Source organism: Streptococcus oralis, from assembly GCF_016127915.1.
GTDB classification, from domain to species: Bacteria; Bacillota; Bacilli; order Lactobacillales; family Streptococcaceae; genus Streptococcus; species Streptococcus oralis_BO.
Window position 1 is genome coordinate 1,065,343 of record NZ_CP066059.1, and the last position, 230,686, is coordinate 1,296,028.

At 41.0% G+C, this 230,686-nt stretch carries 223 protein-coding genes, 6 tRNA genes, 3 rRNA genes, 1 other RNA gene, 5 pseudogenes and 1 riboswitch (2 of these 239 running past the window's edge); of the genes and pseudogenes, 159 read left to right on the forward strand and 79 right to left on the reverse strand.

Going from position 1 to position 230,686, the window contains the following annotated elements; all coding sequences use genetic code 11:
* From I6H78_RS05165 to I6H78_RS05220, 13 genes and pseudogenes are all read right to left on the reverse strand, one after another.
* A protein-coding gene (locus tag I6H78_RS05165; RefSeq protein WP_198459007.1) for a phosphoribosylformylglycinamidine synthase crosses the window boundary here: on the reverse strand, positions 1-1,405 show its 5' end (the start). Its footprint begins 2,321 nt before the window's first position; the window shows 1,405 of its 3,726 coding nt (coding positions 1-1,405); it begins with the start codon at positions 1,403-1,405; its stop codon lies beyond the left edge, outside the window.
* A gap of 56 nt (positions 1,406-1,461) precedes the next feature.
* Positions 1,462-1,530 (reverse strand): annotated as a pseudogene (locus I6H78_RS09455) (phosphoribosylaminoimidazolesuccinocarboxamide synthase); the annotation flags it as partial.
* Between the two features lie 76 nt (positions 1,531-1,606).
* Positions 1,607-2,314, reverse strand: a complete 708-nt coding sequence (gene purC, locus I6H78_RS05170; RefSeq protein ID WP_198459008.1) for a phosphoribosylaminoimidazolesuccinocarboxamide synthase — start codon at positions 2,312-2,314, stop codon at positions 1,607-1,609.
* A 168-nt stretch (positions 2,315-2,482) separates the two neighbouring features.
* On the reverse strand, positions 2,483-3,832 hold the full coding sequence (comB, locus tag I6H78_RS05175) for a competence pheromone export protein ComB (protein WP_198459009.1): 1,350 nt from the start codon (positions 3,830-3,832) through the stop codon (positions 2,483-2,485).
* A 12-nt stretch (positions 3,833-3,844) separates the two neighbouring features.
* Positions 3,845-5,998 (reverse strand): peptide cleavage/export ABC transporter ComA, encoded by a 2,154-nt coding sequence (gene comA / locus I6H78_RS05180; RefSeq protein WP_198459010.1) that lies wholly within the window; start codon positions 5,996-5,998, stop codon positions 3,845-3,847.
* A 209-nt stretch (positions 5,999-6,207) separates the two neighbouring features.
* Complete coding sequence (locus tag I6H78_RS05185) at positions 6,208-6,417, reverse strand: hypothetical protein (RefSeq protein WP_000869801.1); 210 nt, start codon at positions 6,415-6,417, stop codon at positions 6,208-6,210.
* 24 nt (positions 6,418-6,441) lie between these two features.
* Entirely contained in the window at positions 6,442-6,630 is a 189-nt protein-coding gene (locus tag I6H78_RS05190; protein WP_198459011.1) for a hypothetical protein, read from the reverse strand.
* 9 nt (positions 6,631-6,639) lie between these two features.
* A complete protein-coding gene (locus I6H78_RS05195; RefSeq protein WP_000415691.1) occupies positions 6,640-6,807 on the reverse strand; it encodes a bacteriocin in 168 nt (55 codons plus the stop codon).
* A gap of 17 nt (positions 6,808-6,824) precedes the next feature.
* Positions 6,825-7,013 (reverse strand): class IIb bacteriocin, lactobin A/cerein 7B family, encoded by a 189-nt coding sequence (locus I6H78_RS05200; protein ID WP_084921541.1) that lies wholly within the window; start codon positions 7,011-7,013, stop codon positions 6,825-6,827.
* Positions 7,014-7,456: 443 nt separating this feature from the next.
* Entirely contained in the window at positions 7,457-7,693 is a 237-nt protein-coding gene (locus I6H78_RS05205; RefSeq protein WP_000136435.1) for an acyl carrier protein, read from the reverse strand.
* Positions 7,694-7,699: 6 nt separating this feature from the next.
* Complete coding sequence (plsX, locus tag I6H78_RS05210; protein WP_198459012.1) at positions 7,700-8,692, reverse strand: phosphate acyltransferase PlsX; 993 nt, start codon at positions 8,690-8,692, stop codon at positions 7,700-7,702.
* Positions 8,689-9,459, reverse strand: a complete 771-nt coding sequence (gene recO, locus I6H78_RS05215; protein ID WP_198459013.1) for a DNA repair protein RecO — start codon at positions 9,457-9,459, stop codon at positions 8,689-8,691. Before recO ends, plsX begins: the two co-directional genes overlap by 4 nt.
* A complete protein-coding gene (locus I6H78_RS05220; RefSeq protein WP_198459014.1) occupies positions 9,456-10,625 on the reverse strand; it encodes a pyridoxal phosphate-dependent aminotransferase in 1,170 nt (389 codons plus the stop codon). The genes recO and I6H78_RS05220 overlap by 4 nt, the downstream gene beginning before the upstream one ends.
* 151 nt (positions 10,626-10,776) lie before the next feature.
* Here I6H78_RS05220 and I6H78_RS05225 point away from each other — a divergent pair, with 151 nt between their 5' ends.
* A complete protein-coding gene (locus tag I6H78_RS05225; protein ID WP_198459015.1) occupies positions 10,777-11,787 on the forward strand; it encodes a YeiH family protein in 1,011 nt (336 codons plus the stop codon).
* Positions 11,788-11,815: 28 nt separating this feature from the next.
* Here I6H78_RS05225 and I6H78_RS05230 read toward each other — a convergent pair whose 3' ends face one another.
* From I6H78_RS05230 to I6H78_RS05375, 32 genes and pseudogenes are all read right to left on the reverse strand, one after another.
* On the reverse strand, positions 11,816-12,253 hold the full coding sequence (locus tag I6H78_RS05230; protein WP_198459016.1) for a CoA-binding protein: 438 nt from the start codon (positions 12,251-12,253) through the stop codon (positions 11,816-11,818).
* A gap of 119 nt (positions 12,254-12,372) precedes the next feature.
* Positions 12,373-13,341 (reverse strand): ribose-phosphate diphosphokinase, encoded by a 969-nt coding sequence (locus I6H78_RS05235; protein WP_198459017.1) that lies wholly within the window; start codon positions 13,339-13,341, stop codon positions 12,373-12,375.
* A 213-nt stretch (positions 13,342-13,554) separates the two neighbouring features.
* A complete protein-coding gene (locus I6H78_RS05240; protein ID WP_007522536.1) occupies positions 13,555-14,049 on the reverse strand; it encodes a beta-class carbonic anhydrase in 495 nt (164 codons plus the stop codon).
* A 72-nt stretch (positions 14,050-14,121) separates the two neighbouring features.
* Positions 14,122-15,486: a DNA repair protein RadA gene (gene radA, locus I6H78_RS05245; protein ID WP_198460229.1), complete on the reverse strand. Its 1,365-nt coding sequence runs from the start codon at positions 15,484-15,486 to the stop codon at positions 14,122-14,124.
* Between the two features lie 39 nt (positions 15,487-15,525).
* Entirely contained in the window at positions 15,526-16,014 is a 489-nt protein-coding gene (locus I6H78_RS05250; protein WP_198459018.1) for a hypothetical protein, read from the reverse strand.
* Between the two features lie 63 nt (positions 16,015-16,077).
* Positions 16,078-16,521 carry a dUTP diphosphatase gene (locus tag I6H78_RS05255; RefSeq protein WP_198459019.1) on the reverse strand — a complete coding sequence of 148 codons (444 nt, stop codon included), beginning with the start codon at positions 16,519-16,521 and terminating at the stop codon, positions 16,078-16,080.
* Between the two features lie 55 nt (positions 16,522-16,576).
* An RNA gene (gene ffs, locus I6H78_RS05260) (signal recognition particle sRNA small type) lies at positions 16,577-16,674 on the reverse strand.
* Between the two features lie 32 nt (positions 16,675-16,706).
* A complete protein-coding gene (tadA, locus tag I6H78_RS05265; protein WP_033629129.1) occupies positions 16,707-17,174 on the reverse strand; it encodes a tRNA adenosine(34) deaminase TadA in 468 nt (155 codons plus the stop codon).
* A 200-nt stretch (positions 17,175-17,374) separates the two neighbouring features.
* On the reverse strand, positions 17,375-18,661 hold the full coding sequence (locus I6H78_RS05270; RefSeq protein WP_198459020.1) for an adenylosuccinate synthase: 1,287 nt from the start codon (positions 18,659-18,661) through the stop codon (positions 17,375-17,377).
* A gap of 241 nt (positions 18,662-18,902) precedes the next feature.
* Positions 18,903-19,139, reverse strand: a complete 237-nt coding sequence (gene comW / locus I6H78_RS09395; protein ID WP_232619926.1) for a sigma(X)-activator ComW — start codon at positions 19,137-19,139, stop codon at positions 18,903-18,905.
* 208 nt (positions 19,140-19,347) lie between these two features.
* Positions 19,348-19,421, reverse strand: a tRNA-Asn gene (locus tag I6H78_RS05275).
* A gap of 5 nt (positions 19,422-19,426) precedes the next feature.
* A 5S ribosomal RNA gene (gene rrf, locus I6H78_RS05280) occupies positions 19,427-19,542 on the reverse strand.
* Between the two features lie 76 nt (positions 19,543-19,618).
* Positions 19,619-22,517, reverse strand: a 23S ribosomal RNA gene (locus I6H78_RS05285).
* 123 nt (positions 22,518-22,640) lie between these two features.
* Positions 22,641-22,713 (reverse strand) — tRNA-Ala (locus tag I6H78_RS05290).
* 51 nt (positions 22,714-22,764) lie between these two features.
* Positions 22,765-24,313: ribosomal RNA gene (locus I6H78_RS05295) — 16S ribosomal RNA — on the reverse strand.
* The 16S, 23S and 5S rRNA genes sit together here with 3 tRNA genes alongside, the layout of an rRNA operon.
* Positions 24,314-24,543: 230 nt before the next feature.
* A tRNA-Glu gene (locus tag I6H78_RS05300) sits at positions 24,544-24,615 on the reverse strand.
* A 66-nt stretch (positions 24,616-24,681) separates the two neighbouring features.
* Positions 24,682-24,933, reverse strand: a pseudogene (locus tag I6H78_RS05305) (23S rRNA (uracil(1939)-C(5))-methyltransferase RlmD); the annotation flags it as partial.
* Between the two features lie 39 nt (positions 24,934-24,972).
* Positions 24,973-26,931, reverse strand: a complete 1,959-nt coding sequence (ftsH, locus tag I6H78_RS05310; RefSeq protein ID WP_198459021.1) for an ATP-dependent zinc metalloprotease FtsH — start codon at positions 26,929-26,931, stop codon at positions 24,973-24,975.
* 15 nt (positions 26,932-26,946) lie between these two features.
* Positions 26,947-27,489: a hypoxanthine phosphoribosyltransferase gene (hpt, locus tag I6H78_RS05315; RefSeq protein ID WP_049518880.1), complete on the reverse strand. Its 543-nt coding sequence runs from the start codon at positions 27,487-27,489 to the stop codon at positions 26,947-26,949.
* Positions 27,490-27,493: 4 nt separating this feature from the next.
* Positions 27,494-28,771: a tRNA lysidine(34) synthetase TilS gene (gene tilS, locus I6H78_RS05320; RefSeq protein ID WP_198459022.1), complete on the reverse strand. Its 1,278-nt coding sequence runs from the start codon at positions 28,769-28,771 to the stop codon at positions 27,494-27,496.
* Positions 28,768-30,036: a serine hydrolase gene (locus I6H78_RS05325; protein WP_198459023.1), complete on the reverse strand. Its 1,269-nt coding sequence runs from the start codon at positions 30,034-30,036 to the stop codon at positions 28,768-28,770. Before I6H78_RS05325 ends, tilS begins: the two co-directional genes overlap by 4 nt.
* Positions 30,029-30,151: an SP_0009 family protein gene (locus I6H78_RS09440; RefSeq protein ID WP_000429343.1), complete on the reverse strand. Its 123-nt coding sequence runs from the start codon at positions 30,149-30,151 to the stop codon at positions 30,029-30,031. Before I6H78_RS09440 ends, I6H78_RS05325 begins: the two co-directional genes overlap by 8 nt.
* A gap of 4 nt (positions 30,152-30,155) precedes the next feature.
* Entirely contained in the window at positions 30,156-30,524 is a 369-nt protein-coding gene (locus I6H78_RS05330) for a septum formation initiator family protein (RefSeq protein WP_000041922.1), read from the reverse strand.
* On the reverse strand, positions 30,517-30,783 hold the full coding sequence (locus I6H78_RS05335; RefSeq protein ID WP_001234975.1) for an RNA-binding S4 domain-containing protein: 267 nt from the start codon (positions 30,781-30,783) through the stop codon (positions 30,517-30,519). Before I6H78_RS05335 ends, I6H78_RS05330 begins: the two co-directional genes overlap by 8 nt.
* A 57-nt stretch (positions 30,784-30,840) precedes the next feature.
* The gene (mfd, locus tag I6H78_RS05340; RefSeq protein ID WP_198459024.1) at positions 30,841-34,344 is read right to left on the reverse strand and encodes a transcription-repair coupling factor; all 3,504 of its coding nucleotides are present in this window, start codon (positions 34,342-34,344) and stop codon (positions 30,841-30,843) included.
* Positions 34,345-34,914 (reverse strand): aminoacyl-tRNA hydrolase, encoded by a 570-nt coding sequence (gene pth / locus I6H78_RS05345; protein ID WP_000163921.1) that lies wholly within the window; start codon positions 34,912-34,914, stop codon positions 34,345-34,347.
* A gap of 73 nt (positions 34,915-34,987) precedes the next feature.
* Entirely contained in the window at positions 34,988-36,103 is a 1,116-nt protein-coding gene (gene ychF, locus I6H78_RS05350; protein WP_198459025.1) for a redox-regulated ATPase YchF, read from the reverse strand.
* Positions 36,104-36,187: 84 nt separating this feature from the next.
* Entirely contained in the window at positions 36,188-36,382 is a 195-nt protein-coding gene (locus I6H78_RS05355) for a DUF951 domain-containing protein (RefSeq protein ID WP_198459026.1), read from the reverse strand.
* A 64-nt stretch (positions 36,383-36,446) separates the two neighbouring features.
* Positions 36,447-37,583, reverse strand: a complete 1,137-nt coding sequence (gene dnaN / locus I6H78_RS05360; RefSeq protein ID WP_198459027.1) for a DNA polymerase III subunit beta — start codon at positions 37,581-37,583, stop codon at positions 36,447-36,449.
* 158 nt (positions 37,584-37,741) lie between these two features.
* Positions 37,742-39,103, reverse strand: a complete 1,362-nt coding sequence (gene dnaA, locus I6H78_RS05365) for a chromosomal replication initiator protein DnaA (RefSeq protein ID WP_000660625.1) — start codon at positions 39,101-39,103, stop codon at positions 37,742-37,744.
* Positions 39,104-39,319: 216 nt separating this feature from the next.
* Positions 39,320-40,078, reverse strand: a complete 759-nt coding sequence (locus I6H78_RS05370; RefSeq protein WP_198459028.1) for a ParB/RepB/Spo0J family partition protein — start codon at positions 40,076-40,078, stop codon at positions 39,320-39,322.
* Between the two features lie 57 nt (positions 40,079-40,135).
* Positions 40,136-41,332 carry a S1C family serine protease gene (locus I6H78_RS05375; RefSeq protein ID WP_198459029.1) on the reverse strand — a complete coding sequence of 399 codons (1,197 nt, stop codon included), beginning with the start codon at positions 41,330-41,332 and terminating at the stop codon, positions 40,136-40,138.
* 185 nt (positions 41,333-41,517) lie between these two features.
* Here I6H78_RS05375 and rlmH point away from each other — a divergent pair, with 185 nt between their 5' ends.
* From rlmH to I6H78_RS05410, 7 genes are all read left to right on the forward strand, one after another.
* On the forward strand, positions 41,518-41,997 hold the full coding sequence (gene rlmH / locus I6H78_RS05380) for a 23S rRNA (pseudouridine(1915)-N(3))-methyltransferase RlmH (protein WP_198459030.1): 480 nt from the start codon (positions 41,518-41,520) through the stop codon (positions 41,995-41,997).
* A gap of 43 nt (positions 41,998-42,040) precedes the next feature.
* Positions 42,041-42,114 (forward strand) — tRNA-Arg (locus I6H78_RS05385).
* Between the two features lie 164 nt (positions 42,115-42,278).
* Positions 42,279-42,404: a competence-stimulating peptide ComC gene (comC, locus tag I6H78_RS05390; RefSeq protein WP_008282505.1), complete on the forward strand. Its 126-nt coding sequence runs from the start codon at positions 42,279-42,281 to the stop codon at positions 42,402-42,404.
* Between the two features lie 20 nt (positions 42,405-42,424).
* Complete coding sequence (gene comD / locus I6H78_RS05395; RefSeq protein ID WP_000054555.1) at positions 42,425-43,744, forward strand: competence system sensor histidine kinase ComD; 1,320 nt, start codon at positions 42,425-42,427, stop codon at positions 43,742-43,744.
* Complete coding sequence (gene comE, locus I6H78_RS05400; RefSeq protein ID WP_000866079.1) at positions 43,741-44,493, forward strand: competence system response regulator transcription factor ComE; 753 nt, start codon at positions 43,741-43,743, stop codon at positions 44,491-44,493. The genes comD and comE overlap by 4 nt, the downstream gene beginning before the upstream one ends.
* 51 nt (positions 44,494-44,544) lie before the next feature.
* Positions 44,545-44,616 (forward strand) — tRNA-Glu (locus I6H78_RS05405).
* Between the two features lie 5 nt (positions 44,617-44,621).
* Positions 44,622-44,695: transfer RNA gene (locus I6H78_RS05410), tRNA-Asn, on the forward strand.
* Between the two features lie 34 nt (positions 44,696-44,729).
* Here the strand turns inward: I6H78_RS05410 and I6H78_RS05415 are convergent.
* A complete protein-coding gene (locus I6H78_RS05415; RefSeq protein WP_033630549.1) occupies positions 44,730-45,272 on the reverse strand; it encodes a TetR/AcrR family transcriptional regulator in 543 nt (180 codons plus the stop codon).
* A 129-nt stretch (positions 45,273-45,401) separates the two neighbouring features.
* Here I6H78_RS05415 and I6H78_RS05420 point away from each other — a divergent pair, with 129 nt between their 5' ends.
* Positions 45,402-48,056 carry a YhgE/Pip domain-containing protein gene (locus tag I6H78_RS05420; RefSeq protein WP_198459031.1) on the forward strand — a complete coding sequence of 885 codons (2,655 nt, stop codon included), beginning with the start codon at positions 45,402-45,404 and terminating at the stop codon, positions 48,054-48,056.
* Positions 48,057-48,077: 21 nt separating this feature from the next.
* Here I6H78_RS05420 and I6H78_RS05425 read toward each other — a convergent pair whose 3' ends face one another.
* The gene (locus I6H78_RS05425; protein WP_198459032.1) at positions 48,078-50,630 is read right to left on the reverse strand and encodes a YfhO family protein; all 2,553 of its coding nucleotides are present in this window, start codon (positions 50,628-50,630) and stop codon (positions 48,078-48,080) included.
* Between the two features lie 60 nt (positions 50,631-50,690).
* A complete protein-coding gene (locus I6H78_RS05430; protein WP_000958793.1) occupies positions 50,691-52,313 on the reverse strand; it encodes an ATP-binding cassette domain-containing protein in 1,623 nt (540 codons plus the stop codon).
* 195 nt (positions 52,314-52,508) lie between these two features.
* On the opposite strand from I6H78_RS05430, the gene trpS reads away from it, so the two are divergent.
* Together trpS and guaB are read left to right on the forward strand one after the other, a co-directional pair.
* Positions 52,509-53,534, forward strand: coding sequence for a tryptophan--tRNA ligase (trpS, locus tag I6H78_RS05435; protein WP_198459033.1), 1,026 nt, complete (start codon positions 52,509-52,511; stop codon positions 53,532-53,534).
* Between the two features lie 162 nt (positions 53,535-53,696).
* Positions 53,697-55,175 (forward strand): IMP dehydrogenase, encoded by a 1,479-nt coding sequence (gene guaB / locus I6H78_RS05440; protein WP_198459034.1) that lies wholly within the window; start codon positions 53,697-53,699, stop codon positions 55,173-55,175.
* 57 nt (positions 55,176-55,232) lie between these two features.
* Here guaB and recF read toward each other — a convergent pair whose 3' ends face one another.
* The gene (gene recF, locus I6H78_RS05445) at positions 55,233-56,324 is read right to left on the reverse strand and encodes a DNA replication/repair protein RecF (protein ID WP_198459035.1); all 1,092 of its coding nucleotides are present in this window, start codon (positions 56,322-56,324) and stop codon (positions 55,233-55,235) included.
* Between the two features lie 2 nt (positions 56,325-56,326).
* Positions 56,327-56,695, reverse strand: coding sequence for a S4 domain-containing protein YaaA (gene yaaA, locus I6H78_RS05450; protein WP_198459036.1), 369 nt, complete (start codon positions 56,693-56,695; stop codon positions 56,327-56,329).
* A 160-nt stretch (positions 56,696-56,855) separates the two neighbouring features.
* On the opposite strand from yaaA, the gene yfmF reads away from it, so the two are divergent.
* The 12 genes from yfmF (at position 56,856) to tsf (ending at position 68,032) form a co-directional block, all read left to right on the forward strand.
* The gene (yfmF, locus tag I6H78_RS05455; protein WP_198459037.1) at positions 56,856-58,106 is read left to right on the forward strand and encodes an EF-P 5-aminopentanol modification-associated protein YfmF; all 1,251 of its coding nucleotides are present in this window, start codon (positions 56,856-56,858) and stop codon (positions 58,104-58,106) included.
* Entirely contained in the window at positions 58,103-59,386 is a 1,284-nt protein-coding gene (yfmH, locus tag I6H78_RS05460; protein ID WP_198459038.1) for an EF-P 5-aminopentanol modification-associated protein YfmH, read from the forward strand. The genes yfmF and yfmH overlap by 4 nt, the downstream gene beginning before the upstream one ends.
* A 35-nt stretch (positions 59,387-59,421) precedes the next feature.
* A complete protein-coding gene (gene rodZ, locus I6H78_RS05465) occupies positions 59,422-60,243 on the forward strand; it encodes a cytoskeleton protein RodZ (RefSeq protein ID WP_198459039.1) in 822 nt (273 codons plus the stop codon).
* Positions 60,244-60,253: 10 nt separating this feature from the next.
* The gene (pgsA, locus tag I6H78_RS05470) at positions 60,254-60,799 is read left to right on the forward strand and encodes a CDP-diacylglycerol--glycerol-3-phosphate 3-phosphatidyltransferase (RefSeq protein WP_198459040.1); all 546 of its coding nucleotides are present in this window, start codon (positions 60,254-60,256) and stop codon (positions 60,797-60,799) included.
* Positions 60,796-61,623 (forward strand): energy-coupling factor ABC transporter ATP-binding protein, encoded by an 828-nt coding sequence (locus I6H78_RS05475; RefSeq protein WP_198459041.1) that lies wholly within the window; start codon positions 60,796-60,798, stop codon positions 61,621-61,623. Before pgsA ends, I6H78_RS05475 begins: the two co-directional genes overlap by 4 nt.
* Complete coding sequence (locus tag I6H78_RS05480) at positions 61,608-62,447, forward strand: energy-coupling factor transporter ATPase (protein ID WP_198459042.1); 840 nt, start codon at positions 61,608-61,610, stop codon at positions 62,445-62,447. The genes I6H78_RS05475 and I6H78_RS05480 overlap by 16 nt, the downstream gene beginning before the upstream one ends.
* Positions 62,440-63,234, forward strand: coding sequence for an energy-coupling factor transporter transmembrane component T family protein (locus I6H78_RS05485; RefSeq protein WP_198459043.1), 795 nt, complete (start codon positions 62,440-62,442; stop codon positions 63,232-63,234). The genes I6H78_RS05480 and I6H78_RS05485 overlap by 8 nt, the downstream gene beginning before the upstream one ends.
* A 60-nt stretch (positions 63,235-63,294) precedes the next feature.
* Complete coding sequence (mreC, locus tag I6H78_RS05490) at positions 63,295-64,110, forward strand: rod shape-determining protein MreC (RefSeq protein WP_001078961.1); 816 nt, start codon at positions 63,295-63,297, stop codon at positions 64,108-64,110.
* A 2-nt stretch (positions 64,111-64,112) separates the two neighbouring features.
* Positions 64,113-64,607: a rod shape-determining protein MreD gene (mreD, locus tag I6H78_RS05495; RefSeq protein ID WP_198459044.1), complete on the forward strand. Its 495-nt coding sequence runs from the start codon at positions 64,113-64,115 to the stop codon at positions 64,605-64,607.
* A gap of 93 nt (positions 64,608-64,700) precedes the next feature.
* Positions 64,701-65,909, forward strand: coding sequence for a peptidoglycan hydrolase PcsB (gene pcsB, locus I6H78_RS05500; RefSeq protein WP_000726991.1), 1,209 nt, complete (start codon positions 64,701-64,703; stop codon positions 65,907-65,909).
* A gap of 224 nt (positions 65,910-66,133) precedes the next feature.
* Positions 66,134-66,913: a 30S ribosomal protein S2 gene (rpsB, locus tag I6H78_RS05505; protein ID WP_000268477.1), complete on the forward strand. Its 780-nt coding sequence runs from the start codon at positions 66,134-66,136 to the stop codon at positions 66,911-66,913.
* A gap of 78 nt (positions 66,914-66,991) precedes the next feature.
* Positions 66,992-68,032 carry a translation elongation factor Ts gene (gene tsf / locus I6H78_RS05510; RefSeq protein WP_000808056.1) on the forward strand — a complete coding sequence of 347 codons (1,041 nt, stop codon included), beginning with the start codon at positions 66,992-66,994 and terminating at the stop codon, positions 68,030-68,032.
* Positions 68,033-68,135: 103 nt separating this feature from the next.
* Here tsf and cysK read toward each other — a convergent pair whose 3' ends face one another.
* From cysK to I6H78_RS05525, 3 genes are all read right to left on the reverse strand, one after another.
* Positions 68,136-69,062, reverse strand: coding sequence for a cysteine synthase A (gene cysK, locus I6H78_RS05515; protein WP_061853334.1), 927 nt, complete (start codon positions 69,060-69,062; stop codon positions 68,136-68,138).
* A 96-nt stretch (positions 69,063-69,158) separates the two neighbouring features.
* Positions 69,159-69,602 carry a PH domain-containing protein gene (locus I6H78_RS05520; RefSeq protein WP_084922193.1) on the reverse strand — a complete coding sequence of 148 codons (444 nt, stop codon included), beginning with the start codon at positions 69,600-69,602 and terminating at the stop codon, positions 69,159-69,161.
* Between the two features lie 14 nt (positions 69,603-69,616).
* The gene (locus I6H78_RS05525; protein ID WP_198459045.1) at positions 69,617-70,252 is read right to left on the reverse strand and encodes a YigZ family protein; all 636 of its coding nucleotides are present in this window, start codon (positions 70,250-70,252) and stop codon (positions 69,617-69,619) included.
* Between the two features lie 56 nt (positions 70,253-70,308).
* On the opposite strand from I6H78_RS05525, the gene I6H78_RS05530 reads away from it, so the two are divergent.
* The 23 genes from I6H78_RS05530 to I6H78_RS05640 all read left to right on the forward strand — a co-directional run bounded on the left by I6H78_RS05530 (position 70,309) and on the right by I6H78_RS05640 (position 99,756).
* Positions 70,309-71,607, forward strand: a complete 1,299-nt coding sequence (locus tag I6H78_RS05530; RefSeq protein WP_198459046.1) for an ATP-dependent helicase ComFA — start codon at positions 70,309-70,311, stop codon at positions 71,605-71,607.
* Positions 71,604-72,266, forward strand: a complete 663-nt coding sequence (locus I6H78_RS05535) for a ComF family protein (RefSeq protein WP_198459047.1) — start codon at positions 71,604-71,606, stop codon at positions 72,264-72,266. Before I6H78_RS05530 ends, I6H78_RS05535 begins: the two co-directional genes overlap by 4 nt.
* A 79-nt stretch (positions 72,267-72,345) precedes the next feature.
* Positions 72,346-72,894 carry a ribosome hibernation-promoting factor, HPF/YfiA family gene (hpf, locus tag I6H78_RS05540; RefSeq protein WP_198459048.1) on the forward strand — a complete coding sequence of 183 codons (549 nt, stop codon included), beginning with the start codon at positions 72,346-72,348 and terminating at the stop codon, positions 72,892-72,894.
* Positions 72,895-73,090: 196 nt separating this feature from the next.
* The gene (tnpA, locus tag I6H78_RS05545; protein WP_198459049.1) at positions 73,091-73,555 is read left to right on the forward strand and encodes an IS200/IS605 family transposase; all 465 of its coding nucleotides are present in this window, start codon (positions 73,091-73,093) and stop codon (positions 73,553-73,555) included.
* A gap of 176 nt (positions 73,556-73,731) precedes the next feature.
* Positions 73,732-74,910, forward strand: a complete 1,179-nt coding sequence (locus tag I6H78_RS05550) for an acetyl-CoA C-acetyltransferase (RefSeq protein ID WP_198460230.1) — start codon at positions 73,732-73,734, stop codon at positions 74,908-74,910.
* Between the two features lie 146 nt (positions 74,911-75,056).
* A complete protein-coding gene (locus I6H78_RS05555) occupies positions 75,057-77,030 on the forward strand; it encodes a DHH family phosphoesterase (protein ID WP_198459050.1) in 1,974 nt (657 codons plus the stop codon).
* The gene (gene rplI, locus I6H78_RS05560; protein WP_000864211.1) at positions 77,027-77,479 is read left to right on the forward strand and encodes a 50S ribosomal protein L9; all 453 of its coding nucleotides are present in this window, start codon (positions 77,027-77,029) and stop codon (positions 77,477-77,479) included. Before I6H78_RS05555 ends, rplI begins: the two co-directional genes overlap by 4 nt.
* Before the next feature lie 43 nt (positions 77,480-77,522).
* On the forward strand, positions 77,523-78,875 hold the full coding sequence (gene dnaB, locus I6H78_RS05565) for a replicative DNA helicase (protein WP_045617921.1): 1,353 nt from the start codon (positions 77,523-77,525) through the stop codon (positions 78,873-78,875).
* A gap of 1 nt (position 78,876) precedes the next feature.
* Positions 78,877-79,143 carry a Veg family protein gene (locus I6H78_RS05570; RefSeq protein ID WP_001278165.1) on the forward strand — a complete coding sequence of 89 codons (267 nt, stop codon included), beginning with the start codon at positions 78,877-78,879 and terminating at the stop codon, positions 79,141-79,143.
* A 99-nt stretch (positions 79,144-79,242) separates the two neighbouring features.
* Positions 79,243-80,364: a CHAP domain-containing protein gene (locus tag I6H78_RS05575; RefSeq protein ID WP_000143408.1), complete on the forward strand. Its 1,122-nt coding sequence runs from the start codon at positions 79,243-79,245 to the stop codon at positions 80,362-80,364.
* A gap of 116 nt (positions 80,365-80,480) precedes the next feature.
* On the forward strand, positions 80,481-83,468 hold the full coding sequence (locus tag I6H78_RS05580) for an SIALI-17 repeat-containing surface protein (RefSeq protein ID WP_198459051.1): 2,988 nt from the start codon (positions 80,481-80,483) through the stop codon (positions 83,466-83,468).
* Positions 83,469-83,597: 129 nt separating this feature from the next.
* On the forward strand, positions 83,598-86,231 hold the full coding sequence (gene polA / locus I6H78_RS05585; protein WP_198459052.1) for a DNA polymerase I: 2,634 nt from the start codon (positions 83,598-83,600) through the stop codon (positions 86,229-86,231).
* 275 nt (positions 86,232-86,506) lie between these two features.
* A complete protein-coding gene (locus I6H78_RS05590) occupies positions 86,507-86,797 on the forward strand; it encodes a thiamine-binding protein (protein WP_198459053.1) in 291 nt (96 codons plus the stop codon).
* Positions 86,760-87,518 (forward strand): ABC transporter permease, encoded by a 759-nt coding sequence (locus I6H78_RS05595; protein ID WP_198459054.1) that lies wholly within the window; start codon positions 86,760-86,762, stop codon positions 87,516-87,518. The genes I6H78_RS05590 and I6H78_RS05595 overlap by 38 nt, the downstream gene beginning before the upstream one ends.
* Positions 87,519-87,554: 36 nt before the next feature.
* On the forward strand, positions 87,555-88,562 hold the full coding sequence (locus I6H78_RS05600) for an ABC transporter substrate-binding protein (protein WP_198459055.1): 1,008 nt from the start codon (positions 87,555-87,557) through the stop codon (positions 88,560-88,562).
* A complete protein-coding gene (locus I6H78_RS05605; protein ID WP_198459056.1) occupies positions 88,562-89,290 on the forward strand; it encodes an ABC transporter ATP-binding protein in 729 nt (242 codons plus the stop codon). The genes I6H78_RS05600 and I6H78_RS05605 overlap by 1 nt, the downstream gene beginning before the upstream one ends.
* A 203-nt stretch (positions 89,291-89,493) precedes the next feature.
* Positions 89,494-92,961 carry a Spy0128 family protein gene (locus I6H78_RS05610; RefSeq protein ID WP_416069067.1) on the forward strand — a complete coding sequence of 1,156 codons (3,468 nt, stop codon included), beginning with the start codon at positions 89,494-89,496 and terminating at the stop codon, positions 92,959-92,961.
* Positions 92,962-93,132: 171 nt separating this feature from the next.
* Positions 93,133-93,591 carry a CtsR family transcriptional regulator gene (locus tag I6H78_RS05615; RefSeq protein WP_198459058.1) on the forward strand — a complete coding sequence of 153 codons (459 nt, stop codon included), beginning with the start codon at positions 93,133-93,135 and terminating at the stop codon, positions 93,589-93,591.
* 1 nt (position 93,592) lies between these two features.
* Entirely contained in the window at positions 93,593-96,025 is a 2,433-nt protein-coding gene (locus tag I6H78_RS05620; RefSeq protein ID WP_198459059.1) for an ATP-dependent Clp protease ATP-binding subunit, read from the forward strand.
* A 152-nt stretch (positions 96,026-96,177) separates the two neighbouring features.
* The gene (locus I6H78_RS05625; RefSeq protein ID WP_198459060.1) at positions 96,178-97,236 is read left to right on the forward strand and encodes an AAA family ATPase; all 1,059 of its coding nucleotides are present in this window, start codon (positions 96,178-96,180) and stop codon (positions 97,234-97,236) included.
* 9 nt (positions 97,237-97,245) lie between these two features.
* Positions 97,246-98,025, forward strand: a complete 780-nt coding sequence (gene pnuC / locus I6H78_RS05630) for a nicotinamide riboside transporter PnuC (RefSeq protein WP_198459061.1) — start codon at positions 97,246-97,248, stop codon at positions 98,023-98,025.
* A 1-nt stretch (position 98,026) separates the two neighbouring features.
* A complete protein-coding gene (locus I6H78_RS05635) occupies positions 98,027-98,800 on the forward strand; it encodes an NUDIX domain-containing protein (protein ID WP_198459062.1) in 774 nt (257 codons plus the stop codon).
* A 272-nt stretch (positions 98,801-99,072) separates the two neighbouring features.
* Complete coding sequence (locus tag I6H78_RS05640; RefSeq protein ID WP_198459063.1) at positions 99,073-99,756, forward strand: hypothetical protein; 684 nt, start codon at positions 99,073-99,075, stop codon at positions 99,754-99,756.
* 66 nt (positions 99,757-99,822) lie between these two features.
* Here I6H78_RS05640 and dusB read toward each other — a convergent pair whose 3' ends face one another.
* Together dusB and hslO are read right to left on the reverse strand one after the other, a co-directional pair.
* A complete protein-coding gene (dusB, locus tag I6H78_RS05645; protein ID WP_198459064.1) occupies positions 99,823-100,803 on the reverse strand; it encodes a tRNA dihydrouridine synthase DusB in 981 nt (326 codons plus the stop codon).
* Positions 100,790-101,662, reverse strand: coding sequence for an Hsp33 family molecular chaperone HslO (gene hslO, locus I6H78_RS05650; protein WP_198459065.1), 873 nt, complete (start codon positions 101,660-101,662; stop codon positions 100,790-100,792). Before hslO ends, dusB begins: the two co-directional genes overlap by 14 nt.
* Before the next feature lie 287 nt (positions 101,663-101,949).
* Here hslO and I6H78_RS05655 point away from each other — a divergent pair, with 287 nt between their 5' ends.
* The 11 genes from I6H78_RS05655 to I6H78_RS05705 all read left to right on the forward strand — a co-directional run bounded on the left by I6H78_RS05655 (position 101,950) and on the right by I6H78_RS05705 (position 114,418).
* A complete protein-coding gene (locus tag I6H78_RS05655; protein WP_000730286.1) occupies positions 101,950-102,081 on the forward strand; it encodes a teichoic acid D-Ala incorporation-associated protein DltX in 132 nt (43 codons plus the stop codon).
* A gap of 20 nt (positions 102,082-102,101) precedes the next feature.
* Positions 102,102-103,652 (forward strand): D-alanine--poly(phosphoribitol) ligase subunit DltA, encoded by a 1,551-nt coding sequence (dltA, locus tag I6H78_RS05660; protein ID WP_198459066.1) that lies wholly within the window; start codon positions 102,102-102,104, stop codon positions 103,650-103,652.
* Entirely contained in the window at positions 103,649-104,893 is a 1,245-nt protein-coding gene (dltB, locus tag I6H78_RS05665; RefSeq protein WP_198459067.1) for a D-alanyl-lipoteichoic acid biosynthesis protein DltB, read from the forward strand. The genes dltA and dltB overlap by 4 nt, the downstream gene beginning before the upstream one ends.
* Before the next feature lie 13 nt (positions 104,894-104,906).
* Positions 104,907-105,146, forward strand: coding sequence for a D-alanine--poly(phosphoribitol) ligase subunit DltC (gene dltC, locus I6H78_RS05670; protein ID WP_000351968.1), 240 nt, complete (start codon positions 104,907-104,909; stop codon positions 105,144-105,146).
* Positions 105,139-106,407, forward strand: coding sequence for a D-alanyl-lipoteichoic acid biosynthesis protein DltD (gene dltD, locus I6H78_RS05675; RefSeq protein WP_198459068.1), 1,269 nt, complete (start codon positions 105,139-105,141; stop codon positions 106,405-106,407). The genes dltC and dltD overlap by 8 nt, the downstream gene beginning before the upstream one ends.
* Before the next feature lie 142 nt (positions 106,408-106,549).
* A complete protein-coding gene (gene nt5e, locus I6H78_RS05680) occupies positions 106,550-108,601 on the forward strand; it encodes a cell surface ecto-5'-nucleotidase Nt5e (protein WP_198459069.1) in 2,052 nt (683 codons plus the stop codon).
* A 147-nt stretch (positions 108,602-108,748) separates the two neighbouring features.
* Positions 108,749-109,189, forward strand: coding sequence for a zinc-dependent transcriptional regulator AdcR (adcR, locus tag I6H78_RS05685; protein ID WP_001249321.1), 441 nt, complete (start codon positions 108,749-108,751; stop codon positions 109,187-109,189).
* Positions 109,189-109,893, forward strand: a complete 705-nt coding sequence (locus I6H78_RS05690) for a metal ABC transporter ATP-binding protein (RefSeq protein ID WP_198459070.1) — start codon at positions 109,189-109,191, stop codon at positions 109,891-109,893. Before adcR ends, I6H78_RS05690 begins: the two co-directional genes overlap by 1 nt.
* Positions 109,886-110,692, forward strand: a complete 807-nt coding sequence (locus tag I6H78_RS05695) for a metal ABC transporter permease (protein ID WP_000950023.1) — start codon at positions 109,886-109,888, stop codon at positions 110,690-110,692. Before I6H78_RS05690 ends, I6H78_RS05695 begins: the two co-directional genes overlap by 8 nt.
* 9 nt (positions 110,693-110,701) lie before the next feature.
* Positions 110,702-112,207, forward strand: coding sequence for a zinc ABC transporter substrate-binding lipoprotein AdcA (adcA, locus tag I6H78_RS05700; RefSeq protein ID WP_198459071.1), 1,506 nt, complete (start codon positions 110,702-110,704; stop codon positions 112,205-112,207).
* 531 nt (positions 112,208-112,738) lie between these two features.
* Entirely contained in the window at positions 112,739-114,418 is a 1,680-nt protein-coding gene (locus I6H78_RS05705; protein WP_198460231.1) for an alpha-L-fucosidase, read from the forward strand.
* 36 nt (positions 114,419-114,454) lie between these two features.
* Here I6H78_RS05705 and I6H78_RS05710 read toward each other — a convergent pair whose 3' ends face one another.
* Entirely contained in the window at positions 114,455-116,542 is a 2,088-nt protein-coding gene (locus I6H78_RS05710; RefSeq protein WP_198459072.1) for a GH92 family glycosyl hydrolase, read from the reverse strand.
* Between the two features lie 157 nt (positions 116,543-116,699).
* Between I6H78_RS05710 and I6H78_RS05715 the strand changes: the two genes are divergently transcribed.
* The 14 genes and pseudogenes from I6H78_RS05715 to I6H78_RS05775 all read left to right on the forward strand — a co-directional run bounded on the left by I6H78_RS05715 (position 116,700) and on the right by I6H78_RS05775 (position 134,845).
* Positions 116,700-118,058, forward strand: a complete 1,359-nt coding sequence (locus I6H78_RS05715) for an ATP synthase subunit B family protein (RefSeq protein WP_198459073.1) — start codon at positions 116,700-116,702, stop codon at positions 118,056-118,058.
* A gap of 129 nt (positions 118,059-118,187) precedes the next feature.
* Positions 118,188-119,468: a glycoside hydrolase family 125 protein gene (locus I6H78_RS05720; protein WP_198459074.1), complete on the forward strand. Its 1,281-nt coding sequence runs from the start codon at positions 118,188-118,190 to the stop codon at positions 119,466-119,468.
* A 56-nt stretch (positions 119,469-119,524) separates the two neighbouring features.
* The gene (locus I6H78_RS05725) at positions 119,525-122,170 is read left to right on the forward strand and encodes an alpha-mannosidase (RefSeq protein WP_198459075.1); all 2,646 of its coding nucleotides are present in this window, start codon (positions 119,525-119,527) and stop codon (positions 122,168-122,170) included.
* 99 nt (positions 122,171-122,269) lie between these two features.
* On the forward strand, positions 122,270-123,139 hold the full coding sequence (locus tag I6H78_RS05730) for an ROK family protein (protein WP_198459076.1): 870 nt from the start codon (positions 122,270-122,272) through the stop codon (positions 123,137-123,139).
* Positions 123,133-125,013: a beta-N-acetylhexosaminidase gene (locus I6H78_RS05735; RefSeq protein ID WP_198459077.1), complete on the forward strand. Its 1,881-nt coding sequence runs from the start codon at positions 123,133-123,135 to the stop codon at positions 125,011-125,013. The genes I6H78_RS05730 and I6H78_RS05735 overlap by 7 nt, the downstream gene beginning before the upstream one ends.
* Positions 125,014-125,475: 462 nt before the next feature.
* Positions 125,476-125,541, forward strand: a pseudogene (locus I6H78_RS09475) (XRE family transcriptional regulator); the annotation flags it as partial.
* A 96-nt stretch (positions 125,542-125,637) separates the two neighbouring features.
* Positions 125,638-127,782: an AAA family ATPase gene (locus tag I6H78_RS05740; RefSeq protein WP_198459078.1), complete on the forward strand. Its 2,145-nt coding sequence runs from the start codon at positions 125,638-125,640 to the stop codon at positions 127,780-127,782.
* 289 nt (positions 127,783-128,071) lie between these two features.
* Entirely contained in the window at positions 128,072-129,001 is a 930-nt protein-coding gene (locus tag I6H78_RS05745) for an ABC transporter permease (RefSeq protein WP_000714584.1), read from the forward strand.
* Positions 129,002-129,014: 13 nt separating this feature from the next.
* Entirely contained in the window at positions 129,015-129,938 is a 924-nt protein-coding gene (locus I6H78_RS05750) for a carbohydrate ABC transporter permease (protein ID WP_000818344.1), read from the forward strand.
* A gap of 108 nt (positions 129,939-130,046) precedes the next feature.
* The gene (locus I6H78_RS05755) at positions 130,047-131,531 is read left to right on the forward strand and encodes an ABC transporter substrate-binding protein (RefSeq protein WP_198459079.1); all 1,485 of its coding nucleotides are present in this window, start codon (positions 130,047-130,049) and stop codon (positions 131,529-131,531) included.
* Positions 131,532-131,691: 160 nt separating this feature from the next.
* Positions 131,692-132,381, forward strand: coding sequence for a CPBP family intramembrane glutamic endopeptidase (locus tag I6H78_RS05760; RefSeq protein ID WP_198459080.1), 690 nt, complete (start codon positions 131,692-131,694; stop codon positions 132,379-132,381).
* Between the two features lie 68 nt (positions 132,382-132,449).
* The gene (locus tag I6H78_RS05765; protein WP_198459081.1) at positions 132,450-132,746 is read left to right on the forward strand and encodes a bacteriocin immunity protein; all 297 of its coding nucleotides are present in this window, start codon (positions 132,450-132,452) and stop codon (positions 132,744-132,746) included.
* A gap of 131 nt (positions 132,747-132,877) precedes the next feature.
* Complete coding sequence (trhO, locus tag I6H78_RS05770; RefSeq protein WP_125441416.1) at positions 132,878-133,864, forward strand: oxygen-dependent tRNA uridine(34) hydroxylase TrhO; 987 nt, start codon at positions 132,878-132,880, stop codon at positions 133,862-133,864.
* 120 nt (positions 133,865-133,984) lie between these two features.
* Positions 133,985-134,845: a DUF4299 family protein gene (locus tag I6H78_RS05775; protein WP_125441415.1), complete on the forward strand. Its 861-nt coding sequence runs from the start codon at positions 133,985-133,987 to the stop codon at positions 134,843-134,845.
* Between the two features lie 62 nt (positions 134,846-134,907).
* Here I6H78_RS05775 and I6H78_RS05780 read toward each other — a convergent pair whose 3' ends face one another.
* The 6 genes from I6H78_RS05780 to I6H78_RS05805 form a co-directional block, all read right to left on the reverse strand.
* Entirely contained in the window at positions 134,908-135,870 is a 963-nt protein-coding gene (locus I6H78_RS05780) for a DUF6574 domain-containing protein (protein WP_198459082.1), read from the reverse strand.
* A 62-nt stretch (positions 135,871-135,932) separates the two neighbouring features.
* A complete protein-coding gene (locus I6H78_RS05785; RefSeq protein WP_198459083.1) occupies positions 135,933-136,862 on the reverse strand; it encodes a DUF4097 family beta strand repeat-containing protein in 930 nt (309 codons plus the stop codon).
* Complete coding sequence (locus tag I6H78_RS05790; RefSeq protein ID WP_198459084.1) at positions 136,855-137,448, reverse strand: DUF1700 domain-containing protein; 594 nt, start codon at positions 137,446-137,448, stop codon at positions 136,855-136,857. The genes I6H78_RS05785 and I6H78_RS05790 overlap by 8 nt, the downstream gene beginning before the upstream one ends.
* Positions 137,435-137,761, reverse strand: coding sequence for a PadR family transcriptional regulator (locus tag I6H78_RS05795; RefSeq protein ID WP_000273860.1), 327 nt, complete (start codon positions 137,759-137,761; stop codon positions 137,435-137,437). Before I6H78_RS05795 ends, I6H78_RS05790 begins: the two co-directional genes overlap by 14 nt.
* 199 nt (positions 137,762-137,960) lie before the next feature.
* Positions 137,961-139,940, reverse strand: a complete 1,980-nt coding sequence (locus I6H78_RS05800) for a retron Ec67 family RNA-directed DNA polymerase/endonuclease (RefSeq protein WP_198459085.1) — start codon at positions 139,938-139,940, stop codon at positions 137,961-137,963.
* 339 nt (positions 139,941-140,279) lie between these two features.
* Positions 140,280-141,446, reverse strand: coding sequence for a CynX/NimT family MFS transporter (locus tag I6H78_RS05805; RefSeq protein ID WP_198459086.1), 1,167 nt, complete (start codon positions 141,444-141,446; stop codon positions 140,280-140,282).
* A gap of 221 nt (positions 141,447-141,667) precedes the next feature.
* Between I6H78_RS05805 and I6H78_RS05810 the strand changes: the two genes are divergently transcribed.
* Positions 141,668-142,498 (forward strand): glycosyltransferase, encoded by an 831-nt coding sequence (locus I6H78_RS05810; protein ID WP_198459087.1) that lies wholly within the window; start codon positions 141,668-141,670, stop codon positions 142,496-142,498.
* 75 nt (positions 142,499-142,573) lie between these two features.
* Positions 142,574-144,424 carry a nucleoside-diphosphate sugar epimerase/dehydratase gene (locus tag I6H78_RS05815; RefSeq protein WP_198459088.1) on the forward strand — a complete coding sequence of 617 codons (1,851 nt, stop codon included), beginning with the start codon at positions 142,574-142,576 and terminating at the stop codon, positions 144,422-144,424.
* Between the two features lie 95 nt (positions 144,425-144,519).
* Here the strand turns inward: I6H78_RS05815 and I6H78_RS05820 are convergent, their stop codons facing one another.
* From I6H78_RS05820 to sdaAB, 3 genes are read right to left on the reverse strand one after another with little or no spacing between them, the layout of a single operon-like run.
* Complete coding sequence (locus I6H78_RS05820) at positions 144,520-145,149, reverse strand: HAD-IA family hydrolase (protein ID WP_198459089.1); 630 nt, start codon at positions 145,147-145,149, stop codon at positions 144,520-144,522.
* 27 nt (positions 145,150-145,176) lie between these two features.
* Complete coding sequence (gene sdaAA / locus I6H78_RS05825; protein ID WP_000500031.1) at positions 145,177-146,049, reverse strand: L-serine ammonia-lyase, iron-sulfur-dependent, subunit alpha; 873 nt, start codon at positions 146,047-146,049, stop codon at positions 145,177-145,179.
* An 8-nt stretch (positions 146,050-146,057) separates the two neighbouring features.
* Positions 146,058-146,729 (reverse strand): L-serine ammonia-lyase, iron-sulfur-dependent subunit beta, encoded by a 672-nt coding sequence (gene sdaAB, locus I6H78_RS05830; RefSeq protein ID WP_198459090.1) that lies wholly within the window; start codon positions 146,727-146,729, stop codon positions 146,058-146,060.
* Between the two features lie 241 nt (positions 146,730-146,970).
* Here sdaAB and apf point away from each other — a divergent pair, with 241 nt between their 5' ends.
* The 7 genes from apf (at position 146,971) to mnmG (ending at position 155,324) form a co-directional block, all read left to right on the forward strand.
* Entirely contained in the window at positions 146,971-147,594 is a 624-nt protein-coding gene (gene apf / locus I6H78_RS05835) for an aggregation-promoting factor (protein ID WP_198459091.1), read from the forward strand.
* A 277-nt stretch (positions 147,595-147,871) separates the two neighbouring features.
* On the forward strand, positions 147,872-148,678 hold the full coding sequence (locus I6H78_RS05840) for an ABC transporter substrate-binding protein (RefSeq protein WP_198459092.1): 807 nt from the start codon (positions 147,872-147,874) through the stop codon (positions 148,676-148,678).
* Between the two features lie 15 nt (positions 148,679-148,693).
* The gene (locus tag I6H78_RS05845; protein ID WP_198459093.1) at positions 148,694-149,890 is read left to right on the forward strand and encodes an argininosuccinate synthase; all 1,197 of its coding nucleotides are present in this window, start codon (positions 148,694-148,696) and stop codon (positions 149,888-149,890) included.
* 27 nt (positions 149,891-149,917) lie between these two features.
* The gene (gene argH, locus I6H78_RS05850; RefSeq protein WP_198459094.1) at positions 149,918-151,309 is read left to right on the forward strand and encodes an argininosuccinate lyase; all 1,392 of its coding nucleotides are present in this window, start codon (positions 149,918-149,920) and stop codon (positions 151,307-151,309) included.
* 375 nt (positions 151,310-151,684) lie between these two features.
* Positions 151,685-152,806 (forward strand): tRNA 2-thiouridine(34) synthase MnmA, encoded by a 1,122-nt coding sequence (mnmA, locus tag I6H78_RS05855; RefSeq protein WP_198459095.1) that lies wholly within the window; start codon positions 151,685-151,687, stop codon positions 152,804-152,806.
* Positions 152,807-152,946: 140 nt separating this feature from the next.
* Positions 152,947-153,402, forward strand: coding sequence for an NUDIX hydrolase (locus I6H78_RS05860; protein ID WP_198459096.1), 456 nt, complete (start codon positions 152,947-152,949; stop codon positions 153,400-153,402).
* 8 nt (positions 153,403-153,410) lie between these two features.
* Positions 153,411-155,324, forward strand: coding sequence for a tRNA uridine-5-carboxymethylaminomethyl(34) synthesis enzyme MnmG (gene mnmG / locus I6H78_RS05865; RefSeq protein WP_000221903.1), 1,914 nt, complete (start codon positions 153,411-153,413; stop codon positions 155,322-155,324).
* Between the two features lie 142 nt (positions 155,325-155,466).
* Here mnmG and rnjA read toward each other — a convergent pair whose 3' ends face one another.
* Entirely contained in the window at positions 155,467-157,146 is a 1,680-nt protein-coding gene (gene rnjA / locus I6H78_RS05870) for a ribonuclease J1 (protein ID WP_198459097.1), read from the reverse strand.
* A gap of 1 nt (position 157,147) precedes the next feature.
* Positions 157,148-157,381, reverse strand: a complete 234-nt coding sequence (locus I6H78_RS05875) for a DNA-dependent RNA polymerase subunit epsilon (RefSeq protein WP_000639581.1) — start codon at positions 157,379-157,381, stop codon at positions 157,148-157,150.
* 805 nt (positions 157,382-158,186) lie between these two features.
* Here I6H78_RS05875 and I6H78_RS05880 point away from each other — a divergent pair.
* The 20 genes and pseudogenes from I6H78_RS05880 to I6H78_RS05975 all read left to right on the forward strand — a co-directional run bounded on the left by I6H78_RS05880 (position 158,187) and on the right by I6H78_RS05975 (position 173,136).
* Positions 158,187-158,384, forward strand: coding sequence for a hypothetical protein (locus I6H78_RS05880; RefSeq protein ID WP_232619928.1), 198 nt, complete (start codon positions 158,187-158,189; stop codon positions 158,382-158,384).
* Between the two features lie 23 nt (positions 158,385-158,407).
* Positions 158,408-158,818 carry a hypothetical protein gene (locus I6H78_RS05885; RefSeq protein WP_198459098.1) on the forward strand — a complete coding sequence of 137 codons (411 nt, stop codon included), beginning with the start codon at positions 158,408-158,410 and terminating at the stop codon, positions 158,816-158,818.
* A gap of 70 nt (positions 158,819-158,888) precedes the next feature.
* Positions 158,889-159,209, forward strand: a complete 321-nt coding sequence (locus I6H78_RS05890) for a PrgI family protein (RefSeq protein ID WP_198459099.1) — start codon at positions 158,889-158,891, stop codon at positions 159,207-159,209.
* A pseudogene (locus I6H78_RS09480) lies at positions 159,142-159,486 on the forward strand (VirB4-like conjugal transfer ATPase, CD1110 family); the annotation flags it as partial. The gene I6H78_RS05890 and the pseudogene I6H78_RS09480, both read left to right, overlap by 68 nt.
* A gap of 285 nt (positions 159,487-159,771) precedes the next feature.
* Complete coding sequence (locus tag I6H78_RS05900) at positions 159,772-160,038, forward strand: transcriptional regulator (protein WP_198459100.1); 267 nt, start codon at positions 159,772-159,774, stop codon at positions 160,036-160,038.
* Positions 160,039-161,108: 1,070 nt separating this feature from the next.
* Positions 161,109-161,324: a hypothetical protein gene (locus I6H78_RS05905; protein ID WP_061419097.1), complete on the forward strand. Its 216-nt coding sequence runs from the start codon at positions 161,109-161,111 to the stop codon at positions 161,322-161,324.
* Between the two features lie 334 nt (positions 161,325-161,658).
* Complete coding sequence (gene tsaB, locus I6H78_RS05910) at positions 161,659-162,342, forward strand: tRNA (adenosine(37)-N6)-threonylcarbamoyltransferase complex dimerization subunit type 1 TsaB (protein ID WP_198459101.1); 684 nt, start codon at positions 161,659-161,661, stop codon at positions 162,340-162,342.
* On the forward strand, positions 162,339-162,776 hold the full coding sequence (gene rimI / locus I6H78_RS05915; protein ID WP_198459102.1) for a ribosomal protein S18-alanine N-acetyltransferase: 438 nt from the start codon (positions 162,339-162,341) through the stop codon (positions 162,774-162,776). The genes tsaB and rimI overlap by 4 nt, the downstream gene beginning before the upstream one ends.
* Entirely contained in the window at positions 162,766-163,776 is a 1,011-nt protein-coding gene (gene tsaD, locus I6H78_RS05920; protein ID WP_198459103.1) for a tRNA (adenosine(37)-N6)-threonylcarbamoyltransferase complex transferase subunit TsaD, read from the forward strand. Before rimI ends, tsaD begins: the two co-directional genes overlap by 11 nt.
* Positions 163,777-163,890: 114 nt before the next feature.
* Entirely contained in the window at positions 163,891-164,754 is an 864-nt protein-coding gene (locus I6H78_RS05925; RefSeq protein WP_198459104.1) for an XRE/MutR family transcriptional regulator, read from the forward strand.
* A 283-nt stretch (positions 164,755-165,037) separates the two neighbouring features.
* Positions 165,038-165,250, forward strand: a complete 213-nt coding sequence (locus I6H78_RS05930; protein ID WP_198460232.1) for a peptide pheromone VP1 — start codon at positions 165,038-165,040, stop codon at positions 165,248-165,250.
* 66 nt (positions 165,251-165,316) lie between these two features.
* Entirely contained in the window at positions 165,317-165,985 is a 669-nt protein-coding gene (locus I6H78_RS05935; RefSeq protein WP_198459105.1) for a CPBP family intramembrane glutamic endopeptidase, read from the forward strand.
* A gap of 202 nt (positions 165,986-166,187) precedes the next feature.
* On the forward strand, positions 166,188-166,796 hold the full coding sequence (locus I6H78_RS05940) for a hypothetical protein (protein ID WP_198459106.1): 609 nt from the start codon (positions 166,188-166,190) through the stop codon (positions 166,794-166,796).
* A gap of 137 nt (positions 166,797-166,933) precedes the next feature.
* Positions 166,934-167,629, forward strand: coding sequence for an AzlC family ABC transporter permease (locus tag I6H78_RS05945; RefSeq protein ID WP_198459107.1), 696 nt, complete (start codon positions 166,934-166,936; stop codon positions 167,627-167,629).
* Positions 167,619-167,942 carry an AzlD domain-containing protein gene (locus I6H78_RS05950; protein ID WP_198459108.1) on the forward strand — a complete coding sequence of 108 codons (324 nt, stop codon included), beginning with the start codon at positions 167,619-167,621 and terminating at the stop codon, positions 167,940-167,942. The genes I6H78_RS05945 and I6H78_RS05950 overlap by 11 nt, the downstream gene beginning before the upstream one ends.
* A gap of 102 nt (positions 167,943-168,044) precedes the next feature.
* Entirely contained in the window at positions 168,045-168,887 is an 843-nt protein-coding gene (locus I6H78_RS05955; RefSeq protein WP_000724968.1) for an amino acid ABC transporter substrate-binding protein, read from the forward strand.
* 154 nt (positions 168,888-169,041) lie between these two features.
* A complete protein-coding gene (locus I6H78_RS05960; RefSeq protein WP_198459109.1) occupies positions 169,042-169,896 on the forward strand; it encodes a MetQ/NlpA family ABC transporter substrate-binding protein in 855 nt (284 codons plus the stop codon).
* Between the two features lie 118 nt (positions 169,897-170,014).
* A complete protein-coding gene (locus I6H78_RS05965; protein WP_198459110.1) occupies positions 170,015-171,388 on the forward strand; it encodes a M20 family metallopeptidase in 1,374 nt (457 codons plus the stop codon).
* Positions 171,381-172,442 carry a methionine ABC transporter ATP-binding protein gene (locus tag I6H78_RS05970; protein WP_198459111.1) on the forward strand — a complete coding sequence of 354 codons (1,062 nt, stop codon included), beginning with the start codon at positions 171,381-171,383 and terminating at the stop codon, positions 172,440-172,442. The genes I6H78_RS05965 and I6H78_RS05970 overlap by 8 nt, the downstream gene beginning before the upstream one ends.
* 1 nt (position 172,443) lies before the next feature.
* Complete coding sequence (locus I6H78_RS05975; protein ID WP_061428222.1) at positions 172,444-173,136, forward strand: methionine ABC transporter permease; 693 nt, start codon at positions 172,444-172,446, stop codon at positions 173,134-173,136.
* 28 nt (positions 173,137-173,164) lie between these two features.
* On the opposite strand, the gene I6H78_RS05980 is transcribed toward I6H78_RS05975, so the two are convergent.
* The gene (locus I6H78_RS05980; protein ID WP_198459112.1) at positions 173,165-173,734 is read right to left on the reverse strand and encodes an MptD family putative ECF transporter S component; all 570 of its coding nucleotides are present in this window, start codon (positions 173,732-173,734) and stop codon (positions 173,165-173,167) included.
* Positions 173,735-173,867: 133 nt separating this feature from the next.
* On the opposite strand from I6H78_RS05980, the gene I6H78_RS05985 reads away from it, so the two are divergent.
* The 5 genes from I6H78_RS05985 (at position 173,868) to nrdI (ending at position 178,567) form a co-directional block, all read left to right on the forward strand.
* Positions 173,868-174,482, forward strand: a complete 615-nt coding sequence (locus I6H78_RS05985) for a YesL family protein (protein WP_000514466.1) — start codon at positions 173,868-173,870, stop codon at positions 174,480-174,482.
* Positions 174,460-176,130, forward strand: a complete 1,671-nt coding sequence (locus I6H78_RS05990; RefSeq protein ID WP_198459113.1) for a sensor histidine kinase — start codon at positions 174,460-174,462, stop codon at positions 176,128-176,130. Before I6H78_RS05985 ends, I6H78_RS05990 begins: the two co-directional genes overlap by 23 nt.
* Positions 176,131-176,141: 11 nt before the next feature.
* Complete coding sequence (locus I6H78_RS05995) at positions 176,142-177,428, forward strand: response regulator transcription factor (RefSeq protein WP_198459114.1); 1,287 nt, start codon at positions 176,142-176,144, stop codon at positions 177,426-177,428.
* A gap of 58 nt (positions 177,429-177,486) precedes the next feature.
* On the forward strand, positions 177,487-178,020 hold the full coding sequence (locus tag I6H78_RS06000; RefSeq protein ID WP_198459115.1) for an ABC transporter permease: 534 nt from the start codon (positions 177,487-177,489) through the stop codon (positions 178,018-178,020).
* A 76-nt stretch (positions 178,021-178,096) separates the two neighbouring features.
* Entirely contained in the window at positions 178,097-178,567 is a 471-nt protein-coding gene (gene nrdI, locus I6H78_RS06005; protein ID WP_198459116.1) for a class Ib ribonucleoside-diphosphate reductase assembly flavoprotein NrdI, read from the forward strand.
* 79 nt (positions 178,568-178,646) lie between these two features.
* Here the strand turns inward: nrdI and I6H78_RS06010 are convergent, their stop codons facing one another.
* The 3 genes from I6H78_RS06010 to argS form a co-directional block, all read right to left on the reverse strand.
* Positions 178,647-179,909, reverse strand: a complete 1,263-nt coding sequence (locus I6H78_RS06010; protein ID WP_198459117.1) for an NRAMP family divalent metal transporter — start codon at positions 179,907-179,909, stop codon at positions 178,647-178,649.
* A 198-nt stretch (positions 179,910-180,107) separates the two neighbouring features.
* Positions 180,108-180,353: a hypothetical protein gene (locus I6H78_RS06015; RefSeq protein WP_000084865.1), complete on the reverse strand. Its 246-nt coding sequence runs from the start codon at positions 180,351-180,353 to the stop codon at positions 180,108-180,110.
* A 326-nt stretch (positions 180,354-180,679) separates the two neighbouring features.
* A complete protein-coding gene (argS, locus tag I6H78_RS06020; RefSeq protein ID WP_198459118.1) occupies positions 180,680-182,371 on the reverse strand; it encodes an arginine--tRNA ligase in 1,692 nt (563 codons plus the stop codon).
* Between the two features lie 154 nt (positions 182,372-182,525).
* Here argS and argR point away from each other — a divergent pair, with 154 nt between their 5' ends.
* Both argR and mutS read left to right on the forward strand, forming a co-directional pair.
* Positions 182,526-182,972 (forward strand): arginine repressor, encoded by a 447-nt coding sequence (argR, locus tag I6H78_RS06025; RefSeq protein ID WP_001231483.1) that lies wholly within the window; start codon positions 182,526-182,528, stop codon positions 182,970-182,972.
* 50 nt (positions 182,973-183,022) lie between these two features.
* A complete protein-coding gene (gene mutS, locus I6H78_RS06030) occupies positions 183,023-185,557 on the forward strand; it encodes a DNA mismatch repair protein MutS (RefSeq protein ID WP_198459119.1) in 2,535 nt (844 codons plus the stop codon).
* Between the two features lie 42 nt (positions 185,558-185,599).
* Here mutS and I6H78_RS06035 read toward each other — a convergent pair whose 3' ends face one another.
* Positions 185,600-186,058 carry a DUF3021 domain-containing protein gene (locus tag I6H78_RS06035; RefSeq protein WP_198459120.1) on the reverse strand — a complete coding sequence of 153 codons (459 nt, stop codon included), beginning with the start codon at positions 186,056-186,058 and terminating at the stop codon, positions 185,600-185,602.
* Positions 186,055-186,495, reverse strand: coding sequence for a LytTR family DNA-binding domain-containing protein (locus tag I6H78_RS06040; RefSeq protein WP_198459121.1), 441 nt, complete (start codon positions 186,493-186,495; stop codon positions 186,055-186,057). The genes I6H78_RS06035 and I6H78_RS06040 overlap by 4 nt, the downstream gene beginning before the upstream one ends.
* A 313-nt stretch (positions 186,496-186,808) precedes the next feature.
* On the opposite strand from I6H78_RS06040, the gene mutL reads away from it, so the two are divergent.
* Entirely contained in the window at positions 186,809-188,758 is a 1,950-nt protein-coding gene (gene mutL / locus I6H78_RS06045; RefSeq protein WP_198459122.1) for a DNA mismatch repair endonuclease MutL, read from the forward strand.
* 150 nt (positions 188,759-188,908) lie between these two features.
* On the opposite strand, the gene I6H78_RS06050 is transcribed toward mutL, so the two are convergent.
* On the reverse strand, positions 188,909-189,406 hold the full coding sequence (locus tag I6H78_RS06050; RefSeq protein ID WP_198460233.1) for a helix-turn-helix domain-containing protein: 498 nt from the start codon (positions 189,404-189,406) through the stop codon (positions 188,909-188,911).
* Positions 189,407-189,564: 158 nt separating this feature from the next.
* On the opposite strand from I6H78_RS06050, the gene ruvA reads away from it, so the two are divergent.
* Positions 189,565-190,158 (forward strand): Holliday junction branch migration protein RuvA, encoded by a 594-nt coding sequence (gene ruvA / locus I6H78_RS06055; RefSeq protein ID WP_000273410.1) that lies wholly within the window; start codon positions 189,565-189,567, stop codon positions 190,156-190,158.
* Positions 190,159-190,167: 9 nt separating this feature from the next.
* Entirely contained in the window at positions 190,168-190,734 is a 567-nt protein-coding gene (locus tag I6H78_RS06060; protein ID WP_198459123.1) for a DNA-3-methyladenine glycosylase I, read from the forward strand.
* 79 nt (positions 190,735-190,813) lie between these two features.
* Here I6H78_RS06060 and I6H78_RS06065 read toward each other — a convergent pair whose 3' ends face one another.
* The 5 genes and pseudogenes from I6H78_RS06065 to I6H78_RS06085 form a co-directional block, all read right to left on the reverse strand.
* Positions 190,814-191,077 (reverse strand): SemiSWEET family transporter, encoded by a 264-nt coding sequence (locus I6H78_RS06065; RefSeq protein WP_000166112.1) that lies wholly within the window; start codon positions 191,075-191,077, stop codon positions 190,814-190,816.
* Positions 191,078-191,182: 105 nt separating this feature from the next.
* Complete coding sequence (locus I6H78_RS06070) at positions 191,183-192,217, reverse strand: S66 family peptidase (RefSeq protein ID WP_198460234.1); 1,035 nt, start codon at positions 192,215-192,217, stop codon at positions 191,183-191,185.
* Positions 192,218-192,491: 274 nt separating this feature from the next.
* Positions 192,492-192,839, reverse strand: coding sequence for a hypothetical protein (locus tag I6H78_RS06075; RefSeq protein WP_198459124.1), 348 nt, complete (start codon positions 192,837-192,839; stop codon positions 192,492-192,494).
* 15 nt (positions 192,840-192,854) lie between these two features.
* Positions 192,855-193,532 (reverse strand): DUF1129 domain-containing protein, encoded by a 678-nt coding sequence (locus tag I6H78_RS06080; RefSeq protein WP_198459125.1) that lies wholly within the window; start codon positions 193,530-193,532, stop codon positions 192,855-192,857.
* An 11-nt stretch (positions 193,533-193,543) separates the two neighbouring features.
* Positions 193,544-194,488 (reverse strand): annotated as a pseudogene (locus I6H78_RS06085) (magnesium transporter CorA family protein).
* 137 nt (positions 194,489-194,625) lie between these two features.
* Here I6H78_RS06085 and uvrA point away from each other — a divergent pair.
* The 49 genes from uvrA to I6H78_RS06330 all read left to right on the forward strand — a co-directional run.
* Positions 194,626-197,457: an excinuclease ABC subunit UvrA gene (gene uvrA, locus I6H78_RS06090; RefSeq protein WP_198459126.1), complete on the forward strand. Its 2,832-nt coding sequence runs from the start codon at positions 194,626-194,628 to the stop codon at positions 197,455-197,457.
* Entirely contained in the window at positions 197,450-198,511 is a 1,062-nt protein-coding gene (locus I6H78_RS06095; protein ID WP_198459127.1) for a M24 family metallopeptidase, read from the forward strand. Before uvrA ends, I6H78_RS06095 begins: the two co-directional genes overlap by 8 nt.
* A 53-nt stretch (positions 198,512-198,564) precedes the next feature.
* Positions 198,565-198,716: riboswitch (M-box (ykoK) riboswitch) on the forward strand.
* Positions 198,717-198,912: 196 nt separating this feature from the next.
* A complete protein-coding gene (mgtA, locus tag I6H78_RS06100; RefSeq protein WP_198459128.1) occupies positions 198,913-201,573 on the forward strand; it encodes a magnesium-translocating P-type ATPase in 2,661 nt (886 codons plus the stop codon).
* Between the two features lie 134 nt (positions 201,574-201,707).
* Positions 201,708-202,106 carry a transcriptional regulator Spx gene (gene spx, locus I6H78_RS06105; protein WP_000591165.1) on the forward strand — a complete coding sequence of 133 codons (399 nt, stop codon included), beginning with the start codon at positions 201,708-201,710 and terminating at the stop codon, positions 202,104-202,106.
* A gap of 66 nt (positions 202,107-202,172) precedes the next feature.
* Positions 202,173-202,742, forward strand: coding sequence for an SP0191 family lipoprotein (locus I6H78_RS06110; protein WP_125840463.1), 570 nt, complete (start codon positions 202,173-202,175; stop codon positions 202,740-202,742).
* A gap of 86 nt (positions 202,743-202,828) precedes the next feature.
* The gene (locus tag I6H78_RS06115) at positions 202,829-203,095 is read left to right on the forward strand and encodes an IreB family regulatory phosphoprotein (protein WP_000507059.1); all 267 of its coding nucleotides are present in this window, start codon (positions 202,829-202,831) and stop codon (positions 203,093-203,095) included.
* Between the two features lie 3 nt (positions 203,096-203,098).
* Positions 203,099-203,518, forward strand: coding sequence for a Holliday junction resolvase RuvX (ruvX, locus tag I6H78_RS06120; protein WP_002876031.1), 420 nt, complete (start codon positions 203,099-203,101; stop codon positions 203,516-203,518).
* Between the two features lie 15 nt (positions 203,519-203,533).
* A complete protein-coding gene (locus I6H78_RS06125; RefSeq protein ID WP_000017624.1) occupies positions 203,534-203,839 on the forward strand; it encodes a DUF1292 domain-containing protein in 306 nt (101 codons plus the stop codon).
* A 206-nt stretch (positions 203,840-204,045) separates the two neighbouring features.
* Positions 204,046-205,296, forward strand: a complete 1,251-nt coding sequence (locus I6H78_RS06130) for a bifunctional folylpolyglutamate synthase/dihydrofolate synthase (RefSeq protein WP_198459129.1) — start codon at positions 204,046-204,048, stop codon at positions 205,294-205,296.
* A gap of 90 nt (positions 205,297-205,386) precedes the next feature.
* Positions 205,387-205,842: an SP_0198 family lipoprotein gene (locus I6H78_RS06135; RefSeq protein WP_070799905.1), complete on the forward strand. Its 456-nt coding sequence runs from the start codon at positions 205,387-205,389 to the stop codon at positions 205,840-205,842.
* 185 nt (positions 205,843-206,027) lie between these two features.
* On the forward strand, positions 206,028-207,179 hold the full coding sequence (locus tag I6H78_RS06140; protein WP_198459130.1) for an iron-containing alcohol dehydrogenase: 1,152 nt from the start codon (positions 206,028-206,030) through the stop codon (positions 207,177-207,179).
* 283 nt (positions 207,180-207,462) lie between these two features.
* Positions 207,463-208,995 (forward strand): cardiolipin synthase, encoded by a 1,533-nt coding sequence (gene cls, locus I6H78_RS06145; RefSeq protein ID WP_198459131.1) that lies wholly within the window; start codon positions 207,463-207,465, stop codon positions 208,993-208,995.
* Between the two features lie 75 nt (positions 208,996-209,070).
* A complete protein-coding gene (locus I6H78_RS06150; RefSeq protein WP_000933184.1) occupies positions 209,071-209,214 on the forward strand; it encodes a hypothetical protein in 144 nt (47 codons plus the stop codon).
* A 35-nt stretch (positions 209,215-209,249) separates the two neighbouring features.
* Positions 209,250-210,767: a damage-inducible protein CinA gene (locus tag I6H78_RS06155; protein WP_198459132.1), complete on the forward strand. Its 1,518-nt coding sequence runs from the start codon at positions 209,250-209,252 to the stop codon at positions 210,765-210,767.
* A gap of 120 nt (positions 210,768-210,887) precedes the next feature.
* Positions 210,888-213,095: an anaerobic ribonucleoside-triphosphate reductase gene (gene nrdD, locus I6H78_RS06160; protein WP_198459133.1), complete on the forward strand. Its 2,208-nt coding sequence runs from the start codon at positions 210,888-210,890 to the stop codon at positions 213,093-213,095.
* Between the two features lie 11 nt (positions 213,096-213,106).
* The gene (locus tag I6H78_RS06165; protein WP_000521629.1) at positions 213,107-213,247 is read left to right on the forward strand and encodes a hypothetical protein; all 141 of its coding nucleotides are present in this window, start codon (positions 213,107-213,109) and stop codon (positions 213,245-213,247) included.
* A 43-nt stretch (positions 213,248-213,290) separates the two neighbouring features.
* Entirely contained in the window at positions 213,291-213,791 is a 501-nt protein-coding gene (locus I6H78_RS06170; RefSeq protein ID WP_198459134.1) for a GNAT family N-acetyltransferase, read from the forward strand.
* A 9-nt stretch (positions 213,792-213,800) separates the two neighbouring features.
* Positions 213,801-214,307: a GNAT family N-acetyltransferase gene (locus I6H78_RS06175; RefSeq protein ID WP_198459135.1), complete on the forward strand. Its 507-nt coding sequence runs from the start codon at positions 213,801-213,803 to the stop codon at positions 214,305-214,307.
* Between the two features lie 4 nt (positions 214,308-214,311).
* The gene (nrdG, locus tag I6H78_RS06180; protein ID WP_198459136.1) at positions 214,312-214,908 is read left to right on the forward strand and encodes an anaerobic ribonucleoside-triphosphate reductase activating protein; all 597 of its coding nucleotides are present in this window, start codon (positions 214,312-214,314) and stop codon (positions 214,906-214,908) included.
* Positions 214,905-215,531 (forward strand): uridine kinase family protein, encoded by a 627-nt coding sequence (locus I6H78_RS06185; protein WP_198459137.1) that lies wholly within the window; start codon positions 214,905-214,907, stop codon positions 215,529-215,531. The genes nrdG and I6H78_RS06185 overlap by 4 nt, the downstream gene beginning before the upstream one ends.
* Positions 215,532-216,097: 566 nt before the next feature.
* The gene (locus I6H78_RS06190) at positions 216,098-216,511 is read left to right on the forward strand and encodes an effector binding domain-containing protein (protein ID WP_000478846.1); all 414 of its coding nucleotides are present in this window, start codon (positions 216,098-216,100) and stop codon (positions 216,509-216,511) included.
* Positions 216,512-216,768: 257 nt separating this feature from the next.
* Positions 216,769-217,077: a 30S ribosomal protein S10 gene (gene rpsJ, locus I6H78_RS06195; protein ID WP_001284513.1), complete on the forward strand. Its 309-nt coding sequence runs from the start codon at positions 216,769-216,771 to the stop codon at positions 217,075-217,077.
* A gap of 216 nt (positions 217,078-217,293) precedes the next feature.
* Positions 217,294-217,920: a 50S ribosomal protein L3 gene (gene rplC, locus I6H78_RS06200; RefSeq protein WP_000160197.1), complete on the forward strand. Its 627-nt coding sequence runs from the start codon at positions 217,294-217,296 to the stop codon at positions 217,918-217,920.
* Between the two features lie 24 nt (positions 217,921-217,944).
* Positions 217,945-218,568, forward strand: a complete 624-nt coding sequence (gene rplD / locus I6H78_RS06205) for a 50S ribosomal protein L4 (RefSeq protein WP_000024539.1) — start codon at positions 217,945-217,947, stop codon at positions 218,566-218,568.
* On the forward strand, positions 218,568-218,864 hold the full coding sequence (locus I6H78_RS06210; protein WP_001055347.1) for a 50S ribosomal protein L23: 297 nt from the start codon (positions 218,568-218,570) through the stop codon (positions 218,862-218,864). The genes rplD and I6H78_RS06210 overlap by 1 nt, the downstream gene beginning before the upstream one ends.
* A 17-nt stretch (positions 218,865-218,881) precedes the next feature.
* Positions 218,882-219,715, forward strand: a complete 834-nt coding sequence (gene rplB / locus I6H78_RS06215) for a 50S ribosomal protein L2 (protein ID WP_125425016.1) — start codon at positions 218,882-218,884, stop codon at positions 219,713-219,715.
* Between the two features lie 103 nt (positions 219,716-219,818).
* Positions 219,819-220,100, forward strand: coding sequence for a 30S ribosomal protein S19 (gene rpsS / locus I6H78_RS06220; protein WP_000533766.1), 282 nt, complete (start codon positions 219,819-219,821; stop codon positions 220,098-220,100).
* Between the two features lie 11 nt (positions 220,101-220,111).
* Positions 220,112-220,456, forward strand: a complete 345-nt coding sequence (gene rplV, locus I6H78_RS06225; RefSeq protein WP_000818137.1) for a 50S ribosomal protein L22 — start codon at positions 220,112-220,114, stop codon at positions 220,454-220,456.
* 12 nt (positions 220,457-220,468) lie between these two features.
* A complete protein-coding gene (gene rpsC / locus I6H78_RS06230; RefSeq protein WP_000529936.1) occupies positions 220,469-221,122 on the forward strand; it encodes a 30S ribosomal protein S3 in 654 nt (217 codons plus the stop codon).
* Between the two features lie 3 nt (positions 221,123-221,125).
* The gene (gene rplP / locus I6H78_RS06235) at positions 221,126-221,539 is read left to right on the forward strand and encodes a 50S ribosomal protein L16 (protein ID WP_000960946.1); all 414 of its coding nucleotides are present in this window, start codon (positions 221,126-221,128) and stop codon (positions 221,537-221,539) included.
* Between the two features lie 9 nt (positions 221,540-221,548).
* A complete protein-coding gene (rpmC, locus tag I6H78_RS06240; protein ID WP_000772918.1) occupies positions 221,549-221,755 on the forward strand; it encodes a 50S ribosomal protein L29 in 207 nt (68 codons plus the stop codon).
* 24 nt (positions 221,756-221,779) lie between these two features.
* On the forward strand, positions 221,780-222,040 hold the full coding sequence (rpsQ, locus tag I6H78_RS06245) for a 30S ribosomal protein S17 (RefSeq protein WP_000440801.1): 261 nt from the start codon (positions 221,780-221,782) through the stop codon (positions 222,038-222,040).
* 25 nt (positions 222,041-222,065) lie between these two features.
* Complete coding sequence (gene rplN / locus I6H78_RS06250; RefSeq protein ID WP_002928796.1) at positions 222,066-222,434, forward strand: 50S ribosomal protein L14; 369 nt, start codon at positions 222,066-222,068, stop codon at positions 222,432-222,434.
* Between the two features lie 77 nt (positions 222,435-222,511).
* Positions 222,512-222,817 carry a 50S ribosomal protein L24 gene (gene rplX, locus I6H78_RS06255; RefSeq protein WP_000497691.1) on the forward strand — a complete coding sequence of 102 codons (306 nt, stop codon included), beginning with the start codon at positions 222,512-222,514 and terminating at the stop codon, positions 222,815-222,817.
* Positions 222,818-222,840: 23 nt separating this feature from the next.
* Positions 222,841-223,383 carry a 50S ribosomal protein L5 gene (gene rplE / locus I6H78_RS06260; RefSeq protein WP_000013542.1) on the forward strand — a complete coding sequence of 181 codons (543 nt, stop codon included), beginning with the start codon at positions 222,841-222,843 and terminating at the stop codon, positions 223,381-223,383.
* Between the two features lie 17 nt (positions 223,384-223,400).
* Positions 223,401-223,586 carry a type Z 30S ribosomal protein S14 gene (locus I6H78_RS06265; RefSeq protein ID WP_001085697.1) on the forward strand — a complete coding sequence of 62 codons (186 nt, stop codon included), beginning with the start codon at positions 223,401-223,403 and terminating at the stop codon, positions 223,584-223,586.
* Between the two features lie 213 nt (positions 223,587-223,799).
* Positions 223,800-224,198 (forward strand): 30S ribosomal protein S8, encoded by a 399-nt coding sequence (gene rpsH / locus I6H78_RS06270; RefSeq protein ID WP_049543957.1) that lies wholly within the window; start codon positions 223,800-223,802, stop codon positions 224,196-224,198.
* A gap of 188 nt (positions 224,199-224,386) precedes the next feature.
* Positions 224,387-224,923 (forward strand): 50S ribosomal protein L6, encoded by a 537-nt coding sequence (gene rplF, locus I6H78_RS06275; protein WP_000086624.1) that lies wholly within the window; start codon positions 224,387-224,389, stop codon positions 224,921-224,923.
* An 83-nt stretch (positions 224,924-225,006) separates the two neighbouring features.
* Positions 225,007-225,363: a 50S ribosomal protein L18 gene (gene rplR / locus I6H78_RS06280; RefSeq protein ID WP_004244055.1), complete on the forward strand. Its 357-nt coding sequence runs from the start codon at positions 225,007-225,009 to the stop codon at positions 225,361-225,363.
* Positions 225,364-225,380: 17 nt separating this feature from the next.
* Entirely contained in the window at positions 225,381-225,875 is a 495-nt protein-coding gene (gene rpsE, locus I6H78_RS06285) for a 30S ribosomal protein S5 (RefSeq protein WP_000874204.1), read from the forward strand.
* Positions 225,876-225,888: 13 nt separating this feature from the next.
* Positions 225,889-226,071, forward strand: a complete 183-nt coding sequence (gene rpmD, locus I6H78_RS06290; RefSeq protein WP_000057241.1) for a 50S ribosomal protein L30 — start codon at positions 225,889-225,891, stop codon at positions 226,069-226,071.
* A gap of 144 nt (positions 226,072-226,215) precedes the next feature.
* Positions 226,216-226,656, forward strand: a complete 441-nt coding sequence (rplO, locus tag I6H78_RS06295; RefSeq protein ID WP_000766091.1) for a 50S ribosomal protein L15 — start codon at positions 226,216-226,218, stop codon at positions 226,654-226,656.
* A 12-nt stretch (positions 226,657-226,668) separates the two neighbouring features.
* The gene (gene secY / locus I6H78_RS06300; RefSeq protein WP_000465385.1) at positions 226,669-227,979 is read left to right on the forward strand and encodes a preprotein translocase subunit SecY; all 1,311 of its coding nucleotides are present in this window, start codon (positions 226,669-226,671) and stop codon (positions 227,977-227,979) included.
* Between the two features lie 145 nt (positions 227,980-228,124).
* Complete coding sequence (locus tag I6H78_RS06305) at positions 228,125-228,763, forward strand: adenylate kinase (protein ID WP_001050433.1); 639 nt, start codon at positions 228,125-228,127, stop codon at positions 228,761-228,763.
* A gap of 116 nt (positions 228,764-228,879) precedes the next feature.
* Entirely contained in the window at positions 228,880-229,098 is a 219-nt protein-coding gene (gene infA, locus I6H78_RS06310; protein ID WP_001029883.1) for a translation initiation factor IF-1, read from the forward strand.
* Between the two features lie 24 nt (positions 229,099-229,122).
* On the forward strand, positions 229,123-229,239 hold the full coding sequence (gene rpmJ / locus I6H78_RS06315) for a 50S ribosomal protein L36 (protein WP_001808836.1): 117 nt from the start codon (positions 229,123-229,125) through the stop codon (positions 229,237-229,239).
* A 17-nt stretch (positions 229,240-229,256) separates the two neighbouring features.
* On the forward strand, positions 229,257-229,622 hold the full coding sequence (rpsM, locus tag I6H78_RS06320) for a 30S ribosomal protein S13 (RefSeq protein ID WP_000090781.1): 366 nt from the start codon (positions 229,257-229,259) through the stop codon (positions 229,620-229,622).
* Positions 229,623-229,639: 17 nt separating this feature from the next.
* On the forward strand, positions 229,640-230,023 hold the full coding sequence (gene rpsK, locus I6H78_RS06325) for a 30S ribosomal protein S11 (RefSeq protein ID WP_001118385.1): 384 nt from the start codon (positions 229,640-229,642) through the stop codon (positions 230,021-230,023).
* A 42-nt stretch (positions 230,024-230,065) separates the two neighbouring features.
* A protein-coding gene (locus I6H78_RS06330; protein WP_000568993.1) for a DNA-directed RNA polymerase subunit alpha crosses the window boundary here: on the forward strand, positions 230,066-230,686 show its 5' portion. 315 nt of this gene lie beyond the right edge of the window; the window shows 621 of its 936 coding nt (coding positions 1-621); the start codon lies at positions 230,066-230,068; its stop codon lies beyond the right edge, outside the window.

The window sequence follows — 230,686 nt, forward strand, 5'->3', positions numbered from 1 at the left end:
CAACTGTTTGAACCTTAGAAGAACCTGTCGCACCACCGACACCATCACGGCCAGTCTTACCACCGAGGAGGATAATGACATCTCCCGCTTCCGGTTTTTCACGAACCACATTTTCCTTTGGAGCTGCACCAACAACGGCACCCAACTCCATGCGTTTAGCTACAAAGCCCGGGTGGAAGTACTCACGAACGTAAGTCGTCGCAAGACCAATTTGGTTCCCATATGAAGAATAACCATGAGCCGCTGTTTTCGAAATGACTTGTTGTGGCAATTTCCCAGCACGAGTTTCTGAAATCGGAGCTGTAATATCACCTGCACCTGAGATACGCATAGCTTGGTAGACATAAGAACGCCCTGACAATGGGTCACGAATAGCTCCACCGATACAAGTAGCAGCCCCACCAAATGGCTCAATCTCCGTTGGGTGGTTGTGGGTTTCGTTTTTGAACATGAGGAGCCAAGATTCCTTGACACCATCAACGTCCACTTCGATTTCAACCGAGCAGGCATTGATTTCGTCAGACACTTCCATATCGTCCAAACGACCATTAGCACGCTCATAACGACCGAAAATAGTCGCCATATCCATCAAGGTTTGTGGTTTCTCCGAACGTCCCAACTCATCACGCATGGCTAGATACTTGTCATAAGTCGCCTGCAATTGCTTTTGAAATTTAGAAGCTGAGAAATCAATCTGTTTCAACTCTGTCTCAAAAGTCGTGTGACGGCAGTGGTCAGACCAATAAGTGTCCAAAACCTTGAGCTCCGTCTCAGTCGGCACGCGCCCGATTGACTTGAAGTAGTCTTGGATAAAGAGCAAATCATCCACTTCCATGGCCATCCCTTGCTCGGCCTTGTAGCGGGCAAAGTCTTCTGCTGTATAGCTTTCAAAGAAATTCAATTTCGGAATGGTCTTGTCTGACTCTGAAAATTCCTGCTTGGCAATCCCTGTCGTGATGTCCTTGAAACGAGAATCTACTGGATTAAGCAGATAGTTCTTGACAGCGTCCAACTCCGTTGTATCAATATCTTTATTAACCAAGTAAAGTTGAGCTATGTTGACCGTCACATCACTCGAACTTCCCAGTAAAAGCAAGGCTTCTTGTGACGAAGCTGCACGCTGGTCAAACTGCCCTGGCAGGCTTTCAATGGCAAAGAAAGCATAGTTAGCAAGATCAGCCTGCACAGCCGATTCGTCCAATACATGGTCTGTCACCTGCTCAGAGAAGATATGTTTTTCTGCAGGCGCAAACAAGTTCTCTGCCAAGTCAAAGACATCATAAACTTGCACGATGCGAATACTTTTCAAGCTTGAAAGTCCCAAGTTGTGCTGGAGCTCTCTCACCAAACTCTCTGACTTGACCTGAAAATCAGCCTTTTTTTCAACAAAAATACGTTTATTCATCAATTCTTATTCCTTTATTTCAGCTCTTGCAATGTTCACAAATGACCTTGAAGGTGTTATTTTAAACCTTGCAACTTTTCCCAGACAATCTCGTAGACGTCTGTTAATTCTCCTAAGCCACGACGGAGTGAAAAGGTCTGGGGGACCTTTTCAGCCTGAGTCCTTACATCTGAAAGACGAAGGTTTTCCGTTTATAACAGTTTATTTCAAAGCCTGCAATTTCTCCCAAACAATCTCGTAGACGTCAGTCAATTCACCTAGTCCTCTACGGAAAACATCCTTATCCATATGGTTACCATCAGCATCCCACAAACGGCAGTTATCTGGCGAAAATTCGTCTGCCAAGATAATCTTGCCATCCTTATCAAAACCGAACTCTAGCTTAAAGTCAATCAACTTGAGACCAATCTCAGCAAACCAAGCTTTCAATAGTTCATTGATACGACGCGTTTCTTCCTTCAAGTAAGCAATCTGCTGGTCATCCGCAATTTTAAGGAATCTCACATGCTCGTCATTGATAAAGGGATCATCCAAATCATCATTTTTATAGTAAAATTCGACAATTGGAGTCTCAAATGCGATACCTTCTTCTACGCCAAAACGTTTTGAAAAGGAACCAGCCGTGTAGTTGCGGAGCACAACTTCCAAAGGAATAATCTCAACCTTTTTATTGAGCTGTTCCGTGTCCGAAATTTTCTCCACAAAGTGAGTCGCTACACCAGCCGCATTTAATTTCTCAAAAATAAAAGATGAAATCTGATTATTTAACACTCCCTTACCCGCAATCTGCTCCTTCTTGACACCGTTGAAGGCAGTTGCCTGGTCCTTGTAAGTTGAAATAATGAGATTTTCATCCTCAGTTGTATAGATATCCTTGGCTTTTCCCGAATAGATCAGTTGTTTTGACATTTTAAAGTTCGCCTTTCGTTTTACTTGAGCACATTCTACCACAAAAGCATGAAAAATTCAAGGTTTTTACGAATAAATAACGTTTTCCTATTTTAAGCATAAAGAAAAACTGCAAGATGAACTCTTCTTACAGTTTTAAAATCATTTATTCTCTGAAAAACACGAATATTACCCTTTATTCAAAAATTGATCCCAAAAATATCGGAGATAGCTTTTCTTCCCTGTGATTAGCGTCAAACGCCCTTCTGAACCATAGCGAAGACTTTCTGCCTGTTCAGGAGTCAGACTGGTCTCCGCCTCTATTTTAAAGAAATTGCCCTTTTCAGTCTTGGTAGCTGTCGCGTCAATATTCGTAATCGCAGAAACAAGAACGAGCTCTTTATTACCATCCTTGCTTGTAGTGAAACGGACAGAATCACCGACCTTGAGCCTTGCAACATCTTTTGAACTGAGATAGGCTGTGAGTTTAGTTTTTCCTTCTTTTTCCAAGGATGGATAGAGTTGGGCTAGCAGGGTTCCTTCTGCGACCATCGTAGATTCACTGGTCTCAGGATTAAGGTGAAGCACCCCATCCTCACTTGCTGTAATCTTCCCCTTGTCCAGCAGACCTCCTTGAACCTTCTTACCTGATTCCGCCTCCAAAATTTTCTGATCTAGAAGAGTTAATTCCTGACCGACTTTAACTAAGTGCTGAGATTTGAGTGATTCCAGTTGACTATCCAGTCCCGTTGCGTGGGCCTGTTGAGCTCCAGAACCCGCATATTGTACACGATAGGTAGCTAAACTAGACTCTAGTTGGGCAATTTGTGCATCCACTTGCGCAATAACTTGCGATTTAGCTTGCGGATCTTCTTCACCTTGGTTTTTATAGGTTTGGTAAAAAGAGTAGGCTGCATTTTGACTATCCAGTTGATCTCCCTTTTCAATCGCTGACTTAGCTGTTTTGTAGTCTCGGATTTTTTCCTCTGTTTGACTGATAAGATTGCCAATCTCGGCCTGACTCTGACTTGCTGCCGCATTTTGTGAGGAGATGCTGGCATTTTGTTGAGAAACATTACTCCTAAGACTACTAGCTTGGCTGAGATAGTCTCGAAACATCTCCTGATAACCAAACTTATCCGCCTCTGGAAATTGATCACTCCCCTCTTTCAAACTGGATTGCAAATAACCCAACTGCTTTTTTTGATCCTTTAACATCTCCAACTGATTAGCGTATGCTTCAACCTGAACAGCCTCGGCCCCTTGCTGGTACTGAACGAGTAGATCTCCTTGCTTGACCAACTTGTTTTCTTCCAGATAGTTGGCCACAATGCGTTGATTGCTAGTCGACTGGATATTGGCAATGACCCGACTAGGTTCGACAGTGGCTCTAGTAGACAAACTAATCTCTTTCTCTGCAAAAACTGCAAATCCTAACAGAAACACGAACAGAAGTGACATAGGTAAAATCACCCGACTGGAAAAATTATGGTAACGACGATTATAAAACTCCGCACTTTCTAAAAATTCTGGTTTCATCTTCTCCTCTTTCTAGCTATTCACCAAATGGGCGTAAAAGCCATTCTGTGCAAGCAAGTCTGCATGGGTACCTTCTTCGACAATTTTGCCCTGATCCAAAACAACAACCTTTTCTGTCCGCTCAGCGATGGTCAAGCGATGGGCGATGAAAATCAAGGTCTTATCTAAAGCCATGAGATTATCCACGATCCGCTTCTCTGTCAAAATATCCAGACTGCTGGTCGCCTCATCCAATATCAAGACAGGCGCATCTGTCAAGAGAGCACGCGCCAGAGCAATTCTCTGACGTTGTCCACCTGAAATCCCTGCCCCATCCGAAGTTAATTCTGTCTGATAATTCAGTGGCATGCGCTCGATATCCTCCCGAATTTCAGCCAATTCAACTGCTCGTAAGATATCTTCTTGCGTCGTCCCTTCCTTGGCTCCAAGGAGCAGATTCTCCAAAATCGTGCCGTTAAAGACATAGGGCTGTTGAGGTAGATAGTTGATATACTGGCGCAAGGCTTTTTTATCAATCTGATTGAGATTGACACCACCCAGACTAATCTCTCCCTGACTAGGGTCATAGAAATTAACCATCATCTTTGCCAAGGTGGTCTTACCCGAACCTGAAATCCCCACGAAAGCCATCTTTGATCCTTGCGGAATGGTCAAATTGATATCCGACAAGACGTCACGACCATAGCCATACTTATAATGAACCTGCTTAAAAATCATATCTCCCTTCATCATGCTCAAATCTTCGACTGTTTTCTTCTCCTCAAACTCCGAAGCGACCAGATAAACCTCATTTAAGCGATTATTGGCAACCTGCGCTGTCTGAAGTTTGGTTTGCAGATTGATGATATTTTCCAAAGGATTGGTAAAGTAAACAAGCAAAGTATTATAGGTAATCAATTGCCCCAAACTCATCTTGCCATCCATGACGAGTACTGCCCCCATCCAGAGAACGGCAACATTGAGCAGGAGCTGAGCAACTTTTTTCAGTGCCTTTTGCTGACTTTCTGCCCGACTGTAGGTAAAGGATTTTTTCAGATAATCTACAAATTCCTTATCAATCTTTTGGTAACGCTGACTTTCACTGGTCAAGGACTTAATGGTCTCGATACCGTTGATGTCCTCGATGATAGAAGAAGACAGAACCGCATTAGCTTCCATGGTATCACGATTCATCTTTTCAAAAGGCTTCATAAAGGCAAAGATAATCACTGTATAGATGGGAAGCGCAAGCAGACTAATGAAAAAGAGTGTCATATTTTGTGAAAACAAGACCAGCGAGATAATCAAAATCGTCGACACATCTAGGAAAATCGACAGAATGGTCGACGCCAACGCATCGATGATACTGTTGGCATCTGTAAAACGAGATACGATTTCTCCTGTCCTGCGTGTCGCGAAAAAGGACATCGGCAGGTGAAAAACATGCTTGATGTAGGACAAAATCACATCGATGGACAAGCGCTGCCCAAGGATTAGTAGGAGATATTCCTGCGCGTAGGACAAAATCTGCTGGAGGATATAGACGATGACCAGCCCAATAGAGATAATACCCAGCGTCGAGCGCATCTGATCTGGCACGTAACTATCAATGATGGACTGAAGATAGTAGGAGCCCACGATATTGATCAAGGTTACCAAGAGTGTCGCTAGGACGATATTGGTAACTAAGCCACGCTGTTTGAATAAAATCGGCAAGAAGGATAGGAGACCCTGTTTCTTCTCCTTATGAGGTTTATAGCCCGGAGATGGCGCCATAAAAATACTGACCCCTGTCCACTCTTGCGCAAAACGCTCACGGGAAATCTTGGTCAGCTTGACACCAGGATCCGGATCAGCGATATGAATGTGCTTTTTATCCTGACCTATCACCACATAGTAGTGGAGCAACTTCCCTTCCTTGAGCACATGAGCCACAAAAGGAAAGGTCAAATCTGGCAAATCAAAGAGCGTCATATCCGCCTTGATAGCCCGCGTCTCAAATCCAATCTCCTCTGCCACCTTTACAAGTCCCAAAGCGGTCGTCCCATCCATGGTCGTCTTGGCTAACTCTCGTAGATGAGCCAAGGAGTAATAACTACCGTAGTAACCAAAGACCATAGCCAAAGAAGCCACGCCACAATCCATCTGATCCACCTGGGGACGATAGTGCCTTTTCCTAAATTTCATATCTTCTCCTTTTTCTAACAATCTCTTTAAAAATTTGTAAGATTATTTTAACCAAATAAGGATAAAAACAGGAGAATATTCCCAAATAAACCATTTTCGCGCCTAAAACGCACTTTAAAAAGCATAAACTATCATTTAAATGTAAAAAAGCAGAACAAAAGTTCTGCCTGTTTAAAGTAACCGTTAAAAAATGAACGTCCAGAAATAAACTATTCTGAAATGATATTCTCTTTACTTCTATAAAGTGAGATAAATGTCATCAAAAATAATGAAATCGTAGGTATATCAAAACATTCAAACCACGTAGGTAGATTTATTTTGTTTACATCAGCCACAATTCTAATCATTAGATAAGCTATAGAGCTAAACAATACAATAAACTCTGACCAAGCTTTTTGTAGTAATTGAACAACTTTCATCTCAAACTCCGATCTGATGGTTCATCAATTTCCAATCGTACTTTTTTTTGTTTTGTACTTGTATCCTACATAAAACAGACCAAGCAGAATTGGATAGGTTTCTGGATAAAACAGAGTATTGATCGGATTTTTCATAATCAAATACGTTGCGATATAAAGAATAATCGATACGACAAAATACCCCTCAGCAAATCCTAATAAGATTTTTTTCATAGCAGACTCCTATTTACCTGAAAAGAGTGCTCGAGTTGTTAAAATAGCTCCACCTGTATATACAAAACCTTTTACAAAACCAACTGCCACAGGGATAAGAAGGGGAAAGGCTCCCCCTTGAATTTCCTGCAAGTCCGTATCAGTCATTGTTTCAAATTTTAAAATAGATTTTTCCATATCATCTCCTCCTTCTATTACCATCTACCCGTCACATAATTATAACCTGCAATTCCTGCTGCAGTAATTCCACCAGCAATTTTAGCTGCTGTCACAGGATTAGCAATCACCCAAGCTACAATCGGCCATGCTCCCCCATTCACATCCGTCAACTCTTCTTCTGTAAGAGCTACAAAGTTCTGTTCCATTTTGTCAAAGTTTGTCATCTTTTTTCTCCTTTATTTTTATTTTTTTAGTTTACGGTTTCTAGGCTTTAAACCATTTTAAAAACCAGATTGGGTAAATTACTGAAATCATTTTCTTCTCTCCTTCCTTTTCTTCTCACTTATCTATTCGAGAAGTAATTTAAAATGAACAAGTAAATTTCATTTATTTTAAATACCATTTGATTAACCATGGCAATAAGATTGGTAAATGCATCGCGTAATCTCCTTCCCTTTTTCCTTACCTATCTATTCGAAAAACAATTCGAAAATAAACAATTCATTCATTTTTATTTTAAAAACCACTTAATAAACCACGGATAAAAGCCGGTCACATACATAAACGTTCCTCCTTTTTCTTTCTCATCTCTTTATTCGCAATTTCTACTAAAAGTTTCTCTTTTTTCTGCAAATAAAAAACAACATGACTTGCATGTTGCTTTTGGCTATTTTTTATCTTTAATAATCGCTACTACATCCGCTACACTTTGAAGTTGGTCGATTTCCTCATCAGTGATTTCGATACCAAATTCATCTTCTAGTGTCAAGACAAACTCCATCAAGTCCACTGAGTCCGCATCTAGATCGTCTTTCAAACTCAAAGCCTCTGTTACGGCAAAGTCTTCTCCCTGTCGCTCTTGGATAATGGTTACAATACGGTCAAAAATTTCTTTTTCTGTCATCTTTTTTTATTCTCCTGAAAATTCACGCGCAGTCTGAGCAACTACGTCTGTTTCTAGCATGGTACGAATCTGACGAATCGTACTGTACACAGCCTTGGCATCACTTGAGCCATGAGTTTTTACAACTGGCGCCTTGACACCAAACAAGACTGCTCCTCCAACATCTGAATAGTTGAGCTGTGTCTTCAACCCCTTAAGACTATCCTTAAGAAGTAGAGCACCTAGCTTCGCTCGAAGGCCACCACCCGTAATAGCATTTTTAAGTAAGCCCATGATTCCCAAAGCTGTACCTTCGATGGATTTGAGAACAGCGTTTCCCGTGAAACCATCTGTTACGACAACATCCGCAACGCCATTCATCAGATCACGCGCTTCCACGTTTCCGACAAAGTTCAAACTTTCATCAGCTACTAGCAAGTCGTATGTTTCCTTACGAAGCGGATCTCCCTTGCTGCTTTCTGTTCCATTGTTGAGCAAACCAACACGTGGTTTCGAAATTCCACGAACATTTTTCGCATAGAAGGAACCTAGGACAGCGTATTGGTGCAGATGATGGGTTGTATTTTCCGCATTGGCTCCAAGGTCTAGCATGTCAAACCCTTTTCCATCAATGGTCGGCAAGGTAGACATGAGTCCTGGGCGATCGATATTTTTGATACGACCCACAATGAAGAATCCTGCAGCCAACAAGGCACCTGTGTTCCCAGCTGAGAGGACAGCGTCTGCTTCTCCCTCTTTGACAGCCTTGGCCGCTAATACCATGCTGGCATTTTTCTTCTTACGGATAGCTTTTGTCGGCTCATCGTCTGAGTCAATTTTCTCATCTGTATGGATGATGCTAATGCGCTCTGTCGCTGTTAGATATTGCTTGATCTTGCTTTCGTCTCCGTAAAGTTGAATCTCAATATCTGAAAAGTCAGCTAGAGCTTGATTGACACCCTCAACGATGGCTTGAGGTGCGTAATCGCCCCCCATAGCATCTACTGCGATTTTTTTCATTTGTCTTCCTCTTTTAGTAATTGTCCCCAGTCTGCTAGGGAATCAATGAATTTCTTTGATTTTAGGTGAATCCCAACATACTCTTCGTAGAGTTGATCCATGAACTTGCGCAAGTCTTGCTTGATTTCGGCCTTAAGCGAAATCGTCTCCAAGGTTTCAAAATCAATGGCTTGAAATTGATTGAGCAGATAAGGGATGTTGGGATTCAGATGGCAACGTTTCTCGTCCTCATGAAAATGATCCGGACAGAGGCAGGCTCCATATTTAAAAGAAAAGTCAAAGGCCTGACCCACCCGATGGCAAAAGACACACTCATTAAAATTAAGGCTGATCCCAAATCGAGTCAAGATTTGAATTTCAAAAATATTGGTCAAAACCTGATAATCTATGCCTGCTTCCATCAACTCTAGAGTCTTCCTCAAGAAAGCAAACAAGGGAGCATCCTGCTGATTATCCTGCAAACTAGCATCTGCAAGAGCAGCCACATAGGTTGCATAGGCCATGACAAAGAGATCACTATTAATCTTGGGGAAGGTCATCACCTCATGGTAGTCCTCGATGTAGCTAAGCCCATCATCATTGATGCGCAAGAGAAATCGTGCCAACACCAAGGGCTGAATAACTGGAGCTAGTTTGGACTGGCCAGCGTGTTTGACGAAAAACATGCGCTTGCCCGCTTGCTCGGTAAAGATCTTGACTAGCTTGTCATCCTCACGAAAGTTACGATTGTAGAGTACGAGACCTTGACTCGTGATAGACTGAATCATGCTTCTCTCATGTACTCCTCAAGTCGTTTCATGGACTCTCTGATCGTTTCCATGCTGGCTGCATAAGACAGACGCACATAGCCTTCTCCGTAACGTCCAAAGGCTGCACCAGGGATAAAGGCAACGGCCTTCTTATAGGCAAAATCCTTCAGAAAAGCAAAGGAGTCTTGATTGTAGCCCGCTGGAATCTTAGCAAAGATATAGAAGGCCCCATCTGGTTTGATAATCTCAAAACCAAGAGCAGTCATCTTTTCGATGATATAATCTCGACGCTGAATGTATTCCTTCTTCATAGGCTCTGCGTCGTTTTTACCAGCGGTCAAAGCCTCCACCGCAGCATGTTGCGCCATGGTGTTTGCCGCAGTAACCAAATATTGGTGACTCTTGATTAACTGAGCTGTGAAAGCTGCAGGAGCAAAGATAAAGCCTAAACGCCAACCAGTCATAGCATGCGATTTAGACAAGCCATTGATAATAATAGCCTGGTCTCTCAGCATAGTTCCCAGAGACACATGAGCTTCGCCTGTATAGGTTAATTCTGAGTAAACCTCATCACAGACAACAAAAATCTCATACTTGCGTAAAACGTCTGCCAAGGCTTCCAACTGCTCCCGACTATAGGTAATTCCTGTCGGATTGGCTGGATAGTTGAGAATAACTGCTTTGAGCTTGTCCCCTTGCTCCAAAATGGCCTTTTCCAACATCTCAGGAGTCAAGACAAAACCATTTTCAGTTGTATCAATCTCGACAATCTCTGCTCCAACCAGATTGACAATCGGTTCATAACCTGGATAAGCAGGAGCTGGCAAGAGCACCTTGTCTCCCTCTTCCAAAATAGCCGTCAAAGTAGCAGATAAAGCCTCTGTCGCCCCAATTGTAACCAAAATTTCATTTTCAGGATGATAATCTAGCTGGTACTTTTCTTTTACAAAGTCGCTAGCAGCCTGGCGCAAGGTCAGTAAACCGCTCATCCCTGTATAGTAGGATTGGTTCTGATCAATGGCTTGCTTGGCTGCCTCCTTGATATGATCTGGCGTTGTAAAATCAGGTTCCCCCAAGGTCAAACGCAAGACCCCAGGAATCTCCGAAATAGCCTGATCAAACTGGCGAATCAAGGAAACTTGAATCTTGTCTAACTGTTTATTAAAGCGCTTGGTTAAGTCCATAGATATCCCCCTTGCTTACAGAACATAGTACTATTATACTACAAAAGCTTCCTGACCGCAAAATCCATCTGAACCCCGCATTTTTCACTTTCTGTTTTACTTTTCTTCTCGACAGGACTATAATAATAAGTGCTTATTTTCGGAGGTTTATATGTCATTTTTATCAAAAAATGGAGCAGGAATCTTGGCCTGCCTTCTCATTTCTATCGTATCTTGGTTCCTGGGAGGATTTTTCCCCGTCGTGGGTGCACCTGTCTTTGCAATTTTTGCTGGAATGCTCCTCCACCCCTGGCTCTCACCCTACAAACAACTAGATGCAGGTTTGACCTTTAGTTCCAAAAAATTGCTCCAGTATGCCGTTATCTTACTCGGTTTTGGTCTCAATATCTCGCAAGTCTTCGCAGTTGGACAAACTTCACTCCCTGTCATCCTTTCCACCATTTCGATTTCCTTAATCGTTGCCTACCTCTTCCAGCGTTTCTTTGCGCTAGACACAAAACTGGCTACCTTGATTGGAGTGGGTTCTTCCATCTGCGGTGGCTCTGCCATTGCTGCGACAGCACCCGTTATCCATGCCAAGGAAAAAGAAGTTGCCCAAGCCATTTCCGTTATCTTTTTCTTCAATGTCTTGGCTGCGCTCATCTTTCCAACTCTAGGAACCTGGCTTCACCTATCCAATGACGGCTTCGCCCTCTTTGCAGGAACTGCGGTCAATGATACTTCTTCTGTAACGGCCACAGCTAGTGCTTGGGACAGTCTTTACCATACCAATACCCTCGAATCTGCAACCATTGTCAAACTCACGCGCACCTTAGCAATCATTCCCATCACTCTCTTTCTCTCCTACTGGCAAAGTCGCCAGCAAAAAAACAGCCAAGATTTCCAACTAAAAAAAGTCTTCCCACTTTTTATCCTTTATTTCATCCTAGCCTCTCTCTTAACGACTCTTCTCACCTCTCTCGGCGTGTCTAGTAGCTTCTTCACCCCTCTCAAACAACTCTCCAAATTCCTTATCATCATGGCCATGAGTGCCATCGGTCTCAAAACCAATCTGATTGCCATGGTCAAATCCAGCGGTAAATCCATCCTTCTTGGAGCCCTTTGCTGGATTGCCATCATCCTCACCAGTCTTGGCATGCAAGCATTGATTGGTACTTTATAAAATAAAAAGGTAGCCCATGGCTACCTTTTTATTGCTCAAGAATTAAGCGTGTGTGTTCTCTCTTGATACAGCGATTCATCACGATGTCATCGCATCCTCCAGCACGCAAGATTTCTTCCGCTTCTATATTTTCAAGTCCTAATTGCGCCCAAAAAATCTTGGCATCAGCCTTGAGAAAATCACGCGCCACATCTGGTAAAAACTCGCTACGTCGGTATACATTGACAATGTCCACAGGAAAAGGAATCTCAGCTAGACTCGCATAAGCCTTCTCTCCCAAAATTTCCCCACCTGCAGCCTTGGGATTAACTGGAATGATTTTATAGCCTCGAGCCTGCATTTCCTTGGTCACTCGATTGCTAGTTGTTTCTTCACGATCGGACAAGCCCACTACCGCTATCGTTTTACTGGTCGCCAGATACTGACGAATCACACCATCACTTGGATTGATATATTCTTGGCTCATAGAAATCCTCCTTTTTTCTCAGTATAGCATATTTTGAAAAGGCTTGCAGATTTTGACTATAAAAATCTCCTAGCAAGAAAAGAAACCTGCTAGGAGTTCTGTCTACTTCAAGTGAAAGATTAAATCTTTTTCTCAATACAAAATAGGGGAGAAAGAGGACGTTTTTCGTGAATACGGATAATAGCATCGCCCAGAAGATGAGCAATCGAAATTTGTTCAATCTTATCAATTAAACGCTCTTCTGGTAGGTAGATAGTATCCAAAACAACCAATTTTTTAATAGCTGATTTTTGGATATTATCCATAGCAGGACCAGAAAGTACTGGGTGCGTACAGCTTGCGTAAACTTCAACAGCACCTGCTTCAGCAAGAGCATCCGCTGCATGACAAATGGTTCCAGCTGTATCGATCATATCGTCAATCAAGATACAAGTCTTACCTTCTACCTTACCAATGATGTTCATCACTTCACTGGTATTCATCTTGTCTACACTACGGCGTTTGTCAATAATCGCAATCGGAGTTTTCAAAAACTCTGCCAATTTACGAGCACGAGTCACCCCACCATGGTCTGGGCTGACAACCACGTAGTCAGAGCCAACCATGCCACGACGTTCAAAATAGTCCGCAATCAGTGGAGCACCCATCAAGTGATCTACAGGAATATCAAAGAATCCCTGAATCTGTGCAGCGTGCAAATCAATCGTCAACAAACGATCTACCCCAGCAACTTCTAGCATGTTTGCAACGAGTTTTGCAGTGATTGGCTCACGCGCGCGCGCTTTTCTATCCTGACGTGCATAGCCATAGTAAGGCATAACAACATTGACAGATTCTGCACTAGCACGCTTCAATGCGTCCACCATAATCAAAATTTCAAGTAAATTATCATTTACAGGTGAACTAGTTGATTGTAGGATAAAGACGTGTTTTCCACGGATCGATTCTTCAATGTTGACCTGAATCTCCCCATCTGAAAATTGGCGAACAGTCGATTTCCCCAACTCTACCCCAATTTCTTGCGCCACACGCTCTGCCAATTCTCTATTAGAAGAAAGGGCAAACAGCTTTAAATCAGAAAAAGACATGATTTCCTCCGGTATTTATGTATCACTTGTTTTTACACAACATTTTCCATCTACCATTGTAGCGCTTTTTCCTTTATTTTTCAATCAAAAATAAAACAAGAGCAAACATTTATACCCTTGTTTTATGCTATTTTATATTAGCTATATTAAAACTAAAAATCCTATATTTTAACAATCGATTTTATGCTAGGATGAGATTTTTTCGAGACAAAGTTAGTATACTTCTCTCATACTTCCTGTATCCACATCATAGACAGCACCTGAAATAACCACATCATCAGGGATCAATGGAGATTCTCGAAGCAATTGCATATCCTCTCTCACACTCTCTTCAACATCCTGGAATGGTAAAAAATCTTGATCAGACACATCAACTCCGAGCTCGTGTTTCAAATGTTCATGAAAACTTTCATTTTGAAAGGTTTGAGCTCCACAGTCTGTATGGTGAAGCACCACGATTTCTCTTGTCCCCATTTGTTGCTGGGAAATCACCAGTGAACGAATCATGTCTTCAGTCACTCGACCACCCGCATTCCGCAAGATATGAGCATCTCCAAGTGCCAAACCAAGAGCATGGGCAACATGTAGACGCGAGTCCATGCAGGTCACGATAGCTACTCTGGTTTTCGGTTTAAGTGGCAAATTTAACTGCCCATGTAGGGCAACATAAGCCTGATTGGCTTTCATAAACTGTTCAAAATACGACACGATTCCCTCCTCAAAAATTTGATAATCAAATATTTCTCCTATCTTATCATTTTTAAGAGGATTTGTCACGGATTATGCAAAGACCTTTTTCAAAACTTCTTGAATCGTTGTCACACCAATGACTTCAATTTCCTTGGGTGGAGTGATTCCTGTCAAGGAATTCTTGGGTACATAGATCTTGGTAAAGCCCAGTTTTGCCGCTTCATTGATGCGTTGTTCGATACGATTCACGCGCCGAATCTCTCCAGTCAAGCCCAATTCTCCCACAAAACATTCCTGAGGATTGGTAGGCTTATCTTTATAGCTCGAAGCAATAGCAACCGCAACTGCTAAGTCAATGGCAGGCTCATCCAATTTCACACCACCAGCAGATTTGAGATAGGCATCCTGGTTCTGCAAGAGAAGCCCTGCTCGTTTTTCCAAAACAGCCATAATCAGACTTGCACGATTGAAATCAAGTCCAGTCGTCGTACGCTTAGCATTTCCAAACATGGTTGGTGTTACCAAAGCCTGAACCTCCGCCAAAATCGGACGGGTCCCTTCCATGGCCACAACGATTGACGAGCCAGTAGCCCCATCCAAACGCTCCTCTAGGAAAACTTGACTCGGATTGAGTACCTCAACCAATCCACCCGACTGCATCTCAAAAATCCCAATCTCATTAGTGGAACCAAAACGGTTTTTGACTGCCCTCAAAATACGGAAGGTATGGTGGCGCTCCCCTTCAAAGTAAAGCACCGTATCCACCATATGCTCCAACATACGCGGACCAGCCAAGGTCCCTTCCTTGGTCACATGCCCTACGATAAAGATGGCAATGTTATTGGCCTTAGCCAGCTGCATAAGCTCAGCGGTCACCTCACGCACCTGAGAAACAGACCCCTGCACCCCTGAAATCTCAGGAGACATAATAGTCTGGATGGAGTCGATGATGAGAAAATCTGGTTGGATGCGCTCCACCTCTGCTCGAACACTCTGCATATTGGTCTCTGCATAGAGATAAAACTCGCTATCGATATCTCCCAAGCGCTCTGCTCGTAACTTAATCTGCTGAGCAGACTCCTCCCCACTAACATAGAGAACGGTCCCTACTTGAGACAACTGGGTTGAAACTTGTAAAAGAAGGGTTGATTTCCCGATTCCTGGATCTCCACCGATGAGGACAAGACTTCCTGGCACCACTCCGCCTCCAAGCACACGGTTGAATTCCTCCATCTCCGTCTTGGTTCGATTGACATTGATAGAAGTCACCTCAGCTAGTTTCATGGGCTTAGTTTTCTCACCTGTCAAGGACACACGCGCATTCTTGACCTCGGCAACCTCAACCTCTTCTACAAAAGAAGACCAAGACCCACAGTTAGGACAACGTCCCAGATATTTAGGGGAATTATACCCACAATTTTGACATACAAATGTCGCTTTTTTCTTTGCGATGATTCTAATCCTCTCATTTTAAAATTTCTTTTTTTCACGCTATCAACTATCTTTCTTTAAAACAGTCAATCCGCCATCATCTGCATAAGCATAATACTCTCCATCCGGACTAAAACCAAAAATATACGGTAAATAACCTTTATAAATTTGTACCCTAGTTTCTTTATCCTTTTCCCAAAAAATGGTTAAAATCGGATACTTCCCAGATTGATCTTTTTCCATTGTCACTCGGATATCTTCCCCATTGTCCAAAGGGAGACTTCCACCATATTGTCCCGCAATAGAAATGGGAGAATCACAGCCCTCATACATGGCTACTAATTCCGTCTCATCATAATCCCCATCTACAGTAGTTACCTGATCATTTTCACAGTCAATTATTGACATATATTCTGAAGAAATACAAAGAATTTTATAATAGGCTTCTGGAAGAAAAGCTAAGTAAAGAAATCCTCCAATACTGATATTATAGACTTTCTTATACCCTTGACAATTTTCTGGAGTAAAAGACTGAAAGTTTTTATAACTCATTTTATTATCCTTCTTTCCATCAGCTGATTTCTCCTGTTATGGTTTTGAAAGCAGGTCCTTATCTTAATGCCCTGTCGACCCAAAACCACCAATTCGCACGCCGTCTGCTTCATCCTCATCTGCGATTAAAAATGGTGCAAAGACAGCCTGGACCACACGTTCTCCAACTTCAAGAATCACTTCTTGGTCAGTAATGTTTTTCATCTGAGCAAAGATATGGCCTTCATTCCCAGGATTTCCATAATAATCCCCATCAATGACCCCAACTGAGTTAATCAAGACCAAGCCTTTCTTACGAGGGTTTGATGAACGGTCATAGAGATAGAGCACCTCTGTCGGCTGCATATAAGCCTTGACTCCTGTTGGGACGAGAACAATCTCTCCTGGAGCAATCACAGTGCGTTCTGCAACCTTTAAGTCGTAACCAGCCGCATGCGCTGTCTCACGCTTAGGCAATAAATTTTCATCTGTAAAACTCGAAACCAATTCAAAACCACGAATTTTCATATTTTTCTCTTTTCTATAATCATTTATTCTAGGCTATTTTATCTTATTTATTCGAAAAAAGCACGAAAAAAGAGCACACAATTCACATCGCTTAGGGCTGCTGGATTCCTCCCCTGACCCACTTCACGCAGAACTGTTGCTCTACTATTTATTATACCACATTCCCCTCGGTTTTTAAAGAGAAATTATTTTTTCCGTCGATTTCGGAAAAAGTCCTGCATAATTGCTGCACAGTCATCTTCCAAAATTCCCGTTTCTACCTCTACACGATGATTGAGACGCTCATCTGTCAAAATATTATACAGACTTCCAGCTGCACCAAATTTCTGGTTTTTAGCCCCGTAAACTACGTTTGGAATACGGGCAAGCCCAATCGCACCACTACACATAACACAAGGCTCAATGGTCACAAAAAGCGTACAATCCAGCAGGCGCCAACTCTCTTCACTCACATTCGCATTCTCTATAGCCATGATTTCTGCATGCATGACCGCCCGTTGCAACTCCTCGCGCGCATTATGCCCCCTACCAATGATTTCTCCATCCTTGACAATCACACAACCAATTGGAATTTCATCGTGTTCTAAGGCAATCTCAGCCTCTCTCAAAGCCTCTCTCATAAAGGCTTCTTTTTCTTCAACTGTATAATTCATCGTTCTTCTCTTTTCCTACTTGTCGATTTTATTATTATATCATGATTCTCAACACAAAAAAAGCCACCGAATGTGGTGACTTAATAGGGAGATTATTATGAAAAAGAAAAGTTTAGGATATTTGTTACAACAAGTTAGGAGGTCTTCTTGTAACTGACTATAGTATACCCAACCTGTCTTAAACTAATCTTAAAAATCTCCTATGACCAAACACTTTCTAAAATATTAGTTTGTTCACGACCAGGTCCTACTGAGAAAGTTGAGATACGAACACCAACCAACTCGCTTACACGACGAACATAGTTACGTGCATTCTCAGGAAGGTCTTCCAAATTACGGACTCCAGTGATGTCTTCTGACCAACCTGGCAATTCCTCGTAGATTGGCTTGCAGCGTTTCAACTGCTCAAGACTAGCAGGATAGTAATCAATACGTTGACCATCAAGATCATAGGCCACACAGATTTTTACCGTATCCAAACCGCTCAAAACATCGATAGAATTCAATGAAAGATTGGTAATCCCAGATACACGACGGCTGTGACGCATCACAACTGAGTCAAACCAACCTACACGACGTGGACGGCCAGTTGTTGTACCGTATTCATGACCTACTTCACGGATGCGATCTCCCACTTCATCAAACAATTCAGTTGGGAAAGGTCCGTCTCCTACACGACTTGTGTAGGCTTTACATACACCTACAACCTTGTCAATCTTACTTGGACCAACACCAGACCCAATTGTCACACCACCAGCGACAGGGTTTGAAGAAGTAACAAATGGATAAGTCCCTTGGTCAATATCCAACATGACACCTTGCGCCCCTTCAAACAGCACACGTTTGCCATTATCAAGCGCATCGTTCAAGATAACAGACGTATCTGTCACATACTGCTTAATTTGTTGGCCATACTCATAGTACTCTTCAAAAATGTCATCAACTGAAATAGAGGTGCTATCATATAATTTTTCAAACAGACGATTCTTTTCCGCAAGATTGCGTTCCAAACGCTCACGGAAAATATCCTTATCCAAAAGATCCGCAATACGAATTCCAACACGAGCAGCCTTGTCCATATATGCTGGACCAATTCCCTTTATTGTAGTACCAATCTTATTATCGCCCTTAGCCTCTTCTTGCAAGCGATCCAACTCAATATGGTAAGGCAAAATAACATGCGCACGATCAGAAATACGCAAGTTATCAGTTGTCACACCTTCCTCATGAAGATAGCTCAACTCTTTCACAAGGGATTTTGGATTCACGACCATCCCATTCCCAATAACAGAGATTTTTTCAGGAAAGAAAATTCCAGATGGAATCAAGTGCAACTTAAATTTCTTACCATCAATCACAATCGTGTGACCAGCATTATCACCACCTTGATAACGAGCAATTACCTCTGCATTAGCTGAAAGAAAATCTGTAATTTTCCCTTTACCTTCATCACCCCATTGGGTACCTACAACAACAACTGAAGTCATAATAAAATTCGTCTGAGCTACTAGGAGCTCGTCCTTTCTCATATACATGGCAGGAATTTCACCCGCAATTATATCTTACAATTTATTATAAGAAAAAATCGCCTTTTTATCAAGAAGAAACAGTAGAAAAGATTTGGAAATTCTTTCATTTCTAAATACAAAAGCCTTTGATTATAAGCTAATTCTATATTTTTTAAAATATAACTATAACTATCGTTCGTAATTATGATATAGATGCTTCCTATTGGATGAGAGTTGTACCACCTTGCAGTAATTTATCTAGATATAGACGATAAGCTGTTCTAAAGTGATACAGAGAAAAGTCCCTATCACTTTTAATTTTAAATCGGATTAAGTAATATAGTAAAAACCGAAGATGAAGTGATTCCCACTCTGCACAACTCTGGCCTAAAAAGGCATATTCTTGTTCAACTAGTTTCAAAAAGACAAATGCTCGGTCATAAAATTTCTGAAGCATATAAAAATTCCCCTTCTTATTAGTAACACTAGTCTAACAAAAAAAGGAACTAAAAAAGCTTCAAATCCTATAAAAGAAGAATTTAAAGCTAAACTAACTAAAAATAAAATAAAGAGGCAATTATAGATTTAAAAATTAAAATTTGAAATTTCAACAGTCCACTATATTAATAAATAAAAAAACGCTCAATTGAACGTTTCGATCTATACTCCGCCAGTAGGACTCGAACCTACGACATCATGATTAACAGTCATGCGCTACTACCAACTGAGCTATGGCGGATAAAAGCTAAGCGACTTCCATATCTCACAGGGGGCAACCCCCAACTACTTCCGGCGTTCTAGGGCTTAACTGCTGTGTTCGGCATGGGTACAGGTGTATCTCCTAGGCTATCGTCACTTAACTCTGAGTAATACCTACTCAAAATTGAATATCTATCAAATCTCAAGAAAACCTTACACTTCGTATTCTCAGTTACTTTGGATAAGTCCTCGAGCTATTAGTATTAGTCCGCTACATGTGTCGCCACACTTCCACTTCTAACCTATCTACCTGATCATCTCTCAGGGCTCTTACTGATATAAAATCATGGGAAATCTCATCTTGAGGTGGGTTTCACACTTAGATGCTTTCAGCGTTTATCCCTTCCCTACATAGCTACCCAGCGATGCCTTTGGCAAGACAACTGGTACACCAGCGGTAAGTCCACTCTGGTCCTCTCGTACTAGGAGCAGATCCTCTCAAATTTCCTACGCCCGCGACGGATAGGGACCGAACTGTCTCACGACGTTCTGAACCCAGCTCGCGTGCCGCTTTAATGGGCGAACAGCCCAACCCTTGGGACCGACTACAGCCCCAGGATGCGACGAGCCGACATCGAGGTGCCAAACCTCCCCGTCGATGTGAACTCTTGGGGAGATAAGCCTGTTATCCCCAGGGTAGCTTTTATCCGTTGAGCGATGGCCCTTCCATACGGAACCACCGGATCACTAAGCCCGACTTTCGTCCCTGCTCGAGTTGTAGCTCTCGCAGTCAAGCTCCCTTATACCTTTACACTCTGCGAATGATTTCCAACCATTCTGAGGGAACCTTTGGGCGCCTCCGTTACCTTTTAGGAGGCGACCGCCCCAGTCAAACTGCCCGTCAGACACTGTCTCCGATAGGGATTACCTATCCGGGTTAGAGTGGCCATAACACAAGGGTAGTATCCCAACAACGTCTCCTTCGAAACTGGCGTCCCGATCTCTTAGACTCCTACCTATCCTGTACATGTGGTACAGACACTCAATATCAAACTGCAGTAAAGCTCCATGGGGTCTTTCCGTCCTGTCGCGGGTAACCTGCATCTTCACAGGTACTAAAATTTCACCGAGTCTCTCGTTGAGACAGTGCCCAAATCATTACGCCTTTCGTGCGGGTCGGAACTTACCCGACAAGGAATTTCGCTACCTTAGGACCGTTATAGTTACGGCCGCCGTTTACTGGGGCTTCAATTCATACCTTCGCTTACGCTAAGCACTCCTCTTAACCTTCCAGCACCGGGCAGGCGTCACCCCTATACATCATCTTACGATTTAGCAGAGAGCTGTGTTTTTGATAAACAGTTGCTTGGGCCTATTCACTGCGGCTGACTTAAAGTCAGCACCCCTTCTCCCGAAGTTACGGGGTCATTTTGCCGAGTTCCTTAACGAGAGTTCTCTCGCTCACCTGAGGCTACTCGCCTCGACTACCTGTGTCGGTTTGCGGTACGGGTAGAGTATGTTTAAACGCTAGAAGCTTTTCTTGGCAGTGTGACGTCACTAACTTCGCTACTAAACTTCGCTCCCCATCACAGCTCAATGTTATAGATATAAGCATTTGACTCATATCACACCTCACTGCTTAGACAGACACTTCCATTCGTCTGCTTTAGTTAGCCTACTGCGTCCCTCCATCACTACATACTCTAGTACAGGAATATCAACCTGTTGTCCATCGGATACACCTTTCGGTCTCTCCTTAGGTCCCGACTAACCCAGGGCGGACGAGCCTTCCCCTGGAAACCTTAGTCTTACGGTGGACAGGATTCTCACCTGTCTTTCGCTACTCATACCGGCATTCTCACTTCTATGCGTTCCAGCACTCCTCACGGTATACCTTCTTCACACATAGAACGCTCTCCTACCATACCTATAAAGGTATCCACAGCTTCGGTAAATTGTTTTAGCCCCGGTACATTTTCGGCGCAGGGTCACTCGACTAGTGAGCTATTACGCACTCTTTGAATGAATAGCTGCTTCTAAGCTAACATCCTAGTTGTCTGTGCAACCCCACATCCTTTTCCACTTAACAATTATTTTGGGACCTTAGCTGGTGGTCTGGGCTGTTTCCCTTTCGACTACGGATCTTAGCACTCGCAGTCTGACTGCCGACCATAATTCATTGGCATTCGGAGTTTATCTGAGATTGGTAATCCGGGATGGACCCCTCACCCAAACAGTGCTCTACCTCCAAGAATCTTTATGTCGACGCTAGCCCTAAAGCTATTTCGGAGAGAACCAGCTATCTCCAAGTTCGTTTGGAATTTCTCCGCTACCCACAAGTCATCCAAGCACTTTTCAACGTGCCCTGGTTCGGTCCTCCAGTGCGTCTTACCGCACCTTCAACCTGCTCATGGGTAGGTCACATGGTTTCGGGTCTACGACATGATACTAATGCGCCCTATTCAGACTCGGTTTCCCTGCGGCTCCGTCTCTTCAACTTAACCTCGCATCATATCGTAACTCGCCGGTTCATTCTACAAAAGGCACGCTCTCACCCATCAACGGGCTCGAACTTGTTGTAGGCACACGGTTTCAGGTTCTATTTCACTCCCCTCCCGGGGTGCTTTTCACCTTTCCCTCACGGTACTGGTTCACTATCGGTCACTAGGGAGTATTTAGGGTTGGGAGATGGTCCTCCCAGATTCCGACGGGATTTCTCGTGTCCCGCCGTACTCAGGATACTGCTAGGTACAAAGACTATTTTAAATACGAGGCTGTTACTCTCTTTGGCTGATCTTCCCAAATCATTCTTCTATAATCTTTGAGTCCACATTGCAGTCCTACAACCCCGAAGAGTAAACTCTTCGGTTTGCCCTCCTGCCGTTTCGCTCGCCGCTACTAAGGCAATCGCTTTTGCTTTCTCTTCCTGCAGCTACTTAGATGTTTCAGTTCACTGCGTCTTCCTCCTCACATCCTTAACAGATGTGGGTAACAGGTAGTACCTGTTGGGTTCCCCCATTCGGAAATCCCTGGATCATCGCTTACTTACAGCTACCCAAGGCATATCGTCGTTTGTCACGTCCTTCTTCGGCTCCTAGTGCCAAGGCATCCACCGTGCGCCCTTATTAACTTAACCTTATTTTCTGACCTTTCAGTCATAAACTCTTATTAATACTACAGCGTTTCGGTTTATTTTCTTGTTACTATTTGATATAGATATTCAATTTTCAATGTGCATTACTTGGTGATCTCTCACCAATGGAGCCTAGCGGGATCGAACCGCTGACCTCCTGCGTGCAAAGCAGGCGCTCTCCCAGCTGAGCTAAGGCCCCACAAGACCTCTCAAGACTAAACAAGACCAATGTGCAGTTCCTTATCCTTAGAAAGGAGGTGATCCAGCCGCACCTTCCGATACGGCTACCTTGTTACGACTTCACCCCAATCATCTATCCCACCTTAGGCGGCTGGCTCCTAAAAGGTTACCTCACCGACTTCGGGTGTTACAAACTCTCGTGGTGTGACGGGCGGTGTGTACAAGGCCCGGGAACGTATTCACCGCGGCGTGCTGATCCGCGATTACTAGCGATTCCGACTTCATGTAGGCGAGTTGCAGCCTACAATCCGAACTGAGACTGGCTTTAAGAGATTAGCTTGCCGTCACCGGCTTGCGACTCGTTGTACCAGCCATTGTAGCACGTGTGTAGCCCAGGTCATAAGGGGCATGATGATTTGACGTCATCCCCACCTTCCTCCGGTTTATTACCGGCAGTCTCGCTAGAGTGCCCAACTGAATGATGGCAACTAACAATAGGGGTTGCGCTCGTTGCGGGACTTAACCCAACATCTCACGACACGAGCTGACGACAACCATGCACCACCTGTCACCTCTGTCCCGAAGGAAAACTCTATCTCTAGAGCGGTCAGAGGGATGTCAAGACCTGGTAAGGTTCTTCGCGTTGCTTCGAATTAAACCACATGCTCCACCGCTTGTGCGGGCCCCCGTCAATTCCTTTGAGTTTCAACCTTGCGGTCGTACTCCCCAGGCGGAGTGCTTAATGCGTTAGCTACGGCACTAAACCCCGGAAAGGGTCTAACACCTAGCACTCATCGTTTACGGCGTGGACTACCAGGGTATCTAATCCTGTTTGCTCCCCACGCTTTCGAGCCTCAGCGTCAGTTACAAGCCAGAGAGCCGCTTTCGCCACCGGTGTTCCTCCATATATCTACGCATTTCACCGCTACACATGGAATTCCACTCTCCCCTCTTGCACTCAAGTTAAACAGTTTCCAAAGCGTACTATGGTTAAGCCACAGCCTTTAACTTCAGACTTATCTAACCGCCTGCGCTCGCTTTACGCCCAATAAATCCGGACAACGCTCGGGACCTACGTATTACCGCGGCTGCTGGCACGTAGTTAGCCGTCCCTTTCTGGTAAGATACCGTCACAGTGTGAACTTTCCACTCTCACACTCGTTCTTCTCTTACAACAGAGCTTTACGATCCGAAAACCTTCTTCACTCACGCGGCGTTGCTCGGTCAGACTTCCGTCCATTGCCGAAGATTCCCTACTGCTGCCTCCCGTAGGAGTCTGGGCCGTGTCTCAGTCCCAGTGTGGCCGATCACCCTCTCAGGTCGGCTATGTATCGTTGCCTTGGTGAGCCGTTACCTCACCAACTAGCTAATACAACGCAGGTCCATCTGGTAGTGATGCAATTGCACCTTTTAAGCAAATGTCATGCAACATCTACTATTATGCGGTATTAGCTATCGTTTCCAATAGTTATCCCCCGCTACCAGGCAGGTTACCTACGCGTTACTCACCCGTTCGCAACTCATCCGCTCGGTGCAAGCACCAAGCTTCAGCGTTCTACTTGCATGTATTAGGCACGCCGCCAGCGTTCGTCCTGAGCCAGGATCAAACTCTCATTAAAAGTTTGAGTTCTCACTCATTTCTGTCACTGACAGATTTATTGTTTTTTCATTGTTCAGTACTATAACCTCAGTTATAGTGCCCTGCACATTGGTTCGTCTTGTTCAGTTTTCAAAGGTCTTTGTCACTCATTCTCTCTCAAGCGACAACTATATTAGTATATCACAGCCATCTGTCTCTGTCAACAGATTTTTTGAACTTTTTTCAAGTTTTTTTAACCGCAATACACCATAGTCCGTACGGGATTCGAACCCGTGTTACCGCCGTGAAAAGGCGGTGTCTTAACCCCTTGACCAACGGACCTGAGCTTTTCAACTCTTTCTATTATACCTACTTTTTTACCTTTGTCAAGAACTTTTTTCAGTGAAGTTAATTTTTTCTTTTCTTCACTAACTTAACAACTGCTTCTGTTCGTGCAGTGTGAGGAAACATATCAACCGACTGGATATACTGGAGATCATAGACTTTTACTAGTTTAACCAAATCTCGCGCCAAGGTCGAAACATTGCAGGATACATAGACCATTCTTTCTGGAACATAGGTCAGTATGGTATTCAACAGCTTATCATCTAAGCCTGTACGAGGAGGGTCGACTATCAGGGCATCTGCTCGGTAGCCATCACATTTGAACAAAAAAAGAGAGGTCTAACCTCTCTAAATTTATTTTTCTTCACTCATTTTTGATTTTACTTCATCATAAGATAGTGCATGAGATTCCTCTTCTACTGTCTCAGGCATTTTTCCTGTTTCGTAAAGAGATTTAATCTGTGTACTATCCAATGTTTCGTATTTCAACAATGCCTCTGCAATCAGTTTATGGGTTTCACGATTTGATTGAATAATCTCAGCTGCTTTATTTCGTGCTTCATTCAATAATGAACGAACTTCCTCATCAATCTCATAGGCTGTTTGTTCTGAAATTGATTTTTGAGGACTTTGTGCACCAAACATAGCATGATTTCCTTCGTATTGAACTGGGCCAAGTTTTTCACTCATACCATATTCAGTGACCATCGCACGCGCCATCTGTGTAGCTTGTTCAAAGTCATTGGAAGCTCCTGTAGTTTGGACATTAAAAATAATCTCTTCAGCTACACGACCACCCATCAAACCTGCCAATTGCTCTTTCATGTCTTCTTTAGATAGAAGCATTTGATCCTCTTTCGGAAGTGCAATCATGTAACCACCTGCACGTCCACGTGGTACAATGGTAACTTTATGAACAACACGGGCATTTGACAAGACTAAACCAACAATGGTATGTCCAGCCTCATGATAAGCAACCAATTCACGTTCTCTTTGTGATACTGTTTTATCTTTCTTAGATGGTCCAGCAATCACTCTGTCCTCTGCCTCATCAATATCTGAAGCATCAATGATTGATTTGTTGCGACGGGCTGCAACTAGGGCCGCTTCATTTAGAACATTTTCTAAGTCAGCTCCCACAAAACCTGGAGTTTGTTGGGCAACTAGTTTCAAATCAACATCGTCTGCCAAAGGTTTATTTTTAGCGTGAACTTTCAAGATTGCTTCACGACCTTTAACATCAGGGCGACCAACCAAGACTTTTCTATCGAAACGTCCTGGGCGGAGAAGAGCTGGATCTAGAACATCTGAACGGTTCGTCGCAGCGATAACGATGATTCCTTCATTTCCTTCAAAACCATCCATTTCAATCAAGAGTTGGTTCAAGGTTTGTTCACGTTCATCATTTCCTCCACCGAGGCCAACACCACGTTGGCGACCAACAGCATCAATTTCATCGATAAAGATGATAGCTGGTGCTGCTTTTTTGGCATCTTCAAAAAGAGAACGAACACGACTAGCTCCAACTCCGACAAACATTTCTACAAAGTCAGAACCTGAGATACTAAAGAATGGAACACCAGCTTCTCCGGCTACTGCCTTAGCAAGCAAAGTTTTACCTGTTCCCGGAGGTCCCTCCAAAAGAACACCCGCAGGAATGCGCGCACCAAGTTTTGTAAATCGTTTTGGATCTTTTAGGAATTCAACAACTTCTACTAATTCTTGTTTTTCTTCCTCGGCACCAGCAACATCTGAGAACCGTACCTTGATATCTTCTTTGTTTGCAGCTTTGGCCTTGCTACGTCCAAAACTCATTGGATTTCGGCCACTATTTCCTCCCATATTTCCCATCATAGAGAATAGGAAGAAGAAGAGAATAGCAAATGGCACAACAGAGACAAGGATATTGATCCACATACCGCTTGAACTCTCATGTTTGACTGTTACTTCTGCCTGATGTTCAGAAGCAAGTTTTTGCAATTCTGAAACTGTTGAATCAGACGGAAGGATAGTACTTGAGAATCTTTCTACTGTTGTAGCTGTAGGAGGGAAAAATTGAATTCCTGTTTCTTCTTTACTAGTCTTAGGATTTTTATAAACACCAGATACTTCAATAATGCTACCATTTGGCTGATAGGTTAATTCTTTTACATTGTCTGCTGTAATTTCTTTTACCAATTCTGTATAGTTAATTTTTTCGCTTCGTCCAGCAGTATTTCCAGAGTAAAAATACTGGAATCCTGTTACGAGGAAGAAGATAATTAACAAGTATAGAAATGGATTTCTAACTAAACCATTATTTTGTTTTTTCATTAAAGATAGATCTTTCTAATTTGAATAAACTTCTTCTTTCAATACTCCGACATAAGGAAGGTTACGATAATTTTCTTTATAATCTAGACCATAGCCTACTACAAACTCATTTGGAATAGTAAAACAAGTATAATCCGCCTCAATTTCAACAACGCGTCCATCTGGTTTGTCCAACAAAGTCGCGATTTTAACAGAAGCTGCTTCTCTTGCAATAAACATATCTCTCAAATTCTTCAAAGTTTGACCTGTATCGATGATATCCTCTACAAATAAGACATGTCTTCCTTTGATATCTTGAGTCACGTCTTGCTTGATATTGATGACACCACTACTTGCTGTTCCACCATGGTAACTAGATACCATCATGAAGTCCATCTCAATATGCGTATCAATATGTTTGACCAATTCAGCCATAAAAGGAATCGATCCTTTTAGAATTCCAATAAGAATTGGATTTTCCCCCTCATATTCTTTTGTTAATTGTGCACCTAGCTTTTTAGCTGCTTCTGTAATTTCATCATGTGAAACGAGGATTTTTTTAATATCGTGTTCTAACATCTTTTTACCTATCTATTTTTTCTATATAAAGTACAGTGTTCATTATATCATTTTTCGTGTTTTTACTCAAATCACTGGTCGCAATTCCTAAAATTGAGACAATTTCTCCAAATTGCTCAATAATAGGGATTGTTTTTCGTTTTTCAATAGGGATTTTCAAATCTATAAATAAACGTCTCAGTTTCTTTCGATGACCATTTAGGATAATAATATCGCCAGGTTTTCGACATCTAATATGTACAGATGTTTCCCGTGAAACTGTTACTTTTTGAACAAAATCCCCTTCAATAGGGATACCAAAGGAAAATAAATAGCCCATATATCGAACTTGATTTTGATAGTGTAACACAAGTTCATCTTCCTTTTCATCAGCCTGTGGACTGATTTTGCAAACTCGAAAATTCTGATACTCCTTTATCAATTCATAACCATTTTTAAGAGAATGACGATACTGGCTTTTAGTTGCTAAAATCTGTTGAAGTTCAGCAAACTGAGCCTTTGTCAGATTTAAGTCTGGAAATTGATTAAGATAGTTCTGGAGCAAGATTCCTTGAGTTTGTTGAGAGTATGAAAATAGCTCATTCAAATCTTCCACATCAATTTGTTTAGAAAGCTCCGTTATTGTTGCTTGGTAATCTGAAATTTCCCTTCCTAAATCTAAAAGGGCGGATTTAAGACGAGGATTTTCTTTTTCAAGTTCTGGTAAATACCTATTCCGAATGCGATTGCGAAAATAGGTACTTTCTTGATTTGTTTGATCTTCGAAGTGAACAATTGGTGGAAAATCCTTTTTATGAAAATACAACAAGGGACGGATGATTTCAATTCCATCAACTACTTGACTTTCTTTTATTCCTGTTAAATGACGTAGCCGACTTCCTCGAATCAAGCGCATCAAAATCGTTTCAACCTGATCATCTGCATGGTGGGCAGTAACCAAGGCAGTTGCTCCAACCTCTTTCATGATTTTCCTAAAAAAATCATAACGAAACTCTCGAGCACGCGCTTCTGAAAATTCTCCTGAAAAGCTTGTGATATAAATAGGAAGTTCAGCTGCATCAGCTAACTTCCTTAGTTCATTTTCCTCCCAGTCAGACTCACTTCTCTGCTTGTGATTGACATGTGCTACAATCAACTCAATTCCCAACTCATTTTGATAAGTAGACAATAGATGGTATAAAAACATCGAATCCAGTCCACCAGATAGAGCTAATAAGACTTTCGAATGTTTTTTGAAATACTCTTTTCGGAGAAAATGATTTAAAAAATCCTGGTCCCTCATTTTAGAACCTCATAGACATCCTTAGCTATCTTAGCAATAGTATCATAATCAGAATTTTTGGTGAAAATGGAAAGAACAAAAGGAGAATCCGTATAAACAATGGCAGTGTCATGTTTAAACTCATCGGCATCTCCAATTTTATGAGCTACCTTAACCGAAACACCTTTTGCGATTCGTTGGTTGTCAAAATCAGTCTTACCTAGAGACTCTAAGACAAAACCATTCTGATTATAAATAGCTTCCATGACTTTTCCAGCCATTTTTGAAGAAGTTAGTTTATCATTCACATCCCAATCTTCGCCCATAATGGTGGACATTTTTTCTTTGAAAGCCCCGTCAGATTGATTGGTCACGTAATAACCTAAAATATTATGAGCAACATTATCAGACTCTTTTGTTACCTTGGTAATTAACTGTTGAAGACTGTATTCTTTGTTATCTTCTTTTTTAGGTAAGCTACCACTACCTTCTGGTTTATAGGACCCAGGGAAACTATTTACTTCTGAGATATACTTGAAGCTACTGTCCAGCGTATACTCTCCTTGATTTATCTTATCTTGAGCATAATAAAGATAGGCTAGTTTCAAGATGCTAGCTGCATAGAGTTTGCTGTCTTCATTCACCCCAGCCTCTTTACCTGTAGTCAGTTGTTTAACATAAATAGAATAATTTTCATTCTGATAATTGTTTGATAAAACTTCTTGAACCTTCTGGATGCGATTGTCTTCTTCTGAGGTGAACTCTTTTGATACCCACCCAACTTGATCGATATGAAGAAATTCTTGTCCCTCAGCAAAGAGAGTTCTATCCACCGTTACGCGTTGATAGGGAGAGAGGGATGAAGAAATTTCTTTAGTGTCATAAGGGCTGTTATAGATAACAAACCCCTGCTCCAACCATACTTGTCTATTTTGAGTTTGAACTTGACTTTGATCATAGACCAAACGCTTATCTGCAAGGATAAACTGGTGATTATCTAATTTAAAAACAGGAACACCTTGTTTATTCAAACGCCATTCTACTATTTTAAAGGTGGTTCCAGGAGTCAATTTACCAGACTCTTTAACAAGATCCTCATTAGCATAGACGGCTGTTTCTCCATATACCATTGGGGATTCCAGAGTTTCTTTATAGTAGAATCCATAATCAGACTCAGTTAGATAATAAATTTCTTGCGAAGAGTAAGGAAGCTGTTTTTCTGTGCTAACTACTCTTGAGGTTATGATAAAAGCAGGTAGCAATAAAACTACTAAGAACTTACGCATTCTTCTCTTCCCTTTCTTCTTGTAATCGTAATAAATGGTTTTTAGCTGCCAATTCCTCTAATTTTTCATCTGATAAACTTAGAAATTGCTCAACAACTTCCAATAAATTTTCCATGACATTACCTCGGAAGCAAATCAGGAATTGTGTAAATTGCTTCTCGTTTCTTTGAGTAATAGTACTTGGCGCGTGCATACTTTGCTACATAGTCTTCATCTTTCAACTTTGCAGCAAAGGCGGATTCCTTATCCTTTTCATCACTAAGAGTTTGGTACTGCTCTTTCAACTCTGTTAATTGCTGACGTCGTTGCAGTAACTGATCATAGCTTTGGGCCAAGTTATAAGTTGGTAAAATAAACAACAAGATCATCAAAATAAGGACCCAACCCATAAAACGATTCCTCTTTTGTCTCTCCTTCATCAGGTAACGACGACGTTGATGTTCATTTTGAATAAAAGAATTATTCATCTGTACAATATTTTTAGACATTTTCTTCTACCCGTGTTTCGCTGAGAATTTCATACATGCCTGCTGCATCTTCTTTTTTTGTACTATCTTTCATCTCCAGTACTTTAACAAGCAACAACTTATTTCCAAAGCGAATTTCAACTTGGTCATCAACTTTCAAATCCGTTGAACTTTTGGCCAAGATTCCATTCACCTTGATTCTACCTTTATCTGCTACTTCTTTTGCGACTGTGCGGCGCTTAATAATTCGTGATACTTTTAAATACTTGTCCAATCTCATTTTTATTACCTCAAATTATTATTGTACCATTTTTATTCTTTTTATAGAAGAAAAATGTTAAATGGGATTTGCTTCCTTTGATTCTTTTATCTCTAATAAACTTTCTCCAAAAATCAGCAAACCTTCTAAAATTTCATAATCTTTCTTGTTTCGGACATCAAATACAACTTCCATTAATCCCTTATTCTCAGCTATAGCTGCTTTTAAGTTCGTTGCAGATAAGGCTTTAAAATAATCTTGAGCCAAGAATAGTCGTTGAGTGACTTTTTCAAATTGAACTGTAATCTTGTTATCTTTTCTTTCCACACGTTCTACAAAGACCTTGTCCAAATATGACTTAACCAAACCAATCTCTAAAAGGTAGGCTACTACATCTGGGTATTCTCCAAAGCGATCCATCAATTCTTCTTGTAGTTCTTCATAGTTGACACGATTGTCAATTTGACGAATTTTCTTGTAAATTTCAATCTTATGTCGTTGGTCAGAAATATAAGTGTCAGGAAGATAAGCATCAATTTGTAAAATCAACTCAGCATTTCCTTTGGTTCTTTTATTACTATTACCCTTCCGTTTAGCAATAGCTTCTTCTAATAACTGTGAATACAATTCAAAACCAACAGAATCAATGAAACCTGATTGGGATTTTCCTAGGAGATTTCCTGCTCCACGAATAGAAAGATCTCGCATCGCAATCTTAAATCCTGAACCTAATTCTGTAAATCCCTTAATCGCTTCTAATCTCTTCTCAGAAACTTCACTGATTGATTTTTCTGGACGATACATGAGATAGGCATAAGCAATACGATTACTACGACCGACTCTTCCTCTTAACTGATATAAGGTTGACAAACCCATATGGTCTGCATTTTCAATAAATAAAGTATTGGCGTTCGGAATGTCAACTCCTGTTTCAATAATAGTAGTTGTCACCAAAATATCATATTGTCCTTCAATAAAGTCCAGTAGAGTATTTTCTAACTGAATTTCACTCATTTGTCCATGAACATACCCAATCGAAGCCTCTGGAATCAACTCCTGTAATTCTGAAACCTTCTGGTCAATCGTGTCAACTTTATTGTAAAGATAGTAAACTTGACCTCCACGCTCCATTTCACGCAAAACAGCATCACGAATCACACTATCATTCTTCTCCAATACATAGGTTTGCACTGGATAGCGATTAGTTGGAGGAGTTTCAATAACAGACAAATCTCTGATTCCCAGCATAGACATGTGGAGAGTACGAGGGATTGGTGTTGCTGTTAAGGTTAGAACATCTACTTGTTTTTTCAGTTCTTTCAAAGTTTCCTTATGCTTAACACCAAATCGTTGTTCCTCATCAATAATCATCAATCCCAAATCTGAAAACACAACATCTTTTGACAAAACACGATGCGTTCCAATCAAAATATCGACTTGACCATTTTTTAATTTTTCAAGTGTCTCTGCCTGCTCTTTTTTACTTCTAAAGCGACTCAACACATCAATATTAACTGCAAAATTTTGGAATCTTTCCTTAAAATTCGTATAGTGTTGTTGTGCTAAAACCGTCGTCGGAACCAGAACGACCACCTGTTTGTGATCATTGACCGCCTTAAAGGCTGCACGCATTGCAACCTCAGTCTTCCCAAAACCAACATCTCCAACTAGAAGTCGATCCATGGGATGGGAATCCTGCATATCTCTCTTAATTTCCTCAATACTACGAAGTTGATCATCCGTTTCAACATAAGGGAATGCATCATCAAAAGCATGTTGATCATCATCATCATTTGAGAAAGCAAAACCCTTCAACTGACTACGCTCAGAATACAATTTGATTAAATCGTCAGCTATATCCTCTACCTGGTTCTTAACTTTTTGCTTGGCCTTTTTGAAATGACCATCATTTAATTTATTGAGTTTAGGAGGTTTCCCATCACTTGAAACATATTTAGACAGTAAATGAATCTGTTCTACTGGGATGGAGATTTGATCACCATTTTGGTATTGGACGCTGACATAATCACGGTGAATGCCTTGGATTTCAATTGTTTCGATTCCTAGATATTGGCCAATTCCATGGATATGGTGAACAACGTAGTCCCCTTTTTCAAGTTCATTATAATCTTTTAATCGCTCTGCATTTGACGTATGTTGTCTTCGAAAACGACGTTTTAATTTCTTTTGAAAAATCTCATGTTCAGTAATCAAGAGAATTTTTTCATCTACAAAATGAAAACCATGTCTTAGATTACCCTCAATCAAGTTTACAGATTCTTTACAGATACTTGACTTATCTCTGAAATCCAATTTGATCTGATATTCCTCTAAAACATCCTCCAATGTTTTACTTCCCATTGAATTGCTAGACTGCAAAACAATGGTGTAGTCCATTTTTTTGTATCGCTCAATTTCTTCTTTAAGAAATGAAAACTGATTGAAAAACTCCTGCATAGGATATTGATTAAATTGATAAATATGATCAAACTTGAGATTTCCTAAACCCTTTTGAAGATTGGAGAAAAAGGTAACTGGACTTTGTTTTTTATAGGTTTGCTCTGTATCTGCAAAATACTGCATCTCAGAAAATGATTTACTATTCTGTAAATCTTCTGTAAAGTATTGTGCTAATTCTCTTTCAAATGCTTCATACTGATTCATCAATTTTTGATAATCATCAAAGAATACTGGTGTATTTTTTTCAGTATAATCAAATATAGTCCATGTTTTTTCATAACATAAAGACAAAAACTTTCGACTATCTGAATGTACTTGTTTTTGATGAAAACTTGACAAAATTTCTTCTAGATAGGATTTCAAAATCGGTGATAGAGTCTTCGAAATTTGCTTTTCTAAAGCTGACTGTCCTCGTTGATAATCTTTTTCTCTCAAAAGTATGTCGCTAGCTGGAAAGATAGTGAGGTTTGTCTGATTTTCTTTCGATAATTGTGTTTCGACTTCAAAAGTACGAATACCATCTACTTCATCACCAAAAAACTCAATTCGGAAAGGTTCTAACTGAGACATCTCAAAAATATCTAAAATATCTCCTCGAATACTAAACTCACCTTGTGTCTGTACTTGAGTAACTTTTCGATATCCAATTTCCTTTAATTTGTGAAGTAGCTCGTGTTGGTCATATTCTTCACCAACCGCAATCCTTATAATACTTTCTTTAAATCTAGTCGGAGAGGGTAAGATCAACCGACTCGCTGCGATATTACAAACTAAAATCCCTTTCTTAGACGGATCACTCAAAAAACGCAAGGCATCAACCCGCGAAATGATTTTTTCTTGCGAAGACATCAAAAACTCTACCATAGGAGAGTCATCTACCAAAAAAGGATAGACAACTTCCTCTCCTAAGAGAGAAAGAAGATCACTGATAATTCGTTCTGCTTCTCCATAAGTTGAAGTCAGTAACACAATCTTATTTTCTTTTTCTAGACTGCTTGCAATTGCAAGAGCCTTGGTAGACGTTGATAAACCAAGTATTAGTTGTCTTTTCTTATTTATAAGATTTTGATGCCATTTTTTTATCTGGTCATTTTCTGAGAATAAATCTAATAAAGTCACCATTTATCCATTATACCTCTGCATTGTTTTCTCAAAGTTTTTCTCTTGTAAATAGTAGTTTACAGCATCGTCAACCTTGTCAATAGACTGTAAAATACCCACATAGTCATCCTGATCAAACTTACTTAAAACATGATGAACAACCGACATGCCTTTTTTAGGTCTTCCAATACCTATTTTAACACGGTTAAATACTTGGGTTCCAATATGTTGAATAATAGACTTGATGCCATTATGACCACCTGCTGAACCCTTTGCTCTTAAACGAATTTTCCCAACTTCCATGTCAAGATCATCGTAAATGACGAGTAAATCTTCAATATCCAAACCATAGTAAGTCAATAAAGCATGAACCGCTTTCCCACTTTCATTCATAAATGTTGTTGGTTTAACGAGATAAATTTTTTCTCCATTAAAGAAAAAAGAAGCTAGGTCAGCTTGAAATATCTTGTCATGTGTAAAGGTGACATTTTGTTTTTTAGCTAGTTGGTCAATCAACATAAATCCAACGTTGTGCTTAGTTTCAAAATATTTATCCCCTGGATTTCCCAATCCTACAAGTAATTTGGTCATTTATTTTTCCTTTCAAAAGCCAAAAGGGTTGGAATTTTTTTCCAACCTAATTGACACTATTTATTAAATATTATTAAACGTTAAAGCGGAATTCCATGATATCGCCATCTTGAACGATATATTCTTTTCCTTCTTCACGCAAACGCCCAGCTTCTTTTACAGCCTTTTCAGATCCATATTTCACTAGATCCTCATATGACATGGTGACTGCACGAATAAACCCTTTTTCAAAGTCTGAGTGGATAATACCAGCTGCTTGAGGAGCTTTCATCCCTCGCTTAAAGGTCCAAGCACGGACTTCTTTTTCACCAGCTGTGAAGTAAGTTCCAAGCCCAAGCAAGTGATAGGCTGCACGAGTCAACTTGTCAACACCTGATTCTGTCAAGCCAAGTGCTTCAAGAAACTCTTGCTTATCTTCATCATCTAACTCAGAAATTTCTTCCTCAGCACGCGCAGAAATAACTACTACTTCAGCATTTTCTGTCGCTGCAAATTCACGAATTTGCTTCACATATTCGATAGAATCTGGATCTCCAACAACATCCTCATCCACATTAGCAACATAAAGAACTGGTTTAGTGGTCAAAAGGAAGAGATTTTTGACTACTTTTTGCTCTTCATCTGTAAATTCAATTGTACGAGCTGATTTTCCATCTTCAAGGACTGGTTTAATCTTTTGAAGAACGTTAAACTCTGCTACTGATTCCTTATCTTTTTGCGTACGTGCCATCTTTTCTACACGCGCATAGCGTTTATTAACTGATTCTAAGTCAGCAAGAATCAACTCCAGGTTAATGGTATCAATATCTGCAAGTGGATCCACAAAGGCGTCTTCACGTCCTTGCTCGCGCATCACATTTTCATCATCAAAAGCACGAACTACGTGAACAATTGCGTCTACTTCACGGATATTGGCCAAGAATTTATTACCTAGACCTTCTCCTTTTGATGCTCCTTTTACAATCCCTGCAATATCTGTAAATTCAAAGGTTGTTGGGACTGTCTTTTTAGGTGTAATCATTTCTGTTAGTTTTTGTAGGCGTTCATCTGGAACTTCCACCATCCCAACGTTTGGATCAATAGTCGCAAATGGGTAGTTTGCCGCCTCTGCTCCTGCTTTTGTAATTGCATTAAAAAGGGTTGATTTACCAACGTTTGGCAAACCAACGATACCTGCTGTTAAAGCCATAGTTTCTCATTCTCCGTTCTCATTTCAATCCCTAACATTATAACACAAAAAGGGAAAACTTGCTAACCCTCTAACTAAGGGTTCTTAGTCAAGAATCTTATTCATTTTTCGTTCAAAATCATGGCGACTCATCATGACAAGGTGGTCACAATTGCTACATTTGATTTTAATATCTGCCCCTACACGTGTAATTTCCCAACGATTGGCTTTTTTACCAGTTGATTTAATTGTGCAAGCATGAGGCTTTTTCATCTCAACAAAATTTCCAACTTGATACATACTACTCTCCTTTTCTGTTTTGATTATATCATAAAAGAGGCGAGCTAGGCTCAACCTCTTTCACTTAATTTGTTCGAACTGGTGTAATAAGCTGCATGAAGTCCTCGTCAGTATCTGCTGGCACAAGAGTAAATGGACGAACAGCTGAGATAAAGCTAATAGTCACCTTTTCACTATTTAAAGCCTTGAGAGAATCAATCAAGTAAGTTGGGTTGAAACTAATAGTCAAATCATCACCAGTCACCTGCTCCGTATCGATTTCTTCGTTTACTTTACCAACTTCTGGAGAATGAACATGGGCGCTAACAACCCCGCCTTTAATTTCAAGCTTCACAGTACCATTTTGAGTCGCACTTGATAAGAGACGTGCACGCTCCATAGATTGACGTAAATTAACAACATCAAAAGTAATTGTAGTGTTAAAGTCTGTTGGAATCAAACGATCTGTATCAGGATAGTTTCCTTCTAGGAGACGAGTGTAGAAGCTAATATTTTCACTTCTAAAGAGGATTTGATTATTTGCAAAGAAAATCTCTACAGTTTCAATATCATCTGTAAATACCGCTGAAAATTCGCGTAGAGAGCGGCTAGGAATCACCACATCGAAATCATCTCCATTTTTTTCAAGAGTCAATTTCTTCTGGCTAAGGCGGTGTGAGTCTGTCGCAACTGTTTTTAGTTCCTTGTGTTTGTTCAATACAAAATGAACACCTGTTAAGATTGGACGACTTTCTTGCGTACTTGCAGCAAATGCTGTTTCATTGATAATTTTCTTGAGAAGTTTGGTTTCAAGAACCAAAGGTGTGCTTGCAGAAATTTCTTGGATTCGTGGGTACTGTTCGCTATCTTTTCCTTTTAGAGTAATTTCTGATTTGCCACTGGTTAAGACAATTTGTTTTTGTTCAATCTCTTTGAAATCTAGCGTTACATCTGGAAGACTAGATACCACATTGATAAAGAAAGAAGCTTCAAGAAGAATTGAACCCAAAGAAGTAATCAAGAGACCAGCATCTTCATTCTTTTGAGAAATGAAATTCTCAATAGAAATTTGACCGTTTGATCCAATTAAAGTAATTCCTTCATTGGTAACGTCAATTTTGATTGTTGATAAAATTGGAATAGCATTTTTAGAGCTTATTGCTCGTTTTGTGGTATTTAAGGCTTGTAGAAATAAATTTTTATTGATTGAAAAATGAATCATGGATTCTCCTTTATTTATTTTTAGTATTAGAAAGTTAATAGTAATAATAGAGTGTGTGAATTCTGTGGAAAACTGGGTACTATTTAGTAAACTTAAGCTTCTAAGCTTGTTTAAAAAATGTGGATAAAAAAGATAAGAAATAAAAAATTATCCACAAGCTACTTAATTTTCTTTTTGATTGCTTCTATTTCTAAACGTAAATTATCGTCTTCGTCAATCAATGATTTGATTTTAGCATGGGCATGAATAACGGTGGTGTGATCCTTTCCGCCAAATTCTTTTCCGATTTTTGGAAGACTGTTATCTGTCAGTTCTCTAGCTAGATACATAGCAACTTGACGCGCTAAAACGATGTTTTGAACTCGTCTCGTCCCCTTCATTTCTTTGACACTCACTCCATAAAAATTACCAACTTCAGTTTGGATTTTCTCAATTGGAATAACAAGTATCTGGCGGGCGTCTTGCTTACGTGCTCTAATAGCTTCTGCAGCAATATCAATGGTAATATCCTTAATTTTTTTTACTCTGGCAATTAAAGTGATATCGTTGATGGCTCCTTCCAATTCTCGAACATTTGAATCAAATTGGCCAGCCAAGTATTCCAAAGTATCACTTTGGAAATGGTAATCCAAGTGCTCTGTTTTACTTTGAAGAATGGCGATACGTGTCTCAAAGTCAGGAGGAGTGATATTTTGCGTCAATCCCCAGCTAAAGCGCGTGACAAGTCTCTCTTCAAGTCCTTCTAGGTGTTTAGGACTTCTATCACTGGTTAGAACAATCTGTTTCTGTTTATCGTGAAGAGCATTGAAGGTATTGAAAAATTCTTCCTGGGTCGCGACTTTTTTGCCACTGAGAGATTGGATATCATCGATCAATAAGAGATCAAGACTACGGTAAGTCTTTTTGAACTTTTCCATTTCCCCAAGTCGCAAGTGTTCAAGAAAGTCATTGATAAAGCTTTCGGCAGGAATGTATTTGACACGCGCATCAGGAATATTTTTCAAAATCTCATTTCCAATCGCATTGAGCAAATGAGTCTTTCCAAGACCAGGTCCTCCATAGATGAAAAGAGGATTATAGGTCAGAGCTAAATCTTCAGATACAGCTAGTGCAGCAGACACCGCCCAAACATTCCCATCACCTTGAATAAAGTTATCAAAGGTATATTTTTCTTTTAACCCTGTTTCGGAATAGGGAATCGTTGGTAGTGCAGGTGTGTAATCGTAAGTAGAGACACTATTCGTATCATTTACTTGAGGAGATTCTGTGCTCTGAGGTTTAGTGAAAATATAGTGAGGTTTGATTTCAGAATCATAAATTTCAAAACCAGCAGCAATAATAATATCTTTTAATTGCTTTTCCCACACCATTTCCATCTCTGATCTCGGTAGAAATATAGTAGCTGTATTTTCTTCTACTTTGATGAGTTCAGCAGGTGTAGCATAGAAATCATACATAGATCGTGTCAATCTTTCTTGAGCAAATTCTAAAATACGATTCCAAAATTGCTTTTCTTTCAACTAATTTTCCTCCTTTACTATAATTTTAGTAGTTTAGTGCTAGACTTATTTTACCATAGATAGTAGGAATTTTCCACAGATTGGGGAAAAGAATCCACAATGTTAGCAGTATTTATCCACAGGTTGGGGATAAATAAGAAAATCCTTGATTTAGTAGGCTTTTTGATAAAAAAATTGGTGGATAAATTTGTGAGTTGAGAAAATAAAAGAACAGCCTTATTTCAGGCTGTTAATAATTCTATCGTATTCTTCTTGACTTGAAAAGGAGATAATAATCTTTCCAGTATCTTTTTTTGAAAGTTTAATTTCTATACTTAAACCGAGTATTTTTTTTAATTTATCTTCTTCATCTTTGATGAAAGAATCACTTTTTTTCTGCTTCTTGTGTTTTTTCTCTGTAAGAAGTGCTTCTAACTTTCTCACAGAAATATCTTCATTTTTAATTAGTTGGAAGAAATAGTCTTGCTGCTCTTTATCTAAACCAACTAGTGAACGTGCATGCGCTTGAGAAATTTTTCCATTTTCTACTTCAGTTAAGATATATTCTGGTAGGGAAAGCAAACGAATAAAATTAGTGATATAAGGACGAGATTTCCCCATTTTATCCGCTATCTCAGTGTGAGTAAATCCTTTTTCTACTAAAGATTCGTAGGCGCGTGCTTCTTCAATAGGATTTAAATTTTCTCTCTGCAAATTCTCAATGATAGAATGGATCATCATTTCCTGATCTGAGAGGTGCTTTACAACGGCTGGAATAGAGGTTAGACCAGCCAAGAGAGAAGCCCGATATCGTCTCTCTCCTGCAAGGATTTCATAACCAATTACAGGAGATTGACGAACGATGATTGGTTGGATGAGCCCATTTTCTTTGATTGACTGAGCCAATTCCTCTAATTTTTCTACATCAAATTCTTTCCGAGGTTGGTAAGGATTCTTTTGTATTTCAGAGATAGAAATCATTTCAAATTTTTCCATGATTCTACACTAACATATCTTTTACTTTCTGTAAAGTTTTCTTTACACTGATATCAATTAAGACTCTAAATCACCAGAATTCTTATCTAGTTTAATTGAGGTTGTTTCTTCCTTACCGTTACGGTAGTAGGTTACTTTGATAGTATCTCCGATAGCATGATTGTAAAGAGCGTGTTGTAGGTCTGTTGATGAAGCAATCTCTTTATCGTCAACTTTGGTAATGACATCGTATTTTTGAAGATGTCCATTTGCTGGCATATTGTTTTGAACAGATCGAACAACTACACCTGAAGTGAGGCCACTTGGAATGTTAAGTTTTCTAAGATCACTAGCTCCAACATTTGATAGATTGACCATTTGAATTCCAAGAGCAGGACGAGTCACTTTACCATTACTTTCAAGTTGTTTAATGATATTTTGTGCATCGTTTGAAGGAATTGCAAAACCAAGACCTTCTACAGATGTTCCACCATTACTTGCAATTTTACTTGATGTAATACCAATTACTTGTCCTTGAATGTTTACAAGTGGACCACCAGAGTTACCAGGGTTAATGGCTGTATCTGTTTGAATGGCTTTTGTTGAAATAGCTTGACCATCTTCAGATTTTAGAGAAACATTTCGATTAAGACTTGAGATGATTCCCTGTGTAACTGTATTAGCATATTCTGAACCTAAAGGACTACCGATGGCAATTGCTGTTTCTCCAACACTAAGTTGACTTGAATCCCCAAATTCTGCTACTGTTGTAACTTTTTCTGAAGAAATTTTAACGACAGCAATATCAGAGAAAGTATCAGATCCGACAATTTCACCAGGAACCTTGGTACCATCTGCCAAGCGAATATCAACTTTTGAAGCTCCATTGATAACGTGAGTATTAGTTACAAGATAGGCATCTTTATCATCTTTTTTATAGATAACACCTGAACCCTCACTTGCGATTTGTTGATTGTCTGAATCAGAATTAGTGTCGTCAGCATTAAATACACTACTTTGTCTACTGCTAGAAGAAGAATAAGTAATGATTGAGACAACAGCATCCTTAACTTTATTTACTGCTTGAGTGGTTGAGTTTTCATTTTTATAGGATGTTTGAGTGACAGTGCCAGAATTATTATTCGTAGCTTGATTTCCTTGTTTTTGATAAAGTTGTAATGTTACGAAACTTCCTAAGGCACCACTTAAAAATCCGATTATAATGATTGCTAGAACTTTAACTCCTTTTTTGTAAAATTTTTGTAAGTGTTTCATAAACGCCTCCGTTTGTTATTTATTTACTCAGATTATAAACCTATTAACTTAATCCAAACTTAAAAGCTTAAAGTTTTACACAAGTTGTGGATAACTCGCTTTATTCTGTGAATTCACTAGTAATTTTGAATGATTTTTTTGTGTATAAGATGTGAAATGAAGTGTGGATATGATAGAATAGAAGAATGAAAATAAAAATTGTAACAGTAGGAAAATTAAAAGAAAAATACCTTAAAGATGGAATTGCTGAATATACCAAACGAATTTCACGTTTCGCCAAATTAGAAATGATTGAGCTCACTGATGAGAAGACACCTGACAAAGCCAGTGAATTAGAAAATCAAAAAATCTTGGAAACAGAAGGTGAAAGAATTCTTTCTAAGGTTGGAGAAAGAGACTTTGTCGTTGTTCTAGCTATTGAAGGAAAAACACTCTCCTCAGAGGAATTTAGTAAGCAACTAGAGCAAGCTTCTATCAAAGGATACTCAACGTTTACTTTTATCATTGGAGGAAGTTTGGGTCTAGCTCCTGTTGTAAAAAATAGGGCCAATCTTTCTATCAGTTTTGGACGTCTGACATTACCACATCAGTTAATGAGATTGGTTTTAGTTGAACAAATTTACCGTGCTTTTACAATTCAGCAGGGTTCTCCTTACCACAAATAGAAGATTGACTTAGCTCTTGTTTTTTGATAGAATGGTCATGTTAGGTCTCATAGCTCAGCTGGATAGAGCATTCGCCTTCTAAGCGAACGGTCGCAGGTTCGAATCCTGCTGGGATCAATTTTAGATGCGAAGCTGGGGTAAATCCCAGCTTTTTTCTTAAAAAAGTGCGTTTCAGGTGCAAAAATGTACAGTTGGGAAGAATTTTTTCTTACATGGTCTTCATTTTGTATAATAGGTGTGTAAGTTAACTTACAAGGAAAAATAATACAGGAGATTTCATTATGAAAAATACAGTAAAGTTGGAACAATTTAAAGAAGTAACAGAGGCAGAATTGCAGGAGATTCGGGGTGGAGATAAAAGACTACCTTACTTTTTTAAACATCTTTTTTCAAATAGGACAAAGTAGTAATATTATAGGGTGATAGGATGAGTTTATTAGGATTTGGAATAGTTATTCTTCATATTTTTATTTTAACAATAAGCTATGAATTAATTTGTAAAGTAACTAAAAAAGAAAGATATTTATTTATAGCTTGTATATTTGTATATCAGTCTGTAGCTGAATTTTTCTTTGACTTTATTTCATTAGCTGGGTTAGGGATTGAAAAGTTTATATTTCCTTTTATTCTATATACTTCTATAGTAGTTTTAAAGAAGTATGATAAGCATAAAGGAATGTTTATCAGTTTACTATTGTCTTTATTATATCATAGTACACATACTTTTTTATCAGTAACCCTATCCTCTATAACAGGTGATGCTTTTGTGATAGAACATGAAGTGATGTTTTATTTAGGAGTACTATTACTAACATATTTTATTATTAAAAAAATTATTACTTATTTCCATTTAGAACTTACCTATTTTGATAAAGATTATCTGTATCCTTTTTTAAAAAAAGTAATAGTTGCTTTCTTTGGTTTGCATATCTTATTGTTTATTTCAGATATAGTAAGTACAACTCATCATTTAAATAGCTTCGGAAGTATTTTATCAACCATTGTTTTTATTTGCTTGTTATTGATTTTCTTTGCAATGAATTCTCACAAGGTTCAAATTGAAAAAGAGATTGCTCTAAAACAAAAGAAATTTGAACAAAAACATTTACAGACTTATACTGATGAAATTGTGGAGTTGTATAATGAAATTCGAGGTTTTCGTCATGACTATGCAGGGATGCTTGTCAGCATGCAAATGGCGATTGACAGTGGAGATTTACAAGAAATTAACAGGGTTTACAATGAAGTCTTAGTAAAAGCAAATCAGAAATTGAGGTCAGAAAAATATACTTACTTTGATTTAAATAATATAGAAGATTCTGCTTTACGAAGTTTAATTGCTCAATCGATTGTCTATGCACGAAAAAATGATGTAGAGTTTACATTGGAAGTAAAGGATATCATTACTAGACTGTCAATAGATTTACTTGATCTTGTTCGTATCATGAGCATTTTATTAAACAATGCTGTTGAAGGTGCTGCAGATAGTTATTTGAAACAAATGGAAGTTGCAGTCATTAAAATGGATTTTGAAACAGTTATAGTTATCCAGAATTCATGCAAAATCACTATGACGCCTTCAGAGGACCTATTTGCCTTAGGTTTTTCTACCAAGGGAAGAAATAGAGGTCTAGGACTTAATAATGTCAAAGAGATTTTAGATAAGTATGACAACATTATTTTAGAAACAGAGATGGAAGACAACACATTTAGACAAATTATTAGATTTAAGAGGGAATTCGAATGAAAGTATTAATTTTAGAAGATGTTATTGAACATCAAGTGAGACTAGAGAGAATATTAAATGAAATCTCGGAAGAATCGAATATTCCTATTTCATATAAGACAACAGGAAAAGTTCGTGAGTTTAAGGAATATATCGAAAATGATGAAGTAAACCAGCTTTATTTCCTAGATATCGATATTCATGGAATCGAGAAAAAAGGCTTTGAAGTGGCTCAATTTATCCGTCATCACAATCCTTATGCTATTATTGTCTTTATTACTAGTCGCTCTGAATTTGCTACCTTAACGTACAAATACCAGGTATCAGCCCTAGATTTTGTTGATAAAGATATCAATGATGAGTTGTTCAAAAAACGCATCGAGCAGAGTATTTTTTACACTAAGAGCATGCTGCTTGAAAACGAAGATGTTGTAGACTATTTTGATTACAACTATAAAGGAAATGATTTGAAAATTCCTTACCATGACATTTTGTATATCGAAACCACAGGAGTTTCTCATAAACTTCGGATTATTGGTAAGAATTTTGCTAAAGAATTCTATGGAACTATGACAGATATTCAGGAAAAGGACAAACATACCCAGCGATTTTATTGCTCCCATAAATCTTTCCTTGTCAATGTGGGAAATGTGAGAGAAATTGATCGAAAGAATTTAGAAGTTGTTTTTTATGAAGATCATCGTTGTCCAATTACTCGTTTAAAAGTCCGCAAACTAAAAGATATTCTAGAGAAAAAATCTAAAAAGTGATTGACAATTAGTAAGAAATTGATATAATGGTTATATCTGCTACAGATAGATGGTCCGTTGGTCAAGGGGTTAAGACACCGCCTTTTCACGGCGGTAACACGGGTTCGAATCCCGTACGGACTATTTTATCCGCCATAGCTCAGTTGGTAGTAGCGCATGACTGTTAATCATGATGTCGTAGGTTCGAGTCCTACTGGCGGAGTCAGATAAAAAAAGAACACCATTGGTGTTCTTTTTTAGTTAACATCACCTAACATTTTCATAAGGAAGTCTGTCATTTCTTGCGGACTTTCTTTTTTTCCGTGAGCAATCCAAGTCTGGCAAACACCAAATAGGGCATTTGTTAGATAAATACTGCTGTATTCTAATTCTATTGGAGTGAGTTGTAATTTCATAAAGCGTTTCTGAAGGTCGGTGCTAAGCATAATGTGAAGCTTATTTCTCAAGAAATTTTGGATTTCTTTTGTCCCATTTTCAGATAAGAGTGCAGCCAAGAGTGGCTCAGACTCTAAATATTCAAATACTTCTAAAATAGCATCTCTTTTGCGATGAGCATGTTTTTGGAAAATATACTCAAAGGTATGAAATAGCTTACTTTGGTAGAGTTCAATCATATCATACTTATCCTTGTAGTGAGTGTAAAAGCTGGAACGACTAATTCCGGCTTTTTCTGCTAACTTGACAGTAGAAATTTGATCAAAGGGCTGGTCCATCAATAATTGAACCATGGCATTTTCGATAATTCGTTTTGTTTTTAAACGTTTGTTACTTTCTTTCATAATTTCTCCTCGTATACAAAAATAGACTATGTGTCTAAAAAAGTATTTTTTTATCTTGTAATTTGGATTTTTTGATGTATAATCTATTATATCAAAATTTTAGACAATATGTTTAAAAAAGGAGGAAACATGTTTAAAGAATGGAAAGCAATATTTAAAAAACCGACCTTTATCATTGTAATGATAGGGATTTCTCTCATTCCAGCTTTATACAACATTATATTTTTATCATCCATGTGGGATCCATATGGTCAAGTATCGGAGTTACCTGTGGCAGTTGTCAATAAAGATAAGGAAGCTTCTTATAATGGACAGACAATGACAATTGGTGAAGACATGGTGTCTAATTTAAAAGAAAATAAGGCTTTAGATTTTCACTTTGTTAATGAAGAGGAAGGGGAAAAAGGGCTAGAAGATGGTGACTACTACATGGTAGTAACTTTACCAAGTGACTTATCTGAAAAAGCTACTTCTATCCTAACGAATCATCCTGAACAGATGCAAATTGATTATCAGACGTCAAGTGGGCATAGCTTTATTGCAAGTAAGATGAGTGATTCTGCAATGACACAATTAAAACAAACCGTCTCTACTAATGTTACTGAAACGTACACTAAGGCTTTATTTCAAAAAATGAATGATTTGAAGTCTGGAATAAATAAAGCAACTGAGGGAAGTGAACAATTGGCTAATGGAGCCGATCAGTTGGTGACGGGAAGTCAAACGTTGACGACAAATCTTAATACTCTAGCTAACTCAAGTGTAACTTTTTCAAATGGAGCGGATCAATTTACAAAAGGCTTATCTAGCTATGTGTCTGCTATAGAGCAATTACATATTGGTTTAGGAACTTTTAATAGTGGTTTACAAAGTTATACAAATGCTGTCTCACAAGTTGACACTGGACTTGGTCAATTAGCTTCAAAAACTCCTGAGTTGGTGACAGGTGTAAATCAGCTAAATACAGGTATAAAGTCTTATACAGGTGGCGTTTCACAACTGGATACAGGTCTCAATCAATTTTCAGTTGGTGTAAATGCTTATACAAGTAGTGTGAAAGAACTTTCTAACGGAACAAGTCAATTATCCAATCAATCAGATACACTAAGAGATGGAATGGAGCAATTAAATACTGGTATTAAAGAAATTTCAAGCCAATTAGAGTCCTCATCTCAACAAAGTGAAGAAATAGCGCAAATGGCAAAAAGCTTAGGAGAACTAAATAAAACACTACAAGCTCTTACAATATCAGATAATACTCAACTGAAAAGTACATTGTCAGAAGCTTTGCCAAATCTAACAACTCTTGCTCAGGATATTGTGACCAAAAGTCAGACAGAACAAGAGAAAACTCTTACTAACCTTCAATCAACAGCTACTTATCAATCTCTTACAGAGGAACAAAAGAAAGAACTGACAGAAGCTATTTCTAAAAATTCTAGTTCTACTATTGAGTCAGCAAAAACAATTTTAACGACAGTAGGAGGATTGAAAGAAAGTATAGAGAATTCAGAACAACAAGTATCTAATCTATCTGATGTGCAGACGAAAGCAAATCAACTCTTACCTGCAGCATCTAGCTCCTTGACAACATTGTCAAATGGATTTACAAAATTGCAAACTGCTTTAGATAATCAGTTGGTTCCAGGAAGTCAGTCAATTGAAAAAGGGGTTGTAAACTATACTAAGGGACTGAACACAATTTCTATAGGTGCCAATAAACTAAGTGAAAAGAATGCAAACTTAACAACTAGTCTAGATCAATTAGTTTCTAGATCAAGTAAGTTGACAGAAAATACATCAACCTTGACAGCTGGAGCAGATGCGCTAGCTGGAAAAACTCCAGAATTAGTATCAGGTATAGAAAGTTTGTCATCTGGTTCTGCTCAATTGAATAATAAGAGTCCAGAGCTAATAGCAGGTCTTACTAAATTACAATTTGGCTCTGGTCAATTAACAGATAAATCAACACAGTTACTTTCTGCAGCATCTCAACTAGGAAGTGGCGCTATGAAGATTGCAGATGGTGCTGGAAAACTAGCAGATGGTGGAACAACCTTAACCTCTAGTCTTGAAGATTTACAGACAGGAGTTGATTCATTAGGACAAGGATTAGGCAATGCTAATAATCAACTCAAATCAGCTTCGACAGAATCTAAAAATGCAGAAACATTATCTGAACCTCTAGTTCTTTCAAAAACAGATAACGACCAAGTTCCTGTAAATGGGATTGCCATGGCTCCTTATATGATATCAGTTGCTCTTTTTGTTGCTGCTATATCTACCAATATGATTTTTGCTAAGTTGCCTTCTGGACGTCATCCAGAGAGTCGTTGGGCTTGGTTGAAGTCTCGCTCTGAAATAAATGGGATTATAGCTGTCTTAGCAGGTGTTTTAGTTTATGGAGGTGTCCATCTTATTGGATTGACTGCGAACCATGAGATGAGGACCTTGGTTCTAATTATAATCACAAGTTTAGCTTTCATGTCTATGGTGACAGCTTTAACAACTTGGAATAGCCGTATTGGAGCTTTCTTCTCTCTTATTTTACTTTTATTACAGTTAGCATCAAGTGCAGGGACCTATCCCCTTGCTTTGACAAATGATTTCTTCAAAGGTGTCAATCCTTGGTTACCAATGAGTTATTCTGTATCAGGCTTACGACAAACAATTTCTATGACAGGAAATATTCATCATCAAGTGATTTTCCTTATTATAACTCTAGCTTTCTTTACTGCTTTAGGTATGCTAGCTTATCAACCTAAGAAAATGGAAGAAGATTAAAAAGATTGGCCAAGGAATTGGTCAATCTTTTTCTGTCTTAGATAAATTTCGTCTGTGATTATAGATCCCAAAAAGAAGAAGGGCAGTTAGTGAGCAGGCTGCTCCAATAACAAAACCATTGGGGATAAAGGAAAGTGTAATGGTGCCTTTTCCCTTTGAAACATCAACTTTCATAAAACCAGTCTGAGCCTGCTTGATTTCAAGTTTTTTCCCATCTTGGTATGCAGACCAACCTTTGTCATAAGGAATAGTGAAGAAAATAGAGGTATCTTGTTTGACTTCATATGTAGCAAAGACTTTATTTTTAGAGGTGGATACTTCTACAGGTTGTTCTTTAATCTTTTGGATTGCTTCAGTAAGAGCCTGAGTATCTAAACGATAGAAGGTTGGAGATTCAAATGACACCTGAGAATTTCCAGGGAAACTAACACTGATATTGAAGGTTTGTTGTTCTTCAGTATAACCCAAATTAAAGAAATTAAATGCATTGTCAGTTGTAAAAGTCTTTTTTTCACCGTTGACAAGGATGTCGACTTTCTTTTGTTTATCATTCGTAAAATGAAGATTTGAAAAAGAGAGATAGACTTGGCTATTTTGAGGAACCTCAATTTGATAATCAATCTTTGCATCTTCATTCGCAGAACCTGTGATGCTCATTAAACCATCTGAATTATCTGTTTTATCATATGCTATTTGGGAGAAGTAATCTAAGTTGAGATTAGCAAGCTGGTTTATAAATAAAGCCTGATTATCCAGAGTGTGATTATTAAAGTTTACATCTGTGTAAATAGATTGAGTGGCAAAAGCAATGGGTAAAGAGAGTTGATTTTTATATAAGGTTAAATGATCCTTTTGATAAATCTCTTGAAAGCCATACTTATCAAGTGAATTTTCAGAAATATTGTACTGGATTCCAAATAAACTATCTGCTAAAAGACTGTTATTAGCATAACGGAGATTGAGGTTGGTTCCAGAGGATTTGAATCCTAGTTTATCCAAACTAGTGCTAGTTGAACGATTTCGTACAGACGAGAATTGAGAGATTCCATTGTAGTTAAATTTCATACTGTCATTGCCTGTCTGAATTTGCAGTTTCTCAGTACGTGTAAATGGATCGTCAATTTGGTTTAGAATGGATTCCATAGCGGTGATATCTCTATTATAGGCGTTACGAGAAGCAAAGGCCCATTCTTTAGCTATTCCTTCCATTTGAGATGATGCATTTAAGCTTATCTCAGCTGTTATAAATAAAGACAAAAGAATTGCAAATAGATTTATAGAGATAAATTTTCTAATGACTGCAAGAAGTAAAATAGCATAAACTAGAAGAAATTCAAGAGTGAGTAGGATATTCAAATCAGTTAAAAAAGAATAGTGTGATTTAAAATAGACAGTAGCCAAAAATCCTGTTAGTACAAGAAAAAGTGAGACAAATAGATTCCAGAGCTTCAGTTCTTTCAAGCGATTTAAGACTTCTGCTGCAGTATAAATTAACAGAGTGGAAAAAATCCAAGCATAGCGATGCAAAAACATATTTGGGGTATGCATCCCTTGCCAAAATAAATCAAGTGCTTCTATGTAAAAGCTTGTTATTAAAAAAGCAAAGAAAATTGCATAGGTAAGTTTCACGTGAAACTTAATAGATTTTATTGTGAAAAATAGAATGGTTAAAATAAAAGGAAGCAATCCAACAAAAATCATTGGTATAGATCCATACTTAGTTGTATCAAAAGATCCGATGAATTGTTTTGCGAAAATATCCAGATACCAGCTACTATCTGTTTTTAATTTTGTGATGGCGGTTAACTTCTCACCATGAGTTTGTAAATCAAACAGTGTAGGAAGAGTCATAATCAAACTAGCCATTCCAGCTAAAAAGGAGGTAACAACAAAATCAAGAAAAGATGATTTTCGAGTTTTAAAGTCCCAAGAAATTTGGCAGAGATACCAGAAAATAAGAAACAATGCTGTCATATACCCAAAATAATAATTTTGAATAAATAAGATTGACAAACTTGTAAAGTATAGTAGGCGCTTCTTTTGTGTTATAAGTAGGTATAAACCAGTTATAATTAAAGGAATCAAGATAAAAACATCTAGCCAGGTTTTTATCTCTAACTGACTAATGGTAAAACTCATTAGAGCATAGGAAGTAGATAAGGCAAGTTTTAAAAATTTTGGGATATCTTTAAATAATCTAGTCAAACTAAAGAAGGTTGACAGACCAATCAATCCAAATTTTAAGAGAGTGGTCAGATAAACAGCATCTGGCATATTCGACAGATTAAAAAAGTAAACCAGAGGTGAGAGAAAACTACCCAAGTAATAACTAGATAGAGCATAGAAATTCAGTCCGAGGCCACTTGTAAAGGTGTAAAACAAACTACCATTTCCATGCAGAATATTTCGTAAAGCTACATCAAAAATAACGTATTGATGGAAACCATCTCCTAATAGTGGAGATGCATCGCTATTCCAGTAGATACCTTGAGTTAGGTATACTCCAGTCATAATTACTAAAGGAATGATGAAAGAAACAAAATAGGTCCAATATGTTTTAAAAAATGATTTCATGTTACCTCGTAGAATGATAGAAAACTCAGTTGGTTACCCCAACTGAGTTTTGAAGTCTTATTAGTCTTTCCAAAGTTCTTTAACTTTTGCTTGTACTTCTGCATTTTCTAGGAATTCATCATAGGTTTCATCGATACGATCAATGACGCCATTCTTAGACAAAACAATGATATGGTTTGCCAAAGTTTGGATAAACTCGTGGTCATGACTGGCAAAGATGATTGATTCTTTAAAGTTTTTCAATCCATCGTTCAAGCTTGAGATAGATTCCAAGTCCAAGTGATTTGTTGGATCATCAAGTACAAGGACATTTGATTTCAAGAGCATGAGTTTTGAAAGCATGACACGTACTTTTTCTCCCCCTGACAAGACGTTTACAGGTTTGTTAACCTCATCTCCAGAAAAGAGCATACGACCGAGGAAACCACGTAGGAAGGTATTGTCATCTTCTTCTTTACTTGCAAATTGACGCAACCAGTCAAGGATTGACTCTCCTCCTGCAAAATCAGCCGAGTTGTCTTTTGGCAAGTAAGAACGGCTAGTAGTAACTCCCCACTTGACAGTTCCTTCATAGTCGATGTCACCCATAATTGCACGAATTAATGCAGTCGTTTGGATGTCATTTTGTCCAATAAGAGCTGTCTTATCACCTGGACGCAAGATGAAACTAATATTGTCTAGGATAGTTTCGCCATCAATCTTTACAGTTAGATTTTCTACTGTCAAGAGATCATTACCAATCTCACGTTCTGCTTTAAAGTTGATAAATGGGTATTTACGACTCGATGGCACAATCTCTTCTAATTCAATCTTGTCAAGCATTTTTTTACGAGACGTTGCTTGTCTTGATTTAGAAGCATTAGCAGAGAAGCGAGCAACGAATTCTTGCAATTGCTTAATTTTTTCTTCTGCCTTGGCATTACGGTCTGCTAGCAATTTAGCAGCAAGCTCAGAAGATTCCTTCCAGAAGTCGTAGTTTCCGACATAGAGTTTAATTTTTCCAAAGTCAAGGTCGGCCATGTGTGTACATACTTTGTTTAAGAAGTGACGGTCGTGGGATACTACGATAACGGTGTTATCAAAGTCAATCAAGAAATCTTCTAGCCAAGTAATAGATTGGATGTCCAACCCGTTGGTCGGCTCGTCCAAGAGAAGAACATCTGGTTTACCAAAAAGTGCTTTAGCAAGGAGAACCTTCACTTTTTCACCATTGGCCAATTCGCTCATGTTTTGATAGTGCAACTCTTCTGGAATATTTAGGTTTTGAAGTAATTGAGATGCTTCACTTTCTGCTTCCCAACCTCCAAGTTCGGCAAATTCACCTTCGAGTTCGGCAGCACGAACTCCATCTTCATCTGAAAAATCTTCCTTCATGTAAATGGCGTCTTTTTCTTTCATGATGTTGTAAAGTTTTTCATTTCCCATAATAACGACATCAATAACTCGCTCGTCTTCATAGTCAAAATGATTTTGACGGAGAACAGAGAGACGTTCATCTGGACCAAGAGAGATGTGACCAGTTGTTGGCTCGATATCACCAGCTAAGATTTTTAAGAATGTAGACTTCCCAGCACCATTAGCACCAATCAATCCGTATGTATTTCCTTCTGTAAATTTGATATTGACATCATCAAAAAGTTTGCGATCACTAAAACGTAGTGAAACATCAGATACTGTAAGCAATGTTTTTCTCCTATAATATGTAATATATTTATTCTACTAGAAAAGAGAGAAATATTCAAATTTTTGTTTGTCAATTTTGTGTCAATTAAGTTTACAGGTTTATTTACAACGAGTTAGTTGTTTGATTTAAATAATTTTCTGTTATTTTAACAAAAAAATGCTATAATTGAAGAGACCATTTCGAAGGAGAAAAAAATGACGAAACCCATTATTTTAACAGGAGATCGCCCAACAGGGAAACTGCATATTGGACATTATGTTGGGAGTCTAAAAAATAGAGTATTACTGCAGGAAGAAGACAAGTATGAGATGTTTGTTTTTTTGGCGGACCAACAAGCATTGACAGATCACGCCAAAGACCCTCAAACGATTGTAGAATCGATTGGGAATGTTGCCTTAGATTACTTGGCAGTTGGATTAGATCCAAGTAAATCAACTATCTTTATTCAAAGCCAGATTCCAGAGTTGGCTGAGCTGTCTATGTACTATATGAATTTGGTGTCACTAGCTCGTTTGGAGCGTAATCCGACAGTAAAAACAGAGATTGCTCAAAAAGGGTTTGGAGAAAGTATTCCGACAGGATTTTTGGTTTATCCGATTGCGCAAGCAGCAGATATTACTGCCTTCAAGGCTAATTATGTTCCTGTTGGTACAGATCAGAAACCAATGATTGAGCAGACTCGCGAGATTGTTCGTTCTTTTAACAACGCATATAACTGTGATGTCTTAGTGGAACCAGAAGGTATTTATCCAGAAAATGAGAGAGCAGGGCGTTTGCCAGGTTTAGATGGAAATGCTAAAATGTCTAAATCCCTTAATAATGGTATTTATCTAGCAGATGATGTGGATACTTTGCGTAAAAAAGTCATGAGCATGTATACTGATCCAGACCACATTCGGGTTGAGGATCCAGGTAAGATTGAAGGAAACATGGTTTTCCATTATCTAGATGTGTTTGGTCGTCCAGAAAATGCTCAAGAAATTGCGGATATGAAAGAACATTATCAACGTGGTGGCCTTGGTGATGTGAAGACGAAACGTTATCTACTTGAAATATTAGAACGGGAACTTGGCCCTATTCGTGAGCGCCGTATCGAATTTGCTAAGGATATGGGAGAAGTGTACAATATGCTTCGAAAAGGGAGTGAGAAAGCGCGTGAGGTTGCAGGGCAAACTCTATCTGAAGTTAAGGGAGCAATGGGACTAAATTATTTTAAATAATAGGTAAAATATGAATCATAAAGCTATCTCCTCCATAGAATCACAGGGATAGTTTTTTTATGATTTCTACCATAAATATAATTGACAAATTTTCATAGAATGGTATGATAGATACAATACAAAAAGAGTCAAGCTCAAAAAGAAAGAAAAGAGGAAACTTCAATGTCTAATTGGGATACTAAATTTTTAAAAAAAGGTTTTACCTTTGATGATGTATTGCTCATTCCAGCAGAAAGTCATGTGTTGCCTAATGATGCAGATTTAACAACAAAATTGGCAGATAATCTGACTTTAAATATCCCAATTATAACAGCCGCCATGGATACAGTCACAGAAAGTCAAATGGCTATTGCCATTGCTCGTGCGGGTGGTCTCGGAGTAATCCATAAAAACATGTCTATTGCGCAACAGGCAGATGAAGTTCGCAAGGTAAAACGTTCTGAAAATGGTGTTATTATTGATCCATTCTTCTTGACTCCAGAACACACGATTGCTGAAGCAGATGAACTGATGGGACGTTACCGTATCAGTGGTGTTCCGGTTGTGGAGACACTTGAAAATCGTAAATTAGTTGGTATTCTAACAAACCGAGATCTTCGCTTTATTTCAGATTACAATCAGCCAATCTCAAACCACATGACCAGTGAAAATCTTGTTACTGCTCCTGTTGGTACGGATCTTGCAACAGCTGAAAATATTCTTCAAGAACACCGTATTGAAAAACTTCCTTTGGTTGATGAAGAAGGTCGCCTTTCTGGCTTGATTACTATTAAAGATATTGAAAAAGTGATTGAATTTCCTAATGCAGCAAAAGATGAGTTTGGTCGTCTTCTAGTTGCTGGAGCGGTGGGTGTCACTTCAGATACATTTGAACGCGCCGAAGCCCTTTTTGAAGCAGGAGCTGACGCAATTGTTATTGATACTGCCCATGGTCACTCTGCTGGTGTTCTACGTAAAATTGCTGAAATTCGTGCTCACTTCCCAGACCGCACTTTGATTGCGGGTAATATTGCGACCGCAGAAGGTGCGCGTGCTCTTTATGATGCGGGTGTAGATGTTGTCAAAGTTGGTATCGGACCAGGTTCTATCTGTACTACTCGTGTAATTGCAGGAGTTGGTGTCCCACAAGTGACAGCAATCTATGATGCAGCAGCAGTTGCGCGTGAATATGGAAAAACAATCATTGCTGATGGTGGAATCAAGTACTCTGGAGATATTGTAAAAGCCCTTGCTGCAGGTGGAAATGCAGTTATGCTTGGATCAATGTTTGCTGGAACAGACGAAGCGCCTGGTGAAACGGAAATCTTCCAAGGACGTAAGTTTAAGACCTACCGTGGTATGGGATCAATCGCTGCAATGAAGAAAGGTTCAAGTGACCGTTACTTCCAAGGTTCTGTCAATGAAGCAAACAAACTTGTTCCAGAAGGAATTGAAGGCCGTGTTGCCTATAAAGGCGTAGCAGCTGATATTGTCTTCCAAATGATTGGTGGTATTCGCTCTGGTATGGGTTACTGTGGTGCAGCTAACCTTAAAGAACTACATGATAATGCTCAATTTATTGAAATGTCTGGGGCTGGTCTAAAAGAAAGCCATCCTCATGATGTACAAATCACTAATGAGGCGCCAAACTACTCTATGTAAGTAGTAAAAAAGAACTCCTGAATTTCAGGAGTTCTTTTGTTTACAAAGTTGTCAATGTTAATTTACAGAAATTTTACCGTTTTGAATATTGAAAATACTAAGGTTTTCTGGCAAGTTTTGTAAGTGGTCTAAACTTGTTGTTGTGATAAAGGTTTGGATAGATTGAGAAATGGTTTCTAGTAATTTTAGTTGCCGTGTATTGTCAAGTTCGCTCATAACATCATCAAGCAGTAGTATCGGAGACTCGTTAGTAATGCTTTCCATTAGTTCAATCTCTGCTAGTTTGATAGAAAGTACAAGACTACGATGTTGACCTTGGCTTCCAAAACTAGCGTCCATACCATTGATATAGAAAGTAATGTCATCTCGATGAGGGCCGACGCCAGTATTCTTTTTGAACAAATCTCTTGATCTACTTTTCTCTAAAGCCATTTTAAAAGAACTTGTTAGCTGTTCTTCATCAGTGAAGTTGACAGATGGTTGATAAGATATTGACAACTCTTCTAATTTATTTGAAATTTCTAAGTGTTTTTTTTGACCAAATTTCTCTAAGTCTTTAATGAATTTTATTCGATGCTTTATAACGCGACATCCATACTCTACTAACTGATCATCTAATACTGACAGAAATGTTTCATCAATATTCTGGCTGGATTTTAGGTAAGTATTTCTTTGCTTGAGTATATGGTTATAGTTTGATAAGTCTGACAAGTAGATTGGTTTAATTTGTCCCAGTTCAATGTCTATAAATTTTCGACGGACAGAAGGTGCTCCCTTAATTAGCTGGAGATCTTCAGGTGCGAAGAGGACAACATTCATATGTCCGATGTAGTCTGATAGGCGAGCTTGTTTTAAGTGATTGACCTTAGTCACACGCCCTTTTGGCGTTAAATCAATTTCTAGAGGGATAGAGCTTGTTTTTTTCTGTAGCAAGCCAGAAAGACGGAGTTGCTCGTCATCAAAATGAATGAGATTTTTATCTGTACGAGTCCGATGACTACGTGTCAAGGCTAAGAAATAGATTGCTTCTAGAATATTGGTTTTTCCTTGTGCATTTTGACCTAGAAAGACGTTTAATTTTGGATTAAAATCAATTTTTGCCTCTTTGTAGTTTCGAAAGGTTTTAATTGTTAAATGTTGGAGCCACATGGTTATCTTCCTGGAAAACGTGGAGCTTGTTTGGTTTTAGGTGATGAAGAAGTTTTTTGTTTTTCTTTCTTGATACCTTTATTCATCTCTTTGACAAGTTTAGCAATTCGCTCTTTCTCAATCTTATCTGCTTGATATTCTTCTTGCTCTTTTAAACTTGGTTGTGTCAAGGTGATGTCAAGCTTTAAATCAGGAATGTCAATCGTATCTCCAACACGAATTTTCTTCCCACGTCTATTTTCTAATTCACCATTAAAGTAAACTTGATGCTCTATTAAAAAGGATTTGATAGCACCACCGCTTTGTATAATTCCAAGCTCTTTTAGGAGGGCTTGGAGCGTAATAAATTCTTCAAATAATTTGTATTCCATAATTCACCTCAATCTTTGGTATTATACCATATTTTCCTTGAAATAGCTGAAGGAAAGTTAGCTGAAATGAAAACGGTTTTACTCTTTAAAGCTATAAAGAGAACAAGAAAAATTTTGATTTTCGTGGTATAATAGAACTCTATATGTAAGGAGGTAAGGTATGGAATTAGTGCCTGGAATTTCAGCACATTTTGTTCAATCCAAAAAGTTTAAAACAAATAAAATCACTATTCGTTTTACTGCTCCCTTATCTCTTGAGACGATAGCAGGACGCATGTTAAGTGCAAGTATGTTGGAGACGGCAAATCAAGTTTACCCAACATCACAAGCATTTCGCAGATACTTGGCAAGTTTATATGGAACAGATATTTCCACAAGTGCTTATCGTAGAGGACAGGCACATATTCTTGACTTAACGTTTACCTATGTGAGGGATGATTTTTTAAGTAAAAAGAATGTCTTGACTTCTCGAATTTTGGAATTAGTAAAACAGACTTTATTTTCCCCCTTAGTTCAAGATGGTGCTTTTGAGCCAGCCTTGTTTGAAATTGAAAGAAAACAGTTATTGGCTAGTTTAGCTACTGATATGGATGATTCATTTTATTTTGCTTATAAGGAGTTGGATAGCTTGTTCTTCCATGATGAGCGTCTTCAATTGAGATACAGTGATTTACGAAATAGCATTTCAAATGAGTCTCCAGAAAGTAGCTACACTTGCTTTCAAGATACTCTGAAGAATGATCGTATTGATTTCTTTTTCTTAGGTGATTTTAATGAAGTAGAAATTGCAGAATCGCTGAAGTCATTACCCTTTACAGCTAGAGAGAATGGCGTCACTATCCAGTACCATCAATCTTATTCAAATGTCCTACGAGAGGGAATGGTTCAGAGGAATGTTGGGCAATCTATTTTGGAATTAGGCTATCATTCTCCTGTAAAATATGGTGATGATGAACATTTGCCCATGCTTGTTATGAATGGTTTGTTGGGTGAATTTGCACATTCGAAACTTTTTACAAACGTTCGTGAAAATGCTGGAATAGCCTACACAGTCTCTAGTCAATTGGATTTGTTTAGTGGTCTGTTAAGGATGTATGCGGGGATTGATAGAGAAAATCGAAATCAGGCTAGAAAAATGATGAATCATCAATTGCTAGATTTGAAAAAGGGTAACTTTACAGATTTTGAACTTGAACAAACCAAGGAGATGATTCGACGATCTTTGTTGATGGCTCAAGATAATCAACAGACCCTATTTGAAAGAGTCTATTTGAATGCTCTATTGGGGAAATCAAGCTTTGACATTGATCGATTGGTGGCAAAATTAGAGAATGTTGATAAAGAAGCTGTATGTAAAGTTGCCAATGGTTTGAAGTTACAAGCGATTTACTTTATGGAAGGAGTAGAATGACAAAGGTTACTTTTGAAGAAAAATACTATCCTGCTGTAAAGGAAACAGTCTACAAAGCACAATTATCAAATTTATTGACAGTTTCTTTACTCCCTAAACAAGATTTCAATGAGGTTTATGGGATTGTAACGGTTCAATTTGGTTCTGTAGATGCAACTTATACAAGCCTGGACAAAGGTTTACGTCATCATCCAGCAGGAATTGCACATTTTCTTGAACATAAATTGTTTGAAAGAGAAAATTCTGAGGATATAATGGCTGCGTTTACTCGATTAGGTGCGGACAGTAATGCCTTTACAAGCTTTACTAAGACCAGCTATCTTTTTTCAACAATTGACCATCTATTAGAGAATTTAGATTTGCTAGATGAGTTAGTCGGAGATGTTCATTTTACAGAAGAGTCTGTTTTGAGGGAACAGGCTATTATCCAGCAAGAACGAGAAATGTACCAAGATGATCCAGACTCACGTTTGTTTTTTGCAACATTAGCCAACCTTTATCCTGATACTCCTTTAGCAACAGATATTGTTGGAAGTGAAAAATCAATTGCTGAGATTCAAGTTTCAAATTTAAAAGAGAACTTTACAGACTTTTACAAACCTGTCAACATGTCACTGTTTTTAGTTGGAAATATTGATGTGGAAGTTGTTGAGGAATACTTTTCGAAAAAGGAAAAGGAAGTTTCAAACCAGTTTATGGTTTCAAAAGAGCAACTCCTTTTGCAGCCTGTGAAGCAAACAGATAGTTTTCGGATGGAAGTTTCTTCACCCAAACTTGCTGTTGCGATTAGAGGTAATGGGCAAATAACAGAAGCTGAGTCTTATCGTTACAATATTTTATTGAAATTACTATTTACGATGATGTTTGGTTGGACTTCTGATCGTTTTCAAAGGTTATATGAGACTGGGAAGTTAGATGCGTCATTGTCACTTGAGGTTGAAGTCAACAGTCGCTTTCATTTTGTGATATTGACAATGGACACCAAAGAGCCTGTTTCTCTGTCGCATCAATTTCGTAAAGCGATTCGTCAGTTTAGTAGTGATGCGGATATTACCGAGGAACATTTAGATCTTGTTAAGAGTGAGATGTTTGGGGAGTTTTTCAGCAGTATGAACTCCCTGGAGTTTATTGCAACTCAATACGATCCGATGGATTGCGGAGAAACAATTTTTGATTTTCCGAAAATTTTACAGGAAATTACTTTGGAGGATGTTCTAGAAGCTGGACATCGTTTGATTGATAATGGTGATCTAGTTGATTTTACAATCTTTCCAGCTTAAAAGATGACTAATACTAGAAAGAAGGAATGGTACGTATGAGAAAAAAAACAATTGGCGAGGTTCTGCGTTTAGCTAGAATTAACCAGGGGTTGAGTTTAGAAGAATTGCAGGAAAAAACTGAAATTCAGTTGCATTTTCTAGAAGCCATGGAGGCGGATGATTTCGATTTACTTCCTAGTACCTTCTACGCTCGTTCTTTTTTAAGAAAATATGCCTGGGCAGTAGAGTTGGATGAAGGAATTGTTTTGGATGCCTACGATTCAGGCAGTATGATTACCTACGAAGAGGTAGATGTCGATGAAGAAGACTTGTCTGGTCGCAGACGATCAAATAAGAAAAAAACGTCTTATCTCCCTTTATTTTATTTTGTGCTATTTGCTTTATCAATTTTAATTTTTGTGACTTACTATGTTTGGAATTACATCCAAACTCAGCCAAGTCCTTCTTCTGCTAATTATAGTGTTGTGAACTCGACTAGTTCAACAACCTCATCTAGTTCATCTTCTAGTAGTCAGACGTCTAGCTCGTCTTCTACTACGGAATCAACTATTACAGTATCAGGTGAAGGAAACCGCATTGAAGCTCGGTATAAAACGAGTAAGGAAACTGCTACTGTTCAACTAGCAGTTTCAGATACAACTAGTTGGGTTAGTGTTTCAGGAAGTGAGCTGGAGGGTGGTGTGACACTATCCGCAGACAATAAGAATGCAAAAACAACAGTTTCAACTATGAATCCCGTTACTATTACTTTAGGTGTAGTGAAGGGAGTTACTGTGACTGTGGACAATCAAACGATTGATACTTCGAAGCTGACAACTCAGACTGGAACTGTAACACTTACATTTACTACAGATTAAGGAAAAATCAATGAAAAAAGAACAAATTCCTAATGTATTAACTATTGGTAGAATTCTCTTTATACCTCTCTTTATTCTTATTTTGACTTTGGGCCATTCACAAGGAAGTCATTTGCTGGCAGCGATCATCTTTGCAGTTGCTAGTATAACGGATTATCTTGATGGCTACCTTGCTCGTAAATGGAATGTAGTCAGCAACTTTGGAAAGTTTGCTGATCCGATGGCCGATAAGCTGTTGGTTATGTCAGCTTTTATCATGTTGATTGAGTTAGGTATGGCTCCAGCTTGGGTTGTTGCTATTATCATCTGTCGTGAACTTGCGGTGACAGGCTTGCGTTTGTTGCTTATTGAGACGGGAGGGACAGTTCTAGCAGCAGCGATGCCTGGGAAAATCAAGACCTTTAGTCAAATGTTTGCCATTATCTTTTTGCTCTTACATTGGAATTTAATTGGTCAGCTGTTGCTTTATATAGCTTTGTTTTTCACTATCTACTCTGGCTATGATTATTTCAAGGGTAGCGCTCATCTATTCAAAGGGACATTTGGTTCGAAATGAAATCGATTATTGAAGTAAAAGATCTGTCTTTTCGTTACAAGGAATATCAGGATCAATATGATGTTAATAATGTCTCGTTTCACGTGAAACGGGGAGAATGGCTTTCGATTGTAGGTCATAATGGGAGTGGAAAATCGACAACTATCCGTTTGATTGATGGCTTGCTTGAAGCAGAGTCTGGGGAAATCTGGATTGATGGGCAATTGCTGTCCTCTGAGAATGTTTGGGACTTACGCCGTCAAATTGGTATGGTTTTTCAAAATCCAGATAACCAATTTGTGGGGGCAACTGTTGAAGATGATGTCGCCTTTGGATTAGAAAATCAGGGACTTCCTCGTGAAGAAATGAAGAAGAGAGTGGCTGAATCTTTGGGGTTGGTAGGTATGCTGGACTTTAAGAAGAGAGAACCAGCTCGTTTATCTGGTGGACAAAAACAGCGGGTGGCTATTGCGGGAGTTGTTGCCTTGAGGCCAGCTATTTTGATTTTGGACGAGGCTACAAGTATGTTGGATCCTGAGGGACGCAGAGAACTGATTCAGACAGTTCAAGAGATTCGAAAAGACCACCAGATGACAGTCGTCTCCATTACACATGATTTAGAGGAAGTTGCGATGAGTGACCGTGTCTTGGTCATGAAAAAAGGCCAAGTGGAGTCAACTAGCAGCCCCAGAGAACTTTTTTCTCGGGATGACCTTGACCAGATAGGGTTAGATGAGCCTTTTACTAATCAATTGAGAGAATCTTTGAGAGAGACTGGTTATCAGTTGCCAGATGGCTATTTGACAGAAGGAGAGCTAGAGGACAAGTTATGGGAATTACTCTAGAAAATGTGAGCTTTACCTATCAAGAGGGGACTCCCCTATCTTCATCAGCCTTGACTGATGTTTCTTTGACGATTGAGGATGGCTCCTATACAGCTTTAGTAGGGCACACAGGTAGTGGGAAATCAACGATTTTACAGCTTTTAAATGGCCTATTGGTACCAAGTAAGGGTTCTGTTCGAGTTTTCGATACCGTCATTACTCCTACATCAACCAATAAAGAAATTCGCCAGATTCGAAAGCAGGTTGGTCTAGTGTTTCAATTTGCTGAAAATCAGATTTTCGAAGAGACTGTTTTGAAAGATGTTGCATTTGGACCGCAAAATTTTGGAGTTTCTGAGGAAGAGGCCAAGAAAATTGCGCGTGAAAAGTTAGCCTTGGTAGGCATCGATGAGTCACTCTTTGAGCGCAGTCCTTTTGAACTTTCTGGTGGTCAAATGAGACGTGTGGCTATAGCAGGTATGCTAGCGATGGAGCCAACTGTCTTAGTTTTAGATGAGCCGACAGCAGGACTTGATCCTTTGGGCAGAAAAGAATTGATGACTTTGTTTAAAGAACTCCACCTTTCTGGAATGACAATCGTTCTGGTAACGCATTTGATGGATGATGTAGCTGCATATGCTGATCAGGTCTATGTTATGGAAAAGGGGCGTTTGGTCAAAAGTGGCAAACCGTGCGAAGTTTTCCAAGATGTAGCCTCTATGGAAAAAGTACAGTTAGGTGTGCCTAAAATCACAGCCTTTTGTAAACGTTTGGCAGATAGAGGTGTAGCTTTTAAAAAACTGCCAATCAAGATAGAGGAGTTTAAGGAGTCGCTAAATGGATAGTATGATTTTAGGGCGTTATATACCGGGGGATTCCATCATTCATCGCTTGGATCCACGTAGTAAATTGCTTGCTATGATCTTGCTGATTTTGATTGTATTTTGGGCCAATAATCCTCTCACCAATCTCATTCTGTTTGTAGCGACAGGTATATTTATCGCTTTGTCAGGCGTTTCCCTCTCATTTTTCATTCAGGGATTAAAGTCCATGTTCTTCCTGATTGCTTTTACGACTCTATTTCAACTTTTTTTCATTTCAAGTGGAAATGTCTTATTTGAGTTTTCTTTTATAAGAATAACGGATTATGCTTTGCAACAAGCAGGAATTATTTTCTGTCGTTTTGTGTTGATTATTTTCTTTTCAACTTTGCTAACCTTAACGACCATGCCTTTGAGTCTGGCAGCTGCAGTTGAAGCTCTTTTAGCACCGCTGAAACGCGTGAAAGTTCCCGTTCATGAAATTGGTCTGATGTTATCAATGAGTTTGCGTTTTGTTCCAACATTGATGGATGACACAACGCGAATTATGAATGCTCAAAAAGCCCGTGGAGTTGACTTTGGCGAAGGTAGCATCGTTCAAAAAGTAAAAGCTATGATTCCGATTTTAATTCCTCTTTTTGCGACGAGCTTAAAGCGTGCAGATTCATTGGCAATAGCCATGGAAGCACGTGGTTATCAGGGAGGAAAGGGTAGAAGTCAGTATAGACAGTTGAGATGGAGTCAAAAGGATACACTGGCAATTCTTGTGATTTTGGTACTGGGATGTTTCTTATTTTTCTTAAAATCTTAGCAGGTTTGTAGGATTGATAAGAAGCTCACAGTAGCAGGTTTTTAGTATAAAGGTAGGAATATGAACCGTTTTAAAAAATCAAAATATATAATCATCGTTTTTGTCACAGTTCTGGCAGTTTCTGTTCTATTAGTGACAACCTATTCAAGCGCTATTGTGACGAAACTAGGAGATGGGATTTCCTTAGTAGATAGAATTGTTCAAAAACCCTTTCAGTGGTTTGATACTTTCAAATCGGATTTGGGGCATTTGACGCAGACCTACAATGAAAACGAAAGTCTAAAGAAACAGCTCTATCAACTAGAGGTGGAGTCTAATCAATCAGAAAGTTTAAAAAATGAAAATGAACAATTACGTCAGTTGCTGGATATGAAGTCAAAATTGCAGGCTACAAAAACCATTGCAGCAGATGTGATTATGCGAGCTCCAGTATCTTGGAAACAAGAGTTAACAATTGATGCGGGAAGTTCAAAAGGAGCTTCTGAAAATATGTTGGCCATTGCAAACGGGGGTTTGATTGGTAGTGTTTCAAAGGTGGAGGATCATTCAACAACGATTAACCTATTGACAAACACCGAAAATTCAGACAAAATTTCCGTTAAAATCCTGCATGGTTCTACTGAAATTTACGGAATAATTGTTGGTTATGACAAGGAGTCAGAACTGCTTAAAATTAGCCAATTAAATAGTAACAGTGACATTAGCGCAGGAGACAAGGTGACTACAGGGGGGCTCGGAAACTTTAATGTTAAGGATATTCCTGTTGGAGAGGTTGTTGCTACAACACACAGCAGTGATTATCTAACAAAGGAAGTAACAGTAAAGTTAAGTGCTGACACCAAAAATCTTCATGTGGTTGAGTTAGTGGGGAATTAGCAATGAGACTGTTAAAACAAATTGGTATTTTCTTTTTACTCCCTTTTGTTGTATTAATTGATGCACATATTGGACAATTAGCGGGATCCTTCTTCCCTCACTTTCATTTAGTAAGTCATTTTCTGTTTTTATTTCTCTTGTTTGAGACAATTGAGGTTTCAGAATATCTCTATCTAGCTTATTGCGGTATAGTGGGTTTAGTGTACGATATCTATTTTTTCCACTTGATAGGAATTGCAACACTTCTATTTATCTTGATAGGAGCTTCGCTCCATAAATTTAATAGTGTAATTTTGCTAAACCGTTGGACAAGAATGTTAACAATAGTTGTGATGAGTTTCCTATTTGATATGGGGAGTTATCTCCTTGCCCTTGCTATGGGATTGACAGTAGAATCGATGCCAGTTTTTATTGTCTACAGCCTTGTCCCATCAATGATTTTAAACTTTTTATGGATGCTTATTTTCCAATATATTTTTGAAAAATGTTATCTATAAGAAAGAAATAAAAATGTAACAAAGGCGTAATATTTATTATGTCTTTTTTTGGTATACTAGTAATGTCTTAAATAGAAGGAGTATCTACACAATATGAAGAAAAAAATCTTAGCGTCACTTTTATTAAGTACAGTATTAGTGTCTCAAGCGGCAGTATTGACAACTGTCCACGCTGAAACAACTGATGAAAAGATTGCTGCTCAAGATAGTAAGATTAGTAATTTGACATCTCAACAAAAAGAAGCTCAAAAACAAGTAGATGAAATCCAAACGCAAGTTACAGCTATCCAAACTCAACAAACGAACTTGGAAGCTGAGAATGAAACTCTACAAGCTGAATCTAAAAAACTTGAAGGAGAAATTACAGAGCTCTCTAAGAACATTGTTGCTCGTAATGAATCTTTGGAAAAACAAGCACGTAGCGCACAAACTAACGGTGCAGCAACTAGCTACATCAATACAATTGTAAACTCAAAATCAATTACGGAAGCTATTTCACGTGTTGCAGCCATGAGCGAGATCGTATCAGCTAACAACAAAATGTTGGAACAACAGAAAGCTGATAAGAAATCTATCGCTGAAAAACAGGTTGCAAATAATGAAGCAATCAACACTGTAATTGCGAACCAACAAACGCTTGCTGACGATGCACAAGCATTGACGACAAAACAAGCAGAGTTGAAAGTTGCTGAGTTAAACCTTGCAGCAGAGAAAGCTACTGCAGAAAGCGACAAAGCTACTTTGTTGGAACAAAAAGCAGCAGCAGAGGCAGAAGCAAAAGCAGCAGCTGAAGCAGAAGCGGCTTATAAAGCACGTCAAACAAGCCAACAACAATCAGTTGTTGCTTCTGGAAATACAACACTTTCAGATCAAGTGCAAGCAACTTCAAGCTCTTCATCAGATGATGATTCAAGCTACACTCCGGCACCTGCACCAACTCCAACAAGACAGCGTCCAACATACAGTACAAATGCTTCAAGTTATCCAACTGGAGAATGTACTTGGGGAGCTAAAACATTAGCACCTTGGGCTGGAGATTACTGGGGTAACGGAGCGCAGTGGGCTACAAGTGCAGCAGCTGCAGGATTCCGTACTGGATCAACTCCACAAGTTGGTGCGATTGCATGTTGGAATGACGGTGGATATGGACACGTAGCGGTTGTTACAGCGGTTTCATCATCAACTAGCATTCAAGTATCAGAATCAAACTATGGTGGAGATCGTACAATCGGTAACAAGCGTGGATGGTTCAACCCAACTACAACTTCTGAAGGTTACGTAACATATATCTATCCAAACTAATGAATGAAACGAAGAGGCTCGATTCGAGTCTCTTTTATTATTTTTTATCGAAAGCAAGGCCGAAATCTATCAAAACTACTTGAAAATATGGCTAAAATGTGATAAAATGAAACTTGTCGTGTAAACGATAATACTCATTCTTGATGAATTGTGAAACTGTTGCCCTCGGGTCGTTTTGCAAGTTGAAGTCGAGGAGAGGAAAAAAACAAAAAGGAGAAATACTCATGGCAGTAATTTCAATGAAACAACTTCTTGAGGCTGGTGTACACTTTGGTCACCAAACTCGTCGCTGGAACCCTAAGATGGCTAAGTACATCTTCACTGAGCGTAACGGAATCCACGTTATCGACTTGCAACAAACTGTAAAATACGCTGACCAAGCATACGACTTTATGCGTGATGCAGCAGCTAACGATGCAGTTGTATTGTTTGTTGGTACTAAAAAACAAGCTGCTGACGCTGTTAAAGAAGAAGCAGAACGTTCAGGTCAATACTACATCAACCACCGTTGGTTGGGTGGAACTCTTACTAACTGGGGAACTATCCAAAAACGTATTGCTCGTTTGAAAGAAATCAAACGTATGGAAGAAGAAGGAATCTTCGACGTTCTTCCTAAGAAAGAAGTTGCACTTCTTAACAAACAACGTGCACGTCTTGAAAAATTCTTGGGTGGTATCGAAGACATGCCTCGTATCCCTGATGTAATGTACGTAGTTGACCCACATAAAGAACAAATCGCTGTTAAAGAAGCTAAAAAATTGGGTATCCCAGTTGTAGCGATGGTTGACACAAACACTGATCCAGACGATATCGATGTAATCATCCCAGCTAACGATGACGCTATCCGCGCTGTTAAATTGATCACAGCTAAATTGGCTGACGCTATCATCGAAGGACGTCAAGGTGAGGACGCAACAGCAGTTGAAGCTGAATTTGCAGCTTCAGAAGCTCAAGCTGACTCAATCGAAGAAATCGTTGAAGTTGTAGAAGGCGACAACGCTTAATTCATATAAATAGTAATTACCTAGGAGGGCGGGGCCTAGCCCAGCTCTCCTATTTTTAAAAAATATAGGAGAATCAAAATGGCAGAAATTACAGCTAAACTTGTAAAAGAGTTGCGTGAAAAATCTGGTGCCGGTGTTATGGACGCTAAAAAAGCGCTTGTAGAAACAGATGGTGATATCGAAAAAGCGATCGAATTGCTTCGCGAAAAAGGTATGGCGAAGGCAGCTAAGAAAGCTGACCGTGTTGCTGCAGAAGGTTTGACTGGTGTATTTGTTAACGGTAACGTTGCAGCAGTAGTTGAAGTAAATGCTGAAACTGACTTCGTTGCGAAAAACGCTCAATTCGTTGACTTGGTAAACGCAACAGCTAAAGTAATTGCTGAAGGAAAACCAGCGAACAACGAAGAGGCTCTTGCTTTGACAATGCCTTCAGGTGAAACTCTTGAAGCTGCATATGTATCTGCAACAGCTACAATCGGTGAAAAAATCTCATTCCGTCGTTTTGCTTTGCTTGAAAAAACAGATGCACAACACTTCGGAGCATACCAACACAATGGTGGACGTATCGGTGTTATCTCAGTTATCGAAGGTGGAGACGAAGCGCTTGCTAAACAAATCTCAATGCACATTGCTGCGATGAAACCAACAGTTCTTTCTTACAAAGAATTGGATGAGCAATTCGTTAAAGATGAGTTGGCACAATTGAACCACGTAATCGACCAAGATAACGAAAGCCGTGCAATGGTTGGTAAACCAGCTCTTCCACACTTGAAGTATGGATCAAAAGCACAATTGTCTGATGAAGTGATTGCTCAAGCTGAAGCTGACATCAAAGCTGAGTTGGCTGCAGAAGGCAAACCAGAAAAAATCTGGGACAAAATCATCCCAGGTAAAATGGACCGCTTCATGCTTGACAACACTAAAGTTGACCAAGCATACACACTTCTTGCACAAGTATACATCATGGATGACAGCAAGACAGTTGAAGCTTACCTTGAATCAGTAAATGCTTCAGTAGTTGAGTTCGCTCGCTTTGAAGTTGGTGAAGGTATCGAGAAAGCTGCAAACGACTTTGAAGCAGAAGTTGCAGCTACAATGGCAGCAGCCTTGAATAACTAATAGAAAAGGAAGCAATTTGCTTCCTTTTTCTTTTGGTCTAGAGAGTAGGCTCTGTATGAGTAAACAAAAAGCCCTTTAATAAGGGCTAAGTGTATTTAGGAGGCTACACTTCAAATTCATAGAGTGCTGTAGACAAATAACGTTCGCCGTTATCTGGTGCTAAAGCAAGGACTTTCTTACCTGTACCTAATTTCTTGGCAACCTCAATTGCCCCGTAAATCGCTGCAGCTGAAGAAATCCCAACAAGGAATCCTTCTTTTCCACCAATTTCACGGCCAAGCGCTAGAGCATCATCTGACGTTACGCGGACGATACCATCATAGGCTTTTGTATCAAGTGTTTCAGGAATAAATCCAGCTGAGATGCCTTGAATTTTGTGAGGTCCTGGTTTTTCACCAGACAAGATAGCTGACTCGTCTGCCTCAACTGCATAAACTTGAATGTTTGAATTTGCTGCTTTAAGAGCGTGAGAAACACCTGAGATCGTTCCACCGGTGCCAACACCACCTACAAAAGCATCTAGTCCATCAGAACCGAAAGCAGCCAGTATTTCAGCTCCTGTTGTTCTTTCGTGCACTTCTGGATTAGCTGGATTATTAAATTGGAGTGGAAGGAAGCCGTCACGTTCAGCAGCGATTTCTTGAGCTTTGGCAATGGCCCCTTTCATTCCTTCGCTACCAGGAGTGAGGACAAGTTCAGCACCATAGGCTTGTATAATCTTACGTCGTTCCACGCTCATTGTTTCAGGCATGACGATAACAACTTTATATCCTTTAGCGGCACCAACCCATGAAAGACCGATACCAGTGTTTCCACTTGTTGCTTCAACAATGGTAGCACCCGGTTTTAGAATACCATCTTGTTCCGCTTTTTCAATCATGCTAAGGGCAATGCGGTCTTTTACTGACGATCCAGGGTTAAAAGCTTCTAGTTTAACATAGACGTCTGCAGCACCCTCTGGAACAATGTTGTTGAGTTTAACAATCGGTGTTCGTCCAATAAGTTCAGTGATATTGTTATAAATAGCCATAGATATACCTCTTTGTATAAGATGATACTAGTATAACGCGCTCAAGGCTATTTGTAAAATATAGAAATCCTATCAAAGTGATAGGATTTTTTTATATCAAAGATCTAAGCCATTAATTTTTAATCGATTGTGATAAGCCAATTCTAATAAATAGGTGTAAAGCGGAAGGATATCCGTTTTTTTAGGGAATTCAAATTTGTGGAAACTAAGATGTTCATTATGAGCTTTTAGAAAGATATTTTCTAAATAAGTGATCGTAATCTCACTATCATCTATACCTGCTCCAGCAGTTTCCATTTCAACGTTAACAATGTTCATCAAAAAGAGTGACTTAACAGACACCTTGCGACCAGTGGCACCTTGCTTATCTGTAAAAATAATACGGATATTTGTAAAGATGATTGAATCTCGAATAAGTTTATACCCGCTTTGAATTTCTTCATTCTCTAGTAGATATTGTCCATATTCTTTAATAAGAGTCTCTTTGTTTTCCTCACTAAAATTTCCAGCAAGTCCTTGAATAAATTTCCCAAAAGCCATAATTTCTCCTTCGTTTACACTAGGTTTACAGGAACTTCAACTTCTCGTAAACCTTGGTCTGTTAAAGTAACCTTTCCATTAAAAAATTCCACAAGAGCAGCCTTGATATTTTCTTTCTCTTCCTTATCAACATAAATCATTGTATCAACTTGATCTGTAAAGTTTGTATCCAGCTCCATGAGATGATGTTCTTTAAGAAAGTTACTGTACTCTTGGTATTGAGCATAAGACATTTGAATGGCTATGCCAGCCTGCTCTTTGATTTCAATAATGCCAATTTCTTTAACAGCCAAGGCCACACTACCTGCATAAGCACGGATCAAACCACCAACTCCTAGCTTAATTCCCCCAAAGTAGCGTGTCACTACCACACAGAGATTGGTAAGATTATGATTTTCTAAGACTCCAAGCATAGGGACTCCAGCAGTACCACTAGGCTCCCCATCATCACTCGTACGTTTGATTTCACTACGTTCCCCAATAATAAAAGCAGAGCAGTTATGGGTGGCTTTGTAGTGTTCTTTTTTGATGGTAGTGATAAAGTCACGGGCCTCGTCTTCACTATAAACACGCTTGACATGGCAGATAAAGCGGGATTTTTTAATTTCTTCTTGGACCTGCCCGTCCTCTTTAATTGTTCTAAATTCCATGATTTAATTGTACTAAAAAAATACCTAAAGTGCTAGGTTTTTACGAATATTAAAGTATGAAAGTAAATCCAAATTACCTCGGTCGCTTGTTTACTGAGAAAGAATTAACTGAAGAAGAACGACAGGTAGCAGTGAAACTGCCAGCAATGAGAAAAGAGAAGGGGAAACTGTTTTGTCAACGTTGTAACAGTCCGATTCAAGAAGAATGGTATTTGCCTATTGGCGCTTACTATTGCAGGGAGTGTTTGCTGATGAAGCGAGTCAGGAGTGATCAAGCTTTATACTATTTTCCACAGGAAGATTTTCCCAAGCAAGATGTTCTTAAATGGCGTAGTCAGTTAACCCCTTCTCAGGGAAAGGTATCAGAGGGGCTGATTCGAGCAGTTGAAAAGAAGGAACCGACTTTAGTTCATGCTGTGACAGGTGCTGGAAAGACAGAGATGATTTATCAAGTTGTATCCAAAGTGATTGATGATGGTGGAGCAGTTTGTTTGGCAAGTCCTCGAATTGATGTGTGTTTGGAACTGTATAAGCGACTGCAGAATGACTTTGCTTGCGATATAGCGCTACTCCATGGCGAATCAGAGCCCTATTTTCGAACTCCCTTAGTAATTGCAACAACTCATCAGTTATTAAAATTTTATCATGCTTTTGATTTGTTGATAGTGGATGAGGTAGATGCCTTTCCTTATGTTGACAACACTATGCTTTACTATGCTGTAAAGAATAGTGTAAAGGAGGATGGATTGAGGATATTCCTTACGGCAACTTCTACAGATGAGTTAGATAGGAAGGTTCGCACAGGGGAATTAAAAAGATTAAGCTTGCCGAGACGGTTTCATGGAAATCCTTTGATTATTCCTAAACCAGTCTGGTTATCGGATTTTAATCGCTGTTTAGAGAAAAATCAATTGTCAACCAAGTTAAAGACTTATATTGAGAAACAGAGAAGAACAGGTTATCCCTTACTGATTTTTGCATCAGAGATTAAGAAAGGCGAAAAACTAAAAGAAATCTTGCAGGAGCAGTACCCGAATGAGAATATCGGCTTTGTGTCTTCTGTGACAGAAGACCGATTAGAGCAGGTGCAAGCTTTTCGAGATGGAGAACTAACAATACTGATCAGTACGACAATCTTGGAACGTGGGGTTACCTTCCCTTGTGTGGATGTTTTCGTAGTAGAAGCTAATCATCGTCTCTTTACCAAGTCTAGCTTGATTCAGATTGGAGGACGTGTTGGGCGTAGTATGGACAGACCAACTGGTGAGTTGCTCTTTTTTCATGATGGATTAAATGCTTCCATAAAGAAGGCAATCAAGGAAATCAAGCAGACGAACAAGGAGGCGGGATTATGAATTGTTTACTATGTGGCCAGACTACAAAGGGTGAGCTTACTTTTAGTAGTCTCTTCCTTTTGAAGGATGACTGCAGTTATCTTTGTTCAGATTGTGCTTCTAGTTTTGAGAAGATTGGTGAGAATTATTGCCCAAACTGTATGAAAACAGGCATGTCAACTAAGTGTCAAGATTGTAAACTTTGGTGTAAAGAAGGAGTTTGGGTTGATCATAAGGCAATCTTTACCTATAATCAAGCTATGAAAGACTTTTTCAGTCGCTATAAGTTTGATGGCGATTTTTTGCTTAGAAAAGTTTTTGCTCCTGTTCTTGCTGAGGAGCTGAAAAAGTATAAAGGTTATCAATTTGTTGTAATTCCCCTAAGTCCTGGAAGATTGCTTGAGAGGGGGTTCAACCAAGTCGAGGGTTTGGTTGAGGCAGCAGGCTTTTCTTTTAAAGATATATTAGGAAAAAGAGAAGAGAGCGCTAGTTCTTCTAAAAGCCGTTTGGAAAGGTTGGCTACTGAAATTCCATTTTTTATTAAAGATGGAATCTCACTTCCTAAGAAGATTTTGCTGATTGATGACATCTATACAACAGGGGCAACTGTGAATCGTGTGAAACGACTTTTGGAAGAAGCAGGTGCTTTGGAAGTTAAAACTTTTTCCCTTGTAAGATGAGGAAAAAATTTGCAAAATGAAAATGAAAGCGTTATAATATAATTAGAAAAACAAAAATGTTTAGAAAGAAGGTACTTATATGATTAAATATAGTATCCGTGGTGAAAACCTAGAAGTAACAGAAGCAATTCGTGATTATGTAGTTTCTAAACTCGAAAAGATCGAAAAGTATTTCCAACCTGAGCAGGAGTTGGATGCACGTGTGAACTTGAAAGTTTACCGTGAAAAAACAGCAAAGGTTGAAGTAACAATTCCGCTTGGATCTATCACTCTTCGTGCTGAAGATATTTCTCAAGATATGTATGGTTCTATCGATCTTGTAACAGATAAAATTGAACGTCAGATTCGTAAAAATAAAACTAAAATCGAACGTAAAAATAAAAATAAAGTTGCGACAAGTCAACTCTTTACGGATGCTCTGGTTGAAGATGCAAATGTTGTGCAACCAAAAGTCGTTCGTTCAAAACAAATTGATTTGAAGCCGATGGATTTAGAAGAAGCCCTTCTTCAAATGGATTTATTGGGACATGATTTCTTTATCTATGTAGATGTGGAAGATCAAACAACTAATGTTTTGTATCACCGTGAAGATGGTGAAGTTGGTTTGTTAGAAGTGAAAGAATCATAAAATAGAATTTTTAAAGTGGTTTACTCCAGTGTAAACCACTTTTGTATTATGTGACTATTAGTCCGTCTCGCTCCGTAAGGTGCGAGACAAATAAACCACCCGCTATGCGGGTGCGCGTCAAAGGTTATACCAAAAAAACTCCAAACGCGATACAATAAAGGTGTTCAAGCCAATTGTAAAGCGAAAGGAGAAAAATATGGCACAAAAGGCACATAGTTTATCACACACAAAGTGGCACTGTAAGTATCACATTGTGTTCACCCCTAAGTATAGACGAAAAGTGATCTATAATCAATATCGAAGTAGTTTGGGAGAAATATTCCACCGATTATGTAGTTATAAAGGTGTTGAGATTATCGAAGGACACTTAATGCCTGAACATGTACATATGTTAGTAAGCATTCCACCAAGGATAAGTGTTTCAAGTTTCATGGGTTATTTAAAAGGCAAAAGTGCACTCATGATGTTTGACAAACACGCCAACCTCAAGTACAAGTTTGGTAACCGGCATTTTTGGGCAGAAGGTTACTACGTGAGTACAGTAGGACTTAATGAAGCCACGATTAGGAAATATATCCAAGAACAGGAAAAACATGATATAGCACTAGATAAATTAAGTGTAAAAGAATATGAGGATCCCTTTAGGGATAGTGGTAAGTAGTACCAAGGTCTCTTTAAGAGGCAAGTGACGAGTCAAGAGCAATGAGGCTTGAACAACGTGAAAGCCAGCGTCTTTAGGCGCTGGCTGGTGATTTGGGCTTATAGCCCTGGTGCAAACCACCCGTTAGACGGGTGGTTATGATTGAATTATTATAAAAGGTATAAATGGGGGTAGTTATGAAAGACGTGGTGATTGTTTCAGCAGTGCGAACTCCAATAGGCTCCTTTGGAGGAAGTTTGAAGAATGTTTCAGCTGTTGATTTGGGAGCTTTGGTTATTAAGAGTGCTTTGGAAAAAGCCAATGTCAAATCAGAGCAGGTAGACGAAGTGATTATGGGGAATGTCCTAGGCGCAGGTTTAGGCCAAAATGTAGCCCGCCAAATGAGTATTCATGCTGGACTTTCTGAATTTACACCAGCCTTTACCATCAATAAGGTTTGTGGTTCCAGTTTGAAGGCAGTGCAGTTGGCTGCTCAAGCGATTCGATGTGGCGATGCAGATATTATGGTAGCTGGTGGTGCAGAAAACATGAGTCAGGCACCATACGTTTTGCCAAGTTTCCGTTGGGGTGGTCGTATGGGCGATTCGAAAGTAGTAGATACCATGATTAAGGACGGTTTGTCTGACGCCTTTAACGAATACCATATGGGGATTACAGCTGAGAGTGTAGCTGAAGAATATGGCATCAGTCGAGAAGAGCAAGATGCTCTTGCTTTGGAATCACAAAAACGAGCAGTTGCAGCTATAGAATCTGGACGCTTTAAAGAAGAGATAGTGCCAGTGGTCATTCCTCAACGCAAAGGCGATCCTATCGTTTTTGATACAGATGAATATCCTAGAAAAGATGCTAGCTTGGAGAGCCTGTCTAAGCTAGGTCCGGTTTTCAAAAAAGACGGTTCTGTCACAGCGGGAAATGCTTCCGGTATCAATGACGGGGCAGCAGCTGTCTTGGTCATGAGTGCTGAAAAAGCTGAAGAATTAGGACTTTCAGTGATTGCCCACATTCGTTCGTATGCAAGTGCAGGTTTGGATCCTAAGATGATGGGATGTGGACCGATTTATGCGACTCGCAAAGCTCTTGAAAAAGGCAATTTGACAGTTGATGCTCTTGACTTGATCGAGTCAAATGAAGCCTTTGCTGCTCAGGCTTGTGCGGTTGGGAAAACACTTGGTTTCAACACAGATATTGTCAATGTCAATGGTGGCGCCATTGCTCTTGGTCACCCAATTGGGGCTTCCGGTTGCCGTATCCTAGTAACACTGGTACATGAGATGATGAAACGTGATGTTAAAACTGGGTTAGCAACTCTCTGTATCGGAGGAGGGATGGGAACAGCCCTTATCGTGGAACGTTAGGTGTTAGTAATCTGAACATGTGGGCTAGGAGGGTGATGATTCCCTCCTCTTTTTGTGTCTGAAGTTAGAGAAATGAAGGGCTTGCATCTTTTAAAAGGTCGCTTTTTAAGGGTTTTTGTGATATAATAATGCGCAAGAGGTTTAGAATGAAAAAAAATAATTTAATCCCGTTTTCTGCGGTCTGGCTAGGACTTGCTACTTTCGGAATCTTAACTTTGCTGATTATTTTTTCACATAATCTTGCTGTAACAATCACTGTTTTGTTTTTATTTGTACTTCTTTATCTGCTTTTATTTGTATGGCAAAAAAAACAGTATGAAAAGAGCGAAATTGAACAAATCCAATATGTAAATCACCAAGCCGAAAATAGCTTGAGTACTTTGCTTGATCAAATGCCGGTGGGAGTCCTGAAATTAGACTTATCAAGCGGAGAAGTGGAATGGTTTAATCCCTATGCTGAGCTGATTTTAACTACTGAAGAAGGGGAAATTGATGTTGAGTTAATTCAAACCATCATCAAGGCTTCTGTTGGGAATCCAGGTTCGTATGCTACCTTGGGCGAAACACGATATGCTGTCCATATGGACAAGGCTTCAGGTGTTTTGTATTTCTTTGATGTTTCTGGAGAGTACGAAGCAACTGTCGAATTGGTAACTAGCCGTCCAGTCATTGGAGTCATCTCGGTAGATAACTATGATGATTTGGAGGATGCGACATCGGACTCCGATATCAGTCATATCAATAGCTTTGTAGCTAATTTTGTTTCAGAATTTGCTAGTAAGTATGCTATGTTCTCTCGCCGTGTGGGGATGGATCGTTTTTATGTATTCACAGATTACACGGTACTAGAGGAATTGATGAATGATAAATTCTCTGTTATTGATACTTTCCGAGAAGAATCAAAACAGAGGCAACTAGCCCTAACCTTAAGTATGGGATTTTCTTATGGTGATGGAAACCATGAAGAGATAGGGAAAATTGCCTTGCTCAACTTGAACTTAGCAGAAGTTCGCGGTGGTGACCAGGTGGTGGTCAAGGAAAATAACGAAACCAAGAATCCTGTCTACTTTGGTGGAGGAACTGCTGCATCTATCAAACGTACTCGTACACGTACCAGAGCCATGATGACAGCCATTTCTGATAAGATTCGAAGTGTTGACCAAGTTTTTGTAGTCGGTCATAAAAATCTAGATATGGATGCTTTGGGATCTGCTGTTGGTATGCAGTTGTTTGCAAGTAATATTATTGAGAACAGTTATGCTGTCTATGATGCAGACCATATGCCAGCAGATATCGAACGTGCTATTCAGTTCTTGAAGAAGGAAGATGTCACGAAACTTTTATCTCTTACAGATGCGATGAAGTTAGTTACAAACCGTTCATTATTGATTCTGGTGGATCATTCCAAGACGGCTTTGACTTTGTCAAAAGATTTTTATGATTTGTTCACTCAAACTATTGTTATTGACCATCATAGACGTGATCAGGATTTCCCTGAGAATGCAGTCATCACCTATATTGAAAGTGGGGCAAGTAGTGCCAGTGAGTTGGTCACAGAATTGATTCAGTTCCAAAATTCTAAGAAGAATCGTTTGAGTCGTATGCAGGCCAGTGTTTTGATGGCTGGTATGATGCTGGATACCAAGAATTTCACATCTCGCGTGACGAGCCGAACCTTTGATGTGGCTAGCTATCTGAGAACACGGGGAAGTGACAGTATTGCTATCCAGGAGATTGCTGCGACAGATTTTGAAGAGTACCGTGAGGTAAATGAACTCATTTTACAAGGTCGTAAGTTAGGTTCAGATATCTTGATTGCCCAAGCTAAGGACTCAATGTCTTATGATACAGTTGTTATCAGTAAAGCTGCCGATGCTATGTTGGCTATGTCTGGTATTGAAGCCAGCTTCGTTCTAGCAAAAAATACACAAGGATTTATCTCTATCTCGGCTCGAAGTCGTAGTAAAATCAATGTGCAACGCATTATGGAAGAGCTGGGTGGCGGTGGTCACTTTAATCTAGCAGCTGCGCAAATCGAGGATATGAGTTTGTCGGAAGCAGGAGAAAAATTGACTCAACTAATCTTGGAAGAACTAAAGGAAAAGGAGAAAGAAGAATGAAAGTAATCTTTTTAGCAGATGTTAAAGGAAAAGGAAAAAAAGGTGAAATCAAGGAAGTGCCAACAGGCTATGCTCAAAACTTCCTGATTAAAAAGAATTTGGCCAAGGAAGCAACTGCTCAAGCAGTGGGTGAGTTGCGTGGAAAACAAAAATCAGAAGAAAAGGCTCATGCTGAAATGATTGCTGAAGCAAAAGCCATCAAGGCTAAGCTTGAGGCAGAAGAAACAGTTGTAGAGTTTGTTGAAAAGGTTGGACCAGATGGCCGTACATTTGGTTCCATCACTAACAAGAAAATTGCAGAAGAATTGCAAAAGCAGTTTGGTATTAAGATTGACAAACGCAATATTCAAGTGCAAGCACCAATTCGAGCAGTAGGTTTGATTGATGTACCAGTGAAAATCTATCAAGATGTTACAAGTGTCATCAATCTTCGTGTAAAAGAAGGTTAAGTTTACAACTTCTTGACAAGATTGTAAAAGGAAGGAAAGTCGGATGGCAGAAGTAGAGGAACTGCGAGTTCAACCTCAGGATATTTTAGCAGAACAATCTGTTCTGGGGGCTATTTTTATAGATGAGAGTAAGCTCGTTTTTGTCCGAGAATACATTGATTCTCGCGACTTCTTTAAGTATGCTCATCGGTTGATTTTCCAAGCGATGGTAGACTTGTCGGATCGTGGAGAAGCGATTGATGCGACAACAGTTCGGACGATTTTGGATAGCCAAGGCGATCTGCAAAATATTGGTGGATTGTCCTATCTTGTTGAAATTGTCAACTCAGTACCAACTTCAGCTAATGCGGAGTATTATGCTAAAATTGTTGCCGAAAAGGCTATGCTACGTCGCTTGATTTCCAAGTTGACAGACTCTGTCAACCAAGCCTATGAAGCTTCTAAGCCTGCAGATGAAATCATCGCTCAAGCAGAAAAGGGACTCATTGATGTTAGCGAAAACGCCAATCGTAGTGGTTTCAAGAACATCCGAGATATTCTAAATATCAACTTTGGGAACCTAGAAGTTCGGTCACAACAAACAACGGATATTACAGGTATTGCTACAGGCTATCGTGATTTGGACCATATGACGACAGGTCTCCACGAGGAGGAGCTGATTATCCTAGCGGCGCGTCCAGCGGTTGGTAAGACAGCCTTTGCCTTAAATATTGCTCAGAACATCGGGACCAAGTTGGACAAGACGGTTGCCATCTTTTCACTGGAAATGGGTGCAGAAAGCCTAGTAGACCGTATGTTGGCAGCAGAAGGTTTGGTGGAGTCTCATTCTATCCGTACGGGTCAATTGACTGATGAGGAGTGGCAAAAGTATACCATTGCTCAAGGGAACCTAGCCAACGCGAGTATCTATATCGATGATACGCCAGGGATTCGAATTACGGAAATTCGTTCGCGCTCACGCAAACTTGCTCAAGAAACAGGCAATCTAGGCTTGATTTTGATCGACTACCTACAGCTTATCACAGGGACTGGTCGTGAGAACCGCCAACAAGAAGTCTCTGAAATTTCTCGTCAGTTGAAAATTCTAGCCAAGGAATTAAAAGTTCCAGTCATTGCTCTTAGTCAGCTATCTCGTGGAGTGGAACAGCGTCAGGATAAGAGACCAGTCTTGTCTGATATTCGTGAATCGGGTTCTATCGAGCAGGATGCGGATATCGTAGCCTTTCTATACCGTGACGACTACTACGATCGTGCGGGTGAAGAAGAGGAAGGAATTCCAAATAATAAGGTTGAGGTTATCATCGAGAAAAACCGTAGTGGAGCTCGTGGAACAGTGGAATTGATTTTCCAAAAAGAATACAATAAATTTTCAAGTATCTCAAAGAGGGAGGCATAAAATGTCAGATGCATTTACAGATGTAGCCAAGATGAAAAAAATCAAAGAAGAGATCAAGGCGCATGAGGGACAAGTCGTTGAAATGACTTTGGAGAATGGCCGTAAGCGCCAAAAAAATAGATTGGGTAAGCTAATTGAGGTGTATCCATCTCTATTTATCGTTGAATTTGGGGATGTTGAAGGAGACAAACAAGCCAATGTCTATGTTGAATCCTTCACCTACTCAGATATCTTGACAGAAAAGAATTTGATTCGCTATCTAGACTAAGAATCCTAAAATGAAGTGAGCTTTGCTCACTTTTTTCTTTTTCTCCCGAATAGTATAAACGAGGGTAACCTCGGAAATTTATATCATTAAGGAGAATGAATGACGTTTTTAAAATCAGGAGTTAAGAAGAGTAGATGTACTCAGTTGAGTGTAGGGCTGGCTACTTTGTTTGTTACAAGTACCTTTTTGTTGGGTGGGGAATTGGCTCATGCCGCCAGTGTAGCGCGTGGAGATGATTATCCGCTTCACTACAAAAATGGTAGTGTTGAAATCGATCAGTGGCGGATGTATTCTCGCCAGTGTACCTCTTTTGCGGCCTTTCGTTTGAGTAGTGTAAATGGCTTTGAGATTCCTCCTGCCTATGGAAATGCAAATGAATGGGGACATCGTGCAAGGCGAGAAGGCTACCGTGTGGATACTAAGCCAGAAGTTGGGGCTATTGCTTGGTCGACAGAAGGTTATTATGGGCACGTGGCCTGGGTATCAAATGTATCAGGGGATACGATTGAGATTGAAGAGTATAACTATGGGGTTCGAGAAAAGTATAACCGTCGAAAAGTCAAGGCTAGTTCGATGACAGGTTTTATTCATTTCAGGGATTTATCTACTAGTCATAGTGCAGGTGAGAATGCTCGTAGCTCAGAGCTTCCGTCTAGTGGGACAATAGTATTCACGGGGAAATCGCCTATTATGGACCAACCGTCAAGTACAGGACAGGTTATTAACTACTATTATGCTGGTGAGAGTGTAAGCTATGACCAGGTTATTGAAAAGGACGGTTATAAGTGGCTCGGTTATCTATCCTACAGTGGTGCTAGAAGATATGTGCAGTATACAAAGTTAAGCAATACAGAGAAAGGCTGGAAAAAAGAAGGAGGGAGTTGGTATTACCGAGAGAATGGTAAGCTGGCGACAGGATGGAAAAAAGTTAATGGCAATTGGTATCATTTAAAAGAGAATGGGGCCATGTCAACTGGCTGGATTAAGGATGACTCTCACTGGTATTATCTAAAGGCTTCAGGTGAGATGCAGACGGGCTGGCTTAAAGATAAGGGAACTTGGTATTACTTAGAGGAATCTGGCCGGATGAAAGCTAGTCAATGGTTCCAAGTCTCGGGTAAACATTACTATGTCGATGCTTCGGGAGCCTTAGCTGTTAATACGATTATTGATGGCTACAGACTAGACAGTGATGGGGTAAGGATAGGAAGTGTTTCTTAAACATCATACAGACTTCCTTCTTGTTCATAAAATTTTAAAATGGATATCGAATTAGTTGACGTTCTTTAAATAGTATAATATAATAACATTAAAAACTATAAAAGGGGCTTTGTCTAATGGACAAGAAGAAAGTTATTTTAACAAGTTTAGCAAGTGCAGCTGTATTGGGTGCTAGTGTACTCGTTTCACAGCCTTCAGTAGTTAAGGCAGATGAAGGGAAAGCAGAAGAGCAGGCAGTTGCTCCTGCACAACCACAAGCTGGAACAGAAGGGGAGAGCGGTGCTCAAACTGAAAAGGGATCAGAAAACGCTAGTCCAGCTAATCCTGGTGCGACAAATCCAGTTAAGATGACCAAAGAAGAGTTGATGAAGGCTTTGGATGAACTTGAGGAACAGGCTATTAGTGATATTAAGGATAAGGAAGCGATTGAGGACAAAGAAGATGCAGCTGAAGCTGTGAAGGAATATATCGGTAAGATGTATATTTCAGATACTCTTGAGTCTGGAGAGCTTAGCTTAGATAATATCATCGCTGAATTGCCAGAAGGTGCAGAAGATAAGGCTGTGGTAACAGGTCCTGAAGTTCAAACTAATAAAAAATTATCTACTGAGGAGAAGGCTCTACTAGACCAGGCTGAAAAAGATGCCAAAGAACAAGTGTCTCAAGCGACGGATGCTCTAGTTCAAGCCCTAGAATCTCTTGAAAATGCTGTAATTGAAGATATTAAAAAAGACGCTTCAATCACCAATAAAGAAGCGGCTATCAAAGAAGCCAAAGAAGAGATTGGTAAAGAAGATCTTTTGAAGGCTATCGCAGATGAGGATTTGGAGATTGGTGATGTTATTGTAGATTGGCCAGCAGATACGAGCGAGCACAAAACGGCAGCTGAACATGTATCAGAATTCACAGATGAAGACCAAGCTAAGCTAGACGAAGCTGATAAAGAGGCTCAGGTTGAGGCTGCTAAAGTTCGCTCAGATTTAATCGCTACCCTAGAGAAAATTGAAAAATCAACCATCGACGACATCAACAAAGATGCCACTATCACTGATAAGGAAGCGGCGATTAAGGCAGCTAAAGAAGTGATTGGCAAGGACGGCATCTTGAAAGCTATCGAGGAAGGCGATATCGAAGCGTCCGACTTGTTAGATGATTTCTTAGCAGAAGACAGTGACCAGGTGACACCAGCCGAAGCGACGCGCCAAGAAGATTTCTCAAGTCAAGACCAAGCTAAACTGGCTGCAGCGGACAAGGAAGCAGCTGAGGAAGCCAAGAAAGAGGAAGAAGCTAAGCAAGCTGCGGAAGAAAAAGCTCACAGCGAATTGTTGACAACTCTTGAAGGTATCGAAAAATCAACCATCGACGACATCACCAAGGATGCCACTATCACTGATAAGGAAGCAGCGATTAAGGCGGCTAAAGAAGTGATTGGCAAGGACGGCATCTTGAAAGCTATCGAAGATGGAGATATTGAAGCATCTGACTTGTTAGATGATTTCTTGGCAGAAGACAGTGAACAAGTAATACCGGCCGAAGCGAAGAGCCAATCTCAACTTTCAAGCCAAGACCAAGCAAAACTCGCTACAGCTGACAAGGAAGCAGCGGAAGAAGCAGCAAAAGTTCGCTCAGATTTAATCGCTACCTTAGAAAAAATTGAAAAATCAACCATTGACGACATCAACAAAGTTGCTACTATCACTGATAAGGAAGCAGCTATTAAGGCAGCTAAAGAAGTGATTGGTAAGGATGCTATCTTGAAAGCCATTGAAGATGGAGATATTGAAGCGTCCGACTTGTTGGCAGATTTCTTGGCAGAAGACAGTGAACAAGTAACACCGGCCGAAGCGATGAGCCAAGAAGATTTCTCAAGCCAAGACCAAGCCAAGCTAACTGCAGCGGACAAGGAAGCGGCGGAAGAAGCAGCAAAAGTTCGCTCAGATTTAATCGCTACCCTAGAAAAAATTGAAAAATCAACCATCGATGACATCAACAAAGATGCCACTATCACTGATAAGGAAGCGGCGATTAAGGCAGCTAAAGAAGTGATTGGCAAGGATGCTATCTTGAAAGCTATCGAAGATGGAGATATTGAAGCGTCCGACTTGTTAGATGATTTCTTGGCAGAAGACAGTGACCAGGTGACACCAGCCGAAGCGAAGAGCCAAGAAGATTTCTCAAGTCAAGATCAAGCTAAACTCACTGCAGCTGACAAGGAAGCGGCGGAAGAAAATAGTAATGCGAAAAAACTTGAGCTAAGTAAATTAGAAGAGCAAGTTGCTAAGATTAAAGCGCAATTATCAAGTTTACAAGTTTCTGGTGACAAGAATAGTCAAGTCAAAGACTTGCAACAAGCTTTAGTAGACTATGAGAATGCTATTAAGTCTCTAAGTAGTGTCATGTCGGCTGTTCTTGAAATTGAAGACTTTAAAGGTGGGGTGAACGCAGTAGAAGCTGCAACTGCAGAGTTGCCAGAATACAACAAAGGTGCAAATGCGGTAGAAGCTGCTGTAAATGAACTCCCAGTCTATGCAGAAAGTGGTGCTCCATCCGTAGCGAATGTCCCAGCTTATGGCGAAAGTGGTACTCCGACGGTGGCTAATATTCCAGCTTATGGCGAAAGCGGAGCTCCATCCGTAGCGAATGTTCCAGCTTACGGAGAAAGCGGTACACCAATAGTAAACAATACTCTGCCTTATGCAGAAAGTGGCGCCCCAGCCGTAGTGAATGTTCCAGCTTACGGAGAAAGCGGTACACCAATAGTAAACAATGCTCTTCCTTATGGAGAAAGTGGTGCCCCAGCCCTAGCAAATGTTCCAGTTTATGCAGAAAGTGGTGCCCCAGCAGTGGCCAATATTCCAGCCTATGCTGAAAAGATTGAACCTGCAGTAAATGAAGTTCCAGAATACACTGGCAGTGTAGCTCCTTTGGCTACAAACCCTACTCTTGGAACAGAACAAGATCGTACCTACAAAGCGCCTGCAGCAACGGATGAGCAACTCCTTCCAAATACAGGAAGCCAAGATGCTTCAGCAATCGCATCGCTAGGATTTGTTGGTCTCCTTCTTGGTTTGCTACCATTTGCAAAGAGAAAATTAAACAAATAAATCGCATGAAATCAATAAAAGAAAAGGATTTGAATAGTCCTTTTCTTTTTTATGGTGAAATAGGGACAAGTCCACGTTTTTCAGCTCTTTCCGATGGTATTTTTCCTTGCTTTCCTTTATAATGGGTGTATGGACAAGAAAAAATTATTATTAATTGATGGATCTTCTGTTGCTTTTCGAGCTTTTTTTGCGCTCTATCAGCAGTTGGATCGTTTTAAAAATGCTAATGGCCTTCATACCAATGCAATCTATGGCTTTCAACTCATGTTGAATCATGTCTTAGAGCGGGTTGACCCCAGTCATGTTTTGGTAGCCTTTGATGCTGGTAAGACGACTTTTCGAACAGAGATGTATGCAGACTACAAGGGTGGCCGTGCTAAAACTCCAGATGAGTTTCGTGAGCAATTTCCCTTCATTCGTGAGTTGTTAGACCATCTTGGGATTCGCCATTATGAGTTGGCCCAGTATGAAGCGGATGATATCATCGGAACTCTTGGTCGCTTGGCTGAAAATGAATCTTTTGATGTAACAATCGTTAGCGGAGACAAGGACTTGATCCAGTTGACGGATGAGCATACGGTGGTCGAGATTTCCAAGAAAGGTGTGGCTGAGTTTGAGGCCTTTACACCAGACTATCTCATGGAAAAAATGGGCCTCACACCGGCTCAGTTTATCGATCTTAAGGCTCTTATGGGAGATAAGTCTGATAATATCCCTGGCGTCACTAAGATTGGTGAAAAGACGGGTATCAAACTCTTGCTAGAACACGGTTCGCTAGAGGGTATTTATGAAAATATCGACAGGATGAAGGCTTCTAAGATGAAGGAAAATCTCATCAATGACAAGGAACAAGCCTTTTTGTCTAAAACCTTGGCGACTATTGAGACAAATGCACCGATTGAGATTGGCCTTGATAATTTGGTCTATAACGGCCCAGATGTGGAAAATCTCGGGAAATTCTACGATGAGATGGGCTTCAAACAGCTTAAACAAGCTTTAAATGTGTCATCGACGGATGCGCCTGAAAGCTTGGATTTCGCCATCGTTGACCAAGTCAGTCAAGATATGTTGAGTGACGACTCTATCTTCCACTTTGAACTCTTTGGTGAAAATTACCATACAGATGATTTGGTTGGTTTTGCCTGGTCCTGTGGGGATAAACTTTACGCCACAGATAAACTTGAGCTCTTGCAGGAGCCGATTTTCAAGGAATTTTTAGAAAAAACACCTCTGAAAGTGTATGACTTTAAGAAAGCGAAGGTTCTTTTAAATCGCTTGGGTTTGAACCTCCAGGCACCTGCTTTTGACAGTCGCTTGGCAAAATACTTACTCTCAACAGTCGAGAACAATGAAATCTCAACCATTGCGAATCTCTATGGCCAGACTTACTTGGTCGATGATGAGACTTTCTACGGTAAGGGTGTCAAGAAAGCTATCCCTGAGAGAGAGAAATTCTTGGAGCACTTGGCTCGCAAGGTTGCTGTATTGGTTGAGACTGAGCCTGTTTTACTTGAAAAACTCAGTGAACATGGACAATTAGACCTTCTCTATGACATGGAGCAACCTCTGGCTTTTGTCCTTGCTAAGATGGAAATTGCTGGGATCAAGGTCAAAAAAGAAACCCTACTTGAGATGCAGGCTGAAAATGAGGTCGTCATTGAGCAACTCACTCAAGAGATTTATGAGCTAGCTGGTGAGGAGTTTAATATCAACTCCCCTAAGCAGTTGGGCGTGCTTCTCTTTGAAAAACTGGGTCTTCCTCTAGAATACACTAAGAAAACCAAAACAGGTTACTCGACAGCCGTGGATGTGCTAGAGCGACTAGCTCCTATTGCTCCGATTGTTAAAAAAATTCTAGACTACCGTCAGATTGCTAAGATTCAATCTACCTATGTGATTGGTTTGCAGGACTGGATTTTGGATGATGGCAAGATCCACACGCGCTACGTGCAGGATTTGACTCAGACCGGACGTCTGTCTAGTGTAGATCCAAACTTGCAAAATATCCCTGTTCGTTTGGAACAAGGCCGTCTCATTCGTAAGGCCTTTGTACCTGAATGGGAGGATAGTGTTCTTCTTAGCTCGGATTATTCGCAGATTGAGTTGCGCGTTTTGGCTCATATTTCTAAGGATGAGCACTTGATTAAGGCCTTCCAAGAGGGAGCAGACATCCATACCTCGACAGCCATGCGGGTCTTTGGAATTGAACGCCCTGAGGATGTAACTCCAAACGACCGTCGCAATGCCAAGGCTGTCAACTTTGGAGTGGTCTACGGAATTTCAGATTTTGGTTTATCGAATAATCTGGGCATCAGCCGTAAAGAGGCTAAGGCTTACATTGATACCTACTTTGAACGCTTCCCAGGGATCAAAAACTACATGGATGAAGTGGTACGTGAGGCGCGTGATAAGGGTTATGTAGAGACTCTCTTCAAACGTCGTCGTGAGTTGCCAGATATTAATTCGCGCAACTTCAACATTCGTGGTTTTGCAGAGCGGACGGCCATCAACTCTCCTATTCAGGGTTCGGCAGCAGATATCCTTAAGATTGCTATGATCCAGCTAGACAAGGCTCTAGTTGAAGGTGGTTATCAGACCAAGATGCTGTTGCAAGTGCACGATGAAATCGTCCTTGAGGTTCCGAAATCGGAACTAGCAGCCGTTAAAGATCTAGTGAAACAAACCATGGAAGAAGCTATCCAGCTCAGTGTTCCCCTTATCGCAGATGAGAATGAAGGAGCAACCTGGTACGAGGCTAAATAAGAAAGCTATGATAGAGTTTGAAGCATTTATCTTCAAACTCTTTTTCAAGATTTTCTGTAAGCAGTTTCCTTGACATCTTACTTGTTTTGCGCTATCATATGTCCATATAATATATGGGAGTCTGTGTACAGTCTGAGAGGAAGTGTTAAACTTCGACCGCACCTGATCTGGGTAATGCCAGCGTAGGGAACGATACTTAGCCGAATTCTGACCTTTTCCATATATGGAAGGGGTTTTCTTTTTATCAAAAGGAAACCTGAGAAAAGGAGGTTTTTATGAAAGCAAGCATTGCCTTGCAAGTCTTGCCCCTATCGCAGGGGGTTAACCGAGTCGCTATTATCGATCAGGTGATTGCTTATCTGCAAGCTCAGTCCGTGACCATGGTGGTGACACCCTTTGAAACGGTCTTGGAAGGGGAGTTGGATGAACTTATGCGCATTCTCAAAGAAGCGCTAGAAGTGGCAGGGCAGGAAGCAGATAATGTCTTTGCCAATGTCAAAATAAATGTAGGAGAGATTTTGAGCATTGATGAGAAACTTGAAAAGTATACTGAGACGACACATTAGTCTATTGGGTTTTCTAGGAGTCTTGTCAATCTGGCAGTTAGCAGGAATATTCAAACTTTTACCCAAGTTTATCCTACCAACTCCTTTTGAAATTCTCCAGGCCTTTGCTCGTGACAGAGAATTTCTCTGGCACCATAGCTGGGCGACCTTGAGAGTGGCTTTACTAGGTCTAGTCTTGGGAGTCTTGATTGCCTGTCTCATGGCGGTGCTTATGGACAGTCTGACTTGGCTCAATGATTTGATCTACCCTATGATGGTGGTTGTCCAGACCATTCCGACTATTGCTATAGCTCCTATCCTAGTCTTGTGGCTAGGATATGGGATTTTGCCCAAGATTGTCTTGATTATCCTGACGACAACCTTCCCTATCATCGTCAGCATTTTGGATGGTTTTAGGCATTGTGACAAGGATATGCTGACCTTGTTTAGTCTGATGCGAGCCAATCCTTGGCAAATCCTGTGGCATTTTAAAATCCCGGTCAGCCTGCCTTACTTTTATGCAGGTCTGAGGGTCAGTGTCTCCTACGCCTTTATCACAACAGTGGTATCTGAGTGGTTGGGAGGTTTTGAAGGACTAGGTGTTTATATGATTCAGTCTAAAAAACTGTTTCAGTATGATACCATGTTTGCCATTATTATTCTGGTGTCGATTATCAGCCTTTTGGGTATGAAGCTGGTCGATATCAGCGAAAAACATGTGATTAAATGGAAACGTTCATAGAATAAGAATGTTTCAAAAAAGAAAAGAGGAAATAAAATGAAGAAAACATGGAAAGTGTTTTTAACGCTTGTAACAGCTTTTGTGGCTGTCGTGCTGGTGGCTTGTGGCCAAGGAACTGCTTCTAAGGACAACAAAGAAGCAGAAGTCAAGAAGATTGACTTTATCCTAGACTGGACGCCAAATACTAACCACACAGGGCTTTATGTTGCTAAGGAAAAAGGTTATTTCAAAGAAGCTGGAGTGGATGTTGACTTGAAATTGCCACCAGAAGAAAGTTCTTCTGACTTGGTTATCAACGGAAAGGCACCATTTGCAGTGTATTTCCAAGACTACATGGCTAAGAAATTGGAAAAAGGCGCAGGAATCACTGCCGTTGCAGCTATTGTAGAACACAATACATCAGGAATCATCTCTCGTAAATCTGACAATGTAGCTAGTCCAAAGGACTTGGTTGGTAAGAAATACGGAACTTGGAATGATCCAACTGAACTTGCTATGTTGAAAACCTTGGTAGAATCACAAGGCGGAGACTTTGAGAAGGTCGAAAAAGTACCAAACAACGATTCAAACTCAATCACACCGATTGCCAATGGAGTTTTTGACACTGCTTGGATTTACTACGGTTGGGATGGAATCCTTGCTAAATCTCAAGGCGTAGACGCTAACTTCATGTATTTGAAAGACTATGTCAAGGAGTTTGACTACTACTCACCAGTTATCATCGCAAATAATGACTATTTGAAAGACAATAAAGAAGAAGCCCGTAAAGTCATCCAAGCTATCAAAAAAGGCTACCAATATGCTATGGAACACCCAGAAGAAGCTGCAGATATCCTCATCAAGAATGCCCCTGAACTCAAGGAAAAACGTGACTTTGTCATTGAATCTCAAAAATACTTGTCAAAAGAATACGCAAGCGACAAGGAAAAATGGGGACAATTTGACGCAGACCGTTGGAATGCCTTCTACAAATGGGATAAAGAAAATGGCATCCTTAAAGAAGACTTGACAGACAAAGGCTTCACCAATGAATTTGTGAAATAATGACAGAGATTAAACTAGAACATGTAAGCTATGCCTATGGTGAGGAGAAGATTTTAGAGGACATTAACCTGCAGGTGACTTCAGGTGAAGTAGTCTCTATCCTAGGTCCCAGTGGTGTAGGCAAGACTACCCTCTTTAACCTGATTGCAGGAATTTTAGAAGTCCAGTCGGGAAGAATTGTCCTTGATGGAGAGGAGAATCCCAAGGGGAGCGTGAGTTATATGTTGCAAAAGGATCTCCTCTTGGAGCATAAGACAGTCCTTGGCAATATCATCCTGCCCCTCTTGATTCAAAAGGTGAATAAAGCAGAAGCCATTGCCCGAGCGGATGACATCCTTGCGACCTTCCAGCTGACAGCTGTACGGGATAAGTATCCTCATGAACTCAGTGGTGGGATGCGTCAGCGTGTAGCTTTACTCCGCACCTACCTTTTCGGGCACAAGCTCTTTCTCTTGGATGAGGCCTTTAGCGCTTTGGATGAGATGACCAAGATGGAACTCCACGCTTGGTACCTTGAGATTCACAAACAGCTACAGCTGACGACCTTGATCATCACGCATAGTATTGAAGAGGCCCTCAATCTCAGTGACCGCATCTATATCTTGAAAAACCGCCCCGGGCAGATTGTTTCAGAAATTAAACTAGATTGGTCTGAAGACGAAGACAAAGAAGTCCAAAAGATTGCCTACAAACGACAAATATTAGCAGAATTGGGATTAAATACGTAGCCTTTTAAGAAATTAGTATATGTTAAATACAAGCGAAATCCTTGCTTGTATTTTTTGTTTCAAAGCTGATGAACATGCATGATTAGGCTTAATATTTAAAGAAATGGTAAGTTAATATAAAAATAAATAAATTTTAGTTGACATTTTGTAATGGAACTGTATAATATAATTGAATCATTATAGACAATAAGGAGGATAATGTGGTGAACAAGAGAACTAGCAAACTCTTTCATGGCTTGATGGCCTTGCTGCTAGTAGTGTCAGTTTTTCTACCTGCACTCAAAGTTAGCACTGTTGTTCAAGCGGAGGAACTGCCAGCAAGCAGTTACACAATGAAAACTGTTTCAAAAATCAACAATAACAAACTTGTTGATGGCGCTAAGTACGGGGAAGGTAAATTCTATCTTCAACCAACTTATAGTTTCCCCAACGAAGTAACCCTCAAAGATGGGGATTACATGGTGTATCATGTTCCAAACGAATTTAAAATTGAAAAAGATTCTACTACGGAATTGAAAGCACCAGATGGGCAAACAACTATTGCTGAATTGACAACTAGTAGAGCAGATAACACAGCTACTGTCAAAGTGACAAATGCTGCTTACTTTGCTAATTTGTCAGAGAATAAGGAGATTACTGCCCTGTTTACAGTCGTTTGGGCAGATAGTGTTAAACTAAACACTCCTTATCAAATTAATATCCCAGGTGACCAAGTTTACACTTTGACTCGTATCGTCCCAGATGATGACCCAACTGGATTTACTAAATGGGGAGTTCAAGACTCAGACGATCCTAACTATGTAAACTGGCGTATCCGTGTTAACCGCTATGCAAAATCTTACACAGGGGTTAAACTCGAAGATACTATTCCAGAAGGACAAGTTCTTGCGAGTGAAATTACTGGTTACTACTTTACTGAGTGGAACAAAGCTGAAGCTCGTCCAAAACTAGAAGCTGCCCATATCAACGTTGTTGATGGAAATCACTTTACAATCACTCCAAACGGTGATGGTACAATGGACGGACAAGGTCTCTATATCCTATATAAAACTCGTCTAACTGCTCCAGTTGACAATGCAACTAAAAAAGCATTTAACGATGTTAAAGCGACAACCGATCAAGAAACATTTGATGTTCATGGATTTGCTCCTTTGACAACTACAGAAGGTATCGGTTCAGGTGCGAAGTCTGATGAGGTTGAATTCCAAGTTAAGAAAAAACTTGAAGGAAAAACTCTTGAGGCAGATGCATTTACTTTCCAATTGATTGCTCCAGATGGTTCTGTAACCGAAGCTAAAAACGATGCTGAAGGAAATATTAAATTCCCAACAGTTAAATTCTCAAATGAAGGTACATTCAAATACCAAATTAAAGAAGTAAATGACAACAAACCTGGCTATACATACGATGATTCAGTGCTTGAAGCAGAAGTTACTGTAGCAAACGTGTATGGTCAAAAGATTGCAAGCGTTAAATATAAAGATTCTAAGAAAGAATTTACAAACTCATACGCTGCTAAAGAAGCAAAACTTCAACTTGAAGCTAAGAAAGTCTTGAACGGTAAAGCTCTTGAGGCTGGCCAATTTGAATTTGAGTTGAAAGAAAACGGAACAGTTCTCCACACTGTTTCAAACGATGCAAACGGTAAGATTCAATTCCCAGAACTTACGTTCACAAAAGAAGAAACTCGTACATTCACTATCACTGAAAAAGCAGGTGATGTAGCCGGAGTTGAATACGATCCAAATGCTTATGAAGTAACAGTAGTCGTTAAAGATAACGGCCAAGGTCAACTTGTTGCAACTGCAACAGGTGCAGACAACCTTACTTTCACGAACGTTTATAAAGCTAAACCAGCAAAAGCTACCATCACAGCTACTAAAGTCTTGAATGGTAAAGAGCTTGAAGCTGACAAATACGAATTCGAACTTAAAGAAGGTGACAAAGTCGTTGCAACAGCTAAAAACGCTGCCGACGGTACTGTGACTTTCAAAGAAATTGAGTACAATGAAGCAGGCGACCACACTTACACTATCTCAGAAAAAGCAGGTAGCGAAGCAGGTGTGACATACGACACTGCTAAACACGAAGTTAAGGTAGCAGTTACAGATAATGGTCAAGGCCAACTTGTTGCAACTGTTACAGGTAACAACCCAACCTTCACCAACACATATAAAGCAGCTAAAACAAGTACAACGATTACAGCTACTAAAGTCTTGGATGGTAAAAAACTTGAAGCTGACAAGTATGAGTTCGAACTTAAAGAAGGTGACAAAGTCGTTGCGACAGCTAAAAACGCTGCCGACGGTACTGTGACTTTCAAAGAAATTGAGTACAATGAAGCAGGCGACCACACTTACACTATCTCAGAAAAAGCAGGTAGCGAAGCAGGTGTGACATACGACACTGCTACACATGAAGTGACAGTAAACGTTACAGATAACGGTCAAGGTCAACTTGAGGCAGCTGTTACAGGCAACAACCCAACCTTCACCAACACTTATAAAGCAGCTAAAACAAGTGAAACTATTAAGGCTACTAAAGTCTTGAATGGTAAAGCCCTTGAAGCTGGTAAATATGAGTTTGAACTTAAAGAAGGTGACACAGTCGTTGACACAGCTACAAACGCTGCAGACGGAACTGTTACTTTCAAAGAAATTGAGTACAACGAAGCAGGTAGCCACACTTACACTATCTCAGAAAAAGCAGGTAGCGAAGCAGGTGTGACATACGACACTACTAAACACGAAGTGACAGTTGAAGTTGTTGACAACGGTGCAGGCAAACTTGTTGCAACTGCAACTAACAACAACCCAACCTTCACCAACACATATAAAGCAGCTACAACAACAGCTACTATCACAGCTACTAAAGTCTTGAATGGTAAAGCTCTAGAAGCTGGTAAATATGAGTTTGAACTTAAAGAAGGTGACAAAGTAATCGGAACAGCTACAAACGCTGTAGACGGTACAGTTACTTTCGCAGGTATCGAGTACAAAGAAGCTGGTGAGCACACTTACACTATCTCTGAAAAAGCAGGTAACGAAGCAGGTGTGACTTACGATAAATCTACTCACAATGTAACAGTAAAAGTTACAGATAATGGTCAAGGTCAACTTGTTGCGACTGTAACTGACAACAACCCAACCTTCACCAACACTTATGTTGCATCTTCAACACAAGTAATCTTCACAGCTAAGAAAATCTTGAAAGATAAAGAACTTGCAGAAGGTCAGTTTAAGTTTGAACTTAAAGAAGGTAACGAAGTAATCGAAACAGCTACAAACGCTGCAGACGGTACTGTTACTTTCAAAGCAATTAAGTACGCAGCAGCAGGTGAGCACACTTACACTATTACTGAAGTAAAAGGTGACGATAAGAATATCAAATATGATGAAAATTCTTACGAAGTGACAGTAAAAGTGACAGATAATGGTGCAGGCCAACTTGTAACAACAGTTACAGGCAACAACCCAACAATCACTAACACGTATACTGAACCGAAAAAAGAAGAACCTAAGGAAGGTCCTAAGGAAGATCCTAAGGGTGAACAGCCTAAGGGAGATTTGCCAAATACTGGTGGATCAGACTTTACAGTATTCTCTACTATTCTTGGTCTAGTTCTTGCAGCTTTGGCAGGACTTGTATACCGTGCTAAAAAAGTTGACTAATCTCAACTTTGAATAACTAAAAAAGATGGCGACTGTTTTACGGTTCCATCTTTTTGTTTTGGATAGTTTATAATAATCTTCGCAACTCGTTCCCTTTTCCTTTAAAAAAATCAAAAATTTCGGTATAATAGTCAAAGATAGTCAAGGTTCAAAGAAGGAGTTTGATTTACTATGAGATTAAAAAATACATCAGATCATATCGAAGCCTATATCAAGGCGATTTTAGACCAATCTGGTATCGTGGAATTGCAGCGGAGCCAGTTGGCAGATACCTTCCAGGTTGTACCGAGTCAGATCAACTATGTCATCAAGACACGCTTTACGGAAAGTAGAGGTTACTTAGTTGAGAGTAAACGAGGTGGTGGAGGCTACATTCGCATAGGGCGTATTGAGTTTTCCAGTCATCATGAGATGCTCCGCGATTTGCTTTACTCGATTGGTGAGCGAGTTAGTCAGGAGATCTATGAGGATATTCTCCAGCTTTTGGTGGAGCAGGACTTGATGACCAAGCAGGAAATGACCTTGCTGACTTCAGTAGCAACGGATCGTGTCCTAGGAGAAGAATCCTCAGTTGTCCGTGCCAATATGCTCCGACAGCTATTACAAGAGGTAGATAGAAAAGAGAAGTAAGATGAACTATTCAAAAGCATTGAATGAATGTATCGAGAGTGCCTACATGGTTGCGAGCCATTTTGGAGCCCGTTACCTAGAGTCTTGGCATTTATTGATTGCCATGTCCAATCACAGTTACAGTGTGGCAGGTGCAACTCTAAATGATTATCCTTATGAAATGGATCGTTTAGAAGAGGTTGCGTTGGAACTGACTGAAACGGATTATAGCCAAGACGAAACTTTTACGGAATTGCCCTTTTCCCATCGTTTAGAAGTTCTCTTTGCAGAAGCAGAGTATGTAGCCTCAGTGGTCCACGCAAAGGTGCTAGGGACAGAACATGTCCTCTATGCGATCTTGCATGACGGCAATGCCTTGGCAACTCGCATCTTGGAGAGAGCAGGCTTTTCTTATGAAGACCAGAAAGATCAGGTCAGAATTGCTGCTCTTCGTCGTAATCTAGAAGAGCGTGCAGGATGGACAAGAGAAGATCTCAAGGCTTTGCGTCAACGTCATCGCACAGTAACTGATAAGCAAAATTCTATGGCCAATATGATGGGCATGCCTCAAGCTCAAAGTGGTGGTCTAGAGGACTACACGCATGACCTAACGGAGCAAGCGCGTTCTGGCAAGTTAGAGCCAGTTATAGGTCGAGACAAGGAAATCTCACGTATGATTCAGATTTTGAGTCGGAAGACCAAGAACAATCCGGTCTTGGTTGGAGATGCGGGTGTCGGGAAAACAGCTCTGGCACTTGGTCTTGCTCAGCGTATTGCTAGTGGGGATGTACCTGCGGAAATGGCAAAGATGCGCGTTTTGGAGCTTGATTTGATGAATGTTGTTGCGGGGACACGTTTCCGTGGAGATTTTGAAGAGCGTATGAACAATATCATCAAGGATATCGAGGAAGATGGCAAAGTAATCCTCTTTATCGATGAACTCCACACCATCATGGGTTCTGGTAGCGGTATTGACTCGACTCTGGATGCAGCTAATATCTTGAAACCAGCCTTGGCTCGTGGAACTTTGAGAACGGTTGGTGCAACCACTCAGGAAGAATACCAAAAACACATCGAAAAAGATGCTGCCCTTTCTCGTCGGTTTGCCAAAGTGACGATTGAAGAGCCTAGTATGGCAGATAGTATAACCATTTTGCAAGGTTTGAAGGCTACCTATGAGAAACATCACCGTGTGCAAATCACAGATGAAGCTGTTGAAACAGCTGTTAAGATGGCGCATCGTTACTTAACTAGTCGTCACTTGCCAGACTCTGCTATCGACCTCTTGGATGAAGCGGCAGCAACAGTGCAAAACAAATCCAAGCATGTGAAAGCAGACGAATCCGACTTGACTCCAGCTGACAAGGCCCTGATGGATGGCAAGTGGAAACAAGCTGCCCAGCTAATCGCAAAGGAGCAGGAAGTCCCTGTCTATAAAGACTTGGTAACAGAATCTGAAATTTTGACTACCTTGAGTCGCTTGTCAGGTATCCCAGTCCAAAAACTGACGCAAACGGATGCCAAGAAATACCTTAATTTGGAAGCGGAACTGCACAAACGTGTCATTGGCCAAGATCAAGCTGTTTCAAGCATTAGCCGTGCCATTCGCCGCAACCAGTCAGGAATTCGTAGTCACAAGCGTCCGATTGGTTCCTTTATGTTCCTAGGGCCGACAGGAGTCGGTAAGACCGAATTGGCAAAGGCTCTGGCAGAAGTCCTCTTTGATGACGAATCAGCCCTTATCCGCTTTGATATGAGTGAGTATATGGAGAAATTCGCAGCTAGCCGTCTCAATGGAGCACCTCCTGGCTATGTGGGCTACGAGGAAGGTGGGGAGTTGACCGAGAAAGTTCGCAACAAACCATACTCTGTACTCCTCTTTGACGAGGTAGAGAAGGCCCACCCAGACATCTTTAATGTCCTCTTGCAAGTCTTGGACGACGGTGTCTTGACAGATAGCAAGGGACGCAAGGTTGACTTTTCAAATACCATTATCATCATGACGTCAAACCTTGGTGCGACAGCCCTTCGTGATGACAAGACTGTTGGCTTTGGTGCTAAAGACATTCGTTTTGACCAGAAAAATATGGAAAAACGAATCTTTGAAGAGTTGAAAAAAACTTATCGACCAGAGTTTATCAACCGTATTGATGAAAAGGTGGTCTTCCACAGCTTAGATAGCAAACACATGCAAGAAATTATCAAGATTATGGTTAAACCATTGATTGCTAGCCTGGCAGAGAAGGGCATCGACTTGAAACTGCAAGCTTCAGCGTTGAAGTTACTAGCAAGCCAAGGATATGATCCAGAAATGGGAGCTCGCCCACTTCGCAGAACACTGCAAACAGAAGTGGAAGACAAGTTGGCAGAACTCCTCCTTAAGGGAGAACTGGTAGCAGGCAAGACCCTCAAGATTGGTGTCAAAGCAGGTCAGTTAAAATTTGATATTGCTTAAAAATGGAGAGTCAGGAGTAATCCTGGTTCTTTTTTGCTACTTTTTTATAAAAAATGATAAAAAACTATTGACAAAACAAAAATATAGTATATAATAAAAACATAAAAAATAAAAAATAAAAATATCAAAAAGTATAAAAAGGTAAAACGTTTATGAAAAAGAAAACAGCAGTGGTGTTTGGGACCTTTGCCCCTCTCCATCAGGGGCATATCGATCTGATCCAGCGAGCAAAGCGTCAGTGTGACCAGGTCTGGGTAGTCGTGTCAGGCTATGAGGGAGACAGAGGGGAGCAGGTAGGTTTAAGTCTGCAAAAACGATTTCGCTATATCAGAGAGGCTTTTCGTGATGACGAATTGACCTCTGTCTGCAAGCTGGATGAGACCAACCTTCCCCGTTACCCTATGGGCTGGCAGGAGTGGTTGGACCAGATGTTAGCGGAGATTTCCTATGATGAAAACCAGCAAGAACTGACTTTCTTTGTAGGAGAAGAAGAATACCAGCAAGAACTAGCTAAACGTGGATTTTGCACCGTCTTGCAAGAAAGAAAGTTTGGTATCTCAGCGACTATGATTAGAGAAAATCCAAGCAAATATTGGAAATACATCGCACAACCCTTCCGTCGTCAGTTTACCAAGAAAGTCTTGATTATGGGAAGTGCTAGCAATGGGAAGACCACTCTGGCCAAGGATTTGGCAAGGTATTACGATGCACCCGTTAGTCTGGAATACGCGCGTGAGTACCAGATCAAAAACAATGTCCGCGACGATGAATTGACTCCAAAAGATTACTATTATCTCCTTTTAGGGCAGTATGACCAGACCTCCAAGCTAATCGATAGCAATGCCAATCGAGGTCTAGTGATTGCCGATACCAACTCCTTGGTAACCAAGGGTTACTATGACTATTATATGGAGACTGAGGACCAAGGGGACTTATCAGGAGAAACCTTTGACAATCTCTTTGTTTCGATCTTAGCCAAGGAAAAATGGGATTTGATTCTCTTTGTGCAGCCTGTTGGCTCCTATGTCAATGACGGATTTAGAGATATGACCATGGCAGAAGACCACATTCGCTACAGTTTTTCCCAGCATCTGGATCAGATGAGGGAGCGATACTTAACGACTATTCCTTTAGTTTATCTAGCAGAGGATTATCTAGGCAATTATGAAGCAGCAAAAGTGGCTATCGATGCCATTTACCAAGCAGATTAGGAGAAAATTATGAAAACAGTAACTAAAAAAATCACACAATTTATCGAAAACTTTAAAAATGTCCATGCCGAAGCTCGCAAAATTGGTTTTGCAGGAATCATGCGCTTGCTCTGGAAAGATCTCTTTGTCGGCCGGAGCCTTTTCCAGTGGTTGTATCTCATCGCCCTGTCAAGTGTTCCCTTGCTCTTAGAGTTCACGCAAAATACAGAAAGCCATGACTGGCTGAGCTTGTTTGCATCTTGGACTGGGATTGTCTGTGTTATCTTGGTAGCGGAAGGTCGTGCAAGCAATTATCTCTTTGGGGCCATTAACTCTGCTATCTATTTGATCTTGGCCATGAATGCGACTTTTTATGGAGAAGTTTTGACGACTGTTTACTTTTTTGTCATGCAGCCGATTGGTCTCTATGCTTGGTTGTCCAATCGTATCAATGACCAAGGAAAACCAGAAGAATCCCACTTTGAAGCTAAGAAATTATCTGTTCTTGACTGGCTCAAGTACTTGGCCTTGACTGCCATTATCTGGATTGGTATGGGCTTGGCTTATCAAAGTATCAATAGTGCTCGACCTTTCCGTGACAGTGTAACCGATGCGACCAATGGTGTTGGTCAGCTCTTGATGACACGTCTTTACCGCGAGCAATGGATTTTCTGGATTGCAACCAATCTCTTTAGTATCTACCTCTGGTGGGGTGAAAATATCCACATCCAAGGGATGTACTGGGTTTACACACTGAACAGTCTAGTGGGTTGGTACCAATGGACTAAGGCAGTTCGAAAGGAGGCATAAGATGGCAGATACGATAATTCCAGCCGGGATGACGGAAAAAGAATATTATGAAATCCATGCCAGTCAGGAGGAGTTTTTAGACTGGTACTACAAGCAGGAACTCCCTCAATACGAAAAACCAAGTGTGACAGTGGATATGGTAGCCTACTGCTTTGTTGAAGGAAAGATCAAGCTCTTATTAATTCGCCGCAAGGCCCACCCTTATCAGAACTGTTTAGCCTTAGTTGGAGGCTTTATGGACAAGGGAGAAGATGCTGCACATGCCTGTCAGCGCGAGGTGAGAGAAGAAGTCAATCTCGATCTACCTTTGGAGAAAATCGAGCAATTAATGACCGTATCGACTCCCGAGCGTGATCCACGGGGCTGGACAGTGACCATTGCCCACTTAGTGTACCTACCTAGTCGTGCATTAGACCTCGTTCAGGCTGGAGACGATGCCAAGGATGTCGTTTTCGTAGATGTCGACTTTCAGACGGGCAAATGCTTCCTAGAGGGGGGTGAGCTGGACGAGCAAGCCTTCGCCTTTGACCATTATGCCATTATCCAAGAATCCATCAAACGAATCCAAGGCCGTCTCGACTGGAATCCGACCTTCCTTTATCTGCTGGAGGAGGAGTTCACTGTCTACGAGGGGACTGAACTGGTCAATCTCATCAACCCTGGTCGCCCAATTGTCAGCAATAACTTTCTCGTAAAATACGGAGAATATGTAGAAGAAGTCGGACTCAAACGAGTACCCAAAAAGAAACCAAGAAAAACCTATCGATTGAAATAAAAAACGAGGCCGGGAACTTTTCCCGACCTTTTTATTTATCATCATTTTTTATGAATGGCTATCTTTCTTAGGATTACTCAATAGTGATGCAAAAAATAGGACTCTAATCTAAAAAATTTTCTATTTTTTCGTTTCGATTACGAATAAAGATAGTAGAGAGAAATTTTTTAAAATAGTTTCTCTAAATAGTTGACAGATTCAAGGCTTAATGTTACAATTATATTACAAAAAGATTTCTTATCATTTCAAAAATGTTACAAAGGAGTAGAAAAATGAAAAAGAAAACCTATATCAAATTGATGGCAGCGACTGTATTGGCTTCTACCTTGCTACTGGGAGCTTGTGGAAATAAAAACGAAACCACTCAAAGCAGCAGCTCTGCAAAAACAAGTCAATCATCAAGTTCTAAAGCAGCTTCTTCTAGCAAAGAAAGCAAGACTCAAAAATCTTCAAGCTCAGCTTCATCAGAAAAGGCTCAGGCATCTTCTGGTCAGTCTTCTACAACGCCAGATCAGTCACAAGCGAAACCAGCACCTGAATCAAGACAAGAACAAGCAGCTCCTAGTCAACAAGCCCCTTCTCAGGCTCCATCAACTCAGCAAGGCTCTCAAGCCCAGTCTAACCAGTCAGGCTATGATCCAACAACTGACCGCCAACTTCAAGACAAGCAAGCTGAACACAACAAACGCTATAAGGGTGTTTTAACCATGGTCGATGGTGATTTCTCAGCAGCAGCAGGCAACTGGAAGGGAGCGAATGGCGAAACTATTACAGTTTCATCAGGGGGCCAATTTACAGTAGAAACTGCAGATGGAAAGAAAGAAAACTATTTTATCAGAGGCTACTCTTACACTCTTGATGATGGCAAGTATAATGCCAAAATCGGTGGCGGAAAAATCATCCAAATTACAACAGGTGCGGATGGTAAAGTTTCAAGCGTTGCCTTGATTCAATAATAGTATCTAGGTTTTCCTAGGAGCTAAAAAACCGTAAACTCACGCGAGTTACGGTTTTTTTGTGTATTATGCTTTGTCTAATTGCAAGAGGGCTTCAATCTCTGCTAGGGTGTTAGCTTGTGAAATGGCTCCACGAAGTTTGGCAGCGCCTGATGTTCCTCGGAGATAGTGCGGAGCGAGGCCGCGGAATTCACGAACAGCTACGTTTTCTCCTTTGAGGGTAATCAAGCGTTTCAAGTGCTCGTAGGCGATTTTCATCTTGTCTTCAAATGTCAAGTCAGGGAGAATTTCTCCTGTTTCAAAGTAGTGGTTGATCTGGTTGAAGAGATAGGGGTTCCCCATGGCTGCGCGACCAATCATGACAGCGTCAGCCCCGACTTCTTCGATACGCTGTTTAGCTTCTTGTACCGTACGGATATCACCATTTGCGATAAATGGAATCTTGGTCAAAGCTTGAGCAACCTTGTGTAGGGTCTCGAGGTCTGCATGACCTGTGTACATTTGTTCGCGGGTACGGCCATGCATAGCGAGAGCAGAGACACCTGCAGCCTCAGCAGCTAGGGCATTCTCCACAGCTAGGGATGGATCAGACCAGCCTGTACGCATTTTGACAGTGAGGGGGATATCAAGGACAGATTGGACCTTATTGATAATAGAGTAGATCTTGTCTGGGTCCTTGAGCCACATAGCGCCAGCTTCATTCTTCACGATTTTGTTAACTGGGCAGCCCATGTTGATATCGACGATATCGGTCTTAGTATTTTCTTGGATGAATTCTGCTGCGCGTGCGAGGCTGTCTTCATCGCTACCAAAAAGTTGGATAGAGACTGGGTTTTCACCTTCATCGATATGAAGCATATGCAGAGTTTTTTCGTTGTTGTATTGGATTCCCTTGTCAGAGACCATTTCCATTACAACGAGTCCAGCCCCGAGCTCTTTTGCGATGGTACGAAAGGCTGAGTTGGTGACACCAGCCATGGGTGCTAAAACGGTACGATTGGGAATCTCAACATTGCCAATCATAAAAGGTGTATTAAGATTTGTCACGAATGAGTTCCTCCAGATCGTTTTCATCAAAGTTGTAAGTCGTTTGGCAGAATTGACAAGTGATTTCTGCCCCGTGGTCTTCCTCTTTCATTTCTTCAAGGTCTGAGCTTGGAAGGCTGGCAAGAGCGTTCATAAAACGGTCTTTGCTGCAGTCACATTGGAAACGAATTTCTTCTTCAGAAAGATGTTTGTAGGATTCGTCACCATAGATGGCCTTGAGAAGGGCTTCGATATGGTCATCGCTTTCCAGAAGAGTTGAGATGGCTGGCATTTCTTGGATGCGTTTCTCAAAGCGAGCAATCTCCTCTTCCTTGGCTCCTGGCAATACTTGGAGAAGGAAGCCGCCTGCAACCTTGACCTTGTCGTCTTTATCCAAAAGGACATTGAGGCCGACTGCTGAAGGGGTTTGTTGGCTTTCTGTCAGGTAATAGGCCAAGTCTTCACCGATTTCCCCAGAGATGAGGGGAGTCATGGAGTTGTAGGGATTTCCAGTACCATAGTCTGTGATAACGAGAAATTGGCCATTGCCGACAAAAGGTCCGACTAGGACTTCACCCGTTGCAGTCTTTTTGATGTCAACACCAGGATTTTGAACGTAGCCTTTGACGTTGCCCTTGGTATCTGCAACTGTGATGATGGCACCGAGAGAGCTCGTTCCAAGAACTTTTACAGTAATCTTGGTATTTCCTTTTTCATTGGCTGCGAGAATCTGGCTAGCGATAAGGGTGCGACCAAGTGCGACGGTTGAACTGGCTTGAGTTTGATGTTTTTCTTGAGCAGTGCGGACGGTTTCCGTGCTATCAAGGACAAAAGCACGAAAGGCTCCGCTTTCTGATATAGTTTTAATAATTTTATCCATAGCTACTATTTTAGCATAAAAAAGCTCAAAGGGGGAGCCGTGTGTTTGCTGTTAATTTTTAAACTGTTTAATTTGTGATAACTAGTATAGGGGATTTATAGTAATGGGAATTTTTATTGATGTCAAACATTAATATTTTAACTTATCTTAAAATAAGCTAAAACCATTTTTTAAGTTATGGTAAACAGTTGAAAAAAGGTTGATAAAGTGGTAAAATGTTAGGAAGATAAGATAGTAATTGCTGATTTGCATAGCTTTTCTGAAAATTTACAAAAAAGAAGTCGAATATGAAAAAAAAGAGAACATTTTATATTTTTTGTGCTCAAACATTTCTGTATTTCGTTATTTTGCTTGGTTTGCTTTATTTTTTTAGTTACCTTGGACAGGGGCAAGGTGGCTTTATCTATAACGAATTTTAACTCAAAGGAGAAAACCTATTGTGTCAAATAAATCCATAGTTGATATGATTGAAACGATTGAGCACTTTGCTCAGACACAAGCCAGTTATCCAGTTTACAATGTTTTGGGGCAAGAGCATACTTATGGTGATTTGAAGGCTGATTCGGATAGTTTGGCTGCAGCTATCGACCAACTAGGCTTGCCTGAGAAATCTCCAGTCGTCGTTTTTGGTGGTCAGGAATATGAGATGTTGGCTGCCTTTGTAGCGCTGACTAAGTCAGGTCATGCCTACATTCCAATTGACAGCCATTCGGCCTTGGAACGAGTTTCTGCTATCGTAGAAGTTGCAGAGCCAAGCTTGATTATTGCCATCTCAGATTTTCCATTAGAGCAAACTAGCACACCGATGCTGAATTTAGAGCAAGTCCATGAAGCTTTTGCTCAAGCTTCCAGCTACGAGATGACCCATCCAGTCAAGGGGGATGACAACTACTACATCATCTTTACTTCTGGTACGACTGGTAAGCCTAAGGGAGTGCAGATTTCCCATGATAATCTCCTCAGCTTTACCAACTGGATGATTACAGATAAGGAATTTGCGACGCCAAGTCGTCCACAAATGCTGGCTCAGCCCCCTTATTCTTTTGACCTATCTGTCATGTACTGGGCGCCAACCTTGGCACTGGGTGGCACGCTTTTCGCTCTTCCTTCAGCCATTACTCAGGACTTCAAAAAACTCTTTGCGACCATCTTTTCACTGCCGATTGCTATCTGGACCTCAACACCGTCCTTTGCAGATATGGCCATGTTGTCAGAAGACTTTAACAGTGAGAAAATGCCAGGAATCACGCATTTCTACTTTGATGGAGAAGAATTGACGGTTAAAACAGCTCAAAAACTACGTGAGCGATTCCCAAATGCTCGTATTATCAATGCCTACGGTCCAACAGAAGCGACAGTAGCTTTGTCAGCAGTTGCTGTAACAGACGAGATGTTGGCGACTCTCAAACGCCTACCAATCGGCTATACCAAGGCGGATTCTCCAACCTTTATCATTGATGAGGAAGGTAAGAAAGTTCCAAATGGTGAACAGGGAGAAATCATCGTTTCTGGGCCAGCTGTTTCAAAAGGCTATATGAATAATCCTGAAAAAACGGCAGAAGCTTTCTTTGAGTTCGAAGGTCTTCCGGCCTACCATACAGGAGATGTAGGAACCATGACGGATGAAGGTTTGCTTCTCTATGGTGGACGCATGGATTTCCAGATTAAGTTTAATGGTTATCGCATTGAGCTTGAAGATGTCTCTCAAAACCTCAACAAGTCTCGCTTTATCGAGTCTGCTGTTGCGGTCCCACGTTATAACAAGGATCACAAGGTGCAAAATCTACTGGCCTATGTCATCCTAAAGGACGGCGTTCGCGAGCAGTTTGAGCGTGATATCGATATTACCAAGGCTATCAAGGAAGACTTGGCAGATATCATGATGTCTTATATGATGCCATCGAAATTCCTTTATCGGAACAGCCTACCGCTGACTCCTAATGGTAAGATTGACATCAAAGGCTTGATCAATGAGGTAAACAGCCGATGATGGAATTTTTCAAACAGTTTCCTCATTTGGAACCTTATGGTGGCCTTCAGTACTTTTTATACGTAATTGTTGCGACTTTACCTATCTTCATCGGTCTCTTTTTCAAGAAACGTTTTGCCTTGTACGAGGTGCTCGTTAGTCTCTTCTTTATCGTCACCATGTTGGTCGGTGGAAAGACGAATCAAATAAGCGCTCTTATCCTTTATGTTATCTGGCAAGTGTTGCTTGTATTTTTCTACAAAAGGTACAGGAAAAAGCGGGATAGTAAATGGATATTTTACCTAGTTAGCTTTTTATCTCTATTGCCAATCGTCTTTGTGAAAGTATCTCCTGCTATTCATGGACCTCAATCTTTGTTTGGCTTTTTAGGGATTTCTTACTTAACCTTTCGTGCAGTTGGGGTTATCGTTGAGTTGAGAGACGGTGTCATCAAGGATTTAACGATCTGGCAATTCTTACGTTTTCTTCTCTTTATGCCGACTTTCTCAAGTGGTCCCATTGATCGTTTTAAACGCTTCAATGAAAATTACGAGACCATTCCTGAACGGGATGAGTTGATGGACATGCTAGAAGAGGCTGTCAAATATATCATGCTGGGCTTCCTCTACAAGTTTATCTTGGCTCACATTTTAGGAGAGACATTATTGCCTCCGTTGAAAAATTTGGCCTTGCAGACAGGTGGTTTCTTTAACCTCTACGCTTTAGCGGTCATGTACACCTTTGGTCTGGAGCTCTTCTTTGACTTTGCGGGCTACTCTATGTTTGCCTTAGCTATTTCAAACTTGATGGGTATTCATAGTCCTATCAACTTTAACAAGCCCTTTTTGTCAAGGGATTTAAAAGAGTTTTGGAATCGCTGGCACATGAGTCTGTCTTTCTGGTTCCGTGACTTTGTCTTTATGCGGATGGTCATGGTGTTGACCAGAAAGAAGGTCTTTAAAAATCGCAATGTGACCTCAAGTGTAGCCTATATTCTCAATATGCTGATTATGGGATTTTGGCATGGTATGACCTGGTACTATATCGCCTATGGACTTTTTCATGGGATTGGGCTGGTCATCAATGACGCTTGGGTTCGTAAGAAAAAAGCGCTCAATAAAGAACGGAAAAAAGCTGGAAAGGGTTCCTTACCTGAGAATCGCTGGATTCAGTTGCTTGGCATGGTTGTCACCTTCCATGTCGTGATGGTTTCATTCTTAATCTTTTCTGGATTTTTGAATGATTTATGGTTTAAAAAATAAAAGGATATGAAAAATGGATATCAAATCAGAAGTTATCGAAATTATTGATGAGTTGTTTATGGAAGATGTTTCTGACATGATGGATGAAGATCTTTTTGATGCTGGTGTCTTGGATAGCATGGGAACGGTTGAATTGATTGTTGAGATTGAAAACCGTTTTGACATTCGTGTTCCAGTGACGGAGTTCGGTCGTGATGACTGGAATACGGCTAATAAAATCGTAGCAGGTATTACGGAGTTGAAGAATGCTTAAACGCTTGTGGCTGATTTTCGGGCCTCTGCTTCTTGCTAGTTTTCTTGTCTTCTTACTAATCTTTTTCTATCCGAACAATCCAAGTCATAATTTGACTGAAGAAAAATATTCTGCAGCAGCGATTAGTTCGGAGAGCTTTAAAGAGAGAAGCCAAAAAGTGAGAGCCTTTACGGAACCCAATATGCGCTTTATTCCTTTTTTTGGCTCAAGTGAGTGGATTCGTTTTGATAGCATGCACCCAGCGGTCTTGGCGGAGAAGTATAGCCGTCCCTACCGTCCTTACTTTTTGGGGCAAGCAGGAGCAGCTTCTCTCAATCAGTATTTTGGCATGCAGCAAATCTTACCAGAAATCGAGGAAAAACAGGCAGTATTTGTCATTTCGCCTCAGTGGTTTACAGAGGAGGACTATGAGCCAGCCTTCTTCCAAAACTACTTTAACAACGATCAGTTGACAGCCTTTCTAGAAAATCAATCGGGAGATATTGCAGCCAAACATGCGGCTAAACGTCTCTTAAAGCAAAATCCAGGAGTCTCTATGAAGGGTATCGTTGAGAAGCTGTCAAAGGGTGAGGAATTATCAGAGGTCGACCATGCTATTATCAAGGCATTTGCGCGTTTTAATGAGCGTCAGGCTTCGCTATTTGGGCAATTTTCCATTCGAGGAAAACTCAAGTACAAGGAACATGTGGAGAACTATTTAAAAGATCTTCCGGATCAATTTTCTTATGAAGAGTTAGAAAAAATTGCTCGAAAGGATGCAGAAGCCAATACCAATAATAACGATATGGGAATTGAAAATCAATTTTATAAGACTCAGGTGAAAGACTACCTCGAGAAGTATAAGGGCTATCAAAAAAATTACAATTTCCTCAAGTCGTCTGAATACAATGATTTGCAGTTGGTTCTCAATCAATTTGCCAAATCAAAGGTCAATGTCCTTTTTGTGATCCAGCCTGTCAATAAAAAATGGATGACCCATACAGGGCTCAGCGAGGAAATGTACCAACATGCTGTTGAAAAAATTCGTTACCAGTTAGAAAGTCAAGGTTTCACCAACATTGCTGACTTTTCTAAAAAAGGTGGAGATCCCTACTTTGTCAAGGATACGATTCACATTGGTTGGTTGGGTTGGCTAGCTTTTGATAAGGTTGTCAATCCCTTCTTAACGGATCCGACCCCAGCTCCAGACTATAAAATGAATGACCGCTTCTTCAGTAAGGACTGGGCGACCTATGATGGGAACATCAAAGATTTCCAATAAAATAAGTTAAAAGTTTGGGATTTGAACCCAAGCTTTTTTGTTTAAATGGCGAATATTTAAGATGCAAATAGGTCAAAAGTTTCAAAATTTTTAGAAATAGCGTATAATATAAAAGAGAAAAAGAAAAGAAAGGGATTTTAAAATGAACAAACGTTCTTTGTTACCTGTCTTGTCGACAGCCCTGTTAGCTCCAGCCTTCTTAGCTGGACAAGTCTATGCTGAAGAAGCAACAACTCCTGCAGAAAGTTCAGCTGTTGTAGCGACTCCTGCTACGTCGGCGACTCCAGCTCCTGTTGAGAGCCCTGCGGTACCGGAAACTTCAGCAACTTCAGAAGCGGTTGCACCTGCAGAAACTCCGACAGCTCCTGCTGAATCTCCTAAAAGCGAAGAAAAGGACACCGTTATCTTACACACCAATGATGTCCATGGTCGTATTGTAGAGGAAAAGGGAGTAATTGGTGATGCTAAGTTAGCGACTGTCATTGAGCAGGAACGCGCGAAATCAAATCAAACGACTCTCGTCGTAGATGCGGGAGACGCCTTCCAAGGTTTACCGATTTCCAACTCTACAAAGGGTGAAGCACGCGCTGAAATTCTTAATAAGATGCAGTATGATGCCATGGCAGTAGGAAATCATGAGTTTGACTTTGGTTTAGACGAAGCTAAGAAATACAAGGAAATCTTGAAATTCCCATTACTTAGTTCAAATACCTACGTCAATGGTGCTCGTCTCTTTGAAGCTTCTACAATCGTTGATAAAGATAAGACTGTGGAAGGTGATGAGTTTGTTGTAATCGGCGTGACAACACCTGAAACAGCTACCAAAACTCACCCTAAAAATGTCAAGGGGGTAACTTTTACAGATCCAATCTCTGAAGTCAATAAGGTCATCGAAGAAGTTCAAGCCAAGGCTCGTGCAGAAGGTAAGGACTACAAACACTATGTTGTGCTGGCTCACTTGGGTGTGGATACCACAACCCCAGTCGAATGGCGTGGTTCAACTTTGGCAGAAGCCTTGTCTAAAAATCCTCGTTTGAAAGGGAAACGCGTAACAGTAATCGATGGTCACTCTCATACAGTAGAATCAACGACTTATGGAGACAATGTTACCTATAACCAGACAGGAAGCTACCTTCATAATGTAGGAAAAATCACCTACAAATCACGTCAGCTTTTGGGCAATCCAACTCAGATTCCGGCTGCTGATGCTAAAAAATTACCAGCTAATCCAACAGTTGAAAAACTAGTCAAAGACATTAAACAAAAATACGATGCTGAAAATGCTGTTGAAGTCGTTTCAAACAGCCCTGTAGAACTCAACGGAGATCGTGAAAATGTTCGGGTTCGTGAAACCAACCTCGGAAACGTCGTAGCAGACTCCCTCTATCAGTATGGTCAGACAGGATTTAGCCATCCGACTGACATCGCTGTGACAAATGGTGGTGGCTTGCGTGAAACCATCGCAAAAGGCAAACCGATCACTAAAGGAAATGTCATTGCCGTTCTTCCATTTGGAAATACCATCTCACAAATCCAAGTGACGGGGCAACAAGTATTGGATATGTTTGAAAAATCACTCGGATCTATCTTGCAGGTCGATAAGGATGGCAAGAAGGTCTTGGATGAGAACGGACAACCATTGTTAGAGCCAAGTGGTGGTTTCTTGCAAGTTTCAGGTGTGAAGGTTTACTATGATACCAACCTACCATCAGGTAAACGTGTCTTGGCCATCCAGATCAAAAACCGCACGACTGGTCGTTATGATCTCCTAGACCTCGCAAAAACCTACTATCTTGCAACCAATGATTTTCTAGCTGCGGGTGGTGATGGCTACACGATGTTAGGTGGCGCGCGTGAAGAAGGTCCTTCTATGGATGCAGCCTTTGAAGAATATTTAAAAACTGCTGATTTGACCCAGTATGAAAAGATCAATCCGAACTCACGGACGATTTCTGTGGATTCTAAAACCTTTAGTCTGCCAGTAGAAACGCCTCAAACGAATGCAGTTGCTAACGATGCGACTACAAATGTGCCATTGACTTATGAGGTGGCAGGTCAATTTAGCAAGAAGGCAGTTGTTTCAGAAAAAGCCCTCCCAAATACAGGAAGTGAACAATCCATCTTCTTGCTCTTGATGGGAATGGTAGCTGGTTTGGCAGGTATCTTATCGAGCCGAAAACCAAAGCAAAAATAGGTTAAATTTTACATCTAGAAGAGTCTAGGGAAACGCTTTTACGCCTTTTTCCCTTGACTCTTTTTTGGTTTATGATATAATTAACCAGTAAAGAATCGGTGGCTATCTATGTTTTTTACGAAAAGATAGCTTGGGAAGGAGTAACACATGAGACAGCTTGCACAGGAAATCGATAACTTTTTAAACGAGGTGATCTTGAGATCTGAGAACCAGCATGAAATTCTGATTGGGCATTGCACCAGTGATGTAGCCTTGACCAATACTCAGGAACACATCCTCATGCTCTTGTCAGAAGAATCCTTAACCAACTCGGAGTTGGCCCGTCGCCTCAATGTCAGTCAGGCGGCAGTAACCAAGGCTATCAAGTCTTTGGTCAAAGAAGGAATGTTAGAGACATCCAGAGATCCCAAGGATGCGCGTGTGATCTTTTACAAACTGACAGAGCTAGCTCGACCAGTAGCGGCAGAACACCACCATCATCATGAACACACGCTCTCAGCCTATGAACAAGTAGCGAATCAGTTTACTCCAAATGAACAAGAAGTCATCCAGCGGTTTTTAACTGCTTTAGTAGGAGAAATCAAATAATGCGGTATATTACAGTAGAGGACTTGTCTTTCTATTATGACAAAGAGCCTGTCCTCGAGCACATCAACTACAGTGTTGATAGTGGGGAGTTTGTCACCCTGACTGGTGAAAATGGAGCTGCCAAGACGACGCTTATCAAGGCGAGTCTAGGCATTTTGCAGCCGAGGCTTGGCAAGGTAACCATCTCAAAGACAAATACTCATGGGAAAAAGCTTAGAATAGCTTATCTTCCCCAGCAGATAGCTAGTTTTAATGCTGGCTTTCCAAGTACAGTTTATGAATTTGTCAAGTCGGGTCGCTATCCGCGAAAGGGCTGGTTCCGTCGCTTGAATGCCCATGATGAGGAGCATATCAAGGCTAGTCTAGATTCAGTTGGTATGTGGGAACACCGTGACAAACGAATTGGTTCCCTTTCGGGAGGGCAAAAGCAACGAGCAGTGATTGCCCGGATGTTTGCTTCTGACCCAGATATCTTTGTCTTGGATGAGCCGACGACAGGGATGGATGCTGGAAGCAAAAATGAATTTTACGAACTCATGCACCATAGTGCCCACCATCATGGCAAGGCTGTTTTGATGATTACCCATGACCCTGAGGAGGTCAAGGACTATGCGGATCGCAATATCCATCTGGTTCGTAACCAAGATTCGCCATGGCGTTGTTTCAACGTTCACGAAAGCGACCAGGAGGTGGACCATGCTTAGTTTGTTATCTTATGACTTCATGCAGCGTGCCTTCTTGGCGGTCATTGCCATGAGTCTCTTTTCTCCGGTTCTTGGGACCTTCCTTATCTTACGTCGTCAGAGTCTCATGAGTGATACTCTCAGTCACGTTTCCTTGTCAGGGGTTGCCTTTGGTCTGGTTTTGGGAATTTCTCCAACTATTTCAACCATTGCTATCGTCTTGATTGCTGCGGTCTTTCTGGAGTATCTCCGTACAGTCTATAAGAACTTTATGGAAATCGGGACAGCCATCCTCATGTCTACAGGGCTTGCAGTGTCTCTTATCGTGATGAGTAAGGGTAAAAGTTCGAGCTCCATGAGTTTGGACCAATATCTCTTTGGGTCTATTGTGACCATTAGCCAGGAGCAGGTGATTTTCCTCTTTGCCATTGCTGCGGTCGTTTTACTCTTGACTTTCTTATTCTTGCGACCAATGTATATCCTGACCTTTGATGAGGACACGGCCTTTGTGGATGGCTTGCCCGTTCGTACTATGTCCATCCTCTTTAACATGGTGACAGGGGTGGCCATTGCCCTTATGATTCCAGCAGCAGGAGCCCTTTTGGTATCGACCATTATGGTCTTGCCAGCTAGTATTGCCCTTCGTCTGGGGAAAAACTTCAAATCCGTTATGTTGCTAGCCAGTGCTATTGGATTTTTGGGAATGGTAGCAGGACTTTACATTTCCTACTATGCAGAAACCCCTGCCAGCGCTAGTATCACCATTATCTTTGTAGCTGTCTTTTTGTTAGTCAGCCTACTGAAACGTTTTATCAAATAGGAGAATGAAATGAAAAAAATTAGCTTACTACTAGCTAGTCTATGTGCCTTGTTTTTAGTGGCTTGTTCCAATCAAAAACAGGCAGATGGGAAGCTAAATATCGTAACAACCTTTTACCCTGTCTACGAATTTACCAAGCAAGTCGCAGGAGATACTGCTAATGTAGAACTTCTAATCGGTGCTGGTACAGAACCTCACGAATACGAACCGTCTGCCAAGGCAGTTGCCAAAATCCAAGACGCGGATACCTTTGTCTATGAAAATGAAAATATGGAAACTTGGGTTCCAAAATTGCTAGAATCCTTGGATAAGAAAAAAGTGAAAACCATCAAGGCGACAGGTGATATGCTGCTCTTGCCAGGTGGTGAGGAAGAAGAGGAAGGGCATGATCATGGTGGTGAGGGTCACCATCACGACTACGATCCCCACGTTTGGCTTTCTCCAGCACGCGCCATCAAACTGGTAGAGCATATCCGTGACAGTTTGTCAGCAGACTATCCTGATAAAAAAGAGACTTTTGAGAAGAATGCTGCTGCCTATATTGAAAAATTGCAAGCCTTGGATAAGGCCTACACAGATGGTTTGTCTCAAGCTAAACAAAAGAGCTTTGTGACCCAGCACGCCGCCTTTAACTACCTTGCCTTGGACTACGGTCTCAAGCAAGTATCCATCTCAGGTCTCTCACCAGATGCAGAACCATCAGCAGCACGTTTGGCAGAATTGACCGAGTATATCAAGAAAAACAAGATTTCTTATATCTACTTTGAAGAAAATGCCTCACAAACCCTCGCCAATACCCTCTCAAAAGAAACGGGCGTCAAACTAGATGTGCTTAATCCGCTAGAAAGTCTGACAGAAGAAGCAACCAAGGCCGGTGAGGACTATATCTCCGTCATGGAGAAAAACCTCAAGGCTTTGAAGCAGACAACAGACCAAGAAGGACCAGAAATCGAGCCTGAAAAAGCAGAGGATACGAAGACAGTTCACAATGGTTACTTTGAGGATGCAGATGTCAAAGACCGTACCTTGAGTGACTATGCTGGAAACTGGCAATCTGTCTATCCTTTCCTTGAAGATGGTACTTTCGATCAAGTCTTTGACTACAAGGCTAAGTTGACTGGCAAGATGACCAAGGATGAGTACAAGGCCTACTATAGAAAAGGCTACCAGACAGATGTGACCAAGATTAACATCACGGATAACACTATGGAATTTGTTCAAGGTGGCCAAAGTAAGAAATTCACCTACAAGTATGTCGGCAAGAAAATCTTGACTTATAAGAAAGGCAATCGTGGGGTGCGCTTCCTCTTTGAAGCGACAGATGCGGATGCTGGACAGTTCAAGTATGTTCAGTTTAGTGACCACAATATCGCCCCAGTTAAAGCAGAACATTTCCATATCTTCTTTGGAGGTACTAGCCAAGAAGCCCTCTTTGAAGAGATGGATAACTGGCCAACCTACTACCCAGATAACCTATCTGGACAAGAAATCGCCCAAGAAATGTTGGCGCATTGATGCAAGAGAGAATCCCGCAAATCTGCGGGATTTTTTGCTAGAAACGATTATCTGAGTAGGCTGTGGGTGTTATAGTACCACAGTTGTGCTGTTCACGATGTGATAAAGCAGTCATTTTCTACTTGCTGATTCTCACTAGCTGGCGAATACAAAAGCTACGATTGTACAAACTATAGAATCTTTTCAGGGGATTTAGGAAGTCATCTTAGTCATATTGACGCTGCTATCGCTTTTTGTTATAGTCAAGGAGAGAACAGTCTGGAACAATAGTTTATTCACAGTCTGTGGATAAGTCTAGGGGGAAATGACATATAACTCGGGGTGTTGAAGTATACTGATGATAGTTCTGTATATTAGTGACTTTCTGGAAAGCTAGTAGAAACCCTAGTACAGAGCTATTTGATAAAGGTCTGTTTAGGGTGACAGGTCCAAAGTCTAAGAGCTGGCTTCTGGAGAAGCTGGTTTTTAGGTATGCTTTCTTATCCACAAGTTGTGGATAACTTTGTGAACAAGAGAAAGAGATACGAGATGATGACGAAAATAAAACCACATGGACCATTACCAAGTCAGGCCCAGCTAGCTTATTTAGAGGATGAACTAGCTGCCTTTATCCATTTTGGTCCCAATACCTTTTATGACCAAGAATGGGGAAGTGGGCAAGAGGATCCCAAGCGCTTTAATCCAACCAAGTTGGATGCGCGTGAATGGGTTCGAGTACTAAAAGAAACAGGTTTTAAAAAGCTGATTTTGGTGGTGAAACACCACGATGGTTTTGTGCTCTACCCGACAGCCCATACAGATTATTCGGTTAAGGCCAGTCCTTGGAGGGATGGAAAGGGGGACTTGCTTCTCGAGGTTTCTCAAGCTGCAACAGAGTTTGACATGGATTTGGGAGTGTATTTGTCTCCTTGGGATGCCCACAGTCCCCTCTATCACGTGGACCGAGAAGCGGATTACAATGCCTACTATCTGGCTCAATTGAAGGAAATCTTGTCAAATCCTGCCTATGGGAATGCCGGTAAGTTCACTGAGGTGTGGATGGATGGTGCTCGAGGCGAAGGGGCCCAGAAGGTCAACTATGAGTTTGAGACTTGGTTTGAAACCATTCGTGACTTGCAGGGCGATTGTTTGATTTTCTCAACTGAAGGGACCAGTATCCGCTGGATTGGAAATGAACGAGGCTATGCAGGGGATCCCTTGTGGCAAAAAGTCAAGCCAGACCAGTTGGGGACAGAGGCGGAATTAGATTATCTACAGCACGGTGACCCCTCGGGAACGCTGTTTTCAATCGGTGAGGCAGATGTTTCTCTTCGGCCGGGCTGGTTTTACCATGAGGATCAGGATCCTAAGTCTCTGGAGGAGTTGGTCGAAATCTACTTTCACTCGGTAGGGCGGGGAACTCCACTCTTGCTTAATATCCCACCGAACCAAGATGGCCTCTTTGATGAAAAGGATATCCAGCGTCTCTATGAATTTGCTGCCTACCGTGACGAGCTATATAAAGAAGATTTGGCTTTGGGAGCCACGGTATCTGGCCCTGCTCTATCACCAGACTTTGCCTGTTCTCATCTGACAGATGGACGGAAGACCAGTTCTTGGGCAAGTGATGCAGAGTTGCCAATCCAATTAGAGCTCGATTTAGGGGCACCTAAAACTTTTGATGTGATCGAGCTGAGAGAAAATTTGAAGCTGGGGCAACGCATCGCTGCTTTCCATGTTCAGGTAGAGTTGGATGGTGTCTGGCAGGAGTTTGGTTCTGGCTATACTGTTGGCTACAAACGTCTCTTACGAGGATCAGTCGTTGAGGCGCAGAAGATACGTGTGACCATTACAGAGGCGCAGACTTTGCCTTTGTTGACCAAGATTTCGCTCTATAAAACACCTACCTTGTCGAAAAAAGAAGCTGTTCAGCAACTAGAGTTCTCAGAAAAAAGTCTGGCTGTGACCAAGGGAGAAAATGTCCACTTTACAGTGAAGCGAAGAAAATCTAGCAGTCCTTTGGAAGCTAAGATTTCGATTCAACCAGGGACAGGTGTGCATGGTGTCGCTTATCGGGACGAGATTCAAGTCCTTGCGTTTCAAGTTGGCGAGACTGAAAAAAGGCTGACGCTACCAACCTTGTATTTTGCAGGAGATAAAACCTTGGACTTTTATCTGAATTTGATGGTAGATGGGCAGCTGGTTGACCAGCTTCAGGTCCAAGTTTCATAAAAGAAGAACCTTTGCATGATGCAAAGGTTCTTTTGGTTATGAGTGACTTGGCAACCAGCTGAGGGTGAAGGTCAGTTGCTCAGCTTTCAAGAGGTCTTGGTGTTGGATGCTAGATACTGGGGTCTTGTCCAGTCGGCATTCTTTGACAAAGTTGAAATGGCTGTGGTTTTGCTCAGTATGAATATCCAACCATTTATTTTCCTTAGCCAGGTAGATACGGAGGTGGTCAAAGAGAGGGATTCCGAGATCATAGCTGGGTTTGCCCGGACAGATCGGGTAGAATCCAAGAGCTGACCAGATGTACCAGGCTGAGAGACTGCCATTGTCTTCATCGCCAGGATAGGCTTGCCAGCTTGGGTGAAAGGCTTTCTGACGCAAGGTTTTGATGAGTATAGCAGTGTAGTCAGGGTAGTCGCTGTAGCGAAAGAGATATGGAATGTGGAAGCTAGGCTGGTTAGAGATGGCGAGTTGTCCAAAGGGAGCTGTTGCCATCTCGCTCATTTCATGAATCTCGTAACCATAACCAGTCGTCTCAAAGAGGGGAGCATCCTGACAGGCTTTCAAAAGATAGTTGCTAAAGGCTTCTTTTCCGCCCATAAGTTGTCGCAAACCTGGGATGTCGTGGAGGACCCCTAAAGTTGCTTGAATGGCTGAGCATTCGGCGTAGTCGCGTCCCCAACTATAAGGAGAGAAGTCAGGGCGAAAGTTTCCTTGATTGTCTCGCGCTCGCATGTAGCCCGTTTCAGTGTCAAATAGATGGTGGTAATTTTGGGACGAAGTTCTATAAGTTTCCGCGATGTCATTCTGACCAAGCTTTTCGGCACAGTTGGCGATACAAAAGTCGCTATAGGCATAGTCTAGGGTGTGGCTGACGCTTTCGTGGTGGTCGGTAGAGAGGTAGCCCAGCTCTTGGTATTGGGCTAGTCCGTGACGACCATTGATCCTCAGAGGGTCGGACTTAGTGGCTGTTTTAAGCATAGCCTGGAGGAGTTCTTTCTCTAAATCGGGAGCCATGTCCTTGCAGGCGCTATCTGCGATAACGCCATCTAGCAGAGTACCAGGCATCATGCCACGTTCATCTGGAGCTAGCCACTTTGGAAGAAATCCGGTATTGCGGTAGCTATTGAGGAAGCCTTCTAAAAAGCGGTGGTAGTGTTCTGGTATGATAAGGGCAAAGAGGGGAAATGTAGTCCGGAAGGTATCCCAGAAACCATTGTTGCTAAAGAGGACACCGGGCTTGACAGTACCAGTAGCCAGATCCATGTGGATGGCTTGTCCTGATTCATTAACCTCATAAAAAGTCTGAGGGAAGAGGAAGAGTCTGTAAAGGCAGTGGTCAAAGAAGGTTCGGTCAGCCTCTCCTGTCTCGATAACGTCAAAACGATGGAGGAGTTCTTCCCAATCTGCTTTTGCATTTGCTTTGCAGTTATCAAAGTCCGTTTGAGGTAGATTAAGCAGAGCTTGAGATGGAGAGATAAAGGAAGTCGCTAGTTGGATCTCAGCATGACTGTCTGCTAAGTCAATTCGCCAGTCTCCCTCTTCTTGGCTGACAGCAAGAATATCTGTATTCATTTGTAGGGCAGTAAACAGTATCAGAGGACTTTTGTTGGTCTCTGTTTTACCTTCTTGTCTTAGGGCCAGAGTTCGCTTATCTACTTGCTCCACTGTCAGTTCATCTGCTGCGTGAAGATAGAGGGAGAGGGCTTTACCTTGCTTTTGCTCTAGGCGAATAGAAGCACCGTAGCAAGTCGGAGTAAGCTGGCTTTCAACTTGATAGCGCAGGGAGAAAATCTTCAGATAATGGGGTTGGAAAGAGGCTTTGTCCGTATCATAGGAAGACTGACGATGGAATAGGCTGTCTCCCACAAGCTGGCCTGTGACAGGTGTTAGGAGTAGCCAAGAATAGTCGCCAATCCAAGGACTTGGTTGATGAGTCAATCGAATCCCCTGAAAAATGGGCATATGTGGATCAAAGAACCAAGCTCCCTCCTGGTCACTAGTCTGGGGAACAAAATAATTCATCCCAAAAGGAACGCCCGTGTAAGGCAGGGTATTCCCCCGAGAAAAGGCATGTTTGCTGGCAGTTCCAAAGCGGGTATCGATGGTTTCAAGTAGTGGTTTCATAAAAAAGCTTTCTGTAGAGGTTTTTGTTTAGTATAACATGAAATTGCCAATAACCGAATTTTAAAAAGTAAATGCCCCTATAAATTTCGGTTAATAATTTACAAATATTCATTCTTTTGTTAGAATGGAGACAATAAAAAAGAAAAGGGGATTTTTTATGAGTGATTCGGTAAATAATGTGAATAACGAAGAATCTGTAGAGAAGGTTGAAAACACGCCTGTAGAGGACGTGGAGTCAGTTGATACTCAAGAACCAGAAACTGTGGAAGAAACTGCTTCTGAGCAAGCAAAAGATGACCAATCTGAAGAAGTGGTGGAAGAGAAAGATTCTAAGCCAGAACAGAAAGAAGATGCAAAAGCTTCAGCTGAGGCTTCAGTTCAACAAGTCGTTGAAAAAACCAAAGGATTGTTTGCAACGAAACGCAAAGAAATCATTGCAGCTCTTGTGGCAGTAGCCGTTATTATTGTGGCATTTGTGGGATACAATGTTATCCAGTCACAACCAAAAAGCTTAATTGGCGACGTCAAAGTTGAGTTTTCAGGTTATGAAGAATCTGGAACGGTAACTTATAATAGTCAAGATATTGCTGAGAAAGTAGCAGAAATAGCATACCAAAAAGTAGGCTTTAATAAGGATCAGGCAGCTGGTTTGGCTAAAAAAGACCCTATTATTTACGCAGAAGTGTCAAGAGATGGCAAGTTGGCGTCTAAATTGATGCAAGCAGAAGCGATGATTAGTAGTGTCCATTATGAATTTGACAAAACAAATGGTCTCAAAAATGGGGACGAAGTTACATTCACCGTAACAACAAGCTCAAAGAACTCACCATTTAAAGCTGAAAAGAAAACTTTCAAAGTTGAAAACTTGAAAGAATATGAGAAGGTATCAACGGCTGATTTGCTCAAAGAAACTCCTGTGACATTTACTGGATTTAATGGGTATGGTATAGCGTCTATTACAGAAAATCCTAATAAAGACGACTATTTCAACTTTGAAGATAACAAACGTCCGACAAACTTGAAGAACGGAGATACAGTTACTCTTACTGTTAGTGCGACCTATATCAATGAGTTAAAATCAAAAGGAAAAGTTGTTGACAACAATAAGGTCGAGGTGACTGTTGAAGGGTTGAAAGACTTAAAAGATGTGAAGAACTTTGCGGATCTTCTGAAAAAGAATGATGATTACAGCAAGTCTGAAAATCAAAATAGTTCCTTTAGCACCTACACTTTAGAGTCACAAGGCAGTTATTTGAAAGTCATCCCAGAAGAGAATAAAAAATCAAATGGGAAAGTTTCGTTGATAACAGTTTATAAAGTAACTTGGTCAAGTGGCAATTCAAAAGAAGTTCGTTACAAATACTATGGTTATCAAGCTTACCTTTTGAAGGACAATAATCTTGATCTTGATGCTGCTTCTAAAGTATCAAGTTGGGGATCAAAAGATTTAGAAGGTCTAAAAGCTGAACTGGCTACCGAAGGTTATAAGGTTTACGAAGAAAAGAAAAGTGAATAGAAAAGTTGGGGAGAGCCCCAACTTTTTTTTCATAAGTTTGTTTCAAAACGCCTTTAGTTTGTGTATATCTTTTGGAGGCGTTTTTTTTTATACTGAACATGAAACTTGTTTGAAAGAGGAAACTGCACGATGATTTATTCGAAAGAAATTGTTAGAGAATGGCTAGACCAAGTAGCAGAGCGGGCTAAGGACCATCCCGAGTGGGTGGATGTCTTTGAGCGTTGCTATACAGACACCTTGGACAATACGGTTGAAATCTTAGAAGATGGCTCTACTTTTGTCTTGACTGGGGATATTCCTGCCATGTGGCTTCGGGATTCGACAGCCCAACTCAGACCTTACCTTCATGTGGCTAAAAGAGATCCTCTCCTACGTCATACCATTGCAGGTTTGGTCAAGCGTCAGATGACCTTGGTGCTCAAGGATCCTTATGCTAACTCCTTTAACATTGAGGAGAACTGGAAGGGCCACCATGAGGCTGACCATACCGACCTTAATGGTTGGATTTGGGAACGCAAGTATGAGGTGGACTCGCTTTGCTATCCTTTGCAACTGGCTTATCTCCTTTGGAAAGAGACTGGCGAGACCAGTCAATTTGATGATACTTTTGTCGCAGCGACCAAGGAAATTCTCCATCTCTGGACGGTAGAACAAGACCACAAGAATTCACCTTATCGTTTTGTTCGGGATACGGACCGTAAGGAAGATACTCTGGTAAATGATGGCTTTGGACCTGACTTTGCAGTGACAGGTATGACCTGGTCAGCCTTCCGACCGAGTGATGACTGCTGCCAGTATAGCTACTTGATTCCGTCCAATATGTTTGCAGTAGTTGTCTTGGGGTATGTGCAAGAAATCTTTGCTACATTGGAACTAGATGATGGCGAGAGTATTATTGCTGACGCTGAGCGTCTCCAGTCTGAAATCCAAGAAGGCATCGAAAATTACGCCTACACAACCAACAGCAAGGGCGAAAAGATTTACGCCTTTGAAGTGGATGGTTTAGGGAATGCTAGCATCATGGATGACCCAAATGTACCAAGTCTGCTGGCGGCGCCTTATCTGGGTTATTGCGACATTGAAGACGAAGTCTATCAAGCCACTCGTCGCACCATTCTAAGCCCAGAAAATCCGTATTTCTACCAAGGTGAATACGCTAGCGGTCTCGGAAGTTCTCATACCTTCTATCGCTATATCTGGCCCATTGCCCTTTCTATCCAAGGCTTGACAACAAGAGATAAGGCAGAGAAGAAATTCTTACTCGATCAGTTGGTTGCCTGCGATGGTGGTACAGGTGTCATGCATGAAAGCTTCCACGTGGACGATCCAACTCTCTACTCTCGTGAATGGTTCTCCTGGGCAAACATGATGTTCTGTGAGTTAGTCTTGGATTACCTGGATATTCGCTAGTCAACTTTTTAGTTAGATAGAAATAAAAAATTTAAGTTAGAATGAGGTTTTACTTCATGGAAAATGTTGTTGTACATATTATCTCACATAGTCACTGGGACCGTGAGTGGTACTTGCCTTTTGAAAGCCACCGTATGCAGTTGGTGGAATTATTTGATAATCTTTTTGACCTTTTTGAAAATGACCCTGAGTTCAAGAGCTTCCACTTGGATGGTCAAACCATTGTCCTTGATGACTACTTGGAAATTCGCCCTGAAAATCGCGACAAAATTCAACGTTACATCGACGAAGGCAAACTCAAAATTGGTCCCTTTTACATCTTGCAGGATGATTACCTGATTTCCAGCGAAGCCAACGTCCGTAATACCTTGATTGGTCAAGCAGAATGTGCAAAATGGGGCAAATCAACCCAGATTGGTTACTTCCCAGATACCTTTGGAAATATGGGACAAGCTCCTCAAATCCTTCAAAAATCAGGCATTCACGTGGCAGCCTTTGGTCGTGGTGTGAAGCCAATTGGATTTGACAACCAAGTCCTCGAAGATGAGCAGTTTACATCCCAGTTTTCAGAAATGTACTGGCAGGGTGCGGATGGAAGTCGTGTCCTCGGTATCCTCTTTGCCAACTGGTACAGTAACGGGAATGAAATCCCAGTTGATAAGGACGAGGCCCTACCTTTCTGGAAACAAAAATTGTCAGACGTGCGTGACTACGCTTCGACAAACCAATGGTTGATGATGAACGGATGTGATCACCAGCCTGTACAGCGCAATCTGAGTGAAGCCATTCGTGTGGCAAATGAACTCTTCCCAGATGTGACTTTTGTTCATAGTTCCTTTGATGACTATGTCCATGCAGTAGAAAGTGCTTTGCCAGAGCAGTTATCAACAGTTACAGGTGAGTTGACCAGTCAAGAAACAGATGGCTGGTACACACTTGCCAACACTTCTTCATCACGCATTTACCTCAAACAAGCCTTCCAAGAAAATAGCAACCTCCTAGAACAAGTGGTGGAGCCATTGACTGTCATCACTGGCGGCCACAACCACAAGGACCAGTTGACCTATGCTTGGAAAGTCCTTCTACAAAATGCTCCCCATGATAGTATCTGTGGCTGTAGTGTTGACGAAGTTCACCGCGAGATGGAGATACGTTTTGCTAAGGTCAACCAAGTCGGAAACTTCGTTAAGACCAATCTTCTCAACGAGTGGAAGGGCAAAGTCGCAACCCACGAAGCGCAAAGCGACCATCTCTTTACCGTCATCAACACAGGCTTGCATGACAAGGTTGATACAGTCAGCACCGTGATTGATGTAGCGACTTGTGATTTCAAAGAATTGCACCCAACAGAAGGCTATAAGAAGATGGCAGCCTTGACCTTGCCAAGCTACCGTGTCGAAGACTTGGAAGGGCATGTTGTAGAAGCGAAAATCGAAGATCTGGGAGCTAACTTTGAGTATGATTTGCCAAAAGACAAGTTCCGTCAGGCTCGTATCGCTCGACAAGTGCGCGTGACAGTCCCTGTTCATCTAGCACCACTTTCTTGGACAACCATCCAATTGCTTGAAGGAGAACAAGAACACCGTGACGGTATTTACCAAAATGGAGTGATTGATACGCCATTTGTAACGGTCAGTGTGGATGAAAACATCACGGTCTACGACAAGACAACTCATGAAGCTTATGAAGATGTTATTCGCTTTGAAGACCGTGGTGACATTGGAAATGAGTACATCTATTTCCAACCAAAAGGAACAGAGCCTATCTACGCAGAACTCAAAGGCTGTGAAGTCTTGGAAAATACAGCTCGTTTTGCCAAGATCTTGCTCAAGCATGAATTGACAATTCCAGTAAGTGCAGACGAAAAACTGGATGCAGAACAAAGAGGCATCATCGAGTTTATGACGCGTGAAGCTGGGCGCTCAGAAGAATTGACAACCCTTCCTCTGGAAACAGAGATGACCGTCTTTGTTGATAATCCACAAATACGCTTCAAGACTCGCTTTACTAACACAGCCAAGGATCACCGTATCCGTCTCTTGGTTAAGACTCATAACACACGTCCAAGCAATGACTCTGAAAGCATTTATGAGGTGGTGACACGACCAAACAGACCAGCTGCTTCTTGGGAAAATCCTGAAAATCCACAACACCAACAAGCCTTTGTCAGCCTTTATGATGATGAAAAAGGGGTGACAGTGGCAAATAAAGGATTGCACGAGTATGAAATCCTTGGAGATGATACCATTGCCGTGACCATTCTTCGTGCCTCAGGTGAGCTAGGTGACTGGGGTTACTTCCCAACACCAGAGGCTCAGTGCTTGCGCGAGTTTGAAGTCGAGTATACACTTGAGTGTCACCAAGCCCAAGAACGCTTCTCAGCCTTCCGTCGTGCCAAAGCCTTCCAAACACCATTCACTAGTCTTCAGCTTGCTAAACAAGAAGGAAGTGTGGCAGCGACTGGCAGCCTCTTGAGCCATGCGGCGCTCAGCTTACCACAAGTCTGTCCGACAGCCTTTAAGGTAGCTGAAAATGAAGAAGGATATGTACTTCGTTACTACAATATGAGTCAAGAAAATGTGCGCATATCTGAACACCAACAAACCATTCTTGACTTACTTGAACGACCATATCCAGTTCATTCAGGACTATTAGCGCCACAAGAAATTCGTACAGAATTGATTAAAAAAGAAGAAATCTAACAGTTTTAAAGTGTTTGATAACTAATACTATGAGATAGAAAGGAGGGGCGAAAAAGTAAGGGCTAACTGCTGATTCGCCCCTTTTTACGGTAAAGAACAATGATTATTGCAACCATTGATATCGGAGGGACCGGTATAAAATTTGCTAGTCTAACTTCCGATGGAAAAATACTAGATAAGACAAGTACTCCAACGCCAGAAAGTTTGGAGGATTTACTAGCTTGGCTAGACCAACGCTTGGCAGAACAAGATTATAAGGGTATTGCTATGAGTGTTCCAGGCGCGGTCAATCAAGAAACAGGTGTGATTGAGGGAATCAGTGCCGTGCCTTACATCCATGGCTTTTCTTGGTATGAGGCCCTTGCTCATCACAAGCTACCTGTCCATCTAGAAAATGATGCCAACTGTGTTGGACTGAGTGAACTGCTGGCTCATCCAGAGATTGAAAATGCAGTCTGTGTCGTGATTGGGACAGGAATCGGCGGTGCCATGATTATCAATGGCAAGCTTCACCGAGGTCGACACGGCTTGGGTGGAGAATTTGGCTACATGACAACCATTGCACCAGCAGAAAAGCTCAACAACTGGTCGCTACTAGCATCTACAGGGAACATGGTTCGCTACGTGATTGAAAAATCTGGTCAGACTGACTGGGACGGACGCAAGATTTACCAAGAAGCTACAGCAGGCAATGCCCTTTGCCAAGAAGCCATTGAGCGCATGAACCGTAATCTGGCTCAAGGCTTGCTCAATATCCAGTATCTGATCGATCCAGATGTTATTAGTCTGGGAGGTTCCATCAGTCAAAACCCAGACTTTATCCAAGGGGTCAAAAAAGCTGTCGATGAATTTGTCGAAACCTACGAAGAATACACGGTCGCACCAGTGATCCAAGCCTGCACCTATCATGCAGATGCCAATCTCTACGGTGCCCTTGTCAACTGGCTACAGGAGGAAAACCAATGGTAAGATTTACAGGACTTAGTCCCAAACAAGCGCAAGCTATTGAGGCTTTAAAAAGTCACATTTCCCTACCGGATGTGGAAGTTGCAGTCGCTCAGTCTGACCAATCCTCTATCTCTATCAAGGGTGAAAGTGGACACTATCAACTAACCTATCGCAAACCTCACCAACTTTACCGCGCCGTGTCCTTGTTAGCAACAGCTCTAGTAGAAGGTGACAAAGTAGCGATTGAAGAGCAGGCGGCTTATGAAGATTTAGCCTACATGGCAGACTGTTCCCGAAATGCCGTGCTTAATGTGGCATCGGCCAAACAGATGATTGAAGTCTTAGCTCTCATGGGCTATTCAACTTTTGAGCTCTACATGGAAGACACTTATCAAATCGAGGGGCAACCTTACTTTGGTTATTTCCGCGGGGCTTATTCAGCAGAAGAGTTGCAGGAAATTGAAGCCTATGCCCAGCAGTTTGATATGACCTTTGTGCCTTGTATCCAGACCTTGGCTCACTTATCAGCCTTTGTCAAATGGGGTGTCAAGGAAGTGCAAGAACTCCGTGATGTAGAGGATATTCTCCTCATCGGAGAAGAAAAGGTGTATGACCTGATTGATGGCATGTTTGCCACTCTATCTAAACTGCAGACTCGCAAGGTCAATATCGGGATGGACGAAGCCCACTTGGTTGGTTTGGGACGTTACCTCATCTTGAACGGTGTTGTGGACCGTAGTCTTCTCATGTGCCAACACTTGGAGCGCGTGCTGGATATTGCAGACAAGTATGGTTTCCACTGCCAGATGTGGAGCGATATGTTCTTTAAACTCATGTCAGCGGATGGCCAGTACGATCGTGACGTGGAGATTCCAGAAGAAACTCGTGTCTACCTAGATCGTCTCAAAGACCGTGTAACCTTGGTTTACTGGGATTATTATCAGGATAGCGAGGAAAAATACAATCGCAATTTCCGCAATCACCACAAGATTAGCCAGGATATCGCCTTTGCAGGTGGAGCTTGGAAGTGGATTGGTTTCACACCCAACAACCATTTCAGCCGTCTCATTGCTGTAGAAGCCAACAAAGCCTGTCGTGCTAACGACATCAAAGAAGTCATTGTAACGGGTTGGGGAGACAATGGTGGTGAAACAGCCCAATTCTCTATTCTACCAAGTCTGCAAATCTGGGCAGAGCTCAGCTACCGCAATGACCTAGACCGTCTGTCTGCTCACTTCAAGACCAATACAGGTTTATCAATTGAGGACTTTATGCAGATTGACCTAGCCAACCTCTTGCCAGACTTGCCGGACAATCTCAGTGGAATCAATCCTAATCGCTATGTCTTTTATCAGGATGTTCTTTGCCCTATTCTTGATAGACACATGACACCTGAACAGGACAAACCGCACTTCGCTCAGGCAGCTGAGACGCTTGCTGAAATCAAAGAAAAAGCTGGTGCCTACTCTTACCTCTTTGAAACTCAGGCCCAGTTGAACCAGATTTTAAGCAGTAAAGTGGATGTGGGACGACGCATTCGTCAGGCCTACCAAGTAAACGATAAAGAAAGTCTGAGAGAAATCGCAAGACAAGAATTACCAAAACTCAGAAGCGAGATTGAAAACTTCCATGCTCTCTTTAGCCACCAATGGTTGAAAGAAAACAAGGTCTTTGGCTTAGATACAGTCGATATCCGTATGGGCGGACTCTTGCAACGGTTCAAACGAGCAGAAAGTCGTATCGAGGCTTATCTGGCAGGGCAGATTGACCGCATCGAAGAATTAGAAGTCGAGATCCTACCATTTACTGACTTCTACGCAGACAAGGACTTCGCAGCAACTACAGCCAACCAGTGGCACACTATTGCGACCGCATCGACGATTTATACGACTTAAAGGCAAGAATACCCTACTACTTAGTTTATAAACTAACTAAAATGCTTGTCTAGAGAACTTGACAGCAGATTAAGAGCTCGAAGATCAATTTATTCGTCTCGTATGTAATTAAATAGATTATCATTTATTAGAACAGATGCTTCTAAACTAGGTGAATAAAAAGAATGAGTGTTGTTATCTTTTATTGCGTATTGTGTAGATTTCATAATATCCTCAATTTAGCCATATTTCGTTTTTTATGGATTTTGTATTACCATTTTGGTTATATAAATACAAAGTAACCTTTTCGGTTATCAGTCAATGAAAAAGTGAAAACAATTTTAAAATGTTAAAAGACAATTTAAAAAAGTCCGACTAGATGAAGGAATTACTCAATTAGAAGTTGTTGAAAAGTTAGGTGTAGCAAAAGTCCAGTATGCTAGGTGAGAAAGTGGAGGAAGGAATCCAAAAGATGAAACAGTAGAAAAATTAGCTGAAATCTTAAATACTTCTTTTGAGATTCTAAAAGGACAATATGATGGGCCTTGAGGAGATTGTTAGTTTATTGAGATAATACGAACTGACGGAAGAACATAGAAAAGAAATTAAAAAATTAATACAAAACTATTTAGATGGTATTTTAATATGATTGAACAAATTACAAATTTATCGCGAAAATCTTTTAAAGACTATACTACTCCCCCTAATTTTTTTAAGAAGAAGAATATTTTATTTGGATATAATGGTAGAGGGAAGAGTTCTTTGGCATTGGGTATCATTGATACTTTTAAAGCCAGTGTTAAAAGTGAAACTTCGTATCGACTCTTCAATAAAGATTATGTAAAAGATACATTACTATTAAATGATACTGTTTCGATTATAAAAGGTGTTAGGGTAACTTTTAGTAAGAACGACGCAAGTATAGCTAAAACGATAAAAGAGCTAGAAACCCAAAAAGTAGATGTAAAAACTTTAAAAAGTTCCATTAGTGATAAAAAAAATAATCTGAGGATTGAAATTGATACTATACATGATTCAAACAAAGGAAAAGCTAAAATTAATAAAAGAAAAGCCACACTAGGTCCTATAGAAGTTTTTAATCTCTATATAGAAGATTTAAAAAGAGCACGTGAAATCAACTCATCGGATGAGTTTATAGCATCATTTGAACCTGATAGTGAAAGTTTTGAGAAAATTAAACAAAATATATTATCAAGCTTATTTCCACAATTAAAAATTACAAAATTTACTAACGAAGATAAAGAGTTTTTGAAAGATGTTCTAGAAAAATCCTATGAGGATATTAAGGAAATCCCCACATTAGAATTGCTACATTGGTTAGAACAAGGTATAGAACTCCATAAAGATGCAGAACATTATTGTTTATTTTGCCAGAATTCTTTCACCCTTGATGATGTAAAACAAAGAGTAAAAGAATATAAAGAAAATGAAAAACAAAAAGATATTGAACGACTGGAAAAAATAAAAGGAGTACTTAAATACAATTTGTCTCTTCTTAAAGATGAAAATAAGCTGAAAAGTCAGTTAAATTTGATTAATATTGAATCTGGAATTATTGAAGAAATTATTAATAGTGACAACGTATCTAGATTAGCTGAACTTGCATCGACTATTGAGTCGAAGATTCAAGATATGAGCACAACGTATAGTTTTACAGATTCAATTTCAAAGTTTGAATTAAAAGTGGATAGTGTTGTTGATAAAATTAGAAAGGGATACAGAGATAAAATTAAAGAACTTGACGACACTATTAATAATATTGAGATCTTAGCAAAAGGAAAAATCTGTTTGGCTTTAGTTAAGAATAACTTTATGTTAAAACTTATAGAATTAATCAGAGAGAAAAGAGAGTTATTAGAAATTGAAAAAAGGAATGAACAAATAGATAGTGAAATTAATAAATTAAAAGAAAAACAATCAAAGTATACAGATTTCATGAAATTTTTAAATTATGTGTTAAAGAATTTAGGAATTCAAATAAAGTTAATTTTAGAGGATAAAAATTATTACTTACAACACACAATAGAAGAATGTAAGTTAACTGTAGATGATATAAGTGAGGGAGAGAAAAATTTACTATCATTGTTGTATTTCTATTTTGAACTGTATAATGACAACAAACAGACTAAATTAAAAAAAGAAATTGAATTAATAGTCGTTGATGACCCAATTTCTAGTTTAGATGATGCCAATAAATTTTATGTTTTAGAAATCATAAAGAAATTGTTAAGTGAGAAAAAAATCCAAATCTTTGTCTTGACACATTCCTGGGATGATTTTTGTCAGATGTCATATCATTTTAAAAATAATACAGATGCAAAGCTTTTTGAAATCTATAAGGAACCTACACAACAATTTCAAAGTGCAGTTCGAGAGTGTGCTACAAATGTATCACCTTATAAAAAATTGTTTATCGAACTATACGAACTCTCATTGAAGGATTTGAACAGTTTAAATGACTGTGATATTTATCATGCTGCAAATAGTATGAGAAGAGTATTTGAAGAGTTTCTAAATTTCAAGAAGCCTAATTTGCTCCCGCAAAAGACAAATCAAAAAGAGATTGAAGATATTTTTGAAAAGGCGACGGGGCAACACATGGGGAATAATCGAAAACAAGAACTGGGTAGTTTCCTTTCGTTTATTAATGTGTTATCACATCGTCCAATTAAAAGTGACGAAATATTAAGTAATTCAAAATTCATTATGAAATTCATTCAGCAAGTAGATAAAATTCATTTTGAGTCAATGAGACGATTAGATAGCTAGAAAATAGTGCTTTTTCTAGCTTTTGGTACTTTGGGCTTATAGCCCTGGTGGAAATCACCCGTTAGACGGGTAGTTGTGATTTCAAATGGATTCTCACAATTAGAAACAGAGTGTTTCTCGTGAAACCTATTTCTTATAAAAAACTTCTCCACAAAAAATAATTTGTGGAGTTTTTTCTATAATTAGTAGTTTAACCTAGCCTTCAAATAGGAGTATACTAATAATGTAATCGTTATCAAACCTAAAAATTCGATGAAATCAGTTTTTAGGAATAAAAAGGGAGGAAATTATGAAAAAGTTTTCAAAGACCTTGAGAGATAACTGGATTTTTCTCTTGATGGTTTTACCAGGGGCACTCTGGTTGATTCTATTCTTTTACATTCCAGTATTTGGGAATGTGGTCGCCTTTAAAGACTACCATATGACCAGTAATGGTTTCATAGATAGTATTGTGAATAGTAAATGGGTCGGGTTAGATAATTTCAGATTCTTGTTTAGTTCAAAAGATGCCTTTATCATCACTCGTAATACCGTTCTCTACAATCTCGGCTTTATCTTTATCGGTTTGATTGTATCAGTAGGGATTGCCATCATCCTCAGCGAGCTCCGCTCTAAGAGAATGGTTAAGATTTTCCAAACGTCTATGTTGTTCCCTTACTTCCTGTCATGGGTTATCATCAGTTTCTTTACAGATGCCTTCCTAAACATTGACAAAGGGGTCTTCAACCATTTCCTAACATCCATTGGCATGAAGGAAGTCAACTTCTACGCTGATTTAGGCATTTGGCCATATCTTCTCCTTTTCCTAGGTATTTGGAAAGGCTTTGGATATAGCAGTGTCATGTACTATGCGACAATCATGGGAATTGACCCAACCTACTACGAAGCAGCAACAGTGGACGGGGCTAGCAAGTGGCAACGTATTCGCAACGTAACCATTCCTCAGTTGACTCCACTTGTGACAGTCTTGACCATCCTTGCAGTCGGAAATATCTTCCGTGCAGACTTTGGTCTCTTCTATCAAATTCCACACAATGCTGGTCAGCTTTACAATGTAACCAACGTTTTGGACGTATATGTCTTTAATGGTTTGACTCAGACAGCAGATATCGGTATGGCTTCAGCAGCCGGTCTTTACCAATCCGTAGTCGGTTTGATTCTGGTTATCCTATCAAACTTGCTTGCAAGACGAGTCGATCCAAACTCAGCTTTGTTCTAGAAAGGAGGAGAATATGGCAGAAAAGAAAATTAAAAAAGAAAAAATCGATAATGTCGGCATTCACTCCTTCAGTAAGAAAGCAGATATCTTCTTTAGTATTATCTCTGGTTTGATCGCTCTTTCTTGTATCTTGCCCTTTATCTTCGTTATCATCATTTCGGTGACAGATGAAAAGAGCATCCTCCAGTATGGATATAGCTTTTTCCCTTCGAAATTTGGTGTAGATGGATTCCAGTTCCTAGCTCAGTTTAAAGATAAGATCCTCCAAGCGCTCTTTATCTCAGTTTTTGTAACCGTAGTCGGAACAGTGACCAACGTCTTCATTACAACCACTTATGCCTATGCCATCTCACGGACAACCTTTAAGTACCGCAGATTCTTTACGATCTTCGCTCTTCTTAGTATGTTGTTCAATGCTGGTTTGGTACCAGGCTATATCGTGGTCACTCGCCTGCTTCAACTGGGTGATACCGTTTGGGCCTTGATTGTTCCAATGCTCCTCTCACCATTCAACATCATCTTGATGCGTTCCTTCTTCAAGAAGACCATTCCAGAAGCCATTCTCGAATCTGCTCGTATCGATGGTGCCAGTGAAGCTCGGATCTTCTTCCAGATCTGTTTGCCATTGTCACTTCCAGGTATCGCAACCATTACGCTTTTGACAGCTCTTGGTTTCTGGAACGACTGGTTCAACGCCCTTCTTTATATCAAGAGTGACAACTTGTATCCATTGCAATATTTGCTCATGCAAATCCAGCAAAATATGGACTACATCGCAAAAGCAGTCGGCCTATCTGGTCAACTGGGAGTCGCTCTACCGAAAGAAACAGGTCGTATGGCCATGGTTGTTGTTGCAACCCTTCCAATCGCGATTCTCTATCCATTCTTCCAACGCTACTTTGTTAAAGGTTTGACGATCGGTGGTGTGAAAGAATAGCACTTGCTGAGAAACACCCTTTCTCCCTTCCCAACTTCATCTTAGTGACTGAAGTTACAAATCATTAAATCGTTTATAAGTTTAAAAATAAAAAAAGGAGTTTTTATCATGAAAAACTGGAAAAAATATGCTTTTGCATCTGCTAGCGTAGTCGCTTTGGCTGCTGGTCTTGCTGCTTGTGGAAACCTTACAGGTAACAACAAAAAAGCTGCTGATACTACTTCAGGTGAAAAACCTGTAATCAAAATGTACCAAATCGGTGACAAACCAGACAACTTGGATGAATTGCTAGAAAATGCAAACAAAATCATCGAAGAAAAAGTCGGTGCTAAATTGGATATCCAATACCTTGGATGGGGTGACTATGATAAGAAAATGTCTGTTATCACATCATCTGGTGAAAACTATGATATCGCATTTGCATCTAACTATGTCGTAAATGCTCAAAAAGGTGCTTATGCTGACTTGACAGAATTGTATAAAAAAGAAGGAGCAGAGCTTTACAAAGCACTTGACCCAGCTTACATCAAAGGGAACACTGTAAACGGTAAGATCTATGCTGTTCCAGTTGCAGCCAACGTTGCATCATCTCAAAACTTTGCCTTCAACGGAACACTTCTTGCTAAATACGGTATCGATATTTCAGGTGTCACTTCATACGAAACACTTGAGCCAGTCTTGAAACAAATCAAAGAAAAAGCTCCAGACGTAGTACCATTTGCGGTTACGAAGAACTTTATCCCATCTGATAACTTTGACTACCCAGTACCGAACGGACTTCCATTTGTTATCGACCTTGAAGGAGACACTACTAAGATCGTAAACCGTTACGAAGTGCCTCGTTTCAAAGAACACTTGAAGACTCTTCACAAATTCTATGAAGCTGGATATATTCCAAAAGACGTAGCAACAAGCGACACTTCATTTGAACTTCAACAAGATACTTGGTTCGTTCGTGAAGAAACAGTAGGACCAGCTGACTACGGTAACAGCTTGCTCTCACGTGTTGCTAACAAAGACATCCAAATCAAACCAATCACTAACTTTATCAAGAAAAACCAAACAACACAAGTTGCTAACTTTGTTATCTCAAACAACTCTAAGAACAAAGAAAAATCAATGGAAGTGTTGAACCTCTTGAACACGAACCCAGAACTCTTGAACGGTCTTGTTTACGGTCCAGAAGGCAAGAACTGGGAAAAAGTTGAAGGTAAAGAAAACCGTGTACGTGTTCTTGATGCCTACAAAGGAAACACTCACATGTCAGGATGGAACACTGGTAACAACTGGATCCTTTACATCAACGAAAACGTTACAGACCAACAAATCGAAGATTCTAAGAAACAATTGGCTGAAGCTAAAGAATCTCCAGCGCTTGGATTCATCTTTAACACTGACAGTGTGAAATCTGAAATCTCAGCAATTTCTAACACAATGCAACAATTCGATACAGCTATCAACACTGGTACTGTAGACCCAGATAAAGCAATCCCAGAATTAATGGAAAAATTGAAATCTGAAGGTGCCTACGAAAAAGTATTGAACGAAATGCAAAAACAATACGACGAATTCTTGAAAAATAAAAAATCATAAGTTCGATTGATTTCGTGTATTCATTCCTAATTCCTAAAAATGTGATCACTGCCTTCCCTAATTCTCTAGGGGAGGTAGTGATTTTTAGGATGTAAAAATGAAAACAGTAGTTCTAAGCGTTTCGACGATGTGATACACATGTATCTACAGGAGGTCTATCATGAAAAAGTATCAACTTCTATTCAAAATGAGTGCTGTCTTCTCTTACCTATTTTTCGTATTTGGCCTTTCTCAGCTGACGCTTATTGTTCAAAATTATTGGCAATTTTCTTCTCAGGTAGGAAATATCTTCTGGATTCAAAATATCTTAAGTCTGCTATTTAGTGGAGTCATGATTTGGATTCTGGTTAAGACAGGCCATGGCTATCTCTTTCGCATTCCGAGAAAAAAATGGCTTTGGTATTCGATTTTGACAGTATTAGTGGTAGTGCTCCAGATCTCTTTTAACGTTCAGACAGCTAAACATGTCCAGTCAACTGCTGAAGGTTGGGCTGTATTGATTGGTTATAGTGGGACTAACTTTGCAGAGCTAGGTACCTATATAGCCCTGTTCTTTCTGGTTCCACTGATGGAAGAATTGATCTATAGGGGTTTGTTGCAACATGCTTTCTTTAAACATTCGCGATTTGGCCTTGATTTGCTTCTTCCTTCTATTTTATTTGCTCTCCCTCATTTTTCAAGCCTTCCTAGTCTGTTAGATATCTTCGTATTTGCAACATCTGGAATCATTTTTGCTGGTTTGACCCGTTATACCAAGAGCATTTATCCATCCTATGCAGTGCATGTGATCAATAATATTGTAGCGACCTTGCCATTTTTGCTGACTTTTTTACATAGGGTGCTTGGGTAAAATACTGGCTGGAGAGTTAGGAATTATAGTTTTTCAATTTATAAGCGAATTTCAGGAGGAAAATGAGAATGACACCATTAAAATGGTTTGCTGGAGGAAGTGAAAGGCGTTGTGAAGCGATGACCATCATTGATCATCTATTGGAAGATATAAAGGATGTGCCTCAACTTGCTCCCCTGAAAAATCAGTTAGTGATTTATAAAAAACGATTAGAGGACGATGGAACCTCTACTCCATTTATTCTGAGCCAAATGAACGTTGACATCTCACGTGTGTTGATTGATAATAAGCTGGGTTTGTCAGAAAGTCAAGCTAAGCAAATCAAAAAATTGAGAGAATTATCTGCGATTCGCTATGGTTACTGATGAAGTGCAGTGATAGGTCTCTCTATATAATTTCCGGTCAAATAAATTGCATTCGTTTTCCCAAGTGGGTATACTAGTATAGTTGAATGAAAAATTCTGAGAATTTAAGAATAGAAAAGAGAACAAATCTTATGGCAAAAGATATTCGTGTCTTACTTTACTACCTTTATACTCCAATTGAAAACGCAGAGCAATTTGCGGCAGATCACTTGGCTTTCTGTAAATCAATCGGTCTCAAAGGCCGTATCCTCGTCGCTGACGAGGGGATTAACGGGACTGTTTCAGGTGACTACGAAACAACTCAAAAATACATGGACTATGTTCACAGCCTCCCAGGAATGGAAGACCTCTGGTTCAAGATTGACGAAGAAAATGAACAAGCCTTCAAGAAGATGTTTGTTCGCTACAAGAAAGAAATTGTTCACCTTGGTTTGGAAGACAACGACTTTGACAACGACATCAACCCACTTGAGACAACAGGTGCATACTTGTCTCCAAAAGAGTTTAAAGAAGCCCTTCTTGACGAAGATACAGTTGTCCTTGACACACGTAACGATTATGAGTACGACCTAGGACACTTCCGTGGGGCTATCCGGCCAGACATCCGCAACTTCCGTGAGTTGCCACAATGGGTTCGTGACAACAAGGAAAAATTCATGGACAAGCGTGTCGTGGTTTACTGTACAGGTGGAGTTCGCTGTGAGAAATTCTCAGGCTGGATGGTCCGTGAAGGCTACAAAGATGTCGGCCAATTGCACGGAGGAATCGCAACTTACGGTAAAGATCCAGAAGTTCAAGGTGAGCTTTGGGATGGGAAAATGTACGTCTTTGACGAGCGTATCGCAGTCGATGTCAACCATGTTAACCCAACCATCGTAGGGAAAGACTGGTTTGATGGAACACCATGTGAACGTTATGTCAACTGTGGAAATCCCTTCTGTAACCGTCGTATCCTAACATCAGAAGAAAATGAAGACAAGTATCTCCGTGGATGCTCACACGAGTGCCGTGTTCACCCACGAAACCGCTATGTTTCAGAAAATGAATTGACACAAGCAGAAGTAATCGAGCGTCTAGCTGTAATCGGTGAAAGCTTGGATCAAGTCGCTACAGTATAAAGCAAACAGCCCTCAGGGGCTGTTTTTCTATGCTTTTTATCTAAAAATCTAAAATTTGTTTCTGTATCTTTCAGGAAAATAGGGTATACTATATGTAAACGATTTCAAAGGAGGCCGGTTATGGCGAAAACATTTTTTATCCCAAATAAAGAAAGCATTCTAGGACAACAGGAGGTCTTGACTGCCAAGTCCATCTTGTCCTTGGTGGAGGGTTTGGAGTCGCATAGCTATGATGCCGTCTATCTCCGTCAGCCCCTCAATCGTCTCGAATACATGGAGTGTGGGATTGTAGGCCAGTCGCAATTTCTCTTCAAGGTGAACTATGCGGATAGTCGAAAAGGCTATCAAGTGGTGATTCCTGACTTCATTACTAGAGCGGACTGGGAGATTGTAGAAGCTCTCCTCCAAGCCCTATCGAGCAAGTTGGGGCAAGCGGTAGAAGGGCTAGAAGGGTTTGACTTTGAAGCTTATTTCCGACAAACGGTCAAGCATTATCTAGCTGACAAAGTGGCTCGTCTAGTATACTGCCAAGGGCTCTTATCCCCTATCTATCTCAACAAGGAATACCTCGAGAGCTTTTTGGCTGAGGATGGATTGGCACGTTTTGAAGATCTAGTCAAGAAGGTTCAAGGCTCTGATGCCTACCTTGCCAGTGTGAAATTTTACCCGGATGCTCAAGGCAAGGTGCACGGTATCTATCACCTAGCCCAGGGAGTCAAGACGATTTTACCTAAGGAGCCCTTTGTGCCAGCACCCTATACCGAGCAGCTAGCAGGCAAGGAGCTTATTTGGGAGATTGACCTAGTGACGATTTCTGGTGATGGCTCAAAAGCAGAAGACTATGAAGCCATCGCTCGCTTGGATTATGCAAAATTCCTAGAGTCACTACCAGAAGCATTTTACCAGCAATTAGATGCTAATCAACTAGCAGTACAAGCCATTTTGGGAAAAGATTTTGAAGAATTGGCAAGCATCGAGTAGGTCTTGTTTAAAAAAGAGTAAGCATAAAAATCCCTGTCATTAACAAATGGCAGGGATTTTGGTTAAAAGAATGTCAGGATGCGAAGGTAGTCTACTGTCAGCGCGAGCTCTGCAATGAAGAAGGGTAAGAGAATAGCACCATCAAGTAAGACAGCTAGCAAGAAACGATAAAATGGGTCAAGGTTGCTGGTTTTACTTGGCTTGCTAATCACAAAGAGATTTCCAAGGGCAAAGATGGCCATGCTTAGAAGAGTGAGGATGCCAGCAAATCGTAAGCCACCAAAGAGTGCAAAGAAACTTGCTAGAGCTGTTAGGACAAGTGGGATAGCAAAGAGTCGGCTGTAACGATCGCAAGCTTCTTGGAATGTGAAGTCGCTCTCCTGATCCAGCACACGTCGGACAGTAAAGCCTCCCAAAATGATAGAAAAGTAAAATAGAGCGCTAGCGACTAAGATAGAAAGTCCAGCAAAGAGATTTAAAGGAGGGAGCTGGTTAGGTAAACTATTGGCAATAGATGCCATATAGCCATAGTAGAGGTGCTTGATATGATAGATACTAAAGAAAAGATTAATAGAAGACAGCAAAGTGAGCAGGCCAAAGACACTGTAACGATGCTTTTGGTCCGTAGTCTTGCTGGCAGTTGGTTCTTGGATAGCATCCAGTAGCCAAGTCCAAAACAGTGCGATTTCTTCTTTGAATCGAGCAGTTTTACGAGGGTCAATATCTGGGATATAGGGGCTTTCTAAAGCCTTGCTGAGGATACTTTTCTCTTTTGCAGGGGTTTCTGGCTTGTGTTCCTCTTCAGCTTTCCCTTCTCCCTCTTCCTTGGTTTGGGCTTCCTCAATCATTTCGGGAGCTTCCTCCTCATGTATTTCTAACTCTTTAGGTGAGACAGAAGTTTCTTCGCTTACTTGTGGTTCAGTTTCCACAGTTTCCGAAGTCTCTGGCTCGTTGGGCTGGATTTCTGATTTTGGCTGAGGTGATTTCTTCTCAAGATCGGCACTTTCAAACCATTCTTGTGTCATGGTGGAACCTCCTTTTTTTATGGTCGTTTCTATCTTTAGCCTAGCAGATGAAAGCGTTTTTGTCAATGGTTTCTAGACGAAGCAGAGTGCTCTTCTTTAGGTAGGTAGATATCTTGGTTGGCTTTTGCAATGAGTAGATCTTTGATATCTGCTTTTTCAGTTTTATAAGGGTTGGCAAGTTGATTCTCTTTTTGTCCACGATGTTCTTCTTTGGGTTTATGATAGATACCACCATGCTGAGAAGAAAGATCTAGATTGATACGGTCAGTCTCTTTCTGGGAGAGAATGAGGTTTAGAGTGGAATGGGCCTCTAGCTCAACCTTGCCGTGGACCTTGATATTCTCAGCATAGATGTGTTCCCTTTCCGTCTTGACCTGGCTATCTGTAAATTCGGTATCAAAGATATTGATGATATGAGGTGTCGTTAGTGTACTATTCTTGATAGAGCTTTCTGTTATTCTTAAGAGGTAGCCTTTTGTTTTGATTGTCGCATTTTCAAGATTGGCTTGACGAATATTGGTTTGTCCACGATTGGCTGAGACGGTGATCGCTTGCAGCCTTCTTCCTTTGGGGAGGGAGAGAATGACTTCGTCAAAACGGTGAGAATAATTGCTGGCAATACGAAGTAGGCCTTCGATTCCTGAACCTAGAAAGCGATGTTGGGAGGCTTGTTTGTCAGTGACGCTCAGTGTTTTGTCACTCATGCCAGTAGTCAGATCGTGACGACCAGACACGGAAGGATGATAGGTGATATGGATCTTGTCATCTACAGACTCTGTGATGGTTAGGCTATGTTCTTCAAGGGTCAAATCAAGTTTTTCCACTTCACTTCCAAAGGTAACTTCTTCGATACGATTGTCATAGACGGGGTCTTTTGACATGGCGAGTAAACTTTGAATACCATTGGACTGGGCACCTACAATAATCATGATAAAACCAAGGATCGTGGAAACCACACCAAAGATGAGAAATCCTTTTGTCAATTTACGCATGTCTGTCACCTCTCTTTCCTTTTTTAAGAATCCATTGCACCAAGCGGACGACCAGGAGGCCAAAGAAACGAGCTACATAGGAGATGCCCAGTAGAACAAGAGAAGAAGCACCGATAGAAAGCAAACCAGCCCCAAAAATTAAGATAAAGGCAGATTTGGCTTCGACCAGAACACTAAAGCTCTCTACGATAAAGACTCCGCCCAGCAGGATACCCGTCACAGAGATGGTGAAAAAGGCTAGAATGACAGAGACAGCCGCGATAAAAAGCCCGATAATGGTTAAGATAATTGCAATTCCAACAGGGATTCCGATAGGGGCTGCTAGTAAGGCCAAGAGTGCAATGTGCAGCAGTTGGCGGTCATTCTTTTGAGCAGGTGCCTCATTGACTTTTTTATCAAGAAGATCAGAGAGGACATCATGAGCTGCTTCTTTTGGTGTTCCTAGACTGGCAATAAGCTCCTCTTCGCCCTCAGGGCCGGCATCGTCAAATAGTTCCTTAAAGTAGTCCATAGCTTCGATGCGGTCAGCTTCAGGCAGTTTATGGAGATAGGTTTCTAACTGAGTCAGATAGTCAGTTCTTGTCATGGCGGATACTCCCTTCTATGATGCCGTTGACGGTGTCGGTATAGAGCGTCCACTCTTCCTTTAGAGTAACGAGCTGCTCTACGCCCCGATTGGTCAAGGAGTAGTATTTGCGCATACGCCCCTGAAACTCTCTAGAGTAGGTGGTCAGAAAGCCACTGGCTTCCAATTTTTTGAGAATGGGGTAGAGCGTAGATTCTTTGATATTGGCGATGAGCTTAATGGTTTGACTAATCTCATAACCATAAGAATCCCCCTGCTCCAGTACAGCCAAGATGAGAAACTCAATCAAGGCAGAGGATGTTGGGAAGTACATGGGAAACCTCCTTTATATTATATAAAAATTTTATATATACTCTTTTCAAATATATTGTATCTCAAGTTGAAAGCCCTGTCAAGAAATATGTGTAAAAATTTTATATATAAAAAACTCCTAGTAAAAACTAGAAGTTTAAAGGATATGATGGTAACATCAGTTGTTTCAAACAAACCTATATTTTAAAGATAAGCTAGAATCATGATGTATAATCTAGGATATTATCTCTTATGCCGTCTAGCAAAGGGATAAACTCAGTAAAATCGAATTCTTTATAATTTTTCAGAACATACTTTGAAAAAATATCCTTTCCATAATGATTAGCACCACCACCTTTGGAGAATGTCTTTCCTTTTAAAATAGGTGATGGATTACAAGACAATAGTAGATCTTCGATATCAGAGGAGTTACCGTTATTCATGTGAGGCATTAAAGGTGTCGCCATGACATACAAACTATCTTTCTTTGTAATCTTATAAAAAGATGTACCTCTAACTTGACCAAGATTATTGCTACTAACATTTAAATCTGTAGCATGATTAAAAAATTTAAAAAGAGGATTACCTGATGGCTCATTATCAAATAAAAATATAGTTGGATTTTTTGGTTCTCTTGAAGTTAAATGGGAAAAAAACTCCATATAATTAGGATATAGTTCCTTATAGATTTTCTTTCCATCATTTTTTGCAGGAAATTTTTGATTAAAAAAATTTGCGGGTATTTGATTAGAAAAATAATTATACCAATACTTGAGACCTTCTCCCCCTTCTGGGATATTAAACAGGTATTCCACAGTATTACTACGATTTAGAAATTCAATTTTAAATATAAAATCATCACCATCTTTTTCAATAAGTTTTGGATAATTCTTATATAGTTTTTTTAAGGCTGCTTTAATATATAGAGGATCTGTCTTCCCTTCTGTAACAATCATAGGTCTATCATTTCCAAAAAAATATCTATAAAATAAGAATTTTTTATATTCTTTTTCTTTAGAATTAAATAAGCACATATAAACTTCTTTTTCATTTTCTGAGATACTATAGAACTCTTTAGGTAAATTATAAGTATTATGTTTTTTATTATAGAATAATTCTTTTCGTAAATTTTTATTATAAAAGATATACTTCCAAAAATATTTTGATTCAGATTTTTTTGATGAGTTTCTGCCTAATAAATATTTTTGTGAATCCAGATTATTTTGTATCAGGGACTTTTCATAAAGTAAGTAGTTGTTGTATTGATCTATTTGAAAAATAAAAGCAAAGCGTCCCGTTAGTTGATTGATCGTTCCTGGTTTCTTATCTATTTCAAAAGCTCCATCTTTGTATAATTGAAAGGCCATTGCACGAGTATTTTTTACGTACTCTCTTTTTACATTTATCTTCTTGTTGACAACTAGTCCAGTAACTTCTTGGCGTTGCATGTTATTACTTAACCGTGTTTTTTTAGGATTGATTTCAAAACCAGATGAGATGATTACCTCCTCTAATTCAGTTAAAAAGTTATCTAACTCTTTGCTTGCTCTCAGCTTATTAGAGTTTAGTTCACAATTTGTCGAAAAAGTCATATCATCGGCATATCTAGAATATGTAAAACGATATTTTTTAGCAATTTTGACAATCCGATAATCTAAAATTCTAGTAATTAAATTTGTGATGATGGGAGAAGAAGGGGCTCCTTGTGGTAACTTACCTTGGTAACATGCAATTTGAGCAATTACTGTAGCAATTTCTGGTGAAACAGCAAAATCTCTATCTTTTATAAAGAAGCCTCTTACTCTTCCAAAATTAAAAGAATCAAAAAAGTTTTTCAAGTCAATGTTCAGAATGTATTTCTTGTTTCGATGCATCTGAGAGTTGGTAATAATGCTTTTCCCCTTTTCAAATGCATGAGACAGTACAGGTGTTTTAAAGTTCTTGTCCTTAGATTTAGATTCTATGCTTTCAAGGTAACATTCCCACAAAACATTAGACAATTTTTTCTGAAGGAACTTCAACTCTTTTTGGGGAGCATGTATAACTCTTTCTCCACCATTCTTTTTAGGAATAACAATTGGCGGTTCATATAGGTTATCGGTTGTTATGTTGTATAACAAATGGTTAATGTATCTGGCGTTTTTAAAACCAAGAAGTTTTGCAAAGTCATCCTTGGTTTTTAATTGATTTAATTTAGTCATTATCTTATCCTTAATAAAAAAGCGCATGAAAACTCTTATGCGAACGACAGTATAGAAACCTTCCTTCAGCAGAGATAAAACATACTGCAACTTTTTCCAGAAGAAATCTAATTGCCTTAGTTTTGGGATTACTGGAGTGAGCTGAACACTCTAGTAACATTTTTGTTAATACTTGCGAACACACAAGTCAAAAATCTAATCATACGCAAACATATTCTATCACAAAACAAGATATTAATCTAGTTTTAAGGTGTATTAAACTAGATTTTTGTATGGACCAAAAAAACCAGACAGAGTCTGGCTTTGCATTGTTTATATCTGAGAAGTATTTTAGAAAAATTAAAGTATCTTATCAGCCCGATCTACCATAAAGAGTGAGACAGTCATGATGATGTCAACGATAAGTAGAGCAATGACAGCTGGGATCCAAGATTGGAAAAGTTCAAAACTGTAACCAAACAAGGTAGGACCAAAAGCTGCTAAGATGTAGCCCCCTGTTTGCGCCAATCCTGACAGCTGGGCTGTCTTTTCAGGCGAACTGGTTTTAAGAGAGAAGCAAACCATGAGGTAGGGGAAGAGGGCGCTGCAGGCCGTTCCAATCAAGAGATGGACGACTAACCAGTAGAGGAAACTGCTACTTGGATACAAGAGCATGGCAATTCCTGTCATACCAGCGATAGAGATAATTGTTAGCATGATTCGACGGTGGCCGTCTGACAGATGAGTTGTCAGATTTGGAACAGTCATTGAAAAAGGAATGCTGATCAGCGAGAAGATAGAAGCTAGAAGAGCCGCATCACTATTAGAAAGACCAGCACTAATAGCAATCGTTGGAAGCCAGGTCATGCTCGTATAAAAGAGCAAGGACTGAAGTCCGCCAAAGATAATGATAGCCCAGACATCTTTACTTTTTAGAATATTCTCTTTGACTTGCTTTTCTTTTTGGTTTTCTAGGTGGTGGTTGTGGCGATGATTTGGCAACCAGACTAGCAGAGTGACCAGACAGAGAAAGCTGAGAACGAGGATGAGTCCCTTCCAAGAACTAGCTTGGGTGATAGGGACCGAAAGATAAGAAGCGATGGCTGTCGAAATTCCCATGGCAGTGACATAGAGAGTTGTTAGGAAACTAATCTTTTGAGGCTGATTTGCCTGGATTATACTTGGGAGGAGTACATTGAAGATCGCAATGCTTGCTCCGATGATCAGAGTTCCTAGATAGAGAAGGGGAAGATTGAGAATCCGAATGACAGATCCAACAGTTAAGAGGAGCAGACAGTAAGTAAAGAGATGTTCTAACCCGATTTTTTGTGCCAAGCGGCTCGCAAAAGCAGAGAAAAGAGCAAACATCAAGAGAGGGAGGCTGGTTAAAATCCCAAGAGAACTAACCTCAGCTCCTAGTCCCTGAGCGATATCTCCTAAAATGGTTGGAAGAGCAGTAAAAGGAGAGCGTAAAACAGTCCCGATTAAGACAATTCCTAGAACAAAAAAGAGCGATTGTTTTTTCATAAAAACCTCGATAGGATGATTTTAATAACAGCTTATTTTAAGGTTTTTTCCTTATAATGTCAAGTAATGGCAGCCAAGACAGTTCAATCAATGGAAGTGAAAATATAGTGAAAAGTGACAGATTTCTTTACTAGAATTTTCCTTGATTTGATATAAAAATAGGAAACTAGGAAATTTTGTGATAAAATAGTGGAAGGAAATCTATACATTGGAGAAAAACTGTGCCTGAAAAGCAAAAAATCAGCGTCTTGATGTCGGTCTATGTAAAGGAAAATCCGACGTTTTTAAGAGAGGCTATCAAAAGTGTTCAAAACCAGACCTTGAAACCGAGCGAACTTGTTCTTGTTGAGGACGGCCCGCTCACACCCGAACTCTATCAGGTGCTAGATGAAGTGGAAGCTCAGTCAGACATTCCAGTTAAACGGTGCCCCTTAGAAGAAAATCAAGGTTTAGGCTTGGCTCTTCGATACGGCGTTTTACAGTGCCAGTATGACATTATTGCCCGCATGGATACGGATGATTTAGCCGTTCCGGATCGTTTTGAGAAACAGCTTCAGCTAATGGAGAAAGAAGATCTCGATCTCTTAGGTGGGCATATCGCAGAGTTCATTGATAATCCAGATGAGATTGTGTCTTATCGTCGTGTTCCAACTCAGCACGCAGATATTGTGGCTTATCAGAGAATGAGAAGCGCCTTTAACCATATGACAGTTATGTTCAAAAAGGACATGGTCCTCAAGGCGGGCAACTACGAAGACGGACTTTACATGGAGGATGACCTCCTTTGGCTCAATATGATTGCTGCAGGAGCCAAGACTGGGAACCTAGATCAAGTCTTGTGTAAGGTTCGTGTCGGTGCAGGGATGTTTGAGCGTCGAGGTGGCTTGCGTTACCTTAAACTCTATCGTCAAGCTCGCCAACGGATGCTTGAGCGAGGGCAAATTTCTTACATGGATTATGCTAAAAGTGTAGCCATTCAGGCAATTGTTGCACTTTGTCCAGGCTTTGTACGTCAGTTTATCTTCGTCAAACTTTTAAGAAAGAGAAAGTAAACCCCGATAGACTGAATGATTTAGGTTATCATAACAACAGTATCATCTGACTCTTTTAAGGGGGAGTAAATTCCTATGAATAAAAAACTAACAGATTACGTGATTGATCTGGTTGAAATTTTAAATAAACAGCAAAAACAAGTGTTTTGGGGGATATTCGATATTCTGAGCATGGTGGTTTCCATCATCGTATCTTATATCTTGTTTTATGGCCTTATAAATCCTGCGCCTGTGGATTATGTGATCTACACTCTTTTAGCCTTCCTCCTCTATCAAATCATGATTGCATTTTGGGGGCTGAATGCTAGTATCAGTCGTTATAGCAAGATTACGGATTTTATGAAAATCTTTTTTGGAGTGATGCTCAGCAGTGTTCTTTCTTATGGAATCTGCTATGCCTTTCTTCCATTGTTTTCTATCCGTTTCATCGTACTCTTCATTTTGTTGAGTACCTTCCTCATCTTGCTTCCTCGTATCACTTGGCAGCTGATTTATTCTAAGCGCAAGCAAGGTAGTGGAGATGGAGAACATCGTCGTACCTTCTTGATCGGTGCTGGTGATGGTGGTGCCCTCTTTATGAACAGCTACCAACATCCAACTAGCGACCTTGAGCTAGTGGGGATTTTGGATAACGATGAAAAGAAAAAGGGACAAAAACTAGGTGGCATCCCAGTTCTGGGCTCTTATGATAATCTACCTGAATTGGCTAAACGTCACCAAATCGAGCGTGTTATCGTAGCGATTCCTTCGCTTGACCCATCAGAGTACGAACGCATCTTGCAGATGTGTAATAAGCTAGGCGTCAAATGTTACAAGATGCCTAAGGTTGAGACAGTCGTTCAAGGACTCCATCAACCAGGTAGTGGTTTCCAAAAAATTGATATCACAGACCTTTTGGGCCGTCAGGAAATTCGTCTCGACGAATCGCGTCTGGGTACTGAGATTACAGGCAAGACCATCCTGGTGACAGGAGCCGGTGGTTCGATTGGTTCGGAGATTTGTCGTCAGGTTAGCCGCTTCAATCCAGAACGTATCGTCTTGCTTGGACATGGTGAAAACTCAATCTATCTCGTTTATCATGAATTGATCCGTACATTCCAAGGGATTGATTATGTTCCTGTTATTGCAGATATTCAGGACTACGACCGTCTCTTGCAGGTGTTTGAGCAGTACAAACCAGCCATTGTTTATCATGCTGCAGCCCACAAGCACGTTCCAATGATGGAGCGCAATCCAAAAGAAGCCTTCAAGAACAATATCCTTGGTACCTACAATGTTGCCAAGGCTGTTGATGAGGCCAAAGTACCTAAGATGGTCATGATTTCGACTGACAAGGCGGTCAATCCACCAAATGTTATGGGTGCGACTAAGCGCGTGGCGGAATTGATTGTCACTGGCTTTAACCAACGTAGTAAATCAACCTACTGTGCAGTTCGTTTTGGGAATGTTCTGGGTAGTCGTGGTAGTGTGATTCCTGTCTTTGAGCGTCAGATTGCTGAAGGCGGTCCTGTAACAGTGACAGACTTCCGTATGACACGTTACTTCATGACCATTCCAGAGGCTAGCCGTCTAGTAATCCATGCTGGCGCTTATGCCAAGGACGGAGAAGTCTTTATCCTCGATATGGGCAAACCAGTTAAGATCTATGACTTGGCTAAGAAAATGGTTCTTCTAAGTGGGCACACGGAAAGTGAAATTCCAATCATTGAGGTCGGTATCCGCCCAGGTGAAAAACTCTATGAAGAACTCTTGGTTTCGACCGAATTGGTTGATAACCAAGTCATGGACAAGATTTTCGTTGGTAAGGTAAATGTCATGCCGCTAGAAGCCATCGATCAAAAGATTGAAGAATTCCGTTCACTCAGTGGAGATGAGCTCAAAGAAGCCATCATTTCCTTTGCAAACGAAACAACTCATGCTGAGTAAGAGTGTCTAACAAATTAATTATAAATAAAAGGCCAAGGTTCTGTTTGTACAGGACCTTGGCCTTTTTACTCTGTAATTTCAAATTGTTGTATTATTTATAGTTGCTTAATGATATCATCAATGGTATGGGCAATCCAGTCAGGTTGATAGCTGAGCAAATCAGCCTCTTCTCCAAATCCCCAAGTAACAGCAAACTTTTTAATACCAGTTTCTTGGGCTCCAATCATATCAAACTTAGTGTCGCCGATGATGAGGATTTGGTCTGCAGGGAGTTGATGCGTCTGCAAGGCAAAACGGATGACGTCCGCCTTGTGTGGCGTTTCAGGACTAGAACCGTAAATGCCATCAAAGAAATGATGGATTCCCAGATTTTTAGTCATATCATGAGCAGTAGGAGTATTCTTTGTTGTGGTGATATAGAGAGGGTAGTTTTGTGAAAGTTCTTGAAGCAATTCCGTTATTCGGGGGAAGAGTTGGGCTTCGTGGATCCCTTTTTTCTTGTAGTAAGAACGATAGATCTGCACAGCTTCCGAGATTTGCTCCTTGGGAAGACACGTTGCAAAACTACTTTCAAGTGGCGGTCCCATAAAACCACGAATGGTTTTGGCATCAGGGCTTGGAACTCCTAGCTCTTTAAAGGTATGGGTAAAAGCATTGTGGATCCCGAGGGAACTGTCAACCAAAGTTCCGTCTAGATCAAAAAAGATTGCTGAGATAGAGGACATAGTTTCTCCTAATAGATATAGATAAGCTTATTCTCCGAAGATTTCTTTTTGTAGGCGGCGACCAGTAGGTGTGGCAGCGAGTCCACCCTCAGCCGTTTCACGAAAGGCAGTTGGAAGGCTCGATCCGACTTGGTACATGGCATCGATGACTTCGTCAACAGGAATCTTAGACTCGATACCTGCCAAGGCCATATCAGCCGCGATAAAGGCAAAGCTGGCTCCCATGGCATTTCGTTTGACACAGGGGACTTCAACCAAACCAGCGACGGGATCGCAGATGAGGCCTAGCATATTTTTAATGACAAAGGCGATGGCTTGGCTAGCCTGATAGGGGGTTCCACCTGCAGCCAAGGTCAAGGCTGCGGCACTCATGGCAGAGGCAGAGCCAACTTCGGCCTGACAGCCACCTTCAGCACCTGAGATAGAGGCATTGTTTGCGATAACCAATCCAAAGGCACCCGCAGCAAAGAGGAAATCCAGCTGTTCTTCGTGGCTAAGGTCTAATTTTTGGATAGCAGCAGTGAGAACGGCTGGCAAACAACCAGCACTTCCTGCGGTTGGGGTGGCGCAGACCAAACCCATTTTCGCATTGTGTTCATTGACAGCGATGGCATTACGGGCTGCTGATAGGATGGTAAAGTCCGACAAGGCCTTGCCACTTTTGAGATGGCGGTCTAGTTTGGCTGCGTCTCCACCCGTTAGGCCACTACGGGATTTGTTTTCACTTAGGCCGAGCTCGACAGAGGCTTTCATGACTTCTAGATTGCGTTCCATGAGGAGGAGAACTTCTGGGCGTTCCCGACCTGTTAATTGATATTCGGTCGCAATCATGAGTTCTGCGACATTTCCTTGGAAGTCTAGATCTGCTTGCTCAACCAATTCTTTGATAGAATAAAACATGTTTCCTCCTACTTAAAGAAATTGACATTGTGGAGATGAGGGATTTTTCGGATTTCTTCAATCGCCTCTTCGCAATTTCGACTATCGACTTCGATAATCATAATGGCTTTTTCTCCAGCTTTTTCCCTAGTCACATTCATCTGAGCGATGTTGATATCGAAACGAGAGAGGGCTTCAGTAACATGGGCAATCATACCTGGAACATCTTGATGCACGATGATAATGGTTGGTGTGTTCATGTTGAGAGAGACAGCAAAGCCGTTAAGCTCCGTAACTTGGATATTTCCTCCACCGATGGAAATTCCTGTCACACTGATGGATTTATGTTCATTCTTCACAGTGATTTTAGTGGTGTTAGGGTGAGGAGCATTGCTGTCTTTCTGAATGGTCCAGACAATCTTGATACCCCGTTTATGGGCAATCTCTAAGCTATTTGGAATATCGGGATCGTCCGTATCCATACCTAATATACCAGCGACGAGAGCAAGGTCAGTTCCATGACCACGGTAGGTCTTAGCAAATGAATTAAATAATTGGAATTCGACTTCTGTCGGCGTATCATCAAAGATGGAAGAGACGATTTTCCCGATACGAACAGCTCCAGCAGTATGGCTACTTGATGGGCCAATCATGACTGGTCCGATAATATCAAAGACAGATTGAAAACGAAGTGAGTGCATCTGTTTCCCCTTACAAAGATTCTTATATCTATTATATCAAAGAATGGACCTCTGCGCTTATTTCCCTTATCAAAAGCTTAAAATGATTAAAGATAGTATAAAATAAGGTCTTTTGTGACAAAAACCTCCTTAAAACGGTAAATATAAAACATTTTTGTAATATTTCTACATAAAACCGTTAAACAACGGTAACATTTAAAAGGTATCATAGATATATCCAATGGAAGGAGAATTTTTAGATATGTCATTAACAACTAAAAAAATTAAAACAACTATCGCAGGAGTAGCAGCTTTGCTTGCTTTCTTTGCTCCATCACTTGCATCTGCCCAAGAAACTGTAACTTACACAGTTAAATCAGGTGATACTCTTTCAGAAATCGCTGAGAAGTACAACACAACTGTTGAAAAATTGGCAGCAAAAAACAACATCAAAGATATTCACCTTATCTATGTTGACCAAGTTTTGGTTATCGAAGGAACAGCTTCAACTGCAGCTCCAGCAGCAACAACGGAAGAATCAGCTCCAGTAGCTACAGAAACAGTTGAAGAAGCTCCAGTAGCAACAACAACTTATGAAGCCCCAGCTGCACCTGCAACTCCAGCAGCAGAAAGCAACACTGCAGCAGCTTCTACTGTAAGTGGTTCTGAAGCAGAAGCTAAAGAATGGATTGCTCAAAAGGAATCAGGTGGTAGCTACACAGCTACAAACGGACGTTACATCGGACGTTACCAATTGACAGATTCATACTTGAACGGTGACTACTCAGCTGAAAACCAAGAACGTGTAGCAGATGCCTACGTTGCAGGACGTTACGGTTCATGGACAGCTGCCAAGAACTTCTGGCTTAACAACGGTTGGTATTAAGAATACAAGAGTCCTTTAGGGCTCTTTTTTATTTCTTTATAACAAAAAGCGTAACGCTTTTCTCAGCAATGCCCTATTTGTATAATTCCGACGAAAGTCTTCAAATTGCTTTAAAACTCAAATAGTATAAATAAGCTTATTATATGTAAAAATATATCATATAATAAGCTTTTTCTTGATTAAAATGAAATAAAATACAGTTTTTTCTTGACAAACGAGAATGAGAAGAGTATTATTTATACAATAATAAAGTATAAAAATAAAAGGAGGCTCTTCTATGAATAAAGTGAAGAAGGTGTTGATGACGATGTTTGGTTTGCTTATGTTTCCATTATTATTTGCTTGTAGTAACACTCAATCCCAAGGTGTTGAAGCCATTAAGGCTAAAGGGAAATTGGTGGTGGCCCTAAATCCAGAGTTTGCTCCGTTTGAATACCAGAAATTGGTCGATGGGAAAAATCAGATTGTAGGTTCAGATGTTGAGCTAGCCAAAGCCATCGCAAAGGAACTGGGTGTAGAAGTGGAGTTCTCTCCAATGAGTTTTGACAATGTACTGGCTAGTCTTGATTCAGGAAAGGCCGATCTTGCCATATCAGGTATTTCCAAAACGGAAGAGAGAAGTCAAGTTTACGATTTTTCAATTCCCTACTATACTTCGAAAAATAAGGTTATCGTAAGAAAATCTGAATTAACGAATTACCAATCAGTGAAGGATTTGGCTCAGAAAAAGGTTGGAGCGCAGAAAGGTTCTATCCAGGAAACTCTGGCTAAAGAAACCTTGCAGGATTCTTCTCTCGTTTCACTTCCTAAAAATGGAAATTTGATAACAGATTTGAAATCAGGGCAACTGGATGCGGTTATCTTTGAGGAACCAGTGGCGAAAGGATTTGTAGAGAATAATCCAGACCTAGCCATCGCTGAGTTTGATTTTGACAATGACAAAGAAGATTCCTACGCTGTTGCGATGAAAAAAGACAGCAAAGAATTGAAAGAGGCGGTTGACAAAACCATTCAAAAGTTGAAGGATTCTGGGGAGTTGGACAAATTGATTGATGATGCTTTTAAAGCCTCTATCGAAAAATAGAAAGAAGGAAGAGAAATGAGTAAGGAAAAAGTTATTTTAGCCTATTCAGGTGGATTGGATACATCAGTTGCTATTACATGGTTAAAAAAAGACTATGATGTGATCGCTGTTTGTATGGATGTGGGTGAAGGAAAAGATTTGGAGTTCATCCACGATAAAGCTCTCAAGGTTGGGGCTGTTGAGTCTTATGTCATTGATGTTAAGGAAGAATTTGCTAATGACTATGTTTTAGTGGCCCTTCAGGCTCATGCCTACTATGAACAGAAGTATCCCTTGGTATCTGCTCTGAGTCGCCCTCTTATTTCAAAAAAACTCGTTGAAATAGCTCATCAGACGGGGGCAACCACAATTGCCCATGGTTGTACAGGTAAGGGAAACGACCAAGTTCGGTTTGAAGTCTCTATTGCAGCTTTGGATCCCAATCTAAAGGTAGTTGCGCCTGTTCGTGAGTGGAAATGGTCTCGTGAAGAAGAAATCCAATATGCCAAAGAAAACGGCGTCCCAGTTCCAGCTGACCTTGACAATCCTTACTCTGTCGATCAAAATCTTTGGGGGCGTGCAAATGAATGTGGCGTTTTGGAAAATCCTTGGAACCAAGCGCCAGAAGAAGCATTTGGAATCACATCTTCGCCAGAAGAGGCACCAGACAGTCCAGAATTTATTGACATTGAGTTTAGCTGCGGGGTGCCCATCTCCCTCAATGGTGAGAAGATGAAAGTGGCGGCTTTGATTCAAAAGCTCAATGAAATTGCCGGAAAACATGGGGTCGGTCGTATTGACCATGTGGAAAATCGCCTAGTCGGTATTAAGTCAAGAGAGATTTATGAGTGCCCAGGTGCTGTGACTTTATTGGTAGCTCATAAGGAGATTGAAGACTTGACTCTTGTGAGAGAAGTGGCTCATTTCAAACCTATTATCGAAAATGAGTTGTCCAATCTCATCTATAATGCCCTGTGGTTTAGCCCAGCAACTCAGGCTTTGATTGCCTATATCAAGGAGACACAGAAAGTTGTCAATGGGACTGCAAAAGTTAAACTCTATAAGGGGAACGCCCAGGTAGTGGCTCGGAAATCACCAAATTCTCTTTACGATGAAAACTTGGCGACTTATACCAGTGCGGATACCTTTGACCAAGATGCGGCTGTTGGATTTATCAAGCTTTGGGGGCTTCCGACTAAGGTTTATTCAGAAGTTCAGAAAAATGTTGAGTAGTGACGCGATAGAAAGGGACGACAGGATATGTCGAAAAATACAAAATTATGGGGTGGTCGATTTGAAGGCACTGTGGAAGAGTGGGTAGAACAGTTCGGTGCGAGTATTTCCTTTGACCACCAGCTGGCAAAATTTGATTTGATGGGTTCCTTAGCTCATGTTCAAATGCTAGGACAGACTGGCATTTTAAGCTTGGAAGAGGCAGAACAGATCCAAGATGGTCTGCAAGCTTTGTTGCGAGATTTAGAGGCGGGAGAGCTTCATTTTGATATTGCAAATGAAGATATTCATATGAATATGGAAGTGTTGCTGACAGAGAAAATCGGTCCTCTGGCTGGGAAACTACACACGGCTCGTTCTCGGAATGACCAAGTCGCAACGGATATGCACTTATATCTAAAGGAGCAGCTTGGCAATGTCTTGGATAAGTTGGCGAATCTGAATAGTGTTTTGCTGGATTTGGCTGAAAAACATGTGGACACCATCATGCCAGGATATACTCATTTACAGCACGCCCAACCGATTAGTTTTGCCCACCATCTCATGGCTTATTACAATATGTTTCAAAGGGACAGCGAGCGTTTTGCATTCAACTTGAAACATACGGACCTATCTCCCCTGGGTGCGGCTGCCTTAGCGGGGACAACTTTTCCAATCAATCGTCAATTATCGAGTGATTTATTGGGTTTCCAACAACCCTATACCAATTCCTTGGATGCTGTGAGTGACCGTGATTTTATCTTGGAATTCCTATCAAATGCCAGTATTTTGATGATGCATATGAGTCGTTTTTGTGAAGAAATCATCAATTGGTGCAGCTTTGAGTATCAGTACATTAGCTTGTCTGATAGCTTCTCAACGGGTTCGTCTATCATGCCCCAGAAGAAAAATCCTGATATGGCCGAATTGATTCGAGGGAAGACAGGCCGAGTTTACGGGTACTTGCTTGGACTATTGACCGTCATGAAGTCTTTGCCTCTGGCCTACAATAAGGATTTGCAAGAGGACAAGGAAGGCATGTTTGATACAGTAGAAACGATTTTAAATTCTCTGGATGTGTTGGCAGGGATGCTATCGAGCATGCAGGTTAATAAGGCCAAAATGCAGCAATCCACAGAGAATGATTTTTCGAATGCGACCGAACTGGCAGATTATTTGGCTGAAAAAGGCCTCCCCTTTAGAGAAGCGCATGAAATAGTAGGGAAATTGGTTCTAGACTCTATCAAGCATAGTAAAAATATCCAAGATTGGGATTTGGAGGAGTTGCAAGCCTACCATCTCTTGATTGAAGAGGATATTTATATCTACTTGCGACCGGAGACTGCTGTTCAGAGACGGAATTCCTTAGGAGGAACCGGCTTTGAGCAAGTGAAATACCAGATAGAACAAGCGAAGAAAGAACTTAAAGGGGAAAATTGATTCGTTTGTAAAGTAAGAAAGAGAGGCTGAGATGATTTATCAGCCTCTTTCTTGTCTTCTCCAACCAAGCGTGTTATAATGAATACTGCTCAAGCGACCTTCAATCGTTAAGCACACACGACCTTCAATCGTGAACTAGTCATTTCGTTTATCTTTTATTACGTCGTTAACTCGAAATGAGATGCAAGCTGAGCTTGTCTGATTTATAACCTCAATCAGTCTCCCAGACTGATTGAGCGAACTCGAGTTATGCCTGCGACTCGTTGCCTAGTACTAAAAGCAAACGAAATGACTATACTCAAATAAATTCTATTGAAAGTCTTAGTAAATAGAATTTTGAGGGGTATAAATAAACGAATAGATGGGAGACTTACCATGAGTGATAACTCTAAAACACGTGTTGTCGTGGGGATGAGTGGTGGTGTTGATTCGTCGGTGACGGCTCTCTTGCTCAAGGAGCAGGGCTACGATGTAATCGGCATCTTCATGAAGAACTGGGATGACACAGATGAAAACGGTGTCTGTACGGCGACCGAAGATTACAAGGATGTGGCTGCGGTGGCAGACCAGATCGGCATTCCTTACTACTCTGTCAATTTTGAAAAAGAGTACTGGGACCGCGTTTTTGAGTATTTCCTAGCGGAATACCGTGCGGGGCGCACGCCAAATCCAGATGTTATGTGCAACAAGGAAATCAAGTTCAAGGCCTTTTTGGACTATGCCATGACCTTGGGTGCAGATTATGTAGCGACTGGGCATTATGCTCGAGTGGCGCGTGATGAGGACGGGACAGTTCACATGCTTCGTGGCGTGGACAATGGCAAGGATCAGACCTATTTCCTCAGCCAACTTTCTCAAGAACAACTCCAAAAAACCATGTTCCCACTGGGGCATTTGGAAAAGCCTGAAGTTCGCAGACTAGCAGAAGAAGCTGGACTTGCGACTGCCAAGAAGAAAGATTCGACAGGGATTTGCTTTATCGGAGAAAAGAACTTTAAAAACTTTCTCAGCAACTACCTGCCAGCTCAGCCTGGTCGCATGATGACTGTGGATGGTCGCGATATGGGGGAGCATGCAGGTCTGATGTATTATACGATTGGTCAGCGTGGTGGACTCGGTATCGGTGGGCAACACGGCGGTGACAATGCACCGTGGTTCGTTGTCGGAAAAGACCTAAGCAAGAATATCCTCTATGTAGGCCAAGGATTCTACCATGACTCGCTTATGTCAACAAGCCTAGAAGCCAGTCAAGTCCACTTTACTCGTAACATGCCAGAGGAATTTACACTAGAATGTACGGCTAAATTCCGCTACCGTCAGCCTGATTCTAAGGTGACTGTACATGTCAAAGGAGACAAGGCAGAGGTCGTTTTTGCAGAGCCACAACGCGCAATCACACCAGGACAGGCGGTTGTCTTTTACGATGGCGAAGAGTGTCTAGGTGGCGGTTTGATTGACAATGCCTACCGCGATGGACAAGTTTGTCAGTACATTTAGATTGACAAATTTTCTCAATTTGCTACAATAATAAAAGCAATAGAAATGATGGTCAAAGCTCATGGATGTTGCAGGCTTTTTTGTCCTGCACTTCTTTGGAGTTTTGACTGTTTTTGTGTCGTTTAAGAGAAAGGACAAAAATGACTCAACAAGACTTTCGGACAAAAGTAGGAAATACTGTTTTTGGTGTTCGGGCGACAGCCTTGATTCTCCAAAATGGCAAGCTCCTAGTTACTAAAGACAAGGGTAAATATTACACTATCGGCGGTGCGATTCAAGTCAATGAAAACACGGAAGACGCGGTAGTCCGTGAAGTGAGGGAAGAACTAGGTGTCAAAGCTCAAGCTGGGCGACTAGCCTTTGTAGTTGAGAATCGTTTTGAACAAGACGGTGTTTCCTATCACAATATCGAATTTCATTATTTGGTAGACTTGCTGGAGGATGCCCCGTTGACCATGCAGGAAGATGAGAAAAGGCAGCCCTGTAAGTGGATTGACTTGGATAGGCTTGAGGGGATCAATCTAGTTCCAGCCTTTTTAAAAACAGCTCTACCAGAATGGAACGGCCAACTAAAACACATTCATCTTGAGGAATAGGAGAGAAAATGACTTATAATTTTACGGAAGAATACGATATTATTGTAATCGGTGCGGGACACGCTGGGGTTGAGGCTTCCTTGGCTGCCAGCCGTATGGGCTGCAAGGTCTTGCTTGCGACCATCAACATTGAAATGCTGGCTTTTATGCCTTGTAACCCTTCTATCGGTGGTTCTGCCAAAGGGATTGTTGTGCGTGAGGTAGATGCCCTCGGTGGTGAAATGGCTAAAACCATTGACAAGACCTACATCCAGATGAAGATGCTCAACACCGGGAAAGGCCCAGCTGTTCGTGCCCTTCGTGCGCAAGCTGACAAGGAGCTTTACTCTAAGGAAATGCGCAAGACAGTTGAAAATCAAGAGAATCTGACCCTTCGTCAAACCATGATTGATGAGATTTTGGTGGAAGATGGCAAGGTTGTCGGTGTTCGTACAGCGACCCATCAAGAGTATGCTGCCAAGGCTGTTATCGTGACGACAGGGACTGCACTCCGTGGAGAAATCATCATTGGAGACCTCAAGTACTCGTCTGGCCCTAACCACAGTCTGGCTTCGATTAACCTAGCTGACAACCTCAAGGAGCTGGGCCTTGAAATTGGTCGTTTCAAGACAGGAACACCTCCACGTGTCAAGGCTTCTTCTATCAATTACGACGTGACAGAGATTCAGCCAGGGGACGAAGCGCCAAATCACTTCTCATATACTTCACGTGATGAGGACTATGTCAAGGATCAAGTGCCATGCTGGTTGACCTATACCAATGGTACCAGTCATGAAATTATCCAAAATAACCTCCATCGTGCGCCTATGTTTACAGGTGTGGTCAAGGGAGTGGGACCTCGTTACTGTCCGTCGATTGAGGACAAGATTGTTCGCTTTGCGGACAAGGAACGTCACCAACTCTTCCTTGAGCCAGAAGGGCGCAATACAGAGGAAGTCTATGTTCAGGGTCTTTCAACCAGTCTACCTGAGGATGTCCAACGTGATTTGGTTCATTCCATCAAAGGTTTGGAAAATGCTGAAATGATGCGTACTGGTTATGCCATTGAGTACGACATGGTCTTGCCACACCAGTTGCGTGCGACTCTGGAAACCAAGAAAATCTCAGGACTCTTTACTGCTGGTCAGACAAATGGAACGTCAGGTTACGAAGAAGCTGCTGGCCAAGGGATTATCGCTGGTATCAATGCAGCTCTAAAAATCCAAGGCAAGCCAGAGTTGATTTTGAAGCGCAGTGACGGTTATATTGGGGTCATGATTGATGACTTGGTGACCAAGGGAACTATTGAACCCTATCGTCTCTTGACCAGTCGTGCTGAATACCGTCTCATCCTCCGTCATGACAATGCCGATATGCGTTTGACAGAGATGGGACGCGAGATTGGACTTGTGGATGATGAACGTTGGGCCCGCTTTGAAATCAAGAAAAATCAATTTGACAATGAGATGAAGCGCCTAGACAGTATCAAACTCAAGCCGGTCAAAGAAACCAATGCTAAGGTTGAGGAAATGGGCTTCAAGCCGTTGACAGATGCGGTGACAGCCAAAGAATTCCTTCGCCGTCCAGAAGTTTCTTATCAGGATGTGGTGGCTTTCATCGGACCTGCAGCAGAGGACTTGGATGACAAGATTATCGAATTGATTGAAACAGAAATCAAGTACGAAGGCTACATTTCCAAAGCCATGGATCAGGTTGCCAAGATGAAACGCATGGAAGAAAAACGCATTCCAGCCAATATCGACTGGGATGATATTGACTCCATTGCAACAGAAGCCCGTCAGAAGTTCAAACTTATCAATCCAGAAACGATCGGCCAAGCCAGCCGTATTTCGGGAGTTAACCCAGCAGATATTTCTATTTTGATGGTGTATCTGGAAGGTAAGAATCGCAGTATTTCTAAAAATCAAGAAAAGAAAGCATAGAAAAAACAGCTCCGAAGACGGGGCTGTTTTGTTGACTTGTACTCAATGAAAATCAAAGAGCAAACTAGGAAGATAGCCGAAGGCTGTACTTGAGTACGACAAGGCGAAGCTGACGTGGTTTGAATTTGATTTTCGAAGAGTATTATTCTTCATCTGGTGTGAGGATCATAGGGATGATAATCGGTTCACGTTCTGTATTTTCATAGAGGAAAGGACGAATGGCGTTGACAATGGCACCATTGACAGATTGCACGCTAGCATCCTTGTTTTTCAATGCGATACGAATGGCATTGAAGAGGATGCGCTGGCTTTGACGAATCAAGTCTCCAGATTCTCTCATGTAGACAAAGCCTCGGCTGAGGATGTCAGGCCCAGACAAGATCATTTTAGACTTGAAGTCAACAGTTGCGACTGCTAGAACGACACCATCTTCAGATAGATCACGACGATCTTTGAGGACAGCCGCACCGATTTCACCGATACGATTTCCATCAACATAGATGTCTTGGGCATTGAAGTGACCTGCGATACGGGCTGAGTTAGCAGTAAGAGCAAGCACATCACCATTACTCATGATAAAGATATTGTCCTTCTCGACACCCGTATCCACCGCTAGTCCAGCATGGACTTTCTGCATGCGGTATTCACCATGGACAGGCATGAAGTATTTGGGTTTGATCAAACGGAGCATGAGTTTTTGCTCTTGCTGACCACCGTGTCCAGAGGTGTGGATATTGTTAATCTTTCCGTGGATGACTTCGACACCAGCTTCTGAGATAATGTTAATCAGCTTGTTGACGCTAGTGGTATTTCCAGGGATAGGACTTGAAGAGAAGATAACGGTATCGCCGGGTTGGAGTTGCACCTGACGGTGGGTTCCGTTAGCGATACGAGAGAGGGCAGCCATCGGCTCGCCTTGACTACCTGTACAGAGGATCAGAACCTCGCCTGCAGGGTAGTCTTTGATTTCATTTGGCTCGATAAAGGTTCCCTTAGGAGCTTTGATGTAGCCAAGCTCGATCCCATTGACAATGGCCTTTTCCATCGAACGTCCAAAGACCGCAATCTTGCGTCCAGTCTTAACTGCAGCATCCGTTGCTTGCTGGAGACGGAAGATATTTGAGGCAAAGGATGCAAAGATGATACGTCCTTCGATGCCTTGGATGATCTTCATGATGGACTGACCAACGACTTTTTCAGAGTTGGTAAAGGTTGGCACTTCTGCATTTGTCGAGTCAGAGAGGAGGCAGAGTACGCCTTCTTCACCAAGGGCTGCCATCCGGTGCAAGTCCGCAGGTTCCCCAACGGGAGTAAAGTCAAACTTAAAGTCACCCGTACAGACGATTTTCCCTTGAGGAGTATGAATGACAATCCCCAAAGGTTCTGGAATAGAGTGAGTGGTTCTAAAGAAAGTTGCCTTAAGATTTTTAAAGGTCAACTCAGTGTTGTGGTTGATTTCGTAAAGTTTGGCGTTGCGCAAGAGACCGTGTTCTTCGAGTTTTCCACGGATCAAAGCCAAGGCAAGTGGTCCAGCGTAGATAGGGACATTTGCTTGCTTGAGCAGGAAAGGAATCCCACCGATGTGGTCCTCGTGTCCGTGTGTAATCAAAACGGCCTTGACGCGGTCGATATTGTCCACCATGTAAGAGTAATCAGGAATGACATAGTCGATACCCAGCAAGTCATCTTCCGGGAATTTAATCCCAGCATCAACGATAATAATCTCGTCTTGGTATTCAATTCCGTATGTGTTTTTCCCGATTTCTCCCAGACCACCGATGGCAAAAACGCCGACTTCTTCAGGTTTAAGAGTGTAGGCCATATTAGAACTCCGTAATCTCGAAAGCGCCAGTTTCTTTTTCGTAATCTAGCAATTTGTCAGACAAGAGTTCGATGAATTCGATGTTGTACTCTGGGCGGTTTTCTTCGACAAGTTGGCGAGCAGCGATACGGCCCTCAAGTTCTGAGTTGGCATCGATGTCTAGGTAAAGTGAGCGTGTTGTTTCACGACGTGGGCTACGTTCTTTTGTTTCTTGATAAAAAACTTTGTAAATCATATAGTTCCTTTCTATTTACAGGTCAGCTTATTCCAAACTTTTAGCAGAGATTTGCTTGATTTCATTCCATTTTGTGTCTAGATTGACCTTGATTCGTTACAATTATTTCAATTATACCACAAAATGAAAAATTAGTAAAAGACGGAAATGGAGAAAGTCGGGAGGGGAAGGAGGAGCAAAAAGACAGGTAGGATTTGGTCGGAGAGCGCTTAGGTGTTATAATTAAAGGGGGAATCTAAAGAGATAGTAGGTTTGAGGAAGAATACAGTTCTAGTTTCATTAATCGTTGGTGTAGATGGTTGGGGCAGAATGATATCTTTGAAAAAAGAAAAAGCTCTTGAGAAATCTCAAGAGCAAATAAAAAGGCTGAGACAAAACTCGGGGATTTTCCTGGAGCAGTCCAGATGGCAGCACCTCTACCTGAAGCGAATGCATCGCAACCTTTGAATGACTTGTCACCAAATCAAACTCGATCTCAGCCTTTACTTAATTCTATCATCTATGAGGCTAAGAAGTCAATCTATAAGTATAACGATGTAGAAATAGCATGGAGTGGAGCGCTTACTAAAAGGTAAAGACAAGCACTTAATTTAAGAGTAAGCAAAAAGAGAGGACCAATGGTAGTCAGGGGTCTTTACAGCTCAAAGCTGAGGGCAGTCCCACACCCGTACCAGAAGTTGGTACCTTTGAACGCTCTGTTACCAGTCGCCCTACGTTATCCTCTCAATATTTATATTTTACTATAGCTTACTGAGGGAATCAACTTTAAAAGCATCAAAAAGCCCTTGACCGAAGTCAAGAGCCAATGTTAAAATGGAGAACAAAGTTTCGTAAATATCCGAGTTTCCAACTCAAATTATGGATGGCTGAAGTTGTAGGGCTAGACGTGCAAGAAATTGGTGATGCCATTAAGAATAATGCAGGTAAGAGCAAAGTAAACAACTTGATTAGAGAACTATCCTGGGACGCTATTTTTGATAAAGTATATAAAGAATCAACTTAAAAAATTTTGTAGGAGAGTGTAAAATGTCAGAAAAAAAATATTCGTTTAGAAGAGAAGGAAATCATTTTAAGTTATCAATTCCAATCAATGAAAAATGCAACGATATAGAAGAAATGACTCCTAAAAAACAGAGATTTACTTTTAAGTTATCAAGTTTAAAAACAATATTTGATTTTCTAGGTTCAATAGTCGTATTAATAGTGGGATTTTTAATTGCAACACCGTTATTTTTAATGTCCATATTACTTAATTGGTTTAAATTGACAATTTTATTTGCAATTTTTTGGTTTATTGTATATGTTGTATATGATACAGTTATTTTAAATCATACAGCACTTGGTATCAGGCCATTTAATGGTACTATTGTTTTAATTATTATGGGGCTAGGTTTAATAGCTTCGATTTTTGTTACAATTTCAGAAATTAAAAATTAGATTGAATTTTTATATGTTGAACAAACACTTTGTTATCAAAGTGTTTTTATTATAGCTAGGAAGAAAAAATATGAATAAATTAGGAAGTGAATTTTTGAAAGAATTCGATAATTACGAAAGACCGATTGCATTTGGTTTGACAAAACGGTTATTGGTAATGATGATAGGGATAAGTGTTGTCGTATCGCTAACAATCTCAATTTCTCTAATGGAACTTTCAGATATTTTTATGTATCTTGTTGCTTTATTAATTGCTCCCCCGTTTATTATATACGGTTTGGGGTTTGATGAGGCTGTGAAGGAAAAGATACTGTTTAATTTAAAAGTGCAGAAAAGAGCGAAAAGCATGTTTAAAACGTTCAATGAAAGCATCAACACAAAATACGATTAAGTATAATAGTTTGTTTGAAAATGGATTAATGCATATTGCTAAAAATGAATGGTCAAGAACTTACAAATTAGGTGATGTGGCTTATATTTCTGCAAATCAGGAAGAAAAAATTGATGTGATTGATACGCATGCTGAAGCATTGAATTCACTTGATGCTGGATCTACCTATCAGCTTTTAGTTATTAACAGAAGAATTGAAGAAAATGTTGTTGAACAGATCAAATATGATGAAGTTGGAGATGGCTTTGATGATTTCCGTAGGGAATACAAAGGATTGAAAGACCTTGAAGAACAAATGAATGTCATTCAAGAAGAATCAGATATCCTTATTGCAAAAATAGATTCCGTACTTGAAAAATACAAATCAAAAGAAATTACAAAAAATGCTTTTGAAGAAAAAATTGATAGATTAAAATCTGAAAAAGTGATACAATCAGAAGAGAGAAGTCAATCTCCAAAAAAAGAACTATCAAGCGACAAAGAAGCGAATCTATAAATGATATTGTCGCTCAATTATCTGATGGATTTATATCAAGAAAAAAAACAAACGGAGGAATAAAAAATGAATGAAACAGTTGAAACAACATTGTTATTAAATCTATTCTATTATCAGAATGAAACATATTCAAGAAACGAAGTTTTCATTGAATCCAAAAAGAGAAAAGCTATTTCAATTTTAGATGAATATGCTGATGAACTAAAAGAAATTGATGAAGGTTTATATAATGAATATAAAGAAACAATTACTTTTCTTGAAGGTATTTCAGAAGAAGAATATCAAAATATTAAAAATGAAATTATTGAAAGTGTAAAGAAGTTTACTAAGTAGTTTAGTTAGGGGTTTGGGGATACCCAAAAATAAATTTAAAAGATTTACCTGCTCCCAAATATCAAATTATAAATATTGGGGGGCAGGATAAATCTTTTAAAAACAGCAAGGTGGTACCATCTTGCTATGCTTGCCAGTAAAAAGAATCGGAGTGTCTAAAAGAAGGAATTGTTCCTTTCATTATAGATGTTTTGAATAAGAAATGTTATTACTCTGCCTTGGAAACACTTCAACTTAGGGACAATAAAGAACCTCTATTGACTTATTTTCAGGGTGAACAAAAGAATTACATCAACGATTTAAAAAATAAAAATTTTGACGGAAAGATTAATCATGCCAAAGAGTATTCTCAAAAAGTCTAAGAGTAATATGTGAGAATTCAAGGATAATATTGAAAAGTCTCTGTTTTAGGTCGAAAAAGAAAAAGCTCTTGACAAAAGTCAAGAGCCATCTAACACTGGGGGCGAACTATTTAATCGCAATTCCGGTTATTTAGAAGGCGAACCCTCAAGGACAGCACCACAGCCTGAAGAGCCAAAGGCTCAACCTGATTTTCCTACCAATGTTCAGTTATATTTTAACATTGACAAGTCAGTAAAGTCAAGTTATCGGTTGCGTGGTGGCTACAAATACCCTGAAGATGCGGACATAAGGACTTTAAATAAGTATGCGGATGCTTTGCAACGGTCAGCACAACACTATTTAGATAGATTTGCCAATCAAAAAATCATCTACGCTTTTAACGAAGATAACCAACTGAACGCTCTGTTACCAGTCGCCCTACGTTATCCTCTCGATATTTATACTTTACTATAACTTACTGAGGAAATCAACTTTAAAAGCATCAAAAAGCTCCTGACCGAAGTCAAGAGCCGTCAAACACTGGGGGCGAATTGTTCAATCGCAATTTCAGTTCTTTAGAAACCAAAGTTTCAGGGATAGCACTGCAACCCGAAGAGTCAACGACTCAACCTGATTTTCCTACCAGTGTTCAATTACATTTTAACATTGATAGACCAACATTGTCAACAGTTTATATAAAAATAGCAATACCAAAAGGAGGATTAAGAATGTTTAGTTTGTTTGAATTTGCAGTAGGGGTTCGCCTCTTGATGTTTATAGTCTTTGTAGCTTGTGTCTATGGGGGGAATGCCCTGTTTGTGCATCTGGAACACCGCAAAACAAAATTCCTTTGGAAGCTTGCTTTTGTGACGCTCTATTCAATTTTTCTCCTCCTTGTAACCTATGTTGTCTGGCTTGTTTTCTACTTTGGTTTAAACGCTTAAAGTCAATTATTCCTCTAGATATACAGAAAATCCACCTCGTCTTGATAGATGGGATGGACTTTTTTAATTTTTAGGTGCTATCTTTATTGTTATGACGATGTTCTCTCGTATCGAAAATCGAGTTAAAGCATATATGAATTATCTAAACTTCCTATGAAGAACCTTTCAATTTTCTTGTTCACTTTTCTATTCAAAAAAGCTACAACTTTTTTGAATTCTTTGTGTAGAATTGCTTGTCTAAGTGGCAGGTCTCTTTTGTTTCAAAACAAAGAAAATTCCCATGCGCTGGCTTTTGTAGTATAATAGTAAGCAGACAAAAAGATAGGAATGTGTTATGAAAGTATTAACTTTTGATACGTCTAGCAAGGCTCTTTCTCTAGCCATTTTAGAGGACAAGCAGGTTCTTGCCGAGACGACGATTAATATTAAGAAAAATCACAGTATTACCCTTATGCCTGCCATCGATTTTTTGATGGCAAGTTTGGATTGGACTCCAACGGATTTGGATCGTATCGTAGTTGCTCAGGGGCCAGGTAGCTACACAGGCTTACGAATTGCGGTAGCAACTGCTAAGACCTTGGCTCACACTCTGAACATCGAGTTGGTTGGTATGTCAAGTCTCTTGGCTCTGGTGCCACGCCAACAAGAAGGCTTGGCGGTTCCTATCATGGATGCACGTCGTAACAATGTCTATGCAGGATTTTATGAAAATGCCAAGCCTGTCATGTCAGAAGCACACCTGTCCTTTGCGGAAGTGCTAGAGCAGGTCAAGGATGCTGAACAGGTAACCTTTGTCGGAGAAGTTGGAGCCTTTGTGGAACAAATCCAAGAACAACTACCACAAGCCAGCTACCAAGAAACCTTGCCAAATGCAGCTAATCTAGCTCTTTGGGCCTGGGATAAGGAAGCAGACTCCTTGCACGACTTTGTGCCAAATTACCTCAAACGAGTTGAGGCTGAGGAAAACTGGCTCAAGAATCACACCGAGTCGGGCGAGTCTTACATTAAACGCCTATGATAGAGATTAAACGAATTCAACAGCAGCCTGATGTGGCACAAGCTATCTACGAAGTGATGACGGATGTTTATCCCGTCAGTCCTTGGACGTTGGAACAAATCCAAGCAGACCTGTCTCAAGACCAGACTTGGTATGCTCTAGCTTATGATGGGGAAGAAGTGATAGGTTTTCTAGCAATTCAGGAGAATAACTTTGAAGCAGAAGTCTTGCAGATTGCTGTACTGCCTAGCTATCAGGGGCAGAAAATCGCGTCAGTCTTGTTTGACTTTTTGCCTGCCGACAAAGAAATTTTCCTCGAAGTTAGAAAGTCAAATCACCGAGCGCAAGCATTTTACAAGAAAGAAAAGATGGCGGTCATCGCTGAGAGAAAGGCCTACTACCATGACCCAGTCGAGGACGCCATTATCATGAAGAGAGAAATAGATGAAGGATAGATATATTTTAGCATTTGAAACATCCTGTGATGAGACCAGTGTCGCTGTCTTAAAAAACGACGACCAGCTCTTGTCCAATGTCATTGCGAGTCAAATTGAGAGTCACAAACGTTTTGGGGGTGTAGTGCCAGAAGTGGCCAGTCGTCACCATGTCGAGGTCATTACAGCCTGTATTGAGGAGGCGCTAGCAGAAGCAGGGATTACCGAAGAGGACATAACAGCTGTTGCGGTTACCTATGGACCTGGATTGGTTGGAGCTCTACTAGTTGGCTTGGCAGCTGCCAAGGCCTTTGCTTGGGCGCATGGTCTGCCACTTATCCCCGTCAACCACATGGCTGGGCATCTCATGGCAGCTCAGAGTGTGGAGCCTTTGGAGTTTCCTTTGTTGGCACTCTTGGTCAGCGGAGGACACACCGAGTTGGTCTATGTGTCAGAGGCTGGCGATTACAAGATTGTTGGGGAGACACGAGACGATGCAGTTGGGGAGGCTTATGACAAGGTCGGTCGTGTCATGGGCTTGACTTATCCAGCCGGTCGTGAGATTGACGAGTTGGCCCATCAAGGTCAGGATGTTTATGACTTCCCTCGTGCCATGATCAAGGAAGACAATCTGGAATTTTCATTTTCAGGTTTGAAATCTGCCTTTATCAATCTTCACCACAATGCCGAGCAAAAGGGAGAAAGCTTGTCTACAGAGGATTTGTGTGCTTCCTTCCAAGCAGCTGTCATGGATATTCTCATGGTAAAAACCAAGAAAGCTTTAGATAAATACCCTGTTAAAACCCTAGTCGTAGCAGGCGGTGTAGCCGCTAATAAAGGTCTTAGAGAACGCTTGGCAGTCGAAATCACTGATGTCAAGGTCATCATTCCTCCTCTTCGACTTTGCGGAGACAATGCAGGAATGATTGCTTATGCCAGCGTCAGCGAGTGGAACAAAGAAAACTTTGCAGGCTTGGATCTCAATGCCAAACCAAGTCTCGCCTTTGATACTATAGAATAAAGAGTCAGCTTGAGGCTGGCTTTTTTTGCGCTCTTAAATGTCAGAATATTTTGACAAAACTGTAAAAATGATGATATAATATGATATAATATGTAAAAATTAGGAGGTGGTCAGATGATTGAGAGAATGGAATTGGGAGAATTTTACAAGGAATTGCGCTTGGCGAGAAAACTCAAGCAGTCAGATGTGGCTTGTGCTGGACTGACAGCATCCCAGCTATCCAAGTTTGAACTAGGGCAGTCCATGCTGTCTGCGGATAAGTTGATCCTAGCTATCCAAGGGATAAATATGACCTTCGATGAGTTTGGGCACAAGCTCAACAACTATCAAGAATCCCCACACATGCGAATCGGTCGAAAAGTTGTGGATCGCTTTGCTCATCAAGATATAGCAGGTTTAGAGCAACTATTAGAGACGGTCGAGCAGGAACAGGTGGCACAGACTTATCGTCGTTTGAATGCTATTGTGATTAAAAACGCTATCCATTCTCTGGATAAAAGCTATCTACTTGAAGAGGAGGATCGTGAGTTTTTGACCACCTACCTCTATGCTATCGAGTCTTGGACCTGGTTTGAACTCTATCTTTTTTGCAATACCATGCCCTTCTTGAGCAACCAAGACCTGATTTTTTTATCAACCTCTTTACTTGAAAAATCCAAGGAATTTAAAGAATTGGCACACAATAGGCTGTATATGAAAAGTGGCTTTCTGAATATCATATCAGAGCTCATGGAGCGCAAACTTTTTTCTTATATCCCAATCTTTGAAGCCGAGTTGGAGAGTATGCTCCGTCCATACGATGTTTTTGAGAAACTATTGTGGCAGTTTTTAAAGAAGATGAGCATTTTCCTTCAAACTAAGGGAAGCAATCAAAAAGAGATTGAAAACTTTATCCAATCTCTGAAAGTATTAGAAAATCCACAATTAACAGCCCTTTTTGAATTGCGTTTTCGGCAATATAAAGCACTTATCGATTAGTTAAAGATGGGAAATGATAATAATATCAGCAACGATTGTCAATAATGTTATGATTTGTTTCTTCATTTCATGTCCTCCTACATAATGGTAACTATATTATATCAGTGAAATAATCAAATCAATCAAAATCGCAAATGTGAAATTTCCATAAGAAAAAATATCAAATATGCGATTTTTTAAAATAAGCCAATTTTCGTGTTATACTGTCCTTGTAAGACATTTGAAGCAAATCCTAGGTCGCAGAAGTGGTTTACAAATAGAAATAATTGAAGGAGTGTAAATGATGTTGAATTTACAATTTGCAGAAACAATGGAACTAACAGAAGTGGAGCTAGAGGCAGTTTACGGAGGAGATCTTGTGAATGTTGCGAATATCCCAGGTGGTGGAAATTGGGGAGGCTGGGGAGGCCTAGGGACACCTTGGTCAATCACTAATTTCTGGCAGAAATATTTTAACGATAAACCTGACTCTGATTATGACCGCCGACGTTATTAATATCCAAAGCCCTTGCCTTTTCTTGGGTAGGGGCTGTCTTTATTTCATAGTATAGGAGAAAATAGAATGAAAAAGATAATCTCACGTCACTACTTTATTATGGCTTTTCTACTAGTTATTGCTGACCAGAAGTTCAGTGGTCTAGTTTTACGCAGCAACCTTGTTACTGGTCTATCTGACTTTACCTATTATCTGTCGGATATGATGTTGAATTTTCTTGTGGTTTTATTTGCTCTTATTGCCATGATTTGGTCGGGAAAATGGCAACAAATCAACAGTAGAAAGTTTAAAGGATCCTATCTTGTCTATTCATTTTTAGCTCTGCTTGCTTTTGTTATTTGGAATTTCGTTACCTTTTTTCTTTTCCCACCTACTCGAAATGAAATTTCTTATCAACATGCTGCTCCTACTTTTACAGGAGCTACGGCATTTTTAATGTATTTTTTCTATCCTGTAATTGCAGGTCCCATTTTTGAAGAGATGATTTATCGTGGGTTGGTGATGACCGCTCTGGAAAAAGGAAAGAAATGGGGACTGGATGTGCTCGGTTCGGCTGCTTTGTTTGGAATCTTGCACATTAGTAACCACGGTTGGGTTTTGACAGACTTTTTCTCATATATGGGTGGCGGTCTCATATTTGCAGTCTTATTTAGAGTGACAAAGTCCATTTATTGGCCTATTGGGCTGCACATAGTCTACAATGGCATTGGTCAGATTTTGCCGTTGTTGTTTTAGAGTTTCTGCCAATCATAAAAACAAAGGAACTGACTAGCTAAGTATTATAAATAAGACTGTTTTTTCAGTCTTTTTTATTTTGACTGTCTGTTACTAGTTTTTGATCAATTCTTTGTTTCCTCATAATTCAGAGAACAAATCTCAAAATGTAATCAGAAAATTCAAAGTTTGTCAATCCTAACCTTTTTTGTATAGTAGAAATATGAAATTTACAAAAATAATCAGTAGTCTGCTTGCTCTTGGAGCTTTACTCATGCTTTTGTCAGCTTGCCAGAATATCAAAAAGACGCAACTAGTCTTGTTTGAATCCCTTTCTTTCGGTATGCCTGTTAAATCTTTTGAAGAAGTATTGGGAGAGGCTAGCGAGGTGGAGGAAGAAGAGGAAATGGCCTATCGCGATACTTGGCGTGCAGAAGACCCTTATTTCTATAAAACAGGCCGCCTTTTCTATGATTACGAAAATATTTCTTTGAAGGGCCATACAGGTCGAGTAAGATTCACATTTTCAAAGTCGCATCACTTGGAAACAGTAGCGGCTTATTTTCCCGTTACCTCAAAAGCTGAGCAGCAAGCATTGCTCAATAACTTATCCCAGACTGTAAAAAAAGAACTGGAGGCACTCCCAGATTACCAGTCCTTGACAACTGAGACAGTAGGCCTCTATGATGACGGTTATCGCTATAAGGTCAAGTTGAAGGGACAACAGTGGGAACTCTGGGTCGATGTCTATCCGACAGAAAATAAATATGCTACAGACACAGAAACCGATAAGTATACTATCCGAGTGGATCAATTTCTTATGTATCCATGATACTCCCTCTTCAGCACTTTTTGCTGGCAATAGGTTTCGAATCCGAAACTTTTTTCTCTTCTTTGAATATGTTATAATAGTCCGTGCTGTGGCTGTGATGATGAACAGCCTCAATTGGAGAAAATATGAGGAGAAGGATGAAAGAAAAAGGATTTTGGGAAGGTGTACAGGCAGCCATGCCGACTGCCCTTGGCTATGTCAGCATTGGCCTGGCTTGTGGGATTATTGGCGCGCCCTATGTGACACCTGTTGAGATGGGCTTGATGAGCCTCTTTGTTTATGCTGGGAGCGCCCAGTTTGCCATGTTGGCACTGATTGCGGTACAAGCGCCTGTGGCAGCTATTGCTATGACGGTCTTTTTGATCAACTTGCGACTCTTTTTGCTGAGCTTGCATGCATCAACTTATTTCCGTCATACTAGTCTCTGGCAAAATATCGGCATGTCTAGTCTCCTGACAGATGAGACCTACGGGGTTTTGATGGGCGAATTAGCCCATACAGACAAGGTCCATCCTATGTGGATGCATGGGAACAATCTCAATAGTTATATGGCCTGGTTTATTGGGACAGTTGCGGGGACAGCTTTAGGAGGGCTTCTTCCAAATCCTGAGGTCTTTGGACTAGACTTTGCCCTTGTTGGGATGTTTATCGGGATTTTTACCTCGCAATTTCAGATTATGCAAAGACGGGTTCCTGTACGGAATCTACTGCGGATCCTAGCCGTGGTTGCGGTGTCCTTCTTTTTGCTCTTGACAGTGGTGCCTCAGTCGCTAGCTGTTTTGTTTGCGACCTTGCTAGGTTGTACCATGGGGGTGGTCTTAGATGGTCAGTAAATATCTTTTGTTAGCCGTTATCTTTTCAGGCCTAGTGACTTGGATTCCCCGTATGATTCCTTTCATCTTGGTCAAGTACAAGGGGTTGCCAGCTATCGTTGAGCGTTTTTTGAAGTTCTTGCCTGTTTCCATTATCTTTGCCTTGATCCTCTCAAGCGTAGTGACCGGAAAGGTTGGGAGCCTTCCTCAGATCAAATGGCTGGACTTTTCAGCAGTCTTTCCAACGGCTTGGGTAGCCTTTCGCTACCGCAATCTAGTGGGTACGGTTCTTTTTGGAGTAGTCTTGATTGCAGTCTTGCGTCTGGTCTTTTAGTCAGCCATAAAAAAAACCTATCACCGAGATAGATATCATATAATGGCGAAAAAAAATATTTTCTGTTAAGATAGTACAGTATTCTATTTTGGAGGAAATGACATGAAAAAAATCGTCAAATATTCATCTCTTGCTGCTCTAGGACTTGTTGCCGCAGGTGTACTAGCAGCTTGCTCAGGCGGAGATAAGAAAGATACTGCAACTAGCGAAGCAGCATCTGGTAAGAAAGAAATTATCGTTGCAACCAATGCTTCACCAAAACCATTCAACTACGAAGAAAATGGCGAGTTGACTGGTTATGAGATTGAAGTAGTTCGTGCTATCTTTAAAGACTCTGACAAATACGATGTTAAGTTTGAAAAGACAGAGTGGTCAGGTGTCTTTGCAGGCCTTGATAGCGATCGCTACCAAATGGCTGTGAACAATATTAGTTATACCAAAGAACGCGCTGAGAAATACCTTTATGCAGCCCCAACTGCTAAGAACCCTAACGTTCTTGTAGTGAAAAAAGACGACTCTAGCATCAAGTCGCTTGATGATATCGGAGGCAAGTCTACTGAGGTTGTTCAAGGGACAACATCAGCTAAACAGCTAGAAGATTATAACAAACAACACGCAGACAATCCAACGGTTCTTAACTACACCAAGGCTGATTTCCAACAAATCATGTCACGTTTGAGCGATGGTCAGTTTGACTACAAGATTTTTGATAAAATCGGTGTAGAGACAGTTATCAAAAACCAAGGTTTGGACAACTTGAAAGTCATTGAACTTCCAAGCGACCAACAACCTTACGTTTACCCACTTCTTGCTAAAGGTCAAGATGAGTTGAAATCATTTGTAGACAAACGCATCCAAGAACTCTACAAAGACGGAACTCTTGAAAAATTGTCTAAACAGTTCTTCGGAGACACTTATCTCCCAGCAGAAGCTGATATTAAATAGTCGTATGAAATCATCCAGTCTGAGAAAGGCGGATGATTTCTCAATGTTTGGGTATATAGTTTCAAACTATATGTCTGCCTATCTAATAACAATTTGCTAAATCAAATAAAGTATGAGATACTGTTACGGTATTATTTTTAAAGGAGAAAGAATCATGAAAATTAAAAAATGGCTCGGTGTAGCAGCGCTTGCTACAGTCGCAGGTTTGACTCTTGCAGCTTGCGGAAATTCAGAAAAGAAAGCAGATAACGAAACAGTTGTCAAAATTGCAACAGTTAACCGTAGCGGTTCTGAAGAAGCACGTTGGGATAAAATCCAAGAATTGGTTAAAAAAGATGGAATTAAATTGGAATTCACAGAGTTCACAGACTACTCACAACCAAACAAGGCAACTGCTGATGGCGAAGTAGACTTGAACGCTTTCCAACACTACAACTTCTTGAACAACTGGAACAAAGAAAACGGGAAAGACCTTGTAGCGATTGCAGATACATATATCTCACCAATCCGCCTTTACTCAGGTAAAAATGGGGAAGAAAACAAGTACACCAAAGTGGAAGAAATCCCAGATAAGGGTGAAATCGCCGTACCAAACGATGCAACAAATGAAAGCCGTGCGCTTTACTTGCTTCAATCAGCTGGTTTGATCAAATTGGATGTTTCTGGAACTGCCCTTGCAACAGTTGCGAACATCACAGAAAATCCAAAGAACTTGAAGATTACTGAATTGGACGCTAGCCAAACAGCTCGTTCATTGTCATCAGTTGATGCTGCCGTTGTAAACAATACCTTTGTTACAGAAGCAAAATTGGACTACAAGAAAGCACTTTTCAAAGAACAAGCTGATGAAAACTCAAAACAATGGTACAACATCATCGTTGCGAAAAAAGATTGGGAATCATCACCTAAGGCTGATGCCATCAAGAAAATTATCGCAGCTTACCACACTGATGAAGTGAAAAAAGTTATCGAAGAAACATCAGACGGTTTGGACCAACCAGTTTGGTAATAAGACACAGGGAGGTGGGAGAGAGTTTCCACCTCTTACTTTTGTATAGAGAGTTGATTTTAAAGAGGCACTTGGGGTCGTTCCAAGGACACAAGTAGGTAGTAGAAAGAGAGAGAAAATGGTTTTTCCTAGCGAACAAGAGCAGATTGAAAAATTTGAGAAGGATCATGTGGCCCAACATTATTTTGAAGTCTTGCGCACCTTGATTTCCAAGAAATCAGTTTTTGCCCAGCAGGTTGGACTCAAGGAAGTCGCAAACTATCTGGGTGAGATTTTCAAGCGTGTAGGAGCTGAAGTCGAGATTGATGAGACTTATACGGCTCCCTTTGTCATGGCGCATTTCAAGAGCTCGCGTCCGGATGCCAAGACCTTGATCTTCTATAATCACTATGACACCGTGCCAGCGGATGGCGACCAGGTGTGGACAGAGGATCCTTTTACCCTTTCTGTGCGAAATGGCTTTATGTATGGACGTGGGGTTGATGATGACAAGGGCCACATCACGGCTCGTTTGAGTGCTCTGAGAAAGTATATGCAGCACCATGATGACCTGCCTATCAATATCAGCTTTATCATGGAAGGGGCAGAGGAATCTGCTTCCATGGATCTAGATAAGTATTTAGAGAAACACGCGGACAAACTCCGTGGGGCAGATTTGTTAGTTTGGGAACAAGGGACCAAAAATGCCTTGGAGCAGTTAGAAATTTCTGGTGGAAACAAGGGAATTGTGACCTTTGATGCCAAGGTAAAAAGTGCTGATGTGGATATCCACTCGAGTTATGGTGGTGTTGTGGAGTCGGCGTCGTGGTACCTTATCCAGGCCTTAAGTAGCCTGCGAGCTGCTGATGGACGTATTTTGGTAGAAGGCCTGTACGAGAATGTTCAAGAGCCAAATGAACGAGAACTAGCCTTGGTAGATACCTACGCCCAACGCAATCCTGAGGAAATTAGTCGCATTTATGGTTTGGAATTGCCTCTCTTACAAGAGGATCGTGCAGCCTTTCTAAAACGGTTCTTTTTCGAGCCGGCCCTTAATATCGAAGGGATTCAATCAGGCTACCAAGGACAAGGAGTTAAAACGATTTTGCCAGCAGAAGCTAGTGCCAAGCTAGAGGTTCGTTTGGTTCCTGGCCTAGAACCGCATGATGTTCTGGAAAAAATTCGGAAACAGCTAGACAAAAATGGCTTTGATAAGGTAGAGTTATACTATACCTTGGGAGAGATGAGCTATCGAAGCGATATGAGCGCACCAGCCATTCTCAATGTGATCGAGTTGGCCAAGCAATTCTATCCGCAGGGGGTATCAGTCTTGCCGACAACAGCGGGGACAGGACCTATGCATACGGTTTTTGACGCTCTAGAGGTACCAATGGTGGCCTTCGGTCTAGGAAATGCCAATAGCCGAGACCACGGTGGAGATGAGAACGTGCGAATCGCCGATTACTACACCCATATTGAATTAGTAGAGGAGCTGATTAGAAGCTATGAGTAGAGATATTATCAAGTTAGATCAGATCGATGTGACTTTTCACCAGAAGAAGAGAACCATCACAGCAGTCAAGGATGTGACCATTCACATCCAAGAAGGGGATATCTACGGAATCGTTGGATATTCTGGAGCAGGGAAATCCACTCTTGTACGGGTGATTAACCTCTTGCAAAAACCATCTGCAGGAAAAATTACTATTGACGACGATGTAATTTTTAACGGCAGAGTGACCTTGACAGCAGAGCAGTTGCGTCGTAAGCGTCAAGATATTGGGATGATTTTCCAGCACTTTAATCTGATGAGTCAAAAGACAGCAGAGGAGAATGTAGCCTTTGCCCTTAAACATTCTGGACTCAGCAAGGAAGAAAAGAAAGCCAAAGTAGCTAAGTTGTTGGACTTGGTTGGCTTGGCTGATCGTGCTGAAAACTACCCTTCACAACTATCAGGAGGGCAAAAACAGCGTGTAGCTATTGCGCGTGCCTTGGCAAATGATCCGAAAATTTTGATTTCAGACGAGTCAACATCTGCTCTTGACCCTAAGACAACCAAGCAGATTCTGGCCTTGTTGCAAGATTTGAACCAAAAATTAGGATTGACAGTTGTCTTGATTACGCATGAAATGCAGATTGTCAAAGACATTGCTAATCGTGTAGCAGTCATGCAGGATGGTCGTTTGATTGAAGAGGGCAGTGTCCTTGAAATCTTCTCAGATCCTAAACAACCTTTGACCCAGGACTTTATCTCAACTGCCACAGGTATTGACGAAGCCATGGTTAAGATTGAGAAGCAAGAAATCGTAGAACATTTATCTGAGAACAGTATTTTAGTGCAACTCAAGTATGCAGGGGCTTCAACAGACGAGCCACTTTTGAATGAATTGTACAAACATTACCAAGTAACGGCCAATATCCTCTATGGAAATATCGAAATTCTCGATGGCACTCCTGTTGGAGAATTGGTTGTGGTCTTGTCAGGGGAAAAAGCAGCGCTAGTAGGTGCTCAAGAAGCCATTCGTCAGGCTGGTGTGCAGTTAAAAGTATTGAAGGGAGGACAGTAAAATGACAGAGTTGATTCAAACTTACTTACCAAATGTCTACAAGATGGGCTGGTCAGGTCAGGCAGGCTGGGGAACAGCCATTTACCTAACTCTTTATATGACAGTTCTTTCCTTTATTATCGGAGGGTTCTTGGGGTTGGTAGCAGGTCTTTTCCTCGTCTTGACAGCGCCAGGAGGTGTCTTGGAGAACAAGGTCGTTTTCTGGATTTTAGACAAGATTACCTCTATTTTCCGTGCGGTACCATTTATCATCCTCTTGGCAATCATGTCGCCACTTTCTCACTTAATCGTCAAGACTAGTATCGGACCAAATGCAGCCCTTGTCCCCCTTTCTTTTGCGGTCTTTGCCTTCTTTGCCCGTCAGGTGCAGGTGGTCTTGGCTGAACTGGATGGTGGTGTTATTGAGGCGGCTCAAGCGAGCGGAGCGACATTCTGGGACATCGTGGGTGTTTACCTATCAGAAGGTCTGCCAGATTTGATTCGTGTGACGACTGTGACCTTGATTTCCCTTGTTGGGGAAACAGCTATGGCGGGAGCAGTTGGTGCTGGTGGTATCGGTAACGTAGCCATTGCCTATGGATTCAACCGCTACAATCACGATGTGACCATCTTGGCAACTATTATTATCATCTTGATTATCTTTACAATTCAGTTCTTGGGAGATTTCTTGACCAAGAAATTAAGTCATAAATAAAAAGAGCCGAAGGGCTCTTTTTTAGTGATTAGATCTTGTGTGTAAGCTTTTTACTAATGGCTTGCCCAACCACAGCCCCAATCAAGGCACAAAGGAGAATGCTTGCGACAAAGAGAAAAATTTTGTCTAGCTCTGGAGCGACCATGATACGGTCAATGTATTCCTGAGATTTTCCACGAGCGAGGAGAGCTGCCTCGTAGGATGCTGGATTGATCCACATGAGGAGGATAGGACCACTTGTGCTAAAAGTAAAGACGAGGAAGGAGAAAAGATTTTTAATCTTATCCTGATAGTGGCCGAGACGAGCGATAGCATCTGCTGCAAGACCACAGGCGAGTCCTGGGAGAAAGGCTCTAGCGCCATGCTTGCTGGCTAGGAAGAAAATTGCCATAAAAAGTCCTAGAGTGGTGATAGCACCAAAACGAGGGACCTTCGTCAAAAGAAGCATGTAGACACTGCCACCGACAAGGGCAGAAAAGGCAGGTGCGTAGAACATATTGCCTGTTTGGTCGACCAGGTGTCCTAGGAAGACTCCAATCCCTACACAAAGAAAGTAGAGGACGGTGGCCAAGAGGGTGGTTAAGATATTTTTCTTCATGAGAATCTCCTTGATGCGAATTAACAAAACCAATTGTATCACGCTTTTTGAGGATTGTAAATGGGAGTTCTATATTTTTGAAAACGCTTGAAATATGATATAATAGGTACATCGTTAGTTTAAGGAGAGTAGCATGGGAAAATTTCTAGAATTCGTCTTTAATCGTATCTTTTTGGGAATGATGGCGACGGCTTATTTCTGGCTATTAACACTAGCAGGAGGAGTGGTATTTGGTTTGGCACCAGCTAGTGCAACTCTTATGAGTTTGTATGCGGAACATGGTTATACCTATCGAGCCTACCATTTGAAGGAAGCTTGGGAATTGTATAAGAGCAATTTTGTCAAGAGTAATCTGGCTTTCTATAGTTTTGTGTTTGTGGATCTTGTCCTAGTTTATGGTTTGTATCTTCTAGTTCAATTGCCCCACCAGACGATTTTCCACCTCTTGGCGACCTTTCTCAATGTCCTTGTAGTTGCTCTTGTCTTTCTAGCCTATACTGTTTCCTTGAAACTTCAGGTGTACTTTGATTTATCCTACCAAAATACCTTGAAACTATCCCTTATCGGGATTTTTATGAGCCTACCTGCGATTGCCAAGGTTTTACTCGGGTCCGCTCTCCTTGTAGGAGTTGGTTATTATATGCCTGCCTTGCTCTTTTTTGTAGGAATTGGAATGTGGCATTTCTTTATCAGTGATATGTTGGAACCTATTTATGAAAGTATCCATGAAAAATTGGCGACAAAATAGAATGAAGCAGTTTTGGCTTCACTCTCTTTTACGGATTTATAGTTTGGTTATGATCGTGGTCATTGCCAGTTTTGCGATTATGCTATCGTATGCTGACTGGGACTCGCGTGAGAAAGAGGCCCAACGGGTTGCAGAACGTGTGACCACTCGGACAGTGAGTGAAGTGGAATATTATCACAGAGAGTCAACTCAACTTGCTCAGTCTTTGGTTGAAAATCAGGCCCGCATCGAAGGAATTTACAAGTATTTCAGTCTCAGCACACCAGACTATTTCTATTGGCAATTAGAGCGTAAAACTTCGCCTTATATCTCTGTTTCCCTGTATGAAAATATTGATGACCTCTATGTTCGGAATGATTTTGTGACTGGAGTGGCTATTGTTCTTCAGGACTACAAGGAAGTATATGTTTCGACTAGAGAAAAACGCAGTGGAGAGAAAGTTCCTGCGGAGGATTTTAAGCCAACAGCCAATAGTTTTGCCATTCCTGTTTCTGATCCTGTGTCTGACAAGGATTTAGGAGTGATTTATATCTCCCTATCCCCAGATGTTTTACATGGCGCTATTGACAATACTCGAGGCCATATACCAATGGCTGTAACAGTAACTTCGCCTTTTGAGACTGAGATGTTCCATATTGGGGAGAAGGTCTCAGCCGAGCGAGAAAACTGGTTTGTAGGTGTCACCTCTCACGGTTATCAGGTTCGAGTTGCTGTTCCTAAAAATTTTGTTCTTACAGGAACTTTGACGAGTTCAGCTGTCATTATTGGGCTAAGTATTCTCTTTATCATCATTTTGTACGTGACCCTTAGACAGACTTTTTCAAATTACCAAAAGCAGGTCGTAGACCTAGTAGATTCGATCGAGGTGATTGCTCAAGGAGAAGAAGGCCTTCGAATCGATACCTCTGAAAAAGACCAAGAGTTGCTTCTCATTGCAGAAACAACCAATGATATGTTGGATCGCCTGGAAAAAAATATCCACGATATCTATCAGCTAGAGCTCAGTCAAAAGGATGCCAATATGCGAGCCCTACAGGCTCAAATCAATCCTCACTTTATGTACAATACTCTAGAGTTTTTACGGATGTATGCCGTCATGCAAAGTCAGGATGAACTGGCAGATATTATCTATGAATTTAGTAGCTTGTTACGCAACAATATCTCCGATGAGCGGGAAACGACGTTGAAGCAGGAGTTGGAATTTTGCCGAAAATATAGCTATCTCTGTATGGTACGTTATCCTAAATCCATTGCTTATGGTTTCAAGATTGCACCAGAATTGGAAGAAATGAGGATTCCAAAATTTACACTCCAACCATTAGTAGAAAACTACTTTGCCCATGGTGTTGACCATCGCAGAACGGATAATGTCATCAGTATCAAAGCCTTGAAGGGCCAAGACTTCGTTGAAATCCTAGTGGAAGACAATGGTCGGGGCATGACCGCTGAGAAACTAGCTAGTTTGCAAGAAAAATTAGCTCAACGAAGTTTTGAACACGAGGCAAGCTATAGTGGGGAGCGGCAGTCAATTGGAATAGTCAATGTACACGAACGCTTTGTTCTCTATTTTGGGGATCGCTACCAAATCAGTGTAGAGTCAGCTGAGCAAGAGGGTGTTCGTTACCATATCACTATCCAGGATGAATAGAAAGGGTAGAAATGTATAAAGTTTTATTAATAGACGATGAGTACATGGTGACAGAGGGGCTCAAGCGATTAATCCCCTTTGAAAAATGGGATATGCAAGTCGTCGCAACAGCTAATCACGCAGATGATGCTTTGGACTATGTTAAGAAAAATCCAGTAGATGTGGTCATTTCCGATGTCAACATGCCAGATAAGACCGGGCTTGAGATGATTAGGGAAATGAAAGAGCTACTTCCAGATACCTATTATATCTTGCTGTCTGGTTATCAGGAGTTTGACTACGTCAAAAAAGCCATGAACCTTAGTGTCGTGGATTATCTGGTCAAGCCAGTAGACAAGGTGGAGTTGGGCCATTTATTAGAAAAGATTGCGCAGCAGCTTCAGGAAAAGGTGGAACAAAGTCAGACCCTCAGTCAAGAATTGGATGAGACAGGATTTACGAACTACCTGTCAGGTAAAGACAGCTGGTGGATAGGACTTTCAAAGGAAAAGCAGGGCTCTTTTACCATTCCTTACTACGTTTTGGGGCAAGACTGGCAGATTTTCATCTCTGATCAGCCACTAGATGGCATCATCGTGACACCATTTGAAGCACCCTACCAGCAGTCCTTTGAGAATTGGAAGATCAACGCTGAAAAAGCCCTCTTCTACGGTTCAGTCAATCTAGAAAAATCCGAGAGTTTGTTCACTTATTATGAGCCGATTTATCGGGTGATTATCCAAGGGAATATCAATCAAATCATCGAAGAATTGACCTTGCTAGAGAAGGTTGTTTTGGAGAATACTCCGCGCGTGGCCATCACGAAGCAGCTCTTCACCCAGTTTGTCATGGATGTCTTTCATTTGTTTGAACACCTAAAAGCAGATGATATGACTGAGATAGTCAAAGCTATTCATGCCATTAACACCTTTGAAGAATTGGTTTCCTATATCAAAGAAACCTTGACCAAGTTCTTTGGCCAGTACCGCATGAATGAAAATGTGGTGAGCGTGCTGGAGGTGATTGGGCGTGATTATCAGAAAGAGCTCTCACTTAAGGACATCAGCAAGGATCTCTTTATCAATCCTGTCTATCTCGGTCAGCTGATCAAGAGGGAAACCAACTCAACCTTTGCGGAATTGCTCAATAAACAGCGAATTAAGGCAGCGCAGCAACTCTTACTTTCGACCAGTGATAGTATTGAAGATATTTGCTATGCAGTTGGCTATAGTAATGTTGGATATTTCTATAAGGTTTTCCGTAAATTGTGCGGAAAATCACCGAAAGCTTATCGGAAACAAGTTGAAACTAGCTTGTAAAAGTTGTATTCCTGTACAAAAAATGCTATAATGTTCAAAATATCTTATGGAGGAAAATATGAAAAAGAATCCTATTTATCTTTGGGTCTTGTTAGTCCTATCAGCCCTCATTTCATCTATGTCATTATTTGGAATCTTGAGTCCATTGCCAAGTAAAGATGTGCTTCGTGCTAGCCTGGCGAATAGCGGGACGCTTACTGCTCAGCAATTAGAAGACACAGTCAACTATACTTACCAAGTAACAGCGTCATCGCACTCTATTTTTAATACGTTGTTGATTGTTTTATCTGCAATTTTAGTTGTAGTAGCCTTTGTATTTCTAGTACGTAAAAATGTGCAATTCGCAAACTATGCTTATATTGGCTATGTTCTACTAGCGATTGTTGGTTTGGTTTATAGCTATATGAACGTTCAAGATGCGGTTCAATTAATCAAAGATTCTACCCTCGGCCTAGGAATGGGAGCACTAGCACAAGGAACGAATATTTTGTTCATCATTATCAATGTTCTCTTTTTAGCCTTAGTCTTTTACAAGATGTGGCGCCAACAAAAAGATTTGGCCGAAGAAGTCGAAGCAGAAGAAGTTGCCTAAGTATTGACAAAAAAGAGCTATCAAGTTACAATCTTGGTAGTTCTTTTTTAATCGTAAACAAAAAATCGAGGTCAACATGAAAAAAATATTCCTAGTGTATATCAGTCTGAGTGGGAATACAGAGAGTTTTGTAACCCGACTCAAGGACTATCTCTTGTCTCAGTACGAAGAGATTGAGGTCCAAAAAATCCATATCAAGGATTTGGTCAAGGAAGGCCAAGAATTCTTTGAAATGGAACATCCCTATGTCGCTTTCTTGCCGACCTATCTGGAAGGTGGAAATGGTGTCGATAACGGCGATGTTGAGATTCTAACGACTCCAGTGGGGGATTTTATCGCTTATGGAGACAATGCTAGTAAGTGTTTTGGGGTAGTGGGTTCCGGTAATCGCAATTTTAACAATCAATACTGCCTAACAGCTAAGCAGTATAGCCAGCGCTTTGGTTTCCCGGTCCTAGCAGACTTTGAAATGCGTGGTATGCTGGGAGATATTAAAAAGGTCGCAGCAATTATCGCGGACTTGTATGAGTTAGAAACAGAAAAATAAAGTAGTACTGAGGGCAGTTGAGATTTTCAACTGCTTTTGTGTATGTAAAAAGCACCCTGTAAGGGTGCCATTTTATAAACTATCCTGCTTTTCCGATGGCAAGTGCATAGATAAAGAAAATAGCAAAGCCAAAGAGGAAAATCAATCCTGCGATAGCAAGGAGTTTTAGCCAGGAAGGAAGATTTTTATTCTCACGTGTCACTAAAACATAGTTCAGAAGAGCGAAGAATGGTGTTGTCAGGAAAGAACCGATCATGGCAAAGCGAAGCATGGTTGAAACTTGTCCAGCAAAGAATTTAATAATTACGATACCAATGATAGCGGTAATGGTCATCCAGATGTTCAAAGATTTACGAGTATCCTCTTTTTGACGAATCAAGAGTCGTAGCGATTCCTGATTGACACGAGAGTAACCATCGATAACGGTGATGACTGTTCCAAAGATACAGAGAAAGGCGATAAAGGTAATCAAATAACGGGACCATTCTCCAAGAACAGAGGCATACATACCCACAAATTGAGAAATGTACTTGGCTGAAGCAGCTTCAACTGCCTGCCCGGTAGGATACTGAATCAGTGCTCCTAGTGCCACGAAGAATACAGCTAGGATAGCAGTTCCAATGTAACCAACGTTAAAGTCGAAAAGAGCGTCCGCTGTATTAAAGTTGACGGTCTTTTTCTTTTCAGCAGACCAGAGTGAATTGATGGCTGAAATTTCAATAGGGGCAGGCATCCATCCTAAGAGGGAAACGATAAAAGGGAGGGCTGCCATTTGCCAAGGTGTCTTCTCGATAAAATCAGAGCTGTATTCTGGATGCTTAATTGCTGCAATGATAACTGCAAGAACTGTTGCAATGGTCAAAGCAGACATGATCCATTTTGCCATACCATCCAATAGTTTGTAGCCACCAAAGAGTAGCATAGCCCAAATGACTGCAACAAGGATAAGGGACCATTGAGTGATGCTAAGACCAATCATTGGAAAAGCGCTAGCGATGATGGCTGAGCACAGAATGGCAACACCAGCTGTGTTGACCATAGCAGAGAAGACATTGAGGACAAAGAAAATCCAGAGATAGAGTCTCCCTTTTTCGGCGTAGCCTTCGACCAAGGTTTTACCAGTGTCGGCAGTATATTCGGCACCAAAACGGAAAAATGGATATTTAAAAACATTGGCCAAGATAACCAAGAGGAGTAGTGACCAACCATAAGAACCACCAGCTTGAGTAGAGGATACGATATGAGAACCTCCAACAGCAGCAGAAGCCATGAGGATTCCTGGTCCCATTGCCTTTAGTTTGCTTGCCCAGGTTGACTGGTTTGATAACGTAACTTGTGACATAATAAACGCTCCTATTTTTGAATTTTCAGAATAATCTGAATAGATAGCTACTATTCTACAAAAAACTTAAAAGAAATGCAAGGCCATTTTGAAAAAATACAGAAAATTACAGAAAAATTTACATGAAGCAATGAAATTTCTCCAAGGAGAATATGCTTAAGACTAAAAAATCCGAGAAGAAAGCTTCTCGGATTTTGATTATTTCAATTGATCTGTGACGTCTTTTGAGAGCAACATTCCCAGATGGTAAGTTTTATTGATATGTGCAATGACATCATTGATATTTTCAGTCGTGTGAATTTTTTCTTTGATGTCAGATCTGAATGTCTCGTCCTTCAAGAGTTGCTCTTGGTAGAGTCTTTGAAGTCTCTCCTTCTCGTACTTATTGAGCAGAAAAAGGAAAACCAAGCTAAGTACAACGAGGATATAAGCATATTGGCTCATAAGGAATCTCCCAGTGTGATAAAGAAATAGTAAAAGTGAATAAATTATTTCATTGAACAGCTACAAGGCCGAACAAAATATAAATGTTATTTTGCCTCAATCTTTCAGATTGCTTTGCAATCAAGTGATCTGAAAGATTACATACAATCAATATGATTTGATTGACCAATTTAGTGAGGTGTTTAGGCAAGTGTCTCTGGTTACGATGTAAAGAAACATAAATCGACAATATTTATGTTTCTTTACTAGTGAAGCAGTTAGCTAGTCCGCATATAGCGGCTAGCGTCTAACAATTAGGAACTTTAGTTCCAATTGCTAGTACTGAATCACATCTTCTCCGGCGCTTCTACTCCGAGCAAACGAAGAGCTTCTTTGAGGACGACTGCGGTTGCATAGCTGAGGGCCAGACGGCTGTCGCGCTCAGGACTTTCATCTAGAATACGTGTATGTGCATAGTACTTGTTAAAAGCTTGAGCCAAACTAATCGCAAATTTCGCAATGATAGAAGGTTCAAAGTTATCTGCTGCACGATTGATAATACGTGGGAAGTCTTGGAGTAGTTTAATGATTTCCCAGCTTTCAGCATCATTCAGGCTGTAGTTGCTAGCTGTATCTGGTTTGAAATCGGCTTTGCGCAAGATAGATTGGATACGAGCGTAGGCGTATTGAACGTAAGGTCCAGTTTCTCCTTCAAAGGATACCATAGCCTCAAGGTCGAAGTCATATCCATTTGTACGGTCGGTCTTAAGATCATAGAACTTGATAGCCCCAACTCCAACAGCGTGGGCAACCTGGTCTTTATTTTCTAACTCAGGATTTTTCGCTTCGATTTGGGCCTTGGCACGACTAACAGCCTCTGCAATAGTAGGCTCTAGCAAGATGACATTTCCTTTACGAGTAGAGAGTTTTTTTCCTTCTTTTGTTACCAATCCAAACGGAACATGGATAATGTCTTGGCTCCAATCATAGCCCATCTCTTGTAGTACTGCCTTGAGTTGTTTGAAGTGGGCAGATTGCTCTTGACCAACAACATAGATGGATTTGGCAAATTGGTATTCGTTTTTACGGTAAAGCGCTGCAGCCAAGTCACGTGTGATATAGAGAGTTGCACCATCAGATTTTTTGATAAGGGCTGGATGTTCAATTCCATATTTCTCAAGATTGACAACTTGGGCTCCCTCTGACTCAACAAGAAGTCCTTTTTCAGCGAGAATGTCTACAACAGCATCCATCTTATCATTGTAGAAGGCTTCTCCGTTGTAGCTGTCAAATTCGACTTGCAATTCATTGTAAAGGCGGTTGAATTCCACCAAACTTTCATCACGGAACCATTGCCAGAGAGCGAGGGCTTCCTCATCTCCATTTTCCAGTTTGCGGAACCATTCGCGTGCTTCTTCATCCAAGCTAGGATCTTTTTCAGCTTCAGCATTGATGCGAACGTAGAGTTTAAGAAGTTCATCGATTGGATGCGCTTTAACAGCTTCCTCATTTCCCCATTTCTTGTAGGCAACGATTAACATTCCAAACTGTTTGCCCCAGTCTCCCAAATGGTTGACCTTGACCGTTTGATAGCCGATTTTTTGGAAAATATGTGACAAGCTATCTCCGATAACAGTTGAACGCAGGTGCCCAATAGAGAATGGTTTTGCGATGTTGGGACTAGACATGTCGATAACGACATTTTCTTGCTTGCCAATGGTTTGGTCGGCATAGCGTTCTTTTTCAGTGATAACATCCTGTAATACCTGAGCCGAAATAGCACTTTTATCAAGGAAAAAGTTGACGTAAGGTCCTGTTGCAACAACCTTTTCAAAGGCCTGACTATTAATTTTTTCAGCAATATCTGCTGCAATCATTTGCGGAGCTTTACGCTCGACCTTTGCTAGAGAAAAGGCAGGGAAGGCGATGTCTCCCATTTCTGAGTTTTTAGGTGTTTCCAGTAAATTTAAAATAGCCTCTTGATCCAGGCTATCAATGACGCTAGCCAACTCGCTAGCAATCAATTCTTTTGTATTCATAAGGGCTCCTTTTGGGCTTTTTTACTATTTTAACACAATTTACTACATTTTTTGAGAAAGAAAAGAATTTTTTTGAATTATCTATTTTTTTTGGTATAATATAGTTATAAAATAAATGTAAAACTTGTTATAAATATTCACTTAAGAGGATAATATGAGAAAAAGAGAACGGCATCAGTTGATTAAAAAGATGATCACCGAAGAAAAACTTGGGACACAAAAAGAGATTCAAGATCGTTTAGAAGCTCGTAATGTTTATGTGACACAAACGACTTTGTCACGTGATTTGCGTGAAATCGGCTTGACCAAGGTTAAGAAAAATGATATGGTGTATTATGTACTAGCAAATGAGACAGATAAGATTGATTTAGTTGAGTTTTTGTCTCATCATTTAGAAGGAGTTGCAAGAGCAGAGTTTACCTTGGTACTTCATACTAAACTTGGGGAAGCTGCAGTCTTAGCAAACATTGTAGATGCAAACAAGGATGAATGGATTTTAGGAACGGTTGCTGGTGCTAATACCTTATTGGTTATTTGTCGAGACCAGCACGTTGCCAAGCTGATGGAAGATCGTTTGCTAGATTTGATGAAAGATAAATAAGGTCTTGGGAGTTGCTCTCAAGACTTATTTTTAGCAAGGAGAGACGGAAAATGGCAACAGAAAAGCTATCACCCGGCATGCAACAGTATGTGGATATTAAGAAACAATACCCAGATGCTTTTTTGCTTTTTCGAATGGGTGATTTTTACGAGTTGTTTTATGAAGATGCAATTAATGCAGCACAGATTTTAGAAATTTCCTTAACGAGTCGGAATAAAAATGCAGAAAATCCGATACCCATGGCGGGTGTCCCCTATCATTCTGCCCAGCAGTATATCGATGTTCTGATTGAGCAGGGCTATAAGGTAGCCATTGCCGAACAGATGGAAGATCCCAAACAAGCGGTTGGTGTTGTCAAGCGAGAGGTGGTTCAGGTCATCACACCTGGAACGGTCGTTGATAGCAGTAAGCCGGATAGTCAGAATAATTTCTTGGTTGCTTTAGATCGTGATGGCAATCAGTTTGGTCTAGCTTATATGGACCTGGTGACCGGTGATTTTTATGTGACAGGTCTATTAGATTTTACGTTGGTTTGTGGGGAAATCCGTAACCTAAAGGCTCGTGAAGTGGTGCTGGGTTATGACTTGTCTGAGGAAGAAGAACAAATCCTCAGCCGTCAGATGAACTTGGTGCTCTCTTATGAGAAGGATGGCTTTGAGGATGTCCATTTACTGGATCCACGTTTGGCAGCTGTGGAGCAAGCGGCAGCTAGTAAGCTCCTCCAGTATGTTCACCGGACTCAGATGCGGGAATTGAACCACCTCAAACCAGTTATCCGCTATGAAATTAAAGATTTCTTACAGATGGACTATGCGACCAAGGCTAGTCTGGATTTGGTTGAGAATGCCCGTTCAGGTAAGAAGCAAGGCAGCCTTTTCTGGCTTTTGGATGAAACCAAAACGGCTATGGGTATGCGGCTCTTACGGTCCTGGATTCATCGTCCCTTGATTGATAAGGAGCGAATCGTCCAACGTCAAGAGGTGGTGCAGGTCTTTCTTGACCACTTCTTTGAGCGCAGCGATTTGACAGACAGTCTCAAGGGTGTTTATGATATCGAGCGCTTGGCTAGCCGAGTTTCTTTTGGCAAAACCAATCCCAAGGATCTCTTGCAGTTGGCGACCACCTTATCCAGTGTACCACGGATTCGTGCGATTTTAGAAGGCATGGAGCAGCCTACTCTGGGCTATCTTATCGAACAGTTAGATGCCATCCCTGAGTTGGAGTGCTTGATTAGTGCTGCCATTGCTCCTGAAGCTCCTCATGTGATTACGGAAGGTGGCATTATCCGTACGGGATTTGATGAGACCTTAGACAAGTACCGTCGTGTGCTCAGAGAAGGGACTAGTTGGATTGCTGAGATTGAGGCTAAGGAGAGAGAAAACTCTGGCATCAGCACGCTTAAGATTGACTACAATAAAAAGGACGGCTACTATTTCCATGTGACCAATTCGCAACTGGGAAATGTGCCAGCCCACTTTTTCCGCAAGGCAACGCTGAAAAACTCAGAACGCTTTGGTACCGAAGAATTAGCCCGTATCGAGGGAGATATGCTGGAGGCGCGTGAGAAGTCAGCCAACCTAGAATACGAAATCTTTATGCGCATCCGTGAGGAAGTCAGCAAGTACATCCAGCGTTTGCAGGCTCTAGCCCAAGGAATTGCAACGGTTGATGTCTTGCAAAGTCTGGCGGTTGTGGCTGAAACCCAGCATTTGATTCGACCTGAGTTTGGGGATGATTCACAAATCGATATCAAGAAAGGGCGCCATGCTGTCGTTGAAAAGGTTATGGGAGCTCAGACCTACATTCCAAACAGTATTCAGATGTCAGAAGATACCAGCATTCAACTGATTACAGGGCCCAACATGAGTGGGAAGTCTACCTACATGCGTCAGCTAGCCATGACAGCGGTTATGGCCCAGCTAGGCTCGTATGTACCAGCAGAAAGCGCCCATTTGCCTATCTTCGATGCCATCTTTACCCGTATCGGAGCGGCAGATGATTTGGTTTCAGGTCAATCAACCTTCATGGTGGAGATGATGGAGGCCAACAATGCCATTTCTCATGCGACCAAGGATTCCTTGATTCTCTTTGATGAATTGGGACGTGGGACTGCAACTTATGACGGAATGGCTCTGGCCCAATCCATCATCGAATACATCCATGAACATATCGGAGCCAAAACCCTCTTTGCGACCCACTACCATGAGTTGACAAGTCTGGAGTCTAGCTTGGAACACTTGGTCAATGTCCACGTGGCAACCTTGGAGCAGGATGGACAGGTTACCTTCCTTCACAAGATTGAATCAGGAGCAGCTGACAAATCCTATGGTATCCACGTTGCTAAGATTGCTGGTTTACCAGCAGAACTTTTAGCAAGGGCGGATAAGATATTAACTCAACTGGAGAATCAAGGAACGGAAAGTCCTGCTCCCATGAGAGAAACAAGTGCTGTCACAGAGCAGATGTCACTCTTTGATGCGCCTGAAGAACATCCTATCCTAGCAGAATTAGCTAAACTGGATGTATACAATATGACACCTATGCAGGCTATGAATATCTTAGTTGAGCTTAAACAAAAAATATAAAAAGGGTCCCACTCATGCATTTGTGAGTGGGATTTTTCTCTATTACTTTTTATGAGCCAAGAGTTGATTGATGTGGTCTACTTTTTTAGCTTCTCTTTTATAGAGAATAACCCAGATGATGAGGTAGACGATCGCAAACTCTGGAATGAGCTGGAGATAGAAGGTCCAGTGGAAGGGGAACCAACCAGCCAGAGTTGCTAGTGGAACAAAGCCAGCCAACATGAGGAAGAAATGGGAAAGTGTTGCACGGAGTAAGCTCCAGTCATGGCTGAATAAGCGACTGCCAAAGCTAAAGAGAACGCCGATAGCTGACCAGATGATCATGCAGTAGAGCAAGACCAGAGCACCGTGAACCCGATGTTGCACCATCACTTGGCCGATAAGAGAGTCGGAACTTAGTGGTGCGTAGGTATTTGGGGCATAAATGAGTGAAAAAAGGATAGAGAGGATGAGGCCGATAAGTACACCAGCAGCTGCATCGTGAAAGATTTGTTTTTTCATAGTTCTAATTTCTCCTTGATGATTTTCAGGTAACGGCGAGATGAGTAGGTAAAGCTTTCGTTTTTGAGAAAGATTTCGACTAGGCCGTTGGGGGTTAGTTTGAGATGAGAGATAGCGTCAATATTAACGATTTCAGATTGGGAAATTTGGATAAAAGTGGTCGGCAAGAGTTCAAGAACCTGATAGAGTCGCAAATCAATGCTGTAGGTCTGAGATGCAGTTTCTGCTAGAACCTTTCGATTCTCGATATAGAAGCGCTGAATCTTACCAATTTCAACTAGATAGACCTGATCTTCAATCTTTCCTTTGATTGTTTCTTTTTGGTCCAGATTTTCAGCGAACTCGATGACTTTCTGGACTTTTTCGGTTGATTTAGGTGCTTGGACAATCAGCTTTTCCTCCTCGTAAGTCTCCTTAATCTGTAGTTCTACTTTCATAAATTTCCCTCCTTTTCAGTTATACAAGGTTAATCTCACTTCTTGTACACCTTTATTAATACTCTTCAAAAATCAAATTCAAACCACGTCAGCGTCGCCTTGCCGTACTAAAGTACTGTCTGCGCCTAGCTTTCTAGTTTGCTCTTTGATTTTTATTGAGTATACCACTATTTTACGACCCATGGCAAGAGCTTTTGCCTATGTGGAGAGATTTAGCGTCTATGTGGTATTTGCTTTTTCTGGTAACATCTGAAATATGGTATAATAGCACTAATCAATTTCTAGGAAAATAGATACAGAAAGGGGCTGAAAGATGTCTCATATTATTGAATTGCCAGAGGTGCTGGCAAACCAGATCGCGGCAGGAGAGGTCATTGAACGTCCTGCTAGTGTGGTCAAAGAGTTGGTAGAAAATGCCATTGACGCAGGTTCTAGCCAGATTATCATCGAGATTGAGGAAGCTGGTCTTAAGAAAATCCAAATCACCGATAATGGTCACGGGATTCCCCACGATGAAGTCGAGTTGGCTCTTCGCCGTCATGCAACTAGTAAGATTAAGAATCAGGCAGATCTTTTTCGGATTCGGACTCTCGGTTTTCGTGGTGAAGCTTTGCCTTCTATCGCATCTGTTAGTGTACTGACTCTTTTGACAGCGGTGGATGGTGCCAGTCACGGGACCAAGCTCGTTGCGCGTGGGGGAGAAGTTGAGGAAGTTATCCCAGCGACTAGTCCTGTGGGGACCAAAGTTTGTGTGGAGGACCTCTTTTTCAACACACCTGCCCGCCTCAAGTATATGAAGAGCCAGCAAGCGGAGCTGTCTCATATCATTGATATTGTCAACCGTCTGGGCTTGGCCCATCCCGAGATTTCTTTTAGTTTAATCAGTGATGGAAAGGAAATGACGCGGACAGCAGGGACTGGTCAACTGCGACAAGCAATCGCAGGAATTTATGGTTTGGCAAGTGCCAAGAAGATGATTGCCATTGAGAACTCTGACTTAGATTTCGAAATTACAGGTTTTGTGTCTCTGCCTGAGTTAACCCGAGCAAATCGTAACTATATCAGCCTCTTCATCAATGGCCGCTATATCAAGAACTTCTTGCTCAATCGCGCTATTCTTGACGGTTACGGAAGCAAGCTCATGGTAGGGCGTTTTCCACTGGCTGTCATTCACATCCATATTGATCCTTATCTGGCTGATGTCAATGTGCATCCAACCAAGCAAGAAGTGCGGATTTCTAAGGAAAGAGAACTGATGGCGCTGGTCTCAGAAGCCATTTCCAACAGTCTCAAGGAGCAAGCCTTGATCCCTGATGCCTTGGAAAATCTTGCCAAGTCGACCATTCGCAATCGTCAAAAGGTAGAGCAGACCATTCTCCCACTCAAAGAAAATACGCTTTACTATGAAAAAACAGAACTCTCAAAACCTAGTCAAGTTGAGGTAGCTGATCACCAGGTTGAATTAACTGAGGAGGGTAGGGACCTAACCCTGTTTGCCAAGGAAACCTTGAACCAGCTAACCAAGCCAGCAAAACTGCATTTTGCAGAGAGAAAGCCTGCTAACTACGACCAACTAGACCATCCAGAGTTAGATTTTGCTAGCCTCGATAAGGCTTATGACAAGCTGGAGCGAGAAGAATCATCCAGCTTCCCAGAGTTGGAGTTTTTCGGACAAATGCACGGGACCTATCTTTTTGCCCAAGGGCGAGATGGCCTCTACATCATAGACCAGCACGCCGCTCAGGAACGAGTTAAGTACGAGGAATACCGTGAAAGCATTGGCAATGTTGACCAAAGCCAGCAGCAACTCCTAGTGCCCTACATCTTTGAATTTCCTGCAGATGATGCTCTTCGTCTCAGGGAAAGAATGGCACTTTTAGAGGAAGTGGGTGTCTTTTTAGCAGAGTACGGAGAAAATCAATTTATCCTGCGTGAGCATCCTATTTGGATGGTAGAGGAAGAAATCGAGTCTGGTATCTATGAAATGTGCGACATGCTGCTCTTGACCAAGGAAGTTTCGATCAAGAAATACCGAGCAGAGCTAGCCATCATGATGTCCTGCAAGCGGTCTATCAAGGCTAACCATCGTATCGATGACCACTCAGCCAGACAACTCCTTTATCAGCTTTCTCAATGTGACAATCCCTATAACTGTCCCCACGGACGTCCCGTTTTGGTGCATTTTACCAAGTCGGATATGGAAAAGATGTTCCGACGTATTCAGGAAAATCATACCAGTCTTCGTGAGTTGGGGAAATATTAAGAACACAAAAAGCCTTTGTTTTTCCAAACAAGGCTTTTTAGCTTTTCTAAGGTGGAAACTTTGATTGAGCATGGCTTACTTGACATGAGGTTTACACTTGCTTGACAAGACCAGTCCTATCAAAGTATTGAAAAATATGAATCAATTGACTCAAGGTTTCGCAGAGTTGTCTTGGTTTGAAGGATTCTCAAGACCAATCACTTTATCAAGATAACGTTGTTTGGTTTTGAGAGTCTTGTTGATCGCAGTAGTTGAAGCAATCAAGAGAACGAAGGTCAGCCAAATCCAGGCGGTGAATTCGGCTGGGAAACTAGAACCGGATAAAAAGAGATAGATAGCTAGAGCCAATACGAAAATATAAATCACCTGCCAGAGACCAAAGGATTTAACTTCTTTATAGTATTTGTCCTTATCTTCCTCCAAAATCACTGCCGTGGAACCTTTTTCAAAGTTTTCATCCAGTAAGAGATAGTCAGTTGTCACTTGAAAAATCTTGCTTAATTCAATGATTTTTTCGATTTCAGGAAGTACTTGTCCAGACTCCCATTTGGAGATGCTTTGCCGAGAAACATTGATTTGTTCTGCTAGTTTTTCTTGGGACCAACCTTTTTCCTTTCTGAGCTCAAATAGTTTTTCTGCGAGTTTCATCATACTCTCCTCCTTTTTCTACTTCTATCCTAACAATTTTTACTTATAATGAGAATACAATCTCCTGTACTATTTGTCAACTAGAGGTTGCACCTTTTGTTGCAGTCTGTCTTAGAGAAATATGATATACTAGATAGGCAAAATAATGGAGAAAAACTATGTACGAATATCTAAAAGGAATCATTACCAAAATCACTGCTAAATACATCGTCCTAGAGGCAAATGGTATCGGTTATATCTTACATGTAGCCAATCCCTATGCTTACTCAGGTCAGGTCAATCAAGAGACCCAGATTTATGTGCACCAAGTTGTCCGTGAGGACGCGCATCTGCTCTATGGCTTTCGCTCAGAAGATGAGAAAAAACTCTTCCTCAGTCTGATTTCGGTCTCAGGTATTGGACCTGTATCAGCTCTTGCTATTATCGCAGCCGATGACAATGCTGGCTTGGTTCAAGCAATCGAGACTAAGAACATTACCTACTTGACTAAGTTCCCTAAAATTGGCAAGAAAACAGCCCAACAGATGGTGCTAGACTTGGAAGGTAAGGTAGTTGTGGCTAGCGATGACCTTCCTGCCAAGGTGGCAGTGCAAACCAGCGCTGAAAACCAAGAACTGGAAGAAGCTATGGAAGCCATGTTGGCACTGGGCTACAAGGCAACCGAGCTTAAGAAAATCAAGAAATTCTTTGAAGGAACGACAGATACAGCTGAGAACTATATCAAGTCGGCCCTTAAGATGTTGGTAAAATAGGAGAAGAGTATGCCAAAACGCTGTGGTTGGGTTAAAATGAACAACCCTTTATATGTAGCCTATCATGATGAGGAGTGGGGCTACCCCCTCCATGATGACCAAGCATTGTTTGAGTTATTGTGCATGGAAACCTATCAGGCTGGTCTATCTTGGGAAACGGTACTAAACAAACGCCAAGCTTTCCGAGAAGCATTTCATGGATATCAAATTCAGGCGGTCGCGGAGATGGCAGATGGGGAGTTGGAAGCCTTGTTAGAGAATCCAGCCATCATCCGAAATCGTGCCAAGCTCTTTGCGACGCGTGCCAACGCCCAAGCATTTTTACAAGTCCAGAAAACCTTTGGCTCTTTTGACGCTTATCTCTGGTCCTTTGTTGAGGGAAAAACGATCGTGAATAATGTTCCTGACTATCACCTAGCACCTGCTAAAACAGCCTTGTCTGAAAAGTTATCTCAAGATCTCAAAAAACGAGGCTTCAAGTTCACAGGTCTAGTCGCAGTTTTAGCTTTTCTACAAGCGGCAGGTCTGATTGACGACCACGAGAATGATTGTGAGTGGAAAAGCGGAAATAAGTGAGTGCAGGCGTCTAATTATCTGAGAATATAGAAAAAGCTGAGAAGAGTTTCTCAGCTTTTTGATTATATGCTAGTAACTTTTATAGTGCAGTAAGAAATGTCAGTCCACCTAAGACAACGCCAGCTGAGTTTGGAATAATTAGTATCCAATCCTTCTTAGGTTCTTTTGTCCACCCGTAAATAACCCAAATTAAACAAGATACTGCTGCGGATAAAGGCTGGAATGGTTGAGCTTTGTTGCCTTGTAAATTGGCAAAAATTTGTGGGATGTAGGCGATAAATACAATAATCCCGATAAAGGCCCCGATTGAACCGACAATTTGATTTATTTTTTGTTTAGTCATATATACCTCCTTCAAAAGGATATCATAGAAATAAGCAAAATGCAATAAATTCAGACACAAATTGTAACGAAAATCAATACCAAAGCACAAAAATGGAGAAATTGTTTATTTTTTGTTATCGTCAAAGCGAATGACTTGTTCCTTTGCATCTACATAAGCATGGACGCCAAAGGGAACAATGGCTCTTGGCGTTGCGTGGCCAACATTCAGATTATAGACAATCGGGATATTGCTGTCAATGATGTCCATTAGTGCCACCTTATAGTCGTCATAGAAGGTTTCATCCATTGGCTTTCCGACCAAGAGTCCACTGATGACCTCAAATACCCCAGTTTCTTTCAAAGTCTGCACCATCTTTTTGAAGTTTTCCGGCTCAGGCTTTTCTTTGCTTGTTTCTAACAAGAGAATCTTTCCTTCCCAGTCGGATAAGTCAGGGAAGAGTTTGTACTTTTGGCAGAGGTCCGTGCTGTCTGCGTATCGAGAATTGTCAAAGATATCATAGAGAGATTCAAGGCAACCACCAAGAATTTCTCCCTCAAACTGAGCATTTCCTTGTAACAAGTCAAAACCTGTATTTACATGACTGATACGAGCTGTTCCCAGGGCCTTGGGACTAAAGTCAGTCCGTTCCTCATACCAAACGTCGCTAGGGCGGATTTCTGAGATTCTCCCAGTCTCGATTAATTCTTTAAAGTAGTGGAGACTATAGGGCAACATCTCCTTGTTCAATTCACAAATATCTGCTAAAAAGGATTGCCCATAAAAAGTTTTAACACCTAGTTTATGCAACATGAGATGGTTCATGGTTGTATCTGAGAAGCCAAGAAAAATCTTTGGCTTGATAACCTTTTGAAGCTGGTCGTTTTCAAAAAGATAAGGTAGCAAACGATAGGTATCGTCCCCACCGATGGCACATAGGATCATATCGATGCTATCATCAGAAAAGGCCTGCATCAAATCCTCTGCACGTGCCTCAGGATGATCCTTGATAAAGCCCAAGCCCTTTAGCGAATGGGGCAAAAAGACAGGATTGAGTCCCAAATCCTTGAGACGTTGGACACCCAAATCGACTTCGTGTTTGACAAAATCCTCTCCGATAATGCCACTAGACAAACTAACAATACCAATAGTAGAAACTATATCTCATCCTCCTAGAAATAGATTGATACTCTTCGAAAATCAAATTCAAACCACGTCAGCTTTGCCTTGCCGTACTCAAGTACAGCCTGCGGCTAGCTTCCTAGTTTGCTCTTTGATTTTCATTGAGTATGAGCCTATTCTATCACAAAAGATGAGAGAAAACTACAAGAATGAGACTCAGAAGTGCTATTGAATCTCAAGAAAGCAAGTGAAAAAGCAACCGCCTATGCAGTTGCTTTTCGTTTTTCTAATCTCTAATCTCGCTAGATATGAGTTACTTGGTCAATTCTTGATTATAGGAGAGGGCTAAATCAATCCAGTAAGGAAGTTCTTTTTGACCTTCTATATCTAGGTCTATATAGCCATGATAAGGTCTCCCTCTCATCAATGTAGTATGAGCTCCTGTTCGGGGTAGAACTTGCTTTTCTATTTCTTTGCCAATTCTCACCATAACCAGCTCGTCTTTTCTGGGACTGACTGTAAGGACCATTTTCCCACGAATCATAAAGGCCAGGCCACCAAACAGTTTCTTTTCTTCTAACTCTTCTTCGAAAATTTGGGGAGGAAGTTTGAGTGCTAGAATTTTTCGAATCTGCTGAGCTAAGGATTGACTATATGCCATAGCTTTTCACTTTTCTTAATAACGGGATGGTTCCGCACTTGCGCTTCGGATGTTGAAACGTTTCTTGAGATAGAAGCGAAGGGCGAGAAGGACAGCTCCTAGGATAGCCAAAGGCAATGGAGCAAGGACTGGATTGAGGCTGGCTGGTAGGAAGCTTGTTGCAAAGAAGACAACCAACCAAAGGACCATGGAGGCCAGGATGACGAGGATTGATTTCCAGAATGGAGGACGCTGGCTACGGTCTGTGTCTGGTCCATAATACTGGTAGACAAAGTAGTACATCAAGTAGAAGGCAAGTCCTCCTACAAGTCCAACCAACAAGAGGGTAATCAACCCATAGCCAATAGCTTGATCTGTAGAGAAGAAGGTAGTCAGGGCGCTAATCAATGCAAAGAGGCTGGTGATGAAAAGGGCTGAGTCCATAATCATGAGTTTTGGATCGTCATTTTCTTTTGGATGCTCTTTTTCATATTGCTCCTTGACGGTGAAGCTATGAGCCCAGTGGGTTGGAGCACCGTAGAGGGAACGAGCGGTCGTTCCTTTGGCTTGCTCTTCAAGGATTTTAGGAATAATTTCCTCAAAGATAGCCTTGATTTCAGCGTCTGTTTTACCATCTTTGATGAACTGTTGGGTAGCGATGTGGATAAACTCTTGGTTTTTCTTAGTTAATTTTTGTAAATCAATCTGAGACATAGGGATTCCTCTTAGAACCATTTTTTATGGATGAGATAGAGAGTGAGCGAAACACTCATAGCAAAGGCGATAAAGACGATTAACCAGAAGGCGTGTGGCTCACCGTTCAAAGGGATTTCATTATCCTTGAAGTTCATCCCGTAGGCTGAGAAGATCATGGTTGGGACAGACATGACAATGGTCACGAGAGCCAGAGTTTTCATGATGTTGTTCTGGTTATTGGAAATAATAGAGGCAAAGGTCTCTGTCATAGAGTGAAGGACGTTTCCATAGATATCTGCCATCTCGATGGCCTGTTGGGTTTCAATCAGGGTGTCTTCGAGTAGGTCTTCGTCTTCTAGGTATTTCTTGATATTGCTAGTTGCGCTAGTCAATTTCTTGATCACGCGCTCATTTGTCTTAAGTGAGGCCTTGAAATAGACGATGGTCTTTTCCAATTCCATGAGCTCGATCAGCTCTTCGTTTCGAGTAGACTTGTGAAGTTGACTTTCGATTTGTTAACTCTTACGGTCAATCGAACGAAGGGCAGTCAGGTAAAGCTCGGCATTGCGATAAAGGAGTTGAAAGATAAAGCGTGACCGCATGAAAGTGTAGAAGTTACGCAGTTTGCGGTTGATGAAGACATCGAGAACAGGGAGGGATTCCAAGCAGGTAGTGATAATGGTTTCCTCGGTGATGATAATCCCCAGCGGAATCGTTACGTAGTAGGTGCGGTTGTTTCTCTCCTCTGTGATGGGAACGTCCACGATGATCAAAGTATACTCGTCTTCGATGGTAATACGAGACATTTCTTCCGCATCGAGCGGCGCTCGAAGGTCGGCAATGTCAATGTCAAAGGCATTAGCAATTTCCAACGATTCGTTTTGTGTAGGATTGACGAGGTTGATCCAAGTACCCGGTTCAAGCGTGTCGATCTCTTTAAATTCAGTTGTTGTTGAGAGAAAAACTTGTTTCATATCCCCTATCCTTTCCTACTATTTCAGTAATTCATTTTTTGCACCGTACTATTATACTATAAAAACAGCTTTTTGGGTAATAGAATTTCATATTTTTTGGTATAATGGAAAGCAATAATGGACTAGAAAGAACAAAGATGCAAGATAAAATTGTGATTCATGGGGCACGTGCCCATAACTTAAAAAATATCGATGTGGAGATTCCGCGAGACAAGCTGGTTGTCGTGACTGGTTTGTCGGGTTCGGGGAAATCCAGTCTGGCCTTTGATACCCTCTATGCTGAGGGACAACGTCGTTATGTGGAGAGTTTGTCAGCCTATGCTCGCCAGTTCTTGGGCAATATGGAAAAACCAGACGTGGATGCCATTGACGGTCTTAGCCCAGCTATTTCTATCGACCAGAAAACGACTAGCAAAAATCCACGTTCGACCGTGGGAACAACGACTGAAATCAACGATTATCTGCGTCTCCTCTACGCACGTGTGGGGACGCCTTACTGTATCAACGGGCACGGGGCTATCAATGCTTCTTCTGTAGAGCAAATCGTGGATAAGGTCTTGGAATTGCCAGAACGTCAACGTCTGCAAATTTTAGCTCCTGTCATCCGTAAGAAAAAAGGGCAACATAAGAGTATCATTGAAAAGGTTCAGAAAGACGGCTATGTCCGCGTCCGAGTGGATGGGGAGGTCTATGATGTGACCGAAGTGCCAGAGTTGTCTAAGAGCAAACAACACAATATTGATGTCGTAGTCGACCGTATTGTTATCAAGGAGGGCATTCGTAGCCGTCTCTTTGACTCAATCGAGGCTGCCCTTCGTATTGCAGAAGGATACGTGATTATCGACACTATGGACGATTCGGAGTTGCTCTTCTCTGAGCATTATGCCTGTCCAGTTTGCGGCTTTACCGTACCAGAGTTAGAGCCTCGTCTCTTCTCCTTCAATGCTCCGTTTGGCTCTTGTAGTGAGTGTGACGGTTTGGGTATCAAGCTAGAAGTGGATACTGATTTGGTAGTGCCAGACGCCAGCAAAACTTTGCGTGATGGAGCCTTGGCACCTTGGAATCCTATCTCATCTAACTACTATCCAAACATGCTAGAGCAGGCCATGACAGCCTTTGGAGTCGATATGGATAAGCCTTTTGAAGACTTGTCAGAAGAAGATAAGAACTTGATTCTTTACGGCTCAGATGGCAAGGAATTCCATTTCCATTATGAAAATGAATTTGGTGGTGTGCGTGATATCGACATTCCGTTTGAGGGGGTTGTCAATAATATCAAGCGTCGTTACCATGAAACCAATAGTGATTACACGCGCACCCAAATGCGTCTCTACATGAATGAGTTGACTTGCGGGACTTGTCACGGCTACCGTCTCAATGACCAGGCCTTGTCTGTCCGTGTGGGTGGTGAGCAAGGACCACATATCGGTGAAATCTCAGACCTGTCTATCGCAGACCACTTGGACTTGGTGAGCCAGCTGACCTTGTCTGAAAATGAAGCCATCATTGCTCGTCCCATTCTCAAGGAAATCAAGGATCGTTTGACCTTCCTTAATAACGTGGGTCTTAACTATTTGACTCTGTCACGTTCGGCAGGAACCCTTTCGGGTGGGGAGAGTCAGCGTATTCGCTTGGCAACCCAGATTGGGTCCAACCTCTCAGGTGTCCTCTATATATTGGATGAGCCGTCAATCGGTCTCCACCAGAGGGATAATGACCGCCTGATTGCCAGTCTGAAAAAGATGCGCGACTTGGGCAATACTCTCATTGTGGTAGAACATGACGAAGATACCATGCGCGAGGCGGATTATCTGATTGACGTTGGTCCGGGTGCCGGTGTTTTTGGTGGAGAGATTGTTGCTGCAGGAACACCCAAGCAGGTGGCTCGCAACAGCAAGTCTATCACAGGCCAGTACTTATCAGGGAAACGTGCCATTCCAGTGCCAGCAGAGCGTCGTTCCGGAAATGGTCGTTTTATCGAGGTGACAGGAGCGCGTGAGAACAACTTGCAAAATGTTACTGTCCGCTTCCCACTAGGAAAATTCATCGCCGTGACAGGTGTATCGGGTTCAGGGAAGTCGACCTTAATCAACAGCATTCTCAAAAAAGCCATTGCTCAGAAGCTCAACCGTAATTCAGACAAGCCTGGTAAATTCAAGACCATCACAGGGATTGAGCATGTAGACCGCTTGATTGATATTGACCAGAGTCCAATTGGACGAACGCCAAGGTCTAACCCTGCTACCTATACAGGAGTTTTTGACGATATACGTGACCTCTTTGCCCAGACAAATGAAGCCAAGATACGAGGCTACAAGAAGGGCCGTTTCAGTTTCAACGTCAAGGGTGGTCGTTGTGAAGCCTGCTCAGGTGACGGGATTATCAAGATCGAGATGCACTTCTTACCAGATGTTTATGTGGCTTGTGAAGTCTGCCACGGAACCCGCTATAACAGTGAAACCCTTGAAGTTCACTACAAGGAAAAGAATATCTCGCAGGTCTTGGACATGACCGTCAATGATGCAGTGGAATTTTTCCAACACATTCCCAAGATTCAACGCAAACTTCAGACCATCAAGGATGTAGGGCTGGGCTATGTAACGTTAGGACAACCAGCTACCACCCTTTCTGGGGGAGAAGCCCAGCGTATGAAGTTGGCTAGTGAGCTTCACAAACGCTCGACAGGTAAGTCTTTCTATATTCTGGATGAGCCAACGACAGGGCTTCATACTGAGGATATCGCTCGCTTGCTTAAAGTCTTAGCTCGCTTTGTCGACGATGGCAATACTGTCCTCGTCATTGAGCACAATCTGGATGTCATCAAGACGGCAGACCATATCATCGATTTGGGACCTGAAGGTGGTGTTGGTGGAGGAACCATCATTGCAACAGGAACTCCAGAAGAAGTAGCGGCCAATGAAGCCAGCTACACAGGACACTATTTGAAAGGAAAGTTAGATCATGAATAAACGTGTGCAAGCATTTTTAGCTAAAATGCAAGAAAAAGAACTAGATGGTATCATCATCAACAACCTTAAAAACGTCTATTACCTGACTGGTTTTTGGGGTTCAAACGGAACCGTCTTTATCAGCCGTGACCGTCAAGTCTTGGTGACAGACTCTCGCTATATCATTGCTGCTAAGCAAGAAGTGACAGGTTTTGAGATTGTGGCTGACCGTGATGAATTGGCTGTCATTGCAGGCATTGTCAAGGATATGGGCTTGTCTCGCATCGGTTTTGAAGATGAGATTTCTGTCTCTTACTATCATCGTATGCAGGCAGCATTTGAAGGTTTGGAATTGCTTCCTCAAACTCAGTTTGTTGAGGGTCTTCGTATGATTAAGGATGAAAAGGAGATTGCGACTATTCGCAAGGCTTGCTCTATCTCAGACCAAGCTTTCCGCGATGCCCTTGACTTTATCAAACCAGGAAAGACTGAAATTGAGATTGCCAACTTCCTTGATTTCCGCATGCGTGAGCTAGGAGCGGCAGGTTTGTCTTTTGATACCATTTTAGCAAGTGGCATCAACTCTTCTAAACCACATGCCCATCCCATGCATAAACCCGTAGAGCTGGGAGAAGCCATCACCATGGACTTCGGATGTCTCTACGACCACTATGTCAGTGATATGACACGGACGATCTATCTCGGTCATGTCAGTGACGAGCAAGCAGAGATTTACAATACGGTTCTGAAAGCCAACCAAGCTCTGATTGATCAAGCCAAGGCAGGATTAGGTTTCCGTGACTTTGATAAAATCCCTCGTGATATCATAGTAGAAGCGGGCTATGGCGACTACTTTACTCATGGTATTGGCCATGGTATTGGACTGGACATCCATGAAGAACCCTACTTTAGCCAAACCTCGACGAATACAATCAAGGCAGGAATGACCTTGACAGATGAACCGGGCATCTATATCGAAGGAAAATACGGGGTTCGTATCGAAGATGATATCTTAATTACAGATAACGGTTGTGAGTTATTGACACTTGCTCCAAAAGAATTGATTGTTATCTAAAAAATGAGATAAATCGTTGACTTTTATATTTTAAAGGTTTATACTGATAGACGAAAACGGTAGGTGAGGCTACCATAGGGATACGGATGACTACCGCAAAGCAGTGGAGACACTACTCGTTGGTCAACAGTCCTGGTCGCGAAGGCCAAGACTAAGCTCATTACATCGCCCTATGGAGTTAAAGCTTGAACGAAAAAACAGATAATTAGTTTTTTAATCCTGCCATTTTTATGGTAGGATTTTCTGCTGTTTTAAGAAAAAGAAAGGAGAAAAACGATGCAAATTGACGATCATCCAGAACCGCACATACACAGCCAATCGCTGATTTGTGTCGTTCTGCCCTTATAAAGTGATTGGTCTCTGTGTATGAAACACATCATTCATACAGATAGGAGAAACCAATGAAAACTACAAAAGAAAGATTAGCAGTAGCTATTCACACACCTTTAAAAGAAACTCTATCTTTTTATAAGACAAGTCTAACAGGCTTGACTGAGGAGCAGGTGGAGAAAAATCGTGACCTATATGGCGAAAACACCATCACCAAGGGTCAAGAAGACAGTATCCTCAAAAAGATTTACGAATCTATTATCAATCCATTTACAATCATCCTTCTTGTCATCGCTATGATTTCCATGGTGACCAATGTCTGGTTGGCGAAGCCTGGACAAGAAGATCCGACGACCTCTATCATCATCGTCGTTCTCGTTCTAATCTCTGGTGGCATACGCTTTGTCCAAGAATTGCGAAGTGACAAGGCTGCGACCAATCTATCAAAAATGATTGTGAACACAGCCACAGTTATTCGCGAAGGCCAGAGTCTAGAGGTCGCAATTGAAGATTTGGTCGTTGGAGATATAGTCAAATTAAGTGCTGGGGATATGATTCCAGCAGACCTCCTTTTAATTGAATCACGTGATTTCTTTGTCCAACAGTCTGGTTTGACAGGTGAAAGTGACTCGGTTGAAAAACTAGCCTTGTCAAAAATGAGTCAATCAAACTTTGATAGTCTGCTAGAAGCAGAAGCGTTCGCCTTTATGGGAACCAATGTGATATCAGGAAGTGCCAAGGCTTTGATTCTAGCGGTCGGTGATGACACCATGATGGGAGAGATCGAGCAGACTCTCAATACCTATGACGAACCGACCTCTTTTGAACGGGAGATGAACAGCATCTCTTGGCTCTTGATCCGTTTGATGTTGGTCATGGTTCCCATCGTGTTTCTCTCCAATGGCTTGACAGATGGCGACTGGCTGGAAGCAGGTGTGTTTGCACTGAGTGTTGGTGTTGGATTGACACCTGAGATGCTTCCTATGATCATCACGGCCAGTCTAGCAAAAGGCTCTATTATCATGGCCAAGGAAAAAGTGGTTATCAAAAAACTCAATGCCATACAGGACCTAGGTGCTATTGATATCCTATGCACAGATAAAACCGGAACCCTTACCCAAGACGAAATTGTCCTTGAATATCCTTTGGATATACATGGAGATCTGGATTTGTCTGTGTTGAGACGTGCCTATCTCAATTCCTATTTTCAAACCGGTTTGAAAAACTTGATGGACCGTGCCATTATCAGTAGAACTGAAAAAGAAGCTAAAGAACACGCTATTCTACAAAATTTGGATACTAACTTCCAAAAAATAGATGAATTGCCCTTTGATTTTGAACGCAGACGGATGAGTGTCATCGTCAAGGATGAGAACGAAGTTGTTAGTTTGGTAACCAAGGGTGCCCTAGAGGAAATGCTTGCGATTTCAACCCATGTGGAATATCAAGGTCAGATTAGTCCTCTGACGGATGATATCCGAGTGGAAATCTTAAAAGAAGTAGACCAACTCAATCAGCAAGGTTTGCGAGTCTTGGGAGTCGCTTATAAAACAGGCCTAAAAGAAGGTTTTGCTTACTCTGTTGAAGATGAAAAGGAGATGATTCTAACAGGATATCTTGCTTTCCTAGATCCACCAAAACCATCTGCAGCACCTGCTATCCAAGCTTTGTTAGAGCATGGTGTTCAAACCAAAATCTTGACGGGGGATAATGAGAAGGTAACCCAAGCAGTATGCGAAAAAGTTGGTTTAGACGTTGATCAAATCTTGTTGGGTTCTGATATTGATGCCATGACAGACGAAGAGTTGGCCCAAGCAGTTGAGAAGGTGACGGTCTTCGCCAAACTCTCTCCGGATCAAAAAGCACGAATCATTTTACAAATCAAATCTAATGGACATTGTGTCGGCTATATGGGAGATGGGATCAATGATGCCCCTTCTATGAAAGTAGCCGATGTGGGGATTTCTGTTGATACAGCAGTAGATATTGCCAAAGAGACAGCTGATGTCATTTTGCTAGATAAGGATTTGATGGTGCTTGAAAAAGGGCTGGTTGAAGGGCGTAAGGTCTATGCCAACATGACCAAATACATCAAGATGACGGTCAGCTCTAATTTCGGGAATATTCTTTCACTCTTAGTGTCTGGTATCTTTTTACCTTTCCTTCCTATGGCTCCGATTCACTTGATTGTGTTAAACCTCGTCTACGACCTTTCTTGCATTGCCTTGCCATTTGATAATGTGGATGAAGACTTTTTGAAACATCCTCATAAGTGGGAAGCCAAGTCTATTACTCGCTTTATGATTTGGATGGGTCCGATTTCTTCTGCCTTTGATATTTTGACCTTTATCTTGCTCTATTTTGTCATTGTCCCAATGGCGACAGGCCAAGCCTATGCTCACGGAGCAGAGTCTGCAACGGGCTTTATCATCTTGTTCCAGACAGGTTGGTTCATTGAATCCATGTGGTCCCAAACCATGGTTATCCATATGCTTCGTTCAGCAAAACTTCCTTTCTTACAAAGTCGTCCATCATGGTTTGTTCTTGGGACAACCTTGCTAGCAGCTAGTTTTGTGACCTTCCTTCCCTACTCTTCAATTGCTAGCCTGCTTCATTCAACCCCTTTGGAACCAATTTATTTCCTCTTTTTACTTTTGATTATCGTTCTCTATATGATAAGTGTTACAGTTGTGAAACGATTGTATATCAAAAAATTTAAAAGTTGGTTATAAATTGATTTTGTCAAGAAAAAAGTACGAAAATCGCGAAAAAAGTTAATTTTTTTTAAAAATAGGTCGCAAGTCGGATGTTTTTTATGGTATAATAGACTAAACTGATAGTAACATGTAGCGAAAGGGGTAGGTACATGATCAAAATTTATACAGTCTCAAGTTGTACTAGCTGTAAAAAAGCGAAAACCTGGCTCAATGCCCACCAGTTAAGTTATAAAGAACAAAATCTCGGTAAAGAAGGAATTACAAGAGAAGAGTTATTAGATATTCTAACGAAAACAGATAATGGAATTGCCAGTATCGTTTCGTCAAAAAACCGCTACGCTAAGGCACTTGGAGTTGACATCGAGGATTTGAGTGTCAATGAAGTGCTCAACTTAATCATGGAAACACCACGAATCTTAAAGAGTCCGATTCTCGTTGACGAGAAGCGCCTACAAGTCGGCTATAAAGAAGATGATATCCGTGCCTTCTTGCCACGCTCTGTCCGTAATGTAGAAAATGCAGAAGCACGTCTACGTGCAGCTCTATAAAACATCAAGGCTGGGAGTGACTCCTGGCCTTGTTTGCTCTTTTGTTTTAAAATCAAGTGAGGAATTATGAAAAAGTTACTAATTGCTAGTTTTGCTCTCCTCTTTTTGCTTGCGGGATGTGGGCAAAAAAAGGAAACCCCTGCTGCTTCCACAACCACGTCTGAACCCCTCCAATCAAACCTTCCCGTTTTGGACAATGCTGAAAAGAATACGGTTGTCACCAAGACCCTGTTGATGCCGAAGTCAGAAAATGGAACGCAGCAGACTCAGACCATTACCTATAAAGGCAATCAGTTTTTGACCTTGACCATTCAGCAAAAACGACCTGTCGGGGATGAACTCAAGACCTTTATCTCTGGAAATGGCCTAGAGGAGACGCAAAAAGCGCTTCTAGAAGCTGAAGAGAAGGATGAGACCATCCAAGAAGCACGCAAACTAGCTGGATTTACACTGGAAACCAAGCTACTCAGCGAGACAGAAATCCAGACGACAACGACTTATGATTTTCAAGTATTGGATGTCAAAAAGGCATCTCAGCTAGAATATTTAAAAAATATCGGTCTTGAAAATCTCTTAAAAAACGAACCTAGCCAATATATTGCAGATAGAGTGGCAAATGGGGCGACAGAACAATAGAAAATCCAAATAAATAGACTGACTTATTTGTAGAACGTCAGGGAATGTGCTATAATAGTACTATTCTAAGGAAAGAGGGTGTTAGAATGGGATTTACTGAAGAAACTGTACGGTTTAAATTGGATGATTCCAATAAGAAAGAAATTAGCGAAACATTGACAGATGTTTATGCTTCTTTGAATGACAAGGGCTACAATCCGATTAACCAGATCGTCGGTTATGTATTGAGTGGAGACCCTGCCTACGTTCCTCGTTACAACAATGCACGAAATCAAATCCGTAAGTATGAGCGTGATGAAATTGTTGAAGAATTGGTACGCTACTACCTTAAAGGACAAGGAGTCGATCTATAATCTATGAGAATTATGGGATTGGACGTCGGTTCAAAAACAGTAGGGGTAGCGATTAGCGATCCCCTAGGCTTCACCGCTCAGGGACTTGAAATCATCCAGATTAATGAGGATCAGGGCCAGTTCGGTTTTGACCGTATCAAGGAATTGGTTGACAGCTATAAGGTGGAACGCTTTGTAGTAGGTCTGCCTAAAAACATGAACAATACCAGCGGTCCGCGAGTAGAAGCCAGTCAAGCCTATGGTGCCAAGCTAGAAGAACTCTTTGGTTTGCCAGTAGACTATCAGGATGAGCGTTTGACAACGGTCGCTGCGGAACGTATGTTGATTGAACAAGCAGATATCAGCCGTAACAAACGCAAGAAAGTTATTGATAAGTTGGCTGCTCAGCTGATTTTGCAAAATTATTTAGATAGAAAATTTTAAGACAGAGGAGAAACTATGTCACACGATCACAACCATGACCACGAAGAACGTGAATTGATTACACTAGTAGATGAGCAAGGAAATGAAACTTTATTTGAAATCCTTTTGACCATCGACGGGAAAGAAGAATTTGGTAAAAACTATGTTCTTCTAGTGCCAGTTAACGCAGAAGAAGATGAAAATGGTGAAGTTGAAATCCAAGCTTACTCATTCATCGAAAATGAAGACGGAACAGAAGGCGAATTGCAACCAATCCCAGAAGACTCAGAAGACGAATGGAACATGATTGAAGAAGTCTTCAACAGCTTTATGGAGGAGTAAAAATGTTCAGTGAACATTTTTACCCTTACGCTAAAAATAAAGACCGTAAGTAAGTCCTGTGGACGTTTTTAGCCCACGTTGGAATTCATAGTAGCTAGTGATTAGCTAACCAGGTAAGAGGTCGGGATTTTAGTCCCGACCTCGCTTTTTATTTGCAATCATACTTTGATGCGGTAGTTGATTGGACTTTTGTTAAGGAGACATGTATGTTTGAAGTAGAAGAATGGCTTCATAGTCGGATTGGTTTAAACTTTAGATCTGGACTTGGACGAATACAGCGAGCAGTGGATTTGCTGGGGAATCCTGAGAAGACTTATCCTATTATCCACGTAACAGGAACTAACGGTAAAGGGTCAACTATTGCCTTTATGAGAGAATTGTTTGTAGCTCATGGAAAAAAAGTTGGCACCTTTACCTCTCCTCATATCATCAGTATCCATGATCGAATCTGTATCAATGGACAACCGATCGCTGATGAAGACTTTATCCGTATAGCTAACCAAGTCAAGGAGATGGAAAAGACGCTTTTGCAAACCCATGACCAGTTGTCCTTTTTTGAATTACTGACTCTGATTGCCTTGCTTTACTTTAAAGAGCAGGGAGTGGATCTAGTTCTGCTAGAAGTGGGGATCGGTGGTTTGCTTGACACAACGAATGTCGTAACAGGAGAGATTGCAGTTATTACTTCTATTGGGTTAGACCATCAGGAGACCTTGGGCGATAGCCTGGAGAAAATAGCCGAGCAGAAAGCTGGCATTTTCAAGGCTGGAAAGAAGGCGGTCATTGCTAAGCTCGCTCCAGAAGCGGAGCTTGTCTGTCAAAAAAGAGCAAGAGAGTTAGCTGTGGATCTCTATCAAGCTGGGCGAGACTTCACCTTGAATGCTGGGGATTTTTCAAGTAAGCTAGCAAGCTTTTCACAGCTTGAAATTGGTTTGGAAGGTGCTTATCAGCAAGAAAATGCCACCTTGGCTTTAGAAACTTTTCTTCTGTTTATGGCGTCAGGAGGTGAAAGGGTCGAAGAAGAGTTTGTCAGACGGGCTTTGAAGGAAACACATTGGGCAGGTCGATTGGAACGGATTCGTCCGCAAATCTACCTAGATGGGGCTCACAATCTGCCAGCCTTGACTCGTCTAGTAGAGTTTATCCAGGGGAAAATCCAGCAAGGTTATCAAGTCCGTATCCTTTTTGGTGCCCTTAAACGCAAGGATTATCAGGGGATGCTAGGCTATCTAATGGAGCAATTGCCTCAGGTGGAACTTAAGGTAACAGGCTTTGACTACCAAGGCTCTCTGGATGAAAAGGATGTGGCGGGTTACGATTTGATTCTTTCCTATGGGGACTTTATCAGAGAATTTGAAGAAAAGGCCAATGACCAGGACTTGCTTTTCGTGACTGGATCCCTCTACTTTATTTCGGAAGTGCGAGCTAGTTTGTTAAGGAGCGATGAGATTAGTTGACCTTCTAGATTTAAGTTGCTATACTGGAGGTAGGAGGTATATCTGGAAGCGATTCCAGCAAAATATTGGCATAAAAGAAAGGAAATCGCTATGAAAACGAAAACATTCACACTTTCTATTGCTTCCCTAGCAATTCTTAGTCTTTTAGCAGCTTGTGGACCTAAGGCACAAGCCCCTACCCAGCAATCTGCTCAGCAATCATCTACTCAACAAGAATCATCTTCTAGTGCTACGACAAGTGCTAGCCAACCACAGGCGTCCTCAAGTCAGGATACTACTGTAGCTCAACCTACGAATATCGATGGTACCTATACTGGAAAAGATGAGAATGACCAAATCACTCTTGTTGTAACAGGTAAAACTGGTACATGGACTGAGGTCGAGCCAGATGGAGATAAGGAAATCAAGCAAGTCAGCTTTGAACCAGAAAATCAACGTGTCATTATCGGTGATGATGTCAAAATATATACGGTTAATGGTAATCAATTGATTATCGACGATATGGACCGAGAGGCATCTGACCGAGTGGTATTAACTAAGCAATAATGATTAAGTAAAAGTTCCAATGAGATGAAATTCATCTTTTTGGAGCTTTTTTTCTTGAAAAAGTGGCTGGCTGTTCTTTACTAACTTTTTACTTAAAACGCTTACAAATATTTGTAAAACTTCTTATAAGGTCGTATACTTATAGTAAATAATCAAATAGCGCAGATGCGCAGGAGGAAAAGCATATGGCTACATTTTACGTTCCATCAGTTAACCTTATTGGTAAAGGTGTTGTAAATGAAGTAGGTCCGTATATCAAGGAACTAGGGTATAAGAAGGCCCTTTTGGTGACAGATAAGTTCATCGAAGGCAGTGATATTTTACCTAAGGTCCTAAAACCATTAGATGCTGAAGGGGTCGAATATGTGATCTTTAGCGATGTGGAGCCAAATCCGACTTGCAAGAACGTCACAGATGGAGTGGCTGCCCTGAAAGAGCATGGATGTGACTTCATCATCAGTCTTGGGGGAGGGTCTCCACAGGATGCGGCTAGCTGTATCTCTATCATCGCCACAAATGGTGGAAAACCACAGGACTACGAAGGTCTTCACAAGTCTGCTAAAAAAGGCTTGCCAGTGGTTGCAATCAATACAACAGCTGGAACTTCTGCAGAAATCACGATTAACTATGTTATTACTGACGAAGAACGCAAGGTCAAGATGGTAATGGTTGATAAGAACAGCCTCGCCCTCATCTCTGTCAATGATCCAGAACTCATGCTTTCAAAACCGAAAGGATTGACAGCGGCGACAGGTATGGATGCTCTTACCCATGCTGTCGAAGCCTTGGTAACACCAGGTGCTTATAATGTGACCAAGAAACTCTCTATCGGAGCTATTGAACTCATCAAAGAGTATCTTCCTCGTGCTGTGGCAAATGGCCAAGATATTGAAGCGCGTGAGGGTATGGTCAATGCTATCTTCCTCGGTGGTATGAGCTTTAACAATGCTGGTTTGGGCTATGTTCATTCTATGGCTCACCAACTCGGTGCGGTATATAACTTGCCACATGGTGTCTGCTGTGCCATGCTTCTCCCAGTTGTAGAACGTGAAAATGCCAAGCGTGTACCAGAAGCTTTCCGCAATGTAGCCAAGGCCTTGGGACTCCATGTTGAAGGAAAAACAGACCAAGAATGTGCGGACTATGCTATTGCTGAAATTGAGAAACTGTCTGAAACAGTAGGTATTCCGAAGAAACTCACTGAACTCGGTATCCAAGAAAAAGACTTTGATTTTGACTACCTTTCTAAGAATGCTTTGATCGATGCATGTGCGCCAGGCAATCCATTCATGCCAACTCTAGAAGAGACCATTGCTCTTTATAAAGAACTCTTTTAAAAATCAAGTAGAGTGGAAGGGACTTATTCCTCAAAATATAAATAATATTGGGAAGAACTATCATTTTGGTAGTTCTTTTTAAGCCTCTTAATCCCCTAGTTAAAAATATAAAAAGGGCAGCGTTTCGTATAGTGAGGGTGTAGTTGAAGAATCTTGCAGTTCTTGGAATAGTTTTGAATAAAAAAAGGTAAAAGGTTGCCATCTACCCCTGAACTGAGGTATACTAGTAGAAACATTAGTTTATCTATCGGTGAGGGAGAATGTTAGAAAAGGAAGGGGATGTATGACAGCTAGAAAAATGCAGCTACTCATGTCCAAATATGGTTTTAGTATTACCATTATGTTGGCAGAGTTGTTTATTGTCTTTGGTTTATTTCTCTATCTAGGGCAGATGGCTCCGATTCTCTGGATTATCCTAGTCATTTTAGTGAGCTTAGCGACTATTGTATCGATTGTCAATCGGTCCATGAATCCTGAGAGTAAGGTAACATGGCTGTTAGTAGCCTTTGTGCCAGTTTTTGGCCCTCTGCTCTATATCATGTTTGGAGAACGTCGTTTATCTAAAAAAGAATTGAAGCAGCTAAAGCAGCTCCAATCAATGGTTGACCGAGAGGACAATAGCAGAGCTCTCCGTTTGGAGTTAAAGGAAAAGGATAAGTCTGCTTATGGAGTTATCAAATCTCTCCTCAGCATGGACACGAATGCAGATGTCTATGATCGAACGGATACACAATTTTTTTCATCTGGTGAAAGCATGTGGTGCCAGATGCTAGAGGATCTCAAGAAAGCAGAGAAGTTTATCTTTCTCGAATACTATATCATCGAAGAAGGTTTGATGTGGAACAGCATTTTAGAAATTTTGGAAGAAAAGGCTGCTCAAGGAGTAGAGGTGAAGCTTCTCTATGATGATATTGGATGTATGGCAACCTTACCTGGGGATTATACTATTCAGCTTCGTAGTCGAGGGATTGAAGCCCATAAATTTAACAAGGTGATTCCGCGCTTAACTGTTGCTTATAACAACCGTGATCACCGTAAAATCATGGTTATCGATGGTCAAATTGCCTATACAGGTGGTGTCAATCTGGCCGATGAGTATATCAACCATATCGAACGCTTTGGTTATTGGAAGGATAGCGGAATTCGTCTGGATGGACCAGCAGTTAAGGCTTTTACCAGACTCTTTTTATCTGCCTGGTACATCAACCGTGGAGAGATTAGTGACTTTGACCAATACCATCTTGAAAATCAGCCCAAAGATGGGATGGGGCTCTGTATTCCCTATAGTAGTGGACCAAAACCCATCTACCGAGCTCAAGTTGGAAAAACGGTCTACCAAAATCTTATCAATCAAGCTACAGATTACGTCTACATCACGACTCCCTATCTGATTGCTGACTATGATCTAACTGAAAGTATCAAAAATGCAGCTCTGAGAGGGGTAGATGTGCGAATTGTGACGCCGTGTATCCCAGATAAGAAGGTTATTCAGTTAGTTACTCGGGGAGCCTATCCAGACTTGTTATCTGCAGGGGTTCGTATTTATGAGTACAGTCCGGGTTTCCTTCATAGTAAGCAAATGCTTGTCGATGGAGAAGCAGCAACAGTGGGAACCATCAATTTTGACTATCGTAGCTTGCTCCACCACTATGAAAATGCCGTCTTGCTTTATAGAACGCAATCTATCATCGATATTGAGAGGGACTTCGAAGAGATTTTTAAAGTTTCTCAAGAAATTTATCCCCACACCATCAAAACCAGCTGGTATCAAAGCCTGATTAAGGAAATTGTCCAGTTGTTTGCACCTATGCTGTAACTATCCATTAAGATCTAGCCCAAGGCTGGATCTTATTTTTGTCTTCTTACGAATAGATAAGTAAAGGAGAAAACCATGCTTAATCTAGAAGATGATGATTTTATCAGAGAGTATAGAAACAGCCGATTTCACCGTTTTCGTGAAATCGAACGCTTTGCGCTATTGGATAAGAAATTCAGCAAATATCAATCCCAAGCTGACATTCCTGTAAGATTTTGATATACTAAAACAGATAAACTTAGAGGAGAAATTGAATGAACGTATACGGGAAAATAGATGAGAAACAAGAAGAATCTCATTACCAAGACTGGTCAGTGCCAGAAAAACGAGAAGGAGCTCCCATTCCCTTTTTTAGTATTTTGCTTTGGAGTTTAGTAGCCACAGCCATTTCGGTTGCCCTGCCTTTTATTTTTGGTTTAATCAGTCCGCAACAAAGTCAGGATCTTTATACCGGTTGGGCCTTGCATCAAAATGGTCAAATGTATACAGATTATTTTGGGACGGAGGGATTGCTCTATTATGTGCTAACCTACCTTTTTCAAGGCAGTATTCTGATTGCTTTGGTTGAGTGGTTGGCTTTGTTTGGAGCAGGTGTTTTTCTTTTTAAGGCTGCGGATACTCTTGTCGGCCAAGAAAAGGAAGCGAAACGAGTTGTCTTTATTTTATACTTGCTTGTAGCGGGCCTCGCTTTTGGTGGTGGCTATGCTCTCTTGCTAGCTCTGCCTTTCCTATTTTATTCATTGAGTATCGTTACAAATTATCTCGCTTTTCCAAAGGATGACAAAGGATTTGTACGAGTGGGTATGAGCCTTGCTCTCGCTTTCTTTCTTGCGCCAATCCCAACAGCCTTGTTTGCGGCTGTACTGGCCTTAGGGATTATCGGCTTTAATCTAGGCAAAGGTCACTTTGTTCATGGCCTATATCAGTTCTTTGCGTCAGCCCTAGGATTTTCACTTTTATTCTATCCTTTAGGCTACTATACAGTGTGGACAGGTAGTTTTGGGGATGCCATTAGCCAGACCTTGTATCCGGTAAATACTCTTAGCCTCTTTTCGAACTCGCATTTGCTTGAAAATGCAGCCTTCTATGGCTTGCTTGCTATTGGATTAGGTTCCCTTGGTTTGCTCTTTGCAGGCTTGTTCCAGTCAAAACCAGCCAAGCAATATGCCCTCTCAATTGCTGCTAGCTTGGGATTGATGGTTTCTTTGGGAATCTTGATTCTCTCCAAAGAAACCATCAATGGTACTCGTCTTGTGGTGCTAATTCCTTTCTTGGTCCTGCTCCTTCTGACAGGAATCAAGGAAGATGTTTCGGATGGAGGGAGTCGTCGTAGAAGAAGACGTGAGAAACAAACTTCTTTCTTTAAAGGAAATTTCTATCTACCACTGATTGCCCTTGCCTACCTTATTGTTCTTCCTATTGTGAGTCGCTACCTTTCTCACCCAGCGACTTATCAGGAGAGAGAACGTCTTGCTAGCATGGTCAAACAACAAACGAGTTCTGAGGATCGTGTCTATGCATGGGATGATCGTCCTGATTTCTACCGTGCAAGTGAACGCTTGGCGCCGACTTCTCTATCAACTCCAACACTCTATACTGCAAGCGATGAAAATAAAACCAAACTGATGAATGACCTGAAAGAGAATCAGCCGAAGATGATTGTGGTCAATCAAAAAGTTGCCTTGTGGTCAGATGTAGAGAGCTGGCTCAGTGAAAACTATGAGCTTGTTCAGACAGATACTAGCGAGTTCAAACTTTATAAATCAAAATAACAAAAAATCAATATCTTGTGGAATTTTAAAAATTTTAGGATTTTTGACACAAGATATTGATTTTTATTTTTAGAGTGGTATAATACTTCATAGAACAACATTTTAGAAAAGAGCATGGATATGATTGTATTAGAAGAAAAGCTTGCAACCGTTCCCACCTTGTTTGTTGAAAAACGAGATGGTAGACGTGTAGTGTTTGATGTAGACAAGATTGACAAGGCTCTCCACAAGGCGGCAGAAAAAGTTATAGACCTTACGCCTCTAGTAGAAAAACGCCTAAATGGTCTAGTTGAAAGAATCGTGACTGAAATTCACAGTCGCTTCCCTCAAGGTGTCAAGATTTATGAAATTCAAAATGTCGTAGAACATGAACTCCTTGAAGCCAAAGAATATGCGCTGGCTGAGGAGTATATCACTTATCGGACACAGAGGGATTTTGAGCGCTCAAAAGCGACAGATATTAACTTTAGTATCCATAAGCTGCTCAATAAAGACCAAGCCGTTGTCAATGAAAATGCTAATAAAGACAGTGATGTTTTTAATACCCAGCGTGATTTGACAGCAGGGATTGTTGGGAAATCAATCGGATTGCAAATGCTTCCTAAGCACGTAGCCAATGCTCATCAAAAAGGGGATATCCACTATCATGACTTGGACTACAGCCCCTACACTCCGATGACTAACTGCTGTTTGATTGATTTTAAAGGCATGCTGGAGAATGGTTTTAAGATTGGAAATGCAGAGGTAGAGAGTCCCAAGTCTATCCAGACTGCGACAGCTCAGATTTCCCAAATCATCGCCAATGTTGCTTCTAGTCAGTACGGGGGCTGTTCAGCCGACCGTATCGATGAAGTCTTGGCGCCTTATGCAGAGAAGAATTACCAAAAACACCTCAAGGATGCGGAAGAATGGGTTTTGCCTGAGAAACGGGAAGATTACGGTTGGAAGAAAACTCAAAAAGATATCTATGATGCCATGCAATCTCTTGAGTATGAAATCAACACCCTCTTCACTTCAAATGGACAAACACCTTTTACTTCGCTCGGTTTTGGATTAGGAACTAATCGTTTTGAGCGGGAAATTCAAAAAGCTATCTTAAACATCCGAATCAAGGGACTTGGTTCAGAACACCGTACAGCTATCTTCCCTAAACTTATCTTTACATTAAAAAGAGGCCTCAACTTAGAAGAGGGGACTCCAAACTATGACATCAAACAGTTGGCCCTCGAGTGTGCAACCAAGCGGATGTACCCTGATGTCTTGTCCTACGATAAGATTATCGAACTGACTGGTTCTTTCAAGGTTCCTATGGGTTGTCGCTCCTTCCTCCAAGGCTGGAAAGATGAAAATGGCGTTGAGGTCAATTCAGGTCGGATGAATCTAGGTGTTGTGACGGTCAATTTGCCTCGTATCGCCCTCGAGTCTGAAGGAGATCTGAATAAGTTCTGGGAAATCTTCAACGAACGTATGAATATAGCAGAAGATGCTCTGGTTTACCGTGTTGAACGGACCAAGGAAGCAACACCAGCGAATGCCCCAATCCTCTATCAGTACGGGGCCTTCGGACGCCGTCTCGGAAAAGAAGAAAGTGTTGACCAACTCTTTAAGAATCGCCGTGCGACAGTTTCACTGGGCTACATTGGTTTGTACGAAGTGGCTACTGTCTTCTTTGGAAACAGCTGGGAAAGTAATCCAGAAGCCAAGGAATTCACACTGGAAATCATTCGCGATATGAAACGTCGTGTGGAAGAGTGGTCTGACCAATATGGTTACCATTTCTCTATCTACTCCACACCGTCTGAAAGTCTGACAGACCGCTTCTGTCGCTTGGATACAGAGAAGTTCGGCTCTATTCCTGATATTACGGATAAGGAATACTACACCAACTCTTTCCACTACGATGTCCGGAAAAATCCAACACCGTTTGAAAAATTAGACTTTGAGAAAGTTTATCCAGAAGCAGGTGCGTCAGGTGGTTTCATCCATTATTGTGAGTATCCAGTTCTTCAACAAAATCCTAAAGCCCTGGAAGCTGTTTGGGACTATGCCTATGACCGTGTCGGCTATCTAGGGACCAATACTCCGATTGATCGTTGCTACAAGTGTGACTTTGAAGGGGATTTTGAACCAACTGAGCGAGGATTCGCTTGTCCAAACTGTGGCAATAGCGACCCTAAAACAGTAGACGTGGTCAAACGTACGTGTGGTTATCTGGGAAATCCTCAAGCGCGTCCAATGGTTAATGGACGCCACAAGGAAATCGCTGCGCGTGTCAAACACATGAACGGTTCAACCATTAAAACAGCCGGACATGAAGTAACAAATTAGAAGGAAACGCAATGGGGAAATACCAATTAGACGATAAGGGACGTGCTCAAGTAACCCGTTATCATGAAAAACATTCGAAAGGTGGAGTAGGAAAAAAAGAACGCTTGCTCAACCTCAGAGAACAGTTTTTAAACAAGAACAAGAAAAAATAAAAGTGAGAGTCCGCTCTCGCTTTTCTCTTAATTGGAGGTAAAAATGATACTACGCAGACCAACATTGGCAGATAAAGAAACAGTTTTAGAGATGATGGCAGAGTTTGAACAGACTCAATCAGCCCACGATGGCGGATTTTGGGATGCTGAGAATTTTGTTTATGAAGAGTGGTTAAAAAACAATCAGGATCATGAAATGGGGATTAATTTGCCTGAAGGGTGGGTGCCTGATATTCAGTTAGTCGCTTTTTCGATAGATGGTCAAGCTGTAGGATTTCTCAATATCCGCTTGTGCCTCAATGACTTCTTATTGGAAGAAGGTGGACATATTGGCTACTCCATCCGCCCTTCTAAAAGAGGTAAAGGTTATGCCAAAGAAGCTCTCCGACAAGGCTTGCAAGTCGCCAAGGGAAAGAACATCAAAAAAGCGCTTGTGACCTGTAGCACAGAAAATCCAGCAAGCCGAGCTGTTATCTTAGCTAATGGTGGGGAGTTGGAGGATGTTCGAAACGGAACGGAGCGCTATTGGATTGATGTCGATTAAGGAGGAAGCATGGAGCTAAGACGACCAACTTTGGAAGATAAAGAAGCGATATTAGAGATGATTGCGGAGTTCGATGCAGCAAAATCCTATATACACGGTGGCATGGGCTCCGCTTGGAAGCGAGCAAAGGATTATGAGGATTGTTTAAAGATTGTAGAGCAGCAAGAGGATGCTGCCAACCTGCCAGTAGGCTGGGTTCCTGCAATCAAATTTTTATCCTTTGATGAGACTGGCTTACCTTTGGGATTTTTAGCCCTGCGCTTGTCCTTGAATGACAAATTATTTGTGGAAGGCGGTCATATTGGCTATTCTATCCGTCCCAGTCAACGAGGCAAAGGATATGGGAAGGAGCAGTTGAGATTAGGACTAGCGGAGGCTCGAAAGCAAGGATTGGAACGAGTGCTGATTACCTGCGATGAAGACAACGAAGCCAGCCGCCGCACGATTCTCTCCGCTGGCGGTGTTTACGAAAATACAATCGATAGAAGTCAGCGCTACTGGATAGAGTTGGAGTAGAAGTATGACATGGAATACACCAAAACCAGGAGAGTGGAAGAGTGAGGAACTGAGTCAAGGGCGCATCATCGACTACAAGGCTTTTAACTTTGTTGATGGAGAAGGCGTGCGCAACTCCCTCTACGTAGCAGGTTGTATGTTCCACTGTGAGGGCTGTTATAATGTTGCGACTTGGTCATTCAATGCAGGCATTCCTTATACAGAAGAGTTAGAAGAACAGATTATGGAAGACCTTGCCCAGCCCTATGTTCAAGGCTTGACCTTGCTAGGAGGAGAACCTTTTCTCAATACGGGGATTCTCTTGCCCCTCGTTAAACGCATTCGTAAGGAATTGCCAGATAAAGACATCTGGTCCTGGACAGGTTATACTTGGGAAGAAATGATGCTGGAGACTCCAGACAAGCTGGAACTCTTGTCGTTGATTGACATCCTTGTCGATGGTCGTTATGACAAAAGCAAGCGCAATCTCATGCTCCAGTTCCGAGGTTCCTCTAATCAGCGGATTATTGATGTGCAAAAATCCCTCAAAAGTGGGCAAATAGTTATTTGGGACAAGCTCAATGACGGAAAAGAAAGCTATGAACAGGTGAAGAGAGAATGAAGAAAAAAGACTTAATAGACCAACTGGTCTCAGAGATCGAAACGGGAAACGTCAAAACACTGGGGATCTACGGTCACGGTGCATCAGGCAAGTCAACCTTCGCTCAGGAATTATATCAAGCACTAGATTCTACTACAGTAAATTTACTAGAAACAGATCCCTATATCACTTCAGAACGTCACCTGGTAATACCAAAGCAAGCACCTGATCAAAAGGTGACAGCTTGTCTGCCAGTGGCGCATGAACTGGCAAGTTTGCAGAGAGATATTCTCGCCTTGCAGGCAGGCCTGGACATCTTGACGATTGATGAACCTTGGAAGCCAAGCGAAGTCTTATCTGGTTCGAAACCGATACTGCTTGTCGAAGGGATGTCTGTGGCTTTCCTACCCAAGGAACTCTTTGACAAAACTATCTGTTTCTACACGGATGAAGAGACCGAATTAAAGCGGCGCCTAGCTCGAGATACGACTATGAGAAATCGCGATGCTTCCTTTATACTAGCTAGCCATCAGATGAGACGGGAGCAGTATCAGCGTTACTATAGAGAAACCGAGTTTAAAGCAGATATCTTAGTGGATCAATCAGAAGATAAATTCAAAGTCAAAATGACTCGTATTATATAGAAGAAAAGATTGGTTTTAATAGTCGTAAATTAGTAATTGTATGAAGATGAAATAGGAAAACAGTTTCATCCCAAAAAAACGAAAAAACCTAACAAATCCCTTGCAATCGCAGGGGCTTTGTGTTATTCTACCGTGGTGCTGTAAATTACAGCCTTAGCTGTTATGCAAGAGGTTGTGATCACGATTGGATACATTGCCACGCAACGCGCGTCAGTTTCCTATTTTTGCTTTGAGTTTGAATCCCTTTATGTCCTAGACTTGAGCATAAAAAATGCTCGTTAAAAACTTTCCAAACTATATCAATAAGAGTTGGAAGGCTGGTCTTGGTCGAAGTCTGTATTGTTTTTCGGCTCTGATTGAGACCGGTAAATTGAACGTTTTGTTTACTATGGGTGCCATTCTCTCTAGGAAAAGGGAGTTGATAGTGAATGGCGAGATATATCCTATACGCAAAGAACGCTATTTCATTTTGTTGCGTGAAGTAGCCTATTGGTAGTTAGAAAGTTTAGAGCTGAGGTTGATTGCTAATCAGTCACCTTAGAAGTGAAAGTAAAAGGAGCGAAGGAATGTTTTTAAAAATAATCAGTAGTATCTCTACAAATAATTTCCAAGATCCAAACATGATGGAAAAAATTAGCCATCTATGGCAGGAGCACCAGAAAGAAGTAGAGGAGGCATTTGCCCAAGGGCTTCCGATTTATGCAGTCTATCATGATTATGTCAGCGACTACAAGGGGGATTACAGCTTGTCGCTCTGTAGTCTATCCGATAAAGAAGACTGGGATTTTGACACTTCAGGACAAACCTACCAAGTATTTGAGGTGGATACAAGTGATTCAAAAGGTTTTCTCCATACCTGGCAACAAATTTGGCAGGCAGAAGAAGCAAGAGAACTGCAACGTCAGTATAGTATTGATTTTGAAAAATATGATCCAGATCAGACAGTATCTATCTTTATCGCCACCCCCAAAAATGGATAAATTGTCAAACTAAGTTTTATTTACGAAAGAGGATCAGAACATACTCTAGTAACTTAGGTTAGTAAAAAAACGAAAAAAAAGCTAACAAATCCCTTGCAATCGCAGGGGCTTTGTGTTATTCTATTATGGTGCTGTAAATTACAGCCTTAGCTTTGATGCAAGAGGTTGCGATACGCTCGGTTGCATTGCCACGCAACGCGCGTCGGTTTTCTTGTGGAGCTAGCCTATTATCTTAAATAGACGAAAAGGAGAAAAAGATGGCAAACAAAAAAATCCGCATCCGTTTGAAAGCATACGAACACCGTACGCTTGACACAGCGGCTGCAAAAATCGTAGAATCAGCTACTCGTACAGGTGCACAAGTTGCGGGTCCAATCCCGCTTCCAACTGAGCGTAGCCTCTACACAATTATTCGTGCGACTCACAAATACAAAGACTCTCGCGAACAATTTGAAATGCGTACACACAAACGTTTGATCGATATCGTTAACCCAACTCAAAAAACAGTTGATGCCTTGATGAAATTGGATCTTCCAAGTGGTGTAAACGTAGAAATCAAACTTTAATCTAAAATATAAAAGAGCAGAAGCTAGTGTTTCAATTTAATTGAACACGGGCTAAACTCGGTGTGAAAAAGATAAACTTCCTAGTGTCTGTTAGACACTGCGTCAGTTTCCTATTTTCACTTTGAGTTTGACGCCCTTTGTATCTTAGACTTGAGCATGAAAAACGCTCGTTAAAAACTTTTTGAATAAAAAATATAGAAAAGGAACTATTTTCTCATGACAAAAGGAATCTTAGGGAAAAAAGTGGGAATGACTCAAATCTTCACTGAAGCTGGCGAATTGATCCCTGTAACAGTTATTGAAGCAACTCCAAACGTTGTTCTTCAAGTTAAAACTGTTGAAACAGACGGATACAACGCTATCCAAGTTGGTTTTGATGACAAACGCGAAGTATTGAGCAACAAACCTGCTAAAGGACATGTAGCGAAAGCTAACACGGCTCCTAAGCGCTTCATTCGTGAATTCAAAAACGTTGAAGGCTTGGAAGTTGGTGCTGAAATCACAGTTGAAACATTCGCAGCTGGAGACGTTGTTGACGTAACTGGTACTTCTAAAGGTAAAGGTTTCCAAGGTGTTATCAAACGCCACGGACAATCACGTGGACCAATGGCTCACGGTTCTCGTTACCACCGTCGTCCAGGTTCTATGGGACCTGTTGCACCTAACCGCGTATTCAAAGGTAAAAACCTTGCAGGACGTATGGGTGGCGACCGCGTAACAATTCAAAACCTTGAAGTTGTACAAGTTGTTCCAGAAAAGAACGTTATCCTTATCAAAGGTAACGTACCAGGTGCTAAGAAATCTCTTATCACTATCAAATCAGCAGTTAAAGCTGGTAAATAATAAAGAAAGGGGAAATCAGTCACAATGGCAAACGTAACATTATTTGACCAAACTGGTAAAGAAGCTGGCCAAGTTGTTCTTAACGATGCAGTATTTGGTATTGAACCAAATGAATCAGTTGTGTTTGATGTGATCATCAGCCAACGCGCAAGCCTTCGTCAAGGAACACACGCTGTTAAAAACCGCTCTGCAGTATCAGGTGGTGGACGCAAACCATGGCGTCAAAAAGGAACTGGACGTGCTCGTCAAGGTTCTATCCGCTCACCACAATGGCGTGGTGGTGGTGTTGTCTTCGGACCAACTCCACGTTCATACGGCTACAAACTTCCACAAAAAGTTCGTCGCCTAGCTCTTAAATCAGTTTACTCTGAAAAAGTTGCTGAAAACAAATTTGTAGCCGTTGATTCTCTTGAATTTACAGCTCCAAAAACTGCTGAATTTGCAAAAGTTCTTGCAGCTTTGAGCATCGATTCTAAAGTCCTTGTTATTCTTGAAGAAGGAAACGAATTCGCAGCTCTTTCAGCTCGTAACCTTCCAAACGTGAAAGTTGCAACTGCTACAACTGCAAGTGTTCTTGACATCGCAAATAGCGACAAACTTCTTGTCACACAAGCAGCTATCTCTAAAATCGAGGAGGTTCTTGCATAATGAATTTGTATGATGTTATCAAAAAACCTGTCATCACTGAAAGCTCAATGGCTCAACTTGAAGCAGGAAAATATGTATTTGAAGTTGACACTCGTGCACACAAACTTTTGATCAAGCAAGCTGTTGAAGCTGCTTTCGAAGGTGTTAAAGTTGCCAACGTTAACACAATCAACGTAAAACCAAAAGCAAAACGTGTTGGACGTTACACTGGTTTTACTAACAAAACTAAAAAAGCTATCATCACACTTACAGCTGATTCAAAAGCAATCGAGTTGTTTGCTGCTGAAGCTGAATAATCTAAGGAGGAAATATCGTGGGAATTCGTGTTTATAAACCAACAACAAACGGTCGCCGTAATATGACTTCTTTGGATTTCGCTGAAATCACAACAAGCACTCCTGAAAAATCATTGCTTGTTGCTTTGAAGAGCAAGGCTGGTCGTAACAACAACGGTCGTATCACTGTTCGTCACCAAGGTGGTGGACACAAACGTTTCTACCGTTTGGTTGACTTCAAACGTAACAAAGACAATGTTGAAGCTGTTGTTAAAACTATCGAGTACGATCCAAACCGTTCTGCAAACATCGCTCTTGTACACTACACTGACGGTGTGAAAGCATACATTATCGCTCCAAAAGGTCTTGAAGTAGGTCAACGTATCGTTTCAGGTCCAGAAGCAGATATCAAAGTCGGAAACGCTCTTCCACTTGCTAACATCCCAGTTGGTACTTTGATCCACAGCATCGAGTTGAAACCAGGTCGTGGTGGAGAATTAGTTCGTGCAGCTGGAGCTTCTGCTCAAGTATTGGGTCAAGAAGGTAAATACGTTCTTGTTCGTCTTCAATCTGGCGAAGTTCGTATGATTCTTGGAACTTGTCGTGCTACAGTTGGTGTTGTCGGTAACGAACAACATGGACTTGTAAACCTTGGTAAAGCAGGACGTAGCCGTTGGAAAGGTATCCGCCCAACAGTTCGTGGTTCTGTAATGAACCCTAACGATCACCCACACGGTGGTGGTGAAGGTAAAGCACCAGTTGGTCGTAAAGCGCCATCTACTCCATGGGGCAAACCTGCTCTTGGTCTTAAAACTCGTAACAAGAAAGCGAAATCTGACAAACTTATCGTTCGTCGTCGCAACGAGAAATAATAGTAAACTAGTCGCCTAAGCAACTAGGAAATCCGCCAGCTCGGTAGCGCTCCATGTGAGCGCAAGCCGCTGTGGTACAACATTTAAAGGAGAAAATATAAAAATGGGACGCAGTCTTAAAAAAGGACCTTTCGTCGATGAGCATTTGATGAAAAAAGTTGAAGCTCAAGCTAACGACGAAAAGAAAAAAGTTATCAAAACTTGGTCACGTCGTTCAACGATCTTCCCAAGTTTCATTGGTTACACTATTGCAGTTTATGACGGACGTAAACACGTACCTGTTTACATCCAAGAGGACATGGTAGGTCACAAACTTGGTGAATTTGCACCAACTCGTACTTACAAAGGTCACGCTGCAGACGACAAGAAAACACGTAGAAAATAAGGAGAACATAAATGGCAGAAATTACTTCAGCTAAAGCAATGGCTCGTACAGTACGTGTTTCACCTCGTAAATCACGTCTTGTTCTTGACAACATCCGTGGTAAAAGCGTAGCCGATGCTATTGCAATCTTGACATTCACACCAAACAAAGCTGCTGAAATCATCTTGAAAGTTTTGAACTCAGCTGTAGCTAACGCTGAAAACAACTTTGGTTTGGACAAAGCTAACTTGGTAGTATCTGAAGCATTTGCAAACGAAGGACCAACTATGAAACGTTTCCGTCCACGTGCGAAAGGTTCAGCTTCACCAATCAACAAACGTACAGCTCACATCACTGTAGCTGTTGCAGAAAAATAAGGAGGTAACATCGTGGGTCAAAAAGTACATCCAATTGGTATGCGTGTCGGCATCATCCGTGATTGGGATGCCAAATGGTATGCTGAAAAAGAATACGCGGATTACCTTCATGAAGATCTTGCAATCCGTAAATTCGTTCAAAAAGAACTTGCTGACGCAGCAGTTTCAACTATCGAAATTGAACGCGCAGTAAACAAAGTTAACGTTTCACTTCACACTGCTAAACCAGGTATGGTTATCGGTAAAGGTGGTGCTAACGTTGATGCACTCCGTGCAAAACTTAACAAATTGACTGGAAAACAAGTACACATCAACATCATCGAAATCAAACAACCTGATTTGGATGCTCACCTTGTAGGTGAAGGAATTGCTCGTCAATTGGAGCAACGTGTTGCTTTCCGTCGTGCACAAAAACAAGCAATCCAACGTGCAATGCGTGCTGGAGCTAAAGGAATCAAAACTCAAGTATCAGGTCGTTTGAACGGTGCAGATATCGCCCGTGCTGAAGGATACTCTGAAGGAACTGTTCCACTTCACACACTTCGTGCAGATATCGATTACGCTTGGGAAGAAGCAGATACTACATACGGTAAACTTGGTGTTAAAGTATGGATCTACCGTGGTGAAGTTCTTCCAGCTCGTAAAAACACTAAAGGAGGTAAATAACCAATGTTAGTACCTAAACGTGTTAAACACCGTCGTGAATTCCGTGGAAAAATGCGCGGTGAAGCAAAAGGTGGAAAAGAAGTAGCATTCGGTGAATACGGTCTTCAAGCTACAACTAGCCACTGGATCACTAACCGCCAAATCGAAGCTGCTCGTATCGCCATGACTCGTTACATGAAACGTGGTGGTAAAGTTTGGATTAAAATCTTCCCACACAAATCATACACTGCTAAAGCTATCGGTGTGCGTATGGGATCTGGTAAAGGGGCGCCTGAAGGTTGGGTAGCACCAGTTAAACGTGGTAAAGTGATGTTCGAAATCGCTGGTGTATCTGAAGAAATCGCTCGCGAAGCGCTTCGTCTTGCAAGCCACAAATTGCCAGTTAAATGTAAATTCGTAAAACGTGAAGCAGAATAAGGAGAAGGCATGAAACTTAATGAAGTAAAAGAATTTGTTAAAGAACTTCGTGGTCTTTCTCAAGAAGAACTCGCGAAGCGCGAAAACGAATTGAAAAAAGAATTGTTTGAACTTCGTTTCCAAGCTGCTACTGGTCAATTGGAACAAACAGCTCGCTTGAAAGAAGTTAAAAAACAAATCGCTCGTATCAAAACAGTTCAATCTGAAGCGAAATAATAGACTAGGGAAGGAGAAATTTCAATGGAACGCAATAATCGTAAAGTTCTTGTTGGACGTGTTGTATCTGACAAAATGGACAAGACAATCACAGTTGTAGTTGAAACAAAACGTAACCACCCAGTCTATGGTAAACGTATTAACTACTCTAAGAAATACAAAGCACATGATGAAAACAATGTTGCCAAAGAAGGCGATATCGTACGTATCATGGAAACTCGTCCGCTTTCAGCTACAAAACGTTTCCGTCTTGTAGAAGTTGTTGAAGAAGCGGTCATCATCTAATCAAACCTGAAAGGAGAAAACTGAAATGATTCAAACAGAAACTCGTTTGAAAGTCGCAGACAACAGCGGTGCGCGCGAAATCTTGACTATCAAAGTTCTTGGTGGTTCAGGACGTAAATTTGCAAACATCGGTGATGTTATCGTGGCATCTGTAAAACAAGCTACTCCTGGTGGTGCGGTTAAAAAAGGTGACGTTGTAAAAGCTGTTATCGTTCGTACTAAATCAGGTGCTCGTCGTGCTGATGGTTCATACATCAAATTTGACGAAAATGCAGCCGTTATCATCCGTGATGACAAAACTCCTCGCGGAACACGTATCTTTGGCCCAGTTGCACGTGAATTGCGTGAAGGTGGCTTCATGAAGATCGTGTCACTTGCTCCAGAAGTACTTTAATTTTTAGAAACAAACTAGTCCCCTAGCTTCAAGCTAGGGTGCCCTTATGGGCGTAAGAAAAATCAAGGAGAAACCTAATGTTTGTAAAAAAAGGCGACAAAGTTCGCGTAATCGCTGGTAAAGATAAGGGAACAGAAGCTGTTGTCCTTACTGCCCTTCCAAAAGTAAACAAAGTTATCGTTGAAGGTGTGAACATCGTTAAGAAACACCAACGTCCAACTAACGAACTTCCTCAAGGTGGTATCATCGAGAAAGAAGCAGCTATCCACGTATCAAACGTTCAAGTTTTAGATAAAAACGGTGTAGCTGGTCGTGTTGGTTACAAATTTGTAGACGGTAAAAAAGTTCGCTACAACAAAAAATCAGGCGAAGTGCTTGATTAATCACGAAGGAAAGGAGAAGTATAATGGCAAATCGTTTAAAAGAAAAATATCTTAATGAAGTAGTTCCTGCTTTGACAGAACAATTCAACTACTCATCAGTGATGGCTGTGCCTAAAGTAGATAAGATCGTTTTGAACATGGGTGTTGGTGAAGCTGTATCAAACGCTAAAAGTCTTGAAAAAGCTGCTGAAGAATTGGCACTTATCTCAGGTCAAAAACCACTTATCACTAAAGCTAAAAAATCAATCGCCGGCTTCCGTCTTCGTGAAGGTGTAGCGATCGGTGCAAAAGTTACCCTTCGTGGTGAACGTATGTACGAATTCTTGGATAAATTGGTTTCAGTTTCACTTCCACGTGTACGTGACTTCCACGGTGTTCCAACAAAATCATTTGATGGACGCGGAAACTACACACTTGGTGTGAAAGAACAATTGATCTTCCCAGAAATCAACTTTGATGACGTTGACAAAACTCGTGGTCTTGACATCGTTATCGTAACAACTGCTAACACTGACGAAGAGTCACGTGCATTGCTTACAGGCCTTGGAATGCCTTTTGCAAAATAATATAGGAGGTAAATCTAATGGCTAAAAAATCAATGATTGCTAAGAACAAACGTCCAGCGAAGTTCTCTACTCAAGCTTATACTCGTTGTGAAAAATGTGGTCGTCCACATTCAGTTTACCGCAAATTTAAACTTTGCCGTGTTTGCTTCCGTGAATTAGCTTACAAAGGACAAATTCCTGGTGTAACAAAAGCATCTTGGTAATATCATGATACAAAGAGCGTAACAACCACAGCAAAAATAGGAAATTTGGTGAAGGAGCGATGCTCCAAATCAAATTTATCTTTTTTGCACAGGTTGTAGCTCGTGTTCAAATAAGAGTTCTCTCATTTGAATGTGTCAATACTATCTGAGCATAGCTCAATCATTAACTAGCAAGTGCAACTTGCAAACTACTAGTAAGAGGAGAAAAACAAAATGGTTATGACTGACCCAATCGCAGACTTCCTAACTCGTATTCGTAACGCTAACCAAGCGAAACACGAAGTGCTTGAAGTACCTGCATCAAACATCAAAAAAGGGATTGCTGAAATCCTTAAACGCGAAGGTTTTGTTAAGAACGTAGAAATCATCGAAGATGACAAACAAGGCATCATCCGTGTATTCCTTAAATACGGACCAAACGGTGAAAAAGTTATCACTAACTTGAAACGTGTTTCTAAACCAGGACTTCGTATCTACAAAAAACGTGAAGATCTTCCAAAAGTTCTTAACGGACTTGGAATTGCTATTCTTTCAACTTCTGAAGGTTTGCTTACTGATAAAGAAGCTCGCCAAAAGAACGTTGGTGGGGAAGTTATCGCTTACGTTTGGTAATATTTAGTTCCCAATTTCTTTGTGACTCTTCGTTATCGTCTCTTGCCTAACCCAAAGTTATGCCGGCGAGACGATGCCTAGATTCACTTTGAAATTGAAACCTAAATGTTCCTTTAAATCGAGAAATCGATTTAACCCCCGTGAAAACTGGCCGTTCTGGCCTGACAATTTAACAGGAGAATAAAAACATGTCACGTATTGGTAATAAAGTTATCGTGTTGCCTGCTGGTGTTGAAATCACTAACAATGACAACGTTGTAACTGTAAAAGGACCTAAAGGAGAACTTACTCGTGAGTTCTCAAAAGATATTGAAATTCGTGTGGAAGGTACTGAAGTAACTCTTCACCGTCCAAACGATTCAAAAGAAATGAAAACAATCCACGGAACTACTCGTGCCCTTTTGAACAACATGGTAATTGGTGTATCAGAAGGATTCAAGAAAGAACTTGAAATGCGCGGGGTTGGTTACCGTGCACAACTTCAAGGATCTAAACTTGTTTTGGCTGTTGGTAAATCTCATCCAGACGAAGTTGAAGCTCCAGAAGGAATTACTTTTGAACTTCCAAACCCAACAACAATCGTTGTTAGCGGAATTTCAAAAGAAGTAGTTGGTCAAACAGCTGCTTACGTACGTAGCCTTCGTTCACCAGAACCATATAAAGGTAAAGGTATCCGTTACGTTGGTGAATTCGTTCGCCGTAAAGAAGGTAAAACAGGTAAATAATGTTGAGTGGGTGATTTTTAACCACCAACCTATTTTCCAACTTAGTGCATAGCACACGATTTAAAACTAAAGAGGTGAAAACTGTGATTTCTAAACCAGATAAAAACAAACTCCGCCAAAAACGCCACCGTCGCGTTCGCGGAAAACTCTCTGGAACTGCTGATCGCCCACGTTTGAACGTATTCCGTTCTAATACAGGCATCTACGCTCAAGTGATTGATGACGTAGCGGGTGTAACGCTCGCAAGTGCTTCAACTCTTGACAAAGAAGTTTCAAAAGGAACTAAAACTGAACAAGCCGTTACTGTCGGTAAACTCGTTGCAGAACGTGCAAACGCTAAAGGTATTTCAGAAGTGGTGTTCGACCGCGGTGGATATCTATATCACGGACGTGTGAAAGCTTTGGCTGATGCAGCTCGTGAAAACGGATTGAAATTCTAATAGGAGGACACTAGAAAATGGCATTTAAAGACAATGCAGTTGAATTAGAAGAACGCGTAGTTGCTGTCAACCGTGTTACAAAAGTTGTTAAAGGTGGACGTCGTCTTCGTTTCGCAGCTCTTGTTGTTGTTGGTGACCACAACGGTCGCGTAGGATTTGGTACTGGTAAAGCTCAAGAAGTTCCAGAAGCAATCCGCAAAGCAGTAGAAGATGCTAAGAAAAACTTGATTGAAGTTCCTATGGTTGGAACAACAATCCCACACGAAGTTCTTTCAGAATTCGGTGGAGCTAAAGTATTGTTGAAACCTGCTGTAGAAGGTTCTGGAGTTGCCGCTGGTGGTGCAGTTCGTGCCGTTGTGGAATTGGCAGGTGTGGCAGATATTACATCTAAATCACTTGGTTCTAACACTCCAATCAACATTGTTCGCGCAACTGTTGAAGGTTTGAAACAATTGAAACGCGCTGAAGAAGTTGCTGCCCTTCGTGGTATCTCAGTTTCTGATTTGGCATAAGAAAGGGGATAAAATGGCTCAAATTAAAATTACTTTGACTAAGTCTCCAATCGGACGCATTCCATCACAACGTAAAACTGTTGTAGCACTTGGACTTGGCAAATTGAACAGCTCTGTTATCAAAGAAGACAACGCTGCTATCCGTGGTATGATCACTGCAGTATCTCACTTGGTAACAGTTGAAGAAGTAAACTAATGAATTTTTAGGGGATGTGGCAATACTCATCCCCTAAAACTAGGTATAGTCATCTAAGATGACGATGTATAGGCGAGTTGATAAGGGAGACAACCTTTTCTCTCTTATCGGCGCTAGCATTTTACAAAAGAGGAGAAAATAATAATGAAACTTCATGAATTGAAACCTGCAGAAGGTTCTCGTAAAGTACGTAACCGTGTTGGTCGTGGTACTTCATCAGGTAACGGTAAAACATCTGGTCGCGGTCAAAAAGGTCAAAAAGCTCGTAGCGGTGGCGGAGTTCGCCTCGGTTTTGAAGGTGGACAAACTCCATTGTTCCGTCGTCTTCCAAAACGCGGATTCACTAATATCAACGCTAAAGAATACGCAATTGTAAACCTTGACCAATTGAACGTCTTTGAAGACGGTGCGGAAGTAACTCCAGTTGTACTTATCGAATCAGGAATTGTGAAAGCTGAAAAATCAGGAGTTAAAATTCTTGGTAACGGTGAGTTGACTAAGAAATTGACTGTGAAAGCAGCTAAATTCTCTAAATCAGCTGAGGAAGCTATCACTGCTAAAGGTGGTTCTGTAGAAGTCATCTAAGAGAGGTGACCCATGTTTTTTAAATTACTAAAAGAAGCGCTCAAGGTTAAACAAGTTCGATCAAAAATTCTCTTTACGATTTTTATCATTCTTGTTTTCCGTATTGGGACAAGTATCACTGTTCCAGGTGTGAATGCGAAAAGTTTGGAAGCTCTCAGTGGTTTATCTTTCTTGAACATGCTTAGTCTTGTTTCAGGGAATGCCATGAAGAACTTCTCCGTTTTTGCACTCGGAGTAAGTCCGTATATCACTGCTTCCATCGTTGTTCAATTGCTACAAATGGATATTTTACCGAAGTTTGTAGAATGGGGCAAACAAGGGGAAGTAGGACGGAGAAAACTAAACCAAGCTACTCGTTATATTGCACTTGTACTTGCATTTGTTCAATCTATCGGGATTACAGCAGGATTTAATACTCTATCTGGAGCGAAATTATTAACGACAGCTTTAACTCCACAGGTTTTTGTTACCATTGGTATTATCCTCACGGCAGGTAGTATGATTGTAACGTGGCTCGGGGAACAAATTACAGATAAGGGATACGGAAACGGTGTTTCTATGATTATCTTTGCAGGTATTGTTGCTTCAATTCCTGAAATGATTAAAGGAATCTATGTTGACTACTTCGTCAATATTCCAAGTAGCCGTTTGACTTCATCTATTATCTTTGTCGTTATTTTGATTATCGCTGTCTTGTTGATTGTATACTTTACAACCTTTGTTCAACAGGCAGAATATAAAATTCCAATCCAATATACAAAAGTTGCTCAAGGAGCCCCATCAAGCTCATACCTTCCATTGAAGGTAAACCCAGCGGGGGTTATCCCAGTTATCTTTGCAAGTTCCATTACAGCAGCACCTGCAGCCATTCTTCAGTTTTTGAGTGCTACAGGTCATGATTGGGCTTGGGTACGTACAGCACAGGAAATGTTATCTACAACATCTCCGACAGGTGTTGCTATGTATGCCTTGTTGATCATTCTCTTTACATTCTTCTATACATTTGTACAGATCAATCCAGAGAAAGCAGCAGAAAACTTGCAAAAGAGTGGAGCCTACATTCATGGTGTCCGTCCTGGTAAGGGAACTGAAGAGTTCATGTCGAAACTTCTTCGTCGCCTTGCGACTGTCGGATCAATCTTCCTTGGTGTGATTTCAATCTTGCCGATTGTGGCAAAAGATGTCTTTGGTCTTTCAGAAGCTGTTGCTTTTGGGGGAACTAGTCTTTTGATCATTATCTCAACTGGTATCGAAGGAATCAAACAGCTAGAAGGTTACCTATTGAAACGTAAGTATGTTGGTTTCATGGACAAAACAGAATAAAAGCAAGATTACTTTTGCTTAGAGAGTGGAGTATGAAGGTCTATCTATCAGAGAGATTTTCGTCTCCCCTCTTCTATTTTGTTTTTAAATAGGGGTTGAAAGAGATTTCTGCTTCTATTTAAATACAAAATAAGGAGATCCTATCATGAATCTTTTGATTATGGGCTTACCTGGAGCAGGTAAGGGAACGCAAGCAGCTAAAATTGTGGAGCAATTCCACGTGGCACACATTTCAACTGGAGATATGTTCCGTGCTGCTATGGCAAATCAAACTGAAATGGGTGTACTTGCAAAGTCATACATCGACAAAGGTGAGTTGGTTCCAGATGAAGTTACAAATGGAATCGTTAAAGAACGCCTTTCACAGGACGACATCAAGGAAACAGGTTTCTTGTTGGATGGTTACCCACGTACGATTGAACAAGCCCATGCCTTGGACAAAACATTGGCGGAACTCGGTATCGAACTAGAAGGTGTGATCAATATCGAAGTGAACCCAGATTGTCTCTTGGAACGTTTGAGTGGCCGTATCATCCACCGCGAAACAGGTGAAACCTTCCACAAGGTTTTCAACCCACCAGTTGACTACAAAGAAGAAGATTATTACCAACGCGAAGATGACAAACCTGAGACAGTGAAGCGTCGTTTGGATGTGAATATCGCCCAAGGTGAACCAATCATTGCTCACTACCGTGCCAAAGGATTAGTCCACGATATCGAAGGAAATCAAGATATCAATGATGTGTTCAAAGACATCGAAAAAGTATTGACAAATTTGAAATAAAGCGTTTTTCACACTTGCAAAAAATCGCTACAAATGTTATACTGAGATAGTCTGACTTATAATTGTTGTCTCTGTTTTCAGAGGCATCGAATCGAAATTTATGGAGGTGCTTTTGCGTGGCAAAAGACGATGTGATTGAAGTTGAAGGCAAAGTAGTTGATACAATGCCTAACGCAATGTTTACGGTTGAACTTGAAAATGGACATCAGATTTTAGCAACAGTTTCTGGTAAAATTCGTAAAAACTATATTCGTATTTTAGCGGGAGATCGTGTTACTGTCGAGATGAGTCCATATGACTTGACACGTGGACGTATCACTTACCGCTTTAAATAATCGAAAAACTTGGAGGGATAAGAAATGAAAGTAAGACCATCGGTCAAACCAATTTGCGAATACTGTAAAGTAATTCGTCGTAATGGTCGTGTTATGGTAATTTGCCCAGCAAATCCAAAACACAAACAACGTCAAGGATAAGATAGAAAGGAGAAAACATGGCTCGTATTGCTGGAGTTGACATTCCAAATGACAAACGCGTAGTAATCTCATTGACTTATGTTTATGGTATCGGACTTGCAACATCTAAGAAAATTTTGGCTGCTGCTGGAATCTCAGAAGATGTTCGTGTACGTGACCTTACATCAGACCAAGAAGATGCTATCCGTCGTGAAGTGGATGCAATCAAAGTTGAAGGTGACCTTCGTCGTGAAGTAAACTTGAACATCAAACGTTTGATGGAAATCGGTTCATACCGTGGTATTCGTCACCGTCGTGGACTTCCTGTCCGTGGACAAAACACTAAAAACAACGCTCGCACTCGTAAAGGTAAAGCTGTTGCGATTGCTGGTAAGAAAAAATAATATAGGAGGTAAAAGTCTTGGCTAAACCAACACGTAAACGTCGTGTGAAAAAGAATATCGAATCTGGTATTGCTCATATTCACGCTACATTTAATAACACTATTGTTATGATTACTGATGTGCATGGTAATGCAATTGCTTGGTCATCAGCTGGTGCTCTTGGTTTCAAAGGTTCTCGTAAATCTACACCATTCGCTGCTCAAATGGCTTCTGAAGCTGCTGCTAAATCTGCACAAGAACACGGTCTTAAATCAGTTGAAGTTACTGTAAAAGGTCCAGGTTCTGGTCGTGAGTCAGCTATTCGTGCGCTTGCTGCCGCTGGTCTTGAAGTAACAGCAATTCGTGATGTGACTCCAGTGCCACACAATGGTGCTCGTCCTCCAAAACGTCGCCGTGTATAATCATCGCATTACACTGCTTTTCGTTTAAGAGGGAGTAACTAAATGATTGAGTTTGAAAAACCAAATATAACAAAAATTGATGAAAATAAAGATTATGGCAAGTTTGTAATCGAACCACTTGAACGTGGTTACGGTACAACTCTTGGTAACTCTCTTCGTCGTGTACTACTAGCTTCTCTACCAGGAGCAGCAGTGACATCTATCAACATTGAAGGTGTCTTGCATGAGTTCGACACAGTTCCAGGTGTTCGTGAAGACGTGATGCAAATCATTCTGAACATTAAAGGGATTGCAGTGAAATCATACGTTGAAGACGAAAAAATCATTGAACTTGACGTTGAAGGTCCCGCTGAAATTACAGCTGGAGACATTTTGACTGACAGTGATATTGAGATTGTAAATCCAGATCATTATCTCTTTACAATCGGTGAAGGGTCTTCCCTAAAAGCGACAATGACTGTTAACAGTGGTCGTGGATATGTACCTGCTGATGAAAACAAAAAAGATAATGCACCAGTTGGAACACTTGCTGTAGATTCTATTTATACACCAGTTACAAAAGTCAACTATCAAGTAGAGCCTGCTCGTGTAGGTAGCAATGATGGATTTGACAAATTAACCCTTGAAATCTTGACTAATGGAACAATTATTCCAGAAGATGCT

Bases quoted from the DNA above. Each gene is read 5' to 3' on its own strand.
- I6H78_RS05750 (WP_000818344.1), top strand. From the start codon at position 129,015: ATGGCAGAAAAGAAAATTAAAAAAGAAAAAATCGATAATGTCGGCATT.
- rpsQ (WP_000440801.1), top strand. From the start codon at position 221,780: ATGGAACGCAATAATCGTAAAGTTCTTGTTGGACGTGTTGTATCTGAC.
- nrdI (WP_198459116.1), top strand. From the start codon at position 178,097: ATGAAAAAAATATTCCTAGTGTATATCAGTCTGAGTGGGAATACAGAG.
- I6H78_RS05955 (WP_000724968.1), top strand. From the start codon at position 168,045: ATGAAAAAAATCGTCAAATATTCATCTCTTGCTGCTCTAGGACTTGTT.
- trhO (WP_125441416.1), top strand. From the start codon at position 132,878: ATGGCAAAAGATATTCGTGTCTTACTTTACTACCTTTATACTCCAATT.
- recF (WP_198459035.1), bottom strand. From the start codon at position 56,324: ATGTGGCTCCAACATTTAACAATTAAAACCTTTCGAAACTACAAAGAG.
- I6H78_RS05860 (WP_198459096.1), top strand. From the start codon at position 152,947: ATGACTCAACAAGACTTTCGGACAAAAGTAGGAAATACTGTTTTTGGT.
- I6H78_RS05530 (WP_198459046.1), top strand. From the start codon at position 70,309: ATGAAAGTAAATCCAAATTACCTCGGTCGCTTGTTTACTGAGAAAGAA.
- I6H78_RS05550 (WP_198460230.1), top strand. From the start codon at position 73,732: ATGAAAGACGTGGTGATTGTTTCAGCAGTGCGAACTCCAATAGGCTCC.
- tadA (WP_033629129.1), bottom strand. From the start codon at position 17,174: ATGAATTATACAGTTGAAGAAAAAGAAGCCTTTATGAGAGAGGCTTTG.
- comB (WP_198459009.1), bottom strand. From the start codon at position 3,832: ATGAAACCAGAATTTTTAGAAAGTGCGGAGTTTTATAATCGTCGTTAC.
- rplF (WP_000086624.1), top strand. From the start codon at position 224,387: ATGTCACGTATTGGTAATAAAGTTATCGTGTTGCCTGCTGGTGTTGAA.
- I6H78_RS05605 (WP_198459056.1), top strand. From the start codon at position 88,562: ATGACAGAGATTAAACTAGAACATGTAAGCTATGCCTATGGTGAGGAG.
- comC (WP_008282505.1), top strand. From the start codon at position 42,279: ATGAAAAATACAGTAAAGTTGGAACAATTTAAAGAAGTAACAGAGGCA.
- I6H78_RS05625 (WP_198459060.1), top strand. From the start codon at position 96,178: ATGAAAAAGAAAACAGCAGTGGTGTTTGGGACCTTTGCCCCTCTCCAT.
- rpmC (WP_000772918.1), top strand. From the start codon at position 221,549: ATGAAACTTAATGAAGTAAAAGAATTTGTTAAAGAACTTCGTGGTCTT.
- I6H78_RS06065 (WP_000166112.1), bottom strand. From the start codon at position 191,077: ATGACTAAACAAAAAATAAATCAAATTGTCGGTTCAATCGGGGCCTTT.
- argH (WP_198459094.1), top strand. From the start codon at position 149,918: ATGTCGAAAAATACAAAATTATGGGGTGGTCGATTTGAAGGCACTGTG.
- I6H78_RS05805 (WP_198459086.1), bottom strand. From the start codon at position 141,446: ATGAAAAAACAATCGCTCTTTTTTGTTCTAGGAATTGTCTTAATCGGG.
- I6H78_RS05925 (WP_198459104.1), top strand. From the start codon at position 163,891: ATGATTGAGAGAATGGAATTGGGAGAATTTTACAAGGAATTGCGCTTG.
- pth (WP_000163921.1), bottom strand. From the start codon at position 34,914: ATGACCAAATTACTTGTAGGATTGGGAAATCCAGGGGATAAATATTTT.
- I6H78_RS06115 (WP_000507059.1), top strand. From the start codon at position 202,829: ATGGGATTTACTGAAGAAACTGTACGGTTTAAATTGGATGATTCCAAT.
- sdaAB (WP_198459090.1), bottom strand. From the start codon at position 146,729: ATGCACTCACTTCGTTTTCAATCTGTCTTTGATATTATCGGACCAGTC.
- I6H78_RS05370 (WP_198459028.1), bottom strand. From the start codon at position 40,078: ATGGAAAAATTTGAAATGATTTCTATCTCTGAAATACAAAAGAATCCT.
- I6H78_RS09440 (WP_000429343.1), bottom strand. From the start codon at position 30,151: ATGGAAAATTTATTGGAAGTTGTTGAGCAATTTCTAAGTTTATCAGAT.
- I6H78_RS05970 (WP_198459111.1), top strand. From the start codon at position 171,381: ATGAGTAGAGATATTATCAAGTTAGATCAGATCGATGTGACTTTTCAC.
- ruvA (WP_000273410.1), top strand. From the start codon at position 189,565: ATGTACGAATATCTAAAAGGAATCATTACCAAAATCACTGCTAAATAC.
- tsaB (WP_198459101.1), top strand. From the start codon at position 161,659: ATGAAAGTATTAACTTTTGATACGTCTAGCAAGGCTCTTTCTCTAGCC.
- rpsH (WP_049543957.1), top strand. From the start codon at position 223,800: ATGGTTATGACTGACCCAATCGCAGACTTCCTAACTCGTATTCGTAAC.
- rplC (WP_000160197.1), top strand. From the start codon at position 217,294: ATGACAAAAGGAATCTTAGGGAAAAAAGTGGGAATGACTCAAATCTTC.
- sdaAA (WP_000500031.1), bottom strand. From the start codon at position 146,049: ATGTTTTATTCTATCAAAGAATTGGTTGAGCAAGCAGATCTAGACTTC.
- I6H78_RS05975 (WP_061428222.1), top strand. From the start codon at position 172,444: ATGACAGAGTTGATTCAAACTTACTTACCAAATGTCTACAAGATGGGC.
- I6H78_RS05230 (WP_198459016.1), bottom strand. From the start codon at position 12,253: ATGAGCCAAGAATATATCAATCCAAGTGATGGTGTGATTCGTCAGTAT.
- pgsA (WP_198459040.1), top strand. From the start codon at position 60,254: ATGAAAAAAGAACAAATTCCTAATGTATTAACTATTGGTAGAATTCTC.
- I6H78_RS06075 (WP_198459124.1), bottom strand. From the start codon at position 192,839: ATGGCATATAGTCAATCCTTAGCTCAGCAGATTCGAAAAATTCTAGCA.
- I6H78_RS05720 (WP_198459074.1), top strand. From the start codon at position 118,188: ATGATTTATTCGAAAGAAATTGTTAGAGAATGGCTAGACCAAGTAGCA.
- I6H78_RS05190 (WP_198459011.1), bottom strand. From the start codon at position 6,630: ATGAAAAAAATCTTATTAGGATTTGCTGAGGGGTATTTTGTCGTATCG.
- I6H78_RS05980 (WP_198459112.1), bottom strand. From the start codon at position 173,734: ATGAAGAAAAATATCTTAACCACCCTCTTGGCCACCGTCCTCTACTTT.
- I6H78_RS06050 (WP_198460233.1), bottom strand. From the start codon at position 189,406: ATGAAACTCGCAGAAAAACTATTTGAGCTCAGAAAGGAAAAAGGTTGG.
- tsaD (WP_198459103.1), top strand. From the start codon at position 162,766: ATGAAGGATAGATATATTTTAGCATTTGAAACATCCTGTGATGAGACC.
- I6H78_RS05250 (WP_198459018.1), bottom strand. From the start codon at position 16,014: ATGAGTTATAAAAACTTTCAGTCTTTTACTCCAGAAAATTGTCAAGGG.
- mnmA (WP_198459095.1), top strand. From the start codon at position 151,685: ATGAGTGATAACTCTAAAACACGTGTTGTCGTGGGGATGAGTGGTGGT.
- nrdD (WP_198459133.1), top strand. From the start codon at position 210,888: ATGATTGTATTAGAAGAAAAGCTTGCAACCGTTCCCACCTTGTTTGTT.
- I6H78_RS05940 (WP_198459106.1), top strand. From the start codon at position 166,188: ATGAAATTTACAAAAATAATCAGTAGTCTGCTTGCTCTTGGAGCTTTA.
- I6H78_RS05520 (WP_084922193.1), bottom strand. From the start codon at position 69,602: ATGGCTTTTGGGAAATTTATTCAAGGACTTGCTGGAAATTTTAGTGAG.
- I6H78_RS05740 (WP_198459078.1), top strand. From the start codon at position 125,638: ATGATTGAACAAATTACAAATTTATCGCGAAAATCTTTTAAAGACTAT.
- I6H78_RS06060 (WP_198459123.1), top strand. From the start codon at position 190,168: ATGCCAAAACGCTGTGGTTGGGTTAAAATGAACAACCCTTTATATGTA.
- I6H78_RS05990 (WP_198459113.1), top strand. From the start codon at position 174,460: ATGAAAAATTGGCGACAAAATAGAATGAAGCAGTTTTGGCTTCACTCT.
- I6H78_RS06210 (WP_001055347.1), top strand. From the start codon at position 218,568: ATGAATTTGTATGATGTTATCAAAAAACCTGTCATCACTGAAAGCTCA.
- rpsJ (WP_001284513.1), top strand. From the start codon at position 216,769: ATGGCAAACAAAAAAATCCGCATCCGTTTGAAAGCATACGAACACCGT.
- rpmD (WP_000057241.1), top strand. From the start codon at position 225,889: ATGGCTCAAATTAAAATTACTTTGACTAAGTCTCCAATCGGACGCATT.
- comA (WP_198459010.1), bottom strand. From the start codon at position 5,998: ATGAAATTTAGGAAAAGGCACTATCGTCCCCAGGTGGATCAGATGGAT.
- I6H78_RS05695 (WP_000950023.1), top strand. From the start codon at position 109,886: ATGCTTAGTTTGTTATCTTATGACTTCATGCAGCGTGCCTTCTTGGCG.
- I6H78_RS05420 (WP_198459031.1), top strand. From the start codon at position 45,402: ATGTTTAAAGAATGGAAAGCAATATTTAAAAAACCGACCTTTATCATT.
- dnaB (WP_045617921.1), top strand. From the start codon at position 77,523: ATGGCAGAAGTAGAGGAACTGCGAGTTCAACCTCAGGATATTTTAGCA.
- I6H78_RS05205 (WP_000136435.1), bottom strand. From the start codon at position 7,693: ATGACAGAAAAAGAAATTTTTGACCGTATTGTAACCATTATCCAAGAG.
- I6H78_RS05705 (WP_198460231.1), top strand. From the start codon at position 112,739: ATGACGAAAATAAAACCACATGGACCATTACCAAGTCAGGCCCAGCTA.
- I6H78_RS06190 (WP_000478846.1), top strand. From the start codon at position 216,098: ATGTTTTTAAAAATAATCAGTAGTATCTCTACAAATAATTTCCAAGAT.
- I6H78_RS05985 (WP_000514466.1), top strand. From the start codon at position 173,868: ATGGGAAAATTTCTAGAATTCGTCTTTAATCGTATCTTTTTGGGAATG.
- I6H78_RS05930 (WP_198460232.1), top strand. From the start codon at position 165,038: ATGTTGAATTTACAATTTGCAGAAACAATGGAACTAACAGAAGTGGAG.
- tnpA (WP_198459049.1), top strand. From the start codon at position 73,091: ATGGCACAAAAGGCACATAGTTTATCACACACAAAGTGGCACTGTAAG.
- I6H78_RS05885 (WP_198459098.1), top strand. From the start codon at position 158,408: ATGTCAGAAAAAAAATATTCGTTTAGAAGAGAAGGAAATCATTTTAAG.
- rplP (WP_000960946.1), top strand. From the start codon at position 221,126: ATGTTAGTACCTAAACGTGTTAAACACCGTCGTGAATTCCGTGGAAAA.
- adcR (WP_001249321.1), top strand. From the start codon at position 108,749: ATGAGACAGCTTGCACAGGAAATCGATAACTTTTTAAACGAGGTGATC.
- I6H78_RS05485 (WP_198459043.1), top strand. From the start codon at position 62,440: ATGGATAGTATGATTTTAGGGCGTTATATACCGGGGGATTCCATCATT.
- I6H78_RS06095 (WP_198459127.1), top strand. From the start codon at position 197,450: ATGAATAAACGTGTGCAAGCATTTTTAGCTAAAATGCAAGAAAAAGAA.
- I6H78_RS05655 (WP_000730286.1), top strand. From the start codon at position 101,950: ATGAAAAAAAAGAGAACATTTTATATTTTTTGTGCTCAAACATTTCTG.
- I6H78_RS05200 (WP_084921541.1), bottom strand. From the start codon at position 7,013: ATGACAAACTTTGACAAAATGGAACAGAACTTTGTAGCTCTTACAGAA.
- I6H78_RS05745 (WP_000714584.1), top strand. From the start codon at position 128,072: ATGAAAAAGTTTTCAAAGACCTTGAGAGATAACTGGATTTTTCTCTTG.
- I6H78_RS06185 (WP_198459137.1), top strand. From the start codon at position 214,905: ATGAAGAAAAAAGACTTAATAGACCAACTGGTCTCAGAGATCGAAACG.
- I6H78_RS06035 (WP_198459120.1), bottom strand. From the start codon at position 186,058: ATGAAAAAACAAATCTTTCACGATGCAGCTGCTGGTGTACTTATCGGC.
- rlmH (WP_198459030.1), top strand. From the start codon at position 41,518: ATGAAAATAAAAATTGTAACAGTAGGAAAATTAAAAGAAAAATACCTT.
- I6H78_RS06155 (WP_198459132.1), top strand. From the start codon at position 209,250: ATGAACGTATACGGGAAAATAGATGAGAAACAAGAAGAATCTCATTAC.
- I6H78_RS05615 (WP_198459058.1), top strand. From the start codon at position 93,133: ATGAGATTAAAAAATACATCAGATCATATCGAAGCCTATATCAAGGCG.
- rplI (WP_000864211.1), top strand. From the start codon at position 77,027: ATGAAAGTAATCTTTTTAGCAGATGTTAAAGGAAAAGGAAAAAAAGGT.
- I6H78_RS05535 (WP_198459047.1), top strand. From the start codon at position 71,604: ATGAATTGTTTACTATGTGGCCAGACTACAAAGGGTGAGCTTACTTTT.
- I6H78_RS05425 (WP_198459032.1), bottom strand. From the start codon at position 50,630: ATGAAATCATTTTTTAAAACATATTGGACCTATTTTGTTTCTTTCATC.
- guaB (WP_198459034.1), top strand. From the start codon at position 53,697: ATGTCTAATTGGGATACTAAATTTTTAAAAAAAGGTTTTACCTTTGAT.
- apf (WP_198459091.1), top strand. From the start codon at position 146,971: ATGTCATTAACAACTAAAAAAATTAAAACAACTATCGCAGGAGTAGCA.
- I6H78_RS06130 (WP_198459129.1), top strand. From the start codon at position 204,046: ATGTTTGAAGTAGAAGAATGGCTTCATAGTCGGATTGGTTTAAACTTT.
- I6H78_RS05335 (WP_001234975.1), bottom strand. From the start codon at position 30,783: ATGAGATTGGACAAGTATTTAAAAGTATCACGAATTATTAAGCGCCGC.
- I6H78_RS05785 (WP_198459083.1), bottom strand. From the start codon at position 136,862: ATGCGTAAATTGACAAAAGGATTTCTCATCTTTGGTGTGGTTTCCACG.
- rplN (WP_002928796.1), top strand. From the start codon at position 222,066: ATGATTCAAACAGAAACTCGTTTGAAAGTCGCAGACAACAGCGGTGCG.
- I6H78_RS06125 (WP_000017624.1), top strand. From the start codon at position 203,534: ATGTCACACGATCACAACCATGACCACGAAGAACGTGAATTGATTACA.
- I6H78_RS05840 (WP_198459092.1), top strand. From the start codon at position 147,872: ATGAATAAAGTGAAGAAGGTGTTGATGACGATGTTTGGTTTGCTTATG.
- argS (WP_198459118.1), bottom strand. From the start codon at position 182,371: ATGAATACAAAAGAATTGATTGCTAGCGAGTTGGCTAGCGTCATTGAT.
- rplE (WP_000013542.1), top strand. From the start codon at position 222,841: ATGGCAAATCGTTTAAAAGAAAAATATCTTAATGAAGTAGTTCCTGCT.
- I6H78_RS06175 (WP_198459135.1), top strand. From the start codon at position 213,801: ATGGAGCTAAGACGACCAACTTTGGAAGATAAAGAAGCGATATTAGAG.
- I6H78_RS06080 (WP_198459125.1), bottom strand. From the start codon at position 193,532: ATGTCTCAGATTGATTTACAAAAATTAACTAAGAAAAACCAAGAGTTT.
- mnmG (WP_000221903.1), top strand. From the start codon at position 153,411: ATGACTTATAATTTTACGGAAGAATACGATATTATTGTAATCGGTGCG.
- I6H78_RS05690 (WP_198459070.1), top strand. From the start codon at position 109,189: ATGCGGTATATTACAGTAGAGGACTTGTCTTTCTATTATGACAAAGAG.
- I6H78_RS05945 (WP_198459107.1), top strand. From the start codon at position 166,934: ATGAAAGAAAAAGGATTTTGGGAAGGTGTACAGGCAGCCATGCCGACT.
- I6H78_RS05600 (WP_198459055.1), top strand. From the start codon at position 87,555: ATGAAGAAAACATGGAAAGTGTTTTTAACGCTTGTAACAGCTTTTGTG.
- spx (WP_000591165.1), top strand. From the start codon at position 201,708: ATGATCAAAATTTATACAGTCTCAAGTTGTACTAGCTGTAAAAAAGCG.
- dltB (WP_198459067.1), top strand. From the start codon at position 103,649: ATGATGGAATTTTTCAAACAGTTTCCTCATTTGGAACCTTATGGTGGC.
- purC (WP_198459008.1), bottom strand. From the start codon at position 2,314: ATGTCAAAACAACTGATCTATTCGGGAAAAGCCAAGGATATCTATACA.
- ftsH (WP_198459021.1), bottom strand. From the start codon at position 26,931: ATGAAAAAACAAAATAATGGTTTAGTTAGAAATCCATTTCTATACTTG.
- I6H78_RS06165 (WP_000521629.1), top strand. From the start codon at position 213,107: ATGGGGAAATACCAATTAGACGATAAGGGACGTGCTCAAGTAACCCGT.
- I6H78_RS05880 (WP_232619928.1), top strand. From the start codon at position 158,187: ATGTTAAAATGGAGAACAAAGTTTCGTAAATATCCGAGTTTCCAACTC.
- I6H78_RS06015 (WP_000084865.1), bottom strand. From the start codon at position 180,353: ATGAGCCAATATGCTTATATCCTCGTTGTACTTAGCTTGGTTTTCCTT.
- uvrA (WP_198459126.1), top strand. From the start codon at position 194,626: ATGCAAGATAAAATTGTGATTCATGGGGCACGTGCCCATAACTTAAAA.
- I6H78_RS05715 (WP_198459073.1), top strand. From the start codon at position 116,700: ATGAGTGATTCGGTAAATAATGTGAATAACGAAGAATCTGTAGAGAAG.
- hpt (WP_049518880.1), bottom strand. From the start codon at position 27,489: ATGTTAGAACACGATATTAAAAAAATCCTCGTTTCACATGATGAAATT.
- I6H78_RS05965 (WP_198459110.1), top strand. From the start codon at position 170,015: ATGGTTTTTCCTAGCGAACAAGAGCAGATTGAAAAATTTGAGAAGGAT.
- I6H78_RS05950 (WP_198459108.1), top strand. From the start codon at position 167,619: ATGGTCAGTAAATATCTTTTGTTAGCCGTTATCTTTTCAGGCCTAGTG.
- I6H78_RS05900 (WP_198459100.1), top strand. From the start codon at position 159,772: ATGAATGAAACAGTTGAAACAACATTGTTATTAAATCTATTCTATTAT.
- I6H78_RS05270 (WP_198459020.1), bottom strand. From the start codon at position 18,661: ATGACTTCAGTTGTTGTTGTAGGTACCCAATGGGGTGATGAAGGTAAA.
- I6H78_RS05875 (WP_000639581.1), bottom strand. From the start codon at position 157,381: ATGATTTACAAAGTTTTTTATCAAGAAACAAAAGAACGTAGCCCACGT.
- I6H78_RS05800 (WP_198459085.1), bottom strand. From the start codon at position 139,940: ATGACTAAATTAAATCAATTAAAAACCAAGGATGACTTTGCAAAACTT.
- I6H78_RS05995 (WP_198459114.1), top strand. From the start codon at position 176,142: ATGTATAAAGTTTTATTAATAGACGATGAGTACATGGTGACAGAGGGG.
- I6H78_RS05525 (WP_198459045.1), bottom strand. From the start codon at position 70,252: ATGGAATTTAGAACAATTAAAGAGGACGGGCAGGTCCAAGAAGAAATT.
- I6H78_RS05760 (WP_198459080.1), top strand. From the start codon at position 131,692: ATGAAAAAGTATCAACTTCTATTCAAAATGAGTGCTGTCTTCTCTTAC.
- I6H78_RS05255 (WP_198459019.1), bottom strand. From the start codon at position 16,521: ATGAAAATTCGTGGTTTTGAATTGGTTTCGAGTTTTACAGATGAAAAT.
- ruvX (WP_002876031.1), top strand. From the start codon at position 203,099: ATGAGAATTATGGGATTGGACGTCGGTTCAAAAACAGTAGGGGTAGCG.
- secY (WP_000465385.1), top strand. From the start codon at position 226,669: ATGTTTTTTAAATTACTAAAAGAAGCGCTCAAGGTTAAACAAGTTCGA.
- adcA (WP_198459071.1), top strand. From the start codon at position 110,702: ATGAAAAAAATTAGCTTACTACTAGCTAGTCTATGTGCCTTGTTTTTA.
- mgtA (WP_198459128.1), top strand. From the start codon at position 198,913: ATGAAAACTACAAAAGAAAGATTAGCAGTAGCTATTCACACACCTTTA.
- rimI (WP_198459102.1), top strand. From the start codon at position 162,339: ATGATAGAGATTAAACGAATTCAACAGCAGCCTGATGTGGCACAAGCT.
- I6H78_RS05765 (WP_198459081.1), top strand. From the start codon at position 132,450: ATGACACCATTAAAATGGTTTGCTGGAGGAAGTGAAAGGCGTTGTGAA.
- rpsE (WP_000874204.1), top strand. From the start codon at position 225,381: ATGGCATTTAAAGACAATGCAGTTGAATTAGAAGAACGCGTAGTTGCT.
- I6H78_RS06040 (WP_198459121.1), bottom strand. From the start codon at position 186,495: ATGAAAGTAGAACTACAGATTAAGGAGACTTACGAGGAGGAAAAGCTG.
- rpsM (WP_000090781.1), top strand. From the start codon at position 229,257: ATGGCTCGTATTGCTGGAGTTGACATTCCAAATGACAAACGCGTAGTA.
- I6H78_RS05635 (WP_198459062.1), top strand. From the start codon at position 98,027: ATGGCAGATACGATAATTCCAGCCGGGATGACGGAAAAAGAATATTAT.
- I6H78_RS05225 (WP_198459015.1), top strand. From the start codon at position 10,777: ATGTCATTTTTATCAAAAAATGGAGCAGGAATCTTGGCCTGCCTTCTC.
- dltC (WP_000351968.1), top strand. From the start codon at position 104,907: ATGGATATCAAATCAGAAGTTATCGAAATTATTGATGAGTTGTTTATG.
- I6H78_RS06150 (WP_000933184.1), top strand. From the start codon at position 209,071: ATGCTTAATCTAGAAGATGATGATTTTATCAGAGAGTATAGAAACAGC.
- I6H78_RS05730 (WP_198459076.1), top strand. From the start codon at position 122,270: ATGATTATTGCAACCATTGATATCGGAGGGACCGGTATAAAATTTGCT.
- I6H78_RS06305 (WP_001050433.1), top strand. From the start codon at position 228,125: ATGAATCTTTTGATTATGGGCTTACCTGGAGCAGGTAAGGGAACGCAA.
- yfmF (WP_198459037.1), top strand. From the start codon at position 56,856: ATGGAATTAGTGCCTGGAATTTCAGCACATTTTGTTCAATCCAAAAAG.
- I6H78_RS05780 (WP_198459082.1), bottom strand. From the start codon at position 135,870: ATGACACAAGAATGGTTTGAAAGTGCCGATCTTGAGAAGAAATCACCT.
- polA (WP_198459052.1), top strand. From the start codon at position 83,598: ATGGACAAGAAAAAATTATTATTAATTGATGGATCTTCTGTTGCTTTT.
- yfmH (WP_198459038.1), top strand. From the start codon at position 58,103: ATGACAAAGGTTACTTTTGAAGAAAAATACTATCCTGCTGTAAAGGAA.
- ychF (WP_198459025.1), bottom strand. From the start codon at position 36,103: ATGGCTTTAACAGCAGGTATCGTTGGTTTGCCAAACGTTGGTAAATCA.
- I6H78_RS05795 (WP_000273860.1), bottom strand. From the start codon at position 137,761: ATGTACTTCCCAACATCCTCTGCCTTGATTGAGTTTCTCATCTTGGCT.
- I6H78_RS05220 (WP_198459014.1), bottom strand. From the start codon at position 10,625: ATGGACTTAACCAAGCGCTTTAATAAACAGTTAGACAAGATTCAAGTT.
- rplO (WP_000766091.1), top strand. From the start codon at position 226,216: ATGAAACTTCATGAATTGAAACCTGCAGAAGGTTCTCGTAAAGTACGT.
- I6H78_RS05325 (WP_198459023.1), bottom strand. From the start codon at position 30,036: ATGCGTAAGTTCTTAGTAGTTTTATTGCTACCTGCTTTTATCATAACC.
- recO (WP_198459013.1), bottom strand. From the start codon at position 9,459: ATGATTCAGTCTATCACGAGTCAAGGTCTCGTACTCTACAATCGTAAC.
- yaaA (WP_198459036.1), bottom strand. From the start codon at position 56,695: ATGGAATACAAATTATTTGAAGAATTTATTACGCTCCAAGCCCTCCTA.
- mfd (WP_198459024.1), bottom strand. From the start codon at position 34,344: ATGGTGACTTTATTAGATTTATTCTCAGAAAATGACCAGATAAAAAAA.
- rodZ (WP_198459039.1), top strand. From the start codon at position 59,422: ATGAGAAAAAAAACAATTGGCGAGGTTCTGCGTTTAGCTAGAATTAAC.
- I6H78_RS06265 (WP_001085697.1), top strand. From the start codon at position 223,401: ATGGCTAAAAAATCAATGATTGCTAAGAACAAACGTCCAGCGAAGTTC.
- I6H78_RS05590 (WP_198459053.1), top strand. From the start codon at position 86,507: ATGAAAGCAAGCATTGCCTTGCAAGTCTTGCCCCTATCGCAGGGGGTT.
- I6H78_RS06135 (WP_070799905.1), top strand. From the start codon at position 205,387: ATGAAAACGAAAACATTCACACTTTCTATTGCTTCCCTAGCAATTCTT.
- I6H78_RS05905 (WP_061419097.1), top strand. From the start codon at position 161,109: ATGTTTAGTTTGTTTGAATTTGCAGTAGGGGTTCGCCTCTTGATGTTT.
- tsf (WP_000808056.1), top strand. From the start codon at position 66,992: ATGGCAGAAATTACAGCTAAACTTGTAAAAGAGTTGCGTGAAAAATCT.
- rpsS (WP_000533766.1), top strand. From the start codon at position 219,819: ATGGGACGCAGTCTTAAAAAAGGACCTTTCGTCGATGAGCATTTGATG.
- argR (WP_001231483.1), top strand. From the start codon at position 182,526: ATGAGAAAAAGAGAACGGCATCAGTTGATTAAAAAGATGATCACCGAA.
- I6H78_RS06110 (WP_125840463.1), top strand. From the start codon at position 202,173: ATGAAAAAGTTACTAATTGCTAGTTTTGCTCTCCTCTTTTTGCTTGCG.
- dltD (WP_198459068.1), top strand. From the start codon at position 105,139: ATGCTTAAACGCTTGTGGCTGATTTTCGGGCCTCTGCTTCTTGCTAGT.
- I6H78_RS05475 (WP_198459041.1), top strand. From the start codon at position 60,796: ATGAAATCGATTATTGAAGTAAAAGATCTGTCTTTTCGTTACAAGGAA.
- I6H78_RS05710 (WP_198459072.1), bottom strand. From the start codon at position 116,542: ATGAAACCACTACTTGAAACCATCGATACCCGCTTTGGAACTGCCAGC.
- hpf (WP_198459048.1), top strand. From the start codon at position 72,346: ATGATTAAATATAGTATCCGTGGTGAAAACCTAGAAGTAACAGAAGCA.
- I6H78_RS05195 (WP_000415691.1), bottom strand. From the start codon at position 6,807: ATGGAAAAATCTATTTTAAAATTTGAAACAATGACTGATACGGACTTG.
- I6H78_RS05735 (WP_198459077.1), top strand. From the start codon at position 123,133: ATGGTAAGATTTACAGGACTTAGTCCCAAACAAGCGCAAGCTATTGAG.
- rplV (WP_000818137.1), top strand. From the start codon at position 220,112: ATGGCAGAAATTACTTCAGCTAAAGCAATGGCTCGTACAGTACGTGTT.
- I6H78_RS05235 (WP_198459017.1), bottom strand. From the start codon at position 13,341: ATGTCTTTTTCTGATTTAAAGCTGTTTGCCCTTTCTTCTAATAGAGAA.
- rplD (WP_000024539.1), top strand. From the start codon at position 217,945: ATGGCAAACGTAACATTATTTGACCAAACTGGTAAAGAAGCTGGCCAA.
- plsX (WP_198459012.1), bottom strand. From the start codon at position 8,692: ATGAAAAAAATCGCAGTAGATGCTATGGGGGGCGATTACGCACCTCAA.
- I6H78_RS05375 (WP_198459029.1), bottom strand. From the start codon at position 41,332: ATGAAACACTTACAAAAATTTTACAAAAAAGGAGTTAAAGTTCTAGCA.
- comE (WP_000866079.1), top strand. From the start codon at position 43,741: ATGAAAGTATTAATTTTAGAAGATGTTATTGAACATCAAGTGAGACTA.
- I6H78_RS05620 (WP_198459059.1), top strand. From the start codon at position 93,593: ATGAACTATTCAAAAGCATTGAATGAATGTATCGAGAGTGCCTACATG.
- nt5e (WP_198459069.1), top strand. From the start codon at position 106,550: ATGAACAAACGTTCTTTGTTACCTGTCTTGTCGACAGCCCTGTTAGCT.
- I6H78_RS05415 (WP_033630549.1), bottom strand. From the start codon at position 45,272: ATGAAAGAAAGTAACAAACGTTTAAAAACAAAACGAATTATCGAAAAT.
- comW (WP_232619926.1), bottom strand. From the start codon at position 19,139: ATGCTTCAGAAATTTTATGACCGAGCATTTGTCTTTTTGAAACTAGTT.
- rnjA (WP_198459097.1), bottom strand. From the start codon at position 157,146: ATGGCCTACACTCTTAAACCTGAAGAAGTCGGCGTTTTTGCCATCGGT.
- I6H78_RS05790 (WP_198459084.1), bottom strand. From the start codon at position 137,448: ATGACAAGAACTGACTATCTGACTCAGTTAGAAACCTATCTCCATAAA.
- I6H78_RS05725 (WP_198459075.1), top strand. From the start codon at position 119,525: ATGGAAAATGTTGTTGTACATATTATCTCACATAGTCACTGGGACCGT.
- cls (WP_198459131.1), top strand. From the start codon at position 207,463: ATGACAGCTAGAAAAATGCAGCTACTCATGTCCAAATATGGTTTTAGT.
- I6H78_RS05820 (WP_198459089.1), bottom strand. From the start codon at position 145,149: ATGTCCTCTATCTCAGCAATCTTTTTTGATCTAGACGGAACTTTGGTT.
- mreD (WP_198459044.1), top strand. From the start codon at position 64,113: ATGAGACTGTTAAAACAAATTGGTATTTTCTTTTTACTCCCTTTTGTT.
- rpsB (WP_000268477.1), top strand. From the start codon at position 66,134: ATGGCAGTAATTTCAATGAAACAACTTCTTGAGGCTGGTGTACACTTT.
- I6H78_RS06000 (WP_198459115.1), top strand. From the start codon at position 177,487: ATGAAAAAGAATCCTATTTATCTTTGGGTCTTGTTAGTCCTATCAGCC.
- I6H78_RS05575 (WP_000143408.1), top strand. From the start codon at position 79,243: ATGACGTTTTTAAAATCAGGAGTTAAGAAGAGTAGATGTACTCAGTTG.
- I6H78_RS05775 (WP_125441415.1), top strand. From the start codon at position 133,985: ATGGCGAAAACATTTTTTATCCCAAATAAAGAAAGCATTCTAGGACAA.
- mreC (WP_001078961.1), top strand. From the start codon at position 63,295: ATGAACCGTTTTAAAAAATCAAAATATATAATCATCGTTTTTGTCACA.
- I6H78_RS06010 (WP_198459117.1), bottom strand. From the start codon at position 179,909: ATGTCACAAGTTACGTTATCAAACCAGTCAACCTGGGCAAGCAAACTA.
- I6H78_RS05640 (WP_198459063.1), top strand. From the start codon at position 99,073: ATGAAAAAGAAAACCTATATCAAATTGATGGCAGCGACTGTATTGGCT.
- hslO (WP_198459065.1), bottom strand. From the start codon at position 101,662: ATGGATAAAATTATTAAAACTATATCAGAAAGCGGAGCCTTTCGTGCT.
- I6H78_RS05330 (WP_000041922.1), bottom strand. From the start codon at position 30,524: ATGTCTAAAAATATTGTACAGATGAATAATTCTTTTATTCAAAATGAA.
- trpS (WP_198459033.1), top strand. From the start codon at position 52,509: ATGACGAAACCCATTATTTTAACAGGAGATCGCCCAACAGGGAAACTG.
- mutL (WP_198459122.1), top strand. From the start codon at position 186,809: ATGTCTCATATTATTGAATTGCCAGAGGTGCTGGCAAACCAGATCGCG.
- I6H78_RS05935 (WP_198459105.1), top strand. From the start codon at position 165,317: ATGAAAAAGATAATCTCACGTCACTACTTTATTATGGCTTTTCTACTA.
- tilS (WP_198459022.1), bottom strand. From the start codon at position 28,771: ATGAGGGACCAGGATTTTTTAAATCATTTTCTCCGAAAAGAGTATTTC.
- pcsB (WP_000726991.1), top strand. From the start codon at position 64,701: ATGAAGAAAAAAATCTTAGCGTCACTTTTATTAAGTACAGTATTAGTG.
- I6H78_RS05815 (WP_198459088.1), top strand. From the start codon at position 142,574: ATGAATAAAAAACTAACAGATTACGTGATTGATCTGGTTGAAATTTTA.
- mutS (WP_198459119.1), top strand. From the start codon at position 183,023: ATGGCAACAGAAAAGCTATCACCCGGCATGCAACAGTATGTGGATATT.
- I6H78_RS05580 (WP_198459051.1), top strand. From the start codon at position 80,481: ATGGACAAGAAGAAAGTTATTTTAACAAGTTTAGCAAGTGCAGCTGTA.
- dnaN (WP_198459027.1), bottom strand. From the start codon at position 37,583: ATGATTCATTTTTCAATCAATAAAAATTTATTTCTACAAGCCTTAAAT.
- I6H78_RS05960 (WP_198459109.1), top strand. From the start codon at position 169,042: ATGAAAATTAAAAAATGGCTCGGTGTAGCAGCGCTTGCTACAGTCGCA.
- comD (WP_000054555.1), top strand. From the start codon at position 42,425: ATGAGTTTATTAGGATTTGGAATAGTTATTCTTCATATTTTTATTTTA.
- I6H78_RS06140 (WP_198459130.1), top strand. From the start codon at position 206,028: ATGGCTACATTTTACGTTCCATCAGTTAACCTTATTGGTAAAGGTGTT.
- I6H78_RS05555 (WP_198459050.1), top strand. From the start codon at position 75,057: ATGAAAAAAAATAATTTAATCCCGTTTTCTGCGGTCTGGCTAGGACTT.
- nrdG (WP_198459136.1), top strand. From the start codon at position 214,312: ATGACATGGAATACACCAAAACCAGGAGAGTGGAAGAGTGAGGAACTG.
- I6H78_RS05890 (WP_198459099.1), top strand. From the start codon at position 158,889: ATGAATAAATTAGGAAGTGAATTTTTGAAAGAATTCGATAATTACGAA.
- I6H78_RS05185 (WP_000869801.1), bottom strand. From the start codon at position 6,417: ATGAAAGTTGTTCAATTACTACAAAAAGCTTGGTCAGAGTTTATTGTA.
- rplX (WP_000497691.1), top strand. From the start codon at position 222,512: ATGTTTGTAAAAAAAGGCGACAAAGTTCGCGTAATCGCTGGTAAAGAT.
- I6H78_RS05845 (WP_198459093.1), top strand. From the start codon at position 148,694: ATGAGTAAGGAAAAAGTTATTTTAGCCTATTCAGGTGGATTGGATACA.
- rpmJ (WP_001808836.1), top strand. From the start codon at position 229,123: ATGAAAGTAAGACCATCGGTCAAACCAATTTGCGAATACTGTAAAGTA.
- I6H78_RS06170 (WP_198459134.1), top strand. From the start codon at position 213,291: ATGATACTACGCAGACCAACATTGGCAGATAAAGAAACAGTTTTAGAG.
- I6H78_RS05755 (WP_198459079.1), top strand. From the start codon at position 130,047: ATGAAAAACTGGAAAAAATATGCTTTTGCATCTGCTAGCGTAGTCGCT.
- I6H78_RS05355 (WP_198459026.1), bottom strand. From the start codon at position 36,382: ATGTATCAAGTTGGAAATTTTGTTGAGATGAAAAAGCCTCATGCTTGC.
- cysK (WP_061853334.1), bottom strand. From the start codon at position 69,062: ATGGCTATTTATAACAATATCACTGAACTTATTGGACGAACACCGATT.
- I6H78_RS05570 (WP_001278165.1), top strand. From the start codon at position 78,877: ATGTCAGATGCATTTACAGATGTAGCCAAGATGAAAAAAATCAAAGAA.
- I6H78_RS05480 (WP_198459042.1), top strand. From the start codon at position 61,608: ATGGGAATTACTCTAGAAAATGTGAGCTTTACCTATCAAGAGGGGACT.
- I6H78_RS05595 (WP_198459054.1), top strand. From the start codon at position 86,760: ATGAGAAACTTGAAAAGTATACTGAGACGACACATTAGTCTATTGGGT.
- pnuC (WP_198459061.1), top strand. From the start codon at position 97,246: ATGAAAACAGTAACTAAAAAAATCACACAATTTATCGAAAACTTTAAA.